Raw genomic sequence first — 230,686 nt, 5'->3', positions numbered from 1 at the left:
AACGATTTGCTTTTGTCCCGGTCTCTCAACCAGAATTAATGCATGGATTACCCAGCGACCTTCTTCTTCATCGAACTTAAATTTCTCAATCTCGACAGTCACACCATAAGGAACTTCGTCCCCCAATGTACGCATCAACTTTTCACGAACAATTTCCGATGCTAGGAAGCGCGAAGAACGATCCGTAATGTAATCTTCAGGGAAAATAGCAGGCTGGTTTGGTAAGTGCTTCAAAACTTCTGCTTCAATCAACTCTATACCGGATTTTTTATAAGCAGAAACAGGAATAACTTCATCAAAATCGATCTTTTCCGCAATCTTTTGCAGGTAGGGTAGCAACACTTCTTTCTGCTGCATCTTATCGATTTTATTTACCAGGACAATCACCGGAATATCCAAGTTCTGACACTTCTGCGCTACGGCTTGGTCTTCTTGTGTCCATCGCCCAGCTTCGACAACAAACAACACTACATCTACATCTGCGAATGCACTGTTTGCCGCGCGATTCATATAACGATTAATCGACTTTTGCCCGCCCAAGTGCATACCTGGTGTATCGACAAAAACGATTTGATAATTTTCTGTTGAGTGAATACCGTGAATCCGGTGTCGCGTTGTTTGGGGTTTAGGAGAAGTGATACTCAGCTTTTGCCCTAAAAGGGTATTCATTAAAGTCGATTTACCGACATTAGGGCGACCGATTACAGCAACGAAACCGGCTTTAAAATCCTTTTCATCACTCATGATTGATTCTCCAGAACGTCAAGAGCCTGTTCTGCGGCAAGCTGTTCCGCTTTTCTTCTATTGGTAGCTGTTGCTTCAAACTTTCGGTTTAACTGCGCAACATAACAACTAACAATAAATTCTTGTGCATGAGCAGGACCGTTCACACTGATAACGCTGTACTCAGGTAGCTGCTGATGGTGAGACTGCAAAAACTCCTGCAAACGTGTCTTTGGGTCTTTACCGACTTTTTCCGGTTCAAGCTCTTCCAGGCGTTTCTTATACAATCTTGAAACCAAATCCCGGCAAGGCTCTAAACCACCATCCTCATAAACCGATGCAATAATCGCTTCGACAGCATCGGCAATAATGGATTCTCGACGATAACCACCGCTTTTCAGCTCACCAGGGCCTAACATCAAGTAATCAGACAACTGGTATTCTTTTCCAATTTTGGCGAGAGTTTCACCCTTAACCAAAAAAGCGCGAATTCGGCTCAAGTCACCCTCAGAAATCTTTTCAAACTGATGAAAAAGTGCATCCGCAATCATGAAGTTCACTAAGCTATCACCCAGAAACTCCAAGCGCTCGTTATTTTTAGCGCCAACGCTACGGTGCGTTAACGCTCTTTCAAGATAGCCCATATCTTGGTAGTCGTAACCCAGTGCTTTAGCAAGTCTTTTTAACTTTGCCTGCTTTTCGCGTTCAGACATTGTTAATCAATCCCTTTCCCAATGCGTCCAAAGTGAACACCGTCATCCCAATTCATCCAAATACCAAACGCTTTACCCTTGATATTTTGCTCTGGGACAAAGCCCCAGAATCGACTGTCATTTGAATAATCTCGGTTATCGCCCATCATGAAATAATACCCTGGCGGCACGGTAACTGTTTGCATATCTTGGCTATATTTATCTTTATCAAGCAAAATCATATGCTTTTTGCCGGACGGTAAGGTTTCCGAAATCTCGGAAGTACCGTCCATATTGGCACCTGAATCACTCCCCTTATAAGCACCAATATATGTCTGCTTTAACGGCTCGCCATTTATAAAAACAGTACGACCGATATAGGTGATCTTGTCACCCGGTAGACCAATCACACGTTTGATGTAATCGACATCAGGGTCTTTTGGATATTTAAAAACAACCACGTCACCACGTTTCGGCTCACCAATCGGTACAATTTTAGTTTGCGTGACTGGCAACTTTAGCCCATAGGCAAACTTGTTCACAACGATAAAATCACCGATTTCCAACGTCGGATACATCGAACCGGATGGAATTCTGAAAGGCTCTACGACAAAAGAACGTAAAACCAAAACCACTAAAAAGACAGGAAATAAAGAACGAGAGTATTCAACAATTAATGGTTCACTTTCGGTAGTGACCGAACGATCACGTTTTGGTTTCCAAACCAACTTATCGACATAGGCAATCGCCCCCGTTATAGCCGTTGCGATGACCAGTATCAGTTCAAAACTCATCTATTCTGTCCTTAATCTTCCGAAGTATTCAATACAGCTAAAAACGCTTCCTGCGGCAATTCGACACTACCAATGGCTTTCATGCGTTTTTTCCCTTCTTTTTGCTTCTGTAGCAATTTCTTCTTACGTGATACATCACCACCATAACACTTGGCGGTTACGTTCTTTCTCAGCGCCTTAACATTTGTTCTGCCGATGATTTTAGCACCAATAGCGGCCTGAATGGCAACATCAAACATTTGACGAGGAATAATGTCTTTAAGCTTCTCAATCAACACTTTCCCACGTTGCACAGCCGTTGAACGGTGGACGATAATAGCAAGCGCATCCACTCCCTCACCATTGATCATAAATTCCAACTTGACCAAATCATCGGCTTGGAAACGTTTGAACTCATAATCCATCGACGCATAGCCTCGGCTAGTGGACTTCAAGCGGTCAAAGAAATCCAATACCACTTCATTTAGCGGCATTTCATAAGTGAGTGATACCTGATTTCCGGCATACTGCATATTCTTTTGAATACCACGTTTTTCCAAACACAGCTTCATAACCGCACCTACATATTCATTAGGCACCAGAATATTTGCTTGGATAATTGGCTCACGAATCTCGTCGATACTGGAGACTTCTGGCAGACTTGACGGGTTGTCAACTTTAATAATGTCACCCGACTTGGTCAACACTTCATAGACTACCGTGGGTGCTGTGGTAATCAAATCAAGGTCATACTCACGCTCCAAACGCTCCTGAATGATTTCCATATGCAGCATACCCAAGAAACCACAACGGAATCCAAACCCCAATGCATCGGAAGACTCTGGTTCAAAATGCAGCGCCGCATCATTCAAACGGAGCTTTCTGAGCGCTTCACGCAAGTCTTCATAGTCTTCGGAACTAATTGGAAACAAACCGGCAAAAACGCGTGGCTGTACAGGTTTAAAACCCGGTAACGGCGCAACATCGTTGCCCGCGAGCGTAATGGTATCGCCAACTGGCGCACCATCAATGTCTTTAATCCCGGCAATCACAAACCCTACCTCACCCGCAGACAAAAAGTCTGTCGGTGTATGTTTCGGGGTAAAGATACCTACCTGATCAACCATATACTCTTCTTTGGTTGAACAAATCTTCATCTTCATTTTCTTGCCGATTCGTCCATCCACAACGCGAACCAATGAAACTACACCTAGATAATTGTCGAACCATGAATCGATAATCAAAGCTTTCAAAGGCGCATCAACATTTCCGGTAGGCGCTGGAACTTTCTGAACAATCTGTTCCAGTGTCTCTTTGATACCGATACCGGACTTTGCACTTGCCTGAACCGCATCATGCGCTTCAATACCGATAATCTCTTCAATCTCGTCAACTACACGCTCAGGCTCTGCTGCAGGCAGATCAATCTTATTCAAGACCGGCAAGACTTCCAACCCTTGTTCAATGGCGGTATAACAGTTAGCCACTGTCTGCGCCTCAACTCCTTGAGAAGCATCTACCACCAGCAATGCACCTTCACATGCTGCTAAAGAACGTGAAACTTCATACGAAAAGTCGACATGACCAGGAGTATCAATGAAATTCAATTGATAAGTTTGACCATTTTCCGCCTTGTAATGCAACGTCACGCTCTGCGCTTTGATAGTGATGCCACGTTCACGTTCAATATCCATTGAATCCAAAACCTGTGCTGCCATCTCACGATCAGTCAGCCCACCACACATATGAATAAAGCGATCCGCTATGGTGGATTTACCATGATCGATATGCGCAATAATGGAGAAATTTCTAATATGGTCAATATTTACTGACATTTAAGCCTCGACAACCTTCAATCTGTTTTCGTCTCGCCTCTTTTATCACTGATTTTTTGCCTAAAAAAATAATAAAAAAGGGCGCCTATTCCAACGGAACTTGCACCCTTCCTTTATTTCACACTACTGAGAAACCTCAGCGTGATGCATTTCAAACCAGCATAGATACGAGCATAATCCAATAATCGCCGTATTTTACGCTAATTTGACTCCAAACTCACTCTTTAAAATGGTTTGAGCAAGCTTTACTTACCAAACTGTACCGGTAAGAAAATAGATCGATTACCTCTAACCACTCTTACCGGAACTGCTCTGTCTTTTGGTACGTCTTTGGTAATTTTCTCCAGCGCATTGACCGACTCTACAGAATGGAAATTAACTGTCACCAGAATATCTCCTTTCATTAACCCAGCTTTATCCGCTGGACCATCATTATCGACATGCACAAGACGCACACCAAATGGCAAATTCAGTTTATGTAGCACTTTAGGATCAACCATTTCAACGCGAACACCCAATGCCGCAATATGAACAGCATTATCACCGCCTGCATTACCACCGAATTTATCCAATGGTTTCAATACAACGGTTACATACTTGATGTCACCAGCTCTCAAGATTTTAACCTTTACCTTTTTACCGATGGGTGTTGCTCCAACGATTGGCGGCAAGTCTGCCGATTTATCAATAGGCTGCCCATTGAATGCAAGAATAATGTCTCCTGCCTGAATGCCTGCCTTCTCAGCTGGCGTTCCTTTGACAGCTTCCGCAACCAATGCGCCTTTCGGAATAGTTAATCCGAAGGATTTAGCCAAATCACCAGATACATCCTGAACACTGACCCCTAAGAAACCTCGCGTCACATGACCTTTTTCTTTTAACTGTTCAGCAACGGACATCGCGATATCGATTGGAATCGAGAAAGACAATCCCATTGAACCGCCACTATTACTGTAAATTTGTGAGTTGATACCGACAACTTCACCTTTCATGTTAAACAATGGACCACCAGAGTTACCTGGGTTAATTGGAACATCCGTTTGAATGAAAGGCACATAAGTATCGTCCGGCAAAGCACGACCAATTGCAGAGACAATACCGTGCGTTACCGTGTAATCAAGCCCAAATGGTTCACCGATTGCCAACACCCACTGACCGACTTTCAAATCTTTTGAAGAACCGATCTTCGCTACTGGTAATCCTGTTGCATCCACTTTTAAAACTGCGACATCAGTACGCTTATCTTGACCGATGATTTTTGCTTTCAACTCTTTTCTATCACTGAGTTTCACCACAACGTCATCCGCACCATCAACCACATGGTTATTGGTCAAAATGTAGCCGTCAGAACTGATAATAAACCCAGACCCCAAGGAAGTCACTTGTCTCTCTTGCGTACCAGGCTGCTGTCCTTCTGGAATACCGAAAAAGCGACGCAACATCTCATCAGGCAACCCTTGGAATTGCTGAGGAACGGTTGAGACATGTTTCGTCGTACTAATATTGACCACAACTGGGCTATTTTGCTGAGCCAAAACCGAAAAATCCGGCAAGGACACCATTGGCATTTTTGCAGAGGCTACTGCTGACACACTTAACAAAACTGCTAGCCACATGGCTGAGAAATACTTAGCAGACAAGAACTTATGTTTATTAACAAACATGTTTTCTCCCTTTGGTTTTATTTATTCCTATTAGAAATTTCCAAATGAAATCTCTTACTGCGCCTGAATGATCTTTTCCAACTTAGGTAAATGTGGTCGATAATAGCACTTAGCAAACCACCAACCTAAACCAAGCCCAACAACGCCACCCAAAATCGAAAACACATCTTCCTGAGTCGTCGCCAAGCCTATCCAGGCAAGTACAATCATTGAAAGTAATGGTACGCCATAAGCCACCATAGAATGTTTAAATAAGTCTGACTCCACTATTGAGAGTAGAATACGGTCTCCAACCCCGGCACCAAGGTCGTTATCCAGCATCAGCGGAGCTTTATTATTGGGCGAAAACAATTTTGCCAACGCCGATGTGCCACACCCGGATTCTGCCGAGCAACCACTACACCCTGTGTTGCTTTCAGTCACAACCCAAACCTTCCCTTCCTTCTCATCCACAACAGTGCCCACTGCCACTAGCTTGCCCTGAGAAGCATATACAGCCGATTCAGCATCAAAAGAAAAAGGCTGAATGATTTGATTTTGATTTTTCATAACAACTTCCCAATAAACCAGCTCTATGACAGCGTTATAATAGAACAATACAGATGACGCCAAAATAGATTTAATACTATTGTGTCAGTCAAAATAACAAATTAATAGGATACCTCTTTTGACAAGCGCTTTTAAGCAACAAACGGATATTTTAGTCATCGGCAGCGGCATTGCCGGTTTGTCGATCGCTCTGAAACTTGCACGTCACTATCGCGTGACCGTTGTCGCCAAAGCCGCCTTACAAGAAGGCAGCACACAACACGCGCAAGGAGGTATTGCCGCGGTACTCGACCCTTTTGACTCCGTCGAATCTCATATCAAAGACACACTGGAAGCTGGCGCGGGCTTATGCGAGGAAGATGCTGTTCGCCTAGTGACCACCAAAGGCACACCCGCCATTTATGAGCTGATTGAACTTGGTGTTCCGTTTAGTAAGGACACGACTTCAGATGACTATCATCTCACTCAAGAAGGTGGGCATAGTCATAGACGCGTTATCCACGCTGCCGATCACACCGGCAAAAGTGTTGCTGAAACGCTTATAGAAAGAGTGTCAGAAAACCCGAATATTACACTCTTGCCTGAACACATGACGGTCGACTTGATCCTGAATAGCGATCGATCAGAATGCTTGGGAAGCTATGTACTTGATAAAAATACCAATAAGGTCGAGGCGGTTCTTGCGCACTATACTGTCTTGGCTACAGGCGGTGCCAGTAAAACATATCTATATACCAGCAATCCAGACACATCCACAGGTGATGGCATTGCCATGGCATGGCGTGCCGGATGTACCATTGCCAATATGGAGTTTAACCAATTCCACCCGACATGCTTATACCATCCACAAGACAGGTCTTTTTTGATTTCCGAAGCCGTTCGTGGCGAAGGCGGCATCCTTAAGCTACCAAATGGTCACGCATTCATGTCTGAATATGACCCAAGAGCAGACCTAGCACCGCGTGATATTGTGGCACGCGCCATTGACCAAGAGATGAAACGTCATGGTATCGATTGCGTTTATCTGGACATTTCGCATCGTCCAGCGGATTTCATCATCCATCACTTCCCTACTATTTATGCACGCTGCTTGAAAGTTGGGATTGATATCACCAAAGAACCTATTCCTGTGGTTCCCGCAGCGCATTACACTTGCGGCGGCATCAAAACTGACCTGAATGGTAAAACTGACTTAAAAAGACTGTTTGCAATTGGTGAAACGGCTTATACCGGACTTCATGGTGCCAATAGGCTTGCAAGTAACTCACTAGTGGAAGGCTTGGTATTTGCCGAAACTGCTTATGAATGGATAGAGGTTCACTTCGAACCCGTTTCTTCTGAAACCTTCTTTTGCGTTAAGAACTGGGATACCAGCTTCGTTACCCAAGCAAAAGAAAAAGTGCTTATCAGTCATGACTGGGATGAGTTGAGAAGATTGATGTGGGATTATGTCGGCATTGTGCGTACCAACAAGCGTCTTAACCGCGCACTAAAACGCATACGTATTCTGAAACAAGAAGTACGTGAATACTTCTACGCGCATACTTTAACGAGTGACTTATTGGAGCTTAGAAACCTGACAGAAGTGGCAGAGCTGATGGTAAGAAGCGCAATCAAGCGCAAAGAAAGCCGCGGGCTACACTACAATCTTGATTACCCTAAGACAAAACCCAAGGCAAAACCCACTTTCCTAAAACCGAAAAAGAAACTGCCTAAAACCTCTGCAGAGACGAAAAAGAAGTAATGAAAGTTATATCGGGCGAACGCTACACTAGCGCCACCCTGGGTGAATAACACTATTAGCCGTTTTGCAACGGTAGGTTATCCACATTGTTACTGATTTGTTCCAGCATCCCATCAGAAGCCAGCTTATCAATATCAATCAAAATCACCATGCGTTTTTTATCTGCCGCATTGTCTTCTGACTGATTAGAACCCATTGAATTGCTCGCATGATTTTTTTCAATAATCGTCGTCAACCCCATCATGAACTGGTTATCGATTGCGGCAACATCAGGCGCTGGTTGTACTTTATTCAAGTCAAACTGATGCACATCAGACACGGCATCGACCACAAAGCCGACCACTCTTTCACCATTTTTGGTGGTGACATTCACAACAATCACTACAGTGGTTGCGTTATAAGACACCTTCAAGTGAAATCTTTCTCTCAAGTCAAGAATCGGAACCACTTCTCCACGGAGGTCAATAACCCCCTTCACAAAAGCGGGTACATTCGGCAATGGACTTGGCTCTTGCCAACCACGAATTTCTTGAACTCGGTTGATCTCAACCGCGTAATCTTCTTTACTTAACTTAAATGTTAGAAAATCTTTTTTTGATTCAGACACAATTTATCTCCAAACTGACGTTTAGCGTCAGGCTTAATCATTTTCAAATGATATTACCGATTAAGCTTCCATAGTTCAATAGTATATAATAGAGCACCTAAAAAAACGGGGTTAAACTAACAATGAATAGCGAATGGAAAAGTTTTTTACAAGAACAAGGCGCGAGTTTTAACGAATCCGGGGTTATTGAGCATTTCGGCAACCCTGAACTAGAGCATTTTCTGATAAAACACGGTCCAGTTTTAAGCGACCTTTCTTACCAAGCTTTAATTAAAGTTACTGGGGAAGAAGCTTTCACTTTCCTTCAAGGTCAGTTTTCCAACGACTTGAAAGACGTTACAGATGAAAAAGGCCAGCTCACCGCCTACTGTGAACCACAGGGGAAAGTTCTTGCTCTTATCACTGTTTTCAAACAGGATGATGCGTTTTATCTGAGTTTTGACGACTCTTTAAAAGACAGCATTCTTAAACGTTTAACGATGTTCAAGCTACGCGCCAAAGCCGAACTAGAAGATGTTTCAAACAGCATGATCCAAATCGGTTATGCCGGTGAGTTTGCAGATTTGGATGTTCAACGAGCACTATCCACTAAAATCAAAGACATCTTCCAAGTTGAAAAAGTGTCAAAAGAAGGTTTGGAGGGCGTTATCGGCGTCAAGTTGCCAGGGCCATACCACCGCTATAGTATGTTTGGCGATTTTGAAACCATCAAACTAGTTTGGGAAACTTTAAAAGGCAATAGCGAATGCGTTGGTAGACCAGACTGGTCACTATTGAACATTGTGTCAGGACAACCAGAAATCAATGCCAATACAACTAATGAATTTGTGGCGCAATTCTTAAACCTAGACAAGCTTGATGCCATCAACTTCAAGAAAGGTTGCTTCCCTGGGCAAGAAATTATTGCCCGCATGCACTATCGCGGAAAAGCAACCAAACGCATGGTAAGACTGCATATCTCGCAACCATTAGCTTTGACTTCTGGTGATGAGTTGGTTTTGCAAGATAGTGCAGAGCGCAGCTACAAGTTCACCATCGTATCTATTGGTCAAGACATTTACGAAGGTTCTATTGCGCTTGCGGTAACAACACTAAAACCGCTAGAGTCCACTCAAGGAGACCTGAAAACGGCAGATGGTGCTATTGCGACTATAGAGCCTATGCCTTACGACCTAGCTGAAGAATAAGCTTGCTTATCTAGCACCACCCCAACCTGGTAGATTTTGCTAAAAATCTGCCAGGTTGGGTATGCCAAACCATTCAGCACAAACAAAAAAGCCTTTGCATTTGCAAAGGCTTTTTTATTAGGCAAACCAAGATGAATTAGTCAGCTGGCCTCATGTGAGGGAACAACAATACATCTCTAATGGAGGCAGAATCGGTAAACAACATTACCAAACGGTCAATACCAATCCCTTCACCCGCTGTTGGCGGCATACCATGCTCTAGCGCGATGATATAGTCTTCATCATAATGCATTGCTTCATCATCACCGGCATCTTTCGCAGCAACCTGCGCCTTGAAGCGTTCAGCTTGATCTTCCGCATCGTTCAACTCGTTAAAGCCATTCGCCAACTCTCTTCCACCGATAAACAACTCAAAACGATCTGTGATAAATGGGTCTTGGTCATTACGACGCGCCAACGGTGAAACTTCCGCAGGGTACTCAGTAATGAATGTTGGATCTTGCAGCTTGGTCTCAACATGTTCTTCGAAAATTTCGGTAATCACTTTACCCAAACCATAAGAGTCATCGATAGCAACATGCATTTCTTTCGCCAACGCACGTGCCGACTCCAAATCCGCTAACTGATCTGCTGTGACCTTTGGATAGAAGTGCATAATGGATTCTTTCATGCTCATTCGAGCAAATGGCTTACCAAAGTCGAACTCTTGCCCTTGATAAGGCACTTTAGTCGAACCAATAGCTAACTCCGCCAACTCTTTTAAAAGCTCTTCTGTGTAGTCCATCAACTGATGATAGTCAGTATAAGCTGAATAGAACTCAACCATGGTGAACTCTGGATTGTGTCTTGTAGACAAACCTTCATTACGGAAGCTACGGTTGATTTCGAATACTTTTTCAAAACCACCGACAACCAAACGTTTTAGATAAAGTTCTGGCGCAATACGCAAATACAACGGCATATCCAGCGCATTGTGGTGAGTGTTAAAAGGCTTAGCGGTTGCTCCACCTGGGATGACGTGCATCATTGGTGTTTCAACTTCCATGAACCCTTTGCCAATCAAAAATTCACGAACGTGCTGAACGATTTTTGAACGTAATACAAAGCGGTTACGACTTTCTTCATTCACAATCAAATCAACATAACGTTGACGGTATTTGATTTCTTGGTCTTGCAGGCCATGGAACTTATCCGGCAACGGGCGAATAGATTTGGTAATCAACTCGATTTGCTGCACATGAACCGATAGCTCGCCGGTATTGGTTTTGAACAAATACCCTTCTGCACCGACGATATCACCCAAATCCCACTTTTTAAATTGCTCATTATAGAAACCTTCTGGCAACTCATCACGCGTAACATAAATCTGGATACGCCCTTCAGTATCTTGCAAAGTTGCAAAGCTGGCTTTCCCCATAATACGACGCAACATCATACGACCCGCCACTCTCACGCGAACCGGTTCCATTTCTGCTAAGTCTTCTTTTGAAATATCGCCGTATTTCGCATGTAAATCAGTAGAAATATCCTGACGCCTGAATGTATTCGGGTATGAGTGCCCTTCTGAACGCAATGCATTTAGCTTCGCACGACGCTCTGCAATAATTTTATTTTCGTCTACCGGATTGGCTTGCTCAGGGGACTGATTCTCGGTTTTTGACATGATATTTCCTATTAACTTAAACTTTTACAGAATAATTTACTTTCAAATGATCGCTTAAACGCCCGCTTTTAGGTTAGGGATAATAAACTGATCTAACTCTCCATCCAACACCGCGCCGGTATTTCCTGTCTCGATATTGGTTCTTAAATCTTTGATTCGACCTGAGTCTAAAACATAAGAACGAATCTGACTTCCCCAGCCTATGTCGGATTTACTGTCTTCCAACTGCTGTTTTTCTTCGTTGCGGCTTTGCATCTCTAATTCATATAGTTTAGCGCGCAACTGTTTCATCGCCTCAGCTTTGTTCTGGTGTTGAGAACGACCATTTTGACACTGGGTGACTGTATTGGTTGGCAAATGTGTGATACGTACTGCTGACTCTGTTCGGTTAACGTGCTGACCACCTGCACCACTGGCACGATAAACATCGATTCTCAAATCAGCTGGGTTGATTTCAATCTCAAAACTGTCATCGATTTCAGGGGAAATGAATACCGACGCGAAAGATGTATGGCGGCGGTTTCCGGAGTCAAATGGGGACTTACGCACCAAACGATGCACACCTGTTTCCGTTCTTAACCAACCATAGGCATAATCACCCTGTACATGAACAGTCGCCCCTTTAATACCAGCAACCTCACCTGCAGAGATTTCCACGATTTCAGCTTTGAAATTATGCGACTCCGCCCAGCGCAAATACATTCTCAATAGAATGTTTGCCCAGTCTTGAGCTTCTGTACCACCGGAACCCGCTTGGATTTCCAGGTAACAATTGTTGGCATCCAACTCACCAGAAAACATACGCTGAAATTCCAGCGTGTCCAGCATGCTCTCCAAACGCTCTAGTTCAGAAACGACATCATCAACCATTTCCTGGTCTTCATCAGCCTCTGCCATTTCAAGAATTTCTTGTGCAGATTCTAGGCTGGCATCCAAGTCTTGGATGGTTTTAACAACGTTATCCAGTTGTGCTTTTTCTTTGCCCAGTGCTTGAGCTTTTTCCGGGTCATTCCAGATTTTCGGGTCTTCTAACTCCCTTTCTACTTCGATCAAACGCTCTTGCTTGGTTTCGAAGTCAAAGATACCCCCTAAGTACTTGGGTACGCTCTGAAAAATCTTTGATTTTGCTGTAAATCGGGTTTAATTCCATCTTCTCTGCAGCCTCATTAACGGCTTGTGATAAAAAAAGAGGAATTCTATCATTTTTAACGGTTGGATTCAGCCATGTTAGCGGACAAAAAATGAATTCTTCCGTAAAAATACAAGGAAAAGTTCAACCTCAAGAAACTTCCCCTTCTGCCGATAAATAAAATACAAAAAAATATAATGCTTTTCAGCTACTTAGCTGAAGCGTAGAATAAAAATATGAAGATAGAAGAAATTCTTCCCAGACCAGAAGGAAACTTGATTATGTCAGGAACCAGTATCAATGACTTAGTTCAGGCTTATCAGAACAATTCAAGCCAAAACAATAACAAGACCAAGGGATTGGATATCGCAGCACAAAGAGCGGCACAATATGGCGTGGATATTAGCTCGTCTAACCGTTCGCAACAGGCAAGCATCGTGACATCACTATTCGGCAACAAGGAAACTGCGCCAAGTGATGCATTGAAGATGACTTATCAAGCTGCCATTGGCAAGTTAAACGAGATTTTAACCGCTGACCAAACCAGCTCAGGTAGTAGCTCGTCCGATACAGCACCGATTAGCGAAGAAGCGTTAAAGCAACAAGGTGGCATTGAGTATTGGTCGCCAGAAAACACTGCAAACCGCATTGTAACGGGCGCAACTGCATTTTTGGACGGCTTTCAAAAAATTCACCCTGAATTACAAGGGCAAGCCTTGATAGATAAGTTCAATGAAGTTGTCGGTGGCGGCTTGAAAAAAGGCTTTGATGAAGCTAAAGATATTCTTTCTAGCCTGAAAGTGTTTGACGGCCAAATTAAAGACAATTTCAACAGCACTTGGGGATTGGTTACGCAGGGAATGCAAAACTTCACCAATCAATACCTAGGTATCACACCAAATAACCAAGATGCTGAAACGACATCCGATAGCACATCCAAAGCGGATCAAACTGAAGCTTAAGAACTTAATTAGCTGCCAACAAAAAGCCCGACAATGTCGGGCTTTTATGACTAGTGAATCACTAAAACTTACAGATCGTATGCGGCCTGTAAAGTATTCTGCAACAAGGTCGCAATCGTCATTGGACCAACGCCACCTGGAACTGGCGTAATCCAGCTAGCTTTTTCTTTAGCGACTTCATATTCAACATCACCAACCAAACGTCCGCCTTCCAGCCTGTTCATCCCTACATCAATAACAATCGCGCCTTCTTTGACCCAATCACCTTTCACAAGTTCAGGAATCCCCACACCGACAACCAAGACATCCGCTTCACTGACTTTTTGAGCCAAGTCTTTCGTTGCACTGTGGCATACAGTGACAGTAGCACGGACATTTAGCAGCTCCAATGCCATCGGTACGCCAACAATATTCGAAGCACCAACAACAACAGCATTCAATCCTCGTAATTCAATTCCGGTTTTTGCCAACATTGTCATGACACCATGAGGTGTACACGGCGCCAATACAGGCATACGAGTCGCTAAACGTCCAACATTATAAGGATGGAAACCATCAACATCTTTTTTAGGATCAATACGCTCGATGACAACTTCTGGATCAATGTGCTTTGGCACTGGTGATTGCACGATAATACCGTGGACATCTTCTCTAGCATTTAGGTCATCAATAATAGCTAGCAATTCTGCTTCCGTTGTTTCTGCTGGCAACACCATCGATACGTCGTTAAAACCTGCTTTTTCGCAAGCAATTTTTTTATTTCTAACGTAGATTTGAGACGCAGGATCTTCACCCACGAGAACAACCGCTAATCCAGGCGCAGGCTTACCAAGCGCAACCTGTTTTTTGACTTTTTCAGCAATAGATTCACGTAACTCAAGGGCAATTGCTTTACCATCTAAAATTTTTGCCGACATAACCACATTCTCCGTACAGTTTTTCTTGTGGCGCATATGATAACGCATTTATAAAATTCAATCTAAAAGTAAGATTATCTTTCACTCTATTTTTTGCAAAAAATCCAATTTTATAGGTTGACAGTATTCGTGGTGCTCTATACAATACGCCGCATCTTATCGGAGTATAGCGCAGCCTGGTAGCGCACTTGTTTTGGGTACAAGTGGTCGGGGGTTCAAATCCCTCTACTCCGACCAATTTTCCGCATTTAATTATCTTCTAATTAGGTGCAGTTACAAGGTTCGAAAGAGCGCCCATAGCACAACTGGATAGTGCATCGCCCTTCTAAGGCGAGGGTTTCAGGTTCGAATCCTGATGGGCGCGCCATTACTTTGATGGTTGCAAACTCATCAAGGCCTACTATGGCGGATGTAGCTCAGTTGGTAGAGCCCAGGATTGTGATTCCTGTTGTCGCGGGTTCGATCCCCGTCATTCGCCCCACTTATTTCAATATTTTCAATAACTTGCAACAACACTCTTTCACTATAGCTGTACCCTTATATATCCTCAAGTACTACAGAAAACATTCTATCTGTCTCTTAAGCAGACATACAATAAAGCAACCATTATTGATCATTTCCCCTGAGCTGCTTAAACATCCATAGTTATCGCGGTGACCAAACGGTGACTTCCGTTTAAATAGATACCCTCCCCCTCATTCAGTTGCCCACTTAACCTTCTGCATAACATCCTGAACTTCACAATCAAAGAAATCACACAACTTATCAATATTTTCAGTTGTAGTGCTGTAGCCTTTCTGATTTATAAGCTTAGATAAAGTAACTCTATATGGCGATTCATACATTAATAAAGCTTTGAACAAGTAAACAAGTATTTGTTTGCCAACTTCAAAAACATACTTAATACAATGATTAACAATCTATCTACTAGCTAATTTAGACAACCTATTGTGTTATCTGCCTGTGTTGTGGTTTTTTGAAAAAAATCAGAGGGGATAAGTCAATTCTTATAAGCTAGCTATTAAGCTAGCTATATTAAGTCATCCTATTTATAATTTTATAATAATTAATTTTAACTGCTTTTTAGGATAATAAAGACAATGGGCCTGAAAAAAATACCTGTAAAAGACTTCGATATAGCTGTTTTGACTAGTTCACTGCACACTCCAGTAGCTGTATTTTTTACAGCTACTGGCTGTGAACCTTGCGATGCCGTGCTAAAAATGCTAGCTGAACTTGCACCCCAGTATGAAGATCGCTTGCACATAGCTCTGCTTGATATTGAAGATAAAGAAATTGAACCGATACTAGATCTCTGCAAAGTCGAGTCTATTCCGAATATTAAAATTTTCCACCAACAACAAATCGTTGCCCAAGCTACAGGCCTTCTAAACAAGCAACAGTTTGAATTGCTAATCGAACCCCATGTTTTAAGTGAAGCACAAAATCGCCTCAACTTACTACAACAACAGGTCGAACTTCTATTAAGCTCTGAACAATTCGATATGGCAGTGGAACTGGTCGAAGTCTTTCGGCAAAAGTACCCGCATGATGACGAAGCCTTATTAGTTGAGCTGGCAATTCTGGTTCAAATAAACAACATTCCGGCCGCGCTACAACTGATTGAAAAGCTTCCGGAGCATTTGAAGCAGGACGAAAAAGCTCAAGCGGTGAAAGACATGATTGAATCCATGCAAAATACTAAGCAATAACGCAGCAGGACATGAACCAATGAACGCCTATGCGCAAATTACCGTCTTTGGAGCTGTTCAGGGTGTTGGATTTCGTCCATTTGTTTGGCAGCTTGCAAGACAGTTCGGCTATAGCGGCTGGGTTCTGAACAACGCTTCTGGTGTGAAAATATTTCTCAAAATTAACAGTGAAAACAACCCCGAAGCCGAGAAGCAATTTGTTGAAGCACTCAGAGGACAAGCTCCTGCTCTCGCTCAGGTTGATCAGGTACTCTGGGAATGGATCGATCCGAACGCCACACACAGAGAACTTACCGAACTGAAAGATTGCTGCGGCTTTACGATCCAAAAAAGCCGTCCCGGACTTATGCAAACTGCCGTTTTGGCCGATGCCACCACCTGCTCCGCCTGCCTGCGGGACGTTTTTGACCCCGAAAACCGTCGTTATGGCTACCCCTTCACCAACTGTACTCACTGCGGCCCCCGTTACTCGATTATCCGATCGATGCCGTACGATCGCGAATATACAAGCATGGCCGGTTTTAATATGTGTCCCGTCTGCCAAAGGGAATATCAAGACCCGTCTGATCGGCGCTTCCATGCCCAACCGAATGCATGTCCTGCCTGCGGCCCTCAGCTGAGATTAACGCAATTCCTTCCAAGTTCGGAAACATCACATACGCAGGAAAACGGTCTATCGCAACCGGATAACTGGCGTATGATCGAACAGGTCTGCCACTATCTGGCAAAAGGACTGATCCTTGCAATCAAGGGGCTGGGAGGTTTTCATCTGGTCTGTGATGCTGGCAACGACTCCGCTTGCCGAACACTTCGACAAAGAAAATCTCGCCCTCAAAAACCTTTTGCGTTAATGGCTTCGGATATGGATATTGTTAAACGCTATGCAAAGGTCAGCAAAGCGGCCGAAAAAAAACTGAATTCGACGCAAGCCCCGATTGTCCTTTTGCCGAAACTGGGAAAATTACCTCCCTCCGAACTATCGGAACTGGTTGCCCCGAACCAGTCACGCTTGGGAATTATGCTTCCGAATACCCCCTTACACAGTATGTTGATGTCAACATGGGCGAAGACCTGTCCCAACAGACTCCTGGTTTTTACCTCCGCTAATTTGAGCGGGTATCCGCAGATCTACCGAGATGATAAGGAAGCCGAACTTATGCAGCTCGCCGATGCAGTGTTGACCCACAACCGCCCTATCATCCGCCGTCTTGAAGATTCGGTAATGAAAACTTCGGTCGAGGGAAATGACTGCGAAGCCCTGCGCCAATCACGCGGTTTTGCCCCGTTGCGCTTCACGATGCCGGAAGGCTTTCCTTCATTAAATACCCTAGCATCAGGAGGCGATTTGAAAAACAGCATCGCCTTTCAGAAAGGCAACGAAATCACTCTTTTGCATTTTCTCGGCGACATGGAAAATTTCGATATCCAAACAGCTTACGGCGAGGCATTGCAGGATTTACAACAACTTTACCAACTCAAACCTGAGCACATTATCACCGACAAACATCCTGGGTATTATGTTAAAGAAGAGATCCTCCGCTACAGGGAAAAACATGCTCCGGCAGCGACTCTAACTGAAATTCAGCATCATCATGCCCACCTGAACGCCTGCCTGTTTGAGAACGCTATTCCACTGGGTTCTCCGCCAGTTTTAGGAATTATTCTGGACGGATTGGGATTCGGAGAAGACGGTACATTTTGGGGCGGAGAAATTCTTTACGGAACCTACGATCATTTCATTCGTCTGGGCAACCTCGCTCCCCGTCCTCTACTAGGCGGAGACAAAGCAAATAAAGAACCCTGGAGGAATCTGTATGCGCTCGTTCGCACTCAAGACTCTTTGGAAAACCTGATCCAGCGCTATCCGCAAGTGAAGAGTCTGCGGCAACTGCAGACTAAACCGACCGATTTATTGGATTCCATGTCAAAATCCGGGCTCAACAGTCCTCTTTCTTCGTCGGCAGGTCGTCTGTTCGACGCGGTCGCAGCCGTTTGCGACCTCTGTTTTGACAGTATGAGTTACGAAGGTGAAGCCGCCATGCGTTTGGAAGGCCTGCTAAATGAAGAATTACTGCTGAAGGAATGGGAAAATGCCTATTTCATGCAAACTGAAACTAACCCACAAAGCAACCGACAGTTACTGGACACCGCTTCCATTATTCCTCAGATACTGAAAGACCTAAACAACCATTTATCCGTTGGACAAGTTTCAGCTCGCTTCCATATCTGTTTGGTCAAAACCTTACTTAAGAGTGCCGAACAGCTGAGAGAGAAGTTTTCTTTCCAATATATTGTTCTAAGCGGCGGCGTTTGCCAAAACGGTTGGTTGATCTGGCTTTTCAGGCAAATGGCACCGCCGGAAATCACATTATTAACCCATCGGAAACTTCCGGCAAACGACCAATCGATTGCGGTGGGACAACTGTGTGCGCTCGCTGCGCGCAGAGTAAATCTGTGTTAGGATAAGTCCATGACAAAATTGGTTCAAGCTGCTCATTCGGAATCCCTGAAGTCTTCGGCTCCCTCTCCCTTCGAAGTGGGTGAATGGCTGGAAGTTTTACAGGCAATGGAAGAATCTTATACCCAATCCCTGCAATACCAGACTGAAATAGAAGAAAAAAATCAGGCGCTCAACCAGGCTCACCAGTTTATCTCCGGCATCATTTCCTCCATGTCGGATTTGCTGATCGTCATCGACAACGAACACAAGATTACGCAGGTTAATCCCGCCTTTCTGGAATTAACCGGACTGAACGAAGACAGCGTCATTCATCACTCGATACTCGATTTCGTTCAAACACCTCAACCGATCAAAAACAGTCTACTGAAGCAAGGCATCAGCCTACAGGACTTACAGGGCAGCCTACACACTCTGCATGGTAACATCCCGATCAGTATGAGTTGCAGCTGTCTGAACCCGGATCAGTGCGACTTCAAAGGAAAAGTGATCGTCGCAAGGCCAATCGGAGAGCTGCTAACGGCTTATGAAGCTCTCAAGAAAGCTCACCAGGAACTGGCCCAAACCAAAGAAAAAATGGTGCACTCGGAAAAAATGGCCGCACTCGGGCGCTTGGTATCCGGTGTGGCGCATGAGCTGAATACCCCGATCAGCGTTTTGAAAGGCAACCTATGGTCGTTAAAGAGCTATTTTGACGAAGTCAGACCTTTTGTTCACGCGTCAAACGAAGACATTGAAGAGATTCTCGAAGACACCCCGGATCTGCTTGCCGATTCGCAGCAAGCGTTAAAGCACATTGCCGATATCGTCAAAAGCCTGAAAACCTTCAGCCAGCCGCATTCGGAAAAAGCCAATCAACTCATCGAAATCAAACCGATTCTGAAAACCGCTACGAATTGGGTGCAGGCCAACAGCAAGGAACTCACTTCGCCGACCATTACCTTTTCCGCTTCCGAAAACCTCTGGATTCACGGTAATCCACAAGCATTGCAACAGGTTGTTATCAATATTGTGCAAAACGCTTTCGACGCCTTAAGTGGTAAAAATATCGCAGACCCGCTCAACAAACAGATAGCGATTCATCTCAACAAAAAACAACAATGGGTGGAGATTCTAATTGAGGATAACGGCCCCGGCATCCCCGAAGAACAGCTTGAACGAATTTTCGACCCTTTCTTTACCGACAAGGATGTCGGGGAAGGAACTGGCTTAGGGTTAAGCATCAGCCATCAACTCATTCAATCGATGCACGGCGAGCTCAACGTCTGGAACCGACCGGAGGGCGGCGCCGCCTTCCAGATCCTGCTTCCCGGCGACGAAAATCTATCCAATAGCGAAGAGACCCAAACCTTGACTTCCAGTCACGCTCAGGAGGCTTGAGCATGAATATTCTCTGGTTCCAATCTGGCGGCTGTAGCGGCTGCACCCTCTCATTTCTCGGTCTGGAAGAGATGGATCTGATCGAATGGTCCCGATCCATGCAACTCAATTGGCTCTGGCACCCCTCTCTGACCGAACACAGCGGTTCAGAAACTCAGGCGATGCTCGACGCCGTATTAAAGGACGAAATCAAACTGGACATTTTCTGCCTTGAAGGCTCGGTCATTATGGGACCGAAAGGCAGTGGACGCTTTCATATGCTTGCCGGAACCGAAACGCCTGCCAAGGAGCTGATCGAGCGTCTGAGCGAAAAAGCCGATTACGTTCTCGCTGTCGGCACCTGCGCCGCGTTCGGCGGCATCACGGCTTCACCGCCCAATACCGTCGAGGCGACCGGACTGCAGTACGATCAGAATTTCGCTGGAAGCCTGTTACCGACAAACTTCAAAAGCCGTGCCGGACTACCAGTGATCAACATTTCAGGCTGCCCGGTTCACCCTGGATGGGTCGCCGAAACCATCGGTCTGATCCGTTTCCAGAAATTGAAAACCGAACACCTTGATCCCTACAACCGCCCCCGTTTCTACGCCGATAAACTGGTACATCACGGCTGTTCTAGAAACGAATATTACGAATACAAAGCCAGCGCCGTCAAACCCTCCGATCTCGGCTGCATGATGGAACATATGGGATGCGTCGGCACAGTCGCGCATGCCGACTGCAATGAACGTCCGTGGAACGGCAACGGCTCCTGCACCAAAGGCGGTTACCCCTGTGTGGATTGCACCTCCCCGGATTTCGGTCATCTCAATCACTCCTATCAGGAAACCCCAAAAATAGGTAACATTCCTGTAGGGCTTCCTAGTGATATGCCTAAAGCCTGGTTTATAGCATTGTCGACTCTAGCAAAGTCAGCCACACCAAAACGATTAAAAATCAATGCTATTTCCGAGCGAATTGAAATTAGCCCGGAAATTAAAAGGAAAAAGCTATGAGCAAGATTATTATCGGGCCATTTAACCGGGTTGAAGGCGATCTGGAAGTTCAGTTGGAAATCGAAGCACAGAAAGTAACGTCCGCCCGAGTGAACTCCACGCTTTTCAGAGGCTTTGAAAGCATGCTTCAAGGCCGTCCTCTGGGTGACGCTCTGGTGTACGCTCCTCGAATTTGTGGTATCTGTTCTGTTTCCCAATCAGTCGCTGCGGCTCAGGCACTAAGCCAGATTTATGGCATCTCACCACCGGAAAACGGCCAAAGGGCGATCAATTTAATGCTCGCCAACGAGAATGCCGCCGATCTACTAACACACTTTTATCTGTTTTTCATGCCGGACTTTGCGCGTGGAATCTACAAGGACCGTACATGGTTTTCCGACAGTCAAAAACGTTTCAAAGCCATGCAGGGCGTTTCCTCCGCCCGTGCGATAGAGGCGCGCAGCCACTGGCTGAAAATGATGGGAACCCTTGCCGGTCACTGGCCGCATACACTTGCCATTCAACCCGGTGGCTGTAGCCGATCACTCAACGATGCGGAAGTCATGCAGATGTTGCTCTACGCGCAAAAGCTGCGACATTTTCTGGAAAACTCTCTACTCCATGACAAGTTGGAAAACTTTCTCGCTCTGGAAAACGAAGCGGATTTGCAAAGCTGGCAACAGCAGCACGCTGATTCCGATCTTGGGCTGTTCATCGCCATAGCCACCGATTTGTCGTTGCACGAGCTTGGCAAAAGCGATGCCTTGCTAATGAGTTACGGTAGCTTTCCCGAATCCAACGGGCAACGTCTGATCCCCTCGGGAGTCTATCGCAACGGCGAGTTCCATCTGCTGAACCCATCCCATATTCAGGAAGACATCAGCCATGCCAACTATCAGGGCGATATCCATTCGTCACCCTGGCATCAAGCTCAGATGCCTCTGTTGGACAACCCGGATGCCTACAGCTGGTGCAAGGCTCCGCGCTTAAAAGGGGAAGTGGCCGAAACCGGTTCGCTGGCCCGGCAGGTGATGGCTAAGCAACCGTTGATTCTCGACCTGATACAGCGCTACGGCAGCTGCGTTTATTCACGAATTCTGGCGCGAACGCTTGAACTGGTCAAATTGACCGTACAGGTAGAATCCTGGCTGCAACAAGGGTTTTCGGAGACCGGTCATTTCTTCACCGAACCGGGCGACATTGTTCACCAGCGCGGCGTAGGACTGATTGAAGCGGCTCGCGGCAGTCTCGGCCACTGGCTGGAAGTAAAAAACAACCGGATATACAGTTACCAGATTATCGCACCGACCACTTGGAATTTCTCCCCGAGAGATCAGCAGAACACGCCGGGCGCTCTGGAAAAGGCTTTGGAAAACACTCCGCTGTACGATGGAGAGACTGATCCGGTCAATGTTCAGCATATCGTGCGCTCCTTTGATCCATGTATGGTTTGCACGGTTCACTAGTTATAATGGAAATAGCTTACTTCTTGTCTATTCGTTCTTCGTGCAAATGAAGACCGCACTCCTGATGCAAAGCATTCTGCCGCTCCCACCACCATCGCCCGGCACGTTCATTTTCTCCCGGCTTGATGGCTCGTGTGCAAGGCTCACACCCGATACTCGGAAATCCTTTGTCGTGGAGAGGATTATAAGGAATACCCTTCGCGTCGATATAAGCTCTTACCTGTTGCGATGTCCATGCCAGCAAGGGGTTGAATTTAATCAACCCGTGTTCCGAGTCCTCTTCTAGCAACGGCACCCCCTGACGGAATGAAGATTGCCCGCTACGCAGGCCAGTTATCCAGATCGCTGCCCCGTTTAAGGCTCGGTTCAAGGGTTCAACCTTACGAATATGACAGCATAACTTGCGATTCTCGACTGAATGATAGAAACCGTTTATGCCATGCGCTTCCTCATAGCTCTTGACCGCATCGGGTTGCGGAGCAAAACGCAGAATCCTGCGTTGGTAATGCGCTTCAGTCGTCGCAATCAATGCCTCGGTTTCCGCGAAAAGACGGCCTGTGTCCAAAGTGAAAACTTCAACCGGTAATTCACAACGGGAAATTACATGGGTAATCAGCTGATCTTCCAGCCCCAGACTGCTGGAAAACACTATTTTTTGCCCTTCCGTCAAACGGCAAAGTTGCGTGAGATAACCTTCTATATCATAAGGATCCAAAACTTCCAAAGCCTGCTTTAATTCCTTAAACACTCTTCAAACTCCCTGTTAAAATGGCCAAACTAGCGGAATGACCGCCAGCGACACGGTTGCACAAATTAAATTCAGTGGAATACCCAGACGCAGAAAATCCACTAACCGGTAACCTCCAGGACCTGCCACCATCAGATTGGTCTGATAGCCGATCGGCGTCAGAAAGCTCGCCGAAGCCGCCATCATGACGGCAACCACAAAAGGCAGAAAACTCACTCCCAGCTGACCGGCCAGCTCCGTTGACACCGAAAACATCAATACTGCCGCCGCGTTGTTGGTCACAAGCTCGGTCAGAAGAGCCGTGATCATATAGATAAGAATCAACGCCAGCAACGGCGCTGTTCCAACCATCCCTAGCAACGATTCAACCAGCCAATGGCTGACGCCGGTTTTCGACATCGCCGACGCCAGGGCGAAAGACGCGGCAATCGTAATCAACGTCATCAAATCCACGTAGCGACGCGCTTTGACAATGTTCACGCAACCGCTGGCAAGCATTGCTCCAGCAGCCAGAAGCGCAGCCTCCAACATCGGTACAAATGCAAATGCCGTCAACAAGAGCATCAAAAACAAAATACTCATCGCCCACGGAGCTTTGCGAAAGTTCGGCGGCGGCTCGTCGGCCAGAGTACTGACCAGGAGGAAATCCTTACGGAAACGATACTGTTCGACAAAACTCGGCCCGGCTTCCAGTAGCATGGCATCCCCCAGCGTCAATTTCACTTCATCCAGTTCCTGAGTCAGGTGATTGCCTCCCCGGGAAATCGCCAAAACCCGAGCCTGGTACCGCTCCCAGAATTTCAGCATTTTCAAGGGTTCACCCAATCCCGGAAAATCGGAACTCAGAATCACCTCGATCAAACTGGTATGCGGCGCCGAAAGCGACGTCGGTGCTTCGCCAAGCAGTTTCAGCCCGGGATATTGGCGCAATCTCTGACTCGCAAGCGGGTGACCTTTCAGCCATAAAACATCACCTGCCTGTAGAATCACCTGTTCCGGATCTTCGGAAATCCACTCTCTGTTACGTTGAATGCCCTGCCACTTTCCATGCTGCAAATGCTTCAAATCGGTCGAAGCCAGAGGCTTCCCAATGCAGGGCGCCGACGGCAATATTTCAACCCGAACTTGATAAAGCCTTGCATCCGCAGGCATGGCGATCGGATTTTTGCGCTTGGGCAAAAGCTTGCCGGAAAAGAGCCACAAAAACAGACTGCCAATCACCAAGGTCGGCAATCCGACCCAAGCAATGTCAAACATCCCCAGAGAAAAATGTTTGTCGGCCTGCAACAATCCGACCACAACCAGATTGGTACTGGTTCCGATCAGCGTCAGGCTGCCGCCCATAATCGCCAGAAAACTCAAGGGCATTAACAATTGAGAAGGAGAAATACGCAATCTGACCGCCCACTGCTGAATCACCGGAATGAAAATCGATACTATGGTGGTGTTATTCATCAACCCGCTCAGACCAGCGATCGGAACAATCATATTGCCAATGGCTCCGCGCTGGGTAGCAGGACGCCCCAACAGCCAGTGTCCGAGCCAGTAAACGGCACCGGTTTCTCTTAAGCCCGCGGCAACCACGTACAGCAATGCGATTGTCATCACTCCGGGGTTAGCGAACCCTGCAAAGGCTTCCACCGGGCTCAGAATTCCGCTGACTAGAAGCACGCACAACGCAAACATCATCAATACATCGGCGGCAATATTCGTCACGGCCATGGCGAGTAACACCAGAATAACCATGCCAAGAGTCAGTCCTGCCTGCCACTCAATCATCGGATTCACCCGCCGATCTCGGCAGGTCACGAATATGCCAATGCGGGAAATGCTTGCGCATAAGAGCATTCAGTTCCAGTTCAAAATCGGAAAACTGCTGCTGCTTTTTCTGCCGAATTTCGCGAATCATCCCCGCGGCAACCGTCGCATTGCTGAAGCGGTCGATCAAAATAAAAGCGCCGATGCCTTTCCGATAACAATCCAGCAAGGTGGATTCGGCCAATTCGATAGAAACCAGACCGATTTCATTCATCTGTAATCCCGACGCCGGTTCTCTTTCATATCGATTGATATCGATCTTGTGGTCGACTTTGCTTACGCAAGCCTCGGTCTGACGAGCGGCAAACTTAATATAAAAACTCTGCCCTTCCTGCATTCTCTGCTCGTCAAACCAGACCAGATGCGCATCAAAGCAGTTTGAAAACCCGACCTCTTCCGTTTCCGGAATGATCCAGTCTCCGCGACTGATATCCCGTTCATCCTGTAAAACGACAGTAACCGCCTGACCGGCTTCCGCAACGTCGAGATCACCATCGAAAGTCACCAGACGTTTGATGCGCGAACGCTGCTCCCCCGGATAGATTTTCACCGCCTGGCCAAATTGCAGACAACCGGATTGAACCGTACCGCTGTACCCGCGAAAATCAGCATTCGGTCGATTCACCCATTGCACGCTGAAACGGTTCGGTGCCGGCTCTGACACAGCCTCGACCGAAAGATTTTCCAGATATGGTAAAAGCGCTTCACCTTGATACCAGGGCATTTTGTCGCCTTTTTCCAGCGTATTCTCGCCTTTCAATGCCGATACCGGAATCGAATAGCTACTGACGCCTCCCAGCGTCTGGCTGATTGTCTCCAGTTCTCTTTGAATTGCATCGAACACCTGCTCGTCGTAGTTCACCAAATCCATTTTATTAATGGCGACAATCCAGTTTCGGATACCCAGAGCATGGCAGATAAAAGCATGACGGCGGGTTTGGCTCTGCACGCCATAGCGCGCATCCACCAATAAAATCGCCGCTTCTGCGGTTGAAGCGCCCGTCACCATGTTTCGAGTGTACTGCTCGTGTCCCGGCGTATCGGCAATGATGAATTTACGTTTGTCGGTTGAAAAAAAACGGTATGCAACGTCGATGGTAATCCCTTGTTCACGTTCGGCCTGCAGTCCGTCAACCAGCATCGCCAGCTCCAGATCGCCTTCAGCATTTTTACCCTTCACATCGTGATGAAGTCCCTGCAGCTGATCTTCATACAGCTGATGGCTGTCAAACAGCAAACGGCCAAGAAGCGTGCTTTTTCCGTCATCAACACTTCCGCAAATAAGTAAGCGCATCAGCGATTTACTGCGATGCTGTTGCAGATAGTTCCGAATATCGATTGCCTGTGATTCACTCATTAGAAATAGCCCTCCCGCTTTTTCTGTTCCATTCCAGATTGATCCTGATCAATCGCCCGTCCCTGCCGTTCCGAAGTCGTGGCTCCCACCGTTTCCGCCACCACGTCTTCCAAAGTCATCGCCCGCGACTCTATAGCTCCAGTTAGTGGATAACAGCCTAGAGTACGGAATCGAACCCATTTTTCTTCCGGTTCTTCGCCTGCCTGCAATGGCATGCGTTCATCGTCACGCATAATCCACATGCCGTCTCGACGCAGCACAGGACGCGGTTTGGCAAAATACAAAGGAACCAGTTCAATCTGTTCTTGCAAGATATACAGCCAGATGTCCAACTCGGTCCAGTTGGACAAAGGAAACGCGCGAATGCTTTCCCCTTCATCGAGCGCTGCGTTGTAGATATTCCACAATTCCGGACGTTGTGCCTTCGGTTCCCAGCGATGGTGACGATCACGAAACGAATAAATACGTTCCTTGGCTCTCGACTTCTCTTCATCTCGACGGGCTCCGCCGATCGCCGCATCAAAACCATGCAGCGACAAAGCCTGTTTCAATGCCTGGGTTTTCATCAGATCGGTATGCTTAGAACTGCCGTGAACAAACGGATTTATGCCGATTTCTAACCCTTGCTGATTTTGATAAATCAACAAATCAAAACCGTGTTTTTCAGCCTGTCGATCACGAAACTCTATCATCTCCCGAAACTTCCAGTCCGTATCGACATGCAATAACGGAAACGGAATGCATCCGGGATAAAATGCTTTGCGGGCCAGGTGCAGCAAAACCGAAGAATCTTTGCCGATCGAATACAACATCACCGGTTTTTTAAACTCCGCGGCGACTTCTCTCAAAATATGAATGCTTTCTGCTTCAAGCTGTTCTAAATGCGTCATTTTCTATATCCTTGTTTAATTCATGCGATGTGCCCCACCAAGCGAGCTTTTCCGCCAGCGCACACACCTCGCCGACAATCAGCAAAGCCGGGCTCTTGATCTGTTCCGCTTCAACCGTACGGGTCAGTTCTTCCAAACAGGTCAGCACCACCCTCTGTTGCGGCAAAGTGCCGTTTTCGATAATCGCCACCGGCGTCTGCCTTTCACGACCGAACTGCAGGAGCCCATCACGAATTTCCGAACTTCGAATCAGTCCCATATAGATCACCAGCGTCTGTCCGGACTGAGCCAAAGCGCGCCAATCCGACATTTCGCCGCCCGGCTTGCAATGCCCGGTTACCAGCTGAACCGTCCGGGAATAATCGCGATGTGTCAGCGGAATACCTGCATAAGCGGCGCATCCAACCGCTGCACTGATTCCCGGGACAATCCGATAATCGATACCAACCGCTTTTAAAGCCTCACATTCCTCACCACCGCGCCCGAAAATGAACGGATCACCGCCCTTCAGACGGCAGACCGATAATCCTTGCTGCGCCAGATGAATCAATAACTGGTTGATTTCTTCCTGAGACATCGAATGACAGCCGGCCTTTTTGGCCACGCTGATACGCTCGGCATCACGGCGTGCCAGCTCAAGAATCTCCGCTGAAACCAGGCCGTCATGGACAATCACATCCGCTTGCTGCATCACCTGCAGAGCCTTAATAGTCAGCAGCTCAGGATCACCCGGCCCAGCGCCAACCAGTGAGACACAACCTCGATCCTCTGCAAATACCTGCAGTTTGTGATCCAAAAGCTTCTGTGCGCCCTCCTGATCGTTGTTTTCCACTCGACGAGCGATCTCGCCCCGAAACGTCTGTTCCCAAAAAGCCCGACGTTGCCCGACATCCGGCAAAGCCGATTTCACTCGGCTTCGGTTATGCTGCGCCAAGCGACCGAGTCCAGACAGACTTTGCGGTAATATCCGCTCAAGTTGCTCACGAGTCTGACGAGCCAGCACCGGAGCATGGCCTCCGCTGGAAACCGCCAGCATCAATGGACTGCGATCGATGATTGCCGGTAAAATAAAACGACACAGTTCGGCATCGTCCACCACATTCACCGGAACTCCCTGTAATTCGGCAGCATGAAAGACCTGCAGATTGACGCTTTTCTGATCCGTAGCAGCGATCACCAGGCGCATGCCTGCAAGCTGATCGGGATGAAAACCTCCCTGAAACCACAGTAATTCATTTTCGGAACAGAGGATTTCCAGATCGGGACACAATTGTGGTGCAACCAGATTGATCTGCGCTCCCGCCTGACGTAATAAACGAATTTTTCGCAAGGCCACGTCGCCCCCGCCAACCACTAATACCGGCTGGCGTTTCAAATCAACAAAAATCGGCAAATAGTCCATCATCGGTTCCTTAAGACAGATGGTCGTGAAAATCACGTCCTTCGAGCGTGGCCTTGATGTGCCCCGCACGAATCACAAAATCACCAAATGCTTCATCGTTCATCCTTTCCGCCGCATAGGCTCCGAGCAATGCGTCAAGCAGCGTCAAAATCTGCTCTTCGGTGATATTTTCCCGGTACAGCTTATTCAAACGGGTTCCTTTACCATCACCGCCCAGATACAGGTTGTAACGCCCTAGTGCCTTACCGACCAGAGCAATTTCTGCCAGAAATGGGCGGGCGCAACCATTAGGGCAACCTGTGATGCGCAGAACGATTGGTTTAGATTCAAGTTGGTGTTTTCGCTGCAGTGTGACGAACTTCTCGACGAAACTTCCCAGATAGCGCTCAGCTTCGGCCATTGCCAGCGTACAGGTCGGCAAAGCAACACATGCCATGGAATGCAGATGCTGAGGCGCAAGCCCATCCTTAAGCAACCCATATTCGCGGGCAATCGCTTCGATACGCGCGCACTCGGCTTTCGGCACCCCGGCAACAATCAAATTCTGACTGGCGGTGATCCGGAAATCCCCCTGATGAATTTTGGCAATTTCAGCTAGGCCTGTTTGCAAGCGGCCAGGTTCGCCGTCCTTAATCCGTCCGTTTGGTATGAACAGCGTCAAATGCCGCAAACCATCCATCCCGTCAACCCACCCGAAACGATCGGTATGCTGGGTGAATTCGTAAGGACGACCTTCTGCAAATACCACTCCGCAACGGCTTTCAACCTCTTGCCTGAAAACTTCCACTCCCAGACGGTCAACGGTATATTTCAGGCGGGCAAAACGCCGTTCACCGCGATTACCGTGATCACGCTGCGCCGTAACCACTGCCGTCGCGACGTCCAGCACCTGTTCCTTGAGGATAAAACCGAGATTCGAAGCCATGCGCGGATAGGTTTGCTTATCGCCATGCGTGCTGCCCATGCCGCCGCCAACAAGGACATTGAAACCGATCAACTCGCCTTGTTCGGCAATCGCCACAAAACTCAGATCGTTGGCATGCACATCGACGTCATTGTGCGGTGGAACCGCAACGGCAATCTTGAACTTGCGCGGCAGATACGTTTTTCCATAGATCGGTTCCTGGTCTTCGGCGCCGGAAGGATTCGGTTCATCCATCCAGATCTGATAATAGGCCCGAGTCGACGGCAGCAAATGCTCGGAAATCTGCACAGCATAGGCATAAGCTTCGTGATGCAGACGCGACTCAACAGGGTTCGGATTGCACAAAACCTGACGATTCACGTCGCCGCAGGCAGCGATAGAATCCAGCATGATCTTGTCCAGCCCCTGAATCAACGGCTTGATATTACGTTTTAAAATACCGTGATATTGGAACGTCTGGCGTGTCGTCAGACGCAAGGTACCGCTTTCGGTCAACTTCAGCGCCAGTTCATTGGCCGCCAACCACTGACTCGGGGAAACGATTCCGCCGGGAATCCGCACTCGCAGCATGGCCGAATAAAGCGGCTCCAGCTTGCGTTCTTTGCGATCCTTACGCAGATCTCGATCATCCTGCTGATAGAAACCATGAAACTTGATCAACTGCTGATCGTCTTCCGAAAAGGCTCCCGTCACTTGACTGTTCAGCGCCTCGGCAATTGTGCCGCGCAAATAATTCGATTCGCTTTTGATACGTTCGTTATCGCTTAATTGAGTCATCAATACACGTCCTTCTGGTAGCGTTTTTCCTGTTTTAACTGGTCAAGGTAAGCCTCGGCCTCTTCCTGGCTGCGGTTTCCATGTTCGGCAATCACATCAATCAGAGCTTGATGGACATCCTTTGCCATGCGCGAAGCATCGCCACACACATAGACAAAAGCTCCGCGCTGCAGCCATTCGAAAAATGTTTTGCCTTCTTCTTTCAAGCGATGCTGAACATAAATCCGCGCCGCTTGATCTCTGCTGAAAGCGGTATTCATTCGAGTTAGCAGCCCGCTGCGCAGCCATTCCTGCCACTCCTGCTGATAGAGAAAATCCTCGCAAAAACGGCTATTGCCGAAAAACAGCCAGTTTTCCCCCTGAGCTCCGGTCTGCTCGCGATGCTGCAAAAAGCTGCGGAAAGGAGCGATACCGGTTCCTGGACCGATCATAATCACCGGTGTTTGAGGGTCTTGCGGTAATTTGAATTCCGAAGGCTGAACAAACACGCGAATGTCGTCGCCCTCCTTGAGAGAGGCGAGGCAACCGCTGGCGCCGCCGTAATGCGTGCTGCCGAAAGCATCATATTCCACGGTACGGACCGTCAAGTGCACTTCTTCGCCGACTTCCGACTGCGCCGAAGCAATTGAGTAAAAGCGCGCTTGCTGCTTACGCAACATGTCCGCCAAATCCTGAGCCTCCAGCCTGCACGGGAATTCGGCAACAATGTCATAAATCTGCCGTTCTGCCAGATAAGCTCTCAAAGCTGAGGCGTCCGCAACGGTCTCCCGTAACAGGTTTATCCCTTGCGTATGATTGGGGTGTTCGGCGTAGGCCTTGGCAAAATTCGGGTAACTCTGTGTCAGTTCGAACTTTTCAAGTAATGCGTGTCGCAGTTCGACCACCTCTCCATCAAGTTGCACCGTTTCCGTTCCTTTCAAAGAGAGGATTTTCAACAGATCATCCACCGAAGCCGCATTGTTCCGAAAATAAACCCCCAGAACATCACCCGGCTGATACTGAATTCCGGAATCCTCTAAAGAAATTTCATAGTGGCGAATATCCTTGATGGAACCCGGTGCCGTAATAGCCTGATTCACCAGCAACTGCGCCTTGAATGGCGTCTGTTTGCCGTACTCTGAACTAGGGACATTCCAATCCGAAGCTATCGCACAGGAAGATTCCTCTGGCTGTTGCGCCTTCAAAACGCTCACCAGTTGCTCGCTCCAGGAATTTGCCTCTTGTTCATAGTCGACATCCAGCGCCTGAACAGGCAAAAACGCCTTGCCACCGAGCTCGGAAAAGCGTCGATCGGCATCAATCGCAGCCTGGCAAAAGAATTCGTAAGAACGGTCTCCAAGACCCAATACTGCAAAAGACAGATGCTTTAAATCCGGCGCACGTTTGCCGGACAGAAGTTTGAAGAAGCTTTCCGCCGATTCCGGCGGTTCGCCTTCGCCCTGAGTAGATGTGATCAGCACCAGCCTGCTCTCTTCTTTCAACAGGCCCGGTTTAAAATCGGATATGTTTGTCAATTCCGCTGCCAAGCCAGCCTGACACAAGCTTTTATGCAGCTGCTCCGCCAAACTTTGAGCGTTCCCGGTTTGCGAGGCAAATAGGATTCTTACTGGTTTTATGTTGGAAACTGGCGATTTTGCAGCCGCCGTAGAAGGCAAAATTTCCTGCTTGAAGCCATCCCATCCTCTGGCAGCCAAATAACCGCTTAACCATGCCAGTTTGAAAGGAGAAGCACCATTCACCAGTTTTTCAATTCCGTCTCTCTCGTGCGGCTCAAATAGCAATAAAGCCGGGTCCGTATAATCTGACATAACTTGTGTATCCTAAAAATAATAATTGTTCCAGTTTGAAGTGACACAGATTACTGTATATTTAACATTAAATAAAATGATATATATTGATTTATAAATCTAATTTTAAGATATAAAAGCATTAAAAAAATAGCGAGATATATATTTTAACTTTACTTACTACTAGTGGTTTTATTTGACCTAAATTGACAGATTTCGATTATAAAAAATTACTTTTCAAGAAAGATATAAATGGTATTAAAGAAAAAGAAACAGGTATTATCCGGTCGAGGACAAGAAACTGATATAGTATAAATATCAGATAGATAAATACATTTTAGCCTCATCTCTGATACGCTTTATCATGTGATATAGCCCAGTCGAACGATTTGGAGAAAGCTCTTGTAATAATCCTGTTCTAGCCAAAAAGTCTAGCGAGGTATGTACGATTTCCTCGGGAGATCGACCATTGTAAATTTTGAGTAGTAACACAATTAGCCCGGAAACAATTGCAGCATCGCTTTTTGCTTTTATAAAAAGTAAGCCGTTCTTATTTTCTATATGAATCCAGACTTGCGACTGGCAGCCATGAATTCGATTCTCTTCTGTTAAAAAAGAAGTGTTCAAATTTTGCAACTGCTTACCCATATCAATCAAATAGCGATAGCGATCTTTGGCGCGACTAAAATGCGTAAAACGCCTGACTAAGTCGGCTTGAACCTCATCTATTCCCATTGAAGAAACTGCACAACTCACCCTATTTCACCTCCCTTAATTTTTTATATAATTAAGATATAACTTTAGCGTTTCAGAACGCAAAAACCCTTTTACCTAAATAATTAAATAATATAGATAAAGGGTTTAAATTAAGCTCAATTTCTTAAATAGGTAACTGACTTTAAAGCGTAATGTTCTTGGTTCAACTGGATGAAAATGTATATCATCTACGACTTGTGCTAGCTCAGCAGACGAAAGTCGTGAAGTGTAGTAATAGTCAATATCATGATCGTGACTATCTCGTAGATAAAATACCTCTAATTCAGCCTTCATTACTTCGAAGCGTAACCCACCCCCGCAATCAAAATCGCATTTAACTATTCTCGCTAGTCAATAATGAACGCGTACATCTACATAAAGAAGTCGTAATAATTGGGCTACCCCAATTTCAGCATGTGACTGATACCAGCACTGATCGTTATCCGGCAAAGCACCTTTTTTATTTTTTGTAAAAGGCATGCTCTACAAAGCTCCTAATTTAAAAAAACAATGCATGACTACCAACCAGAATTGAACCCAATCCAGCAACAGAAAACGCTGCGTTAATATTGCGTTTGGTGGTCAACAAATTTTCATTTACAAACGCAATCAACACTCCAAAAAGCAGAAATATAGACATAACTCCCAGTGAGAAGCTCGCTACCATCAATAAAGAGACGGAGTGTCCTGAAATCGCTGCCAATGTTATTAACATTCCTCTAATGCCCCCAATTCCCATCAAGGTACCCAGCGTAACAACCGAAGTTAATCGCGTTTTTTGTTCAACACGCCGTCCTGAAACATTATGAGAATGAGTGCGCCCAAACCAGATATGCGTATGGGTCACCCCATTATGCTGGTGCTGATGCAGTTGAATACGTCTGCTAAAAACCAGAAACAGCAGATACGCACCAACCCCTATAAGCACTGACGAAGCAATCGCATCACCATAAGCAAGAATCTCTGCAGGAATATGTATATGTTGAAGAATTTTTGCAAACACAAATAAAGTTAAGCCATGGGCAACTGCAAACCCAATCGTATAAAAAAGTGTTTTTCGTCGGTTTTGCCCAATCGAAAAATCAGCTATCGCCATCAGGTGATCAGGGCCAAATGCGTGCAAAATGCCATAATAAAAAATAACCAATAAACCGAATTCCATGCTCAGCCTCTCTTTTTAAACAGGTTTCAACCTGAAGGGTAATCGAACCAGTCTGGACAGACCGGATTTAACAGATTCTCGGAAGCTGCTCACCGACCAACATATCGACCACTCGCTTGCCTCCGAAATCAGACTGCATAACCACCCGTTCTCGGTGATCGGCAACCACTTCGGCAACCATCGCCGAATTCATGCCTGCCGGATGAGTACGCATCAATTGCAACGCCTGTTCAGCAGAATCGGCTGGAATAACCAGTGCGACCTTGCCCTCGTTAGCGAGATATAAAGGGTCCAAACCAAGCACTTCACACACACCGCGAACTTCCGGTTTAATCGGAATTTGCCCTTCGTCAATAAGAATGCCAACTCCGGCTCCCTGAGCATATTCGTTCAACACCGTTGCCAGGCCACCGCGGGTCACATCCCTCATCGCATGTATCGGAATGCCTTCCGAAAGCAATAATTGAATTAAGCTAGTCAAAGCTGCACAATCAGATGTAATAGTTGTTTCTAATGCCAACTCTCCCCGTGCGGCTAGAATGGCTACGCCGTGATCTCCGATGTCACCGTTAATCAGAATCTTGTCCCCGATCTTAATATGAGTGATCCCTGAGTCAAGTCCGACTTCAAGTACACCGATTCCGGCAGTATTGATAAACAGCTTGTCACAGCTACCTCTATCCACAACTTTGGTATCACCAGTTACAATCCGTACATCGGCTACTTGAGCCGCAACGGCCATGTCCGCTAAAATCTCAATCAGCTCCGCAAACGCCAAACCTTCTTCGATGATCAGACCACAGCTCAAATACAGTGGCTGGGCGCCGGATACGGCTAGATCGTTCACTGTTCCGTTGATGGCCAGATGCCCGATACTGCTACCGGGAAAGCGAATCGGCGTCACCACATACGAATCCGTGGTCATACAAAGACGGCCGCTTTGCGGAAGCGGCAGTCTGGCCTGATCTTCCAGCGGTGAATCTGATGGCTTACCGAAAAACGGCAGAATCACCTGATCAATTAACTGTTGCATGGCTTTACCACCACTACCGTGAGCCAAAGTAATCACCTGATCACCAAAGCTTTCGACTAACTGCTGTTTAAGGGTTTCTATAACTTTCATCGATTTACAACCTGGGAAATAGGAATTTCAATTTGTCCGTAATGGTAATGGGCTGCACAGGCGCCTTCGGTCGAAACCATCAATGCACCGATGGGGGTTTGTGGTGTACATGATTTACCGAACAACTTGCACTGTTCCGGCTTGATAACTCCTGTAACGACTTCACCGCATTGCGCTGCATCCGGATCGGCAATTTTCAGTCTCGGCATGGCGAACTTACGTTCGGCGTCAAAATCAGCATATTTCTCACGTATGCGCACCCCGGAGTGGTCAATCGATCCCATACCACGCCATTCAAAAAACTCTCGAAGTTCGAACACATCCCCAATCGAGTGCAAAGCGACTTGATTCCCCGTTTTCGGAACGATGCGTTCATACTGATTTTCTACTTCGCAACGACCGTCAACGAGCTGTTTAACTAGCATATAAACAGACTGAAGAATGTCTAACGGTTCAAATCCTGCAATTACCAATGGTCTGTTGTAATCTCTGGAAATAAATTCATAAGGCTGAGAGCCTATCACCATACTGACGTGTCCTGGTCCCAAAAAACCATCCAAACGCATATCAGGTGAATCTAGCATCGCCTTAATCGTCGGAATAATAGTAATATGATTACAGAACAAGGAGAAATTTTTTACATGCTCTTGTGCTGCCTGCTGAAGCGTCAAAGCGGTGCTTGGCATAGTGGTTTCAAACCCTAAACCAAAGAAGACCACTTCACGCTCCGGATTCTGTTTCGCAATCTGCAGGGCATCCAGCGGCGAATATACCATTCTGACATCGTGTCCTTCAGCTTTTGCCTGTAGCAGACTTTTTTTTGAACCAGGCACCCGCATAGCATCACCGAAGGTCGTGAAAATCACGTCTGGCCGCTCGGCAATAGAAATGCAATCGTCAACAACTCCCATCGGCAACACACACACAGGACAGCCTGGCCCGTGAATAAATTCGATTTCTTCGGGTAAAAATTGTGCCAGACCGTAACGGAAGATCGAGTGCGTATGGCCTCCACACACTTCCATAAATTGTAACGGGCGCTGCTTGGAAACATTCAGTGTCTTAACCTGTTCGGCGATTTTTTTGGCGATCGCCATCGCCTGCTTGCCATTACGGAATTCATCGACATATTTCATCTTATTTCCCAACCTGTTTTTTGCGGTCATCGGCCAGAAGCGAATGAACCATATCCCATAAAATGTGGTATGTCGTCAGATGGCTTTCCTGAATTCGGTGGATGCTCATACTTTCGACGATCAAGCAAATATCCACATCCGTACTTTTTGCCATATCACCACCATCCATTCCGGCAAAACCAATGGTATGCAGTTTCAGCTCTTTCGCTTTAGCAAAGGCCTGCATTAAGTTTTCGGAACAGCCACTGGTGGAAAATCCAACAAGAACATCACCGCTTCTTGCCTGTGCAATTAATTGTCTGACAAAGGCATTGTTAAATCCCAGATCGTTGCTTGCAGCAGTAATCATGGTTGAATCCGCTCCCAAGTTGATAGCCGGAAGCGCCGGCCTGCCTGCCGTGACCGGATGCAGAAATTCCACGGCAAGATGCGAGGCATCGCAACTGGACCCACCATTCCCCATTGAGAACATTTTGCTGCCATGCCGGTAAACATCGGCAATGCATTTGGCGGCCATCAACAGTTTGCTTTCCTGCGATTTAAAGTAGGCAAGTTTAACCTGAACACTCTCTTGGACTTTCTGTTGGACCGAAGCGATAAGTGTTTCGTCGGAGAGGCCAAAAGGCGCCGAGTCCCTTTCGTCAGAAGTCTCAGTCGGCACTGACACTTTATCCCCGGCAAAGGGATAAAATCCGCTGAGGATGCTGTTGGTTGATTTATCCTGCATGACTTTTCTCCTCCGGAGGCGTCTGACGAAGAGACTGCTCACTCTCTTTCATAGCATCCAATTCTTCGTCAACTTCGCCAAGCTCTTTGAGAATCGCCAGCGTTTTGCCCGCCTCTTCCTCGTCAATCCGGCTCATGGCGAATCCGACATGAACCAGAACCCAGTATCCAATACAACTGTCTACCGGTGAACCGGGTTCGACCACACAGGCAACATTCACTTCTCGCCTGACACCGGAAACTTCAACCATCGCTAACTGACGTTCCGCATCTGTTATTTCAATCACTTGTCCGGGAATTCCTAAACACATCTCAACTCCTCCACCCTTCTTCTGTTTGCTATTTACGGGTTCTGACTGTCCGATCGAATGACATCTTCATTGATGTTTATCCGACCTTTTCACTGTTCACTCCACTACCAAGGTTTTCGGTAATACTGAAGCGTTCCATTTTTTGACGTAACCCAACGCGGGATAAACCAAGCTCCTCTGCCACTTTGGTTTTGTTCCAACGCAAGCGGATCAATGCCTCGCGAATGATCTGCTCTTCGATCTGCGCCACTTTTTCTTTCAGAGAACCGTTGACGCCGGACACCCACTCCAATTCCATTTCCATATCTTCCGGAGCGGCGCGCAAAACACGCGACGAACAGAACTCCGCACGCAAAGGTTCACCCTGCGGCGTCATCATAAAGCTGCGTCCAATCTCGTTCTGCAATTCACGAATGTTGCCCGGCCAACGATAATCCATCAAGCATTGCATCATTTCATCGGTAAAACCACTGAACGGGCGGGCATATTGCTCGCAAAGATGCTTCAAGAAGGCATTTGCTAGCAACGGAATATCTTCTGTACGTTCATGCAGAGAAGGCAGTTGAACGACATAACCGACTAGGCGATAAAACAAATCCTCACGGAAACGACCGGCTTTGACTTCTTCTTCCAGATTACGGTTAGTCGCTGCCACAATACGAACATCAACCTTTCGTGGTTTGGAGTGTCCCAGCGGACGAATTTCGCCTTCCTGTAGCACTCTCAACAACTTGACCTGAAACGACTGGGAAATTTCACCGATCTCGTCCAGAAACAGAGTCCCACCACTGACCTGCTCTAACAGACCGACGTGATCCATATAGGCTCCGGTAAACGCGCCTTTTTTATAGCCGAATAATTCGCTCTCTAACAGCTGATCCGGCAAAGCTCCACAGTTTTCAGCCAAAAAAGGGCCATCCGATCGCGCTGAGTTATAGTGAATCGCTCTGGCAAACAGCTCTTTTCCCGTCCCGGATTCACCGGCAATCAGAACCGGAAAATCGAACGAAGAAATCTGACACACCCGTTGAATTACCTTATCTAGCAAACCATCTGGCGTACGTACGATTTCGTCACAATCATAGGTTTTCTTTAACTGTTCTTTCTTCTGCTTGACTTCTTTTTCAAGCGCACTCGGTGCAACTTTCAACTCCACCGACAGCAGACGGTTTTCACGCTGTAGCTCGAACAGTTCTACCGCATTCATTAAAGTATGGATCAACTGCTCCGGCTGCCACGGCTTTTCTATATATTGATAAATGCCAGCTTCATTCACACCACGAATAGTGTCTTCCAGACTGGAATAGCCAGAAAGCAATACTCGAATGACATCCGGCCATTGCTCTTTGACTCGGATTAAAAACGACACTCCAGTCTCTTTCGGCATTCGATGGTCACACACCAGAACCTGAATATATTCAAAACGCAGGATTTCTTCGGCCTCTTCGGCCGACAAGGCGGTATAAACCTTAAAATCCTTACGCAAGGTCCGCTTCAAAGTGGCGACTGATTTTTCGTCGTCATCAACAACTAGAACACTTGGCTTTTCCAAAATCATAGGCTGACATCCAGTGCAGACTCGACCGCTTTAACCTGAGACTGCATGCGTTCGACAAACTGACTGAGCTTGTTGTTTCGGCGTGTGACTAGCCAGTTCAGCCACTCAGACATTCCTTCCCCACTTTTCGCCGAAACCAACAGTACTTCAATATTCGGGTTTACTCTTTGCGCGTACTTGATGCAGGCATCAACATCAAACTCCAAATAAGGCAGTAAATCGACCTTATTGAGTACCATCAAATCTGCAGCCGCAAACATATCCGGATATTTGATCGGCTTATCCTCCCCTTCAGTCACCGAAAGAATCGCCACTTTATGATCTTCTCCAAGGTCAAATGCCGATGGGCAAACCAGATTGCCGACATTTTCGATAAACAGGACACCGTAATCTTCTACATCAAGGTGAGAAACTGCATGCCCAACCATATGGGCGTCCAAGTGACAGCCTTTTCCGGTATTGACCTGAATCGCAGGCACTCCTGTAGCTCTAATTCGGTCGGCATCGTTAGCTGTTTGCTGATCGCCTTCAATCACGGCGACTGGTAATTTATTCTTCAAATGTTCGACGGTTTGTGTCAACAAAGTCGTCTTACCTGATCCTGGACTAGAAACCAGGTTTAAAACAAACAACCCTTTATGTCCGAAAGTATGTCGGTTCTCGTGAGCATATTCGTCGTTTTTCGACAAAATATTCTGTTCAATCTCGATCATTCTGCTCTGAGTCATCCCTGGAGCGTGAGCATGCGCCGGCCCCTGTCCGTAATGCAGATCGCCATTTTCACCATGCTGATGTTCCTGGTTATCGCCGTGATCATGACTATGAGCATGGGCGTGGGCGCCCTCAATGGAGACTTCACCTTCTCCGCAGCCGCAAACTGTACACATATTTACTCTACCTCTATCTCTTTAATACTCAGTATTTCCCCGCCGGTAACTTGCAGTCGGTGGCTACCGCAGGCAGGACAATCATCATAACGGTTTTCTATCTGAACATGCTTGGAACATCCCATACACCAAGCCTGCCCCTGCTCTTCGAGCACAACCAATTCGGCACCATCGGCGATCGAATTACGAGTCACAACATCCCAACCAAAACGAAGTGCATCGATTTCAACGCCGGAAAATATTCCCACTGTAAGCCAAACTTTTTTTACTTTCTGAAAATTCTGTTTCTGCGCTTCGCTTTCCAAAGAAAGAACAACGCCTTCGCAAATAGACATCTCATGCACAATTACCCCCTGTACCTATACTCTTTTACACTTACACAACGAATCTAACCGGAACGCAGGGATCTATCACTTGAGCGTACAAGGATGCACACTCTGCCCAACGCACACTGTCGGAGACCTGATTTGAAAGTCCTTTCAATAACTTTTTAGCTACTCCTTCAGGATGAAAATTCCATTCTGTCGGTGCACAAATTGCATAATCCATTACTCTATCCGACTCTACATGTGCCAAGTGGTAAAGACGCCCTCGGGCAGTCTCAACCCAACTCTGACAGATAGTTCCAGATTGATTTACACCAAAAACAGGCGGGTTACATTCTTTTTTATCACTACCGAGAGATTGCCAAAATACGGCAGAATCCAACCACTTGGCACGAACTCGGTCAACCAATGGCAAACCAGTTCTGAAATTCTCCCATTCACTATGAATCTCAACCCTCGAAAGGACACTATTTTCATAAACCTTTCCATGATTAACCGGAAATTCGACCCAACGTTTCCAATCACAACATTCAATATCAATCAACCCGTTACGCCCCTCATTATTCAGTGAACAATGCAAACCAGAAGGCAACTCCAAGGTCTCACGAGAACCAGAGCTCTCTTCCATCGTCAGTAAAAATTCCATCATTTTTTCAGCCAAAGAGCCTGGCATCACCATCGCACAAGAAAGTCTACTCAGGTCTAAACCTAATTGCTTGTAAGAATCAGCAATCGGATCAATTAACAAAACTCCATTTTCAAACTTATTCTTCCATTGTCCAACACCTTGCAATAGGTGACCAGCTTCGACAGCATTGCACAGTTGCAATTGACTCAGTAATTGCACCAGCGTTAAATAATGCTCCCTCAGAATTTCAATAGTTACCGCCTCTTGCAGATCCACTAAAGGCAGAGATTCCAAAGGCAATAATGCCAGTTTCGAAGCAAAAGTCTGTGCTTGGCCGCATAATTGGTAAGCCAGGCCGACAAATTGAATTACTAACTGCGGCTTCTTATCTACACACATTTCCTGCAAACGGAAAGGCCGCCTCGACCTTACACTTAAGGGTACTTTCTGGATATCAACTGAACCCTGCATTAGGGACTATCTTTTGCATCGTCAAGCGATGTATTCAAACCAAACAACTTACGTCGAGAAATTGCAGAAGGCTTATTTTCGCCAATAGGTTTAACATTACGTCCAACCTTCCGAATACCTTGCTTATCTTTCTCTGTTTGTGGCTTAAACAAATCTAACTCCTTAGCGGCAGAGTCAAACACAAGCCTAAAACAATGATCGGCTAAAGATAAAGCAACCTCCTGATTTTCAATCACTGTGGTATCAGAAACCAAAGAACAGGTATAAAAATAACCAATATCTGCCTCATAATTAACAATAAATTCGTATTTCCCAGAAGGAAACTTGAGATGAAGGCTCTCTCCTACCCCAACCCCATACAATTGATGATGACAATCCACCCCTTGTTCATCAACAACCTTAAAAATCAGATTAACAAACCAAGGCGACACTATAGACCCAATAAACGTATTGGCACGAATTTCTTTAACGTTAACAACACGGACTGCCAAATTCCGGTTCACAATCGGAAGATCTTTCATACTTACCTGATACACCTTCTCAAAATAGCATTCAACGTTTTTCACCCATTGTTTTACGTCAAAGGTATTTGTAGATGCCGTGTGAATTGTTTGAGGGACAGTTTTTGCCTGGTTTTGAGCTTTAACCATTAAGAACTCTCATTAGTAATAACCATAAATTGTTCTTTATCACCGTCGCAATTAGGGCAGCGCCATTCGGAAGGCAAATGCGCAAACGCTGTTCCTGGTAGAACTTGCCAGAAGTCATCACCGATTGCCGGATCATAAACATACCAACAAATTTTGCACTCCATTTTGGTATTCTCATCAATCTGAGAATTATCTCCCAAATAGGAACCTTCAAACCCTTTCTCGCTATTGCGTGACACGGACTGACTCCAACATTTCAACAATTCGATCGTAACCGTCTTCTATATCATCCAGAGAGGCTTGTGTAACAATTGGTACATCAATGACTTCAAGCGTATTCAGGATCAACTTGTCTTCAGAATTGAAATACTGAACCCACCAAACATTCTTCAATCTAGTCGAAGTGACTCGACAACTTCCATAACCTCGACTCAAGAAAACAACTGGCCCCTCACCTAGAGCGCTCACCAAAAACTCTAAATCTTCTGGTGATTGTGGCAAAAGGGTTAGATTGACAACATGAGCAGCATCTCCAAGAGAGTATTCTTTAGATTTCTCATTCAATTCTGCTAGCAAAGATGGGGCATTGATAATACCTTCCGGAAGAGTATCTGGGAGACTTATAGAGCTTTCCGCATCCTCAAATGTATATTTTGAAACAATTTCAGGCACCCAACCAATTTCAATTGCTTGAAATGGTTGGCCCGCATGTCTACCAGCTATACGCCAAACACCAGCTAGAACGGTTTCCTGAATCCTATACTCGTCAGATCGAGGATTACAAATTATGCAAACCTCTCCTTCTCCAAAAAATCGGTTAATAAAATCAAGATTTTCTCTCGTCAAACTTCCCAGATCTAGCAACACTTGCTCACCTGTTTCTGCAACGTTCTTTAGAGAAACTATGACTTCTTCAATCACTTTTTCAGCCTGAGGATAATTATGCAAACTATCATCCATTATCACTGGCGCATGAAACACGCTCATATCATTTGGCATCGGCATATAATCCAGAACCATGCCATCTTCGCTATCTGGCTGACTCCCCGGACCGACAACAGATACCGGAATGCTTAACTCTCTATAATCTGACATCTCATTTAACCTCTATACCAATACCAATTGAAGGTGCAAACGTTGGCGACTTATCCAAAATTTTCGGAATATCTTCCATATAATCAGACCAATCCTGAATTCTAGTTATCATGTCAACATATCTTCCGCTCTTTAAGAAAACCAAAGCCGGCCACATCGTAATTCCATATTCTTGTGCTAACCTACTTTCACTTTCTTCATCAACTACTCCAACAGAAAAAACACCACAAAATGCCTTGGCCAACTCTGGAACAACAACGATTAAATCATTTGCTTCTTGGTAACGTTTTGGATCACCAATGAAGGCAACCATACTAACCGGTTTTGAGTCGACAAAGTCGCGGTAATTCTCCAAGTTCAAACGCACCAACGCCTGATCTTCGATAATTTTATTAATTAATGTTCTTGACATTTTTTTCTCCTGCTTCATCTTTTAAGAAATCTGGTAACTCGGGCTCCCTGTTAATCAAATCAGCAAAGAAGACATCCACATCCCCACCTTCGAGTGCAGCAGCCATCGCTCTTCTTGCTCGTAGAACTTGATCCAAAACATCTGTTTCAATCACCTCTCTTGCTACCCCCTGAAACACCAACACCCAAGTACCCATCAACTGATTGCCGACCAGCGACATGTCCACCTCCTGCTCTCGTCCTTCTTCTTCATTGCAACAATGAGCAATCAAATCATTGCAGGACAAAATCTCCATGGGAACACCTATGCACATCACTCATTCCTTTCAAATAATTTACGACCATCTACAGGAACAGACTTAACATTACTAATTCCCTCATAAAGAGGGGTATCACGCAGACTGTAATTCTTGTCAGCCAGCACTCTTTCATCACCAACTCTTCTTGCTATCCATTCCGGTGGGCGCTCACTTTCATACTTAGCTTTATTCAATTCCTTTGCAACAAGACCTTCTTCACTTCCCTTCTTACCTCTATGCTCATATTCCACTCCCCATTTTTTTAAAAAGCGCAGCGCAATCTCCACACAAGGAACTATCTGCTCATCAACCTCAGGCGTTAACGAACCGCCAAAATCATCTAATAATCGGGGTTGAACACCAATCAATGCAAGTTGGCTCGGATACCTCCCCATTAACTTTGCTGTAGACAAAACTTCTTGAAACCCCGTCTGATGTAAACTCATTTTCTTACAGCCCATAAAATTCGGAATAGCATCATTACGAATAACACGCTTTTCTCCTGGATACATACCGTAATCAATTGCATCAAAAATAATCAGATTATCAGCCTCCTGAACATGGTGAGCTAAATATATCCCCTGAGTACCACCATCCATTAGCTCAACAGAGTCATCAAAAGAATACTCCGCATCCATATACTCAATACAGCGAATACCAAATCCTTCATCGGCCCATAGTAAATTACCGATACCTAAAACTAAAGTTTTCATTTTCATTCCAAATAGATAATTAAGTTTCCGTTTTTTTTAAAATAGTACTCTTTTCCTTCAATTAAAAAAATCAAAAAAACTTATGGCCATTTCAAAAAACTTATAGCTCTTTCAAAAAAAAACGGAAACTTTGTTTTCGAAAAAATAAATATACGAAAAGTTTGTTTTCAAAAAACAAGAAATGGAATCTTAAAAAATCACCATTACCTATTGAAATATATGTATTTTTATCAACTTGGCACTAGGCGCGCTTAGAGCAACAAGAACATAAGTACATGCACTTTGGCTTACGCCCTTTTTAGTACTTAATCTATTTCAAGTTAAAAAATAAAAACGAGGATTGCTATGTCATCTCAAGTTGAAACGTTCTATGAAGTCATGCGGCGCCAAGGAATTACGCGTCGCAGCTTTTTGAAATACTGTAGCCTTACTGCGGCTGCATTAGGGCTTAGTCCTGCTTATGCGAACAAAATTGCTCATGCGATGGAAACAAAGCCTCGCACGCCTGTTATCTGGTTGCATGGTTTGGAATGTACGTGTTGTTCAGAATCCTTTATTCGTTCTGCTCACCCACTAGCAAAAGACGTAGTGTTATCCATGATCTCTCTGGATTATGACGACACCCTCATGGCAGCCTCTGGACATGCAGCGGAAGCGATTCTTGATGAAATTAAAGAAAAATATAAAGGAAACTATATTCTTGCGGTAGAAGGGAACCCTCCGCTTAATCAGGATGGAATGTCCTGCATTATCGGTGGCCGCCCTTTTTCCGAACAATTAAAACGCATGGCCGATGATGCAAAAGCTATCATTTCATGGGGTTCTTGCGCGTCATGGGGATGCGTACAGGCAGCAAAACCAAACCCTACGCAGGCCACGCCAGTACATAAATTTCTTGGCGGCGGGTATGACAAACCGATTATCAAAGTGCCTGGGTGTCCTCCAATTGCTGAAGTCATGACTGGCGTCATTACCTATATGCTAACCTTTGATCGCATCCCTGAGCTGGACCGACAAGGTCGTCCTAAAATGTTCTACTCACAACGTATTCATGATAAATGCTACCGCCGCCCTCACTTTGATGCCGGTCAATTTGTAGAAGAGTGGGATGACGAAGGTGCTCGTAAAGGTTACTGTTTATACAAAGTTGGATGCAAAGGCCCAACAACTTATAACGCCTGCTCAACCGTCCGTTGGAATGGAGGAACTTCCTTCCCGATTCAATCTGGTCATGGCTGTATCGGCTGTTCTGAAGATGGGTTCTGGGACAAAGGATCCTTCTACTCACGCGATACAGAGATGAACGCATTTGGCATTGAAGCAACGGCAGACGATATTGGTAAAACCGCCATCGGTGTTGTCGGTGCAGCAGTAGTCGCTCATGCAGCGATAAGTGCTGTAAAAGCGGCTCAAAAGAAAGGAGATAAATAATAATGAGCGTATTAAACACACCAAACCACTATAAGATGGACAACTCCGGTCGTCGAGTAGTCATTGATCCTGTTACTCGTATCGAAGGCCACATGCGTTGTGAAGTCAACGTTGATGAAAACAATGTCATCCAAAATGCCGTATCCACAGGCACTATGTGGCGAGGCCTTGAGGTTATTCTTCGCGGACGCGACCCTCGTGACGCATGGGCATTTGTAGAACGCATATGTGGTGTCTGCACTGGCTGCCATGCTTTGGCATCAGTTCGAGCGGTTGAGGATGCTCTAGATATCAAAATTCCGCACAATGCCACTTTAATTCGCGAAATTATGGCCAAAACACTTCAAATTCATGACCATATTGTGCATTTCTACCATTTACATGCTCTAGACTGGGTCAATCCAGTAAATGCTTTGAAGGCAGATCCTCAGGCAACCTCTGAACTACAAAAACTAGTCTCACCGCATCACCCAATGTCTAGCCCTGGCTACTTCAAAGACATTCAAATCAGAATCCAAAAGTTCGTAGATTCTGGGCAACTCGGAATCTTCAAGAATGGTTATTGGAGTAACCCCGCCTATAAATTATCTCCCGAAGCAGATCTTATGGCTGTTACCCACTATCTTGAAGCTCTGGACTTCCAAAAAGAAATCGTCAAAATCCATGCGATATTCGGTGGTAAAAACCCTCACCCTAACTATATGGTTGGAGGTGTGCCTTGTGCAATAAACATCGATGGAGATATGGCCGCGGGTGCCCCTATAAACATGGAGCGTTTAAACTTTGTCAAATCACTTATAGAACAAGGGCGAACCTTTAACACCAATGTCTATGTACCCGACGTTATAGCTATCGCAGCTTTCTATCGCGACTGGCTATATGGTGGAGGGCTATCCGCGACAAACGTTATGGATTATGGCGCATACCCTAAAACTCCATATGATAAATCTACAGATCAACTACCTGGAGGTGCAATCATTAATGGAGATTGGGGGAAAATTCATCCAGTTGACCCTAGAGATCCTGAGCAGGTTCAAGAATTTGTCACTCATTCTTGGTACAAATACCCAGACGAAACAAAAGGACTTCATCCATGGGATGGTATTACAGAGCCAAACTATGAACTAGGATCTAAAACAAAAGGGTCGAGAACAAACATCATCGAAATCGACGAATCTGCAAAATATTCCTGGATCAAATCCCCGCGCTGGAGGGGGCATGCTGTCGAAGTAGGGCCACTTGCACGCTATATACTTGCCTATGCCCAAGGCGTTGAATACGTTAAGACTCAGGTTCACACAAGCCTAAATAGGTTTAACGCTGTATGTCGTTTGCTAGACCCAAACCATAAAGACATCACCGACCTGAAAGCTTTCCTTGGATCAACAATCGGCCGAACTCTTGCTCGTGCTCTTGAATCAGAGTATTGCGGAGACATGATGCTAGATGACTTCAACCAATTGATCAGCAACATTAAAAACGGTGATAGCAGTACGGCTAATACAGACAAGTGGGATCCTTCGAGCTGGCCTGAACATGCCAAAGGTGTGGGAACAGTTGCAGCTCCTCGCGGTGCTCTGGCGCACTGGATTGTTATTGAGAAAGGAAAGATCAAAAACTACCAGTGTGTTGTGCCAACAACTTGGAATGGCTCTCCTCGTGACCCTAAAGGAAATATAGGAGCTTTTGAAGCATCTCTTATGGGAACTCCAATGGAACGCCCAGATGAACCGGTCGAAGTACTTCGTACCCTTCACAGTTTTGATCCGTGCTTAGCGTGTTCAACGCATGTTATGAGTGAAGAAGGCGAAGAAATGGCGACCGTCAAGGTTCGATAACTACAAAAAGTGTGCATCCGCACTACCTGTGAATGCACACACTTTAATAAAATAGGAGAACTCAAATGAGTGATGCCAATTTAACGGGTGTAGACAAAGTTTATGTGTATGAAGCCCCTATACGACTCTGGCACTGGATAAATATGTTGGCCATTATTGTACTTGGAATAACTGGCTATTTAATAGGCAATCCTTTACCAACGATGAGCGGCGAAGCATCAGATCACTACCTGATGGGAACTATTCGTTTTCTACATTTCAGTGCGGCCTATATTTTTGCAATTGGTTTTGCAGGTCGAATTTATTGGGCTTTTGTAGGGAATCATCACGCTCGTGAACTGTTTTATGTACCAATCTGGCGTGCCTCATGGCGTAAAGGATTTATTGACGAATTAAAATGGTATCTATTTCTAAAAAAAGAACCTGGCAAGCATGAAGGTCATAACCCTATGGCACAACTTGCAATGTTTAGTATGTTTGTCCTTGGCTCCATTTTAATGATCTTTACTGGGTTTGCACTTTATGGAGAGGGAACAGGCCCTGGAAGTTGGGCAAATCAGTTGTTTGGATGGGTAATACCACTTTTTGGTCAAAGCCAAGATGTCCATTCGTGGCACCGACTTGGTCTATGGATTATCGTTGTTTTTGTAATTGCCCATGTATATGTCGCAATCCGCGAAGATATTATGTCTCGCCAATCAATGGTTAGCACAATGATTAGCGGATGGCGTTTCTTTAAAGATAAACGATAAAACACCCACATATCGTTACGATTTTACGTTTGACTCGAGTGCTCCTCGGTCTTTGAACATTCTTGGTTTAAAAAGCCAGGATGTTCTTTTTTTATATATTAAATCACAAGGTATTCAACCAATGAATAGTAATTGTTCTTCGCTTAACCTCACTAATATATCTATTCCAGTTAAAGCATTGTTCACAGGATATTTGATGGTAACATGCCTAGGCCTTTTAATGGCGGGGGTACAGATTATGTTAACTCATGGTATGGCTGACGGAAAGTTTGGCTTATCAGTGAATGATATTGTTTACAGTTATTACGGAAACCGTACAGGTTCAACGCTAGAAGCAAAACTCAACGGCTCAATGAAAATGAATGCGCCACCGGAGGCTCGTTTTACTTTGATTCAATGGGCGCGTGACGGTGCCCCAAAGTCTCAGTGGGAACCGAAAATCAAGCCAATAGTCGACAAGTATTGTGCTAAGTGTCATGGTGTGATTCCTGGTATTCCTGACATTCCGAAGTACGATGTCATTAAATTATTTGCAAAAGTTGATCATGGTGCTACGGAAACCTCTATGGTACGTGTCGCGCATATCCATTTGTTTGGGATTTCATTTATTTTCTTCTTTGTTGGGCTGATTTTCTCCATGTCTGTCAGCTGGAACCGGTGGGTGAAAGGAACTCTTATCTTCATTCCATTTGCGTTTTTGGTGATAGATGTGGCTTCTTGGTGGTTGACCAAGAGCAACCCTGAATATGCATGGCTTGTAATCATTGGTGGTTTTGGGTATAGCTTGGCTTCTTCGATTATGATTTTTACTTCGCTGTATCAAATGTGGATTATGCCGTGGATAGGCAAAAAGTCTGACATAAACACTTGGCAAGGCTAGAATTTTTTAGTTAATAAAATTCAATAATAATTAAAAATATCAACTCCCCCCTCTTACTTGCATAGAATATTCCTATCATTCCTCCTTTTGGCCCGGAAATTAATCAAGTCCGGGTCCTTTTTGATCGTATTAAGCGTTTGAAGCAGCAGCTATTGTTTTAGAGAACTACTCCAATCAAAGGTTGTAATTAGAATTATTACTACAACAACTAATATCATTCCAGAGAAAGAAGTGACTAAGATCTGGAGTTTTATCGGCATTATCCGGACATTATTTTGGATACATCATCTATTCTGGATTAATCTATATTGCTTTCAAATTGTTTTTTTAGGCAACGTCTATTCAGATAACTGCTTCTAACACGCAATCCCAAATGGCTGAGTATTTTGTTTAGACAGACAAACTGATACTGCAGGAAACAACACTATGTGTTTAACGTCAGAATTATCCAATCGATCTATATAGGAAGATTTTTAAAAACACTGGCTGGACTCTACCATGCAACTCCAGGATAACCATTCAAGACCGTCTCTTTCTCTCAACTTTTAGACTTATAACGCAATTAAAACGACAGCAAAAACTATATAAACTAAAGCAGGACATATAAAAACACTTAAGTCAATTACATTCGGGTTTTACGTGGATTTTCTATTCTCACAACTAGCTCTCTCAAGCAATACTAAGTGTGTTTACCCCCGATATTCGCGGCGAGGGAGATCTAAATAACAATTGTTCTATCGGTAAGAAGCAGCGAAAATTCTGATTATAATAAGAATGAAATCAATTTAGGATTTGGTTACTGAACTGGAAATTTCTTCCAAATGTAGGAAGCACATTATCAATTTACCGCTTCCACTTATTCAAACGAACTCAGAAAATAGAGAGCTCCACAACTTCAACATACTCTTTAAAGCAATGAAGAAGAGTATTACCCCTTCTTCAAATACAGTTGCTATGCGATATAAAAATACAGATAAACCGATTAAAAATCGTTTCGAATATAATAATCTCTAAGACTTTAAGAAGTAGAAGCTTAGCCTAGAATTTTTGGAAGGATTGGAAATTTGAAGCACTACTCTGCGTATTTTCTGTATTAAACAAGTCCATCACAAATAGCGCAACTAGATTGCAGATTGAGTATAAGTTTTAAATTTACACAAAGCGATACAACTTATCAAACACTTTACTCTCCAGCTCCCCAACATTGAGAAAACATAATCAACTTTTAAATTTCAAGCCCTGACTCGCTTAAAGTTGTTCATAATAAAGAGTGTCAAAGTCATTCCCAGCAAGGCTGAAACTAACCATAGCCAACCATGTAAACTTCCGGAAATGATTCCACTAAAAAAACCACCTACATTGCAGCCAAAAGCTATCACTGAACCATATCCCATCATGCCGCCTGTAAATGTTGCAAACAATATACGCTTCACAATCTCATAATTGCTACATGCTGGAGTTAAATTGGCGCTCGACAGATGATGATGTTCTCTCCTAGAGACTAATGTTTGAACTGGTCTAATGGAAACGGACACTTCAATGAGAGACAATAGATGTTGTCGAATCTAGGAGTGGTTATGAATCAGAAGCGAGTTTATAAAACTTACACCAAAGAATTTAAACAAGAAGCGGTCGCGCTTGTCACTGAACAAGGTTATAGCGTTGCTGAAGCGGCGCAAGCGCTAGGCGTTAATCCAAACTTGCTTTACAAGTGGAAAGACAAGCTTGAAGCGCAAACCAATGGTGCGGCCTTAAGCGATAATGAGCGTGAAGAACTCAAAAAGCTGCGAGCTGAAAACAAGCGGCTTCGAATGGAAAAAGACATTTTAAAAAAGGCCTCAGCCTTCTTCGCCCGAGAAATGCACTAGGATTTGAGTTTATCCATACGTTGGCGCAAGAAGGCTACTCGGTTAAATTAAGCTGTAAGGTGATGAGTTTTAGCCGCTCCGGCTATTACGATTGGATCAAGCGTCCCAAGGCTATTATTACCGAAGAACAACTGCGACTGTATCGGCGAGCTAAAGCCCTTTTTATAGCCAGTCGAAACAGTCTCGGTTCACGAGAACTGATGAAGCGATTACGTAAAGAAGGCTTTAAGGTTGGGCGCCACAAAGTCATCAAGTTAATGGAAATCTTAAACCTAAAGGTTGAACAGCGTGTTGCATTCAAAGTCACCACAAAACGGGACCCAAGCCACGCTGTGGCAGATAACCTTGTGAACATGGACTTTAACCCCACAGGCATGAATCAAGTGTGGGCCGGTGATATCACCTATTTAAAAACCGCACAGGGTTGGCTATACCTGAGCGTGGTGATGGACTTGTACTCACGCCGGATTATCGGTTGGTCAATCAGCCCGCGCATGACCACCGAACTCGTGCTTGAGTCGCTCAAGCAAGCCTACTGGCTTAGAAAGCCGCCCAAAGGGGTGATCTTCCATAGTGATCGTGGATCACAATACACCAGTGACGCATTTAGAGCGCAGCTGAAACAATTCAAAATCCGAGCCTCAATGGGCGATGTTGGCGCGTGTTGGGATAATGCCGTGGTTGAAAGGTTCTTTGGCAGTTTAAAGCATGACTGGCTGCTCAAAGTACATCAACCTAACCATGAGCATATGATTGACGATGTGAAAGCGTATATGCGTTATTACAACTTAGAAAGGCTTCATACAAGCAATGGTGACATGAGTCCTATTGAATATGAAAATTATAAACGTGATGTGTCCGAAATTGCTTGACCAGTACAGGTAACTCGGGCTCCCTGTTAATCAAATCAGCAAAGAAGACATCCACATCCCCACCTTCGAGTGCAGCAGCCATCGCTCTTCTTGCTCGTAGAACTTGATCCAAAACATCTGTTTCAATCACCTCTCTTGCTACCCCCTGAAACACCAACACCCAAGTACCCATCAACTGATTGCCGACCAGCGACATGTCCACCTCCTGCTCTCGTCCTTCTTCTTCATTGCAACAATGAGCAATCAAATCATTGCAGGACAAAATCTCCATGGGAACACCTATGCACATCACTCATTCCTTTCAAATAATTTACGACCATCTACAGGAACAGACTTAACATTACTAATTCCCTCATAAAGAGGGGTATCACGCAGACTGTAATTCTTGTCAGCCAGCACTCTTTCATCACCAACTCTTCTTGCTATCCATTCCGGTGGGCGCTCACTTTCATACTTAGCTTTATTCAATTCCTTTGCAACAAGACCTTCTTCACTTCCCTTCTTACCTCTATGCTCATATTCCACTCCCCATTTTTTTAAAAAGCGCAGCGCAATCTCCACACAAGGAACTATCTGCTCATCAACCTCAGGCGTTAACGAACCGCCAAAATCATCTAATAATCGGGGTTGAACACCAATCAATGCAAGTTGGCTCGGATACCTCCCCATTAACTTTGCTGTAGACAAAACTTCTTGAAACCCCGTCTGATGTAAACTCATTTTCTTACAGCCCATAAAATTCGGAATAGCATCATTACGAATAACACGCTTTTCTCCTGGATACATACCGTAATCAATTGCATCAAAAATAATCAGATTATCAGCCTCCTGAACATGGTGAGCTAAATATATCCCCTGAGTACCACCATCCATTAGCTCAACAGAGTCATCAAAAGAATACTCCGCATCCATATACTCAATACAGCGAATACCAAATCCTTCATCGGCCCATAGTAAATTACCGATACCTAAAACTAAAGTTTTCATTTTCATTCCAAATAGATAATTAAGTTTCCGTTTTTTTTAAAATAGTACTCTTTTCCTTCAATTAAAAAAATCAAAAAAACTTATGGCCATTTCAAAAAACTTATAGCTCTTTCAAAAAAAAACGGAAACTTTGTTTTCGAAAAAATAAATATACGAAAAGTTTGTTTTCAAAAAACAAGAAATGGAATCTTAAAAAATCACCATTACCTATTGAAATATATGTATTTTTATCAACTTGGCACTAGGCGCGCTTAGAGCAACAAGAACATAAGTACATGCACTTTGGCTTACGCCCTTTTTAGTACTTAATCTATTTCAAGTTAAAAAATAAAAACGAGGATTGCTATGTCATCTCAAGTTGAAACGTTCTATGAAGTCATGCGGCGCCAAGGAATTACGCGTCGCAGCTTTTTGAAATACTGTAGCCTTACTGCGGCTGCATTAGGGCTTAGTCCTGCTTATGCGAACAAAATTGCTCATGCGATGGAAACAAAGCCTCGCACGCCTGTTATCTGGTTGCATGGTTTGGAATGTACGTGTTGTTCAGAATCCTTTATTCGTTCTGCTCACCCACTAGCAAAAGACGTAGTGTTATCCATGATCTCTCTGGATTATGACGACACCCTCATGGCAGCCTCTGGACATGCAGCGGAAGCGATTCTTGATGAAATTAAAGAAAAATATAAAGGAAACTATATTCTTGCGGTAGAAGGGAACCCTCCGCTTAATCAGGATGGAATGTCCTGCATTATCGGTGGCCGCCCTTTTTCCGAACAATTAAAACGCATGGCCGATGATGCAAAAGCTATCATTTCATGGGGTTCTTGCGCGTCATGGGGATGCGTACAGGCAGCAAAACCAAACCCTACGCAGGCCACGCCAGTACATAAATTTCTTGGCGGCGGGTATGACAAACCGATTATCAAAGTGCCTGGGTGTCCTCCAATTGCTGAAGTCATGACTGGCGTCATTACCTATATGCTAACCTTTGATCGCATCCCTGAGCTGGACCGACAAGGTCGTCCTAAAATGTTCTACTCACAACGTATTCATGATAAATGCTACCGCCGCCCTCACTTTGATGCCGGTCAATTTGTAGAAGAGTGGGATGACGAAGGTGCTCGTAAAGGTTACTGTTTATACAAAGTTGGATGCAAAGGCCCAACAACTTATAACGCCTGCTCAACCGTCCGTTGGAATGGAGGAACTTCCTTCCCGATTCAATCTGGTCATGGCTGTATCGGCTGTTCTGAAGATGGGTTCTGGGACAAAGGATCCTTCTACTCACGCGATACAGAGATGAACGCATTTGGCATTGAAGCAACGGCAGACGATATTGGTAAAACCGCCATCGGTGTTGTCGGTGCAGCAGTAGTCGCTCATGCAGCGATAAGTGCTGTAAAAGCGGCTCAAAAGAAAGGAGATAAATAATAATGAGCGTATTAAACACACCAAACCACTATAAGATGGACAACTCCGGTCGTCGAGTAGTCATTGATCCTGTTACTCGTATCGAAGGCCACATGCGTTGTGAAGTCAACGTTGATGAAAACAATGTCATCCAAAATGCCGTATCCACAGGCACTATGTGGCGAGGCCTTGAGGTTATTCTTCGCGGACGCGACCCTCGTGACGCATGGGCATTTGTAGAACGCATATGTGGTGTCTGCACTGGCTGCCATGCTTTGGCATCAGTTCGAGCGGTTGAGGATGCTCTAGATATCAAAATTCCGCACAATGCCACTTTAATTCGCGAAATTATGGCCAAAACACTTCAAATTCATGACCATATTGTGCATTTCTACCATTTACATGCTCTAGACTGGGTCAATCCAGTAAATGCTTTGAAGGCAGATCCTCAGGCAACCTCTGAACTACAAAAACTAGTCTCACCGCATCACCCAATGTCTAGCCCTGGCTACTTCAAAGACATTCAAATCAGAATCCAAAAGTTCGTAGATTCTGGGCAACTCGGAATCTTCAAGAATGGTTATTGGAGTAACCCCGCCTATAAATTATCTCCCGAAGCAGATCTTATGGCTGTTACCCACTATCTTGAAGCTCTGGACTTCCAAAAAGAAATCGTCAAAATCCATGCGATATTCGGTGGTAAAAACCCTCACCCTAACTATATGGTTGGAGGTGTGCCTTGTGCAATAAACATCGATGGAGATATGGCCGCGGGTGCCCCTATAAACATGGAGCGTTTAAACTTTGTCAAATCACTTATAGAACAAGGGCGAACCTTTAACACCAATGTCTATGTACCCGACGTTATAGCTATCGCAGCTTTCTATCGCGACTGGCTATATGGTGGAGGGCTATCCGCGACAAACGTTATGGATTATGGCGCATACCCTAAAACTCCATATGATAAATCTACAGATCAACTACCTGGAGGTGCAATCATTAATGGAGATTGGGGGAAAATTCATCCAGTTGACCCTAGAGATCCTGAGCAGGTTCAAGAATTTGTCACTCATTCTTGGTACAAATACCCAGACGAAACAAAAGGACTTCATCCATGGGATGGTATTACAGAGCCAAACTATGAACTAGGATCTAAAACAAAAGGGTCGAGAACAAACATCATCGAAATCGACGAATCTGCAAAATATTCCTGGATCAAATCCCCGCGCTGGAGGGGGCATGCTGTCGAAGTAGGGCCACTTGCACGCTATATACTTGCCTATGCCCAAGGCGTTGAATACGTTAAGACTCAGGTTCACACAAGCCTAAATAGGTTTAACGCTGTATGTCGTTTGCTAGACCCAAACCATAAAGACATCACCGACCTGAAAGCTTTCCTTGGATCAACAATCGGCCGAACTCTTGCTCGTGCTCTTGAATCAGAGTATTGCGGAGACATGATGCTAGATGACTTCAACCAATTGATCAGCAACATTAAAAACGGTGATAGCAGTACGGCTAATACAGACAAGTGGGATCCTTCGAGCTGGCCTGAACATGCCAAAGGTGTGGGAACAGTTGCAGCTCCTCGCGGTGCTCTGGCGCACTGGATTGTTATTGAGAAAGGAAAGATCAAAAACTACCAGTGTGTTGTGCCAACAACTTGGAATGGCTCTCCTCGTGACCCTAAAGGAAATATAGGAGCTTTTGAAGCATCTCTTATGGGAACTCCAATGGAACGCCCAGATGAACCGGTCGAAGTACTTCGTACCCTTCACAGTTTTGATCCGTGCTTAGCGTGTTCAACGCATGTTATGAGTGAAGAAGGCGAAGAAATGGCGACCGTCAAGGTTCGATAACTACAAAAAGTGTGCATCCGCACTACCTGTGAATGCACACACTTTAATAAAATAGGAGAACTCAAATGAGTGATGCCAATTTAACGGGTGTAGACAAAGTTTATGTGTATGAAGCCCCTATACGACTCTGGCACTGGATAAATATGTTGGCCATTATTGTACTTGGAATAACTGGCTATTTAATAGGCAATCCTTTACCAACGATGAGCGGCGAAGCATCAGATCACTACCTGATGGGAACTATTCGTTTTCTACATTTCAGTGCGGCCTATATTTTTGCAATTGGTTTTGCAGGTCGAATTTATTGGGCTTTTGTAGGGAATCATCACGCTCGTGAACTGTTTTATGTACCAATCTGGCGTGCCTCATGGCGTAAAGGATTTATTGACGAATTAAAATGGTATCTATTTCTAAAAAAAGAACCTGGCAAGCATGAAGGTCATAACCCTATGGCACAACTTGCAATGTTTAGTATGTTTGTCCTTGGCTCCATTTTAATGATCTTTACTGGGTTTGCACTTTATGGAGAGGGAACAGGCCCTGGAAGTTGGGCAAATCAGTTGTTTGGATGGGTAATACCACTTTTTGGTCAAAGCCAAGATGTCCATTCGTGGCACCGACTTGGTCTATGGATTATCGTTGTTTTTGTAATTGCCCATGTATATGTCGCAATCCGCGAAGATATTATGTCTCGCCAATCAATGGTTAGCACAATGATTAGCGGATGGCGTTTCTTTAAAGATAAACGATAAAACACCCACATATCGTTACGATTTTACGTTTGACTCGAGTGCTCCTCGGTCTTTGAACATTCTTGGTTTAAAAAGCCAGGATGTTCTTTTTTTATATATTAAATCACAAGGTATTCAACCAATGAATAGTAATTGTTCTTCGCTTAACCTCACTAATATATCTATTCCAGTTAAAGCATTGTTCACAGGATATTTGATGGTAACATGCCTAGGCCTTTTAATGGCGGGGGTACAGATTATGTTAACTCATGGTATGGCTGACGGAAAGTTTGGCTTATCAGTGAATGATATTGTTTACAGTTATTACGGAAACCGTACAGGTTCAACGCTAGAAGCAAAACTCAACGGCTCAATGAAAATGAATGCGCCACCGGAGGCTCGTTTTACTTTGATTCAATGGGCGCGTGACGGTGCCCCAAAGTCTCAGTGGGAACCGAAAATCAAGCCAATAGTCGACAAGTATTGTGCTAAGTGTCATGGTGTGATTCCTGGTATTCCTGACATTCCGAAGTACGATGTCATTAAATTATTTGCAAAAGTTGATCATGGTGCTACGGAAACCTCTATGGTACGTGTCGCGCATATCCATTTGTTTGGGATTTCATTTATTTTCTTCTTTGTTGGGCTGATTTTCTCCATGTCTGTCAGCTGGAACCGGTGGGTGAAAGGAACTCTTATCTTCATTCCATTTGCGTTTTTGGTGATAGATGTGGCTTCTTGGTGGTTGACCAAGAGCAACCCTGAATATGCATGGCTTGTAATCATTGGTGGTTTTGGGTATAGCTTGGCTTCTTCGATTATGATTTTTACTTCGCTGTATCAAATGTGGATTATGCCGTGGATAGGCAAAAAGTCTGACATAAACACTTGGCAAGGCTAGAATTTTTTAGTTAATAAAATTCAATAATAATTAAAAATATCAACTCCCCCCTCTTACTTGCATAGAATATTCCTATCATTCCTCCTTTTGGCCCGGAAATTAATCAAGTCCGGGTCCTTTTTGATCGTATTAAGCGTTTGAAGCAGCAGCTATTGTTTTAGAGAACTACTCCAATCAAAGGTTGTAATTAGAATTATTACTACAACAACTAATATCATTCCAGAGAAAGAAGTGACTAAGATCTGGAGTTTTATCGGCATTATCCGGACATTATTTTGGATACATCATCTATTCTGGATTAATCTATATTGCTTTCAAATTGTTTTTTTAGGCAACGTCTATTCAGATAACTGCTTCTAACACGCAATCCCAAATGGCTGAGTATTTTGTTTAGACAGACAAACTGATACTGCAGGAAACAACACTATGTGTTTAACGTCAGAATTATCCAATCGATCTATATAGGAAGATTTTTAAAAACACTGGCTGGACTCTACCATGCAACTCCAGGATAACCATTCAAGACCGTCTCTTTCTCTCAACTTTTAGACTTATAACGCAATTAAAACGACAGCAAAAACTATATAAACTAAAGCAGGACATATAAAAACACTTAAGTCAATTACATTCGGGTTTTACGTGGATTTTCTATTCTCACAACTAGCTCTCTCAAGCAATACTAAGTGTGTTTACCCCCGATATTCGCGGCGAGGGAGATCTAAATAACAATTGTTCTATCGGTAAGAAGCAGCGAAAATTCTGATTATAATAAGAATGAAATCAATTTAGGATTTGGTTACTGAACTGGAAATTTCTTCCAAATGTAGGAAGCACATTATCAATTTACCGCTTCCACTTATTCAAACGAACTCAGAAAATAGAGAGCTCCACAACTTCAACATACTCTTTAAAGCAATGAAGAAGAGTATTACCCCTTCTTCAAATACAGTTGCTATGCGATATAAAAATACAGATAAACCGATTAAAAATCGTTTCGAATATAATAATCTCTAAGACTTTAAGAAGTAGAAGCTTAGCCTAGAATTTTTGGAAGGATTGGAAATTTGAAGCACTACTCTGCGTATTTTCTGTATTAAACAAGTCCATCACAAATAGCGCAACTAGATTGCAGATTGAGTATAAGTTTTAAATTTACACAAAGCGATACAACTTATCAAACACTTTACTCTCCAGCTCCCCAACATTGAGAAAACATAATCAACTTTTAAATTTCAAGCCCTGACTCGCTTAAAGTTGTTCATAATAAAGAGTGTCAAAGTCATTCCCAGCAAGGCTGAAACTAACCATAGCCAACCATGTAAACTTCCGGAAATGATTCCACTAAAAAAACCACCTACATTGCAGCCAAAAGCTATCACTGAACCATATCCCATCATGCCGCCTGTAAATGTTGCAAACAATATACGCTTCACAATCTCATAATTGCTACATGCTGGAGTTAAATTGGCGCTCGACAGATGATGATGTTCTCTCCTAGAGACTAATGTTTGTCCCAAAAAAGCTAAAGATACACCGATGACCATCCCTAAACTTGTCAAAACTATTGAGTCATCCAAAACCCTTTTGGACAAAGAACTTTCATTTTGTGAACTAAACTCCCAAAATTCCCAGTCAATAGGTAAAGATAACTCTTGGATTCCAATAATACCTAATTTAGGAAATATCCAGCTTATAGCCCATGGGTGATGACTCACCAATAAAATTATATAGTTCAGAATAACCACTAGAGTTGCCGCTAGAAGTAAGGGAGAAGAAACTACGCCTCTCTCTCCTTTAAACACCAGTAGTTCAATATATTCATAACGACTTGCTTCCCATTTCAATAATAAACGATACAAAACAAATATGACGAGTAAATGTAAACATAAGCCCAAATACCAAGGAATGTCGGTAGCTACCGAAAACGGTTCTAACGAAGGCAACTCTAGCCAAAATCCCATTTGTGAGGCTGCCAAAGTTCCTCCAATAATCATCCACAAGAATACATAATAAAATAACCAATCAAATGATCCCATCTTCTTTAAAGTACCAGAAGAACAACTCCCCATTAGAGCCATGCCAGAGCCAAAAATAAATGCTCCAATAAACACATTTATACCCAATGGACGTACTGCTCCAGCAATGTTATAACCAAATTCAGGGAAAAGAGATAGTGAAGGGAAAAATAACGCGCCGCCTACTGCAAGAAGAACAAGATGAGACCTCATACCTAATGTTTTTCTGTCAAGAATTGCATGTTTCCAAAAACCCGCAAAACCAAAACTAAAATAATAAAAAACGATTCCCAATGCCACCCCTGATAATAACAACCACACATTTCCAACTGACACTAAAAGCCACACCAAAAAACCTACAAAAAATAACGTTGTAGCGTATATCTTGCTTTTCGAAATTCCTACGTATTGACAAACTGTAAACAACATTTATAAACTCCAAAAAATGATTTATAAGTCATTCTACACATTGCAATGTATTAAATTAAATGATATTAATTGAACTTTATATCTAAATTGGAGATATCAATGACTCTTACACAAATTAAATTACTCATTGAACTCAATAAAACCAACTTAAATTTATCACTCGCATCTCAAAACCTTCATATAGTGCAGTCTGCAGGCAGCAGGCAGCTTAAGCTTCTTGAAGACGAGTTAGGGTTTCCTATATTTGTCCGCCATTCAAAAAAACTAGTATCCTTTACATTGGATGGAGAAAAAATTCTTGAGCAAGCAAAAATTATTTGCATGGCACAGAAGAATATTCAAACAGTAAGCGAAGCCTGTAAAAATCCGCATAAAGGATGTATTAGACTTGGCACCACTCACACTCAGGCTCGTTACGTTCTCCCGCGAGTATTATCGATTTTCAAGCAAACACATCCTGATACAAAATTTCATATTGAAGAAAGCTCTCCAGAAAACTTATATAACATGCTTAAAAAAGATATTATTGATATAGCAATTTGTTCTGAAGTTTTAGCCGACAAAGAGGAGTTAGAGGCTCTTAGTGGCTATAAATGGTCTCATTTATTAATAGCCCCCCACAAGCACCCTGTTTGGAACACGGATTTAAGTCTAGAAAAACTATTGAATTTTCCAATTCTTTCTTACAGAAAAGGCTTTAGCCATAGTGATAAGGTTGCATGCGCTTTAAAGGCATTAAACCCTCAATTTCAATTTGAAATCGTTGCTTCTGACGCTGATGTTATCAAAACATATGTACGTCAAGGATTTGGAATAGGAATCGTTGCGCAAATGGCGTTTGAAGACAGTGATAAGATCGATTTAAGATCTCATTTTTTAACAAAGGAGCTCGGATTTTCCACAGCATTTTGCGCCTCCTTAAAAAAACGCATTTTAGCTCCTTACCAACAGGCTTTAGTAGATTCATTTCTAAGCGTACAATTGAACCAATAAGCAAAATTAGCTAGGGCCACACACGCCTACCCTTATCTACTTACTGTCCACAAGCTCGAAAACCATAAACAGTGTTTTACTGCGCCATACCCAACCTGGTAGATTTTTAGGTGATAAGCAATATGAGGACATATTCTCCGGACATAAAAAAACCCGCATTAGCGCGGGTTTTTTATTTGCTTAAGTCAAGCTTGCTCTATTAAAGCATTTTACCTGGGTATGCTTCGATACCTGGGTTGTTTTTAACACCCTTAAGTGATGGGTGGTTTACTTTCTTAAGCTTCATGTCGTTTTTATGGCGACGTAGGTAATCAGCTGTTACGTCCCACATCAAGCGACCGCTTCCAACTGCTTCAACTTGCGCCCAACCAGCAACAGTGTACTTTTTGTTTGGCTCAAGAGGTGTACCGTCATCCAAGCGCATCTCTGTGATACGGTTACCAAGAGTAGCGTTTGGCTCACAAGTGTAGTCCATACCACCAAGACGTACCATATCACCACCAGACTGTAGGTATGGGTCTTTTTGGAATAAGTTTTCACAGATACCTTCTAGGATATCTTTCATTTGAGCACCAGAAACTTCTGACTTATAAGTTTCACCATAAGTCATAGAAGTTTCATCCATAACGCGTTCCATAGTGATGGTTTCACCAGCTAGAACAGAAGTACCCCAACGAACACCTGCAGACATAGCGATTTGAGTATCATGCTCTTCACGCAATGCATTTACGATGATTTGGTCCCAAGTACCCATGAAGTTACCACGACGGTATAGTGTATCTTCAGCTACTGCTAGTTCTTCACTTAGGATTTCACCATAAGTTTTACCTAGACGTTCTTTGCTGTATGCACGTGAAGGATCACGAGACTCTACAACGTTGTCGTCGTATTTTTTCAAATACAATTGCGTCAAGAAAGCATCAACTTCTTTGTCAGCAGGTAGTACATTTGAGAATACAGGTAGTAACGTATAGTTGACACCTTTCAATTTACCGTTTTGGATATCTAGATCCATACAACCAACAAACTTACCGTTTGAACCAGCATTAGTTACGTAACAAACACCACCTTCTGGTGTTTTAATGTTGATTGTTTTTGGAATACCATCATGCGTGTGACCACCGAAGATAGCGTCAATACCGCTAACTTGTGATGCCATTTTGATATCAACATCCATACCGTTGTGAGAAATCATTACAACAGCAGCAACCTTCTCTGTTTGACGGATTTTGTTAACCGTATCCTGAAGTGCATCTACACGAAGACCGAATGACCAATCTGGGAAGTTTGATTGAGGGTTAGCATTTGCTGTACGTGGAAAAGCTTGACCAACAACAGCAATACGCTCACCATTTACAATCTTAATAGTGTAAGGCTTGAATGCACGCGCTTCGTCTTCGTTGAACAGACCGATTCCACCATGACGCTCAACCATATCTTTATAGTCATCACCAAATAGTGAATCTTCTTTGATACGGATGTTTTGTGCCAAGAATTCACCTTTGAACTTCTGAAGGTTCGCTAGAACTTCTTCTTCATGGTAAGTAAATTCCCAGTGACCAGTCATGATGTCAACACCGATAATGTTAGAAGCTTCAACCATGTCTTGCGCACGCGTCCAAAGAGCAGTCCCTGAACCATGCCAAAGGTCACCACCATCCATAGTCAATGTGTTATCACGACCACCGGCCGTTTCACGTAGCTTGTCTAGCAATGTTTTGATATGAGCAAAACCACCAACTTTACCATACTGGTCTGCAGCGTCTTGGAAGTTCAAGAATGAGAACGCATAAGATAAAGGCGTGTTTTCTTCAATGCCTAGTTCTTTGATCAATTTATGACCAACAACGTGCGGCAATTTACCAAATGCAGGGCCTGTTCCAAGGTTAACGTTTGGCTCACGGAAGAAGATAGGCTTTAACTGCGCATGCGTATCAGTAATGTGTAGTAAACGAACTTTACCTTTCATTGGTAAGTTATACATATCCATTGATGCCGCAGCACCTTTTTTAGCTGGGCTAGATGACATTGCGCTCGCAGTACCTGGCAACATACCTGCCGCTGCGGCCATAGACATCACATGAAGAAATTCACGACGATTTAAAGACATAGTCTCCTACTCCGTTTTGTAAATTGAAATTGGCTATTAAATTTCTTTAGCAACCGTTATAAGTAATAAAAATTTTTAAAGTCGGATAACATTAAAGAAAACGCTAATAAATGTCAAATAAAGACATATTATTACTACCTATCTAATTTTTATGGAATAAATACGCTACAAAAACGTAACCTAAGTCCTTTTAATTACCCAACCCATTTTCTGGCGTTTCTAAATAAACGCATCCAAGGGGCATCTTCCTGCCAATCATCTGGATGCCATGAGTTTTGTACGGTTCTAAATACTCGCTCAGGGTGCGGCATCATAATAGTGACACGCCCATCGGTAGTGGTTAATCCCGTCATCCCTGCTTCAGAACCATTCGGGTTAAATGGATAGGTTTCAGTTGGCTGCCCTTCTGCATTGACATAGCGCACGCCAACCAAACCATCTACACCAGCCGAAGAAACTGTGCCAAAGTCCATACGCCCCTCACCATGCGCAACAGCAACTGGAATTCTTGAACCTTCCATGCCTTGCAATAAAATAGAGGGGGATGGCTGAATCTCAACCAAAGAGAAACGTGCTTCGAACTGTTCTGATTTGTTTCGTACAAACTTCGGCCAGCTTTCCGCACCGGGAATAATCTCTTTTAGATTTGACAACATTTGACAACCGTTACAAACCCCTAAAGAGAACGTATCTTGACGATTGAAGAAGGTTTCAAAAGCGCTTCTTGCAACAGGGTTGAACAAAATTGAGTTTGCCCAACCACGTCCCGCGCCCAATACATCTCCATAAGAGAAACCGCCACAGGCAACCAGACCTTTAAAGTCTGCAAAGTTGATATCACCGGACAGTACATCCGTCATATGCACATCTATGGCATCAAACCCAGCCTTTTCAAAGGCGGCCGCCATTTCTTGCTGACCGTTAACACCTTGCTCTCTTAAAATCGCCACCTTTGGTCGGTTTTCACGGCTGAAGCTTATTGTAATATCTTCGTTTTGATCAAAACTGACGAAAGGCTTGATTTCGGTATGCTCATCATTTTCAATGGCATCAAACTCTTGTTGTGCACACTCTTCATTATCACGATAAGCCTGCATCTTATAACTCGTTTCAGTCCACCACTTTTGATAGTGCTTACGAGCGCCTTGAAGAATCGTTTTACCATGCGCTGAAATAGCAACCACATCATCATTTGACACTCTTCCGATGTCCGCAACCATATCTGTCAAACCATGCTTGGTGATAACAGCGTTCACCGCTTCTAAATCAGAAGATTTAACCTGGATAAGCGCACCAACCTCTTCCGAACACAATGCAGATACAGGCTCTTCCCCTAGTTGAGTGACATCTAAGTTCAAACCACAATGTCCAGCAAAAGCCATCTCAAGTGCGGTAATCAAGAAACCACCATCAGCACGGTCGTGATAAGCCAATAGCTTGTCTTGTGCAATCAACTCCTGCACTGCTGCAAAGAAATTCTTCAAATCTTCTGCTGAATCTAAGTCAGCAGCTTCATCGCCAATCTGGTTATATACCTGAGCTAAGCAACTTCCACCTAAACGGTTTTGCCCTTTCCCTAGGTCAATCGCCAAGATACGTGTATCACCCAAATCCGCTCTCAATTGAGGCGTCACTGTTTTACGCACATCTTCAACTTTGGCGAAAGTGGTGATATTCAATGAAACCGGTGACGTAACAGATTTTTGTTCACCATTTTCTTCCCAGACCGTCTTCATTGACATGGAATCTTTTCCAACCGGTACAGCGATACCCAGCACTGGACACAATTCCAAACCGACCGTTTCTACAGCATCGTACAACGCAGAATCTTCGCCAGGGTGCCCTGCTGCTGCCATCCAGTTCGCAGAAATTTTAATATCACTGATATCGGAAATTTTTGCACAGGCAATATTGGTAATCGCTTCAGCAATAGAGAGGCGAGCAGAGGCCTTCGGGTTGATCAACGCAACAGGCGGTCTTTCACCAGAAGCCATCGCTTCACCGGTATATCCCTGGTAATCACTACAGGTAATCCCAGCATTTGCGACTGGGATCTGCCAAGGCCCCACCATCTGATCGCGGGTCACCATACCGGTAATACTTCTATCACCGATTGTAATCAAAAAGTTCTTGCTGGCGATGGTTGGCAGTTTTAACAATCTTTCCGTAACATCATTCATATCCAATACAGCAGGCTCAAATCCTGGCTGCGGAATAGGACGTGATTCAACTTGGCGATGCATCTTTGGTGGCTTACCCAACAGAACATTCAACGGCATATCAACTGGGTTATTGTCAAAAACGGTATCATTAACAACCAATTTTTGTTCTTTTGTTGCTTCACCTACAATGGCGTACAGGCAACGCTCACGCTTACAAATAGCTTCAAACTGTTCAATTTTTTCAGGGTAAATCGCAATAACATAACGCTCTTGAGACTCATTGCACCAGATTTCCATCGGAGACATGCCTGGTTCATCGTTTGGCACATCACGCAAATTAAAGCGTCCACCACGACCAGAATCATTCACCAATTCTGGAAAGGCATTAGATAGACCACCCGCACCTACATCGTGAATCGAAGCAATTGGAGAGTCATTTCCCAAATAGGTACAACGATCAATTACCTCTTGAGCACGTCTTTCCATTTCTGGGTTTTCACGTTGTACAGAGGCAAAATCCAAAGTTTCAGAGCCCGCACCACTGTCAACAGATGACGCAGCACCGCCTCCCAAACCAATCAACATCGCTGGACCACCTAAAACAACCAGTTTTGCGCCAACAGGAATATCGTTTTTCTGAATATGTTCTTCACGGATATTTCCTAAACCACCCGCCAACATAATCGGTTTGTGATAGCCACGCATTTCCTCGCCATCATGAGTGATCATGGCATTTTCATAAGTACGGAAATAACCATTGATCGCAGGACGGCCAAATTCATTATTGAATCCAGCTGCTCCCAAAGGCCCTTCTATCATGATGTCAAAAGCAGAAACAATACGTGAAGGTTTACCATAGTCTCTTTCCCATGGTTGCTTATAACCTGGGATATTCAAGTTGGAAACGGTAAAACCAGTCAAACCTGCTTTAGGTTTTGAACCACGTCCAGTCGCACCTTCATCACGAATCTCCCCACCAGAACCCGTTGCTGCACCTGGCCATGGCGAAATTGCGGTTGGATGATTGTGAGTTTCTACTTTGATTTGAAAGTGAACATTCTCAGCGGAATATTGATATTGGCGTGTTTTAGGGTTCGGAAAAAAGCGCGTCGCTTTTGAACCTTCGATAACCGCGGCATTATCACTATAGGCTGACAAAACCCCTTCTGGGTTCTTCTGATAGGTATTGCGAATCATCCCAAACAAAGAGTTTGGTTTATTCTCGCCATCAATTGTCCAATCAGCGTTGAATATCTTATGACGGCAATGCTCTGAGTTCGCTTGAGCAAACATCATAAGCTCAGCATCCACCGGATTACGGTTCAACGTTTGAAATGCTTCAACAAGATAATCAACTTCATCGGCTGATAGCGCCAAACCCATTTCTCTGTTGGCAGCCACAAGTGCTTCTTTACCACCACCCAGAATATCAACCGTAGTATAAGGCCTAGGTGTTTGATGTGAGAATAGCTCAGACAATCCATTAAACGAATAAAACACCTGCTCCATCATTCGGTCATGGATGTCTGTAGCAATACTTTGTTTATCAGAGGCGCCTTCGACGAAATAGACAACCCCTCTTTCGATACGCTGTACAGCTTCAATACCGCAAGTACGAGTAATATCCGTTGCTTTTGATGACCATGGCGAAATGGTTCCTAAACGCGGCACAATAATGAATGAAGAATCATTTAACTCGCCACTGATTATTTCCTTGGATTCGTTCAACAAAACATTCAATTTTTGAACATCTGACTCAGCCAATGCCCCATTATCAATAGTCTCTACAAAATACACATATTGAGAGCGAACCGTGTTAATGGCCTGCTTCAGACGAAGCTTTGCCAATAATTTTTCTAAACGATATTGAGAATGAGCTGGATTTCCCCAAATAACTTGCATGACAATTCCTTAAATTGAAGCAATACAAAAAAACCCTGAGACCAGGGTTTTAATCAAATTTAATATCACTGCGCCAGCAGCCCCATCGACTCAACAACTGCTTTTTGTTGCTCTGCTGACAATGGCGTGGCATTTTCTTCCGCATGCACTCTTAGCAAGCTTTGCGGTTTCGTAGCATCTTTGATGTTTTCCACGGTCAAAATAACCGTTGCTGGCTTATGCTCATCATCCGAACTCCAGAATGCCAACTTCGACATAAAGCCTTTTTTCTTTTGCAATCCTTCCGGAATTTTGACCCAAACAGCATAAGATTGCGGTTTCATATGGTCAATCTGCCAACCTGAACGGTAAACCATGGCAACCAAATAACTCCATACTGTGTCTTTATCCGCATCAAAGACAACGCCGTCAAACTCTTTGCTTCCATCAACCAGATCACGCTGTTTTTCAACTGTCGCGATTTGCTTCATAGCATTTTGCTGCGAAGTCCCAAAGAAAATTAGCGCTTGATACAGTGTTTCAGCCTCAATCAGAGGGCTATATGGAAGAATTTGCCAACCTGTCTTACCACCGGTTACAACCGCGTCTTCGTCGTTAACAGATGAAGCGTCATAAATGGTTGTGTTATAGAAATAAACGCGAGTCTCACTTTTGCCTGCATCATAAACTACTCTAGCGATAATACGGTCATAAGCACCATCAGCCAACTCAGGTCGCCAGCTGTTCAACACACGTGAAATCGGCCCCATTGCATCTGGCGGAACAATTTCTTTTCTTGGCGTGAATTCAGTCTTGATGAATCCAGTGTCTTTTCTGACATCTTTGATTTTAAAGCCTGCAGAGACTAAAAATGCCTGCACACCTTTCCAGACCTGCTCGTCATTCAACCCTTTGACAACCAACCAACGCTCAGAGAGGTTTGACTCAACCCGAATGTTTTGTGCCTGATAGGTAGGAATTGTAGATTCAGGTTCATCTTTAACTTGCGCAGCCAATGCTTGTGCAAATCCATCATTAGCAGCTCTAGGTGCTAGCAGGTCAGGTGGCACGTCTAAGTTAGGTGCCAGCTTTGATTCCGTTGCACGATAGTCAACATCAGAATCATCGTAGTTATTTAAAACATCGTTAGCATTTTTGGAAGCAGTTGATGAACAGGAGATAAGTAAAAAAGAGGTCATCACTAAAATGACCACTCGATTGAACATTTGAAAAAAAGTCATAATTATTTAGAGAACCCCGGCGGTTTTTAAGGCCTGTCTTACCTCTTCATGGTAGGCGGGTGATAAAGGCGTCATCGGCAATCGAATAGCTGACCCGATCAATCCCATCTCAGTCATCGCCCATTTCACAGGAATTGGGTTAGCTTCGACAAAAAGTTTTGAGTGCAACCCAGCCACTTTGGCATCAAGTGCTTTAGCTTTTTCAGCATTACCCGCCAAAGCTTCGTCAAAAGCCTCGGCCATAATGGCTGGCGCGACATTTGCGGTTACAGAGATTGTGCCGTGGCCACCCAATAAAACGAATTCAATACCTGTAGCATCATCACCCGTATACAGATCAAAATCATCAGGCACTAAAGCTTTGATTTTTGCCACACGAGACAAATCCCCCGTGGCTTCTTTAATACCGATGATGTTTTTAATTGATGCTAAACGACCAACTGTTTCAGGCAACAAATCACAAGCCGTTCTACCTGGAACATTGTAAAGAATCTGAGGGATATCAACCGTTTCAGCCACTTTTTTGTAGTGCAGATATAAACCTTCTTGTGTAGGCTTATTATAATAAGGCGTTACCAAAAGACAGGCATCCGCACCAGCATCTTTAGCACACTGAGTTAATTCAATCGCTTCAGAGGTAGAGTTGGCGCCCGTCCCGGCAATCACAGGAATACGACCTGCAGCTTTTTCAACAACAAAACGCACTACTTTGCAGTGCTCTTCAAAATCCAATGTTGCTGATTCACCGGTTGTTCCCACAGCAACAATCGCCTTAGTCTTGGATTTGACATGAAGCTCAATTAGATTTTCGAGCGCCGCAAAATCCACAGATTCGTCCGCCAACATTGGCGTGACCAAAGCAACCATACTTCCTCTAAACACGGTGAAATTCTCCAAAAAAATGACCGAAAGACAAAGGCATAATATTACCTTTTCCACCCACTTTCTTCAAGCAGACTTTTCGCGTTTCAGCCCGCTTTCGACGCTTTTTTTGTTTTCATAAAATTTTCATTGAACAATGTTTTTTTTCAATGCATACTGACTATCAAAAAGGAGTCGAAATGAGTGTACGAATTGGGGACACAGTTTCAAAGTTCAGTATAGAAGCCACATCCAACCTCACCATTACCGAAAGCGACCTCAAAGGACACTACACCGTCCTCTATTTCTACCCTAAGGACAATACGCCAGGCTGCACAACCGAAGGGGCTGACTTCGGCGAACACCTTTCTGACTTTCAAGCACTCAACGCACAAATTCTAGGGGTTTCAAAAGACTCCATTAAAAAACACGAAAACTTCAAAGCAAAATACGATTTTCCATTTGAGTTGATTAGTGATGGCGACGAAGTCCTCTGCCAACTCTTTGATGTTATCAAACTTAAAAAGAACTACGGTCGTGAATATCTTGGTATTGAAAGGAGTACGTTTTTGATCGACCCTAACGGCAAACTGATCCATGAATGGCGCAAAGTAAAAGTGAAAGACCATGTTACCGACGTGCTCACTCAACTTCGTCAGTTGCAATCACATTGAAAATGAATCTTTAATTAGGAAAAGTTCATGACAGATGCAGTAAAAAGACTTTTTATTCTCGACACCAATGTATTGATGCATGACCCGATGGCATTGTTCAACTTTGAAGAACATGACATTTTCTTGCCTATGACCGTACTTGAAGAGTTGGACGCCGGAAAAAAAGGGATGTCGGAAGTCTCACGAAACGTACGTGAAACCAACCGTTTGATTGACCAGATTATCAGCAACGCCACGTTTGAAGAAATCAAACAAGGGCTGGATCTAGAACGCATTCACCCAAACAAAGACTCGGACAACTCCTACCTTGGAAAACTCTTTTTTGAAACAGAGCCTCTCTTGGCTGAACTGCCTAAGTCTCTACCAAGCCATAAAGCCGACAATCACATTCTTCAAACCGGTCTAGCGCTAAAAGAAATGTACCCAAATCGTGGCGTTACCCTCGTCACCAAAGACATTAACATGCGCATCAAATCTTCTGCAGCTGGGTTGCACTCAGAAGACTACTACAATGATCGCGTGCTTGAAGATGCCGACTTGCTATTTACCGGCTGGGAAATTTTGCCTGAGAATTTCTTCGAAGAGAACTTCAGCAAAATGAAGTCTTGGCAGGAAAACAATAATACCTTTTATGAAATCGAGGTTGGAGACAACCACCATTGGTATCCAAACCAATGCCTAGTGAGCGAAAACGAATCCGGTTTCAGCGCGATTGTCCGCAATATTCACAATGGCGTTGCAACACTCGAATACATGCACAATTTTGAAAACAACAAACACAACGTTTGGGGAATTAGTGCCAGAAACCATGAGCAGAACATGGCGCTCAACTTCCTGATCGATCCAAATATCGACTTTGTTTCCCTACTCGGTGTAGCCGGTACAGGGAAAACGCTACTTGCTTTGGCTGCAGCCTTACAGCAAACTCTGGATGAAGGTATCTATAACGAAATCATCATGACGCGCGCCACCATTCCAATCGGTGACGACATTGGTTTCCTTCCTGGTACCGAAGAGGAGAAAATGACTCCTTGGATGGGGGCTTTAATGGATAACCTTGAAGTACTGACCAAGTCAGAGGGTCATACCGATTGGGAAAAGGAAACCACCCAAGAGCTACTGAACAAGCGCATCAAAATCAAATCATTGAACTTTATGCGTGGCCGAACCTTCCAAAACAAGTTCATCATCCTGGATGAAGCACAAAACCTGACACCGAAGCAAATGAAGACGTTGGTGACTCGTGCTGGTGAAGGTACTAAGATTGTCTGTCTCGGTAATATCGGTCAGATCGACTCTCCTTACCTTACAGAAACAACAACAGGTTTAACCTACATTGTTGACCGCTTCAAGAACTGGCCTCATGCGGCGCACATCACCTTAAAACAAGGTGAGCGCTCTCGATTGGCAGAGTTTGCTTCTGACAATCTATGACCTGAAAAATCTGCCAGGTTGGGGGTTAACACCAACCAACACCCCCAACCTGGCAGATTTTTAACCATAGCAACTTCAAAATCACTCAAACAAAAAACGGGCATATAGCCCGTTTTTTTATTTCTCTAATTCACGCTTGTTTAGCGATTATCTGATTGCTGTGCCTTAGAGGTATATTTTTCCATGTCTGCTTCAGAAGGTAGTTTAAAGCCTTGTTCAACTGCTTTTTCTTTACAGTAATCCACTGCAAAATCCAAAAGTTCGCCCACAGCTCTATGTCTGAATTTATGCTTTTGGCGAACATGTGAAAATGGCCGATCCAATGGTGGATCCAATGGAATAGCTTTCAAAGTCGCCAGCTTCAACTCTTTCGTAATCGTCGTTCTAGAAACAATCGCCACACCCACATCAGACTCTACAGCCATTTTCACAGCTTCTGGACTACCCAGCTCCATCACAACATTCAAGTCGGAATAACTTAAACCTTGCTCACGGATATAACTATCAATGACCGAACGAGAACCAGAACCTTCTTCACGAGAGATATAATGATACTTGCGAATGTCTTCAACTGAAATCTTGTCTCTGTTCGACAATGGATGCCCAACCGGGACAATCAAAACCATTTCATCCAAACGACAGACTTCAACTTCAAGGTTTTTGTTGTAAACCGGTGCTTCAACTACACCTAAGTCAATCATGTTGTTTTCAACCATGGCAACAATCGCATCGGTGTTACCCACTTGAAGACGGATGTTCACTTCTTCAAACTGCTTTTTGAATGCACCCAGCAAACTTGGCAGCAGATACTCTGCTATCGTCGTACTAGCACCAATCAACAAGCTGCCCGTGACCTCTCCGGTGAGTTCCCTCACCTCACTATTCATCTTCTCATAGTGATCAAGTATCTTCTCGGCGTAGTCGTAAACGATTTTACCGGCATCAGTTAAAGAGATTTTATTATGAGTCCTGTCAAATAGACGCGTATTGAAAAATTCTTCGAGTTGCTTAACTTGGAATGTGACCGCTGGCTGGGTCATATGAAGGGTTTCTGCTGCTTTTGTAAAACTTAGCACCTTTGCAACAGTATAAAAAACTTGGAGCCTTCTATCTGCCATTCATTTTGCCTCTATGTTCAGGAAGCGATGAAATGAATTTTCTCATCTGCCTCATAAAAAAATTTAGTGCTTTGACTATAGAGCCATTGCCGCTAAAAGTCAAAACCTTTCAGAGAAAAAACCTGCCTCTGGCGGCGGATTCACTCTAATTCGTTAGTGCGTCTATTAATATGTTTTTCTATTTCATCCAATCTGTGTTGGAAATGTCTTGAATCACTTGCAAATTTATCTTCAAAATCACTCACACGCTTAGACAACCTTTGAGCGTGTTGCTTTTCGTCGATTTCACTTTCAATTTCATCAAGTTTTTCAGTTAACTGCGTCAGAATGTGATTCATACGTCTTTCATGCACTTCAGATTGTTCTTCCAAGCGCAATTTGGTCGTTTTGACATAATCCAAAATCTCTTTTTCAGTTCTTCGCTGTTCTGCCCCAACCAAAAAAGCTGCAATGTTTGCAGTGATCAGTGAAAAGAATATCACCCCAAACACGATCAGAATCGTTCCGAAAATACGCCCTTTTTCTGTATAAGGCACGACGTCACCATAACCAACCGTAGTAATGGTTACCAATGAATACCAGACACCAGTGGCAAAATCACGATTTTCAAGTGCTGCAAAAATAGCGCCGGATACAATAATCAGTAAGGTTTCTGCCAGCAACACCATCCAGAAATTGTTGCGCTTCAGGATGAGAACGACGTCCCAAAAGATATCGGCAACAACTCGGATGAGCAACATAAACCTTAAAGTTCTTAAGATTGCTGTCCACTCACTTCCATAGTTAAGCCATGGGAATGCAAACACCACAATAGTGACGTTCAGCCAATTGTGCAACAAATATCGTTTTTTATTTTTAACCAACATGAGATTGACGCCCAACTCGGCGGCAAAAACAGCCCATACACCGATAGTGACATAAAAGTCGCCTTCTTTCTCGTGTGCCAACCCAAGCAACAGCTGAACCAGCACAACCATCAGCGCCATCACCACAGCCACTGAGAAAACATGCCCAACGTTTATCGCCAGCTGGCTTTCTTCTGAATGAACCCCTTCAACCCCGAGAATCGCTCTTAGGTTGACCTGTTTGATTTTTTCTTGAACCGACTCTTTTAATTGGCCGGAGGAACTAAAATCATCATCCTTCATTTAAGCTCAATCTCTTGCTAGTTCCGGTAAGGCTTGGCGCCCCTTCAAGGCTTGACGCATCAGCCAGTTTTTTGCCATTTGCATTCTGTCTGCAAACGGCAATAATGTTTTACGTACAGCATTTTTCACGCCACTGTCTTGCTCAAACAGCCAATCAAAACCTTCCATCGAGCGTTGAACAATATGATTATCACCTTTACGCCAACGCTCATAACGGCGCAGTACCGAAAGTCGATTCCACGTTATGGCATTTTCCTGCTTTGCGTCCGACAAGGTTTCTATCAAAGCTGCCGCATCCAACAACCCTAGGTTAACGCCTTGCCCTGCTTGCGGGTGAATAGTATGGGCTGCATCACCTACCAAAACAACACCTTGCTTAACGTATTCCAAAGCATGGCGTCTCGTCAACGGAAACGCATCGCGCGCGCTCACATGAGTAACGCGGCCTAAACAGCCGCCTGAGGCTTCTTCTACCGCTTCAGCAAAAGCCTTATCATCCAAAGATAAAGTCCAACCCATCTTTTCTACCGGCATGTACCAAGCGATAGAGCTAACATGCCCATCCATACATAAATAGGCAAAAGGCCCTTCTGAACGATAGCGCTGCCAACAGGTATTTTGGTGACTTAACTCGGTTTCGACACAGCCAACAACAGCACATTGTTCATAGTCATGAGTTTCCAAACCAATACCGACCAATTGTCGCACTTTTGAAAACGCACCATCTGCGCCAACGACCAATTTAGCGCGAAGCTTAACACCCTCTTCAAACGACAACTCATTCAGGGCTACGTTCCCTGGTCCAACTTTAGTCTCAATCGCCACCAGAGCCTTTTCTGTTAGCAAAGAAACATTGTCTTTCTCCACAAGCTTTTCCCAAAGTGCTAACTGGATGACCTTGTTTTCAACCACAAAGCCTAAATTGCTCTCATCAATATCTTTGGCAGAAAAGTGTACCTGAGCATTGGAAATATCTTCCCAAACATGCATATCGGTAAAAGCATGGTAACGCTTATCTAACACGCCTTGCCAAGCGCCAAGACTCTTTAGAATATTTTCGGAAGCACGCGTCAGCGCACTGACTCGTGTCTCAAATGGATTAGTTTCATCCCACGCTAATTCCGGACGTGATTTTTCTAACACAACGACGTTAAAACCTTGCTCTGCCAAGCCAAGTGCAACTGTTGCTCCGACCATACCACCACCAACAATGGCAACATCATAAAGTGTTTCTAATTGTTCCTTGGTTTGCTTTGTCATTTAAACCCTTCTCATCAGTTTATTTTGCCAAACCCATCGCCATGCGCGACAAGCGTTTACGCAAATTAGGCATGGCTTCCATCGCCATCAAACCGATGCCTCGCATATGCCCAACAACGGAAGACGGTGCTTGAAACACCTGAATCAAACCATCTGTAAAGCCCATAATTTTCTGGTGATGAGCTTGTTGTTCTGTCTGATATTGTTGCAAAACCGTGTCATCACCTAAATCTTCAACATCGTCCATCATCGACAAGAAAGTTTGAATATCACTAATCCCCAAATTCAACCCTTGCGCGGCGACCGGGTGCTGAGTGTGTGATGCATTCCCCATCAACACCACTCGTCCCTGAACCATTTCCGGCACATAAGTTTCTTTTAATGGATAGGCGACTCTGTCACTGATACTAACAAATCGCCCAAGTCTTTCGCCCATTTTCTCACTAAACAGTGCCATAAAGGAACGATCATCCAAAGCAGCAACAGCTTCTCTTTTGTCATTAGGAACCACCATAACCGCCTTATGAAAAGCGCCCCCCATTGGCAACAACGCAACAGGACCTTCACTAGTGAAGCGTTCAAACGCCCAGCCATTTGGCTCAAGTTCGGTTTCTATCTTGGCAATAAAGCCAAATGCGCCATAATCGTTCTCTTCAAGCGGCAACCCGAGAATTTCTCTGACTTTAGAGTAGGTTCCATCCGCGCCAACCAATAGCTTGGCATGAAAATGATGATGTTCTATCTCTTTTTTCTGACATTGAATAGCAACCGAGACTCCCGAATCTTGTTGCTCAAATGATGCTAAGGAACATTCTGTGAATAGCTGAATATGACTTTCTTCACTGGCAATCTGCCAAAGTACCTGACCTAAATCATAAGCGGTTACACTGTAACCCAGTGCCGGCACTTTCACTTCTTTTGCATGCAAATGTGTGACACCCATAAACCCTTTTTGGGAAACATGAATATCCGATATTTCCGTGGTAAAAGGTTCTAACTGCTGCCAAATGCCTAACTGCTCCAGCACCAAGCGTGAACCATAACTCAACGCCAGTACACGTCCATCAAAAGACGGTCCTTGCTTGGGTACTGACTTTTCGACCAGAACAACTTGTCTGTTTTGCTTTGCTAGCCCCAGTGCCAAAATCAAACCGACAGGACCACCGCCATTAATAAAGGCATCAACGTTTATTGGGGTTTCAACACTTGACTGAGCATTTTTCGATGCCATGTTTAAGCCTCATCTCCAGCAGCACTTTTCATAAAGCGCTCAATCTCTTCTGGCGTTCTCGGTAAACCGAAAGTCAACACCTCGTGTCCTGAATAAGTCACCAAGACATCATCTTCGATTCTGATACCAATATTCCAATACTTTTTGTCCACTTGGTGTTCACGCCCTACTTCCTCGGAAATATACAACCCTGGCTCTACGGTAATCACCATACCCGGTTCTAAAGGGCGCCACTGTCCCTTAAGCTTATAGCGCCCTACATCATGTACATCTCGCCCAAGCCAATGCCCGGTTCCATGCATAAAAAACGGTTTGTAGGCTTCGTTTTCAAGAAGTGTACTTATCTCGCCGTCTAAAATACCGAGGCCAACCAGACCTTCCGTCAATACGCGTGTTGACGCCTTATGCATTTCATCATAATGAACACCCGGAGCAATCGCTGAAATAGCGGCTTGTTGTGCATCCAAAACAATTTGATACAACACTCGTTGTGCCTCTGAAAACCTACCGTCCACAGGAAAAGTATTCGTGATATCACCCGCATAGCCTAGGTATTCCGCACCGGCATCTACCAACACCAAATCACCTGCTTTCAAGTGCATGTTGTTTTCGGTGTAGTGCAAAATACAAGCGTTATCCCCGCCAGCCACAATTGAGTTAAATGCAACGCGAGCAGAACCCTGCTCCTTAAACTTATGCTCCAATGCAGCCTGCATTTGATATTCATAGACTGGCTCAAAATCTTGCGCCATCCCCAACCTGGCAGATTTTGCAATTGACTGCGCCACCCAAGACATCGCTGCCAAGTGTCCTTGCACTGAAATCTGAGCAGCTTGTTTCATCAACTCAATTTCGTCGGAAGACTTCACCAAACGCATTTCATGCAAAATCACGTCAGCATCCGACAAAGTCGCTGGCGCCTCAACGCCTTTTCTGGCCTTGGCTTTCTGCGCCGAAATCCAGCCACTTAATAAATCCGACCATTCCGATAGCTGTGCAAAACTGAAGTAAAGTGTTTCGATATCTTCAACCAAGTCAGACATTTCATCCTCGAAGTCTTCTATGGAGAAAGCATCATCAATAAGTAAGGTTGAGGGAGCATCCAACACACCCAAGCGTCGGCCTTGCCAAATTTCTTTTTCAACGTCTTTTGGGCGAAGGAACAACACACTTTGCTGTTTGCTTTGGTTTTCTTGATTGCGCTTTATTAGGACTAAAACAGCATCTGGCTCTTCAAGACCCGTTAGATAGTGAAAGTCGGACTGAACTCTGAAAGGAAACTCCACATCATGGTTGCGTATCTGCTCTTCTCCAGACGCTATCATCATGATCGAGTTTTCGACCATGGTGTCAAACACCTGTTCTCGCCTTTTTTGAGCCGCGTTGATGTTGGAGGTCATTCAGCCGTGTCCTTTAATGAGTTAATTGATTAGTGCAGAGTATCCGTTGGTGGTTGCTGAGTCATGATAGGTGAGCCTTCAACCGGATTAAGTGTTTCATTGATGGTCAACACACCAATTTTCACAAATTCCATCAGCTGCATAAAATCCGACTCATCTTCATCAGTCGGCTCATCCAATTCGAGAATTTCGATACGTGCAATATCTCCAAAGTCTCTGAATAATTCGGCAACATCGCCTTTTAGTTTGTCTTCACTTTGTCCGACAAGCCCCATTCCATACAAAAAGCCTTCACACCACTGGCCAAGCATTGCCGCACGGAATTTCAAAGACTCATTTTCTTCAGGCAAGCACAGCTCCAGTTCAAAACCTGAGCCGTTCAACCCTTTCTCCGCTTCTAAATAAAGATCATGTAGCGCTAATAGAAAACTTTCCTTAACAGACTTGATGTCGGCTTCTTCAAGTATTCTCTTCACCCAAGCGCTTTCTTTTAAATCGGCATCTCCGCACATCAACCCCATCAACATACCTTGTAAAAAAGACGGGGATTCAAGCTCAGGATAAGGAACCATTGCCTCATTAATTTGATCAAAATTCATCGTTGACTAACCTAAATATTATTGTCAGGCATGCTTAAGAAATTGTCTTGAGTATTGCCTTGAGTAATTGCTATAAATGATGAATAATACCATAAATCACGAACACCAATGACAGTTGAGAAAGCTATGCTAACCCTATCTTTAATGAACCACACTTTCCAAGTTCCTTGCGAGCCAGAAGACAGAGAAAAACTGATTGAAGCCGCAACATTATTGGAAGATAAACTTGATCAAGTTAAAGGGCTCAAAGGGGAAAGCAAAGTATTGATGGTTGCGCTAAACATGTGTTACGACTATCTACAACTTAAATCTGAAACAACTCAATACTGCCTGCAGTTGGAAGACCAACTTGATGAAACCATTGCACAATTGGCTCAATCTCAAGAATAATCCATCGCTTCTCTGACACCTCTCATTAATCTCTTCTCTTAAAGAGAATCAGTTTTTCTGATGAATTTTAAGCTTGTAAAGAGCGAAATATTGCTATAATAAAGTCACATACGGGCTAGGTTTAACCCCCTGCCGATAGCTTTGACCTTGGGGCCAGAACCTTAAGATGGTGAGCATCTCGCTTATGTCCGAGAAGCCTAAATCTTTTGAGAAGGCTGCCACCTGAACTTCACGGTTCAGGGTAATTTGCCTAGTCCGTATTCACATAACATTTCAATCAAGCACTCTAACTCATGACATCTCAAGCAACTCTTCGCCAACAATGTCGTAAAAACCGAAGATCTCTTTCCCCAGAAGTACAGAAACAACACGCCAAAGCTGCTGCCAAACTGATTTTACGAAGTCGCTTTTTAATGCGTGCCCGTAAAGTTTCCCTTTTCTTGTCCGAAGACGGCGAATTGGGCACCCAATATTTACTCCAAGTTTTGTGGCAACGAAAAATTGAAGTCTACCTTCCTGTATTAACGCAGTATCTAAGACGTCCAATGATGTTTGCACCTTATACGCCTACAACGCGCTTGGTACCTAAGTATTTTGGCATTCGAGAACCGAAAGTAGACAAGCATCTCTTGATTGACGGCAAACACTTGGACTTGGTTATCACGCCTCTTGTCTGCTTTGATACTTCAGGAAACCGAATCGGAATGGGTGGCGGTTACTATGACAAGACATTTCAATTCAAACGCCATTTTCCAAACCTTTCACCAAAATTGATTGGCTGGGCACACCAATGCCAAAAAGTCGATGCACTCCCTAGCCAGCCATGGGACATCAAATTAAATGGGTTGGTAACAGAAAAACAAGCCGCTATCTTCTAGCCCTATTTAAAAACTTTGGGCTGAATTCAAGCTTTAGCAATTGTCTTAAACTTGACCTCATTGCAGGGATAGTTTCTAATAAGCGGACTATTTTTCTAAATACTATGAAATGAGAAAGTAAAAATGAAAAAAACAACTTTAGCTCTACTCGCATCTGTAGCAACTTTAACACTTGCACCTGCTGCAAATGCAGCGGAAGAACCTGCAAAAGTAAAAACCTGTGTAGGTTGCCATGGTCAGGGTGGTCATAGCGTTGTTCCAAACTTCCCAGTATTGGCTGGCCAGCATGCTGCTTACCTTGAAAAAGCCCTGAAAGACTTCAGAGATGGTTTCCGTCACAACGCAACTATGCAAATGTTTGCTAAAGGTCTAACTGATGATGAAATCAAAGCATTAGCTGCTTACTACTCATCTCAAAAATAATTCCTTAACCGGAATACAAAAAAACCTCCGTTACGGAGGTTTTTTTATGCCTGTAAATCAGTATGTTTTACAGCAGCACTTTTTCTACGCCGCCATTCTTAAGCTTTTCATAGAACTCTTTGTTCCAAGTGTTGCCATAACGGTTTTTCATCAACTCAACAACAATATAATCCGTGTCTAAGCCTGTATTATCGTGATAGCGGTTTAACCCTTGTTGACACGCTGGGCAAGACGTCAGCAGTTTCACCTCACCGTTTTTCACTTTGGATTCACCCGTCAACTCAACAATTCCTTTCGTCAATTCTTCCTCTTTACGGAAGCGCAATTGGTTGGCAATATCAGGACGACTTGTTGCTAAGGTTCCGGCCTCCGCACAACAACGGTCGGAGAACAAAACTTCAGATTGCAGCAAATCTTTCGCGACCGTCGTACCATCCATTTTCTTCATCGGATCATGACAAGGAGTATGATACAGATATTGCTTACCTGTTGGGCTTTCCAAACCCATCCCTCTTTCGGTTAGGAACTCGTGGATATCCATCAATCGACAACCTGGGAAAATGCGTTCGAATTCATATTTAGTCAATTGGTCATAACAAGTCCCGCAAGAGACGATGACCGTATTGATATCCATGTAATTCAGAGTATTGGCGACACGATGGAACAATGCTCGGTTCTCTGTTGTAATTTGAGAGCTTTTTTGTGCCAAGCCTGCTGCCGCTTGCGGATAACCACAACATAGATAACCCGGTGGCAATACTGTCTGCACGCCAGCATCATACAATGATGAAATGGTTGCCAAGCCGATATCACTAAACAAGCGCTCAGAACCACATCCTGGGAAATAGAATACCGCTTCCGTATCTTCAGTCGTCTTATTCGGATCGCGAACAATCGGCACTTGAGTTGCATCTTCCAGTCCCAGCACAGAACGGTAACTACTTTGGTTTGGTCCGGTATCCAATGGCTTTCTGACAAAGTTAATGACATGCTGCTGTATTGGTGCCGGTTCACTGGTACTGGCTGGTAAAGCATTCTTACGTTCAACCAAACCAAACAATCTGGCAAAACGGTGACCAATGGTCATGGCTACCGCACCCCAACCGATCATCGTTTTTCGAAGAAAATTGATAGTGAATGGATGCTTGGTATTCAAGAAATATAATGCCAGCTTCACCATAATGCTGGACCTCTTCTGCCCCATATTGGTCAAAATCGTACGCATATGGATGGAAACATCCCCAAAGTCGATATCAACCGGACACGGTGTTTCGCACTTATGGCAAGTTGTACAATGGTCGGCAACGTCATTCATTGCATCAAAGTGATGTAACGAAATACCGCGTCTTGTCTGTTCTTCATACAAGAAGGCTTCAATCACCTGACCAGTCGCTAAAATCTTGTTGCGCGGCGAATACAATAAATTCGCGCGAGGAATATGCGTCTGACAAACGGGTTTGCACTTACCGCAACGCAAACAGTCTTTAATGTCTTTGTTCAGTAAATCCAGGTCGTTCGCTTCAAGAATCAAGGCTTCTTGTTCCACCAAGTGCAACGAAGGTGTATAGGCATTTTGCAGGCCTGAGCCCGGCATCAACTTACCTTTGTTGAAGTGTCCGTGTGGATCAACCTTATTCTTGTAATCCACAAAAGCCTGAATCTTATCTTTATCCAGATATTGGAATTTGGTCAGTCCAATGCCATGCTCACCGGAAATAACCCCGTTCAAGCGCTTGGCAATCTCCATGATGCGGTCGACAATCACTTCCGCCTGATGAATCATTTCATAATTATTGGAGTGAACTGGAATATTCGTATGAATGTTTCCATCTCCCGCATGCATGTGCAGCGCAACAAACAAGCGAGCGTTACGGATTTCAAAATGCAGTTTCTTCAAGCGTGTGTGCAGGGCTTCAAAATCATGTCCCATAAACACTTCTTGTAAGAAAGTCACCATTTCCGATTTGTAGGAAATCTTGATCTCACGTTTTAGCAGCAAGCTAACAAAAGTATCGTCTGCACTTAATTTCAGAGCCTCACCTTCCAGCAACAACTCTGGTTTAGTCAACACCTGAACATCCAGATTCTGCAAAATACCTTCCCATCTGGCTTTGGTTTTACCAATATGTCCAAGTGTTGCGGCCACTTTGTCTTTGAAATAGCTTGCAGGCTGTCCTTCCGAGTTCTCGAAATCGTCTTCTAACGTGTACTCAGGAATTTCACCTGCGAAATAAGCGTTCAACTGATCCAATATTTGAAGTTTATTCTTGATGGATTCTTCAATGTTGATGCGCTCAATTTCCGTGTTGTACTCGTTGAGATTCTCAAGCGGGATAACTACATCTTCGTTGATTTTAAACGCGTTGGTATGCTTTGAAATGGCTGCTGTACGAGAACGATCCGCCCAGAAGCGCTTTCTCGCTTCTTCAGAAACGGCGATAAACCCTTCGGCATCACGCTTTTTCGCCAGCTCTACAATCTCTTGCGCCGTGTTGGCAACTTCAAAACCATTCTCACCAGCAATATCTGCAAGCAGAATCATTTTCGGCAGACCTTTGCGGTTAGCCTTAGTGTTGTAGTTGACAGCCTTGATATAACGTTCGTCCAAATGCTCAAGGCCTGACAGCAAGATGCCATGTGCTTTCTTGGATTCGATATAATCTGTAATTTCTACAATCGCAGGCACAGCCTTGCTCAAATCAGTTCCGAAAAACTCCAAACAAACCGTACGGATATGGCTTGGCATACGGTGCACAACGAAACGCGCAGAGGTGATAAGCCCGTCACAACCTTCCTTTTGAATCCCTGGCAACCCACTTAGAAACTTATCGGTAACATCCTTACCTAACCCTGCATGACGGAAAGCTGATCCTGGCATTTCAAGTGTTTCAGTTTTACCGACAGGCGTTTTACCATCTTTTTCATAACGATTAATGCGGAACTTAACAGTATTTTGATCCTGCAATTTACCGAGGTTATGGTTGATACGCTCCACTTCCAACCACTCGGCATCAGGCGTAACCATCTTCCATGAAGCAAGGTTATCCAGCGTTGTCCCCCACAGAACGGCTTTTTTACCCCCCGCATTCATTGCGATATTCCCACCGATACAAGATGCATCTTGAGAAGTTGGGTCTACTGCAAACGCATAACCGAAACGCTCAGCTTGTTCGGATACTCGGCGTGTCACCACACCCGCACCCGTTTGAATAGTCGGCACCTTACCAATGCCCGGCAGGTCAACATGCTCAACCAAACTCATGTACTCAAGCTTTTCAGTGTTGATGACAACAGAATCTTGATAAAGCGGAATCGCACCACCTGTGTAACCCGTTCCGCCTCCACGAGGAATAATCGTCAAACCAAGTTGAATACAACCATCAACCAGATAGGCAACTTCTTCTTCGGTGTCCGGAGAGACCACAACCAGCGGCAACTCTACACGCCAGTCAGTCGCGTCGGTCGCGTGAGAAACACGCGCTAGACCGCCGAAGTCAATATTATCTAGGCGAGTGTGTTTAGAAAGTTTTTTACGAACTTTGCTACGCAGTTCGATTTGATGCGGAAACCATTCGGTGAATTTGTTGACGGCACCACGAATAGAAGACAGTAATTCTTCCGCTTTCTGGTTACCATTCAGACGGGATTCAACTTGCTTAAGTCTGTGTTCAAGTGCCTTGATCAGGGCATCACGACGCTTAGGGTTTTCAATCAAGTCATCTTGAATGTATGGGTTACGCGAAACAACCCACATGTCACCCAGCACTTCAAATAGCATGCGTGCAGAACGCCCAGTATTTCTGGAATCACGAAGCGACTCGATACATTTCCAGCCTTCCATGCCAACAAAGCGCAATGCAATTTCTTTATCGGAAAAGGAGGTGTAGTTGTAAGGAATCTCTCTAATTCTATGACCCATGAAAACATCCCAAGCTGGTTTCGACATTTCAGAAACGAAATCTGTCGATAACAAAAAGACATTCAACGCTCTGAATGTCACCAAAATCTTCTTTGAATTGACGGCAAAAATTTGCCAGGTTGGGGTAAGTGAAATAGCCGATTTTAAGGCCTAACACTCCCCCCAATTCCTCCTAAAGCCTTAGGCATTTAGGGAAAACGACTATTTTAACAATTTGAATAGCTGCATAAAATAATTTTGCCACTCAGCCAAGCATTCCGCCTGACTATCGTACATAGCAAAATAGCAATTAATTCGTCCGTCTCTTTTGCTGAGTATTCTTCTTTTTACGACGTTTTACAGCCAAGTTTTCCGACTGTGATTCGGATTTACCACGACGGCTACTGAAGGAGCTTTTACGATTTTCATAAGGGTTCACCGTCACTTTATATTCGATAAACACAGGCGTGCCCTGCCACTTGAAAGCTTTACGGAACACGTTCATCAAATACTTAGTATAAGCCTGTGGCAATTTATCCACCTGAGTACCATGGATAATCACGCGTGGCGGGTTTGAACCACCCAAATGAGCGTAACGCAATTTAACACGTCTGCCACCAATCAAAGGCGGCTGATGATCTAAAACAGCTTGTTCCAAAACACGGTTAAGATCAGAGGTAGACACTTTCTTCATAACCGCTTGATACACACCACGAATGGTTTTAAACAGGTCGCCAACACCAGAACCGTGTAGAGCAGAGATCAAATGCTTCTTCGCATAGTCGACAAAGTGTAGTTTAAACTCCAACTCATGTTTGATCTTGTTACGCTGGTCTTCGGTTAGGTTATCCCATTTATTGATAGCAATAACCAAGCCTCGTCCCGACTCAAGCGCCAAACCAAGCAACGTTAAATCCTGATCAGTGATACCTTCTGAACCGTCAATAACCAACACCACGACATTACAAGACTCCATGGCTTCAATAGCTTTGACAATACTGAATTTCTCAATTTTCTCTTTGATGTTCTTGCGACGTCTAACCCCAGCGGTGTCAATCAACGTATAAGCTTGACCATCGCGCTCAAAAGGCACAAAAATACTGTCTCGAGTGGTCCCCGGCATATCAAATGCCACCACACGCTCTTCACCGATCATTCGGTTGATCAATGTTGATTTACCAACATTAGGACGACCGACAACAGCTACTCGAATCCCAGGATGTTCGTCCAAATCAAAAGCTTTTTCTTCTTCCTCTTCAGTAACGACTTCATCCAATATGTGATCGATGGTTTCTTTGACATTATCACCATGCGCAGAAGAGATTACGAAAGGTTGCCCCAACCCCATTTGAAAGAAATCCGCAGAAATCAATTGGTGACTATGGCCTTCCGCTTTGTTGACCAAAAGATAGGTAGGCTTGTTAAACTGGCGAATATAATTGGCAATGGCTTCATCCGCAGGAATCAAACCTGCTCGACCATCCACCAAAAACAAAATGGCATCAGACTCTTCTATTGCCGAGCGAACTTGCCCCGCCATCAAAGGATCGACCCCCTCTTGCTCGCCACTTAAACCACCGGTATCGACTACGATGTAAGGGTGATTCCCCGTTCTACCGGTGCCATACTGACGATCTCGGGTTAAGCCGGGATAATCGGCTACAATCGCATCCCTGGTTCGGGTCAGCCGATTGAATAGAGTCGACTTTCCGACATTAGGACGCCCCACAAGGGCAATAACAGGTTTACTCACAACTACCCCTTCTTCACAGCTGTTTTAAGGATGCCCATTGGGTCTTCAGGATGATTAAATTCATACCAATCCGAAGGTTCCACTGTGTAAGCCGTAATATAGCCGCCTGTATCTTGAATATAAATGCGTTTGCCATCGTTCCATACTCGAACGATCTTAGCGCGAATTGAATCTGGTGAACTGTGACGTGCACGAGCTACCAAAGTACCATCAAGTTTATCAACCCAATGAATCACACCATAGCCGTCTGCCACCAAAATTTGATGATCATTATAGAAAGACAAATCCGTCAACACACGATACTTGAAATGTGTTTGTTTCCAGATTTCCGTCCCAGTATACAGATCATAGGCGTGAAGAATGTCGTCTTCGTCTGCGATATAGACAGCCTTATCATCCACCAAAAAATCTCTGAAGCCGGAAATATCCTTAGACCAGAAAAGGTTACCGTTTTCCGGGCTAAGTGCAACCAGCTTACCATGGTAACCGAGCACATATAAACGGCCAGACTTCAGCACCAATTCAGACTGGATATCAACCATTCTCTCTAGATCAGTTCTTCCTTTTGGAATCAAGACCTGAGTTTGCCACTTAGTCTCTCCGGTCTTGGCATCCAGTGCCTGCACAGTGCCTGACTCCCAGCCAACATACAAGGTATCGTTTGCGTAAGTAACAGGTGCAATGCCTCTTAGCGAAAGATTCGGAAGCTGGTGTTCGACCGTCCAATTGATTTTACCTGTAACCGCATTGACAGAATCAAGCTTGCCATCAACTGTGCGCACAAAAATTGTGTTATCCACAATAACCGGTAAGCTCAAAACTTCACTGGACAACTCAGTTCGCCATACGATTTCGCCGGAGTCTTGGGAAACGCTCATCAAGCTTCCCTTTGCCGTCCCAATGATCAAATTTGACTGGAACAATGTAGGCCCAGACAAAATCGGTTCATTAAACTTGCGCTGCCACAAAACCTGATCCGTCCAACGGTTTTGGTTGGCTTTCAATGCAGACGTCAACACACCATCTGGATTGGCAAAGAAAGCAGCTTTTTTATTCTCTGCAAAATAAAGGCCTTCACTATCGGAGTATTTAAATTTATCCGACTGCAACTGCCAGTCTTTGTGCAAACTGTAAGGGGAAGACATCTTAACCAAAGGCGTCGGTTCGCGCACAAGTCCTGGCTGTGAGCAAGATTGTAAAGTCACTGCCAAAAGCAACAGCGGCAGAGCGAAAAAGGTATGACGATTCAAAGGAAAGTGCTTCAAGAGAAAACCTGTCTTAATTAATTATTATTGCGTTAAATCACCCAACTGCAAACGCGCAACATTCTGCAAGTTTGCCGCAGCTGCTGTATTGTCTACAACCTGCTGCAAGAACTGACGGGCAACATCCAACTGGTTTTGTTGTAGTGCTAAAAACCCTGAGGTGAAATCAAAGTTCGCTTTTTCACCTGCCGCAAGTTTCGCCGCATCAACTGATTTCAAAACGCTGGCTGCTTTGTCGTACTGCTTCTGATCGATATAAATACCAGTCATTCTTAACTTGGCGACCAATACCAGAGAAGCATCAATATTTTGATTGATAACCCATTGTAGGTTTTCAATCGCTTTATCCGTATGCCCTTTTTCCAACTCAAACTGGGCTTCCATTAGTGCCGTTGCTGTTGCATAAGGACTTTTTGGTTGATCTTCCATCAACTTCAAACCTTCACGTGCAACATCACCAAAAGCATTTTGTTCAACTTTAGACTGCAACACCTCAAAAGTCGTTGAAGCGTTTGACGCTTTTGCAAATTGCGACTTTTGATAATAACTCCAACCAGCCCAAGCCAACACCACAACCAATACTGCCGAAAGAAGTGCCGTACCGTACTTATCCCACCAGTTTTTTAATGCCGTTAATTGTTCTTCATCTGTTTCATAACGATTCATTGGACATTTCCTATGATTATAAACTTTAAATTTCGTTGAAATAATTAGCCATTTCAGCTTCTAAACTTTGCCAACCCAGCGTCACCTGTTCTTTTTCTTCACGAAGGAATTTCACACCAATTTGCTGATTATTCACTTCATCTTCAGCCATAATCAATGCAACTCGTGCACCTGATTTATCGGCTTTTTTGAACTGGCTCTTAAAACTACCACCGCCACAGTTCATGACAACCTTCACTTGCGGCAAACGTTCTCTTAACTGCTCTGCAATGACAAATCCAGGACGGGACGCAGCCTCACCAACCAACACCATAAAAATATCTGCTTCAGCAGCATCTGCAACCAAATTTTTGTCCATCAGAAGCGCCATCAAACGCTCTAGACCCATAGCAAAACCGCTCGCTGGCGTAGACTTACCACCGATTTGCTCAACAAGACCATCGTAGCGCCCACCGGCACATACCGTTCCTTGCGCACCTAACTCAGTTGTCACCCACTCAAAAACGGTTTTATTGTAGTAGTCTAGCCCCCTTACTAAGTTCGGGTTGACCACATAGTCAACACCCAAATCGTCAAGGTAAGTTTTTAGCTGTTCAAAATGCATTTTAGAAGCATCATCCAAGTGATCCATCAACTTGGGAGCATTCTCTATGATGGATTTCATATCAGGATTCTTGCTGTCCAGAACCCTTAAAGGATTGGTTTCTAAACGTCTTAAGCTGTCTTCATCCAACTGACTTTTATGCTGTGTTAAATACGCAACCAAAATCGTTTTATAGGCTTGTCTCGCTTCCAGACTACCCAAGGAGTTAATCTGAAGTTCAAGATTATCCAACCCAAGCTTTTCCCACAAACGTGCCGTTAGTGCAATCAACTCTGCATCAATGTCGGCATCTGCCAAACCAAAAACTTCAACGCCAAACTGGTGAAACTGACGATAACGACCTTTCTGAGGGCGTTCATGGCGGAACATAGGCCCCATGTAATAAAGCTTTTGGATTTGGTTATGTGTCAAACCATTTTCAATGACCGCTCGCACACACCCTGCCGTTCCTTCAGGCCGTAATGTCAGACTATCCCCATTTCGGTCTTCAAAGGTATACATTTCTTTTTCGACGATATCGGTCACTTCCCCGATAGAGCGTGCAAAAAGTTCTGTTTTTTCAACAATCGGCAATCGAATGGATTGATAGCCGTACTGGCGCAGTACGGTCTCAGCAGATTCAACGATAAAATCAAGTACTTGTGCCGATTTACCGTAATAGTCATTCATACCACGAATGGCTGAAATTTGTTTTGACATACTTTTCTCTTAGGTTACTTTCTTATTCTTTTTATTGGCTTTACTGATTAATAGCTATCAACACAATGACAATCACGGCAATAATCGCCCACATCCCCCAACGCATAACGCTATTTGAAATCATTGGCTTCTGTTCTGCAGAATCTTGCTCCACTCTCGATAAATGAGAACTGACGGTAATACCATCAGGGAACGCCGATTCAAACTCACCGATGTCTATCGACAAAATATCTGCATAATTTCGCAGGTAACCACGCTGAAATGGGCTTAAGTGCTCCAAGTCCAAATCAGGGCTTTCAAAATACTCAATTTGCGCCTTGGTCAGCTTCAGTCGTTCACTTACCATCTCAAGTGTTAGCGCTTGAGATACGCGCGCTTTTTTCAAAAGCTCGTGCAACTTTGGTTTCGCGGTTTCTGTCATGATTCCTTCCTGTGTTTCAGACGGACTTCACTTCCAATTTGTTTAAAGTCCTTTTAGTTCTGTCTGTAATTTTTCCGGCAAGCTGCCCGCAAGCCGCGTCAATGTCATCGCCACGGGTCTTACGTACAGTGCATTTAAGACCTGCATTAACCAACTTATCTTGAAATCTTCTTACCGCGTTGTTTGAAGATCGCTGATAAGGCGTTCCCTTAAATGGATTAAAGGGAATCAAATTAACTTTACATGGCAAATCCCCTAATAGGTCAATCAGCTCTTGTGCATTTTCCAAAGAGTCATTGACTCCATCTAACATCACATACTCAACAGTAACGTGCTTCTTGCTATGCCCGCCTTCAACATAACGATGTAATGCAGGCATCAAAACTTCTAACGGATATTTTTGGTTAATCGGAACCAACTTATCTCTCAAGCGATTGTTCGGTGCATGAAGTGAAATCGCCAAACTGACATCCAAATTCTCTTTGATTCGATCAATTGCAGGAACAACGCCAGCAGTACTGATAGTCACTCGGCGCTTAGACAAACCATAGGCATTGTCATCCATAAGAATTCTGGCCGCAGGGAACGTGTGTGTCACATTCAGCAAAGGCTCGCCCATTCCCATGAAAACGATATTGGAGATAACGCGTTCTTCTTTTGGTTTGCAGCCCAGAGCCTTGTTTGCAACCCACATCTGTGCCACGATTTCCCAGTTTTCAAGGTTACGGTTAAAACCTTGTTTACCCGTCGCACAAAAACTGCAATCCAAAGCACAACCTACTTGAGAGGAAATACAAAGAGTGCCTCGAGATTTCTCAGGAATAAATACCGCTTCAACGCTATTGTTGTTATCGACTTCCAACAACCACTTAATCGTACCGTCCGCAGACTTCTGTTCTGCAATAATCTTAGGCGTACGAATAATCGCAGTTTGCTTCAGCCTCTCTCGCAGAGCTTTACTGAGGTTCGTCATTTCATCGAAATCGCTGATACCGAATTGGTGAATCCATTTCATCACCTGCGTAGAACGGAATGGCTTCTCTCCAATCGACACAAAAAAGTCCGCCAACCCTTTAGCATCTAAGCCCAAAAGGTCCACTTTGCCGTCATAAATGACCGGCTGACTTTCTTCTACTTTTTCTTCGACAAATTGCAATGCAGTTCCAACCTTAAAATCGATTAATGGCTATCGAGGATAAATTTCATTTTCATTAAAGAAGTAGGCAATCTCTCTTGCCGCACTTTCTGGAGAATCTGACCCATGAACAGAGTTTTTTTGCATTGAAACCGCAAAATCTTTTCGAATCGTACCCGGTGCCGCTTTTTCAGGATCCGTCGTACCCATCACCTCACGGTTCTTAGCAACAGCATCTTCACCTTCCAGCACCTGGACAATAATCGACCCTGCTGTCATGTTGGTAATCAACGTCTCATAAAAGGGTTTACCCTCATGTTCAGCATAAAAACCTGCGGCCTGTTCGGTCGTTAAATGAAGCATCTTAGATGCAATCACTGACAAGCCACTTTTCTCTAGCCTGGCCGTAATTTCACCGATTAAATTTCTATTCACCGCATCCGGTTTAATAATAGAAAAAGTGCGTTGTACCATAATGAAAGAATCCTGTTTGGTCTGTAGTGACAAAATATGAGGTATTTTAACAATCTAGCTTGCTGATTGCTGAAAAAAGTCTGAAAATAAAAGACCCCGATCAAAACCGGGGTCTTTTTATGAGTTTGGGCGAAATGCTGGCACTATATGGTAAAAGATTCTCCACAACCACAAGCGTCTTTAACTTTCGGATTATGGAACTCAAAACCTTCATTCAACAAGCTTTCTTTGACATAGTCCAGCTCAGTACCGTCCACTTGCTCTAAACTCTTTTTGGGAACGACGACTTTCTGTCCATGACTTTCAAAAACAGCGTCATCATCGGTAATTTCATCTGCATAGTCAACGACATATGCAAAACCGGCACACCCACTTACTTTTGTTGCCAGCTTCAGTCCTAAACCATGACCTCTTTTTGCCAGCATGATTCTGACTCTCTCAGCAGCAGATTCTGTTAAGGTAACAGCCATTGATATTCTCCTTTACGCAAACGCCTAAGCAAAAATAATTTCTTTCACGCTTGAACGTTTTTCGATAATTTTTTGCAGGGTGATATTTTCCAAAAATTGCTCGATCATCTCACTCAAATCTGACCACAACTCATGAGAAAGACACTCTTCACCGCCTTTACAATTCTCACGGCCTTTGCACTTTCTGGCCTCCAAATCCTCGTTCACCGCCGCAATAACTTCACTCACTGAAATTTCACCTGGGTCACGACTCAAACGATATCCGCCGCCTGGCCCTCTAGCACTCAAAACCAAATCTGATTTTTTCAGTTTGGCAAAAATTTGCTCTAGATAAGACAGCGAAATATCCTGCCTTTCGGAAATCATCGCTAAAGTAATCGGTCCTTTCGACTGATTAATCGCAATATCGAGCATTGCCGTTACTGCATAACGACCCTTTGAAGTCAGCTTCATCACCCTTCCCCTTTAAAGCTTTATCCGCTTTAAAGCTTGATTAACATGTAAAAACTAAGGTTATTCTATAATAACCTAGTGAACAACTCAAGAATTATTCGATGATGAGTGAGCGACTAAATCAATCCTTATCTATTAGTGTCCACTTTTTTAATGTGCGCTTGATACTCCGGATTATCCGGCTCTAACACCGCATCTTCAAGACTCGGTAAATCCACATGAGAATCCGAACCACCAAGTTGCTTAACTGCTTGATTGAGCTTCTCTAACTGTTCATCCTGACTCTGCACATGATCCAACAAACTGAAGATAGCTTTCTCGATTGGATCTTGAACATCCTGACTGACACCATAAGCATCAAACCCGATTTTTTCTGCCATCTTCTCACGACGTGATTTTTTACGATCAGGGTCAACCACCCTTCCAGGAATTCCAACCACAGTTCGGTTAGCAGGAACCGATTTCAACACCACTGCGTTAGAACCGATACGAGCATCGTCACCTACAGTAAAGGGACCCAGAACTTTTGCGCCAGCGCCCACAACAACACGATTCCCTAAAGTAGGATGTCGTTTGCCTTCGCTTGCGCTAACACCACCTAGAGTCACACCTTGGTACAGCGTACAATCATCACCAATTTCCGCCGTTTCTCCAATAACAATCCCCATACCGTGGTCAATAAAGAATCGCTCACCAATTTTTGCCGCTGGGTGAATTTCAATCCCGGTAAACCATCGAGCGAATCCCGAAATAAATCTGGCCAACCATTTCAGACCTTTACCCCACAACCAATGTGTCAGACGGTAAAACAAAATGGCATGCAAACCAGGGTAAGTCGTTAGAACTTCGAACGTACTTCTTGCTGCAGGATCACGCTCGAAGACTGACTGGACATCTGATCTGATTCTTTTAAACATTTTTTGGTTCCACTTCTGGTTCTGAACTTTGCAATGCTTGAAGCTCTTGAAGTTTAACTGACTGTCTCTGCGACGCAGTCAAAATTCCTCTTAGTATATCAATCTCTTTGACATCCAACTGAGTGCGGTTAAACAACTTACGCATTCTTCGCATGAAACGTGCATTCTTTGCTGGGTCTAAGAAGCCGATATCTTGCAAACTTTGATACAAGTGATCATAAAACCCTTCTAATTGTTCGGATGAAGCTAACTTGTGATTGTATTGACCAGATGAAAAACTGTTCTTCAGATCCGTCGCCATCAAGCACTCATAAACAAAAACCTGTACTGCCGCCGCAATGTTCAAAGAACTGTAGGTTGGGTTCGTCGGAATATGTGCAAGGTAATGACATTTATCCAGCTCTGCATTGCTCAACCCAGAGTCTTCTCGACCAAACAACAACGCCACTTGGTCATCTTCATTCTCAGTTACTTCCATGATCATGGTAGCGGTTTCTCTAACATCCATTTGTGGCCAAGACACTTTGCGCAGACGAGCACTCGCCCCCACAACCAATTTGCAATCAGCGATGGCCTCATCCAAAGTCTCTTTTACAACCGCTTCACTCAAAACATCAGCCGCTCCCGACGCTCTAGCCGAGGCAACCTGACTTGGGAATTCTTTCGGATTTACCAGCACTAACTGACTTAACCCCATATTTTTCATTGCTCGCGCAACCGCGCCAATATTGCCTGGATGGGAAGTCTCAATCAAAACAATTTTAATTTTTGACAGTTTCGGATGGCTTCTATAGTCTTCTATCATTTATTTTCCGTTATAATTCCGTCAGTTCTAAAGTTTAACCCGATATTCTAACAATTGGAAAACGTCTTATGCATCCTATTTTGAATGTTGCCAGCATCGCCGCAAAAGAAGCTGGTTATTTTATCGCAAATCAAATGCGAAACATCGAGCAGCTCAACGTTGAAGAGAAAGGACGCAACGATTACGTCAGCGAAATCGACAAGCATGCGGAAAAAATCATTATCGACACCATCCGCAAATACTATCCTCAACACAGCATATTGGCTGAAGAAAGTGGTGCTCACAAAAAAGATTCCGATTTTGAATGGATTATCGATCCACTAGATGGCACAACCAACTTTTTGCACGGATTCCCACAGTTTGCAGTTTCCATCGCAGTGACTGAAAAAGGGCGTCTGATGCACGGTGTCATTTTTGATCCAACTCGTGACGAGTTGTTCTCTGCATCTCGTGGAGGCGGAGCTCGTATGAACAATTACCGTATTCGAGTCAGTGAACAAAAGACATTGAAAAACGCGCTTTTGGCGACAGGCATTCCTTATTACAACTTTGAATTCGCTGATGCTTACCTGGCTTGTTTCAAGGAATTCATGCTGCAAACTGCGGGCATCCGCAGACCAGGTTCAGCAGCACTGGACTTGGCTTACGTTGCATGCGGGCGTGTGGATGGCTACTGGGAGCTAAACCTAAAACCATGGGATATTGCAGCTGGTGCGTTGATTGTGAATGAAGCAGGCGGACTGGTCAGTGACATGCTAGGAGGTGATAAATACCTGGAATCAGGCAACTTGATTGCGGCCAATCCGAAAATGATGAAAGCGATGGCTCAGGTTATCAGCAACACCATCCCAAAAGAATACCGCGCTTAAGCCTATCTTTTCATAAAATCTGCCAGGTTGGGGTAAGACACCCCAACCTGGTATTTTTTTAAGCACTCTCCGCCAGCAAGCAAGACATCAGGACAGCATCTTCCTTATCATGCGTATTCTTCAGCGGGTAGTAACCTTTTCGAATACCATCTTCAATGAAACCATGTTTTTCATAGAGCACTTTCGCAGGATTGGAAACCCTGACTTCTAGCAACATCTTCTCATAGTCGGAATCCAGAAAATAATCCTTGAACTTTCGCAGAGCATCCCCCGCGATCCCTTGCTGCCTAAAGTCTGGCGCGACACATAAATTCAGTAAATGAATCTCATCCAACACTGCTAGGAAACAGGCATATCCAAGCTTCCTATCATCTACATCACACAAAATATAGGCTAAGCCATCATCCATGGCTTTGGTGAAACCCTGAGGAGACCAGGGAAAATCATAGGATGCTTTTTCTGTACTCAACACCCATTTGACATCATATTCGTCCATTGGACGAAAATAACTAAATTCAGCGAACATAATTTGCTAACCGATAGTAACCTTGTTTTTTTGCATAACCTTGCATCAACATTGCGTCTAAGCTCGGCAAAGTTTCCACTTGAAGCCCTTCAGAAAGGGCTTCGTTCAACATACCATCTTCGTCAAAACTAAATACCTGCTCAACCCCTGTATCAATAATCTCTTCAAGGGTCATCCAAATGGCATCCTCCGTGTGTAACAATCCAGTATCGAAATAAAGAACATCTTCTTCCGAAATCTCAAGTGCGTTCAAAATATTCAACATCAAGCGCCAAGCAGGGCTTTCTTCATTTTGCCAAACCTGCTCCAACCCAACACCAACAAAAACCAGTTCCGTTGTGCTCTGATTCTCTGACTGCAAGGCTTCAGAAGCTTCTAGCTCGACAACATCACCCACTATCTGCTCAACAGGCTCTTCTAGTGCGCTATAGGCTGGCTGCGGACTTTCTTTCACCACTGCTGCTACTTGGTTTTGGTTGGCACTCTCATATACCGGTGCCTCAGGAGAACGTGCGAACTGCGTGTGCATTCGCCAATTCACGATACCGAGTTGTTCAAGTAAAGAAGGGTCAAGCGTTGTTTTAGACATAACGGGCTTGCTCAAAAATAGTACCGGCTTTTAACAATGCTATCGCAAGCCGGTTGTTTTGACTGTTTCCTAGAAAAGAAAACATCATGATCTCTATACAGATGCTTGAGGATGTGATTTTTGCTGCGTGGATTCAAGCTTGTTCAGCGCATTGATATAAGCTTTAGCAGAAGCCGTGATGATATCAGTATCGGAACCTTGCCCATTGACGATACGTCCTGCCTTCTCCATGCGTACAGAAGTCTCTCCCAATGAATCGGTACCATTGGTCACATTACTCACTGAGTACAATTCCAAGCTTGCTCCTGAATTCACCATTTTTTCAATGGCTTTAAAGGTAGCATCAACCACACCGCCGCCGCTGGCACTTGCCGTTTTCTCAACACCGTCCACCCACAGTGTCACTTCAGCATTAGGCGCATCACCGGTAGTGGTTCCAGCATTCAAAGCAACCAAACGATAACGTTCATTTTCTAAGCGCTGAGCACTATTATCGGTAACCAATGCTTGAAGGTCTTCATCGTAAATTTCGTGTTTAAGATCGGCTAATTCTTTAAATCTAACAAAAGCCTCATTCAGCTCTTGCTCAGTATCAAACTCAATGCCTAATTCTTCTAAGCGGCTACGGAAAGCACTGCGTCCAGAGTGTTTCCCTAGAACCATTTTGTTCGTGCTCCAGCCCACATCTTCTGCACGCATGATTTCATAGGTCTCGCGATGCTTCAGAACACCGTCTTGGTGAATACCAGACTCATGCGCGAATGCATTGGCACCTACAATCGCTTTATTAGGCTGTACAGCAAACCCCGTAATCCCTGAAACCAAACGGGATGTCGCTAAAATTTCTCTGGTATTAATGCGTGTATCCACTGCAAAAGCATCTTGCCGAGTACGTACTGCCATGACCAATTCTTCTAGCGCCGTATTACCTGCGCGCTCACCCAAGCCATTGATCGTACACTCAACTTGTCTCGCACCTGCTTTTACGGCAGCCAAAGAGTTGGCTACCGCCAAGCCCAAGTCGTTATGACAGTGGGCAGAAAAAATCGCCTTATCTGAGTTCGGAATTTTCGTCAACAAGTTATGCATCAAGTCACCGAACTGCTCCGGAATGTTATAACCGACCGTATCTGGAATATTGATTGTGGTTGCACCAGCATCAATAGCGGCTTCAATCACTCGGCATAGAAAATCCAACTCTGAACGACCTGCATCCTCAGGAGAGAACTCGACATTATCCGTAAAGTCTCTTGCTCTCTTAACCGCCCAAACTGCACGTTCTACCACTTCATCCGGCGACATGCGCAACTTCATTTCCATGTGAATAGGAGAGGTCGCAATAAAAGTATGGATACGCCCAGAGTTTGCAGGCTTGATCGCTTCACCAGCACGCACAATGTCGTTTTCGACAGCACGAGCCAATCCACAAATCGTACTATCCTTCACAACAGAAGCAACAGCGTGAACCGACTCAAAATCACCTTGGCTCGCCGCTGGAAATCCAGCTTCAATAACATCAACTTTTAATTTTTCCAATTGGCGCGCAATACGGATTTTTTCATCCTTTGTCATCGATGCGCCAGGACTTTGCTCACCATCTCTTAAAGTCGTGTCAAAAATAACAAGCTGTTGCTTCATAATTATCTCTTCTATTTTCTAAATCTAGTGCTTAATCGCTAAACAGATTAAGGTGCATCACTTTCAGCAGACGGTTGTTCCGTCTCCTTTTTTTCCGTTTCGTTTTGTTCTGAAGCCTTACGCTTTTTACTACGTCTTTCAGAACGTTTTTGTTGCAAAAGCCTCAGTGTCAAAATTGGGCCTGACAGCGCATAAAGGAAAAAGAAACCGAACAAAATTACGGCTGGCTTTAAAGTAATAACCACAAACACCAACACGATTAACAGTAAGGTAACAAAAGGCACTTTTCCTTTTAAATTTAACTCTTTAAAAGAGTTAAATCGCATATTACTAACCATCATCAAACCCGCAGCCAATGTCAGGAATAATGTAAAGAACGACTCTAACCCAGTTTGAATATGATTGGTTTCCACCATCCAAACAAAACCTGCCAATAGTGCCGCGGCCGCAGGACTCGGTAACCCTTGGAAATAGCGTTTATCTGCAATACCGACTTGCGTGTTGAATCTTGCCAATCTCAGCGCTGCGCCTACCGTATAAACAAAGGCAATTAACCAACCTAGCTTACCGAAATCATGAAGCGCCCATTGATAGATAAGCAGCGCTGGCGCCAATCCAAATGAAATCATATCGGCGAGACTGTCATACTCTGCGCCGAAAGCACTGCACGAGTTGGTCATGCGTGCAACACGGCCGTCCAACCCATCAAAAATCATTGCGACGAAAATAGCGATAGCGCCCTGCTCGAAATAACCGTTCATTCCGGCAATAACAGCATAAAATCCTGCGAAGAGAGCGCTTGTCGTCATGAGGTTAGGCAAAAGATAAATGCCTTTTTCAAACGAAGGTTTCATTGTGAAATTCTTTTTATTTTAAGTAGACACACATTCTATAAAGAAAGCGTATAGGTAACAAGATGGAGACCAAACTATTTCTGCAAGTAGCACAGGGAAAAAGAAATGGTTTGGCTTAAAAACGGAAAAACGAATTAAATAAATTGCCCCCTACCGACACCAAAGTATTCAAACCCTTTGGATTGCATTACATTCAAGTCATAGATATTGCGACCGTCAAAAATAACAGGCTGAGCCATGAGTGATTTCATACGTTCATAATCCGGGTTCCAAAAGTGCTTCCATTCGGTCAACACCATTAATGCATCAGCATTTTCCAGCGCCTGATACATGTCATTAACGTAGGATACACCTTGACGATCTTCTCCCCAGTAACGCTGAAATGCTTTTTTCCCTTTAGGATCATAAGCCACAACTTTTGCGCCTTGTGCCACCAAAGCTTCAACTGTTTTCAAACTTGGTGCATTATCGACAGTAGCCGTATTTGGCTTAAACGAAAGCCCCCATATTGCAATGGTCTTATCCTGCAGTCGGTTATGAAAATAGCGCCATGCTTTTCTAAACAAAACCTCTTTTTGAGATTCATTATTACTCAAAACCGTTTTTAACAAATCTGCATCATAACCCTTAGATTCAAGTGTTCCAACAAGGGTTTTAACATCTTCAGCAAAGCTCGGTCCACCAAAACCACAACCAGGATAAAGATAGCTAAATCCAACGCGTCCATCTGAACCTAGACCTTGACGAACCTGCTCCATATCGATATCAAAATGCTCAGCATTATTGGCCAACTCGTTCACCAAACTCATTCGAGTTGCCAAAAGCGCATTAACCGCATACTTGGTATATTCCGCAGCTCTTGTCGACATAACTTTGATTTGATCGACCGTATAGTTAAAAGGGCGCATAATGTCTCTGATGGTTGCAATAGCTTCCTGACAATCTCCGCCCAACACAACACGATCTGGTCGCGTGAAATCCTTCACGGCTGACCCTTCACTCATGAATTCCGGCATAGAGACCACTGCTACTTTAGCTTCTACACCACGACGCGCAAACCCTTGTTGGATAATCTGTAAAAAACGATCCGCTGTACCGATAGGAAAAGTGCTTTGATTCACAACAATCAGGTCTTTTTCAGCCGTACTGGAAATAAGGTCAACTATGTCTTCTGCTTTCCGAATATTCCATGACGGCATACTCAAAAACAGTACATCACCATATTCGACCCCTAAAGACCAATCTGCTTCAAAAAACAAACGTTCTTCTTCATATTGTGACTTTATTAATGATGCAAGCCCAGGCTCTTCCCTCGGTAAAACACCGTTTTGCAAATCCTCGACTTTGACAATACCGATAGGCAAAGCCATGACTTCATTTCCCGTCTGCGCCAAAGCTCCCGCTGTCACCAAACCACTTAATTCGCACCCAAAAACCGAAATTTTCATGATGTCACCTTCTCAATCAGTTTTCTTGTTGAAGCATCAAACTGTTCCGCTAAAGAAGCATCCCGTAATGCCGCTTTGGTCTCTTTGGCAATCAATTTTCCAAGCTCAACCCCCCACTGATCAAAAGAGTTAATCTCCCAAATCACTCCTTCTACAAAAGTCTTATGCTCGTAAAGTGCAATCAACATCCCTAGTGTTTTAGGCGAAATATCCTTCATCAAAATCGTATTCGACGGCTGGTTACCCGGATAGTGCTTAAAAGGAGAATCAAAGTTAGCCTTCAAGCTCTCCGGAATCGCATCATCCCCCAGCATCAACACACGGGATTGCGCAAAACAATTCGCCAAAGCCAACTCATGCTGAGACTTCAAACTTTCATTTCTGCCTGTATGAGAACTGGCATCAAAATCATCTCTAATCTTCAGAGCAAAAAAATCACACATCACCTTTTGTGTCCCTTGATGCAGCAACTGATAAAAGGCATGTTGTGCATTAGGGCCGACCTCCCCCCAAAGAACAGGACAAGTCTTGTAACCAACTTCTTTACCATCTCTATTGACGGATTTCCCGTTGCTCTCCATAACTAACTGTTCAAGATATGAAGGAAGGTATTTCAGACGGGCATCGTAAGGAAGAATCGCTTTTTTCTGAATGTTTAAAAAATTAATATTCCAGATATCTATCAAGCCCAAGATAACAGGAAGATTCCGCTCAAAAGGCTCTAATCCAAAGTGCTCATCCATAATTCTGGCACCTTCAAGCAACTCTCTGAACTTATCCATACCAATTTGTAGCGCTATAGGCAAACCAATGGCAGACCACAATGAATAGCGACCTCCTACCCAATCCCAAAAAATAAGCTGGTTTTCAGGGGGAATCCCCCATTCCGTCATCATATCGGGCTTAGTCGACACACCGATAAAGTGCTGCGAGTAGATTTCTTGCTTGTCCTTAATAGCCTCTTCCAACCAGTCTATTGCTGTTTCAGCATTGGAAAGTGTATCAATCGTCGTAAAAGATTTTGACGCCAAAATGAAGAGTGTCGTTTCTTGTTTAAGTTTGTTTAGAAGATTAGATGTTTGGGTACCGTCGATAGAGGAAATGAAATGAAGATTCACTGGGGATTGAATGGTCTGCAAGCTTTGAGTAATCATTAATGGCCCCAAATCAGAACCACCCACACCAATATTCACAACATCCGTAATTGCCTTACCACTAAAGCCACGCCAGTGTCCAGAACGTACTTTATTGACAATTCTTGCCATGCTGTCAAACTGAGCATCAACATCATCCTGTACCAGTGCTGCAAGCCCGCTAACACCTTTGTGATTAGCCCTTAGCGCAGTGTGAAGCGCTGGTCTATCTTCTGTGTCATTGACCTTTTCACCGGATAACAATTTATAAATCCAGCCTGACAAATCTTGTTGATCCGCCAATTCAAAAAGAAGAGACATTGTCTCTTCTGTGATGCGATTTTTGGAATAATCAACGTAAAGATCATCAAATTCATGAGAAAATTTGTCTGTTCGATTACTATCGTTTTTAAACAACTGAGACATGGACATTGTTCCCAAGCCAGCATCACAATGTACTTGTAAAGCTTGCCAAGCAGGTGAAGCATCTAATGTCATAAGCACCCTTCTTTTTTTATTCTTCGTCTAACTTTAATTCTTAAATCGAATCTATATCCAAAGATTTCAAGTATTCTTTAAAGTCAGCTCCTAGTTTTGGATCACGCAATGCATATTCGATATTAGCTTGTAAAAACCCCTGTTTATCACCACAATCGTAGCTTTTACCATCTTTAAATTCAAAGCCGAACATTACCTCTTCATCTAGCAACCTATCCATTGCGTCAGTCAGCTGAATTTCACCGCCTGCCCCAGGTTTAGTAATTTTTAAAAGTTGCATCAAACGAGGGGTAAAAATATAACGCCCGACAACAGACAGATTAGATGGTGCGTCTCCTTTTTTGGGTTTTTCCACCAAACTGGAAATACGCATATCCGCGCCATTGATTGCTGCAATACCGTACTTTTCCACCTGATCCTCTGGTACCGCTTCCAAAGCAATAACACTTGTATGGACTTTTTCATAAAAATCCACCATCTGTGCCAAACACCCTTTTTTCGAGTGATACATCAAAACATCCGGCAGCAACACCGCAAAAGGTTCATCACTTGCGATAACAGGCTCTGCACATAAAATAGCATGCCCCAGTCCTAGCGCTTCTGGCTGACGAACACTCACAATCCGAACACCTTCAGGCGTAATCTCTTGAATCGGGATCAGACGTTCCTCTTTCCCCCTTAACTGCAGCTCTGTTTCCAGCTCATAGTGCTTATCAAAATGGTTTTCTATTGCATTCTTACTAGAGTGGGTCACTAATATAATATCGGTTATGCCAGCTTCAGCAGCTTCATGAACAATATATTGAATCAACGGCTTATCAACCACTGTCAACATCTCTTTTGGAATAGCCTTGGTTGCAGGTAAAAACCGTGTACCCAAACCGGCTACAGGTAAAATGGCTTTGGTAATCTTCTTATACAACATTACTTCTCTCTTCTTTCCGTTCCCTTTTCTCAGCTTGCTTCAGATAAACAAGCTCTGAGAAGGTGGGCTTTCTGCAAAGTACGTCGCTGCACCTGCTATTTCTATTTCATCTATAAGATCTGATTCACTAATACCTAAAAGGTCAAACGCCATTGAACAGGCAGTAAACTTCACCCCTAAATCCAAACATAATGTTCTAAGCTCATCAATGGGCAGTTGATTTTGACGCTTCATCTGTAGCTTGAATGCAAAGGTAACCAGAGCGGTCATGCCGGGAATAATCCATATAACCTGAGGCAATACTTTATTCCAGTCAATTTTTTTCAACCAACCTGGGCCAACTGGAAGTCTTAAAATCATGGCTGGATTTGCTAGAGGGGAAACTTTTAGGCTAGAGGTATTACGATACAACCCTTTCACACCATAAAAAGAACAAAAAACATCTACTTTTTTCCCCATCGCGGCGGCTGTACTCGCAAGAATAAGCGTTGCATAAACCCAGTCAAGCGACCCTTTTGTCAAAATAATACTGACCTGTTCCTGTGATGTTTCACTATCCATACATTCAACTCTTCGTCAGCTTGAAATACAAAAAACCTTGATCTTCTTTTTTGAAGAGGCAATCCAAGCCTTGCTGCCGGCAAAACGCCGGAACATCTTTCATAGCACCTTTATCCGAAGCTTTAAAATCAATTTCAAGGCTTTCACCTGGATGCTCCGCCAAAAACTTTTTCAACTTTACAATCGGCATTGGACAAGCCAACCCTGTCATATCCAACTCATAGTTTTTATACAAAACTCTATCACCCATCAAAACGAAAATTATAAATTTTAGATGACAAACCAACTGAAACAAAGTCATGATTCTTTAAAAGTCATGATTCTTTATATATGTCTTTCATGCTTCGTTTTATAATACTCTCAACTAAAGCCTAACCGAATTTTATGCAAAAAACCATACTCTTCTTATGTTTAACCCTTAGTATGTCGCCCTTGGCACTCGGTAGCAACCTACCTGATCTTGGCGCTCCCGACTTAAAGGATTATGACTCTCAAACGGAGACCTCTTTGGGTAGGGCTTTCTCTGTAGCACTTCATGAACAATATGACTTGTTTTACGACCCAACCACGCTTAGCTATGTCCGGCATATCGGTAATAAAATTGCCAGCCAAACCGGACAAGACCGCCAATTCACTTTCTACATACTCAATGATCCAGAAGTCAACGCCTTTGCTGGCCCCAATGGCGTCATTGGAATACATACAGGACTCATACTTGCCGCAAGAACCGAAGATGAACTTGCTTCTGTCATGGCGCACGAAATCGCTCACGTAACCCAGCGACATTTATCACGAACATTTGAATACCAAAACAATGTTAGCGTCACCAGCATCGCCTCGCTTATTGCGGCAATCCTCATTGGCTCTCAAGACGTTAGCGCCGGCATCGCAACCTATATGGGTGGCATGGGGCTCAACATTCAACAACAACTAAAAAACTCGCGTATTCATGAAAACGAAGCTGATTATTTTGGCATCAAGTACTTAGATAAAGCAGGTTACAACCCTTACGCCATGTCAGATTTTTTTGGCCGCTTAGAAAAAGAATCTCAACTCAATGAATTCAAAGCACCAGAAATTCTCCTAACACACCCTGTAACAGAAGAGCGCTTAGCCAAAGCAAAAGAAAGAGCCTATCAACTCTCCAAAGACAGCAAACGGGTTTACCACAAAAATTCATTAAAGCTCATACAACTACGTATGAAATTATTACTTCATATTGACGATAGTTATGGTGACAAGCACCTTGATAAAAACGAGCAATGCTACTTGGAAAATTTAAAGTCACTCCAGTCAACTCCAAAAAAAGTATCGTCATTCAACATACAATGTTTAAAAGATGCCACCAAGCAATATCCTAACAATAAACTTTATCGCTTGTTGCAGGCACAGGTTGATTCTGTGATAAACCCTGAGCTAGGACATCGCGAGTTCACCTATTTAGAAGCAATTTATCCATCTGACTTCAGTATTCCATACCTGCATGCTTTAGCATTAGAGCAAAATAATCAAATTGATAAGGCAATTGAACTACTGAGAAAAGCGACCCCAAAATTTCACTCCCAGTACTTGATGTATTCAGAGCTTGCTCGCCTATTTTCAACTCAAAATGAAACAAAATACTCCTATTACTACAACGCCTTGGCAAACTACAATATTGGCAACACTTCCAAAACCCTTTACCTAGTCAAACAGGCAAAACTGCTTGAAAAAGATAAAAGCAGCCTCTTCTTCAATAAGCTGATTCAGCTTGAAAATCAAGCATCTATGGATCAAAAAATTGCAGAACAAAAATTAAAATAATCTCCTGGCATAAATTTTTTTTTAGCAGTATTAAATATTGCTATCGGGATTTTTGATAAAACACTTGCGTATATTTCATATATCAGTAACCTATGCGTCTAAGAGCACAAACTGCTCAAAACCTATTCAAAATATAAATAGGAAGAACAGATAAAAAAGTCGTCTGGCTTTTTTTCAGGAGGATAAGAATGTTGAAAACTAAAATGAAGCACTTACTGACTGCCGCCGCAATTACTACAGCATTTGCCGTAGCTCCGTTATCAGCACAAGCTGGTGATAAAGAGATGACAAGTGTTGAAGCAGGCAAAAAACTGGCTTTCAGTAGATCCCAAGGAAACTGTCTTGCATGCCATGCTATTCAAGGCGGCGAACTGGCTGGAAATATTGGTCCTGCGTTAATTGCCATGAAGTTGCGTTACCCAGACAAGCAAAAACTTTTTGACAAAATTTGGGGTAAACCAAATACTCAGGTTCCAAACAGCATGATGCCTCCGTTCGGACAAAACGGAATCCTTACAGATAAACAAATACATGAAATCGTTGATTTCATCTATACACTGTAATTTTTAAATTAAACCTTAAACGGGAGTTTAAAACCTTATGAAACGTAGATCTTTCCTTAAAGGTACTCTAGCTACTGGTGCAGCTGCTGTTGCAGTTAACGCTGGTCTTCTAACACCTTCAACTGTTTTAGCTGATTGGAACAAAAAAGCTTTTGATGCTAAAAAAGTAGATGACGCTCTTAACGGCATGTATGGTACTGCTGCAGCTACTGCTTCTGGCGACATCAGCCTTAAAGCTCCGGCTATCGCTGAAAACGGTGCAGTTACACCTATCACTGTAGACGCTTCTAAAATGAAAGGCGTCGAGTCTATTTCAATCGTTGCTAGCAAAAACCCTATGCCTCTAGTTTGCGAATACAGCTTCGCAAGTGCTGCAGAAGGTTATGTTTCTACTCGCATCAAAATGGGTGAAACTCAAAACGTAGTAGCTATCGTTAAAGCTGGTGGTAAGCTATACAAAGCAGAACAAGAAGTTAAAGTTACTATCGGTGGTTGTGGTGGTTAATCCACTTTTCACGTAAACTTTATTAGAATAACTGCAAATTTTAAAGGAAATAACATGTCAATCAAAATCAGAATGCGTGGAAAATCTAAAGGTGGCATCGCTGAAGTTAAGGCACTAATCAAGCACCCAATGGAATCAGGTGCTCGCATGAACAAAAAAACTGGTAAGCCATATCCAGCTAACTACATCAACGTAGTTGAAGTATTGGTTAACGGAACTAAAGCAATCGACGCTCAATGGTCTGGTGCTGTTTCTGCAAACCCATACCTTGGTGTTAAAGTTAAAGCAAACAAAGGTGATAAAGTAACTCTAAACGTTGCTTCTAACATCGGTGATAAAGGTACTGATTCTATTACTTTGAAGTAATTTAATCTGCCTGGAATCTGCCAAATGGCAGATTCCAAAATTCTCTATAATAATACTTTATAAATAAAGAGTTCTCGGACGGAGGAATGGGATGAAGAAAACATTGCTAGTTGCCTTAGCGTTAGGCGCAACAGCGACAGCCACAGTTTCTATGGCTGCCAGCATTGATCCAGAACAAAGTCGTCAAGACTTAGTCAAATATTTCAAAGCAAAAAACCCGAATATTGATATTTCAGCATACAAAGACGGTGCTTATATCTACTCAGCTGACAAAATGTCTCAATTCAAAGCTGTTATGGAATTTCCTCCATATCTAGATGCAATTGATGCAGGTGAAGCTTTGTACAACAAAGATAAAGCCGTTTACGACAAATGTTTCGGTTCTGACGTAACTAAAGTACGTGTTATGTTCCCTCGCTTCGACGAGAAAACACAACAAGTAGAAACTCTAGAAGGTCAAATCAACCAATGTCGTACTGATGCTGGACTAAAACCTTTTAAATGGAAAAAAGGCGATATTGCAAAACTTTCAGCCTTTTATGCAGACCAAGCACGCGGTCAAAAAATCCATGTTGTAATCAACTCTGAAGGTGCTAAAAAAGCATTCCTTGAGGGTGAGAAGTTCTTTATTACACCACATGGTCAATTGAACCTTTCTTGTGCTAAATGTCACACTTACAACGCAGGTCGTAAGGCTCGTGCTAACATCCTTTCTGCTAACCTAGGGCACACAACAGGTTTCCCTGTTTTCCGTGCTAAATGGCAAGAGCTAGGTACATTGCACCGTCGTTATGGTGGTTGTAACAAAAACATGCGTTTGAAACCATTTAAAGCTCAAAGCGAAGTCTACAGAAATCTAGAGTTCTACGAAGCTTATATGGATAACGGTCTAGAAATTAACGGTCCAAGCTACCGCGAGTAATCGCTCACTAGACTAGATCCAATAAAAAAACCCAGCTATGCTGGGTTTTTTATTGCCTGAAATTTATTCGCCATAATAAAAAGGCCTCATACGAGGCCTTTCTAATTTACCAGCTATCTAATCTAAGAAGTAATTAAATCAATAACCATCCTCTAGCATTTGCTCACCTTCAAATAACCAGTCAGCTCCTTGTCTAACCCATCTCTCTATCTTCAAAAATAAATCAGAATCATTCATGCCGATTTTTTGAGCAATCATAAATACCTTGTCCTGCTCTTCTTCGCCGAAATGGCCATCCTTATAGGACAACTTAATCAACTCTTGAAGAAGGATAATTTTTGAGCGTTTAGAGTCAAAAACACGCAGGGTCTCTTCCAAATTGATCTGTGATTTATCAAGCTCAAACTCAATTCCAAATGCTTCACTGAAGGTTTTTAAGTACCCTAGCTCCTCTTCGGAAACATCCATGTCAGCATTCGCTAACATAACAGCCAAATCAAAAACCGCTTGTCTTTGCTCAGTTGTCAATCTATCTGCAAACATTCTTTACTCCACAATAAACTATTAAGTGAAAACCAACTGTTCAGGTCAATATTTGACTTAGCGAATCAGGCTACTTTTCAATCTGTTCAACATTTCGAACGGCACCAAAAGCCGCACTGGTTGTCATAGCTGCATACGCTCTAAGCGCAGCACTTACTTTTCTAGGACGCTCTTTCATTGGCTTCCAAGCAAGCTTACCTTTGGCAACCATTGCCTGACGCCTTTCTGCCAACTCTTCATCCGTTAATTTAACTTGAATACTTCTATTAGGAATATCTATTTCGATAATATCCCCACTTTCAATCAAACCAATATTTCCGCCTTCTGCGGCTTCGGGAGAACAATGCCCAATTGATAGGCCTGATGTACCTCCTGAGAAGCGTCCATCCGTTAGAAGTGCGCAGCTTTTACCCAAACCTTTGGATTTAAGATAGCTTGTAGGATACAGCATTTCCTGCATCCCTGGACCACCTCTTGGTCCTTCGTATCGAATAACGACGACATCACCCGCTTTAACTTCATCGCCTAAAATTGCAGCTACAGCATCCTCTTGACTTTCGTAGATTTTAGCTGGTCCAGAAAATTTGAAAATTTCTTCATCCACACCAGCAGTTTTAACGATACAACCATCTAGCGCAATGTTTCCATAAAGCACAGCCAAACCGCCCTCTTGGGTATAGGCATGCTCTAAACTTCTGACACACCCTTTTTCATCATCATCGTCAACCTCTTTCCAGCGCTTATTTTGACTGAAGGCTTCGGTTGTTCTGACATTTCCGGGTGCTGCACGGTAAAAAGTTGTAACTGCCTCATCATCTGTGCGTGTAATGTCCCATAATTCTAGAGCAGCCCCCATTGTTGAAGCATGTACCGTTTTAACATCCGTATTGATTAGGCCACCACGTTCCAACTCCCCCAAAATACGCATGATGCCACCCGCTCTATGCACATCCTCCATATGGAAGATTTTCGAGTTAGGCGCAACTTTAACAAGGCACGGTACTCTGCGAGAAATATGATCCATATCAGCCATAGTGAAATTCACTTCTGCTTCGCGGGCAATGGCAAGCAAATGCAAAACCGTATTGGTTGAGCCCCCCATTGCCACATCTAAAGCCATCGCATTCTCAAAAGCTTCTCGAGTGGCAATAGATCTTGGCAATACGCTTGCATCATCTTGTTCATAGTATTGCTTGGCAAGCTCAACAATTCTTCTGCCAGCTTCTTCAAACAAATGTCTTCTATCCGCGTGCGTCGCCAACGTTGTACCGTTACCAGGCAATGCAATACCCAAGGCTTCCGCCAAACAATTCATAGAATTAGCGGTGAACATTCCAGAGCACGAACCACATGTTGGGCAGGCTGAACGTTCGACTTCTTCAACATCGCTATCGGAACAATGACTATCCGCGGCCATAACCATGGCATCCACCAAATCGAGTTTAATCCCTTCGCCACCTAGAACGGTTTTACCGGACTCCATTGGCCCACCCGTTACAAAAATAGTCGGAATATTCAGACGCATCGCAGCCATCATCATACCAGGAGTGATTTTGTCGCAGTTGGAAATACACACCAATGCATCCGCACAATGTGCATTACACATATACTCAACAGAATCGGCAATCAAATCTCTTGAAGGTAATGAGTACAACATACCATCATGCCCCATGGCGATCCCATCATCCACAGCAATAGTATTAAATTCTTTAGCAACACCACCGGCACCTTCAATGACACGTGCGACTAGCTGCCCCATATCTTTCAAATGCACATGTCCAGGAACAAACTGAGTAAAGGAGTTGGCAATCGCAATAATCGGCTTACCAAAATCTTCAGTTTGCATACCTGTTGCACGCCATAAAGCACGTGCTCCGGCCATATTTCTTCCATGTGTACTCGTTTTCGAACGATATGCGGGCATAGTTGTCTCCTGTTATGCAGGCTAAGTGCGTTAAAACCTTGCCGCTCAAAACGCTTTTTCAGCGCATTTTCTTTGTTTTTGACGGCAGCCTGTTATACTAATCCAAATAACTTGGTATTCTCTCATAACTATGCTGCAATCTGAATTAGATTTTATTAATAACCTACGTCAGTCTTCGCCCTATATTGCTACGCACAGAGGTAAAACTCTGGTTATTTATCTTCCGGGTGAAATGCTTCAAGTTTCAGACCATCTCCTGCAGTTTGCCAAAGATATCGTTTTGCTTAACAATCTCGGCATAAAAGTTGTCTTAACGCTTGGAGCCAGTGTGCAAATTGATGACGCGCTTAAACTTGCAGGACATCAATGGGAAACACACCAATTCTGCCGAGTGACTCAAACCGATCATGTAGAAACGATTCAAAAAACCATAGGCTGGGTCCGTTCAAAACTTGAAGCCGTATTCAGCCAGGCTTGTGCAGAACAACACTCTCCTCTTTCGCTGGTTTCCGGCAACTGGGTCATTGCTAAGCCCAAGGGCGTAATTAATGGCATTGATTTTCAGCACACAGGCTCTTTGAGAAAAATTAATAGTTCAGCCATTAATGCTTGCTTGAACAACAACCAAGTCTGTCTTTTAACGCCTCTGGCTTATTCTCTGACTGGAGAAGTATTTAACCTCAACACGCTTGAGCAGGCTTTTGCCGTTTCTCAAGCACTGAATGCAGACAAGCTGATTGTTTATTCAGATACGGATGAACTGACCGACATTCCAAAGACAATGAGCTTATTGGAAGCACAACGTTATTTGGAAGCCATTAAAACTGATGGCAATTTATATAGTTTGGCGAATCTATTGAAGTTATCACTTAATGCCGCCAGCTCCGTCAAACGCATCCACATCGTGTCACAACAAGAACCCAGTAGCATGCTGTTTGAATTATTCAGTCGTGACGGACTAGGCACGCTAATTTATGCCGACCGCTACCACCAGTTACGCCCTGCAACGATCGATGATGTCGCAGGTATTCTCAAACTAATTTCTCCCCTTGAAGAACAAGGCATTCTAGTCAAACGTTCTCGTGAAGCGCTTGAGCTTGAAATAAATAACTTTATCGTCGCAGAAAGAGATCACCAGATTATGGGTTGCGCCGCACTTTATCGAATGGATGAGCACCAGGCAGAGCTAGCCTGCCTTGCTGTCGATCCAAGTTATCAGGGCGGCGAACTGGGCCAGGAAATTCTCAATAAAATTGAAGAAATGGCGAAGCTGCAAGCCGTACAAAAACTTTTTCTTCTCACCACCCATACCGATCATTGGTTCCAAGAACAAGGTTTTGAAAAGTCAAGCCTTGAGATGCTGCCTGAAAAACGGCAAATGCTCTACAACTACCAAAGACAATCCAAAATACTGATAAAAAAGCTTTAACCCACTAAATTATGAGACCAGTAACACTAATTAAAGACCGTTTCCGTGGCTTTTTGCCGGTTGTTGTTGATGTTGAAACAGCCGGTTTTGACTCACAAACAAATGCACTGATTGAAATTGCCGTTGTCACACTCAAAATGAATGGCGAAGGCTTGCTTGAGAAAGACCAAACCATTCAAGCGAATGTTCTGCCCTTTAGAGGCTCAAAACTCGATCCCGGTGCACTGAAGTTCATCGGCGTTGAAGACCCAACTCACCCATTTCGCATGGCAATGTCGGAAAAAGACGCTTTGGAAAAATGTTTTGCCCCCATCAGAAAACTTTTAAAAGACCAAGACTGTAGCCGTGCCATTTTGGTTGGTCACAATGCGTTTTTCGACTTGAGTTTTGTTAAAGCCGCTTCTGAGAGATGCAAGATAAAATCCCCCTTTCATGAATTCAGCACATTCGATACCGTTTCACTTTCTGGCTTAGTCTATGGTCAAACTGTGCTGGCAAAGGCTGTTACCGAAGCAGGCATCGACTGGGAAGACAGTAAGGCTCACTCTGCCGAGTACGATACTGAAAAAACCGCTGAGCTTTTCTGCAAAATCGTCAATCAATGGCCATTGCAAATGCCCAACAACACACTAACTTAACCAAGCCCCCAACCAGGCAGATTTTAGCGATAAAAAAAGCGCCGTTTAGGCGCTTTTTAGCATGCAGATTATCTTAACAATTAAGACGCATCCGAATGAGCATGCTTTTCATTAGCAGCTTGCATCAACTTCTTCAGATCGCCAGATTCTGCCAGTTCCAACGTAATATCGCAGCCACCTTGAAGCTCACCATCAATATACAGCTGAGGAAACGTTGGCCAGTCTTGATACTTAGGCAAGTGTTCAAAAATGTACGGATCAGCCAAGACGTTAACAAATGCAAACTTCTCGCCTGTTTCTACCAATGCTTGCGCTGCGCGGCTTGAAAAACCGCAAGAAGGCATCTGAGGTGTACCTTTCATATAAATAACGACTGGGTTACTCGTCACTTGTTGGTGAATGCGGTCAAGTGTTTCTTGTTGCTGATTATCCATTTTATCTCCTGAAAATTGCTATTTGACGATGTATTGCCAAAAAATACCCGAGTGATTTGGTAAGTTATTATATCAAACTTTTCCCGTTAAGCGAAAACTGCTTCCATTTAACTTTTTTACACGACTTTCTTTAAGAAATATGTCGATCCACATTACGTTGAAGCCATAACTCAAGCAAGGCAGCATGCCAAAGCTTACTACCTTTAATCGCAGTAAAACTCGCTTCATTTTCAGGGTTTGCCAATAAATTTTCGATGTAGTCCGGGTTAAAAATTCCACGCGTTTTAGCAGCATCACTCGTCAATACATCCTTCATCCACTGATAAAAATCATCCCGCACGTACTTTAATGCGGGCATAGGAAAATAGCCTTTTGGTCTATCAATCACACTATCTGGCACAATACCGCGGGCAATTTTCTTCAGCACATATTTGAAGTCTTTTCTTTTTAGCGACTCAGGTGCCGACATGGTTAACTCGACCAAATCATGATCCAAAAATGGCACTCTAGCTTCCAAACTCCAAGCCATAGTCATATTGTCCACGCGCTTAACAGGATCATCAACAATCAATGTTGAAGCGTCCAATCTCAAAACTTGATCTAAAAATGTCGTTGCCCCTGGCTCGCTTAATCGGTCATTTGCCCATTCGGAAGTCACATCGTGCACATGGTATTTTGGGTTAACCATCTCCAACCATTCTTCATGCGTTCTATCAAAGTAGAAAGGGGCAAATGCATTGACTGGAGGTTCACCAGGACTAAGCTTTTCATAAGCTTCAGCCATTTGCGGATACCAAAAGTATCCTGCAAACACTTCATCTGCTCCCTGACCGGACATCACCACTTTCACATCCTTAGAAACCTGTTCGGACAGTAAATAGAAAGCAACAGCATCTTGACCAAACATAGGTTCAGCCATAGCATCTACCGCTCCTGGCAGCCTAGGTAACACTTCCTCGTTTGAAATGAGGTATTTTTTGTGTATCGTTTGGTAGCGTTCAACCACCTGATCGGAGTATTCAAACTCACTTCCCTTCTCTTCTGGGACATCTTCAAACCCGATTGAAAAGGTTCGAATATTCTCTACACCTGCTTCCGCTAGCAATGCAACAATCAAACTGGAATCAAGTCCCCCTGATAACAACACACCAACAGGTACATCTGCCGCTGTTAGACGTTTATGTACAGCTTGCTTCAGTGAGTCATGAATACGATTTATCCAATCTTCTTCATTCAGGTTTTCAGCCCCAGCAGGACGCTCGGCCATTAGATGCCAATAGGATTTCTTGAACATTTGCCCATCAGGATTAACAATCATCCAATGCCCAGGTTCAAGCTTTCTGATACCTTTCAAAATGGTATAAGGCGCTGGAATCACACCATGTAAAGTGAATTGGTGATGTAGGCCAATAGGATCTATTTCAGTATTGATATCACCCGACGCCAGCAATGCTTGCGTGTTGGATGCAAACTTTACTCCACCGTCCACTGGCGCATAGTAAAGTGGTTTTATGCCAAAACGGTCTCTGGCAATGAGCAATTGCTGATGGTGATCATCCCAAACAGCAAAGGCAAACATTCCCTCAAAGCGCGTAACACAATCCATGCCCCACTGGCGATAAGCTTTCAAAATAACTTCAGTGTCTGAGTGAGAGCAGAATTCATGCCCTAGTTCGATCAAAAGTGATCTTAGGGATTGGTAATTATAAATACAACCGTTGAATACCAGAGACAGTTCATTATCAATCATCGGTTGATGGCCTGCATCACTCAAATCAATAATGGACAAACGGCGGTGCCCCAGGCCGACTTGATTCTGTATCCAAGTACCACCATCATCAGGCCCTCTTCGCTCCAAAGCCTTTAACATCGGGGTTAAAGAAGCTTCAGAAACACCACGTCCATTCCAATAAATTTCACCACAAATTCCACACATAAAACCATCTCGTTTCGCACTTATTCGCCGTTATTCTAACGGAAACACTTTATCTTTTTCTGATATGTTTCATTCGCTACAATTATTCATGTACAATCGCTGCAAAAAGATTTTTAACAGACAACTGACGAACACCTCTCATGAAATTCCCTCAACTCACTGCAAAAGTCTATTTGGCTGTCTTTGTTATGACCATGTTGGGTATTTACTCATTTTTCCATTTTCAGTTGTATTCAGAAACAGAATCTCTGCGCTCACTTGCTCAAACAAAAACGGAAGCCCTAGCAAAGAAAGAGTTACAACATGAAATTGTCACCAGTATTGATAGAATAAATCAAAGTTTAGACCAAATCACCTATTGGGACGATGTGTATAAGCAACTCATCAACCGTGATAGCTTCCCATCATGGTACCTCAAAACCTTAAGACCATCCCGCTTGTGGCGCAAAAACTATCTACAACTCCAGCTATACAATGAAAATGGCCACCTAGTCGCTGCCAGTCCAGACAAGGACTTTAACCCTTTACCGAATAACATTCCAAACCATCCACTCTACTTTGTAGTTTGGCACGGAAAGCTTGTGCTTATCCAGTTTAAGCCAATTTATAAACCCTACACTCAAAATATCATTGGTTACGCTGGATTAGCAACTGACTTTTTGCCAGAACTGAACGCTGATGAGCATTTGACTCATATAAAAAGTGGCTCCTTAAGACTTAATTTGACGAAAAGCCTAAGTACTTTCCTTGCTGCGGACCTTCCTCATTATGTGTCCTATCAGATCTTCATAAACCCAATGAACGAGTATCTATGGGGATGGATTCAGGATTTCCTGATTCAAGTCGCTATTCTAGGCCTACTCATTTCATTTATGTTTGTCATTTTGTTTGCACATTTCATTGTGCGTCCTCTGCATCAAATGACAGGCTATATTGAACGCTTAAAAAATAGTCCCAACAAACTTGAATCGCCACTGAACAAACGTTACATCCTCAAAGAGTTTGAGCGACTCAAGGATGCTATTTACCATTACCACAAGCAAATTGTCAGCGCAAATATCGAAATAGAAGAACAACGCCAAATCGCCCACGAGCAAGCTAGAGTTGATGCACTTTCTCACGTAATGAATCGCCGAGCATTCGAAGAAAACTGGCTAAAAATCATTCAAAATTACCCTAAAAACCCTAGAAACCTCGCATTCCTTTTGTTCGACTGTGATTTCTTCAAAGCTATCAATGACACATACGGACATGAAATTGGAGATGAAATCATCCGAATTTCCGCCTCGACCATTAAAAGAGCTCTACCGCTTGACGCCGACCTCTACCGACTAGGCGGGGACGAATTCGCTGCTATCGTTAAAGATCGTAGCCCGGAAGAAAGTGTCAAAATCGCTGAAAAATGTTATGAAGCTATTTCAAAGTTCAACTTTGAACAACTGTTGGGTATTAACGAAAAAGTGGTATTTAGTATTGGTATCAGTATTGTCACACCAGACATTGCCAATGAAGTTTACCTGATGAACCGCCAAGCAGATATTGCGCTTTACCGAGCCAAAAAATCTTTGCAGAAGAAAATCAGTGTGTACGAACATGAAACGGAATTCGAAGAAGCCGTGCTGCTCTCCAAAAAACATGTTAATGCCATTGTGGAAAGCTTGCAGTGCAATAACTCTCTGCAAATTTATGGTCAAACAATTGTTTCATTAAAAGACAAAAATTCTTCTTATAAAGAAGCGTTGGTCAGAATCAAAGCAGACGACACGCTTATCCAACCGGTGGAAATTCTCAAGGTCGTGCATCATCGTAACCTAGAGATTGAGTTGGATCAATGCGTGTTGGGCACGATATTGACATTACTCACCCAAAACAAAATTCCTTCAGGAATGGGACTTTCCATCAACATTTCGGCTCAGACTTTACTGCAAGGTAACCTGCCTTCTCTGCTTATACCTTTCAAACGATTCTTGCCGGAACATAAACTGGTCATCGAAATTCTCGAAAGTACACTGATTACCAATATCGATCAAGCAACCGAAACCCTTAACAGTATCCGCAGTGAAGGTTTCAAAGTGGCTCTTGATGATTTCGGTAGCGGTTACTCCTCAATAAAATACCTATCATGGATGCCAGTGGATATCGTCAAATTCGACATGACACTGACGCAAGGTTTGATGACGGACGATAAAAGCAAAAATATCATTGAGAAAACCGCTGCCATGATTCGTTCGGCAGGCTACGACTTAGTCATGGAAGGTATTGAAACAGAAGAAATGAAACAAGCCGCAATTTCTGCCGGAGCAACACACCTGCAAGGCTATTTGTTTGACAAACCTAGTCCGCTTAGTCAAGATTAACTGTATTAACACCCAAACACATCTTCACGAATCAAACACTATGAAAACCTACGCGATTACAGGCGGCATCGGCAGTGGCAAGTCCACTCTCAAACACTGGTTTGAAGAACAAGGCGTGCCCACACTCAACGCTGATGAGATGGCACGAGACTTGGTTCAGCCTGGTATGCCAGCGCTCCAACAAATTGCCTTAAGCTTCGGAAACGAATTCATCCAAGAGGACGGCCATTTAAACCGAAAAGCGATGCGCCAAACAGTGTTTAACAACGAGAAACGCCGCAAGCAACTTGAAGCCATTCTCCATCCTCTTATTAGGCAGACCACGGCAGAGCAGCTGGCTAAGTTTGAAGCAAAAGTCCACCCAATCGCTGTTGTGGAAATTCCTCTTTTGGTGGAGACGGGCAAACCGGATTACATTGATAAGGTCATCGTATCCGACTGCCCTCCGTCGCAACAAATACAACGCGTTCAACAGCGCAACAACTGGGCATACGAAGATATTGCCAATATTATGAAACGTCAGGTTTCCCGTCAGGAACGTTTGAATCACGCAGATATTATCATTGATACATCAGGAGACTTGGCATCTATTGAAGCACAGCTCCGACATTACTTTTCAGATTTGTAAACAGCTCACGCCGCCTTACACACAAAATCTTCATCTTGAAACGATTGTAAAACCCTTGGTTTTTCTATAGCCTAGTGACTGGAGTTTTCGATGAAGAACACGACAACAAACACAACCAAAGAGAGTTTTATTCATGCCTTATAAGGTTACTTCTCTACAAGACGGTTACTGTTACACGGCAGTGGTGCCACGGCGCCTGCTTGCCCACACTATCATCAAGTATTTAGTAAAAAAAGATTTAAGGCTAGCGGACTTTACCCATATTGTTCAAGAGAGCCATTTAAATCCGCTAATGATTGTCGACGAGGCGCAATTCAATGAATTGCTTGAATCCAACCCTGGCGTAGATTTGATTTACAATACCATCAGACTTAAGGACAACAGTCTGATCCATTACCACACCAATTGGACGGTACCCCAGAACAATTGGCAATTGATGACAGAACAGCTCAACGCTCATGACATCCATGTAGAAACCATTCCGACCAAAGACCTCCCATCCTCAATCAAAACGAAAACCAAGCTAGAAGACTAAAAAACTCTTCTAAACCAACCTAAAGCGTTGCCGGCCAAAAGCTGGAAATCGCCGCAACGCCCTGTGCACCAAAACGTTTTGCTTCTCTGATATCCGAAGCCTTCATACCTCCCAAGGCATAAACCGGCACAGGAACATTTTGAACCAGTAATTGAAACCCCATCCAACCGAGTGCTTCCATATCTGGATGCGAAGAAGTTGGTTTCACTGGTGAAAGCAAAATAATGTCTGCCTTCAACTCCAATGCTCGAGCAATCTCCAACTCATTATGCGTCGAAATGCTCAACAACTTATCTTTTGCAATCGGTCTTTGCGTCCAATGCGTTAATTCAGTTGACGCCAATTGCAACCCATCCGCTTCGGGCAATAAATCCAACCATTCCGGTTTACCGTTTATCAACACTTTTCCTTGATGCCCATGAACTTTCGGTATAGCCATTTTCGCAAATGCTAGAAATGCCTCTTCCTCCATTTTCTTAGCACGAAGCTGAACCAAACGAACACCATCTTTCAAGGCGATTTCAAGTTTGTGTAATGCATCTTCTTGGCATGCAAAGTCTCCAGTAATCATCATTGCATCAGGCAAGCTCAGGGCAGAAACAATACCTTCATTTGCTTCAGGAAAACGATAATCACCCAAATCTTTGGTTTCTACCCAGGCAACGGTCTGCCCTTCTTTGCCATGAGGTTCTCCAACAAACTCTTCGGTTTCAAACACATTCAACATGACTGAGGCATGTTCGTAATCCCAAGGAATTTGAATAAGCGGTTGCCAATTGCGCGTCTCAATCCCAACTTCTTCATGAAACTCGCGTTCCAATGCCAACTCAAAGTCTTCGCCCGCTTCGACTTTACCGCCGGGAAACTCCCAATAGTCAGCATAAGCCTGATGTTTCTGCCTGACAGACAGCAACACGTGCGTTCCCTTTCTTAAAACGCCTACCACGATTTGTTTTCGACTTGTTTCGGCTTGCATGTACTTTCCTCATTTCTACTGAGCTTTATTTTGTCAAAAATCTGCCAGGTTGGGGTAGGTTTTCACTGCTAGAAATTCGTTTTTTACAGTAAAATACTCTTTTTGTTCCTTGTTTTTTCAGGCGAACAGCCACCAAACCATAAAGATAAAATACTAGAGAACCACTATGAGTCAATTTTGGAGCGATCTTGTTCACACCCTAACGCCTTATGTACCGGGTGAACAACCGAAAGTCGACAACCTTGTTAAACTCAATACCAACGAAAATCCATACCCACCATCGCAGAAAGTGTATGAGGCAATTGCATCGGTAAATGACGAGAGATTAAGACTTTACCCAGACCCTAACTCGGATGCTTTAAAAACGACGCTGCAAAACCACTATGGCTTAAAGGAAGGTCAAGTTTTCATCGGCAATGGTTCGGACGAGGTCTTGGCGCACATTTTCATGGCACTTCTCAAGCATGATAAACCTTTGCTGTTTCCAGACATTACTTACAGTTTTTACCCTGTTTATTGCGGGCTTTACGGCATCAACTACCAAACCGTACCGCTAACCAAACAGTTTGAAATCGACCCTGCTGATTATCGTATTGAAAACGGCGGTATCATTTTCCCGAACCCAAACGCGCCGACAGGCAGAGTGCTGGCACTAGACGCCATCAGAACCCTGCTGGAAAACAACCCAAATTCTGTTGTCGTTGTGGATGAGGCCTATATTGATTTCGGTGGCGAGTCAGCGGTATCGTTGGTTCAAGATTATCCAAATCTACTGGTGGTGCAAACCTACTCCAAGTCTCGCTCTTTGGCTGGCTTACGCATTGGTTATGCCATGGGGCAATCGCACTTGATTGAAGGCTTGGAGCGCGTTAAAAACAGCTTTAACTCTTACCCGATGGATCGTGTAGCTTTAGCGGCAGGTGTGGCGGCCATTGAAGACCAAGCTTATTTTGACGGCTGCTGTGAGAAAATCATCCATACACGTGAAAACCTGGTTGAATTCCTCACCAAAAATGGCTTTGAAGTGGTGCCTTCGGCTGCCAACTTTGTCTTCACCAAGCACAAGCACTTGGATGCAGTAGATATTGCACAACAACTTCGTGACAAAGCGATTATCGTGCGTCACTTCAAATTGCCGCGCATCGATCAGTATTTGAGAATCAGTATTGGGACAGATCAAGAGAACCAAGCACTGTGCGATGCGTTATCCGACATCGTAAATGCTTAATTATCCAGATGTTTAAATAAGAAAATCTGCCAGGTTGGGTCAAGTATTAACGACCCCAACCTGGCAGATTTATGATGGGAACTTAAACCAAGTTTAAGTCCGATCTAAATTCGATTATGACCGATATTCGGCATTGATTTTCACGTAGTCGTAAGAGAAATCAGTTGTCCAGACCACTTCACCCGCTTCTCCACGATTCAAAATAATCTTAATCGTAATATCGGTTTCGTTCATCACAGCTTGACCAGCTTCTTCCGTATAAGAATCCGCACGTCCACCGTTTTCTACCAACAGCACATTACCCAAATAGATTTGAATGGCATCAATATCAAAGTCTTCAACTCCCGCACGACCTACTGCAGCCAAAATACGGCCCCAGTTAGGGTCAGACGCAAACAATGCCGTTTTCACCAATGGCGATAACGCTACTGCATGAGCAACTTTCAATGCCTCTTCAGAAGAACGCGCATTCTCGACTTCAACTGCGACAAATTTGGTAGCACCTTCCCCATCTCTTACAATTTTCTGAGCCAAGGTCATCATGCAATGATTCAGCGCATTTGCAAACTCTTGATAGGCCATTGAGTTGCAATCTTCGATAGTTGGCATATCGGCTTGCTGCGTTGCCGTCAAAGTGCAGGCATCGTTAGTTGAGGTATCGCCATCAACCGTTATGCGGTTGAACGACAAATTTGTCGCATCCGTCATGGCTTGCTGTAAGCAGGCTTTAGTGATTTTTGCATCAGTTGCCACAAAGCCCAGCATCGTTGCCATGTTTGGATGAATCATTCCAGAACCTTTAGCAATCCCGGTAAAAGTCACTTCATGCCCACCAATAGTGACTTTTACACTGTACATTTTTTCAACGGTATCGGTTGTCATGATGCCTTTCATCGCACCATCCCAACCATCAATCGCTAAATTGGCAGCGGCCATAGGAATGGCTTGCTGCACTTTATCCATTGGCAAATTCTGACCGATAACACCTGTTGAAAAAGGCAAAACCTCGTCTGCACTACAACCTAGCTCATTTGCAACCCAAGCACAGGTTTGTTCGGCATCCATCATGCCTTGTTTACCAGTACCCGCATTGGCATTTCCACTGTTAATAACCAATGCTTTCGGCGCTTTTGCAGCAAGATGACGCTTAGCCAACGTAACAGGAGCGGCACAAAATGCATTTAGCGTAAAAGTTGCGACCGTGACCGCTGCATCATTGAATTGGAACAAGACAAAATCTTCCTTACCGGATTTTTTAATCTTGGCACAAGTTGTTCCAGCGTAAACACCTTGAACAGGATGGATAACCGTATTTGCGCTCATAGCACTTCCTAGTAACAAATATTTAAATAGCTAAACTAAAAAAGCCCACCGTATCAATTACAAGTGGGCTTTCGGGTTTGTGTTCTTCTGAATTAAATAATAGCGAGAATTAATCCAGTTTTCCACAGCATTGTTTATATTTTTTGCCCGAACCACATGGACAAGGATCGTTACGCCCTACTTTCGGAGTTTCGCGTTTGAATGTCGTTTGCTCAGACTGATCTTCGCTTGGCATCTGCTCTGCAGACTCTAGCCCCATTGCTTGCGACAGTGATTGTGCTGCTGGGTGATTTGCTTCCAACTGCTGAGGACGTTCTTCCTGTTGCTGTTTCTCGTAAGCATCAACATCATCAGAACCGTGAATCTGTACCAATGACAAAGTTTGGATGGTGTCATACATAACCGCATTCAAGAAAGCTTCGAACATCTCAGCAGATGTTGAACGGTATTCTTGGAAAGGGTCTTTTTGCGCAAATCCTTTCAAGTGAATCCAACGACGAAGATAATCCATCTCGTTCAAATGCTCACGCCATTGCTGGTCAATCGTACGCAACAACACTTCTTTCTCGAAATGATGACGTGTACGCTCATCAAGCACCTGCATTTTAGTGTCATACAAGGCTTTGATTTCTGCAATCAGCTTATCACGCAACAATTCTTCATAAAGTGACTTGTCTTCTTCAATCCACTTAGAAACCGGCAAATCTATTACAAAGTCTTCTTTCAGCGTGGCTTCAAGTGCTTCGACATCCCATTGTTCTTCAAGACTTCCTGGTGGAATGTAGTTTGCCATCACGGATTCGAATACGTTTTCACGTAGTGAATCAATGACTTCTGAAACGTCTTCTTCTTCCATCAACTCATTACGTTGCGCATAGACCACTTTACGTTGCTCATTCGAAATATTATCGAATTTCAACAGGTTAGCACGCTCGTCTTGATGCATACGTTCAACTTGTTTCTGCGCGCGCTCAATCGATTTCGTCACCATATTGTGTTCAATGGCTTCATCTGATTTCATGCCTAAACGACGCATCATGTTTTTAACTTTTTCAGATGCGAAACGGCGCATCAAGTCGTCATCCAGTGACAGGTAGAAACGTGTCACACCAGGGTCACCTTGACGGCCTGAACGACCTCTCAACTGGTTATCAATACGGCGTGATTCGTGACGCTCAGAACCGATTACCATCAACCCACCAGCATCCAATACTTGTTGATGACGCTCTTTCCACGCAGCCTTGACTTCGGCAACTTTCTCTTCAGATGGGTTTTCTAATGTAGCCAACTCGGATTCCAAGTTACCACCCAATACAATATCAGTGCCACGACCGGCCATGTTAGTCGCAATGGTGATTGCGCCAGGACGACCCGCTTCAGCGATAATGCCGGCTTCGCGTTGATGTTGTTTCGCGTTCAGAACGTTATGCGGAATCTTTTCTCTGTTCAAAAGCTCAGACAAAACCTCTGACATTTCAATGGATGCCGTCCCAACCAAAATAGGCTGTTGTGTGGCATGAACATCTTTGATATCACGAACAATAGAAGCGAACTTCCCTTCAATATCCAAAAACACCAAATCCGGCAAGTCGATACGTTTTGGTTGGATATTGGTTGGAATGACGACAACTTCCAAGGAATAAGTCGATAGGAACTCACCTGCTTCAGTGTCAGCCGTACCAGTCATACCCGAAAGCTTTTCATACTGACGGAAATAGTTCTGGAAAGTAATCGATGCGTAAGTTTGGCTTTCTGCTTGGATTTGCACGCCTTCTTTCGCCTCAACCGCTTGATGCAAACCATCGCCCCAGCGACGACCTTGCATTTTACGCCCGGTGAATTCATCGATAATCACGACTTCATTTTCTTCAATGATGTAATCGCGGTTCTTTTCAAACAAAAGGTTTGCACGTAATGCTGCGTTAATATGTTTCATCAAACTGATATGTTCGGCATCATACAAGGACTCGTGCTCACCAATCAAACCAGCTTCAACCAGCATAGCTTCGATTTTCGCGTGACCTTCGTCCGTCAAATGAACCTGCTTGTTTTTCTCATCAATGGTGTAGTCGCCCGTTGCCGTTTTGTTTTCTTTGTCTTCTTCCCCTTTTTCCAAATGGGCAATCAATGGATTGATTTTTTGGTAAAGCTCGGACTTGTCTTCAGCAGGACCGGAAATGATCAACGGCGTTCTGGCTTCATCAATTAGGATAGAATCGACCTCATCGACAATCGCGAAATTTTGCGCACGCATGACACGCTCTTCAACTTGAATGGCCATATTGTCACGAAGATAGTCGAAACCAAACTCATTGTTAGTGCCGTAAGTGATATCGCAGGCATAAGCGGCTTGTTTTTCTTCACTGCCTTGGCCAGACAGAATAACTCCTGTCGATAAGCCTAAGAAACCATATAGTTGTCCCATTTGCTCAGCATCACGAGATGCCAAGTAGTCGTTAACGGTAATCACGTGAACACCATTTCCAGATAGCGCATTTAAATACGCTGGTAAGGTAGCAACTAAAGTTTTCCCTTCCCCTGTGCGCATTTCGGCGATATTACCTTCATGTAGCACCATCCCACCGATCAACTGGACGTCATAATGACGTAACCCAAGAACACGCTTCCCTGCTTCTCTTACCACAGCAAAAGCTTCTGGCAAAATGTGATCTAAGCTTTCGCCAGCAGCAATTCTTTCTTTGAAGGCCTGTTGTTTTTCTTTCAACTGCTCATCAGATAAAGCGGAAACTTCCGGCTCTAGTGCATTGATCTGCTGCACTCTCTTATAATATTTTTTAAGTAAACGGTCGTTTCGGCTGCCAAAAATTTTGGTGAAAAAAGACAAGTCCATTCGTAATACAGTCCAGGTTTAAGCGTTAAATTGTGTTTGAATCTTTTTGTTATCGCCTAGCGATCAGGCTTGATTCATCTAAGCACGCTAAAGTTTCAATAAGATTAAAAATGAGGCTTATTCTAGCATAAGTCCATGCAAAAAATGATGAGATAATCTTGAGAAGTAACAAGATGTTAACCTTGGCAGAACACCAAGGTTTAAGAGCTTTTTCGGGCTTTACAACAAGACCTTGGAACTGCCATATTCGATTGGCGGTTCTTTACCTAAATAATCCGCAATTTCGTAGGCATCTGGATCGGACATTAACGCTCTCAACAATTGATTGTTTAGCGCATGCCCCGACTTGTGTGCTGTAAACTCACCCACAATCGCATGTCCAGCCATGAACAAGTCGCCTACGGCATCAAGGATTTTATGACGTACGAACTCGTCTTTGTCACGCAGGCCTTCTTGGTTCATAACACCGTTATCATCCAAACCAATTGCGTTATGCAACCCAGCACCCAAGCCTAAATTTTGAGCTCGCAATCTTTCCATGTCTTTCATGAAACCGAAGGTACGAGCGCGGCTAACTTCTTTGAAATAAGCTGTCGATGAAAAATCCAATGTCATTTTTTCTGCAGTTTCATCAAATGCAGGGTGATCGAACTCAATTGAAAAATTCAAACGATACCCTTCATAAGGACGGAATTCAGCAACACCACCTTTGTTGTTCTCAACACGTACATGTTTCAAAACACGAATGAATTTTTTAGGAGCGTCTTGATACTCTATGCCAGCCGCCTGTAACAGGAAAATGAAGTGGGAAGCGCTACCATCCATAATTGGCACTTCATCGGAATCAATATCAATATAGAGGTTATCAATTCCCATACCCGCCAGTGCAGACATCAAATGTTCTATAGTAGCGATCTTCACCATTTCTTGCTCAACATCTCTGACAATCGTGGTACAAAGTGTCGTTTCTTGAACAAGATTCGGCGAAACCGGAAATTCTACAATCGGGGAAACATCAATTCGGCGAAACACAATCCCGGTATCTGCTGGCGCAGGTTTAAGAGTCATTAAAGCCTCATGACCTGTGTGCAGGCCAACTCCTCTTGCTTTGATAGGATTTGCCAAGGTTTTTTGTTTCACGCCGCTTTTTGCTCCTAGTTGAGATCGGACCGCTAGAGTAGATAAGAGGCGAATTTTACCATACTGTAATGTTGGCTACAGAAAAATTCGCCGCGAAAGAAATGCAATTTAGAAACTGTTACTGAACCAGTTTTTCATTTTTTCCAGAACGGATTCTTGGCTCATTGTTTGTTTGCGTTTACCAACTTCAGTATGCTGCGAAAAGGTTTCATGTTCTTTAGCATAAAGCAACAAACCTACTGTCGTTGCAAATGCAGGGCTAGAGACTTCATCTTTCAGGCCGCTCACACCCATTGGCACCCCAAGACGAACTGGCATGTGAAAGACTTCTTCCGCCAACTCGACGGCACCTTCCACCATTGAACTACCACCAGTCAACACGATACCGGCAGCAATCTTGTTTTCAAAATTGGTGCGTCTCAACTCAGCTTGAATCAACTGGAACAGTTCTTCATAACGAGGTTCGATAACTTCTACCAAGGTATTTCTAGATAGGCAGCGTGCTGGACGATCTCCCACTGACGCCACTTCAATCTCTTCATCCTGGTTAATCAACTGAGGTAAAGCACAAGCGTACTGACGTTTGATTTGTTCTGCAGCTGGTGTCGGTGTACGCAAAGCCACCGCGATATCATTCGTGACCTGATCGCCAGCAACCGGAATAACCGCTGTATGACGAATGGCTCCATTCTGAAAAATGGCGATATCCGTTGTGCCACCACCAATATCCACAAGACAAACGCCTAGCTCTTTTTCGTCCTCGGACAAAACTGCTTCAGCAGAAGCCAGCTGTTCTAAAATAAGGTTATCAACGGTTAAAGAGCATTTTTCGACGCATTTAGTAATGTTCTGTGCTGCACTAACCGAACCGGTTACCATATGGACTTTAGCTTCCAAACGTACACCAGACATCCCAATCGGTTCTCTGATACCACCTTGGTTATCAATCATAAACTCTTGCGGCAAAATGTGCAGAACTTGCTGATCTCCCGGAATGGCAATGGTTTGTGCCGCGTCAATAACGCGCTGAACATCTTGCTCTTGCACTTCTTGGTGACTGATAGCCACCATGCCGTTCGAGTTGAAACTGTTGATGTGGCTTCCAGCAATACCAACTGATACTGAATTCACTTGAATGCCTGACATGCGCTCTGCTTCGTCAATAGCTCTTTGAATGGATTCAACTGTGGAATCGATATTAACAACCACCCCTTTCTTAAGGCCTTTGGAAGGATGAGTCCCCATTCCAATCACTTCGATTTCGCCGTCGTCTTTCACTTTACCGACGATTGCAGCGATTTTTGATGTGCCGATATCCAACCCGATGACGATATTTGAGTGAGAAGTGGTTTGCTTTTTTGCCATTTACATCATTACCTTTTGGTTCAGTCTCATTGCAATTTGCTTAAACTCAGGTAAACATTCTTAAAATTTGTTGCGATAACTCGCATTAAGAACCTGTTTTATCCGTTTGTTGCGTTTCAGAATTTTGTTTGATCGCGAAGCCATTACTATAGCGCAAATCATACAGACGTGCATTTTTTCTTAGCGCTTCTTTGACCAATGGATAAGCGCGAATAAATCGATTCAATTTATGCTGCCAATCCATTGCATCCAGCTCGATCGTTGGTTGTTTAACAAAGTATATCTGCCAGACATTATCGGCGTTCATCACTATCCTGGAAATTGTCCATCCCAATTGATCGAAAGCTTTCTGAAAAATCACCAAATCCTTCAATAACTGTTTGGCTTTACCGTCATCGCCATCCAGTTCTACAAGGTTCTGAAAGGCCTTAATATCGCTTGGATAAAAAATATCCCCATTCTTATTCAGCAAGCCATCTTTACCCCAACGCACAACTGGCTGTTGCTCTTCAATGGTAATATCCACCTGACTTGGCCAATGGCGAGTAACCGAAGCGCGATACACCCAATCCAATCTCACTATCTGTGCGTGAAGTTCATCAAGGTTTAAGCGCCAAAATGATTGCCCCAAATAAGGCTTCACTACAGATTCCACTTGAGATGACTCGACTTTTTTCAGAGTGTTTTTGATTTGGTAGCTTTTCAATACATGGCTTGGCGAAAAGATAATCGACCCCAAGGCTCCGATGAGAATCAGAAGTAAGAGAATCGTTGAGGCCAGCTTTTTATTCAGCATTCCAATCTCTATCAGGATTCTTTGGTATGTTTCAGCGTCAGCATTAACAGTTTGACAACTAATTGCTCAAAACTGATTCCTTTAGCTTTAGCCGCCATGGGTACCAAGCTGTGGTCTGTCATTCCGGGAACCGTGTTCAACTCAATCAGCCAAATATGACCGTTTGCATCCATCATTAAATCAACCCTTCCCCAATCACGAGAACCGGCAACATCAAACGCCTGCAAACAAAGCTGTTGAATATCTACCTCCCGTTCTACAGGTAAATCCGTTGGACAAATATATTGTGTGTCATTTGCCAGATACTTCGCATCATAATCATAAAAAGAGTGGGATGTCCGAAGCTCAATCAAAGGCAAAGCTTCACCATCTAAAATGGCACAGGTAAACTCACGACCAGTAATCCATTGCTCAATCAAAACTTCGTAATCGAACTCTTGTGCATAATCAACCGCTTCAATTAACTGTTCTAAATTTTCGACCTTTCGCATGCCGATGCTCGAGCCTTCATGACAAGGCTTCACAATCACAGGAAAACGCAGAGAAAAACCTTGGGCATCAAACGGTTGTGTTTCGGAAACGCGGACAAACTCAGGCGTCGGCAAGCCCGCGCCCTGCCATAACCATTTAGTACGCAGCTTGTCCATCGTCAAAGCAGACGCTGCCATTTCACTACCGGTATAGGGTACATCCAACGCATCCAATACCGCTTGGATACCGCCATCTTCCCCCCAACGGCCATGCACAACGTTAAAGACTCGGTCATAGTGTTTGGCAACGTCCAATAATTGCTCAACAGAAACAACATCTATACCTTCTGCATCGACACCTTGAGACACAAGCGCATCCAAAACGGCTTTACCGCTTTTTAAAGAAACTTCTCTTTCTGCAGCGGTACCGCCCATCAATACCGCCACTTTTCCCAATGCTTTGACATCAATATGGTCGGCCACGATTATGCTCCTTGTTCCTTCCAGTCTTTTGAGATTTGTCCGATATCACCGGCTCCCATCACCAAGACTACATCATCTTCTATCAGTAAGTTTGGCATTACATCGTCCAGTTGTTGACGATCTTCCACATGAACACTTTCCTTGCGCCCTAACAACCTCAACGATTGCAACAAGGCCTTAGAGTCAAAGGCGGTAAGCGGCGCTTCCCCCGCGGGATAAACATCCATCAACACTAGTAAATCCGGTTCCATCAAGACTTGTACGAAATCATCAAACAAATCTCTCGTTCTTGAGTAACGATGTGGTTGAAACACTAGCACCAAACGCTTATCGGGAAATGCTTCACGAGCCGTCTTCAAAGTAGCTGCCAACTCAGTGGGGTGATGTCCGTAATCATCAACCATCGTCACCGCTTTATTACCAACCAAACAATTCGGATAGACTTCAAAACGTCTTCCTACCCCACCAAAGTCTGCCAATGCTGTTTGAATATCCTGAACGGAAACATCCAACTCCAAGGCGATGGTAATCGCTGCCAGCGCATTTAAAACATTATGTCGTCCAGGCTGGTTTAGCACCACCTCGAATTGGGGAACATCATTTGCCTCAACCGTGAATTGCATTTGCAACCCTTTTGCCTTGATGTCGGTGCCACGAACATCCGCCGCTTCGGAAAAACCGTAGGTATAAATCTTTCTCGACAACTTAGGAATGATGGCCTGAATATTTGGATCATCAACACACAATACCGCAATACCGTAAAACGGGAGCCGATGCACGAACTCAATGAAGGTGTTTTCCAACTGCTGATAATCGCCCTGATAGGTTTCCATGTGATCTTCATCAATATTGGTTACCACTGACATCATTGGAGACAAATGCAAGAAGGAAGCATCTGATTCATCTGCTTCAGCAATTAAATATTGGCTAGAACCCAATCTGGCGTTGGCATCCACTTGGTTCAGCTTACCACCAATCACAAAGGTAGGATCCAAACCGCCTTGAGTCAGAATCGAAGCCACCAAACTGGTGGTTGTAGTTTTGCCGTGCGTGCCGGCTATTGCGATGCCAAAGCGCATCCTCATCAGCTCAGCCAACATTGCTGCGCGAGGAATCACGGGGATACGCATCTCACGGGCATAACTGACTTCTGGGTTTTCTTTGCCGATTGCTGTCGAAACGACAACCACATCACTGGTTTTGACATAACTGGCGTCATGTCCGATTTGGATTTTCGCACCAAGTGATTTTAGACGTGCAATGGTGATATTTTCACGGATATCTGAGCCGGAGACTTGGTAACCTAGGTTTAGGCAGACCTCCGCAATCCCTGCCATGCCGACACCACCGATGCCGACAAAATGAATTTGCTTGACGTAATCTTTCATAAAATGGGTAGAATCTCGCCCGGTACAGGTCTAGCCTGTTTGAGTTGTTTATCTTTCTGTCATTTTTCGCTATATGATAACCAAAACCTGAGCTCAAGGTTAGATGAAATGCATCATTCAGCGCAAGTAACTTTTAATGCAGTACGGGTTTGTCATCATTAGTAGTTGATTGTTCAGGTGATTCTACTGGAACAGGAATCACCCAATAATACTGCGCCAAAATAGCGGCCAACTCTGAAGGTTGCGTTAAAGGGCTGACAATTTCAAAATGACTAAGCGTTGGCGTACTGATAAAGCCCTTTTCTTTGGCTTCTCTGACCCACTTTAGAATCTGCTCTGCCGCATCTCCCAATATCGTTTGTTCGGTCGGGTTCCAAAAAACGATACAAGGGTCAAAACCACTATCAGGCAGAGGAATGCACTCCAATCGAATCCAATTGTATGCTTCTGACATTACTTGCTCCTTTTAACCGGAACAGGTTACGAATGCGAAGGGCAACAATAAAATTTCCATCACTGGTGGAAAAATCAGCCCCAATGGAAAAGCAATCAAAACAAAGATAAGGAAAACTTTTTGATAGATTTCTAGCTCGGTCCAAGCAGTTTTAAACTTTGCAACTAAGCCTGTTGACTGATCTTCCTTGATCATGGTTTCGGCGGTTTTTTTAAGCGCTTCCATACCATTCCTCCATAAAAAAACCTTCTATAGAGCAATCATACTCCAAACCTACTTATCAGTCCAAAATCTCAAAACCATCTTGAGAAGGCAGAAAGTTAAAGCAGCATATCCCTTGCTTCTACCACCGCCGCAACAAGACAATCTATGTCGTCGAAATTATTGTAAACACCGAATGACGCACGAACGGTCGCTGGCACATCAAAATGCTGCATCACCGGCATGGCGCAATGGTGGCTCGCACGAACTGCAATCCCATCCTGATCCATCAACGTCGCCATATCATGAGGGTGCGCTCCTTCAACAATAAATGAAATAACGCCGCCCTTATTTTCGGCTTCACCGATAATGCGTAGCCCATCAATGGCCTTCAACTTCTCAGTTGCATACTGCAATAACTGATTTTCATACTCAGCGATTTTATCTTGTCCAATAGATTCCATGAAATCCACTGCTGCGCCAAGCCCAATACCGCCAGCAATATGAGGGGTACCGGCTTCAAACTTATAAGGAAGGACGTTGTATTCAGTTCTTTCAAAGGTAACGGAATAGATCATGTCTCCGCCTCCTTGATAGGGCGGCATGGCTTCCAATAAAGATTCTTTACCATAGAGCACACCAATACCCGTCGGACCATACATTTTGTGCGCGGAGAACGCATAAAAGTCGCAACCAATATCCTGAACATCGACTTTCATATGAGGTACGGCCTGAGCACCGTCAATCAAAACCTTCGCACCGACTTTATGCGCCAATGCCGTCATTTCCTTAACAGGGTTGATGGTTCCCAGTGCATTCGACATATGAGTGATAGACAGCAATTTGGTTCTCTCTGAAAGCAAGCTTTCCAATGCGTTTAGACAGATTTCGCCTTTTTGGTTGATACGCAGCACTGTCAAGCGAATGCCCAATTCATCACGCAACAACTGCCAAGGCACAATATTTGAGTGATGCTCCATCTCGGTAATAATCACTTCATCGCCTGGGTTCATGTTGGCTCGCCCCCAGGTTGCCGCTACAAGGTTAATCGCTTCGGTAGTGCCGCGAACAAACACCACTTCTTTGGTGGAAACAGCATTCATGAATCTTCTTACTTTCTCACGAGCACCTTCATAGGCTTCTGTCGCTCTCTCACTCAACCCGTAAACACCGCGATGCACATTAGCGTTTTCAAGCGTGTAGTAACGAGTAATTGCGTCGATAACTTCCTGTGGTTTTTGCGAGGTTGCTCCACTGTCCAAATAAACCAGTGGTTGACCGTTTTCAGTTTGTTTCAAGATAGGAAAACGTTGACGGATTTGTGCAAAATCGTTCATAGACTCACTCATAAAAAAGGGAAGGTAACCACTAAAGAAATGATCAAGCTAGCAACTTACTTACGCGTTGCATTAGCCAGTCACGGATAGCAGTATTCGATACATTATCCAAAGGCTCTAACAAGAATGCCTTGGTAATAAGTTGAACCGCATCATGATAATGTATACCACGTGCCTGACAGTAGAAAACTTGGTTTTCATCAATCTGCCCAGACGCACAACCATGCGAACACTTCACGTCATCCGCATAGATTTCAAGCTGAGGCTTAGTATCCATTTTGGCGTCATTCGACAATAACAAATTCTTGTTATCCATCTGACCATCCGTTTTTTGCGCACCTCTTGCGACGTAAATCATGCCGTTGAACACGCCTCTTGCTTGATCATCCAGTACAAACTTGTGTAGCTGCTGACTGTTACAGTGCGGTACAAGGTGTTGCGTATCAGTGCGTGAGTCAATTGTTTGCTCACCTTTACCAAAAGCGATGGTGTTTTGAGAAGCCTCAGCGTACTCTCCGCACAGGTTCACCGTATTTTGATGGCGAGACACTTCTGCTCCCAAACCGACATACAAGGTATCAAATACAGACGAAGCTTGCTGACGGACGTGTTGGTTATTGAAATAAAAGTCGTTGATGTTCAAATCCTGAACCACATACTGCTTACAAATAGCATGCGCGGCCAACTCCATTTGCAACACACCGTTGATGCAAACCGACTCATCAGCAAAAGAAACCACCTGTTGAATCAAACTCAGCTGCGCATTCTCTTCAACCTGAACATCTAGGCTCAAGGTAGCAAGACTTTTTGGCAGAGTCTGTATGTAAACCAACTCGACCGGTTTTTCGATTGCCGCCCCTTTTTGCACGTGGATTTTAGTGCGACTTTCAGCCAACATATCATGCAGCAATTCAAAAGCATGATTGGAGTCCACTAAATCGGCATTGGTGATTTCCGCATTCTCTACCGTCAAACCCGAAGGCAAACTACCAGAATCACATGACAAGTCTTGTGAGAAGACACCATCAACCCAAACGAAGCGGTGCGTTTCGAATGTTGGCAAAATAGCTTTCAGTTGATCTTGGCTAACCTCACCCCAACCTGGTAGATTTTGCTCAAAAGCGGTTTGCATCCAGTGGTTCAGAGAAGTGTACTGCCAATCCTCATCACGACGCATCGGCAACCCAAGTGCCTGAAGTTTTTTCTGGGCATCTAAACGCTTAGCCGATAACATCTGATTTTGCGTCTTGGCATTTAGGCTTTGAGACAAGCCAACGTAATGCTCAATCGTTTTTTGTGCTACTGGACTTTGTTTTCTAGGTTTTATTGGATTCACAGCCGCCATAAATTATCCCGCTAGCTGCGCTTCATGAGATTGGATAATAGAATCGTACCCTTGATCTTCCAGTTCGTGTACCAGCTCAAAACCGCCAGATTTGACAATTTTCCCGTCATACAAAACATGAACGAAGTCAGGTTTGATATAGTCAAGCAGACGTTGATAATGCGTTACGACAATAAAACTTCTGTTTGGATCACGAAGTGAATTCACACCATTGGCAACCACTTTAAGGGCATCAATATCCAGGCCTGAATCGGTTTCGTCCATAATGCAAAGTTTTGGCTCAAGTAATGCCATTTGGAAAATATCATTACGCTTTTTCTCACCACCGGAGAAACCAACGTTAACCGAACGCTCAAGCATGTCTTTACGCATGCCCATCAATTCCATTTTTTCCTGCACATATTCGTCAAAGTCGAACATATCAAGCGCAGGCAGTCCTTTTTCTTCGCGAATGGCATTCAATGCAGTTTGCATGAACAACTTGTTACTGACGCCAGGAATTTCCACAGGGTATTGGAAAGCCAGGAACAACCCTTTTCTTGCACGCTCTTCCGCGTCCATTTCAAGCAAGTCTTCACCATCGAAATCAACAGAACCCTCTGTCACTTCATAATCTTCACGACCCGCCAACACACTTGAGAAAGTACTTTTCCCTGCACCGTTAGGCCCCATGATGGCGTGAACTTCACCTGGATTCACTTGCAGATTCAAGCCTTTCAAGATTTGCTTGCCGTCTTCGGCCACTTCAGCTTTTAAGTTTTCAACGTTGAGTAACATGTTTTTTTAACCCTATTCAGCCTGCATTCATACAGACCATTCATTTCTAAAATCTTGTTATTTCGAGTATCAATGCCGGTATGCTTTTATCCGACAGACCCTTCCAAACTGATTGCTAATAATTCTTCAGCTTCTTGTGCGAACTCAAGCGGCAGCTCTTTAAACACCTCTTTACAATAACCATTCACGATCATGGAAATCGCATCTTGCTCACTGATGCCCCGTTGCTGGCAATAGAACAACTGGTCTTCACCAATACGGGAAGTCGTTGCCTCGTGTTCCATCTTCGCTGTCGCATTTTCCACTTCAATATAAGGGAAAGTGTGCGCACCACATTGATCACCAATCAGCATCGAATCACATTGGGTAAAGTTACGCGCGTTTTCAGCGGATGGCAAAATCTTCACCAAACCACGGTAAGTATTATCCGATCTACCCGCAGACAGCCCTTTAGAGATAATCGTGCTACGCGTGTTCTTACCGATGTGAATCATCTTGGTTCCAGTGTCCGCTTGCTGGCGACGATTGGTTAGTGCGACCGAGTAGAACTCGCCAATTGAGTTATCGCCTTTCAGGATACAGCTTGGATATTTCCAAGTAATCGCAGAACCGGTTTCCGCTTGCGTCCAAGACAGTTTTGAATTTTTACCTTCACAGATACCGCGCTTGGTAACGAAGTTCAAAATACCACCTTCGCAATCATCGTCACCCGGATACCAGTTTTGTACCGTAGAGTATTTCACCTCGGCATCATCCAGTACGATAACTTCTACCACCGCAGCATGTAGCTGGTAAGTATCGCGAACAGGCGCGGAACACCCTTCAAGGTAACTGACATAGCTGTTTTTGTCGGCGATTAAAATCGTACGTTCAAACTGACCTGTTTTCGCTTCATTGATACGGAAGTAAGTAGATAGATCAATCGGGCAACGAACATTTTCCGGAATGTAAACAAAAGTACCATCAGACGCCACTGCGGAGTTCAACGCCGCAAAATAGTTGTCATGATAAGGAACAACCGTTCCTAAATACTTTTGAACCAGTTCTGGATGCTCATGAACCGCTTCGGAGAACGAACAAAAGATAATGCCCAACTTTTCCAACTCTTCGCGCTTGGTCGTTGATACCGAAACCGAGTCGAAAATCGCATCTACCGCGATATTGGTATTTTCGTTTTCATTTCCGACAATCGGCACGCCGAGCGCGGCAAAGGCTTTAGCGACTTCCAAATCCATCTCAGCGATTTCAGCCTTTTTAGCTTCATCTGCCGCACAGGCATCACCGCCACAGGCTGAACATTCTGGTGCTGAATAATAACTGTAATCTTGGTAATCCAGTGGGTCGTAGTTGGCTTTCGCCCAATGAGGTTCTTCCATCGTCAACCAATGACGATAGGCTTTCAAACGAAACTCCAGCATCCATTCCGGTTCATTCTTTTTCGCCGAAATCGCGCGCACAACGTCCTCGCTGATTCCTTTCTCAAAGGTTTCAACGCTTGTCTGAGTTACAAAGCCTTCTTTGTAACCAGTTTTCTTATTTAGTAGGTCGTTTATCTCTTCGTATTGAGTCGCTTCTGACATAGGTACTACAGCTTCTAATTTAATTTCCTAGTATTTTAGTCGGATATTGTTTTATTGTCCAGTTTTCAGGTTGTTTTCGATTAAAAAACTACCCTCATAAACAATACCGCGTATTACACCAATGCACTCGCTTCTACAATCTCGGTCAACAAGCTTTTATCAAGAGAAGCTCCTAGAACTGTCAACTTTCCACTAGCCTGCTCGACGGCGTAGGTATCCCAACGGTTGATTGTGCCTTCTATCGAAACAGGATTTACATACTCTTGAGTTTGCACACTGGCCTTTACTCGCCAGATCTCAGCACCCAAGTTCTGCTTGATCGAGTCCAAGCCGAACAAAAGATGCTCTAGATAAATAGTACCTAACTCAAATTCCATGCTCTGCAAAGACAACCTTGGGAATTCACTTTGATTAACCAAAACTTCGTCACCGAACGACTGCCAGTGCCAATTTTCCGCAAAGGTTTGCGAAAACCAGCGCAAAACGGGCAAATCAATTCCTTGGCGTTTTAACCAATTCTGCCAGAATGCTTGCGTGGTTAAATCCGCCGATTCTGCAAACACAAACACCACTCCAGAGCTCTGCTCAAGGCAGGCCAACAAATAGTTTTCCGCCTGATCATGGTGTAATTCGGATCGAATATCAATTAGTGTCCAAACCCGCTTTTTCGTTTGAGAACCAACCTCAAGGCTTTCAATGCATATTGGAGATTGAACCTGTTGCTTTTGACAGTGAACCCTCAATGCTTCAGCAAAGCGGCTTTGACCACAGCCTGGCAACCCAAGTAGCAGAACTTCATTACTCATTTGGCGGCCAAACAACTCAGATATTGATGTGCCAATTTTTCCATAAATTGCGCCGTATCCAAACTACCATCGCCAAGAGGGTCCAACGTACCCAACCTAACCTTGGAACCTTTAACGAGTCCCGTTAATTGTTTGTTCGACAACTGCGGCTCTTGGAAAACACATTTCACTTCACCTGACTGAATCATGTCATCAACATCAACAAGACGTTTTACACCCGCTTTACGCTCGGCACTATTATGTAATGCACCTTTATTATTCAAATCATAACGCTTTTCAAAATAGACAAACGCATTATGAAACACCATGTAAGGCACTTGCTTCACTGACGACAATTGTTGCTTGATGTCGTTATCCGTCATTTGTAATTTAGCCAGCCAAGCTTGTGTTTGGCTAGCGATTTCACCGACACGACTCTCATCCTTTTTCTGCAATGCCTGACTGAAAGCCTCAACCACTTTTTCAATGTTTCCAATATCCAACCACAGGTGAGGATTGATATTCATGAACGCATCACCATCTTCATCATGATTTTCTTCATGAAGCGCGTGGTCATGTGTACCATGTTCGTCATCGTCATCACCACCTTCTATCAGCGTCATGCCAGAGATATCCGTCATCCTCACCACTTCAACAGAATGGTTTTGCTTTGCGTTCTCAATGGCTTTTTGAGCCCATTGATCAACACCCGAACCTACAGTAACAATAATATCGGCTTGTTGTAGCGCCAATGCATGAGAGGGTTTCATGGTAAAGCCGTGTGGCGATTGCCCTCTGGTCAGCAAAACCGTGACTTTATCTTGCACACCCAGCAAAGGTTTAATGGCTGATAGCAGTGGCGGAATCGTCACGACAACTCTCGCTGCTTCGGCAGCTTGCATCATCGTCATCAATGCAAGGGGCAAGAGTACAGACTTCAATAACTTGTTCATCTCAAAATCCTCAAACGGGTTTTTAATGGTATCGGGTAATATTCTCATAAAATCTGATACACAGAGCATAAAGTGTCACATACAATAGTCGCTATGAATGCATCCCTTAATCTTTCCCAAATCGACACCAACGAAATTCTGGTGCAAGCAACCAATATCAGCCATTTCTTCGGTGAAAAGCGTGTGTTGCAGAATATCGACCTAACGATAAAGCGAAATGAGATCACTACGTTAATCGGTCCAAATGGTGCAGGGAAATCCACCCTGCTAAAAATCCTGATTGACCTGATTCAACCTACACACGGAAAGATTTGGCGTTCACCTCATCTGTCTATCGGATTCATGCCTCAGAAAATTCAAGTCGATGCTTCTTTACCGATGAACGTTGCTCGCTTTCTCAAGCTGGGATTACGCAAACCCCACTTTTTCTCTACCCAAAAAATGGAAGCGGATTTTACCACAGAGCTGATGCAAACCGTGTCACTTCTGAAGCTAGAAAAACTACTGAACACCCCGATCCAGAAAGTATCAGGCGGTGAAATGCAGCGTGTTTTGCTTGCACGAGCTTTAATCCGTAAGCCGGATTTACTGGTGCTGGATGAACCCGTGCAAGGTGTTGACCTACAAGGTCAGGTCGAACTTTACCATCTTATCAATGAAATCAAAGATACCTTACATTGCGGTATTTTAATGGTAAGTCATGACCTGCATATCGTCATGAAAAGCACGCATCAAGTGCTCTGTTTGAACGAACATATCTGTTGCTCCGGGCACCCTCAAATCGTCAGCGAGTCTCCCGCCTTTAAAAATCTATTCGGCCAGGAATTCGACGAAATCGCGATTTACGAACACCACCACGGCGATACCTGCGACCATACTCATGGGCTATTGAAATGATTGATATTCTACTGCACCCACCTGAGTTTCTGGTTCTTGCATTATTGGGCGGCTTATTAGTCGCGTCTATCGCTACACCGCTAGGTGTTTTTATGGTGTGGCAGCGCCAATCCTATTTCAGCGCAACCTTGGCACACTCGGCATTATTGGGGGTTAGCCTAGGGCTACTCTTGCAGCTTAATCTGACACTGGCGGTGATGCTGACTTCTGTGGTAATTGCCTTATCGATTTTCTTTTTATCGAAAAAAACTGCTCTATCCTCAGACACGCTTCTAGGGCTACTGGCACACAGTACATTGGCTTTGGGGCTAGTAATTCTCAGCTTCCAGAATCATATCCAGATTGACATCATGAGCTATCTCTTCGGCGACATTCTTAGTATAAACACGACAGATATCATCTTGATGTCTGCACTACTGGTCGCTGTCGTACTTTACTTTTTTCGTTATTGGCAAGACCTACTCAATATTACCTTGAATGCTGAATTAGCACAGGTTGAAGGGGTTTGTACACAATCGGTTCAACTGATGTATACCCTTTTGTTGGCGCTGTTGATCGCACTGGCAATCAAGGTTGTCGGTATTCTGTTGATTACCTCATTATTGATTATTCCTTCAGCTGCAGCACACAGGCTGTCAAAATCGCCAGAACAAATGCTCTACATCAGCTACCTGTTCGCATTGCTATCGATCGTGCTTGGACTACTGTTTTCCATGCAATGGGACACGCCAGCCGGACCATCAATCGTAGTGGTTGCCAGCTTGATTTTCTTGGCAAGTTTCATCAGAAAGCCACTCTAAAAGCCATTCCACTTTATTGACTGTATTAAAATCTACCAGGTTGGGGTCTTTGATTCAGAATGAATCTATAGAATAGAAACGGGCAAACACTGTAAAAACAATATTTGCCCGTTTAGGGTGAAACTCAATTAGGAAACTTCGTCTTCCAACTGCTCTAGAATTGCCACCACTTTTTCAGATTGCTTATCGATTTGCGTCAAACCTTCTGCAACTAGACTGTCGTCGCCAATCTCTTTAGCATCCATTACTTTCTTAATGGCCTGATGCATTTCCATATGCTCTTGTCCAAGCTCTTGCATCAAAGGCATATGCATCAAACTTTGGCCTTCGCCATAGTACCATTTCCCTAAAATACAGGCAGTATGGTCAGTTGCAACCTCATAGGTAACACCAATATCCATACCATTTATAAAACCACGAATTTTACTTTTCCAAGACCGATGAGCCTCTATCATCTTTTCAAAATGCTGGGCGATATGTGAACTCTGATTTCTAGCAATTCTTTTCGACATAGTTTCATCTACTTTAAAACCCTGTACCATATGTAAAAGCTGTTCAGATTGACTGAATAAATCTTGGCTTCCAGAAGCAGATTCCTCTATCAAACCAGCATTTTGCTGAGTGCTAGACTCCATTTCTAAAATAGACTCATTAACTCTAGCTATACCATCTGCTTGTTCACGACTTGCAGAAGCAATTTCAGAAATCATGCCTGACATTTCTTTTATTGAATGATTTACTTCAATCAATGCATCACTAGTCTGTTTGACATAGCGCCCACTCTCATCACTAATATTGACTGAATTTTCAATTAACTTTTTAATTTCAGAGGCGGCATCCGATGACTTCCCAGCCAAACTACGGACTTCACCTGCAACAACTGCAAAGCCTCTACCGTGGTCACCCGCTCTTGCCGCTTCTACAGCTGCGTTTAAGGCCAACAAATTAGTTTGAAAAGCAATGCTGTCGATAATAGAAATAATATCATTGATCTTTCTACTTGCCTCAGTCATCTGATCCATCGACTTCAAAGCACTCTTCATAATTTCAACGCCAGAAGTCAATTTTACTTGTGCCTGCTGCGTCATAGCATTTGCATTGGAAGCCACCTCAGCGTTTTGCTGAACAATTTTTGTCATTTCTTCCATTTGCGTGGAAGTCTTTTCAAGCGCTATTGTCTGCTCTTGAATACGGTCAGACACGGTGGCACTGCTACTTGCGATTGTGCTTGCTTCACCAGAGACCAGTTTAGTGACAGCACCAACTTTTGCGATCATGCATGCCATGTTTTGAGTTGAAAAATTTAGACTATCCTTTAGTGCAGCCATTTTTCCTGAATAATCTTTTCTAACATAATCTGTGAGATCTCCTTCACTAATCTTGCTTTGAACGGTGACAACCTCACCAACGAATTGATCAAGACCGTCAATAGTACTGTTGATAGCATTCTTGAGTTTTGAAAACTCACCCATAGCTTCAACTTCCACACGCTTGGAGAAATCACCTTTTGAAAGACTATCCAACGTTCGAGAAATATCATCAACCGTGAATCTTATAGCATCCATTGCTACCTTGATATCTGTAATGACAGCTGCGTAATCCCCTTTCATTTCTACATGTTCGTTATATATAGACTCTAAAGAACCATTTCTCAAATTGGAAGCAGTCCCCCTTAACATAACAACCATATTGTAAATTTGATCATACGAACTATTAACGCCTTTTTTGAGTAACTCAAAATCACCCTTGTATTCGTTCTCAATTTTCTCTTTGAACGTACCATTAGAAATTTCAGTCATAACCGACTTAACATCATTTGTGGCACCATTAATCGTCGTCAAAAGCTCATTAATGGATTGCGCACTTTGTCCGATTTCATCCTTAGAATAAATAGGAACACGATGACTCAAATCCCCTGTTTCCAAAATTTTTGCCATGGTATCTCGCATGGCATAAATTGGAGCCAACAAGATTTTTGCGGAAATCGAACCAACTATTGAGAAAATAATTACACTCAACGCAAGTAACGACCACAGAGCCTTATTACCAAAGTCTTGCTGTGATGCGAGTTGATTAGCTAGCTCAGTGTTCTGCTTCTCCTCGTAACTTTTGAAATTGGTAACAATATTGGAAAAAGCAATAAATTTTGGATTGAACTCGTTAACCAGAATATGTTTGGCTTCATCAGAAAACCCTTCGTCTATGGCCGAAGTAAAATTACCAAATGACTGATTTGCACTGACTACACTTTGCCTAATTTTTTCTAAATAGTCTTTTTCCTGGCTGGACAATTGCATCCTATCTAGCGTATTGAATGCGTCAACAATATCACTTGCTGTCACCTTCAACTTCTCCCTTGTATTCTGAAGAAGTTTTTTATCATCATAAATGATTAAATCGCGAGTATACGCGGCCCTATAACCCGAAAGAATCTCAATTTGATTGAGCATCTCTAGCTTTTGATCAGCCGCATTGGTTATTTGACTGGTAGTGTCAGTTGCCTGTCTAAAAACATATTGCGCAATTAGATTTGAAATTAATAAAAAGAAAATAGCACCCAACACACCGACCAGCAGTCTTGTTTTGATGCTCATTAATTTTGTTTTGATACTCATTTATCACAACCATCCTCTTCTTTTATTTTTTTTGTAACACCACAAAATCAAAAGCATATTCATGCTTTTCATCCTTATCATGCCATTCTTTTTCCACCACTTGCCACTCATCATCTTTCCATTCGGGAAAGACCGTATCCCCTGGCACGGTGGTTTGTACCCTGGTAACATAGAGTTTGTTTGCATAGGGAAGCATTTGTCTATATAACTCCCCTCCACCCATAATGATAATTTCCGCTTCGCCTTGACAACTTTGCAATGCCTGCTCAATCGACGTAAACACTTCTGCGCCTTCCGCCTGATAATCCGCATTGCGTGTAATCACCAAGTTACGTCTTTTAGGTAAAGGCCTACTACCTAATGACTCGAAAGTCTTGCGTCCCATCACAACCGTTTTACCCAATGTCTTAGCCTTAAAAAACTTTAAATCATCCGGCAAATGCCATGGCATTTGATTATCTATACCGATGGTTCTATTTAAATCCATCGCTGCAATCATCGACAGATTGCAATTTGAAAAATCAAAATCCATGCCTGCTTCCATCATACGGATACCTGGGCCTTAATATGCGGATGAGATTCATAGTCTAGGATTTCAAAATCTTCAAACTCATAGTCAAAGATGGATGCAGGATTACGCTTAATATTCAATTTAGGCAATGGGAAAGGTTCTCTGGTCAGCTGAAGCTTGGCTTGTTCCATAGTGTTGTTGTAAAGATGTACATCGCCACCCGTCCAAACAAAGTCCCCAACACCCAAATCTGTCTGTTGTGCAATCATATGTGTCAACAAAGCATAGCTGGCAATATTAAATGGCACGCCTAAGAAAGTGTCCGCGCTTCGCTGATACAATTGGCACGAAAGCTTGCCATCAGCGACATAAAACTGAAAAAACGCATGGCAAGTCGCCAAGGCCATTCGCCCTTGTTTAACATTTTCCTGTGGCGAAATCGATTCATCTGGCAAATCAGCCGGGTTCCAAGCAGACACGATCATACGGCGGCTGTTCGGATTCTTTTTCAATGTGTCGATGACTTCCTGAATCTGGTTAATGGTCGTTCCATCCGGCTTTTCCCAGGCAACCCATTGCTTACCATACAAAGGTCCCAAGTCACCATCTTCAGTTGCCCATTCATCCCAGATGCGCACACCATGCTCTTTTAAATAATCAATATTGGTGTCACCTTTCAGAAACCACAGTAGTTCATATACAATTGATTTCAAATGGAGTTTTTTGGTGGTTACCAAAGGAAAACCCTGTTGCAGGTTAAACCGCATTTGATAACCAAAAACAGAGCGTGTTCCCGTTCCCGTTCTATCACCCTTATCATAGCCGTTATCAATAATGTGTTGTAACAAATCCAAATACTGTTTCATCGTTTTCTCGAATTACGCTTCTTTATTCTATTTGCGATACGCCCAAGCCATCAAGCCTAAACCAATCAAAATCATAGGGAAGGACAATATTTGCCCCATCGTCAACCAACCCCACATTAAATAACCCAACTGAGGATCCGGCATTCTGAAAAACTCCACAAAAAAGCGGAACATTCCATACAACACTAAAAACATACCAGAAACAGCGCCCATAGGTCGATTACCTTTTTGGTAGAGTGCCAATAAGATAAACAACATCAGTCCTTCTAAAAAGGCTTCCAACAACTGCGTCGGATACTTGGGAACCACCTGATTCAACGCTGGATCAAAAACTTTCATAGCGAAGAAGGAATGCGCATCGGCAACTTTACCCCACAATTCGCCATTGATGAAATTGCCAATACGACCAAAGAACAAGCCAAATGGCACCATCGGAGCGACAAAGTCTGAAACGGCAAACAAAGGTACTTTCATTTTATGGCGCGCAAACCACAACATAGCCAAAATAACCCCCATTAATCCACCATGGAAAGACATACCTCCCATCCAAAGCTTGAACATATCCAATGGATGGTCGATGTAGTGCGGCAAATCATAGAAAAGAATGTAGCCAATACGTCCGCCGAGAATAACCCCTAACGCACCATAGAATAAGAAATCACCAACTAAATCTTTATTCCAGTATTGATTGTTTTTTGCTTGATAGGAACCATATAACCAGAAGCAGAGAAACCCTGCCAAATACATAAGCCCGTACCAGTGAATTTGTAATGGCCCCAGGGCCAGAGCGATAGGATCGATTGAGGGATAAGTCCACATAAGTGCTAAAACTGAAGTTAATATTCTACGACTAAAAAATTATAAAACGTAAGTCTAGCAAAACCGGAGCGCAAGCGAAAATGAATATCTCTTATGAGACATAAAAAAACTGCCAGCAGGCAGTTTTTATCAAAAAATCAAATTAGATTTTAAATTGGTGAACCAGCTGCTCAAGCTTATCAGCCAAGTGCTGCAATTGGTTACCGGAGGTTTCCGTATTAGCTGCACCTTCAACTGTGTTGCGAGTCACTTTGTGAATCTGGTTGATATTGCCGTTCACTTCATTCACAAGCTCGTTTTGCGACTGTGCTGATGCCAACATTTGATTACTCATGTTATTGATGTCATCCATTAAAATAATAACCGGACTCAGTACTTTCTGCACCTTCATGACAGAGTCATAACCGATTTTTGTCGTCTCTTGTCCTTGCTCGACCACCGTAACGGTTTCTTCTGTCGCCTTACGAATTTTTTCGATAACCGCTTCAATCTGCAACGTAGACTCTTGCGTTCTTTGCGCCAGGCCACGCACTTCATCGGCAACGACGGCAAATCCTCGTCCATGCTCACCGGCTCTTGCCGCCTCAATTGCCGCATTCAAGGCCAACAAGTTAGTTTGTTCTGCAATTTCACGAATCACATTAATAACAGTACTGATGGTTTGGCTGTCGTTATTCAATTGCATAACGGCTTGGGTAATCTCATCCATTCGATTAGATACCAGTTTGATTGTCTCCGCAGCACTGGTAACCACTTCCCCACTTTCCTTAACTCGTGACACAGCTTGTGCAGTGGCACTTGAAGTATTGTGCGAATGATCTTCAACACTTTTCGCCTTCTCATCCATGATAACCATGGAGTTACTCAGTTTCTCCGAGGCCAACATTTGTTCTTCAACGCCGTCTTTCGTTTCGTGGGTAACCCTTAGCAAACCACTTGAAGCTTGCTCCAACTCATGAACGGTTTCGGTAACTTCTTTCAACATTTCCTGAATACGACTGATGAACAAGTTGAAGTAGTTAGCCAAGTCAGCCAATTCATCCTGACCTTTAATCGTCAAACGCTTGGTCAGATCCCCTTCACCCTGCGAAATATTTTTCATTGCAGTGGCTAAGTTCTCGACTGGATGCACAACCGCTTGAGTCACTTTACGAGAAATCAACATACCCACCAATTGACCAATAATTGACAAGCTCAATAGCAAAATCAAATTACGCAACGTGCTATCAACAACCGTCTGACTGGTGTCTTGCATATCACTGATTGCTTGACTAGAAATCGAGTTCAAATGCTCTTCGATTTGTTTGAACACAGGCTGAATTTTATTTTCCATCAACCAAGTGTCCATGCGCCATTTAGGGCCTTGATGAATTTCTTTAAGCTTCATAAAACTTTCACGATAATCAACATACTGTGCTTTAACTGCGTCAATACCGTCTTCTTCTTCAAGCGTTAATTCGATGTCTTTTTGCTGCGACAACTTATCAATACCTGACTCAAACTGATTTAAATAGTTCTCAGCATCACCCGCCATAGCATCAGTTCTAAACGCGACATAACCACGGATACTACTTTGCATATTCAACCAATCTTTTTGCATTGCCAATAAGGTTGATAACACAGGTTTTCTGCGTGCTTGCAAATCTTCTAATTCTGACGAAATCATCAAACTGATTTGTTGCTGAATTTTTTGCGCAGGACCGATCATGTTCTTATTGACGAACTCAAACGCCGGAAATTTTTTGTTTCGATCGGTTTGCAACAATTTAACTTCGTCCACTAATGGAGGAAGTTCTTTCAAAGATTTTTCGATGGAATTCAAATCAGCATTTTGTTTGGAATCGCTATTTGAAACGTTTTTACGGACTTCGGCCAAAAGCGTTTCCGCTGTTTTCAACCCACCTTCATAGGCGTCTAAACTTTTAGCATCATTCGTCAGCATAAACATACTTAACGAGTTCATGCTTTTCTCCAGTGTCATAGACATTTCACTGGCTTTCAAAGCGACAGGTTGTTTGACGTCAACGACCTTCTGGACATTCACCCTAACGATGTATAAGTTGACTGCAGCTTGAATAGTGATGATTGCTAGAACAGCCCAAATCACGCCAAAACCAAAACGCATTTTTCGTTTGACTGTTAGCTTGCTAAGAAAATCCACCATGACTCCATCCGTTTTATAATATTTTTCGACACGTCTTTGCACTAGCAATTAAAATGCCAATCAATTTTTATTGCTAGTCCCTTTTTGGGTAATTTCCCCTAGCAATCAGCCCACCATCGAGCGTTAAAACGCTTCCTGTCATCCAGCTTGTCGCGTCTGACAAAAGATATGCCGTCGCCATTCCCATGTCTTCAACCGTTCCATAACGCCCGACAGGGATAGCACCCACCCACTTCTTTTCCATGGCTGGCTGATACAACACGTCAAAGGTTCTTTCTACCGGCACCACGCCCGGCGCCAAAGAATTGACACGAATGCCATATTGCCCCCACTCCACAGCATGAACTTTTGTTAACGCATCCAGCCCAGCTTTAGAAGAGCCATAAGCAGCAAACCATTCACAAGTCGCTTGCCCATGAATACTTGAATTATTCACAATCACGCCAGATTGCTCAGCTGCAATGCAGTATTTAGCAAACAGGGTACTCAAACGATATGGTGCCTGTAGGTTGACTGCCAGCGTATAATCGTAGGCATCTGCCTCATCATCCTTCAAGCTTAAACTTTTGGTAATAACCCCCGCATTATTGACCAAACCATCCAACCCGGCAAATGCTGCCCATGCTTTTTCAAAAAATGGCTTGATAGATGACAACTGACTAAAATCAGATTGTACAGTTTCCACTTCAACACCAGTATCTTTTATGGAATCAAGCGTTCTGGAAAGCCCTTCCGGGTTGGCATGATAATGCAACACCAAACGACAACCCGCTTCAGCTAACACTTTTGCCATACCTGCTCCGATGCCACTTGATGCACCGGTAATCAAAATCCGCTTGCCTTTTAAGTCGGGAAAAACAGGATTGTTTTGTTGAATCGACATCTCCACTCCAGTTAATACTTTTGTCTTGATTGTTTGATGATCGCTTAATGCAGATTACGAATTGATCAATAATTCGACTATCTGTTCTTTTGCTTGTTGAGGAGCTTTCGCTCGAATTTTTTCAGAGGCCGTTTTTAGTACATCATCCTGTTGCCAAAATTGCAGGCGAGCCACCAAACTATCCGGCGTTAAATCGGTTTGCTGAATCACTTCTCCGCCGCCAATAGCAGCCAACACTTCTGCATTAGCAGTCTGGTGATCATCCACTGCAAAAGGAAAAGGAATCATAATAGCGGGCCTTGCAGATGCCATCAACTCCGACACTGTTAGGGCGCCTGAACGACAAACCACCAAGTCTGCATGCTCGTAAGCTTCTACCATATCATCAATAAATGGCACAACTTTGGCGGTAACACCTGCCACTTGATAAGCTCGCTGCGCTTCATCAAGTGTTTTAGTACCTGTTTGGTGAATCACAACGGGACGTTTCGATTCTGGCATTAATGCGAGTGCTTGAGGAACCGTTTTGTTAAGTGCCAATGCGCCGCGGCTCCCGCCTAAGACCAACAAATGCAATGGGCGATGCACACTGACGGTTGCAATAGCTTCCAAGCCTTCTCTTACAGGATTCCCTAGGCACACAACCTTATCACCTTGAAGCTGGTTTTGTGGAAAGGCGGTAATAATATGCTTAGCAAAAGGTGCCAACCAGCGATTTGTTAACCCCACTATGGCGTTTTGTTCATGCAAAGCTAAATCAATTCCAAGGCTTCTTGCTGCCAAGCCCCCTGGGCCGCACACAAATCCCCCCATTCCAAGTACAACATCCGGACGAACATGTTTGATGATTTGTCGAGCTTGCATCCAAGCTTTCAAGACATTTATCGGAGCCTTCAGCCAGCCCAACAATCCATTTCCTCTCAAACCTTTGATTCGGATGGGGTAAAAATCTATTTGCGCCTTCTCAACCCACTCTTTTTCCATACCACCTAGGGTACCAAGCCAGGCAACTTCAATCCCTTTTTGCTTGAAGCTAGCGGCTAATGCCAAACCGGGAAAAACATGCCCTCCCGTTCCGCCAGCCATGATCAATATTCGCTTCACTCTGCTTCCTCCGCTTCATAGTAACGAGTTTCATAATCAACCCGGAACACTAAGGCGATGGCAATGGAAAGCAGCAAGACACTACTTCCCCCATAACTCATAAATGGCAACGTTAACCCTTTGGTTGGGAACAAACCGAGGTTTACCCCCATGTTGATGGTCGCTTGAAGCACAATCCAAATCCCCACTCCATAAGCGATTAATCCACCGAACACTTTAGCGTTTTCAATCGCTTTACGACCAATTCGGAAACAACGGAATAGAATCCACAGGTAGAGAAAGATCAAGAAACCGACTCCAATCAAACCGAATTCTTCAGCGTAAATCGAAAAGAGAAAATCCGTGTGAGCATCAGGCAAGTACAGTAGTTTTTGCACAGATTTACCGATGCCAGCACCAAACCATTCGCCACGACCACTGGCAATCAACGCTTGGGTTAGCTGATAACCTTTACCAAAAGGATCAGACCATGGGTCAAGGAAGTTAGTCACCCTTGCCATACGATAAGGTGAGGTGATGACCATTGTAACCAAAATGGCGGCCATCGGTAATACGGTCAATACAAAGAAACGCCAAGGTGCGCCGGCAATCAATAACATGCCGGTAATCACCACGGCAATAACAAAGGTACTTCCGAAATCCGGTTCCAACAACAGCAAAATTGCCATTACACCAAACGGTATCGCCAGGCGCATGACCGCCTCAAAGCTTTCTCTAACTGCATTTGCATGACGATTGAGATAACCCGCCATAAAAATAACAACGGCTAATTTCATAAACTCCGACACTTGGAAGTTCATGACTATCAGGGGCAACCAACGTTTGGAACCATTGATTTCCCTACCGACCCCCAAAACAAGCACCAGTAATATCAAACCGAAAATAAAAATTCGACCGCGATGTTTTTCCCAAAATGACAAAGGAACATGCAACACGATATAGGCAGCAAAGACACCAAGCCCCATTGCGAATGCTTGGCGTAAGAAATAATGTAGCGTGTTGCCAAAACGCTTTTCACTGATGGCAACAGAACTGGAGGAAACCATTGTCAAACCAATGACCATCAGTACCAGCAATGCGCCTAACAGCCAAAAATCAATTGGCCATTGCTTGCTTAGTTCTCTCCAGTCACGAACTCGGTGGAGAGAAAGAGATTCATCGGTTTGCTTCATAAAAATTTCGCTTTTACCTTGAAGATTGTCATTCAAAAAGTTGCTTTACAAGTTTTTCAAAAACGTCTCCACGTTCCATATAATTGGCGAACTGGTCAAATGAGGCACAGGCAGGTGAAAATAAAACCACATCGCCTTTCTCCGCCTTTTCTCGTGCAAGGTTAACCGCTTGAACTAAATCGTCAACCAGATGCATTTTCGCTTCCGAAACCTTTGATATTAAAGCGTTGCGAATAATGTCTTTATCTCTACCAAACAAAATGACGCTACGACAGGCGCTTTGAACATCTTTCGCCATGAGGGAGAAGTCTGCTTCCTTACCGACCCCACCTGCAATCAAAATCACTTGCCCACCGGAGTCTCTAGTTTGTTTAGCAAAGCTTCTAATGGCTGTTTGTGTTGCCCCAACATTGGTACCTTTTGAGTCGTTGATCCATTGAACACCATCTACTTCCTTTACCAATTGCGTTCGATGCGGCAACCCTGTAAACACAGAAAAAACACGCTCATAGTTTTGAGGCGACACCTTAAAAGGTCTGCACAAAGCCATCGTCGCAAGCGCATTCAACTGATGATGTTCACCTTTCAGTGCCATGCTTTCAATTTTTAACAATGGCGTATGGTTATAACCCAACCAATGGACGCCATTATCATCAATCACACCATATTGAGTGTCCGTCAAAGGCGCAGGCTGACCATCTACTGCCAAGCGTAAACCAAAGTGCAAGGCATGAGATTGCTCACTGCTTGGGCTATCCACAAGATCAAACGGCAATATACTCCATTGCGTGTTATTAAGAATCGTCATTTTGGCTTGAAGATAGTCTTCCAACCCGCTGTAGCGATCCATGTGATCTTCCGATACGTTTAGTACCGTTGCCGAAGTTGGTTGCAAGGAATAGGTTGTCTCCAATTGAAAACTGGAAAGCTCTAAAACAAAGACATCAAAACCCTGTCCACTTCTCAATAAATCCAATGCAGGAACACCAATATTCCCCCCCAGGCCGACACGATAACCAGCTTCAGCAAGCACCTGTGCTGTTAGGGTTGTCACAGTACTTTTACCATTTGACCCGGTGATTGCCACAACAGGCTTACCTACTGCTCTAGCGAATAATTCAATATCACCAATAATCGGTACACCCGCTTGATGAAATACATCCAGCCAAGGTTCTGAAGTAGCAACCCCAGGACTGATGACAACATCCGAAACTTGACTTATCCACTCTACAGGTAACTGACCGCTGGCAAATTGCACTGAAGGGAACTCAGTCTGCAAAACAGTCAGGTCAAAACCCTCTCTGGTATCAAAAGCAAGACAGTCTACGCCTTGCGACAACAAGTAGTGTAAAACACTTTTTCCGGTAATCCCCAAACCCACGACAAGATGCACGGCTGTTCCCTTTCTTCTTATTCTTTTGTTCTTGTTTATTTTTTTAACGAATCTTCAAACTGGCCAAACCAATCAACACCAAAAAGATGGTGACAATCCAAAACCGCACGATAACTTGTGATTCGTGCCAGCCTTTTTGTTCAAAGTGGTGATGCAGAGGTGCCATCAAGAAAATGCGTTTTCCGTTACGTAGCTTGTAGGACCCCACTTGCAAAATCACCGATAGGGTTTCCGCAACGAAAATCCCGCCCATGATGAATAAAACCAACTCTTGCTTCACGGCAACGGCAACTACCCCTAGCGCGGCACCGATAGACAAAGAACCAACGTCCCCCATAAATACTTGCGCTGGGTGTGCGTTAAACCAAAGAAAGCCTAATCCTGCACCCGCTAATGCTGCACAGAATATGGTCAATTCTTCCACTCCGGGAATATACGGAATCGTCAGGTAAGCCGAAAAGTACAAATGCCCGGTCATGTAGGCAAACACGCCCAAAGCGGCTGAAACCATTACCGTCGGCATAATCGCCAAACCATCCAACCCATCCGTCAGGTTAACCGCATTAGAGGTTCCGACAATGACAAAATAAGACAGCACCACCGTCCAGGCGCCGAGGTGAATAAACGTATCTTTCATGTAAGGAATCAATAACTCATGTTCGGTAGGAACTTGTGCCATCGCAAACAGGCTGTAGGCGGCAATCAACCCGATAATGGATTGCCATAGATATTTGGTGCGTGAACGCATGCCATTAGGGTCCTTATAGGCGACTTTTTTATAGTCGTCGATAAAGCCAATTACACCGAATGCTAGCATGGTCAGTGTCACAATCAATAAGTAGTGGTTAGTCAAATCCCCCCATAACAAAACCGAAATTGTCACGGAGAACAGAATCATCACACCGCCCATGGTTGGGGTACCTGTTTTCACCAGGTGAGTTTCCGGCCCATCCAAACGGACACTCTGCCCAACCTTCAAGCGAATCAACCAACGGATGACCTTAGGGCCGATGATAAATGATAGTACCAGTGCCGTCAGCACACTCATGATGGTGCGCATGGTGACATATTTAAAAACACCGAAACCGGAGATGTAGTGTGCTAAAAATTCGGTTAAATAAATTAACATAAGCCTATCCTAAGTATTCTGTGGTTTTAAATGATTGTTAAAGTATTCTGAAATGCCTTGGGTAACGGTTTCCATTTTGCTTGAACGAGACCCCTTCACTAGGCAATGATTAAGACTGTCTTTTTCTATCAATTCAATCGCTTTATCCGTTAATGCCTGATGAGATTCAAACCAAAAAGCGCCCTCGCCGAAAGCATCAATCATCGGCTTTGCCGCTTCACCGTAAATCAGTAGATAAGACACACCCAATGACTTCGCATAACTTGCCACTTCAGCGTGAGCGGAAGCTGAAGTTTCCCCTATCTCTGCCATGGCGCCTAAACAAGCTAACCCTTTACCGGGAAGCGCAACAAGTGTTCTTAATGCAGCCTTCATGGAATCCGGGTTGGCATTATAGCTGTCGTCAATCAAAATACCATTGGGTAACGATACTTTTTGCAGGCGTCCTGAAACCCCACAAAAATCTGCCAGGTTGGGGGTCAAGACTTCCAACTTGAAACCGCATGCCATCACTGCCGTCAGCGCGGCGCAGGCGTTCATCGCATTGTGCTCTCCCAGCATGGGCGCCACAACATGCGACTTGCCTTGGTTTATCACTTTATCCGCGGTAGAAACAACATCAAACTCAATCACATCGGACGATTGTTCAAACTGCTCATAATGTACATCGGCAATCGCTGTGGAGCCAAACGTCAGTACAGACAGTTCTCGCTCGCGGCACATGTCTTGCCAAATATCAAAGCCCGGTGAATCCGTATTCAATACTGCCACACCGACTTTATCCTGCAAACCCGACAATATTTCAGCTTTGGTGTGAATAACCCCTTCCAGAGAGCCAAAACCTTCTAGGTGCGCTCCAGCTGCCAGCGTAATTATGGCAATATCAGGCTTTGCAAGCTGGGTTAAATACTCAATTTCTTTGTGGTGGTTTGCGCCCATTTCCACTACCGCATACTCATGTTCGTCAGTTAACTGCAGCAATGTTCTCGGCACACCAAAATCATTATTAAGATTCCCTTGTGTCGCCAACACTTTCGCTTGCTTGGAAAGCAAATGTTGAATCATGTTCTTACACGTGGTTTTCCCATTACTTCCGGTAACAGCAATCAATTTCTTCAGCGGCATCTGCTTACGATGCCAAGCGGCAAACTGCCCTAATGCAATTCGCGTATCCGCTACCAAAACCACTGGCACCGACGTTTCGACTGGCTCGGATGCCAATACGACCGAAGCGCCTTGCGTCACCGCTTGAGACACAAACGCATGGCCATCAAATTTTGCACCTTTAACCGCGATATACAACCCGCCTGTCGACATCTCACGACTATCGGTAGAAACAAAATCGAAGCCGACACCCTCTTTGTCTGCAGACTGAGTACTTAACTCACCGCCTGTTGCCACAATCAAATCGTTAAGCATCCATTTCATAAATCGATTTTCCCTGTGTCAGTTTTTCTCATACCTGTTTCACTCGCCGCTTCCTGCGCAATTTCTCTCAAGGTTAAATCCGCTAAAACAGCATCACTCATGAAAAATCGCTGTCCTTGGATTTCCTGATAATTCTCATGTCCTTTCCCCGCAATCAGCACAATATCAGATGGCTCAGCATGGCGGATCGCGTATTCGATTGCTTGCGCTCTGTCATGGATAATTTGTGCTGCCGATGCCTTTGACATCCCCTTGACGATATCAGCTACAATATCTTCCGGCGCTTCATTACGTGGGTTGTCGTCTGTAATGATGACATAACCCGCCAACTTTTCTGCAACCTCACCCATCAATGAACGTTTGCCTTTATCTCTATCGCCACCACAACCAAAAACCAACCACAATTTACCTTTTGGTTGCTCTGCACCACCATCAGACACAAAGTGTTGTTGCACAGCGTGCAGTGCCGATGCCAAAGCGTCTGGCGTATGCGCATAATCAATCAATATCAATGGGCGTTCGTGAACTTTTTCCATACGCCCACTCACAGGCGTTAAAACATGAATACCTTCCTCAATCTTTGAAAGTGGTAGCCCACACCCGTAAGCGACGGTGACAGCACACAATAGGTTTTCTGCATTGAAGACCCCCATCAAATCCGCGTTAAATGTCAGGTCGGAATGCCCTAATGATTCATCTTCCTTAAATAAGGAGAGCAATATTACTCCCTCCATTCCCGTGGGGACAAAACGCAGCTCACTGAAACAAGCACAAGAGAACATCGCATCACTTTCCGACTTCAAGTCAGACTTGGCCAACTCGCAAAATGAATCATTCAATGCGTAACCGAATACGACCTCTCCTACGCTCTGCGCAAGTGTTTCCATAATGGATTTACCGAGTGAATCTCCTAAGTTCAACACTCGGAATTTGGCTGGATACTCCAAGAAGAGCATGGCCTTTGTTTCGCGATAAGCCTCTTCAGTCTCATGAAAATCCAGGTGATCTCTAGTCACTTGGGTCAATGCCAAGCCTTCAAAACGTATGTTTTGGATTCTACCTAAGGCAATGGCATGAGAGGAAACTTCCATCACCACATACTCAACCCCCAACCTGGCAAATTCTTCAAGCTTTCGATTAAGGGATACTACTTCCAAAGTGGTATTAGCTGTCGGAATTAACTGCCCTAGGATGCCATTGCCCAAGGTTCCCAAGACACCCACGGAATACTGCTGACCTAAAAGCTGAGCAATGTAATGTGCAGTGGAAGTCTTTCCATTTGTACCTGTTACGCCAATAATTTTCACTTGTTGACTAGGTCTTTGATAGAACCAATCCGCCAAACCAGCCAATTGCCCCACCAAATCATTCACTAAAAAAACAGGAACATCCGTACTTTCAACATGCTCCGGTAACTGGTCAGTCAAAATACAAGCGGCGCCTTGGTCTATCGCTTGATCCATATACTCGATGCCATGGCATCGACTGCCCGGCAATGCGACAAACACACTGTTTTCGGTAATTTCAGAAGAGCTGGTATACAAATGTGTTAACTGGCGCATCAACACCAATGACTCGCCAGCCGCCATTTTCTGCTGCTGTAGATCCACCGCTAAAAACTCGATCAGTTCATGCAAACTTTTCATCGCTCCTCCTTCACCAAACGGTGTTCTTCTAGACTTTCCAACGTTTCGTCAGGTGGCACGTTCTTGATTCTAAGAACATCTTGCATCACTTCTTTAAAAATTGGTGCGGCAACTAAACCACCATAATAAACCCCTCTGCTAGGTTCATTAACAACGGTTGCCATAATGTATTTTGGATCGGAGGCAGGAACCAAGCCAACAAATACCGAGAAATATTCATTCTGATGATACCCACCGGCTTTGGTTTTATGAACCGTTCCCGTCTTACCGGCCACCATATACCCAGGAATCCTAGCTTTTGGCGCCGTACCGTCAGGAGAAACGACAGTTTGCATCATTTTCAGAACTTCATCTGCACTTTTAGCAGAAATCACACGGTGTACTTCTGTCGCTGAGTAGTTTGTATCCAGATTGATATCTTTTTCGTTTGAGTTTTTACCGGACGCATTTTGAGAGGCCGCAGCTCTACGTTCTGCCACTTGTTTTGGCGTCAACTTAATTAAAGAAACGGGTTCCAACACACCGTGATTTGCAAAAATCGTATAGGCTCGAGCAAGTTGTAATAAATTGATGTTAAAGCCGTAACCGAATGAAGCCGATGCCTGGTCTATTTTCTGCCACTCAACTGGCGACTTCATATACCCCAAAGACTCCCCTGGCATAAAAATACCTAAGTCCTGTCCGAAGCCAACATTGTTTAGCATCTGCCACTCTTGATCTGGCGTCATTTTAAACGCAACCTTACTGGCACCGATGTTACTCGATTTTTCGATAATGCCCTGCGGTGTCAACTTACCATGATCTCTTGTATCCGTAATTCGCTGCCCTTGAATCCACATCGCCCCCGGAGAAGTGTCAATTACGGTATCAAGATTAATCAATCCTAAATCCAGCGCTCTGGAAATGATGAATGGTTTGGTTGGCGAGCCAGGCTCAAACACATCAGTCACAACCCGATTTCTTAAACGACTACCCTGCAATTGACTGCGGTTGTTCGGGTTAAAGCTTGGAATCGTGGCCATCCCGAGAATTTCACCCGTCTTTGCATCTAAAATAACGGACTGCACTGATTTCGCCTGATGGCGTATGTAAGCTTTTTTCAAGGCATGATAAAGGAAGAACTGAATATCCTTATCAATGCTTAATGTAATATCGTGACCGGGTTTTGCTGGCACTAAATCCTTAACGAAATCTACAACTCTTCCAGCACGGTCTTTAATCACCTCTTTCTTTCCTGGGTGACCAGTAAGCCATTTGTCATAGGCTTTTTCGATGCCGGAAATCCCTTTATCGTCAATATTGGTGAAACCAACAACATGACCCAGTATTTCTCCAGCAGGATAGTAACGCTTATATTGGTTTTGAACGAAAACACCTGGAACATCAAGCGCTTCAATTTTTTTGGTAACCGGAGGCAAAACACTGCGTTTGATATAAAGGAAACGTTTATCTTTTTTCTCAAGAAGGGTTGCCGTGATATTTTTTTCATCCAACCCGAGCAGCTTTAACATTTGGTGATAACGCTTAACATCCGCTGCGACTTGTGCCTTTTGCTGCTGCAGTTCCTTTGCAGACAGATTTTCTGCATTGGCTGCTTGCTGCTGTTGAGCAGGATCTAGATAGTAGCTGAGAATTTTAGGGTCTACCCAGATGGAATCAATAGGCGTGCTAAGTGCCAGTAGATTGCCATTTCGATCATATATCTCACCTCTTGGAGCAGGTATCGTCATTGCACGTATTTGACGCTTATTACCTTCTTCCTGCAAAAAATGAGATTGAATGATTTGGACATCAACGGCTTTTGCAAAAACTGCGCCGAACAGCAAAAGAATCAAACCGTAAACAACAGAATCACGATGAACTCGTCGATATTGATTAACGCTATTCATCACCCTTTCCTTTTGAGAGGGTGCCACTTTGAATTGATGGCTTCACAACCGGATTTAGGAATATGGTTTGAATATTGTTATGTTCTGGCGTCTTATCGATAGTCATGCGAAGTTGAGTAACGGCAATTTCTTCCACTCTTGCTAGAGCGGTCAAATGGTGCAACTCAAGGGTAAGTTTGCCAAACTCTTGATGCAAATCCACTTCCTTTTGAAGCGCTTTTGCATAATGTGTTTCAAGATGTCTTACTTGATGTTGGACTTGTACGATAAGAATTAAAAGAAAACAAATAAAGCCCAACAGCAGGAGTGCAATAGTTCTTGGCCAGCTAAAAAGCTTTAGCTGACTTGAACTGGGGAGAGATTGCATCATCATGCTGCTGGACTCATCGACCGAAAGGACCCCTTTCAGTCTAAGGGTTAGTCAGCTTGACGACGTAGAAACGCTGGAATATCTAGGTAGTTAGAATTAGATTCCACACTCGCGGTTACACCACCGTTTACCACCATTTTTGGCCTAACAACTTCAGGTTTTCTCTCTACTTCTTCAATGACTTGCTGTTTTTCTTCGGCTTTATTTGCCTCTACAGCTTGAAGATTAGGCTTAACCATTTCAGGACGTTGTGCAGTTGAAACAATGTCGCTCAAACCCGTTGCCACCACCGTTACACGAATTTCATCTGTCATTGTTTCATCAATTGACGTACCGATGATGACCTTAGCATCTTCAGAAGCAACCTGATCAATCACCTCACCAACTTCGTTGAACTCACCCAACGTAAAGTCTAGACCAGAAGTGATATTTACCAACAGACCTTTTGCACCCGATACCGAAATGTCTTCCAACAGTGGGTTTGCAATAGCTTTTTCAGCTGCTTTGATTGCACGGTCTTCACCAGTCGCGTGTCCAACACCCATCATGGCGACACCGCGCTCAGTCATCACTGTACGCAAATCTTCAAAGTCAACATTGATCATTCCAGGACGAGTCACTAATTCTGAAATTCCTTGAACCGCACCGTGAAGAACTTCGTTTGCATAATCAAAAGCTTTGGCAAGAACAAAATCTTTACCCAATACTTTTAACAGTTTGTCATTTGGAACTGTGATTAGAGAATCAACATGCTCAGCCAATTTTTCAATACCGGCTTCTGCAATTTTCTGGCGTCTTTCAAAACCGAAAGGCTTGCTCACAACACCAACAGTCAAAATACCCATTTCTTTTGCCGCTTGCGCAACAACCGGAGCAGAACCAGTTCCAGTACCACCACCCATTCCGGCAGTAATAAAGACCATGTCCGCACCTTTTAATGCTTCTTTGACTTGTTCAATGTTTTCTTTTGCCGCTTCCATCCCTTTTTCAGGGTTAGCGCCAGCACCTAAACCGTTTAAACCAAGTTGAATACAAGTATCAACACTTGAATTTTTCAATGCCTGCACATCAGTATTGGCACAGATAAAATCCACACCTTCTACTTGTGAACGCACCATATAATCGACGGCGTTACCGCCGCCACCACCAAGGCCGATGACCTTGATTTTTGGCATACCAGCATCTTCTGGAATGGTTTCTTGCAGATTAAACTTCATGTGATTCTCCCCTTAATAAACACACGTTAAAAAACTTTGTCCAATTTGCCCTCGCAACCCCATAATTGAAGTTGCATTAAATTTTTTGCGCTATTCTCAATACCGCGCTACGCGAGCGTGGGTTTTCACGACATTCTTCATCCGAAGGAAAAATAGGTTTACCTACCTTTTTTAACACCGGTTCCACCACCTCCAACTGTATCGGAGAATCTGGAAACAAGTCCTTCATCTGAGACTGATCACGAATAAACTGCTTCACAATCCTGTCTTCCAGCGAGTGAAAACTGATAATGGATAGCCGCCCGCCCGAACCCAAAACTTGTACCGCGGCTTCCAACACGTTTTTCAGCACATCCAACTCGCGATTCACTGCAATTCTGATTGCTTGAAACGTACGTGTGGCTGGGTGTTTATTTTTTTCTGTTTTTGGAGACGCCTTTTTGACCAACTCAGCCAAATCAAGTGTGGTCTCCAATTGCCCAGCCTGCGCAGCTTCTTTTATATTTCTCGCAATACGGCCGGAAAATCTTTCTTCACCATATTGCCTTAAAACTTGCGCCAAGGTTTTTTCATCTACCTCAGCCAACCATTCTTTTGCCGACAACCCGCTTTCCGGGTTCATGCGCATATCCAAAGGGCCTTCACGCATAAAACTGAATCCACGACTTGCGTCATCCAGTTGCGGTGACGAAACACCCAAATCAATAAGCACCCCATCAACCTTTCCAGTCCAACCCCTTGAGTCACAGTACTCTTTCAACTGCTCAAAACTGCCGTACTGTATTTCGAAATTACTTTCTGCAAAGTGCTGCTTTGCGAACTCTATTGCTTCTGGATCTTGATCAATCGCCATCAAGTTTCCACTTGATAAATGACCCAGTATCTCTCTACTGTGACCACCTCGCCCAAAGGTACAATCGATATAAATACCATCCGACTTGATTGCCAACCCTTCTACCGACTCCTTCAACATCACCGAATAATGCGTGAATTCGGTATTTGTGGTTTCAGTCATTACAAGCTCAACGTTGAAAGCGCATCGGATACTTGACCCGTCGAAGCGGTATCCAACATATCTGGTCTCGATGCATCCCATGCTTCTTGTGACCAGAGTTCAAATTTATTTCCTTGTCCAAGCAAGATCACGTTCTTGTCCAACTTCGCATGCTCTCTTAACATGCTTGGAAGCAAAATACGGCCTTGGGAATCCATCTCCATCTCAGAGGCATGCCCAAGCAATAGGCGCTGAACCAATCTTGCTTGTGGATCCATATTTGGAAGCGACATCAATTTACGCTCAATCACTTCCCACTCATCCATGGTGTAGATCAGCAGGCACGGACTGTTCAAATCAATGGTTGCCACCAACTGACTTTCGCTCGCTTCTTCAATCGACTCACGATACTTCTTGGGAATGGCTAGCCGCCCCTTCGTATCCATGTTGATTGAATTTATGCCTCTGAAAAACAACATTATGTTTCCACTTTACACCACATTTCTCCACTTGACGCCACTATATGCAACTTAACCACCACTGTCAAGCCATGCAAATAGGATTTTTCTAGATTTTTGCTAAGCAGACCAATAACTTAGCGTCCATCAAGGTGTAAACACCGAAAAATTATATAAAAAATTTAACGTTTAAATTCAATAGGTTAAAAAATAAACATGCGGCAATGCATTAGGTAAGAACAACAAGAGATTGAAGAAATTAAGCTTTTAATCCGAGATGAGGAAAAGCACACATATAGTGCTATCTAAAAAAAATGGCACAATATATAGTGTTTGTGAATTTAATTTAAAAAATAGTGGTGAGAAGTGGGGATTTTTTAAAAAAATTTGATTTTGTGGAGGAAACGTGGGGCTGTTAAGCTAACTTCAGGAGGATGGTAAAAATAAAAAGTGGATCGATAAGCCGGGTTCTGTACCATTGCTGGCGACAATCATTCATCTAGATGAAGCATCACTACTTCATTCAAGCAACCTACCCGAAAATAAGGTGCGAGCCACACCCTGTACCGAAGTACGTATTTTCCTATTTGGTCTTGCACCGAATGGGGTTTGCCATGCCTCAAACTGTTACCAGTTGAGCGGTGCGCTCTTACCGCACCCTTTCACCCTTACCCCCGGAAAACCGAAGGCGGTCTACTCTCTGCTGCACTTTCCGTCGACTCACGCCGCCCAGCCGTTAACTGGCATTCTGCTCTATGGTGCCCGGACTTTCCTCAAGAACATGCCTTGCGATTGCCTGATCCACTTCGCGGCAACTATACAGAAGTCCTGTCGAAAAGTCTAAAGATAAAACCGGTTTTATTCTCTGACACTTATCTCAAGATAAATAACTCTGATTAGATTAAGAAAATATCGTTTGATAAAGTTCGTAGACATAAAAAAGAGAAGAAAGAAATGAACGCACATTCAGCTAAAAAACAGCCATCGCGACAAGTACGCCCTTACATGCTCTTGATTGTATTATCGACCCTAGCAATTGTGGGCGTACTTTCTATGTACAAAATGGGAAACCCCATTCTTTGAGAAACGTAATTAATCTTCTTGTCGACGCGTAAACACCCAATCTGTTGCATTGGATAAATCTGGCGCGAAACGGTAGCCTTCATAATCAAAGTGTTTTAAATCTTCTACCTGTTCTATTTGCTCTACTGCTGCATAACGCACCATCAGCCCTCTCGCCTTTTTTGCATAAAAACTGATCATCTTATACTGGCCGTTTTTCCAGTCTTTGAACTGTGGTGTAATGACGGTTGCATTAATTTTCTTTGGATTTACCGCTTTAAAATACTCATTTGAAGCCAGATTCACCAATACCCTACCAGTCGACGCCTCAAGGTGGCTATTAACCCAATCCGTCAAACGATTCCCCCAAAACTGATAAAGGTTTTTGCCTCGTGTATTTTCAAGACTGGTACCCATTTCCAAACGGTATGGCAAAATCACATCCATTGGACGGACAATACCATACAACCCAGATAGGATTCCTAGATGCTTTTGCAAGTAAGACACTTGCTTTTCATCCAGACTCCGAATATCCAAGCCCTGATAGACGTCACCCTTAAACAAAAAAGCTGCCGGACGTGCATGATCTGACGGCATCGGCAATTGCCAATCCTGAAACCGTTGATAGTTCAATTCGGATAACTTATCACTTAACCCCATCAATCCCGCAATATCGACAGGACCATATTCTTTCAATTGATTGACAAGAGCCTGAGATTGATCGAGAAAGTCGGATTGCGTTTCTCCAATATTCAATGAAACCGGTGATTCATCCAAAGATTTGGCCGGGGAAATTACAAACAACATTCTCAACATCTCCTTTCACTAGATACAACATTCATATCCGTATTTTAAGCGGATGAATTTATTTATGGCATAAAAAAAGAGCTAGGCAAATGCGCTAGCTCTTTTTTTCAATCAGATTGAGTTGGCTAAAAACTTAGCAATCTCCGTCTGTATCCTTATCAGGATTGTAAGCTTTTGCAGGAGCAGCCGCAGCTGGTGCAGAAGCCGCTGGAGCGGCTGCAGCTTTATCAGTAGACTTATCACTACCACCAGAACACGCAGTCAAACCCAAAGCCATCATCATTGCTAGTAAAAGACCTGTTAATCTCATTTTCTATCCTTTCATTCAGATTGATTAAAACTTAAGAATTCTGCCATATTATTAAACACTAATAATGCAATTACAACCGAATCCCCAAGTTACTTCCAGAGAATTTCTTTATCCGAGACTATCGTCTTTTTATGATGTTTTAGCTACCGGAAATCCCGCTATCTTCTAAAAAGTGTTTCAGCTTGGCGATATCATCGCGATTGTTCAATTCATGACCGTGGTGAGGCAAACTCAAGTTGAATTCATTGCCATTAATCACGATTTTTGCATGATTACTTTCAGAGACTGAGATTTCCGCACCAAAGTGCGTCAATGCTGAAGACAACTTTTTCCAATCCAAGTTCATCGCCATTGGATGAGCAAATACCTTATCAATCATTGCTTGATGTTTGTGACTCATAGTTTCTCCATTTTTATTTTATTTGATTCAAAATCTTGTCTTGTTTTATTTAATCTTTCTAGCGTGCCCACATCGCTCCAATAACCCTCATAGAGTTCTGCGGTGACTTTGCAATCGGCAATGGCTTGCTTCAAAATGCCTCCCAGCGCCAACCGACCAACTTCAAACCCGTCGAACAATGCAGGATGCAACACACTCACCCCTGAAAAGGTATAGGTCTTATCCAAGGTAGCCATACCGTGTTCCAAACCAAAATCACCTTCTGATTTAAAGTCAGGATTGGGTACCAGTATCAGGTGCGCCATTATGCCAGAGGCCAATGTCAACTGAGAGATTTTATCGAAAGGATAATCGGTAAAAACATCCCCATTGACGACACAAAAAGGCTGCTGCCCATCTGATAACATCGGCAACGCCTGTAAAATACCACCCGCCGTCTCCAGACCACCTTCTGGCTCTGAGGAATAGGAGATATTGACACCATAGCGAGAACCATCGCCCAATGCAGATTCAATCTTATCTCCAAGCCACGCATGGTTGATGACAACTTCCTTGACCCCAACCTGGCAGAATTTATGCAAGTGATGTTCAATCAAGGAATACGAACCCACTGTCACCAAAGGCTTAGGAATGGAATCCGTCAAAGGTCTTAAGCGATTACCTCTACCCGCCGCCAAAATCATTGCACGCCTGTTCATCTATTAATTTACCACCAATTTCTGCCTAATCTCGCCATCATGATTGCTCTCATGATGCTTTATTGATTTCCATCAATCTCGGTAAAACTTTTTCTGCTGTCCAATCAACAATAAAGCGCATCTCCGAGTGCTCTCTTCCCACTTCGATAATGTAATCAAGCGTGTTGGGAATATCGGCAAGATAGCCGTCTTTGCCATCGCGATGATAAAGCCGTGCAAAAATACCGGATGCCTTCAAATGTCTCTGCACCCCCATCAAATCAAACGCCTTTGAAAAACCTTTCCACTCATCACGAGACAACAGTCTAATTTCCACCAATCTCAGGAAATACTCACGAATCCATTCACGAACCTGCTCCGCAGGCCAGCGTACATAACAATCTCTAAACAAAGAAACCGCATCATAGGTTAACGGACCATGAACCGCGTCCTGAAAATCCAAAACCCCCGGATTGCCTTTTGCCAACACCATCAGGTTTCGACTATGGTAGTCGCGATGCACATAAGTTTGTGGTTGCTGCAGTGCAGATTTAATCAAAACATCTTGAGTATTCTGCCACTCTATTTTTTCAAATTGACTCATACCCAACCCAAGGTGTTTTTCGCCCAACCAATCGCTAAATAGTGACATTTCGGTGGTTAACAACTGGCTATCATAAGGCTTCAAGTCTTTTGCGTATGGTTCACCCAAGCTGTTCAACTTGATTAACGCGCGCATCGCATCTCGATACAAGTAATCCACCGTCGAGTCATTGAGTTTAGACGCATAAGTATCCGCCCCCAAATCTGTCAACAGCAAAAATCCCAATTCAAGATCCTGCTCAAGCACTTTAGGGACGTTCAAACCCATCGCAGTCATATCATGAGAGACTTTGATAAACGGACGACAATCTTCATGCTCAGGCGGTGCGTCCATAATAATGAACGTCTGCCCCTGTCGATAAGTGTCAACATCTTGAGTTAATTGAATACGATAATAGCGCCTGAAACTGGCATCGTTCGATGCCGGTTCCGGCATTGTAAAGACATCTTTATCGAAGGAATTTAGCTGCTCGAGCCAGGTGAGTAATTTTTGAAAACGTTCCGTCATGCAAATCTTTGGTCGTACTGAGAGTAATCTCGGTTAGAATAAGCGTTTAATTCATAATTCACGATTTTTAATTGGATGTCAATTCATCTTCGTTTTCTTCTACGAATAGGGTCATTTTTTTTTGCGCTAAGTTTTGCATTTAGCTTGTGGGGAATCCTGTCTCCAGCGTACGCAAATGAATCCATTCAGCAAACAAAAATTAAAACCGAAACCACATCTTCCACTAGCTGCGACACATCACCCGCACAACAAGAATCCTGCAAACCTGCGTGGATTGCAACGCCTCGCCCTATTCCTAGTGCCGACATTCAGGATAATGCTTCCGCTGATGAATTAATCCAAACTTCGCCTGATGACTATAAACTACTTGGAAACGTTGTCATAGAGCGCCCAGGCAGTATTTTGATCTCAAACGAAGCGCTATTCAATCGCATCAAGCAAACCGCTCATGCTTTTGGACAAGTAGAACTCCATCGTAGCGACATTATCTTAACTGGAAACACCGCTACGTTAAACCAAAGCGATAAAACTGCCACCATCAATGAATCGCAATACCAATTTACCGATACTCGAGCACATGGTACAGCGAAAACCGTCTCCATCGACCAACAGGATCGCCTTGCCAACTTAGATGACGCCAACTTCACAACCTGCAAGCTCACACACTTTTTCTGGCAAGGGAAAAGCGCCCCGCAAGATAAAAAATACGACTGGGAGCTGGATTTCAGCCACCTGAAAATAGACGATGCCAAGCGCCGCATTTACGGCAAAAATGCTGTTCTGTATTTTCAGACCTTGCCGGTTTTTTATACGCCTTACATCAACTTTCCGATGGATAACCGTGCCAGTGGTTTCTTATTCCCTACATTCGGTACACAACAATCCATCAACCAAACTTCACCAGAGTCCTATTTAGCGATTCCTTATTACTTCAACATTGCACCAAATTACGACGACACCTTGACCGTAATGCAGATGTCCAAGCGAGGCACCGTACTTGGTAATGAATTCCGTTATCTACAACCTAACCACAGCGCGACACTTACCACTCATTGGTTACGAGATAATCTCACTGCAAAAGACGGCATTGCTTACCTAGACAGTAGTGGCAACGTACAGCACACCAACCCAGTAACCGATCGATGGGATGCTCAATTGACCGCTCAGCAACACTGGGCCGAAGGATTGAACAGCGACATCTCTTGGCGTGAAGTATCGGACAAAAGCTTCTATGCAGACGTTCCGGTTGACACCACACTCGACACAGTCACAACGACTGAACGACACGTTAATCTGGCTTATCAAAACCAGAACTTCAGCTCTCATATTTCAATGTTGAATTACTTGAGACTGAGAAAAGACGCACCATACAACTATGAGAAAAAGCCTGAAATCGGCATGAGCTACTTTCACAATTTTGATAAAGGCGCGTTAAAAAACATCAACACCAACATCATAGCGGAGGCTACCGACTTTCAAGTTTCCTCCTCTCTTGCGCAAAAACCGGAAGCCAAGCGATCCTATTTATCACCGAGCGTGGATTACACGCTCGTTAAGCCCTATGGCCATTTAAAAGCGGAAGTGGTTGCCAACAAAGTACACTATACGATGCAAAACAATGGCTACAACACCACTGGCGCAAATGAACATGACATCACCGTACCTCAATATGCGCTTAATGGCGGGCTAACATTCGAACGTAACTTCAGCTTCGGTTCAAACGACTTTATTCAAACGCTTGAACCTCAAGTCCAGTACCTGTATGTGCCTTACCAAAACCAAAGCAATATTCCTGTATTCGACACGGCAGTACAAAGCTTGGACTTCAGCAACCTGTTTTCCTATAACCGTTTTTCAGGTTATGACCGTATCGGCGACACCAATCAGGTCTCTACCGCTTTAACCACACGTTTCCTGACAGCGGACGGAACCCCTCTTGCCCAAGCAGGTATTGGACAGATTTTTTATTTGGATGACCGCAAGGTTCAACTTACAGGCACCAGCATTGATACCAGTCGCGTATCGGACTACTACCTGAACCTTGGGCTTACTGTTGGTAAATTCAGCTTTGCCTCCACCAGCCAATATTCACGCCACAATTACGAATTGACGAATGCCAACAATCGCATGAAACTGGATCTCTCGCCAAGGTTTAAGTTCTTGCTGACCAATACCGTTGTGAATAACAACCGACCCGGTGAGCAAGAAAACGTTGCAACAGGGTTTAACTGGCGCATCAACGATAAATGGACCCTTGGAAGTTATTGGAACTATGACTTCACTGCAGAGCGTAAAACGGAAATCAATTCAGCAATCCGATACGACAGCTGTTGCTGGGCAAGTGAGCTGTCAGTTAAAGAAGCACAATTGGCAAATGGCTTGTATAATTACGGCATCCAGTACATGATTGAACTCAAAGGCCTCAGTTCCGTCGGAACACCTTTTTCAAAATACTTAACCAACAAACTAGATTTCTAATATGACATTATCAAACACTTGGCGACATACTCTGCTTGTCTTAGTCTTGACATCGACCGCACTCCTTCCAATCTCTTCATTTGCTGAACCGGAAAAAGGGCAATTGCTTGACCGCATCGTAGCCACGGTCAACGACGATATCATCCTGAAAAGCGAACTGGATCGCCAGGTTGCGGAAACCGAAAAGGATCTTGCCGCCCGTAATGTCCACATTGCAGACCTTGAGCAACTCAAGCGCAAAGTGTTGGATAAGATGATCATGGACAAACTGCAAATGCAGCGAATCAAATCCCGAGGCATACAAGTTCAGGATGAAGAAGTGCTGGCACAAGTTGAAGACATTGCTAAACGCAACAATCTAACCGTTCTAGAGCTAAGAGATCGCCTGAACTTATCTGAGCCTGACGGATTTCAGCATTTTCGTGAGCGCATTCGTCAACAAATGTTGTTCCAAAAACTCAGACAAGTTGAGGTACTGGACCAAACACAAGTCACTGAAGACGAAATCAACAACTACTTACAACGTCAGAGCCTGATACAAAACAACTTCGAATACCATATCGGCCATATCATGGTGAATCTGCCAGATTCTGCCACACCTGCTCAACGTGACGATGCCAAAAAGAAAGCCGAAACCATCCTAAAAAAACTTGAAGACGGTGAAGACTTTAGCCAGGTCGCCGTACGCTACTCTGAAGGCACTAAAGCATTGAACGGTGGTGACTTGGGCTGGCTGACCACAGACCAGATTCCGACCTTCTTTACCAGCATCGTTGAGTCACTTAAAGTTGGACAATTGAGCGGCATTATCCGCAGCCCGATTGGTTACCACATCATCAAGTTGCTTGGTAAGCGCGACAAAGGAAGCAAACTCGTTGAGCAATATCATTTGTACCGCTTTATTTTGCTGTCTGACAATGCGCAAAAACAAGCTGCTCCACCGAAAGCGTTGGTTGAACTGGCAAATAACATCAAATCCCTTGAAGACTTCAAAAAATTGAATAAACAATACTCAGACATCCCCGCTTCAGTCAACGCACACGGTAACCTCGGTTGGCAAACGATACAACAAATGCCACTGCAATACGCTAAGGCCATTGCTGGGGTAAAACCGCATCATACTGCAATTCCTTTTGCTACCGAACAGGGTTGGGTTATTTTGTACCTTGCAGACAAGCGTCAGCAAGACTTGAACGCTGCCAATAAACGTAAACAAGCGATGGAAACCTTGCGCCTGAAAAAGGCCAACGAAGCTTATGAAATCTGGCTGCGCCGCTTGAAAGATGACGCCATTATAGACATCAACCTTGGCAAACAGAACGACCTTGATAACGATAAGGCGAACATCAATTAATGTCTGACTTCAAACGTATTGTCATCACGTCAGGAGAACCTGCAGGCATTGGACCTGAACAAATCGTTCAGCTTGCGCAATCAGACTTAAGTTTTGACCAGAATGTCGAATGCATTGTCATTGGTAACAAAGCCTTATTGGAACACAGAGCCAAACAGATTGGACTGCCAATCAACATTGAGCACTTCGACTTCAACCAACCTGCCAGCAAAAATCTGCCAGGTTGGGTCAGGCTCATAGATATTCCATTGGCTGAACCCTCAATTGCCGGTCAACTCAATGTCAAAAACGCCGACTATGTTTTGCAAATGCTAGGCACTGCGATTCAAGGGTGCATGAACAATGACTTTGACGCCATGGTGACGGGTCCTATCCATAAAGGCATTATCAATGAAGCTGGTTTGAAGTTCACGGGGCACACCGAACTTCTGGCAGAGGCTTCCAATACAGAACAAGTAGTTATGATGCTTGCCACTCCGCAGCTGCGCGTGCCTTTGGTAACAACCCACTTACCACTGCGTGATGTGCCTGATGCCATCACGGCAGAACTCTTGGAGAGCGTTATCCGCATCCTGCATGACTCTTTGCAAAACCAGTTTGGCATTGAACAGCCTAAAATCTTCATCATGGGCTTAAACCCGCATGCCGGAGAAGACGGTCACCTTGGAACTGAAGAAATTACCGTCATCAACCCTGTTATCAAAAAGCTTCAGCAGGAAGGTATGGATTTAATCGGCAGCTTGCCTGCTGATACCATTTTCAGCCCTACCAACCTTGAAGCCGCTGATGCTTTTCTTGCCATGTATCATGACCAAGGGTTACCGGTATTGAAAACACTTGGTTTTGGCAAAGCCGTAAATGTGACCTTAGGGCTGCCATTTGTCCGTACATCTGTTGATCACGGAACCGCTCTAGGTATCGCCGGCACAGGGAAAGCAGACATTAACAGCTTTCAATACGCTATTCAGGTTGCACTCGAGATGACAGGAAAGCCATGAGAGAAAAGCGCACCAAAACATCCGGTCACCAGCACAAGAAACGTTTCGGTCAGAACTTTCTAAACAATCCAAAAATTATTGATCGGATTGTCGCGGCAATTCGCCCTATGTCCGAGCAACATTTGGTGGAAATCGGTCCGGGTGAAGCCGCCTTGACTGAGCCATTGCTTCAAGTCGTTAGAAAACTGGACATTATCGAAATCGACAACGATCTTATTGGGCCGCTGACTAAGCGATTCGGCAACATGAAGGCATTCAACCTTCACCACCATGACGCTCTAACTTTCGATTACGCAACGCTGGTTGAAAATGAAGAAAAACCAACGGCGGCATTGAGAATCGTCGGCAACCTTCCCTATAATATTTCTAGCCCGCTTCTATTCCATTTATTGGAGTATTCGGCTTTAATTGAAGATATGCATTTCATGTTGCAGAAAGAAGTGGTTGAACGCATGACAGCAAGTCCTGGTGTCAAAGCTTACGGACGACTGAGCGTAATGATGCAATATGCTTGTCAGGCGGAATATTTATTCACCGTTGGTCCAGAAAACTTCACCCCACCGCCCAAAGTGGATTCAGCCATCGTTAGGCTAGTCCCGTACCGCTCAAAACCTTTTCAGGCGAAAGACGACAAAACCTTTGCGGATTTGGTGAAACAAGCTTTTTCACAGAAGCGTAAAACCCTGCGCAACAATTTGAAAGGTTGGTTAACGGCAGAGCAAATCGAAGCATGTGGCATTGCCCCTTCAGATAGAGCGGAAAGCATCGACATTGAAGGATTTGTAAAACTGGCAAATTTTTATCAGGAGACTTTATAAGGCATGGCAACCTACGTTATAGGAGACCTACAAGGCTGTTATGATGATTTAATGCGTTTACTGGACAAGATTGAATACGATTCCAGTAACGATGAGCTATGGTTTGCCGGCGACATCGTTAACCGCGGCCCAAAATCATTAGAATGCTTAAGGTTTGTCAAAGAGCTTGGTGACTCAGGGAAAATGGTATTGGGAAATCATGACTTCCACCTGCTTGCCGCCTATACAGGACTGGATAAATATCGCGCCAAAACCGACACCCTGCAGCCGATTCTGAAAGCGGATGATGTTGACGAGTTAGTCAACTGGTTAAGACACCAACCACTCATGGTGGAACACTCCACCCTTCCTGTTGTCATGGTGCATGCTGGCATTCCCCCTCAATGGACAATTGAGCAAGCAAAAGACTATGCAAAAGAAGTGGAAGCCGTTATTCAGGCGGATGACTGGAAACAAAGCCTAAAACACCACCTATTCGGCAGCGAACCAAATGAGTGGAGCGACAAGCTAAGAGGCTGGGATCGCATCCGATATATTTTAAATGCACTGGTAAGAATGCGTTATTGCGATAAAAACGGTAAACTTGATTTCAAAAGCAAGATGGCACCAACAGATAAGACTCATAAAGCCAAATATCAACCGTGGTTTACCATTGACGAACGTAAAAACCTCGACAAGCAGATTTTTTTCGGGCACTGGTCGACACTTGGCGCAATCGATGCTTATAAAATACATTCAACAGATACCGGCTGTCTATGGGGTGGAGAACTCACCGCATATTGTCTGGAAACGGACGAGCGACATACCGTAGGCTGTGCGGAAAATTATCGTAAATAACCAGCGAATCATTCATGGCAGAAGAGCAACTAGACGAAACAGTTCAAATTGAAGATGAAGCCATTCCTTTAAAGCCAACTGCAGAAGAAATGCTTGAACGTCTGCACGATGTTGAGCTTGGCGATTTGGATTTGAAACAATTGACGGAAGAAGCAAAAGGCAACCAAGCTTGGCTGTTTGTCATGACAATGCCTGTCAGCGCACTATTTTTGGTCATCGTCACCCTACTTGGCACTTTTTTAACAGGCTACTTCATCGCCAGTTTCATCATCGGAGCTACTTTCGTATTTCTCATTGGACAAATGCTAGATCAATACGAGCGCAAGTTTAAAAATCTAGCCCGTATAGAAGCCATGAAACGCATTGAAGCCGTTGAAGGCGAGTATGGATTACTACCGCATTTCAACGACTTTTTACCGACAAAATATCGCCATTTATGGCAAACCGTACGTAGAAAAAACTTCATCTATATCGAACAGTACATCGCCGCAATGAAACTCTTGCAAAACAAGCTAGACCGCGAAAAGTTCATTTATATCTGGCGACTAAAACACCCTGAAACCGACCCCAACCACGAACCAGAAGAGTAATTTACTTTCCACCACCTCGACAAAGCGGCGAGTCTGAAACTTGTGGAGATTCCAACCACTCTTTTGGTGAAAACGTGTGCAATGCCAGCGCATGAAATTTTGGCATTTCTTCCGATAATACCTTATACACAGCTTGATGTCGTTTTACTTTAGATAATCCCTCAAACTCTTCTGCTACCAATGTCATCTTGAAGTGAGATTCTGTTGCGGGCCCTGAGTGCATGTGACTTTCATTTTCCATATTCAGATAATTAACGTGAAATGTACTTTCTATTTTTGACTCTATTGCGCTCTGTAAACTCATTCTTTTCTCAATCATAATTTGGAATAATTCGCTATATAATAACGTTTAGACTAAAAGCAATAAACTTGAAATTTTTCATCAAACCCCATAAAGGACTTGATATGAAACATATCGCCAGCACTCAATTCTTCAGATTCAATCTGTTTTCTTTGGTTCTGCTGCTAATGATTCCGCTATCTGGCTATGCAGAAATAACCAATCCGGCCAATCATACTCTAAAGGTTTTTCCAGAACTTCAGACTCCTCCAAGCGATCGTTTTCCAGGTGACCCACCAGAACACAAAGCGGTTTATATGTGGAACAAATCCGACCCAGATTATCAAACACATATTTTGAACTCTATTCAAGCGATGATTACTGAATTTGGGGACAATGTTGCTATTGCTGTCGTTGCCATCGGGCCTGGTATTCATGTTTTAGCAAAACACCCTCAGCGTAAAGTTCCGCCAGAAATCTATGCTCGCGTCAAAAGTCTTGCAACAGACTATCACGTGCGCTGGATTGCCTGTGGTAACACCATGAAAACTATTGGCTGGACTGACCAAGATATTCGTCCTTTTGCTGAGTACGCGCAAGTCGGCGCCGCCGCTCTGATGGCACTTCAAGAGCACGGCTATAAGCTATTGGTTTGGTAACACCAGCCAATCTAAAAAGGAGCTAAACAGGCTCCTTTTTTGTTTTTATAGAGCTAATCAGATTTCACAAACCTAACTTATCGTTTTAGCGTAATCTGTTAAAATAACTTTGATTGAATTGAAATAAACAATAGGGAAACACCATGCACAAAATCACCGTAGTCGGTCAGGGAGAATGTGAGTTTGAAGATCAATTTACATTATTAGAATGTTTAGATGAAGCTGGGTTTGATATGCCTTATAGCTGCCGAGGCGGAAACTGTGGAGCCTGTGAGGTAAGATTGTTATCCGGCAAAGTCGAGAATATTCAAGATACCGTTTATGAAACGGATGAAGCCCACATTCTTACTTGTAGTGTCATTCCGATTAGTGATATTAAAATAGAATTAATCTAAACCGCTTTCGGCCTTATTCACAATAAGGCCATGCAATTATCTGGTAAAGTTGCAATAAACCTTGTTCTTGTCACCAGAAGTCAGTTGAGTTGTTTGCGATATCGCTTGCGTTGAAGCCAAAGAACTTAATACACCAATGGTAAACATAACAATTCGCTTCACACCTACTCTCCCAAGTAAAAATTCAAAACAAATATTTTGTCTTAGAAACCCAAACGGAATGTTAAGCTTGAATGACATTTCGATGACAGAACATCTGCAAACTCGACGAAACGCCTACAATAAATATTTTTTGTCACATTTTTGTCATAAACCATCTTTAATTGATTACAATTTGCACACTAAGTATTCATAACCAAGTCATCTCATGGAATTCCAAAACATAAATGAAATTGAAGACGCAACATTAAAAAGTCGCCGAGAGATGTTTCGTCTCGGAACCGCACTTCTTTTTATCATCTTCATCATGATTTTTTCTGCCAACCTACACGTGGGTTCCGGCAGCTTCAGCATTGAGTTGGTCGTCGGTGCGATGATTGGTGGCTACATGGCAATGAACATCGGTGCTAACGATGTCGCCAACAATGTCGGTCCTGCTGTCGGCTCAAAAGCCGTCACCCTGGCGGGCGCCATTATCATCGCAGCTATCTGTGAGTCTGCCGGAGCATTAATTGCTGGCGGCGATGTCGTCAACACAATTAAAAACGGTATTATTGACCCCGCACTAATCAAGGATGGACATACGTTTGTTTGGTTGATGATGGCGGCTTTGTTGTCTGGTGCTATCTGGCTTAATGTCGCCACAGCGCTTGGCGCACCAGTTTCCACCACGCACTCCATCGTTGGCGGCGTTTTAGGCGCTGGCGTTGCAGCAGCAGGCTGGGATATCGCGAACTGGGATAGAATGGGATCCATCGTCGCAAGCTGGGTCATCTCTCCTGTTATCGGAGGCATCATTGCCGCAAGCTTCCTACTATGGATAAAACGCAGCATCACCTACCAAGAAGATATGGTTGCGGCTGCTAGAAAAATGCTCCCACTTTTGATTGCCATTATGGCTTGGGCTTTCTCGACATACATCATCCTAAAAGGCTTCAAAAAGATTTGGAAAACTGACTTTTCTATCGCTGCATTGATTGGCTTTTGTATTGCGGTTTTGGTTTATCTAGTCTTAAGACAGGTCATGAAAAAGCAGGCCAGCGCCATGAAAAATGAAAAGGCTAGTGTCAACACACTTTTCACCATTCCACTTATTTTTGCAGCAGCCCTTCTCAGTTTTGCCCATGGCGCTAACGACGTCGCGAATGCAGTGGGCCCGCTTGCCGCTATTAATGATGCTATAGCCCACGACGGTGTCGCATCTACTGCCAACATTCCACTTTGGATTATGTTAATCGGCGCATTGGGTATCAGCTTAGGCTTGGCACTCTTTGGTCCTAAACTGATCAAAACCGTTGGTGAAGAAATCACCGACTTGGATCAAATGAGAGCCTTCTCTATTGCCATGTCAGCCGCAATTACAGTCATAGTCGCTTCTCAGTTAGGCTTACCGGTAAGCTCGACCCACATTGCTGTGGGTGGGATTTTCGGTGTTGGTTTCTTACGAGAATATCTGAAACGCAATCATGCAAAAACCATTCAAAAAATTCGTGAGCACTATCAAAGCTTAGGTCAAACAGATGTAGATCAATTTATTAAGCAATTTTCCAGTGCCAGCTTGATTCAGAAGAAACACATGTTAGCAGAGCTTAAGCAACATAAAGCCTCGGTGGAGCTTACGAAAAAAGAACGTAAGTCACTGAACAAGGTTTATCAAAAAGAATTGGTTAAGCGCTCTGCATTCTTGAAAATCGTCGCCGCTTGGCTGATTACCGTACCGGCTTCTGCATTCCTTGCAGCACTTATTTATTTTACGATTCGCGGCATTATGGTGCCGTAATACTGGAGCGAGAGGAAGTTAAACTTCCTCTGCTTTCTCATCCGCTTTCAAATCCAATGGGAAACGACAGGTAAACTTCGAGCCAACACGTATCTGACTTTGAATAGTTAACACTGCCTGATGTCTTTCAAGAATGTGCTTTACGATTGCTAGGCCAAGACCTGTGCCACCAGTATCTCTAGACCTTGCTGTATCAACACGATAGAAACGTTCAGTCACTCTAGGAATGTGTTCTTGAGCAATGCCGATACCTGTATCCTCTACCTCAAAGAAAATACCTTTTTGTGTTTGATACCAGCGAACCGTTATGCGACCGTTTTCAGGCGTGTAGCGCACGGCATTGGAAATAAGGTTTGTGAACACACTGGTTAGCGGCATCAGATAGCCCACTATTTTTAAACCCTCTTCGACTTCAAATGTAAACTGATGCTTGTCCGCACTGATCAGCCCTGCATTTTGCTGCAACCCTCCCAGAATGGCTGGCACATCCACCACCTGTCTGTCTTCTGTCAACGTCTCGGATTCCATTGCAGACAAAGTCAACAGATCATTGATAATAGACTGCATTCTTAAAGATTGCTTATGCATCTGTTCTAAAGGTTTCTGCCAAGTCACATCCTGCGTCGGCATATCAATCATCATTTCGAGATAGCCATTAAATACAGTCAAAGGTGTTCTCAATTCATGCGAAGCATTGGCAATAAAGTCTTTACGAATCTGCGCCAGATTGTATAACTCATGGATGTCTTTGATGACAATCAAACGGTGATGCTGATAGTACTCAAAAACTGACACACTCAAGACACGCTTCATCCCTTTAAATGAAGGCAAAATAAGCGGCTTTGAATAATCTTCATTTTTAAGATAAGCTATAAATTCCGGCACCCTGACCAAGGGCTCCAAAGAACGGGTAACGTCTGAATGTCTCAAGTGTAATAAACGCTTTGCAGCTGCATTAAACCACTCGATTTTGCCATTGGGATCAATGGAGACAATGGCATCAGGGATTGACATCGACGCCGCTTGCAATTGCTGATACTTATTTGCCTGCAGCTCTGCTAACTTTTCCAGCGAACGCTGTTTTCTCGAAACCAGGTAGCCTATTTCAGACCAAAAACCTGACCCTGGTGGATAAGGTGCTTTTGAGCTTCCTTTTATCCAGAGCTCAAACTTTCTTAAACTATAGAAATGACGTGCCAGATAAAAAACCAGATAGCCTGCAACGGCAATCTCATAATCTTCAATCAGCCAACCAATGAAAAGTGCCCCCCAAAGGGTTGCAATTGTCCAGGTGAGTTCTCTTGATACACTTTCGGTCAATGTGACAAACCTACTTGCGATTATTCTGTAGAAAAACGATAACCTGCACCCCTAACGGTTTGGATAACGTTAGCAGCACCAACAGGCTCTAAGATTTTTCTAAGGCGTCTAATGTGAACATCCACCGTTCTTTCTTCAACGATAATGCTTTCACCCCAGACATGATCTAATAATTGTGAACGAGTATAGACACGATTCGAATGTGTCATAAAGAAGTGCATCAACTTAAATTCAGTAGGACCAAGCTTCACCTCCTCACCATCGACTGTGAAACGATAACTGCTTAAATCTAACTGTAGCGTGCCTGCTTTAATAACTTCAGAAGAATGCTTGTCCGGCATGTGACGTCTAAGCAATGCATGACACCTTGCCACTAACGCACGCGGAGAGAAAGGCTTAACGACGTAGTCATCAGCCCCGGCTTCAAAGCCTTTTACTTGATCGTTTTCTTCACCTTTTGCCGTCAACATCAATATCGGAGTATGACCGACTTGATCATGTTGACGAATTCTTTGCGCTAAAGAAACACCCGATGTACCAGGAAGCATCCAGTCTAGAATAATACAATCAGGCTTGTGTTCTAAAAGTAAGTTCCAGCCTTGTTCGGCATTCGGCGCTTCTATAACGTTAAAATCGGCTGCTGATAAAGTGAAGTTCAGCATATCTCGGATTGCGGCTTCATCTTCAACAACCAACACGGTATGGCGATCTGACATCTTGTCTTAACCCTCGTGATCAAATGAATTGATAAAGGCTACTAGGCTTGCTTTATCCAATTCTCTCACGTCCTTACCTTTAATCAAGTAAATAATACTTTCACCGATATTGCGTGCGTGATCTGAAATACGTTCTACCGCACGAAGCGTAATTAAAATTTCTGCAAGACATGCTGCATTTTCAGGTGATGTCTTGAACCCATCAATAACGTCTTTGTACGCATCTTTGTAGATATTATCAACACTTTCTTCTTCTTGAATTAACTTCAAAGAAGCTTCTGTTGTAACGCGCGCAAAACCATCCAGTGCATCGTGCAACATATTGATGGAACGGTTAGACATATCAATCAACGGAATGTAACCCGGCAAAATCGCACAATTATCAACTTGTTCATTTGCAAAAGTTAGCACCATTTTGGCAATTTTAACGATTTCATCACCGATACGCTCCAAGTCAATCGCGATACGAATCGTCGCGATAATCAGTCTTAAGTCAGATGCTGTAGGATGCTGTCTTGCCAAGACTTTTGCACAAAGCTTATCAATCACCATTTCCGCATTATTGACAGCTCTGTCCAACAAAATAACTTCTTGTGCACGATTAACATTGCTCTCAGTCAAAGCCATCATCACCCCTTCGAACTGGCTCTCGACCAAACCACCCATTTCCAAGATATGGTTAAACAAATCTTCTAGGTTGCGATTCAACTCACCCGAAATGTGTGATGTAAATTCTCTTTTGTCCATCTACCTTTCCTCTTAAAATTCTAAAACCTGCCTGCCTATCCAGAACACCCGCAAACAAAGCAATGGCTTGATGTTTGCACTTACTCCAAAAACTTGATAGCACTCCGGCTTTACACCCTGTTCTGACAGGCTACGTAGCGCACATATAGTTTTTTCTTTATGCACAAAGCAGGTCTTATCGAAGTAATGTAAACTTAGGTTTCGTATTTTTCAAATAAAACTTCTTTGCTCTATGTAGATTCTTGTCTGAATAGACGCGATTTGACAGCAAAAAATGCCATGATTTCGTAAAATATGAACCCACTCGTTCACTTGGAAACCAATACGCAAAAAATATACGTAAAAACACGAAACCCTTAACCTATGAGTTACGCCAAGAAATATAGCTTACGGAAATGACAAGTAGGTTAAACTTTCAAGGTAAACTTGACAGTTTTATTACGCCCCAAAAAAGAATTTTATTTGCACCATTTTGATGCATTGTAAGCTTTTTTCATTATCACCTCGCATCATCAAAGAACATCCTTTTTTCTTACATTTCATACACTTATGTTATTCAAAAAAATAATTGGAATTTTGGCACAGTTCAAGCTATCATTTTGCCTGTTTAAATCTATAAAAACAGCGCTGTTTTTGCGCTCTTAACACAACGATAAGGACACAGCATGTCACAAGAAATCTTTGACCTAATGAAAGACAACGACGTTAAGTGGGTTGATCTTCGATTCACTGACACCCATGGTAAAGAGCAACACGTTACGATTCCAGCATCAAAAGTTGACGAAGACTTTTTTGCCGATGGTGAAACATTTGACGGTTCTTCCATCCAGGGGTGGAAAGGCATTAACGATTCAGACATGCTATTGATGCCGCAAACAGACGGTTTCTTCATGGATCCATTCACAAACGATCCAACACTTATCATTCGTTGTATGATCGTTGAACCAGCAACCATGGAATCTTATGAAAAAGATCCTCGTGGTATCGCTAAGAAAGCAGAATCTTACCTAAAATCAACTGGTGTTGCTGATGCTGCGTTCTTCGGTCCAGAACCTGAATTCTTTATTTTCGACGATGTTCGCTGGGGCGCGGACATGTCTGGTAGCTTCGTTAAAATCGATGGTAATGAAGCCGCTTGGAACACGGAAAAAGTTTATGAAGGCGGTAACATGGGTCATCGCCCTAAAGTTAAAGGTGGTTACTTCCCAGTTCCTCCAGTTGACCAACTTCATGAAGTACGTGCTGACATCTGCGCAATGGCAGAAGCAATGGGCCTTAAACTAGAAGCTCACCACCATGAAGTAGCAAACGGGGGTCAATGTGAGCTAGCGGTTGCAGGTAACACTTTGACTGCAAAAGCTGATGAAGTTCAAATTTTGAAATATGCAGTACATAACACATGCCAAGCGCTAGGTAAAACAGCGACTTTCATGCCTAAGCCAATCGTTGGTGATAACGGTTCTGGTATGCATATCAACATGTCTTTGTCTAAAGATGGTAAAAACATCTTCGCTGGTGACGTTTACTCAGGTCTTTCTCAAGAAGCAATCTGGTACATTGGTGGCTTGATGAAGCATGCTCGTGCATTGAACGCTTTCACTAACCCTGGTACAAACTCTTACAAGCGTTTGGTTCCTGGTTTCGAAGCGCCAATTCTACTGGCATACTCTGGCAAAAACCGTTCTGCTTCTATCCGTATTCCATACGCACCTTCTGAGCGTTCACGTCGTGTTGAGCTACGTTTCCCAGATCCTACTGCAAACCCATACTTGGCGTTCGCAGCTTCAATGATGGCTGGTCTAGACGGAATTCTTAACAAGATCGATCCAGGCGAGCCTGCAGAGAAAGATCTATATGATCTTCCTCCAGAAGAAGAAGCAACTTACAAAACAGTTTGTGCATCTCTAGACGAAGCTTTGTCTGAATTGGATAAAGACCGTGACTTCTTGAAAGCAGGTGGTGTATTCACTGATGATGCAATCGATTCTTACATCGCATTGAAAATGGAAGAAGTTACTCGCTTCCGTGCAACAACTCACCCAATCGAATTCGATATGTACTATTCAAGCTAATCGACATTCGACTGCTAAAAAACCCGCCTCGTGCGGGTTTTTTTATACCTGAAACCCAAGTAACGTTTTAAAAACGCTGAATGCATTATGAAAATACAACAACAAGGCTTCTGCCATACTGAAATATCCACTAAACTGGGCAACAAAATAAAATCAGACAAGGACAATCAATGTTAAAAAGTTTTTTCTGGCGCAAGGAATGGGCTCTATGGGCTTGGGGAGGTATATTCCTGTTGGTTTCTGTCACGTGGCTTCAAGTCTATCTGACAGTACTTCTGAACTCTTGGTATGGTAAGTTTTACGACATCCTACAGAAAGCCAATGACATCCAAGCTTTTTGGCACAGCATGATTGAATTCACCTACATCGCTATCCCATACATTTTTATCGCCATGTTCGCCTTTTACTTTGCACAGCACTACTCTTTCCGCTGGCGTCAAGCAATTACCTTTCACTACCTGCCACATTGGGAAAACTCTCCACACACTATAGAAGGGGCTTCACAGCGTATCCAACAAGACACTTATGAGTTTGCAAAGAGCCTGGAAAGTTTAGGGCTGGGCATGTTTCGAGCTGCCCTAACACTAATCGCCTTCATTCCAATTCTCTGGACACTCTCTAGCAAAGTGACTTTACCTTATTTAGACCATATTGAAGGCTCACTGGTATGGATTGCTTTAATCACATCCATTGGTGGAATACTAATTTCCTATGTCGTGGGGATTAAGCTTCCAGGCCTGGAGTATAACAACCAACGTGTTGAAGCCGCCTACCGGAAGCAACTTGTTTACTCTGAGGATGACAAAGCTTTTGCAAACATTCCTTCCTTGACAGAACTCTTCACCGGACTTAGAACAAACTATTTCCGCATGTTCAACCACTACTCCTACTTTACACTTTGGAGTACGCTTTATAGCCAAGTGATGATTATTCTGCCTTATTTATTGATGGCACCCTCACTCTTTACCGGCGTAATCTCTTTAGGGATTGTTACTCAAACCGGGAATGCATTCGGAAAAGTAAATGACAGCTTCTCCTACTTGATTGACAGATGGACAGATATCACCAAATTCATCTCAGTGGTGAAACGTTTGAACGAGTTTGAAAAACACCTGATACATGGTATTGAACCGAATCACCCTAACCTGGTTACCACACCAAAAGATTATTCTGTTTAAACGAACCATATTTGATCCAATAAAAAAGCCCCGAGATTGTTTCCAACTTCGGGGCTTTTTCATTCATCCCAGCAAAATCTACCAGGTTGGGGGAAGTGTCACACCATTAGTGAGAACTATGATTAGGATCCCATCCTTCCAGCACATACTCCGCCCCACAATATGGACACTTTGATTTACCGGTTTCTTCAATCGGCAGCATGATTTTCGGGTGAGAGTTCCATTGCTCCTGTCCTTTCATCGGACAAGTTAAAGGAACATCATCATAGGTTATTTTTACAACAGTTTGATTCGACATATCTTCTCTCTTAAAACGTAAATCTTAAGCGACTGGCGTTAACCAATCCATGTGTTTGGCAGAACGGCCATGCACAACATCAAAATATTTCGTTTGCAACAACTCAGTTACCGGTCCTCTAGAGCCTGAACCGATTTGACGGTTATCCAGCTCACGAATCGGTGTTACTTCAGCCGCAGTACCAGTAAAGAAAGCTTCGTCTGCGATATAAACTTCATCACGAGTAATACGTTTTTCGCGAACTTCAAACCCTTCTTCTTTCGCCATTTGAATGATGGTTTTACGAGTAATACCATCTAGCGCTGCCGTCAATTCAGGCGTGTAAAGCACACCATCCTTCACCATAAAGAAGTTCTCACCAGAACCTTCCGATACATAACCTTCTGTATCCAACAATAACGCTTCATCACAGCCGTGACTAATGGCTTCTTGCAATGCCAACATGGAGTTCATATAGGCACCGTTTGATTTCGCTTTGGTCATCGTGACGTTAACATGGTGACGCGTGAAAGAAGAAGTCGCGATTTTAATACCGCGTTGAAGATTCTCTTCACCCATGTAAGCGCCCCATTCCCATGCGGCGACAATAATGTGTGTTTTCAGATTATCTGCACGTAACCCCATCCCTTCTGATCCGTAAAAAACCATCGGACGAATGTAGGCGGATTTCAAATTGTTTTCGCGAACCGCTGCACGTTGCGCTTCATTGATTTCTTCTTTGGAGAAAGGCATCGGCATATTCATGATTTTTGCCGAATTGAACAAACGGTCAGTATGCGCTTCTAGACGAAAAATCGAAGTTCCTTGCTCTGCTTCATACGCACGAACCCCCTCAAAAACACCCATTCCGTAGTGTAATGTGTGGGTTAACACATGAGTCTTGGCTTCACGCCAGTCCACCATCTCACCATCAAACCAAATCAGGCCATCACGGTCACTCATTGTACGCATTGCAACATCCTTCGTTAATTATGATTTAATTATTACCTTAAACGAATCATTTTATCCCAATCGTCGCGTTTTATAAAATGAAAAGATGACAATTCATTGACTAAATAACCGCGTTTTTGCTTGAAATTCATTTTTTTATCGCTAAAATCATTACTTTGATTCCTAATCAAAAAATGCCACTTTCATGAAGAAAGCAATCCCAAGCCCGTCTTGCGATTGCTTTTTTGTTTTATGGCACAGCGATAAACAAAGCAGTAATTTAAACGTACCTTAAAAATAAAGAGATATTAGAACTGAGTATGACAACACCTTCTGAAGCGATTATGAACACCTATTCTCGGCTACCGGTTATGTTTGTGTCCGGTTCAGGTGCCGTACTCAAAGACAACCATAATAACGAATATCTTGATGCCGTCAGCGGTATTGCCGTGTGTAGTCTTGGACACGCACACCCTGCTATTGCCGAAGCCATTTGCAATCAAGCAAATCAGTTGATTCACACCTCCAACTTATATCAAGTTGAAAAACAGATGCAGCTGGCAGAAAAACTGATAGCTTTATCCAATATGGATCGCGTTTTCTTCAGCAATTCAGGTGCTGAAGCCAATGAAGCAGCGTTGAAAATTGCTCGTAAATTTGGCCATCAAAAAGGCATTGAACGCGCAAAAGTCATCGTTATGGAAAATAGCTTCCACGGCAGAACACTTGCCACCCTTTCCGCCACAGGCAACGAAAAAGTTCACGACGGTTTTTACCCTCTAGTTGAAGGATTCGTTCGTGTACCTTATGACAATGTTGGTGCAATTGAAGCACTTAGCAATGACCCGGACATTGTCGCTATTCTAGTAGAACCTGTTCAAGGCGAAGGCGGGGTACACGTTCCAAAAGACGGCTACCTAAAAGCACTGAAAACACTTTGCGAGCAAAACGACTGGTTACTTATGCTGGATGAAATTCAGACGGGTATCGGCAGAACCGGAAAATGGTTTGCCCACCAGCACGAAGGTATTGTTCCAGATGTCATGACCCTTGCCAAAGCACTAGGAAACGGTATGCCGATTGGCGCCTGCTTAGCAAAAGGTAAAGCTGCTGAAGTGTTTGCGCCTGGTAACCACGGTACAACTTTCGGGGGCAACCCGCTTGCCTGCGCGACAGGAATTGCCACCCTACACATCATGGAAACACACAACTTTATCGAACATGTGAACACCAAAGGCCAAATGATTGTCGAACGCTTTAAAGAAGCATTGAAAGATATTGCTCACGTTGTCGACATTCGTGGAAAAGGATTTATGATTGGCATCCAACTAGACCATCCATGCGGTGATTTAGTGCAAAAAGCTTTGGAACAAAACCTACTCATCAATGTCACTCGTGGCGACACCATTCGCCTGCTACCGCCATTTGTTATCCAAAACCAGCAAATAGATGAAATGATTGAAAAAGTAGTCAACCTGGTAAAAAACCACCAGGCTCAATAAAAATTAAACTAACCGATTAGGATTATGAGACATTTTTTAACACTAAAAGACTTCACTACAAGTGAGTTGCAATCGCTTTTGGTTCGTGCAACAGAACTGAAAGCCATGCAGAAAGCTGGTGAAATCTACGAACCTTTAAAAAACCAAACGCTGGCAATGATTTTTGAAAAATCATCGACGCGTACACGCCTCTCTTTCGAAATCGGCATGACCCAACTTGGTGGACACGCTCTATTCATGTCTCCTGAAGCAACGCAACTTGGTCGTGGCGAACCGATTGAAGACAGCGCAAAAGTCATCTCCAGCATGGCGGATGGCATCATGATCCGTACCTTCGGGCACGACATCGTGGAAACCTTTGCAGAACACTCTTCTGTGCCGGTTATCAATGCATTAACCGATGATTTCCATCCTTGCCAACTTTTGGCTGATATGCAAACCTACTACGAACACCGTGGTTCAATTAAAGACAAAACGGTTCTTTGGGTGGGCGATGGCAACAATATGTGTCACTCCTATATCAATGCTGCCGCTCAGTATGGCTTCAAATTACGTATTGCAGCGCCTGAAGGCTATGATCCTAATGCAGAATTGGTTCTGGCTCATGCTGATCGTGTAGAAATCTTCCGCGACCCAATGGAAGCCGCAGAAAATGTCGACTTAGTTGTGACAGATGTGTGGGCCAGCATGGGGCAAGAAGAAGAACAAAAAAAACGTGAAAAGGCATTCAAAGACTTTCAGGTCAACACCGCACTGATGCAACGTGCTGACAACGATGCTCTTTTCATGCACTGCCTGCCAGCGCACAGAGGTGAAGAAGTCACCGCTGAAGTCATTGATGCACCTGGCACCGTTGTTTGGGATGAAGCTGAAAACCGCCTTCATGCACAAAAAGCCTTGCTAGAATTTTTGATGGCAAGAAAAAAATAATTTCAAAAAGACATATCTGTTTAGATACAAAAAAGCCCTCTTTCGAGGGCTTTTTTGTTTATCTTATAGACAGCAAATCCACATCATTTACGTCCGGCAAACGCCTGACCAAGTGTTCCACTATCAATATACTCAAGCTCTCCGCCTAACGGAATACCTTGTGCGAGACGAGTCACTTTAATTCCCAAAGGTTGTGCCATTTGCTGAATGTAGTGTGCCGTCGCTTCGCCTTCGGCAGTGGGGTTGGTTGCCAAAATCAACTCCTCTACTCCCTCTTCCTTCAGGCGTTGCTCCAACTGAGGCAAACCAATCTCTTCTGGACCGATCCCATCAATAGGAGACAAGTGCCCCATCAGCACAAAATATAAGCCTCGATAAATTCCAGATTGCTCTATCGCCAAAACATCGGATGGCGATTCAACCACACACAACTCATTTGCATTTCTGGAAGGCGAACTGCATAAGTGACAAATCGGATCTTCCGTCAAGTCACGACAGCGCTCACAATGACCGATTTTCTCAATGGATTCCTGCAAGACATCTGCCAATTTTTGAGCGCCCTGCCGGTTGCGCTCCAACAAGTAGTACGCCATACGTTGTGCTGATTTAGGACCAACACTGGGCAAAATTTTCAAAGCGTTGACCAATTCCGTCAACAAAGGACTTTGCATAAAAATCTACCAGGTTGGGGTTAGAATGGCATCTTCATACCAGGAGGCATGTTCAACCCAGCAGTCAACCCGCCCATTTTTTCTTGCGTGGTCTCTTCCACTTTACGTGCAGCACTATTCACTGCCGCAGCAAACAAATCTTCCAGCATTTCTTTGTCGTCCATCAGACTATCGTCCAACTCGACTTTCACCAACTCATGACGCCCGGTCATCACAACCTTGACCATTCCGCCACCCGCTTCGCCAGTGACTTCCATTTTGGCAATTTCATCTTGCGCAGCTTGCATGTTTTTTTGCATTTCCTGCGCTTGCTTCATCAAATTACCTAGTCCGCCTTTTCCACCAAACATGGCCTCTCCTTGTCTTTTTATGTTGTTACTTCAACGTTTTTTTATATCAACGCACATCGCCAAGTGACTGTACCGACGAATCAATCACCCGCATATTTAGAATTTCCATAAACCCTTGGACATTAGGGTCTTGATATATCGATTGTACGGCATCTTGCTGCAGCAAAGCTTTTTGCTGTTGCCAATATTTTGCAGGCGTCAGGTGCTCACCTTCTGCCTCGATAAATTTCAACTCGCAAGCCAGTTTCTCTCTCACGGCTTCTTCAAGCTTACTCAACGCCAAATCCGATTTAGCACTCGCATGCTGCGGATCAACACTCAGTATTAGAACTTGTTGGTCATGGGACACCATCATAGACTGATTCACCAGCTCACCTGCCCAGCCATCCAAGTTCATTGCCTGCACCAACCTCACCCACTCTTCAACACCACTGCCATTAAATGCAGTCAAACTTTCCAGCATTGCTTCCGGTCGTATCTCATTGGATTCTGCTGCAATATTTTCTGCTTCTGGAGCAGGAGGAGATGCCGCGGGGGCAGCTTCAGGAGATTCAACCATCGCGTTCATTTGAACCTGTGGTGAACTCATTACACCTGCGTCCGCCATTACTTCATCTGCATCAAGCTCCATTCGAGCGAAATCGTCGCTGTACGCTTCTATAGGAACTTGCGGCATTTCTTCTGGCAGAGACGATTCTAAGTTGTAAGACTCAATTGTTTGGGCAGGTGACGCCTTTTCAACCGGCTGAATCTGAACACCAACATTTTCTGTAATAGGAGATACTGCTAAACCTGACAAGGCAGAACTATCAACACTCTCGATAGACGGCGCTGATGACTCAGCCATAACAGCTTCTTTAGCAGAGCGTGTTTCAACCTCTTTAGCAGAGGATTTAGTTCGGAGCTTTCCCAGAGATTGACTAATCTTCTCCTTCAGACTCATAAGATGCTGAACATCTTTATCGTCTTGCTCTGTGCCGCTAGCCGGCGTTGGCATTGAAGATTGTGGTTCAGCGATTTGAACTGTGGCAGCAACTGAGGCAGGCTCTGGTTGACGCTGTTCGGGGCTTTGCACCTGAGGCATAACAGGTGTTTCTGCCACTGTAGATTGCGGTTGAGCAGAAGCAGAGCGCTGCGTCGCAACAGGCACTTCAATCTTAGCTCCGTTTGACTGAACGGATGAAGAAGGCTGACCTGAGGAAGTTTGCGGTTCAAAAGCCAGCATGCGAAGTAACGCCATCTCGAAACCGATTCTGACATCCGGTGCCAAACGCATATCCTGTTGAGCCAGCAAAGCCACTTGATAAAGCATCTGCACCTTTTCCGGCAACAGCGTTTGTGCTACCTGATGCAGGAATGCCTCATCTACCAACGCTAAATCATTCAGTCCACCCAAAACTTGTATCAATGACAGTTGATGGAATACTTCAATCAGTTGATGATTAAGAGCTTCATAATCAACCCCCATGCGAGACAGTTCAACCATAACAGCCTTGATTTCATCAGGAGACTGGTTCAGTAACGCCGTCAAAATCTTCAGAACAAATTGCTGATCGACTAATCCCAACATGGCTTGCACAGGTTCAAACATTACTTGACCACCGCCATAGGCAATTGCTTGATCCAAAATACTCAAAGAATCCCGAGCTGAACCATCTGCACTTTTTGCAATCATACTTAAAGCGGATTCTTCAAAAGGTACTTGTTCCTGTTGAAGTATATATGCCAGATGAGTCTGAATCTGCGTTGGCGTCAATCGCATCAGATTGAACTGCAAACAACGTGATAAAACCGTAATCGGTAACTTATGAGGATCTGTCGTTGCCAGTAGGAATTTGACGTGCTCTGGTGGCTCTTCCAATGTTTTCAATAAAGCATTGAAACTGCTTTTGGAAAGCATATGTACTTCGTCTATCAAGTAAACTTTGAAGCGCCCTTGCACTGGTGCGTATTGAACATTTTCCAATAACTCACGCGTATCTTCCACTTTGGTTTTAGAAGCCGCATCCACTTCAATCAAATCAACAAATCGACCCTCATCAATAGAGCGACAAGTCGGACATTGCCCACAAGGTGTGGATGTAATGCCTTGCTCACAATTCAACGCCTTGGCGAAAATTCGGGCGATAGTGGTCTTACCGACACCTCGTGTACCAGTAAACAGATAGGCATGGTGAAGTCGCTGTTGATCCAAGGCATTGGATAGCGCTTGCATAACATGCTGTTGACCGACCAATTCGGAAAAGTTTTTCGGACGCCACTTACGGGCTAGAACGGTATAGCTCACGAATACAAATACTTTAGCTTCAAAATTGAAACTATTTTAACCTGTCTCGAATCACAATAGAAAAAACTTAATTGAACAATTACAATGAGAAAAGCAAATAAACAGATTAGTTGTGAAGTAGCAGAATGGGAGTGCAATATAAAGGGTGGCGACCCTATCCGCCGATCCTCGGCGCATGAATCAGAAGGTACCGTTGCTTCCTTCCGGACCTGGCGGGGTTCCCAACCCATCATCGCGAGGGGACGAACAGAGTCACCATTTTGTGAAGCGCCTATTATACAGAGTTCCCCCTCTTCTTTAAACATTGTTTCTCAAATTAAAAATCTTTAAAAATTCCAACGCCATACCTTTTACACACAAAACACACCAAAACCGCTCATTAATTGCACCCATATAATGCAATTCAATATAAAAAAGTAACGTTTTTTTAACAAAAAACAAAATTTAACTTTATATTTCAATAGCTTATTTTTAATGGTACGTCTTATGCTTAAAAATTATTACCTTTTTGGTAAATCATAATAAATTGGGAGATTGTGTAATGAAATCCAAAATGTTGTCCAAAACACTTGGCTTTGTTGCTGGGTTAACTTTAAGTGCAATGAGCTGGCAAGCAAACGCGGCAGAACCATTAAAAATCGGTTACAGCGATTGGCCTGGCTGGGTTGCTTGGGAAATTCCAATTCAAAAAGGCTGGTTTAAAAAAGCTGGCGTTGATGTAGATTTCGAATGGTTTGATTATGTTGCCTCTATGGATGCATACGCAGCCGGAAAACTGGATGCTGTTGGCATGACTAACGGTGATGCCCTAGTAACTGGTTCGACAGGTGCGCCGAGCACGATGATTATCATCAACGACTACTCAAATGGTAACGATATGATCGTCGGTCAACCAGGCATCACATCAATGAAGCAACTTAAAGGTAAGAAAATTGGTGTTGAAGTTGGGTTCGTAGATCACCTTCTAGTGTTGAAAGCACTTGAATCTGCTGGCATGAAGGAGTCAGACGTAACACTGGTTAACGTACCTACCAATGAAACACCTCAGGTTCTTGCTTCAGGCGAAGTATCTGCTGTAGGTGCATGGCAACCTAGTTCTGGGTTGGCACTTAAAGGTGTTCCTGGTTCAAAAGCTTTCTACACATCTGCCAATGATCCTGGGTTGATTTATGATGGTCTTTCAGTAAACCCTGAAAGCCTTGCTACTCGTAAAAAAGACTGGGAAAAGGTTTTGAAAGTTTGGTACAAAACTGTTGCCTATATCAAAGATCCAAAAACGCATGACGATGCGGTCAAAATCATGGCATCTCGCGTGAATATTGATCCTAAAGAATATGCATCTTTCTTAGAAGGAACCAAAATTCTGACTTTGGAAGAAGCAAAAGCAGCTTTCAAAAAAGGTCCTGGATTAGATTCAATCTACGGTTCTTCAAAAGTTTCTGACGACTTCAACGTTGCCAACAAAGTGTATGACAAACATCAAGATGTTAATGCTTACTTTGACGGTAGCTTAACTGAAGCAATGAAATAAATTTAACTCCCATCTCCGAAGCATTCGCTTCGGAGAGCTTTCCAAGTCTCAATAGACTTTTTTCTAGAAAACAAAAGGGGCTAACATGAAAGACAAGCCTATTTTCCGACATGAAGATGCCTTTTTACCGAACCTAATGGCTTTTGCATATGTCATTACAACCTATGTCGGTGGTTTTGCCCTCATAGTCTCAGACACCATTTTTGCAAATATATTGGGTACGTTTATCTTGGCACACTCTATGGTGATCGCAGCCTATCTCATTCACGAAACAGCGCACATGAGCCTATTCAGAGATAAAAAGCATAACCAAAGATATGCCGAATTATTGCTTTGGGTGACGGGCAGTAGTTATTCACATTTCGAAGACATTCGAAACAAACATAACCGTCATCATATCGACCGTGCCGATATCGTCTCATTTGATTTCAGACCGATACTCGCACAACACCCCAAATTTCTTAAACTCATTAAAACGCTTGAATGGGCTTATATTCCTGCGTTGGAAATTCTGATGCATGCCTTGGTGATTGTTTTACCTTTCATAAAGGAAAACCGCAAGGCTCGACGCACACGAGTAATTACCGTTCTCGCGCTTCGAATCGCATTTTTTGCGTGGCTGGCAAGCATTGGTTGGCAGGTATTGATTTTCTATCCGATTGCCTACCTGATGTTCATGACCGTGATGCGCTTTATGGATGTGCACCAACACACCTATGAGGTTTTTGAAACTCTTGACCAACCGCGCGGCCCTGAAGCCAGAATGCGCGATCGAGTATTTGAGCACAAAAACACCTACTCGAATTTGCTCTCCGAGAGACACCCTTGGGTGAACTTGCTGGTGTTGAATTTCTGCTACCACAATGTTCATCATGACCAACAACTGCAACCTTGGTATCGACTCCCCAAACTACATCAGGAAATCTATGGCGCGGACAAATCCCAGGTTTTAACTTTGGGACACTTGGCCAAAAGTTTTCACCGCTATCGCATACCCAGAATTTTGAATGGCGATCCGGTCTACTTAGATGTAAAAACAGATGAAGGCGAAACCTTTATCGGAGTAGATGGCGTCTCTTTCCTGACAGCTCATTAAGAGGATGACATGACACAAGTAAAAAAATTCTGGCCAATCCTGACTGGCAGACACACTTATGAGAAGACCTTGTCGACCAGAGGTCGAGGTCATGGCGAAATCATCAAAGCACCCATCCTCGCCTACCTTATCGAAACCAATAACGGACGTATCCTATTTGACGTAGGGTGTGATTATGAAAAAATCCAAAACACGGAAAAGCGTAAATTCTATTACGAGCATGAAGGTTTCCCTTTTGGTCCACCGGAAATGAACGAAGAAGAACGCCTACCCAATCGCTTGGAAATTTTGGGGCTAGCGCCAGAGGACGTCGATGTGGTTTTCTGCAGCCATTTGCACTTTGACCATGCAGGAGGACTATGTGAGTTCTGTAATGCGGAAGTTCATGTACACACCAGAGAGATGGATGCCGCAAAACAACCTGCTGACGAAGCTTACTTTGCCTCAGATTTCGACCTACCACTCAACTGGAAACTTCAAACTGGAGAATATGACTTAACCGCAGGTGTCAGTGCCATAGAAACCCCAGGGCATACTGCAGGTCACATGTCGATGTTAATTGAGCTACCAAAAGGGAGTCCTATCCTATTAGCTGGTGATGCCGCTGACCTGATGGAAAACATCGAAGACGAAATCGCTCCGGGCCTGTGCTGGCAGAATCAAGATCAACTGGCAATTGAAAGCATCCAGAAGCTGAAAAAACTCGGCAAAAGCCTACAAGCGGATATCTGGCCGAACCATGACTGGGCGTTCTTTCAAAAACATAATCGCTTCCCGAATTTTTTCGAGTAAGCCGAACCATCCAATATGCAACTTAAAACTTTTAAAACCCTTTGGGGCAATCAGCTAACCATCGACCAAGCCTGCAAACAAGCCATTGATGCGGGGTTTAGCGGCATTGAAGGTCAAACACCTGATAACCGCCAACAACAACTTGATATGCTGAATGCCATTCAAAACAATGCCTGTGACTATATTGCTGAGATTGTCACTGGCGGAGACTATGTCCCAGATCGAAGCTGGTCCCCCCAACAACATCTTGATGACTTGAAGCGTCAGCTAGACAATAGCATGATGCTTGAACCGCTATTTGCAACCAGCATTACGGGTTGCGATGCATGGGAGGAATCCCAAAGCATTGACTTTTTCAGCAAAGCTATTGAGCTTGCCGATGACTACAACATCACCCTGAGCTTTGAAACGCACCGTAGCCGTTCCCTTTTCACGCCCTGGGCAACCCGCAGGATTGTCGAAAGCCTTCCTAACATGAAGTTGACCGCAGATATTAGTCACTGGTGCGTTGTCTGCGAACGATTGATGGATTCAGAAATGAATACCATCGAAGCCATTGCCGACAGAGTTCACCACATTCATGGTCGCGTCGGCTATGATCAAGGCCCCCAAGTGCCAGATCCTGCTGCACCCGAGTATTATGAGGCACTGCATTCCCATCAGAAAATCTGGCGATTGTTTGGGGCAAACCAAGCTCAGCGAGGGTATAGTGTTTCAACATTAACGCCCGAGTTCGGACCAGATGGCTACTGTCACTTACAACCTTATACTCAAATGCCGGTGGCCGACATTTGGAAAATCAACCAATGGATGAGCTTGACCCTCCAACACGATTTCCAAAACTTTATAGAAACCTAACCACCGAACTGACTCAGAGCCATAACAGAAATTTCAAAGCAGGAATATTATGCAATCCTTCGCGGTGTTGACGCTCCTTGGAGCATCATTTTTATGGGGGCTCACTTGGTTACCCCTTAAATACTTACATGAACTAGGCTTCAACGGCATCCCCATTACCCTGTTCGTCTACAGCATTATGTTTGTAGTAACTTTGCCTTTTGTATGGAAATATAAAAACCTTATCTCAAAAAACTGGCCTGCATTGATTGGCGTCATGCTATTAGGCGGCGGGGCACAACTTGCGTTTAATACATCCATGATTTATGGCGATGTCATACGCGCAATGGTACTGTTCTACATGTTGCCACTATGGGGCGTTCTGGGTGGCCGGATTTTTCTAGGAGAGAAAATCACTCAGATACGTTGGCTCGGCATGGCGCTCTCTCTGACAGGCGCATTCCTTGTCATTGGCGGAGTCAATGCCTTTGCAACACCGCCCACACGGATTGATGCACTAGCCGTTTTGTCCGGCTTCTTATTTGCAATGAACAACATCGTTTATAGAGCATCTACCGCTACTCCCGTTTTGCTCAAATTGTCCTTTATGTTCTTTGGCGCAGTCCTACTTTCCACAGTAGTAGTACTTCAATTGGGAGAACCCGTATTTCTTTCGGTACCCCCTTATGCATGGTTCGTACTGTTTGCCTATGGTGCGATCTGGATGATGGCAGCCAACATGGCAACACAATGGGCCGTTACAAAAATGGAATCTGGAAAATCCTCCATCATCATCATTCTGGAACTGGTAACCGCCGTCGTTTCCGCCAGCTTGATATTAGGCGAAACCATGGGAACAACTGAAATGGTTGGAGGTGCCTGCATTCTGATTGCAGCCCTCCTTGAAGCCATCCCACCAAGCAAACCTCTTCCTGCACCATAATGAACACAACCTCCCCTTAAAAGGGAAGGTTTTGAACATAAAAATTTCCAAAACTCACACCATTTTTCAGTCAAGTAATTGAAATTTAAAATAAAATTTTGATTGGGCTCTTTTTTGTTTTTTAATTATTACGTTTTTATAAATTCGTAATAATTATTGGAGTCATCATGCAATGGCATCACATGACCTGGCAAGAGGTCGAAAAATTTACCCAATCCGATTCCTGTGCGGCATTACTACCTGTTGGCGCTACTGAACAACATGGCCCTCATTTGGGCTGCGGCATGGATTCGGAAATTGCAGAGAAACTATCGAAATCCATCGGTGAAATAACCGATATCGCCGTTTTACCGACACTGCCTTATGGCTGCTCTATCGGGCACTCAAAGAAATGGCCTGGAACCATTGCACTACAGCCTAAAACCTTAATTGATGTGGTTAAAGAAATTGGCGACTGGGTTGTGTATAGCGGTTTCAAAAGACTCTTCATCCTCAACAGTCACGTTTCAAATTTTGCTCCTTTGCGCTGTGCTTTAGAAATGCTACGTGCCGAACATGACGACTTGATGGTAGCCCTAATCAATTCCGCCACCATTAGCGAAAGAGTTAAAGAACGTCACTTTTGGGATGCAGACGATTGGCATGCCAATGAAGCCGAAACCTCTTTGATGATGGCGGTTGCTCCGGAAATGGTCAGACCCGATAAACTGCAAGAGAGTGATGATCCAGATCGCACCGAGGACTGTGTATTTTCTCATCCAGTGAATCGCACAAGTTTGAATGGCGTAACAGGCAAGCCTAGTGAGGCCTCAATTGAAAAAGGCCATGAATTATTCAGCTGGATGGTCAGCGATTTAAGCAAAGTTATCAACCAGGGAATCAAAGAGCATCCGCCCTTGCCCTACTCCTATCACCAACCTATCAACAGCAACAAATAACCGAATTGAACAACTTGAATTTTGGAGATTCAAATGAACAGTGAAATTGATGTTAAACAACTACAAGCAGATTGGAAATCAAAGGGCGTTAAATATTGTCTTGGCGCCTATGTCGACATACACGGTATCCCAAAAGGGAAATTTGTACCGATTGATCATTTAGGGCATATGGTAAAAGGTTCGGAGCTTTATACCGGTTATGCATTGGATGGCCTGGGGCAAAGACCTAACGATGATGAAATCGCTTCTGTACCGGATTTGAATAGCGCCATCCAACTTCCATGGCAACCTGAAGTCATGTGGATGGCTGCGGACAACACACTGCATGGCGAACCCTATGAAATCAACACTCGTGTGGCACTGAAAAAAGCGTTGGAACAAGCCGAGGAAATGGGATTTGGTTTCAACTTGGGTATCGAGTGCGAATTGTTTGTATTGAAGGAAGAGGCAGACGGAAGCCTGTCGGTTCCTGACCCAGACGACAAGCTAACCAAACCTTGTTATGACGTACAAAGCTTTATGAATCGCTTCGAGTGGTTGGATAAAATGGCAACCACCATCAATGATCTTGGATGGGATTTGTACTCATTGGATCACGAAGATGCCAACGGGCAGTATGAGTTCGACTTCCAGTACAGTGATGCATTGACAATGTGCGACCGCTTTATCTTCTTCCGTTATATGGCTAAACATTATGCTAAGGAAGAAGGTTTACTTGCGACTTTCATGCCAAAACCGTTTGCGGATAAAACCGGTAACGGCGCACACTTCAATATGTCTTTATTTGATAAGGAAACGGGAGAAAACGTCTTTAAGTGCGATCCGAAAGACGACCCTAGAGGTCTCGGTCTGACGGAAATCGGTTACCAGTTCATTGCCGGTGTATTGAAGCACGGTCCTGCTCTGTGTGCGGTATTTTCACCAACGGTCAACAGCTACAAGCGTTTGATCCGTCAAGGAGATATGGCTACCTTCTCTTGGGCGCCGGTATTCAACTCTTTCGGCTCCAACAACCGTACCAACTCCTTGCGTGTACCAATGGGTGGCGGACGTTTCGAATCCCGTAATGCCGATGGTGCGGTCAACCCATATTTGGCTGCTGCACTTGTGCTGTCTGCTGGCTTACAAGGCATTAAAGAAAAGCTGAACCCAGGTGAAGCGCAAGAAGAAAACCTATATGAATTGACTGAAGAGCAACGTCAAGCAAAAGGCATTGAGTTCCTACCTCAAAACCTTGGCGAAGCCGTTGAAGCCTTTGCTGCTGATCCATTCGTTGAAGAAGTATTGGGTTCAGAACTTCGCAATGAATTCATTCGTTACAAGAAACAGGAGTGGGATGAATATCACAAAACTGTTTCTGCATGGGAAATCAAGCGTTATAGCCACTTGTTCTAACGTTCATACTTGTTTAGAGGTGCCAGCTGGCACTTCTAAACACCTCACCCCCTATCAAACTAGGCTTTTCTCTAGCAATTTACGCCAAGTGTAACCAGTAAAAACCAAAGCGCGGAATCACAAGCGTATCTTTATAAATATCTGGCGACTTTCCGGTATAAAGATCAACAATCTGATGCTGTTGTTGTTTCCACTCACCTATTTCCGACAGGTTCAAATACTGGGGTTCTGAATTGAAATTGGCAACCACCAGTACATGATCCGCTTGTCTATGAAGGTTGTAACGTTCGAAGACAAATAGATTTGGGTTATCCACCTCAATCAACTCCCTGTTGTTGAAATCGGCAAACACCTCAATTTCTTTTCTGACCGCGATCATGCGCTTGAGCGCACTGAAAATAGCATATTCGACCGTTCCCGGTACGTTCCTTAAATCCGCCTTTTCCCAATTAATTGTCGGCCTATGCACCCAACGTGTATCATCCATCTTGTAGGGATTCGCTAAATAGGAGTCATCATTCAGAGTGCCAATCTCATCGCCATAATAAAGCAAGGGAATACCGCCAAAAGAGAAAATCAAACTGTGCAATAACAGAATCACTTTGATGGCGTTATCTGTCACCTCAATATCACCGGTTTCTATCGCATATTGCAGCCCCACCAGAGAAGCCAATGAACCTGAAATACGCGTATCACCAGTTTTCAAGTTTTGCCCAAAGGGTAATCCTCTAGCATGAGAATGTTCGAACTTTCCTAAAAAGTAGTCCACAAGGAAATGCCTATGCGAAGCAGGATCATATCCTGCCAAAATCACATCACGGTCATCAAATCCCAGTCCGATATCATCGTGACAGCGGACATAATTGAGCCAAGTGGCTCTATCCAACTTCACCGGCAAACTCTTGATTCCATGATTCAGCAATTTAGCATTTTTGGTGGCGACAGCATCCCACATCAGCGCCATAAAGGTGGCGTTATAGGCAATCTCGCACTCTTTGGCAATGACGGCGTCTTCTCCGAAGTATTTAATCACTTCCGATGGCGAAACAATCGCTTCGGCGATAAACAACACACCCGGTGCGACTACCTGACAACAATCTTTCAACAACTGTAGAATCAAATGCGCTTCACGTTCGTTTTGGCAGGTGCTACCGATTTTTTTCCATAAAAAAGCCACTGCATCCAAACGCAGAACATCCACCCCTTGATTCGCCCAAAACAAAATGACATCTAGCATCTCGATCAACACCGCCGGATTGTTATAGTTCAAATCCCATTGGTAGTTGTTGAATACCGTCATTACCCAACGTTGCATTTCCTCGTCCCAGGTAAAATTACCAGGTGCGGTTTGCGGAAAGACTTCCAACATGCTTTGTTCAAACATATCGGGCACAGTTCGATTCTCGAAGGTGTAGTAGTAATCCTGATATTTTGGGTCGCCTTTTCTGGCTTTTTCTGCCCACTCGTGTTCGTCGGACGTATGGTTAAGCACCACATCCATCACCAATAACAAGTCCCGTTGACGCATTTCATCCGCCAAACGTGTCAAATCCTCCAAAGAACCAACGCGTTCATCTATCTCACGAAAATTACTGACCGCATAGCCGCCATCACTTTTTCCTTCAGGACACTCCATGATTGGCATGACATGCACCATGTTCACTCCCAATTCCTGGAAGTAACTCAAGTGATTGCACATGCCTTTCAAATCTCCACCAAAACCATTGACATAAAGCGCCATCCCAACCCATTTCTGACTTAGGAACCAGTTATAGTCGCGCTCTCGTCCTGCATCGGCGTCCTTCAGTACTTCAGGTCGATTGATGTATTTACGCGCCATGGTTTCGACCAAGCGTAAGGCATGTTCTTGAAAGTCGTCACGATCGCCGTACAGCTTTTCAAACAAGGAGTGAATAGCGTAGAAATTGGCGCCAAGGCGCGTGTAGAAATGGCGTAAATCTGCCTTGGAGATTTCCGGTTTTATTTGGTTGAGAATGTCATTTAACAGCGTGTGCGAAATTTGCTCGTACATAAGATTCCTTCTACTCTTTAAAGGTATTTAGGATCGTGTCGTAAAAGTCCTTGTCATTCGTCGTTGCCCCTCGAAGTCCGATGACTTGTGAAGCGAATTTTTGCGCGTTTTCCAACGTTTTCTGTATTGGCCAATCTTGTACCAGACCGTGTAGGTAAACAGATGCAAAAGCATCTCCCGCACCGACAGTATCGACCACATCGGTAACCGATTCAGGTTGTACTTGATAAAGTTTGCCTTCGTCATCAACCACCATAGCGCCGTCGGCGCCACAAGTCAAAATCACTTGCTCCAAATCGAACCTATCTTGAAGCTCTTTCATGGCTTGCTCCAAGTTTTCATTAGAAAAGCCTAGCCTTCTCAATTCATCTACATTGAGTTTCACCCAGCGTGCCGAATCCAACCAGTAAAAAACCTCCTCCTCTTTCCACCAAGGATCTCTTAAGTTCACATCGACAAAAATGGAGTTTCCAAAAGAAGACGTCAACTCAACCAATGCATGGCGAGCCACTCGGTTACGTAGACCAAGCGTACCGTGGTAAACGATTCTTTCTTCTGGCATGGGTTTGATTTCGTGGTAATCAATAAAATCGTAGGCACAATCCGTGGTGATGGTGTAATGCGGTTCTCCACTAAGCAAGGCGACTTCAACCTGCCCCGTTGGATGGGTAGCATCAACCTGCAACTGACTCAGGTTCATTTCCCACTGACGCATTTCGGAAACAACCTTTTGGCCTCTAGGATCATTCCCGATGCGGGAAATAAATACAGGTTCATCGCCAAATGCCTGTAAATTCCATGCGACATTAAAAGGCGCACCACCCAACACTTCTTCCCCTTCAGGAAAGCAGTCGAACAACACCTCTCCAAACACCACTATCAAAGTCTTTTCCGTAGCCATCACCTAGTCTCCATCCTTACTATCTGACTTAACGTCATCCAAACCGTTACAGAATTCAAAATATTCCAATCCCTGCAATATTCCATCTACATAGTTCCCATTACGCCGCCCTTGCTTCTTTGCCAAATAGAGTGTCGTCGCATGTCCATTTTGTTCCGCTAAATTTAGCGCTTGTTGCTTAACTTCTTCGGTGGCATTCGCAACCAATACCGAAAGAATATCACTCGCCAAAACCGGTAAGTCGTTTCCACTATCACCTGCAAAAAACACATCACGCTTCGGGAAGCCTAACCGATCTCGCAAAAAACGTATCCCATGCAATTTGGTTGCTTCAGATGGCAGAATATCCAACAACCCAATATCTTGCGTTTCATCCACACTCCAAACCAAACTGGCTTTTATGCCATTTTCTGCCAGGTTGGCCCCTAGCTGTTTCAGCAGTTCATCAACATCTTCATTGGGCGAAACATAGTAGCTGACCTTGTAGGTATTCTGCTTAGCCTCTTCCTGCGCCTTAAGCAGGGAAAAAGGCTCTAATAAGCGGCGAATACCTGCGTTATCCCAACCATTCCAATCACCGGAGATTTCCTCTTCCCAATCAGACCAGTTTTGCCAATTGCCATTGGTAATCTTATAAATTTTGGTACCCACATCGGTGATGGCATAATCTGGCATCGGTAAGTGATAGCTCTCAATCGCTTCCTCAACCAAAGCTTTATGCCTGCCGGTAACATAGACCAAACAAACGCCCTCTGAGCGACACCATTGCGAAAAATACTGCCGTGATTCTGGAACATCCGGTTCAATGCCATTTGGAATCATCGTTCTATCCAAGTCAGTACATAACAATAAAGAATGATGCATCATTGGCCTTCCGACTCCAAAACCTTTACCTGGTTAACAGTGGCTTCTTCCCTAGGGTCACGACATTCACCAAAGAAATCGTAAAACGACAACGCTTCTAAAATACCTTTTTCATAAGGCTGTTTAGCAAAATAAATTCTGCTCACATCCACCAGTTGCGACAACTCTTCAGCGTGACGGTTTGCCACCACTGCCGCTAATGGATTTCCTCTCATCATGTCTTCATCCGAACCTGCACCGCCAGCTACAAAAACCCGCTCAAGTGGGATCTGCCATTGCCCGACCACATAGCGTAATGCCATGCCTTTAGAAGCACGAATCGGCAAGATGTCCAAGAATTTTCCAAATGACATCTGCACATTGACCGACAAATCTTCCTGATGCAACAAACGCTTAATCTCTTCAACATCCGCGACTTCAGGATCAATGTAATAGCTGAGTTTGAAGAAACTCTGTTCTTCCTTAGGTTGGCGTTTCAACCCAGGATAGTCTTTGAGAACTTCTTTCAGTTTGTATCTCGTCCAGTGGTAATCAATATGTCGACTCCAAGCAGTGTCCATGGTTAGCTTAGGGGCATAGTTAATTTCCGTACCGCCACTACTGATGAGAATATCCGGCTCTGGCATGCCATGCTTTTTCATCAATTTCAATGCAGAATCCAGACGACGCCCCGTTGCAATAATAAACAAGGTGTTTTTTCGGTTTTGCCTCAACAGTCCAATCAACTGCTGCAATGCCTCGCCATCGTCCATCAAGTTCTGATCCAAACTACTGACAAAAGCTCTATCTGGAAAAAGTTCCTGACTACGTACCATGGATTTCGCTTGAAGTCGTTGCGAACTGTCCGCCACCGAGTCAATCACGTCAAGATAGCGCTCTACATGGGCTTCCCATGAATAATGTTCCTTAACTTGCCTCAACCCATTCAAAACATGGGATTTGTATAGTTCAGGAAAACTGAGCAACCTGAGCAGAGCATCGCTAATACTCTTGGGCTCTAGTGGATCAATTAAAATACCATTTCGGCAGTTGCCGACAATATCTCGTGGCCCACCGTCTTCCGTGGCCACAATCGGCAGACCGGAAGCTGCTGCTTCAATCAGTGTTAAACCGAAGGGTTCAGTCAACGCCGGATTGACGAAAACGCCTTTTGAAGCCGCAGCGATTCGATAAATCAACGAGACTTGATCGCGCTTATGGTGCTTTGGCAAAGCCACTTTTCCATAAAGGTCATAGCGATCTATTGCGACTAACAGTTCATGAAACACCATTTGAGCGCCCTGATCCAAGTCGTCGATATCATCGCGATTGCCTGCAATAATGACCAAGTTTGCTAAAGATTGTAATTTCAAAGACTGCCCATAAGCTTCCACCAACGCGACGATGTTTTTGCGCCTATCTGGCCTGGAGAGCGCCAAAATAATTGGCCTGAAAGGTTCTTTAAGGTGTTTCACCAATTCGTAAAACAAAGGCGTATCCAGCTCATCGCCATCCGGAGGTTGGAAATTATTAAGATTGGTCCCGGGAGGCAAAACCCGCATCTTTTCGGGCTGGTAAAAGTCGTAGAGTTCGTATTGTTCTTCTATTTCCTGGTGAGTACTGGTAATCACTCTTTCTGCCACCGCCAGTACATTTTCTTCCGCATCAATCCGCCGCGTCATGTTGTATAGAGTTTCTATTTCCTGTGCAGACAGCCCACTTGCCAACAGTCGCCTGCGTTTAACACGCCCCAGAGAGTGCCCGGTATGAATCAAAGGAATGCCGAGCTGGTTTGCCAAATGCTCAGCGACATAGCCTCCATCAGCGTAATGACTATGGAGGATGTCGGGGTAATCATTTTGTTGCCTAAAATAATCCATCATATTATCGGTAAAGGCATCAAGATGATCCCACAGCTGTTCTTTCGGTAAATAGCGATTTGGTCCCGCTTCCACTCTTATGATGCGAAAATTATCTTCTGGTCGTTCACACGGCTCTGCATAGTCTTTGGAAACTTCCTTATCCACCACCTTTCGGGTAAACAAGTCAACACGCCCAACAGCGGGATGTTTTGCCAGCGCTTGTGCCAATTCTAATACATACAGGGTTTGACCCCCGGTGTCGGCATCCCGACCCAGCTCAAGATTTTTGGCGCGAATCAATCCATGAACACTGATGAGCGCGATATATAACTTCCTTGTAGTAGACATCGATACCTATCCTTCCCTTTCAAGGTTTTGACGGTTCATATTCTCGACATGCGCATACGCTTAAGTCACATACAAAGTCATAGACGCATGACAACCACCTCCATCGAGGCAAAAAAGACAACGGGCTTGTTTCAGAAAGCTTTTCTGAAAAAAACTGTTAAATTTGAATTACTTAATAAAATGAGAGTACTGCTTTTGATTGTACAAAACACAGCAAATAAAACAAGATAATTAATAGGGTTTTTAGAAAAACTTCGGTTTTTCCCCATTAAGTTTTTGAGAAAAACCGGAGTCTAAAATTTGGATGAGACTTGTTTGGACTAAATTGTTTTTAACCTGTTCTAACCGCCATCCAGTTACGCCAACCGCCTGTTAGGCTAATGCTCTTAGCGCCTTCAATACCGTAAGGTTCACAGACAAACCCAACAACCTGCGTACCATTGATTAATTCGACTTTACCCAATCCTAATGGCGATGGAATCAGCGCAAGGAAAGACCCTAAATGCTGCTTTGGCATCGCCCAAACTTCCACTTCAATGCTGACACCCGCCGCTTCGTTTTTGACCAAACCCGGTTTCAATATCGGTCTTTCAGACAACTCATAGAAGTTATATTTTGGCGCAGTTTTCGTCGTCTGTAATAATTTCGCACCACGCTCAATCAGCTGCCCATTCAGAGGAAACCCAGTCAAATGTGCGCCAACCACTGCCAGAGGAATAGCATGCGGATTAGCAAAGAACTCCGAATGCGTTGTTGTCACAGGCGTTTCTTTCGCGCCTGAAGTCGGTACAAAATGACCGTGTAATTTATCGGCAAGCTTCATTAGCAACCTGTCTGTTCCAGCAGGCGCAAACATGGTCAAACCGATCGGCAGGCCATCTTCTCTAAAGCCTGTCGGCATCGCCAACGCGGCATAGTCCAATAGGTTCATGAAGTTGGTGTAGGTTCCCAATACCGAGTTCAGTTTGATTGGGTCACTTTGCATTTGTTCGATTGAGTAGATGGTTGGCGTGGTTGGCGTCAACATACAATCAATGTCTTGCCATAGCGATGCCGTGAGTGCCTGTGCTTTCTGCAAGGCATAACTGCCTTTGTAGGCATCCGCCGCGCTGAGTTTTCTCGCTCCTGCGATAATCGCCCCCACACTCGGATCCATGACATTTTCAAACTCTTCCATAAAGGCTTCGATGGCAACATAGCGCTCGGCAACCCAAGCGCCTTCATACAAAAGCTTTGCAGTATCCAACCAAGGTTGGAAGTTAATCTCCTTGACTTCATAGCCCTGTTTTTTCAGCTCGGCAATCGAGTCATAAAAATGCTTTTCAGCCTGTTCGTCTCCGGCAAAGCTGATGGTTTCCGAGCTGGGAATCCCCAACACCGGACGAGCACCCCAAGCCGGTGGCATCAAATCCATTTCCTTACGGCTGAATTCGTCTTCTGCATCGGCTTGTGCCGCCACTTCAAACACCTCATAGGCATCCTGGGAGTTCAGCGCGAACACACTCACCACGTCTTGCGAACGCACGGCAGGCACAACGCCTTTGGTGCTCAAAAGTCCTTTGGATGGCTTCAAACCGATAAGGTTATTGAATGCCGCCGGCACACGTCCTGAACCGGCAGTATCCGTTCCCAATGAAAAACTACATAAGTTCAATGCCACAGACACCGCCGAACCGGAACTTGATCCACCGGAAATCATGTTGAAGTCGAAAGCGTTATGACAAACACCATAAGGAGAGCGCGTGCCCACCAAACCGGTTGCGAATTGATCCATATTTGCCTTACCGAGAGGAATAGCACCGGCATCCACCAAAAGTTGGGCAACGGTCGCAGAAGCTTCCGGTACATAGGCATATTCAGGACAAGCTGCCGTTGTCGGAACACCGGCTAAGTCAATATTGTCCTTGATGACGAATGGAATCCCCCACAAAGGGTGGCTACTTGGGTCGCAAGCCTCAAGCCTAGTCAGATAAGGTTCAAGCTCTTCATCGGATAACAGGTGGATGAAAATATTGTGGTCTTCATAAGACTCCGCTTTTTCCACCAACAACGTCATCAACTCCCTAGGAGACAGTTCTCCATCAGCATAAGCCTGACGAAGAGAAGAAATTCTCAAATCGAAATTATGTTTAGTGCTCATGCGTCTGCAACCTCCAAAATCATGATGGCTTGCCCGTTCTGAATCAAATCCCCTTCATTCACCAAAATCTCGGTGACAATACCGTCACTTTCCGCTTCGACTGGAATTTCGATTTTCATGGTTTCCAAAATGGCGATGACATCACCTTCAGCAACCTTGTCACCCGGCTTGACGGTAATCTTCCATGCACTTCCGGTAATCGGCGACAATGCCGCTTCAAACCCTTCTGGAATTTCTATCGGCGTTTCGCCCAGCACTTCTTCCTGCGCTGAAGTAGACTCAAAATTTGCCTGTCCGGTTTCTTCCCAACGCTGACGTTCAGCTTCAAATGCTGCCTGCTGCTTCGTTTGGAAAGATTGGATGCTATCGGCTTCTTCTGCCAAAAATGCCTGATAGGCACTCAAAGACAAGGTCGTTTCTTCGATGTCGATATCGTATCGACCCAACGGGAAATCGTTTCTCGCCTGCGCCAACTCACCTTCAGTCACCGGATAAAACTGAATCTGATCAAAGAAATCCAGTAACCAAGGCTTACCCTGTTGGAAGAATGGCGTGTTGAAATAAGCATTCCACATTTGGATGGTACGCCCGACAAACTGATAACCACCGGGGCCTTCCATGCCATAAACACACATGTAAGCGCCACCAATACCGACAGCGTTTTCCGGCGTCCAGGTACGAGCTGGGTTGTATTTAGTGGTAACCAAACGGTGACGCGGATCCAAAGGTGTCGCCACTGGCGCACCCAAGTAAACATCCCCCAAGCCCATGACCAGATACTTGGCGTCAAAGACAATACGCTTCACATCTTCAATGGAATCCAGCCCGTTGATACGACGGATGAACTCGATATTGCTCGGACACCAAGGCGCATCAGGGCGCACCGTGGTCATGTATTTTTCGATGGCTAAACGCGTACTTGGATCATCCCAAGACAAAGGTAGGCGAACGATACGACTTTTCACCGTCAAATCTTTTGCCGATGAAATCTCGTCTTCCAGCCCTTTCAATTTTTGAATCAACTCATTCTGCGAAATCTGTCTTGGATTGTAGTGCACTTGCAAAGAGCGAATACCTGGCGTCAAGTCACGTAAAAACTGCCAGGTTGGGTTCTCATCTGAACTTTGGTCTTTCAACGTTTTCAACTTCTCGACCAACACCTGAATACGGAAACGCAATGCCAAATCCAGTTCCATCGCACCGTACTCAATCAACAAATGACTGTCACCCGAACGGCGATACTTCACGCCAAACTCATGTTCGTCGGAAGAAATCTCCAATGCCAAACAGGATTGTTCTGTGGGTGATGCAAGGAATTTGGTATCCCGCAATATCCAATCAGACAAACCAGCCAATGCGGCTTCTTGTGCTTTGAATGCTTCTTCCGCCATATCGATAGAAACCGGTCTGAAACGCACCTTGTCGCCCGGACGCAACTGCCCCATTTTCCATTGCTCTGCTTCGATAATGGTCGCCGGGCAAACAAAGCCTCCCAAACTAGGACCGTCTTGCGCCAAAATAACCGGCATATCGCCCGTGAAGTCTATCGCGCCAATGGCATAAGGGTTGTCATGGATGTTTGATGGATGCAACCCGGCTTCACCACCGTCTTTACGCGCCCATGTTGGTTTTGGACCAATCAGACGAATCCCGGTGCGGCTGGAGTTGTAATGCACTTCCCAATCCGTTGAGAAAAAGGTTTCAATATCTTCATCGGTAAAGAAATCCGGCGCGCCTTGCGGACCGTAAATCACCGCGATTTCCGCTCGATTGTTAAGTGTTGGAATCAGTCCTTCCGGCAAATCGCACAACTCGGCATCACGAACACTGTGACGCGATAGACGCAACACATCACCTGCGCGCAGAAGTCGACCACCATGTCCACCGAAACCGCCTAGCGAGAAAGTCGTTTTGCTGCCCATGTAATCCGGGACATCAAAACCACCTAACACCGCTAAATAAGCACGTTGCCCGACATCCTTGATGACTTTTGACTTCAGCAATTGCCCTGCCTTGACATGCACCGGTTTCCACATAGGAATCGGCTCTTTATCCAAAGTCGGCTGAATATCGGCACCAGTAATACAAATCACCGTATCGCGATCGAACTTCAAACTGATGCCGGACACCGTCATCTCGATGGTTGCGGCATCTTCCGTGTTGTTCAAACAACGGTTCGCCAAACGGTGCGATAACGCATCCATCGGTCCAGAAGGTGGTACGCCTATATCCCAAAAACCGACTCGTCCCGGATAACTCACCAACATGGAATGTGTGCCCGGATTGGTCACTTCCGCCGTAAAAGGTTCATGGGTAAAGCTGTTCAAGAATTGAGTATATAAACCTTCCGCTTTGATAAACGCAGGCGCTTCACTCAAAGCTTCCAGATAAAAAACGTTGGTTTCAAACCCGTGAATACTGGTCGATTTCAGTGCCTTGTTCAGGTTCTTAACCGCTTCGTCCCGATCTTTACCGGTGACGATGATTTTTGCCAACATCGGGTCATAGAAAGAACTGACTTCCTGCCCTTTTGAACACCAAGTGTCCACTCGGCAATCCGTCGGCATTTGCCAACCTGTCAACTTACCAGCACTTGGCTGGAAGTTTTTGAATGGGTCTTCGGCATACACACGTACTTCAATCGCATGCCCGGTTGCAGGATTCACCTCACCCCGACCTGGTAGATTTTGGTCAAACGCAACTTGCACCATCCACTCGACCAAATCAACATTTCTTACCGCTTCGGTGATACCGTGTTCCACCTGCAAACGCGTGTTTACTTCCAAGAAATAATATTGGTGTGCATCGGCGTCAAAAACGTATTCCACCGTTCCGGCAGATCGATAGCTGACTAACTCACCCAAACGTACTGCATGGGCTTCCATCTCAGCGACCATATCACGGCTGATACCCACCGCAGGCGTTTCTTCCACCACCTTTTGATTACGACGTTGCAAAGAACAATCTCGTTCACCTAAGGAAACGACCTTTCCTTTCCCGTCACCGAAAATCTGTATTTCGATATGACGTGCATTAACGACAAACTTTTCCAGGAAAATACCGGATTGCCCGAAAGAGTTCTGACTCAAACGCGCTACCTGCTCAAAAGCTTCTGACAACACCTGCGGCGTATCACATTTCTGCATACCGATACCACCGCCACCCGCAGTACTTTTCAACATCACAGGGTAACCGATGCGCTCAGCTTCTACCAAAGCCTCTTCTAACGAATCCAACAATCCTGAACCAGGTAATAATGGTACTTTGGCTTCAATCGCCAACTCACGGGCGGTATGCTTCAAACCAAAGTCACGCATATGCTGAGGAGACGGCCCAATAAAACGGATGCCCATATGTTCACAGTCTTCGGCAAAGCTGGCATTCTCACTCAAGAAACCATAACCGGGATGAACGGCTTCCACGCCCAATGCCTTGGCTCGTTCAAGAATCAAAGGAACATTCAAATAGGTTTCTGTTGCGGCATTACCCTTGAGAAAAATGACTTCATCGGCTTCTTTGACATGAAGTGATGCGCGGTCGGCATCGGATGCCAACACCACGGAAGCGATATTCATTTTCTTCAAGGTGCGAATGATGCGAGTCGCTATGGCCCCGCGGTTTGCAATCAGCACTTTTTTAAACATGGGTTTTCCTTTTATCAGATCGTTCTGAAGGTTCTATTTCAACTAGGTCGTCCTAGATTTTATCCGTTACAATTTTCAAGTTCGTTCGATACTGAAACCGCCCAACGAATCCCTTAAGCTTCGCAACCGGCTTTCTTCCTAAAGGGTCAGCAGTGGCTCAAGTGCTAGGCGCCCCGCAAGAAAATTTCAAAACATATCATTTGATAGGCGAGAAATTTTCGAGGACACAACGATGCAATTGGGTCGCTGATGCCCCTTTAAGCCCAGATAATCATCTCTACCGGTGTCGGGTTATACCCATTACAAGGGTTGTTCAACTGTGGGCAGTTTGACACCAACACCAACACATCCATATGTGCCTGCATCTCAACATAGCGCCCCGGAGCGGAAATACCGTCATCAAAATCCAAATGCCCGTCTGGAGAAACCGGAACGTTCATAAAGAAATTAATGTTACTCGCCAAATCCCCTTTTGTCATTGGCTTGTCAGCATGGCAATCACAAGTGTTCAATGCCATCAGGAACGAGTCGCGACAAGAATGCATGTGACGTTTTTCTATCGCGTAACGCACGGTGTTACTCTCTGCTGAGCAAGCGCCACCGATGGTGTCATGACGCCCGCAAGTGTCATCGACAATCGTTAACATTGGATTGAGCATATTGGACTGCAACACACTGCCAGTGGTCAGGTAGATGTTGCCCTGCTCACGAATGGTGTCTGCCGCCGAATAACGTTCGGAATGATCTTTGGCGTTGTAGAACAAAGTATCGACCGCTTGGTTACCTTCCAAGTCGACAATGCGGAAATATTGGCCTGCTTTGACTTCATGCATCCAAGGCTTGCCAGCTTCCACCACTTCACGGTAAACAATACGGTTATCGTCAAAAGTTTCTGTTTGCATCTTAGCCATTTGGATTTTCTCCATAGTAAATCTTGGTGTTGTAGTAAGCACGTTCGTTTTCTGCTCTATGCAATCTGCAAGGGTCATCTTGCCCGACAGACATGGCTTTGAACACGCTCAACTCAATCGGTTTCGGGGCATATTTCGGGTTAGGGTCCAGCGGATGCTGCGCTGTCGCAATGCTGACGATACAGTCCATCTCAAAACGTAAATCGACGCAATCGCCCGCTTTAGAGTTACCTTCAACAAAAGTCATGGCACCCGAATCTTCAACACGCACTTTGCTGAACCAGTTGATGTTCGGCATGATGTCGCTGACACCCAAGCCCCATTTTTCCAACTCATTAATCAAGCTGTCAAAACCGCTTTTGTAGTAGTCGTTATGCGCTTCTTGGTAACTTTTCACGCCGTATTTCTTCTCAACGATACGGGCATTAGAAATACCACCAATGGTGTCGTGCCAGCCGCAGGTATCACCGATGATGGAACACATCACGCGCCCCATATCGCTGAAACACATATTTGGTGTTGTCAGGAAAGCAGTTTTTTGTGCTTTCAAGGTGTCCGGCATGTTGTAGCGCTCGTTCTTCACTTCGATGTTGTTGATCAGCATAGAGGCGTTAGCACCACCTTGAACATCGGTGATTCTCAAAACGGTTCCACGACGAATCACGCCTGACCAGTGTGCGCCGCCAGGCAGATTTTCACGCCAGATCAAATCCCCCAACCTGGTAGATTTTGGTGTGGTTTTCGCGTTGTTTTCAGTCATCCGACTTCTCCTGTTTTGCGTCTTTCCCCCTTGTAAAAATGGGTGGCAAAGCTGAATGGGTTAAATAAAGGTTCCCGGTTTTGACACCGCGATTCGATAGCATTTCATCGCTGATACGTTTCAAGTCCTGTGCAGGGCCTTGCATCAAGTTCACTTCTAGCGTGTGCTGATCCATCAACTGAATCTGCGTTGAGGAAATAATTTCCGCAACATATTGATGCTTAAGGTGATTCAATTTCTGCTGTAAGCCAGGAATAGAATGGTCGAACACCAAGGTCAAGGTTCCTGCCATAACTTCATTGGTGAAGTTCTGGCGATAAGAAGCCACTTCCTTTTGAATCATTTCCGCCAATAAAGCGGAACGATTGTTAAAACCACGATCGACGACCAGTTTGTCTAAATCTTCCAACACCTTCGCTGGTAACGAGGCACTGGTTCTCACTAGGTTTGTAGGTTGTTGTGCCATATTAATAAATGTCCGGTACTTCTGCGTTAACGGGAACCATGCGCACCATGCTGAGCTTGTCTTCCATAGACTCCTCATCTTCCGTTTCCGGAGGGTGCACAAGGCTTTCTAAATAGGCCTTAGTAGCCAAAAACTCTTCAGTCAAAAGCGTGTCATCCACTCTTGGTCTAGGAAGTGGTACTTTAACCACTTCTTTTACTCTACCAGGGTTGGCATCTAGCACCAAAATGCGGTCTGCCAGATAAATCGCCTCATCCAAATCATGCGTGATAAAGAAAATCGTAATGTCGATATTGCGCCATATTTCCAATAGGTACTGTTGCATCTTCAAACGGTTTTTCGGATCAAGAGCCGCAAAAGGCTCATCCATCAACAGGATCTTCGGTTGATTCGCCAGCGCGCGGATAATCGCCACGCGTTGCTTCATCCCACCAGAAAGCTGGTGAGGGTAAGCATCGACGAATTTGGAAAGCCCAACCAAATCAATCCACTGTAGCGCTTCCGCTTCGGCTGTATTTCTCGCCATACCTGATTGGGTCAAACCAAACATCACGTTTTGCTTGACCGACATCCATGGGAACAGAGAATAGCTTTGGAACACCATACCGCGATCCGGGCCAGGTTCCGTAACCTCTTTCCCTTCTACCAGAATGTGGCCGCTTTCTTTTTGCTCCAAGCCAGCAACCAGTCTCGCCAGCGTTGATTTACCACACCCTGAAGGTCCTACCACACAGATAAACTCACGTTTGTGAGTAGTGAAATCAATGCCGTTCAAGACTTTGTTGACCTTACCTTTGTGCTCAAAGGATTTGTGTAGTTCTTTGATTTCAAGCGCGACAGGACGAATCTCAATACGATCGTTACGTGCTGCAATCTCCGGTGTAACCCATTTGTCCAGCGGATGTGCGTTTTCAATATTCATAGTCGTTTCAGTCATATTTCTCTCCGCTTATCCTGCATTGTGCCAAGGGAACATACGTTTACCCAGTTTCGCCAGAATCATGTCGGTGACGATTCCCAAAATCCCGATCATTAAAATCGCAGCAAATACGTTGTCGAAGTTTTTATAGCGTGCTTGCTGGGTAATAAACCAAGTAATCCCCGAGCTGGTTCCAATCAGTTCCGCAACAATCAGATAGGTCCATGCCCAACCCAACAAAATACGCATGTCGCGGAACAAGTCTGGCAAAACGCCCGGCAAAATGACTCTGCGAATCAAAGACTTGCCTTTGCAACCCAGCGTCAATGCTGCTTCTACCAAAGCCATGTTCAATTTACGGGTGGTGGTGGCGACAATCAGCACCATTTGGAAGAAGGTTCCAATAAAGATGATGGCGATTTTGGGTGCATCGTAAATCCCCAGTATCGCAACCGCCAATGCACCGAATGCGGGTGCGGGCAAGTAGCGGAAGAATTCGGTGAAGGGTTCAATCATTCTCGATGCCGAGTCGTAGGTGCCTGCCAAGATGCCGAGTGGCACACCAAAGACCATTGACCAGAAAAAGCCCCAAAAGATAATTTGAACAGAATGCCAAAGGCTTTGATGCAACCAAGGTTCATTGTTGCGTTTTGGTGGCGTGGTGAATGCAGTATACATCGCCAAGGCGACTTCATGCGGTGCCGGCAAGTAAACTGGGTTGGCAGGAATACCCTGTGGAATATTGGCTGGATTCTCACCTTTGATCGCCAAGCGTTTCTCAACTTCGCGCTCAAAAATTTCCTCCTTAACAAGTGTGCCTTCACGGAAATAACTGACATTACCCGGATTAGTCACTTTGATGTCAGGATGCCAAAGGAACGGAACATAGCTGACTAAGCTCCAAAGCAAAAGAGGAATCGCAAAACTGGCAATGGTCAGCCAAATTTTTGATGCCTTATCTAGTTCTACTCGCGGAGTCGTCCAAGATTTTGGGAATATTGCCATAGTGCTCTCTCTTGGTTACGTTAATATTTTATTACGTTTTGTTTATTTCGTAATAAGCAACGGCTATACCAAAAGAGAAAAGACTTTTATTTCAATCAGTTATAAATAAAAATCCATTTAATCAGGGCATCAAAAAGGGTCGTCTGCACCAAAGCAATGCACCAAAGCAATAATTAACGATGTTTGCGCTCAAAGGTAGACATGAAGTCCAAGAGTTGCTCAACGGCAGGCACCGTCAAACCATTATAAAGAGAAGCACGAACACCGCCCAATGAGCGATGCCCATCCAATCCAGAGAAGCCAGCTTGTGCGGCTTCCTGTAAAAAGCGCTGCTCCAACTCTGGCGTAGTCAGGTTAAAGGTCGCATTCATGTAAGAACGATCTTCTTTGCGAGACCAGCCTTGATAAAAGCCTTGGCTGTCATCAATCGCCTGATAAAGTAGTTCGGCTTTTCGGTGGTTGATGTTTTCCATGTTTTCTAAACCACCGACCACATCCTTGATCCAACGTGTCACCAATAAGGTCACGTAAATCGCAAACACTGGCGGCGTGTTGTAATTGGAGTGTGTCGCCACATGGTTACGGTAATCCAAAAACGACGGTAAATTTGGTTGTTCCTGCGCGCTGTCCAACAGTGATTTTTTGATTAACACCACAGTCACACCAGCTGGCCCAATGTTCTTCTGGGCATGCGCATAGATGATAGAGAAACGGTCGGCATCAACTGGGCGCGATAAGAAATCAGATGACATATCGCATACACGAGGAACGCTGTCAGGACCCAATACACGATGAAACTGTAACCCTTCTACCGTTTCATTGGAAGCATAGTGCAAATAAGCGGCTTGCTCTGAAAACGACAATTCTGCATCGTCCGGCAAACGCTTGTAGCCATCCGCCTGCCCCGACCATAGGGTTTTGACCTTACCTTCCTTTTCTGCCTCGACTATGGCTTTTTTACCCCAATAACCGGTTTGCAGGTATTCTGCTTCCCGTCCGGTGTTTCTGAGCAACGTGATTGGAATCATTGAAAACTGTTGGGTTGCGCCGCCTTGTAAGAACAGCACATGAAACTCTTCACCAATGCCAAGCAGTTGACGGATATTGGTCTCCGCCTCTTCCAAAACCGAACTGAACCAATCTGAACGATGGCTCATTCCCAACACTGACATTCCGGTTTCCGGCAAGGTCAAAATGGATTCTTGAACTTGATTGAGAACAGTCTCCGGCAATGCACCAGGACCAGCAGAAAAGTTGAGTTCGTTTAAATTCTTCATTTAGATTCGTCTGTTTCGGCGGGGTTAACTATTGTTTTCGTCAGATGGAAAGGCTTTGATTTTATTCTCTACCATTGTATTGAATGCATCCTTGATTTTCTGAGTTGGTTGCAACTTGTATGCAAATTTATCAACAGGATCCATACCATGCACCACCATCACGTGGTCGATTTCAAAAATCAGCAATTGACCGTCTTTGGTTTCCGCACAGTCAATGCCTAAGTAATCCATTTTTGTTTTTTCGTAAATCGATTTCAAAGCATCACCGTGACGTTCAATAAACTCATTGAAATGCATCATGCTATAGGCTTCGTCTTGACGCTTTATTTCTGCCTCTTCGTCGAGCATACCAGCATTCACGTAATGAATCATCCAGTGCTTGGAAGTTGCCTTGTGACAAATGTAGGCGTTCCCTTCCACCAAGACAATCCTGAATTTTTTGAAGTCACCTTGTTCGTCACTATAATCAATAAAATTACAGAGAAAGTACTCATCAGTTTCAACCTTTTCAAGGTATTGAGCCAGGGCTTCTGTCGATTCTACTTTTTCAAGGTCACGCCCGGCATGAGAGTCACGAGGCCTGACCAAAATGGGGAAACGAACGCCTTCATACTTTTCAGATAACACAGTTTCACCTGCCGCTAACTCAGCCAGTGATGTTCTTTCCAGTAAAAACGTCATCGGCGCTTCAATACCTGGTACAGGATTCAGCAAGCGGCTTGCACAAGTCCTATCAGTAACACCGATATACTCAGGTGCATTGATAACCGGTACTTGCCAGTGTCTCAGAGTTTCGGTAAGTGCTTCCAGCATAGGTTTATGGTGTGCAGATTCACACACACCGACCATCGCGACATCATGCTCGGGAATCGGGTCGATAAACCATGGTGCTTCTTCACTCAGGTAATAGAAAATCAACTCGACCTCTTCACCTTCCATCAGGCAGTCTAACGGTGTGTTCTCAGCTATATCACCCGGTGCCATCAGCAATAAAAGTCGATATTTAGCCTTCCCGGTTACAGATGGTATGACATAGGTTCTTTTTAGCAATAAGGCCTGCTTTTGCAGCTCAAGCCCAACCTTAGGGTCACCCAGAATTTGCATCACCATGGACAGGTTCATCAATAGCTCAGGATTGGCTGAATCCTCTTCCAACTGTTGGAATATGTTTTGCGCAATCGGCATTAAATCTTGATCGTCCAAACTCAGACGTAAAAATGGTGCCAGTCCAAGAAACCTACTCGTTGGAGTAAGATTATCTGAAATATTGTTCATTCTTATCCTTTTACCAATCCCTAGCAATTATTCATCCTGGAGGAAATTATCTTTTTAGTATATCAGGCATGTATGTCGGTGCAGAATACCATTTCAACTTTAATAAAATATGAAAACATCTTTAATATCCCCCATTTTTATAATAAAAAAATATGCATCCGCATATCATGCCGTTGACCTGATTCTATAAAAAGTTGGACAACCCAACACTTACAAGCGGCAGGCACCATGTTTTATGTAGCATTTAAAAACGCAGCAAGAAATGTAAAAAGTGACTGCAAAAGAGCAGAGCTAAAAGATGCTTACGTAAGCATGATGATGGGCAATTAAAACACCCATTTCAGACAACCCAAACCTCGCCAAGCTCTTTGCGGGGTTCAAATATTTCATAGTCGTCTATTTGAAGAAGTTCTCCGTACCGCCTGTATGTAACAGGTTCACCAGATTCTGTTCGTTTTGCGTGATGTCCGCCAAAGTATAATTATCTAAAGTAGACAAAAATGCTTCCATAGCAGCATAGAGTGCGGGCTTGAGCATGCAGACTTCTTTTATGCAGCAAACAGGTTCATCACAATTAACTGGATTCAAGGTCGTCTCCAAACGACGAACCACTTGCCCTACCGAAATGGTAGAAGGTGCGCGACACAAAAAGATACCGCCTCCTTTTCCTTTTACAGTGCTGATAAATCCTTCCTGACCTAATCGGTGAACAACTTTTATCAAATGGTTTTTCGGAATACCAAACTTATCTGCAATGGTTTGAATCTGAATTTTTTCCGTACGATCTTCTTGGATGGCCAAGTACATCAATACCCGCAAAGCATAATCTGTATATTTCGTTAACTGCATAAAATGTATTTTATATATACCTTATAGACTTCTTTTTCATTTTAATATAAGATGCATTTAATATATACCTTATATAAGGAGTCGTCATATGTCACAACCTGAATTGGATTATAACCAAAAAAGACAGGCCAGAACGCCACATAACATTTTCAACATGAATGTGATTCTCGTCCATCTCTTCGCCGTAGTGATTTTATTTGAGTTGAATTTAATACATTGGTTCTGGGTGATTCCAATCACTTCACTCAGCATCATGCTGTTGCAGTATTTCTACTGGAAATCCCTATTAATCAAACTTAAATCTGACTTGGACGGATATTGGTACGTTGCTGCCAATTGGTCTTTGGCAATTCGGCACAACCGCATCGTCTTTATCAGCTACTTGATTTGCGGTTCGATATTCTTAATCGGTTACACCATCTCCAATAGCATGACTTCCGATCCCAATATGAGCAATATCGGCATGATGATCTTCCTATACCTTTCAGGTAACCTCATGCTACTGACTTTAGTCATCACTTTCGTACTGAGCAGTGGTGCTATCTGGCATACAAACAAAGGGGAAATAACCCGCGTCCTGGAAAAAATTAAAGCCGGTCTTGAACCATCCAGTGATATTTAAAACTCTACTTAGGCATCTTTTCTCTACAACAGATGCCTGAAAACACAACCTTTATCTATGAAAAATTTTCTCAAAACACTTTTCGACTTTCTTGGTGTTGAACAGTCACTTTCTAGCCATCACGAAAAATTTATTTCCGCCTTTGGTGGCTTTCTTTCCATCATAACCATCATTGTCATCAGCCAACATTTTTTAGGACAAAACCACCACTGGCTACTGGTCCCCTCTATGGGCGCATCCGCAGTTTTGTTATTTGCCGTTCCACATGGCCCTTTGTCTCAACCATGGCCTTTAATTGCGGGCAATACGATTTCTGCCGCTATCGGTGTTACCTGTGGACTATTGATTTCCGACATGCCTATCGCCATTGCATCCGCCGTTGGGCTATCCATCCTGACCATGTATTACCTGAAGTGCATTCACCCCCCAGGTGGGGCGACAGCTCTCAGCGCCGTCATGGCAACTGAAACAATTCACTCTTTGGGTTATCAGTTTGTTATTACGCCAGTCCTTTTAAACGCCTTGTCGATCTTTATGATAGCCATGCTGTTCAATGCCTTCTTTCACTGGCGTAGATACCCCGCTTTTCTCAACCAGAAAAAGCGCTTACAACCTCAACAACCCAACGACTTTTTTGATCACTATGACTTTATCAATGCCTTAAAGGAAATTGATTCTTTTGTGGACATCAATGAGTATGATTTAAAAAGAATTTTTGCACTTGCTCACGCCAACTCAGAACAGAAACGTTTGCACAAAAGTGATATCAAACTGGGTCGCTATTACTGCAACGGCAAACCGGGGAAAGACTGGTCTATAAGACAAATCATCGATGAGTCCCTAGAAAAGGATTTGATTATTTTCAAACAGATAACTGGAGGCAATAAAAACACAAACGAGTGCTTAACGAAAGAGCAATTCGTACTCTGGGCGAAGTATGAAATCACGGAAGAAAGTGGGCAATGGAAGAAAAAAACCGATTCTGACTGATTGTACAATCGAACAAAGTGAAACCACTATAGAAAGCAGTTTCACCTAGCAAACATAATGCTTTCAACTTAACTTTGTGGTTGGCCCAAAAACTTCGTAATGCAACTGGTCTTCTTCATAACCAAGCTCCTGGCAGAGCCTATTCACCTCAGACATAAATGTCTTTGGTCCGCAGAAGTAAACATCTGCCTCATCGTTTGGCAACCACTTTTTAAGTACATCTTTTGTCAAATAACCACGGTGATCACCACCATCATCAGATTCATAAGAAACATTATATTTAAATCCATAGTTTTCTTGCAGGGTTCTTAACTCCTTTTCCATAATGTGATGTTTCTTATCACGGCAGCACTGAATGAAAGTGATTTTCTCACTATCAAAGTATCTCAGCTCATTCAGCAGCATACTCAACACAGGCGTAATACCGACACCACCCGCAATAAACACTTTGCTGCGAAAGCTATCCTTTAAAACAAAATTCCCTGTTGGCGGTTGTAACCAAACCGCATCTCCTACTTTCGCAGAATGCAGATAGTTAGACACCACGCCCGCTGGAACAGCATTTCTATTTTCAGCTTTAACAGTAATCCGGTAGAAATCATCACCCGGCGCATTAGAAAGGGAATATTGGCGGATCTCATCATAATCATCATTAGCAGGTTTGGTTTTCACACCAACATATTGCCCAGCTTTAAACGACACCATTTGCTTGTCTTCTGGCAGTAAATAAAACGACTTAACACCTTCTGCCTCATCCACAACCTGATCGATCAAAAATGGCTTAAACCCTCTCCAACCACCTAGCTTATTCTCATTTTCAGCATAAATCTCTTCTTCAACACTAATGAAAATAGATGCAAGTGCATCATAAGCAAGTGCCCATGCCTCCAGAAGTGAGTCATTTTCTTCCAATCCTAGATACTCTTTGATTGCTTCCAAGAGATACTTGCCAACAATCGGGTAATGCTCAGGCAAGATATTCAAACTCGCATGCTTGTGTGCAATACGCTTCACCATTGGTGTTAGGTATTCCAGTTGATCAATATGGCTCGCATACATAAACACAGATTCGGCCAATGCCTTCGATTGTTCTCCCTGCGCTTGGTTTGCCATGTTGAAGATATTTTTTAACTCCGGGTGATTAAAGAACAACTTTTCATAGAAAATGTCTGTAATTTTCACACCCTGCTCAGCAAGAAGCGGTGCCGTTTCTTTTACTTTTTGAATGATTTCATCTGACAACATAACTGAGATTCCTATTGTTTTAGTTAATCGACAATAAAGATTCATATTGAATGAATCTTTATTAAGATGCATACTAGATGAATCTAATGTAAAATGTCAACCACAATCAAAGTAAAAATTTGGAATGGCGAATTTTATGCAACTCACTAAACAAACTGACTACGCTTTTAGGGTATTGATTTATCTCGGGTCTCAAACTGAAGACAAACTCGCTACTATTCAGGCTATCTCAGACACCTTCGATATATCCAAAAGTCATTTAATGAAAGTAGTGCAAAAGCTTGTCAGCCACGGTTTTATACAATCTGTTCGTGGCCCTACAGGTGGTATTAAATTAGGAAAAAATAAGGACGAGATAAACCTGAGACAGGTCATTGAACTGATGGAAGTTACTCTCAAACCAGTCAACTGTGATGTACCGGCTTGCAGAATCAACCAAAGTTGTGAGCTCAGAAAGTTTTTAGATCAAGCTCAAAACAAATACCTTGAATATGCAGAACAATTTACCTTGGCAGATCTAATCACCAAGCCAATACAAAAAGATATATTTTTCAGAATCTAAGAATAAATATTGCCTAAATGCTGAACCAAAACCAATAAAATCAAACACATCAAACATTCGACGCTACCACTATCAAACTGAATCTCTTTTCAAATCTCTATTAATCACTTAGTAGCCGTCAGTGACTTAAATGACAATTCATATATCCTACAAGCATTCCCTGAATAATTAACGAAAACTGCAGGAGGCCAAATATCAGACTAAGTTTGAGAATAATTGACCTTATATCTGGGTTGTTCTAGTATTGTTTTTTTAGTCAGAACTCTACTCTGAAACAGGGTACCCGATGTCAAAAACAAAATATCTCACCCTATTATGGACATCCATTGCAACGCTTGCGGGACTTGTTCTCTACAGTGTTGGCAATGTCGAGATGGGACGTATAAGCTGGGACATCGCTGTTGTTCCGGCACTCATATTATCATTATGGGATATGACCAAAAGCTTACGTCGTGGCGACTTAGGCGTTGATTTAATTGCCATATTGGCCATGACTGGGGCACTTATTCTAGGCGAAGCACTTGCCGCCGCAGTGATTGCATTGATGTACGCGGGTGGACAAACCTTGGAGCAATATGCCGCCAACCGAGCAAAACGCGAATTAACCTCCCTACTAAACCGCACACCAACAACAGTGGAACGCTATGTTGGAGAAGCGCTTGAGAATATATCAATAACGGAAATCAAACCTAAAGACAAATTGCTGATCAAAACAGGAGCCGTACTTCCTGTTGATGGTTACGTCAGCGGGGATAGCGAAGCGACCCTTGATGAATCGTCTTTAACAGGAGAATCTCTTCCAGTTACCCTCAGCCCAGGACAAGCCGCCAGTAGCGGCACACTAAACATCGGCTCACCGTTTGTGCTAGAAGCTGTTCATAATGTTTCTAACAGTACTTATGCTAGTGTCATCCGCTTGGTTCAAGAAGCACAAACGGGTAAAGCGCCTTTTACTCGAATGGCCGACCGCTATGCAATCTGGTTCATCCCATTAACCCTAGGCATAGCAGGTTTAGCTTGGATGATCTCAGGTGATCCTGTGCGCGCTCTTGCCGTGCTTGTTGTTGCCACCCCTTGCCCTTTGATTCTGGCGGCACCCATTGCCATTGTCTCGGGTATCTCCAGTGCAGCACGAAAAGGCTTACTGATAAAAAATGGGGCCGCACTTGAAGCTTTGGCCAATAGTCAGAGAATCATTATGGATAAGACCGGCACTTTAACAACCGGCAATCCACGATTGGTAGATATTGAAACTGATGGCTCACTTAGCCATGAGGAACTACTGCAACTAGCCGCATCACTTGAACAGGCATCATTCCACGTCATTTCATCCTCTATTGTCGAATCAGCCAAACAACGTCAAATACCTCTAATCATTCCTCAAAATATCGAGGAAACTGCAGGAAAAGGCATTCAAGGGCAAGTAAACCAACATCTGATTATGGTTGGTCAACCCTCTTGGATACTTGAGCACAACCCATCTTCAGACTGGATAGACCCATTGCTCAAAAAATCACACAATGAAGGCAGAATGTCCGTTCTGCTCTCAGTCGACCATCAGGTGCGTGGCGCGCTACTGCTACAAGACGAAATACGTTCTGATACGCCGCGCGCACTACGCAACTTGCGTTCAGCAGGAATCCAACACTTATCCATGGCCAGCGGTGATCATACCCAAATTGCTTCCAGCATCGGCTACTCTCTTGGATTGGATAAAGTTTACGCCGAACTCAAACCCGAAGACAAATTAGACATCGTGCGCAGTGAACATCAACAAGGTATCACAATGATGCTAGGAGATGGCATCAACGATGCGCCAGCATTAGCGATAGCTGATATTGGCATTGCCATGGGTGCTGGTGGCGCTGGTGCAAGCTCTGAAGCCGCTGATGCCGTACTAATGGTAGAACGTCTTGATGCATTGGTTGAGGGACTCTACATTGCGCGACGCAGCCAATCTATAGCAAAACAAAGTGTGATCATTGGAATGCTACTCTCAGCCATTGCCATGGTGTTTGCGGCATTAGGCCATATAACCCCTTTAGAAGGCGCAATTTTGCAAGAAGTTATTGATGTTCTGGTTATCGTCAATGCATTACGTGCTTTGTACAGCCCAACAAAACATCCCGGCATCATTGATGTCAAACAACAACATCAACTAAAAAAAGAACATATTGAACTACAACCTATTTTAGAGAATATCCGCACGTTAGCAGATCAACTGGCTCATGAACAAGATATTGAATTATCACAACTTAAAGCGCTGGCACAACTATTAAAACAAAAGCTGATTCCCCATGAACAAGACGATGAACGCCTACTTCATCCTCAATTGGCAACCAAAATGCAAGGCTACGACCCTATGGCAATGCTCAGCCGAACGCACCGCGAAATTCTTAACTTGAGCAACCAGTACTTAGATATAGTTGAACAGTCAGGTGTTAGCAAACTGGATACACAACAGCGTTATGCCATCATACGTATTCTGTACAGCTTAAGCTCCATCCTAGCGCTACACTTTGATCAGGAAAATGAACTATACAGCCTTCTCTCAGGAACTACACGAAGGTAATTGGGGTTGAAACCTATAGAGGGTGGAAGAGTAAAACTAGGCAATAAAAAAGCCAGACTTCATTCACTCGTAAGTGTTTGAAATATCTGGCTTTAGAATGTGGCTCCCGATGCTGGACTCGAACCAGCGACATACGGATTAACAGTCCGGTGTTCTACCAACTGAACTAATCGGGAAGAGTAATTTGTTTCTCGACTTACCCCTTCGGGCGGCGAGTTCTTCGTTTGATGGAGCGTATTATAGAGAAAATATCGTTCTCTGCAACCCCTTTTTAATAAAAATATCACATTTAGTGAAACGCGCAAAAGTCCTAAAAACTTAGCACCAATGAAAGAGCTCGAAAGCGAATTTTTAGAATTTTTAAAAGACTATAAAAGGCTATAAACCTGATTACGACCATTCTGTTTTGCTTGATACATTGCGGAATCTGCGCGCTTAATCAGTGATTCAAGATCATCTCCTTTCTTCACTTGCGCGACACCAAAACTGGCAGTAACATCCGGTCTACTTTCGGAGCGAGATTCCTCAATACGCGCTCTTAATACTTCTGCAACTTTCATGGCTTGTTCAAGGTCACTGTCACAAACTACCAACACAAACTCTTCTCCCCCCCAACGTGCAAATACATCAGTATGACGAGAGTTTAAATCAACGATTTCGGCGATCTGCTTCAAGACAACATCCCCTACTTCATGCCCAAAGGTATCGTTAACGTGTTTGAAATGGTCAATATCGAAAAAGATAACGCAGAAAATCATGCCTTCTTCTTTGGATTGCTCCATAAGCTGTTCCAAACGCATATTCAGCGTATAGCGGTTATATAACCCCGTCAAAGCATCATGTTCTGCTTGGTGTTTTAAGGCTTTTTCCTTCAATACCTGCTCTGTAACGACTCTGGAGCTTGATACGAAAGCCGAGATTTGACCACGATTGTCGCATACAGGTGTGATGATTTTATCTTCATAATAAACACTGCCATCCGCACGCTGATTGATGAAGATATCGCGGAAACTTTTTCCTGATAAAAGCGTTCTCCACAAATTCGTGAAGAAATCCAATGAATGCTGGCCAGAACTGAGTATTTTCGGGCTTTGCCCCAAAACATCTTTTTCTTCATACCCCGTCACTTCGAAAAATGCTTTATTGACATAGGTAATTTTTCCTGTCAAATCAGTCACCATAATCAAGTCTTCAATCTGAGAAATCAACTGCGTCCACAATTGATTCATCAACACCTGTTCGCGCTGTTGTGAGATATCCACGCAAGTAGCGATCATCTTTTGATTACGCATCACGCCGTTCATACGAAAATAGCGTTTTTCTATTCTTTGCTTTTCACTGATGATTTCGCATTCGAAGTCTTGAACTATTTGTTTTTCATGAACCATGATGACAAATGGCTCCAGCACTTTTCTCAGTCCAGGTAAATCATCACTATTGAGCTGCTCTACGTTCTCAACATGGAACAAATCCAAAAACACTTTATTGGCATAAGTAAAGGTATTGCGATCAGACATCTCGTAAATACCTACTGGAGATTCATCCACCAATTGACGATATCTTTGCTCAAGTTTAATCAGCTGTTGTTCATGCTTAAGCTGCTCTCCAATATCCCGTGCAACATTCAATACCACTTCATTGCCTTCCATATCAAATAATGATGCACTGACTTCTACAGGCAAATATTTTCCTGTTTTCATCACATGCTCTACACGGAAAACCTTATTGGGGGTATATCTCAGCTCGGCAATCAATTCCTTCACATTGCGCTTATATCCAGAAGCATTAAGCTGCGCCAAGTTTAGCTGTTTAAATGTTTCTTCATCATAGCCACGCTTTTTCCACGCTTGCTGGTTTGCATAGATAAACTGTCCCTTGTCATCATAGACATAGACACTATCGGAAACTTTATCAAGCATACTGGAACGCAACTCATACTCTGAAATCCACCTGGAAACTCTAAGCGCCAAAGCCCAAATTAAAATAGCGACAAGCACAAATAGCAGGAAAAAGCTTACAAGCAGTTCCATTGCCACCATTATCGGTACCTGACTTAAGAATGTAGGCGGCATGGAAGAGATGAGGTAAAGCTTTTGGTCCGGCGTTTCATAAAGCGGATCCGTTCTAAAATCAGCTCCATGTAGATTTTTTGCTAAATCAACAACTTCACTACCGCGTTGCAAGACGGGCGATGTTTTAACCGGCAATCCTAGAACCTTATGCCAACTGTCTTGCCGTGTTTTCCCTATCACGATATGCCCTTGCTGGTCAGTGATGGAAAAATCCATTTCTGTTGCATTGCGCAGAGACTCAATAAAGTGTGCCAAATTGACATTCAACATGACATAACCGACAAAACGGTTATGTTGGAATATCTTTTGCCCGATGCGGATGGTCGGTTCATAAGGTTCAACGACTTTATCGTGCTCGACGTTGAGATCAAGCTTAGAAAAATAAAAGGCTTTACCCTTTAACTTCAAAACTTCTTGATGATAGTATCGGTGTGACTTGTCCTGCAAAGCATTTCTAGGTACGACAACCAACTCACCTGTCGTGAATTTACGATCAATGCGAACCAGCTCTTTACCTTCTGGCGAAAGCAACCTTAATTGGGATGCATGTTTAAATGAAACTATTTTTGATAACAGCGCCTTTTCAAGAAAAGTCAGATCTGTTTTTTCCGGCGCTTCAAAAAAATTCTGTACCACTGGTGAAAGCTCAACGGAATCAACCAAATCTTGGCCTTGCTCCAGCATCGCGTCAAAGCTTTTTATAAACAAACGGGAAACGAAAAAAGATTCGCTGTGGAAATCACTGACAACAAATTGATGCAGGAATCTTAAGCTACTAGCGCCAAAGCCGATTAAGATAACCAAGAACAAGAGAGAAAAAAGCCAGAACACTTTTTTCTGGGCAGAGCTTCTGTAACCACGTGCCATTTTGATTTTGTTTATAAATCTACGTAATAAAACTTAAGGCATAGTAGCACAAAAAAACAAACGAAACCCCAATAGAAACAAGGTATTTAAAGTTTTTCAACCTTCTGTGTTATACAGGTATTTTGCAGATTCACACCCAAAAAATGATAGAAGTCTTCTACCGGTAATGGGCGGGAACAAATATAGCCTTGGAAAGTGTCGCACCCAATCCCTTCTAAGTACTTCACTTGGGTTTCGGTTTCCACTCCTTCGGCAACCACTCCCATTCTGAGACTTTTCGCCATTTTTACTATGGTTTCAAGGAATACGGCACCCTGCTCGGTGTCATAATCATCTACGAAACTCTTGTCGATTTTTAGGAAATCGATAGGGAATTTCTTGAGATAAGATAAGGATGAGAAACCTGTTCCAAAATCGTCCAATGAAATCGTCACGCCCAACTCTCTCATGCTATGCAGAATATGAGAGTTACTTTTGTTTTGTTCAAAAAACAGGTATTCGGTTATTTCCAAATCTATATATTTAGGGTCTACGGGAATTCTTGCCAATAAGGCTTTGAAGTCGGCCTCAAAATCGCTTGATAGAAACTGCTTAGCCGCGACATTAATAGACATTCGGATTTTCAGGCCTCGCTGCTGCCATTCATGCAACTGGGTCAGGGCTTCTTCCAATATCCATTTCCCTAAGTCCATGATGAAACCATTTTCTTCTGCTAGCGAAATAAACTCATTTGGAGGGATCAAAGTGCCATCAGGCTTGACCCAACGAATCAAAGCTTCCGCCCCGGTGATCTCTTTGGAAATCAAATCTACTTTAGGTTGGTAGAATAACTGATATTCATCATTATCTAGTGCAAGCTGCATTTCCTTTTCCAGCTTGATGGTTTTCTGCACCTGCTGGTTAAGCTGTTCCGTATAGAAAAAGTATTGTGAACGTCCATTTTTCTTAGCTTCATACATAGCAATGTCAGAGCACTGCATCAAGCCGACAAAATCTTGTCCATCGTGGGGATAAAACGCCACCCCAACACTGCTGGAAATACTGATTGGATGGTTATGAATATGAAATGGCTCACTCAACTCTTGTTGAATCGTTTCAATGGTGGCAATGATTTCTGAGACATTGCTGTAACGATGTAACAGCAAAATAAACTCGTCACCCCCAACACGGGCAACAAATTCATTACGATGAACGGTTTTTTTCAGCAATTTACCGACCTGCTTGAGCAACTCATCACCGATATGATGACCCAAAGAATCATTAACGGATTTAAACAAATCCAAATCCAGAAACAAAAAGGCAAATTCATACTCTTTTGTTTTAGATTCTTCAATAATTTTTTCTAATCTTTCGTGCAATGCATTACGGTTTGCCAATCCGGTCAACGAATCCTTTCGGGCGAGTTTATATAAGTGCTTTTACTCTTGCGCCAACCGGGCAAAAGTCTGCTCCATGATGCCTCGAATCGTATCCAACTCTTTTAGCTTAAACGGCTTGGGAACATCCTCACCTGTTAGCAAATAGTTTTTGAGCTTTTCCAATGGCTGAGACACATAAATGCTGAACAATCCCCACACCAAGAAAACCAGTATGGAGGGTAGAACCACCAAATAAACCAAGAAATTGGCTTTGTTGTAATTCAAATAGGTTTTGACTTCGCCTTTATCCAACACAAAAACCAACCTCAAACGATGAAGGTCTCCATTCCGATAATAGCGAATAACGCCCTCAAAACTTTCAGCTTGTCTCATCACTTCATAAGGCGCTTGCTCGTGAACACGAAAAAATTGATTCTCTTTAGGCACTTCACGAAAAGCGGGATCTGTTGTCAGCAGCAATTTGGAATCATTCAACACCATAATCGCCGAGATGAAATCGTTATTAGCAGCCGTGCGATCCAACACCGCGCGATGCCCTTTAACATCTTCTTGTTTGTGCAAGTTCTTGGAAAGGATATACCCAATCTCGGACATGTCTTCCCGCAGATTGCTTAAGATAGCCGAGGCAGTTTGCTCTCGTTGGTCAGCATAATAATCAGAAAAAATAACATAAAGAACCGCCAATAGGGACAGAACAATAAAAACGACAAACTGCTTAATATTGAACTGCATTACAGCAAAAACCTCGTATCAAACTTGCTCTGCTTTAATCGGCTCTGCAATTGCTCTGGTAGTTTGTCATTAATCCATACGATATCGTGCAAAGAACTTAAAAAGTCTTGATAACTCACTTCCAACATATAGGGTTTGACAGTTTTGTAGAACTCTTCCGGGTTAGCTTTAAGTGCTGCCACCGCCTTAGCCACCAACCCTTTTAAGGCTAAAAACTGTTTCTTGTGGGCTCGCAAAACATCCTGAGTAGTAAATAGGGCATCTACCACCAGCAAATCCAAGCCATCACGCGTAGAAGCCACCTCATGAAACCCCTGCTGCTCCAAACTGACATTGTAAGGAGTGTAGGTCACAATAATTGTAGGACCTTTCATGTTCTGCATATTTAAGGACGAAATAATTGCCTGATCGTTATTAATAAGATGAACCCTATCTCGGCTGATTTGGTATTTCTCCATGAAATCATGAAGTAAAACCCGGTTGACCGAATCCATTTCAAGGTAAGCATCAATTGTTTGCTTGGTGTTCTTTAGCTCTTCAATGGATACGTTGCTGAGAATCAAATCGCCACCATTAGAACGATCAAACATCATCACGGGTTTTAAGGTCGGTTTCTGAGCAGACATCACATTGTATTCATACTGCGTGCCAACATAAGCATCCGCATTACCCGCCTGATAGAGATACATGTTCTCACTCAACGATACCACGTGAAGTAATTGAATATCGAGTGGCTCAAGCCAGCCTTTGGCTTTGGCATAATAGAGCGGAGAGTATCCTACCCAGGTCGTTGCGGAGATTTTCAGTTTATCTTGCGAGCTGGAACAAGAAGCTAGTAGCAAAACAAGCGATAACAATATCAATTTGCGAATCATCCTGACCTCGTTTATCCTTAATCCAGACAGTCACAGGCAAACATATGCGTATGTTTAACCCCACTCTTTTTATGAATATTATCATAAAGTGAATCGAGGTTTGAAGACATCATCACTATAAGCAGATATAGTGGACGGTGTTTATTATCAGACCACGAAAATAGGACAGTTACTTTTCAACATAATTTCCAACATTCCGAGCATGACATGACGACTTTGGTCTGGCTACAACGAGAATTCAGATTAGACTACCTTCCAGCACTGAATGAAGCACTGAATAGCGGTGACGACATCATTCTTGCCTACTTTCATGATCCTGAAAAAACGATTGGTGCCGCCAACAGCGTTTGGCTGGCACATGCCCTGGAAAACCTTGCGGCAGATGTCACTAATCGAAAGGGGAAGTTATGGGTAGTTTCCGGTAACTTTGCAGATACCTTTCCAAAGTTGCTGAAAAATGAATCCATTCAACAGGTTTATTACACTTTCCAAGTTGGAGAACCTTTTGCAAGCATGCAACAACAGGCGCTTGATGTCTGCAAAGCCTTACACGTCCGCTTAAAACCTTTCTTTTCTGAGTTCTGGTTAAAGCCAACGGACTTCTCAAACCAACAAAACCGTCCCTATCTGGTTTTCACCCCTTTCTACAATGGGCTGCTGAAACAACAAGAACATATTCAACCTTTGGCAAGGCTTGCAAAAGAAACGCTCGAGCAAACTGCCGTCAAAACATGCCCAAATCACCCCCGAACTTTGCCCGAGGATTTGCACCGCCTTAGGCAACTACCCTGGGCACAAAAACTCATGGATTCACGTCAAGTTGGTGAGACCCCAACCTGGCAGATTTTGTCGGAGTTTATTACCGAAAAATTGCAGGACTACCCAAGCGACAGAGACTTCCCTGCATATGATGCCACCTCAAACCTTTCGACGGCTCTTCATTTCGGGCACATCCCGACAAGGCAACTTTACTTTGAGCTACAAGCACTGATACAGTCGGACGCCAAGGTCGCACCCGCTGCCCAGTCTTGGCTGCGTCAGTTGGCGTGGCGAGAGTTTGCCAGACACTTGTTGTTTTGGTTTCCACAAACGCAAACAGAACCTTTTCAGGACAAATACCAGCAAATGCTATGGCGTGACGACACCAGTAATGACAGTCAAAACCTTATTGAAAAATGGCAACGCGGCTTAACGGGCATCCCGATGATTGATGCAGGCATGAGGGAACTCTGGGCAACCGGCATCATGCACAATCGCGTACGCATGCTCGTTGCTTCTTTCCTCACGAAAAACCTGAACGTCCACTGGCTAATCGGACAACATTGGTTTGAAGACACCTTACTGGATGCCGACCCTGCCAACAATATTATGGGGTGGCAATGGGTAGCAGGTTGTGGCGTGGATGCCGCGCCCTATTACCGTTTGTTCAACCCCGTTGTACAAAGTGAAAAGTTCGATGCCGATGGTGACTATCTCAAACATTGGTTGCCGGAACTCTCAGCTCTGTCGAAAAAAGCGATACACCAACCCTGGAAATATGAAAGTGAATGTGTAGAGAAAGGTATTTTTCTTGGGAAAACTTACCCACACCCGATTGTAAATTTGGATGAGAGTCGGAAAGCACACATGGAAAGGGTTCAAATGATGAAAAAAACCGCACAGCCGGATAACGATTAAAGCCATCACTTAAAGCTGTACGAAATATTACTACCTTCCTATTTAATAACGTTTTTATCGCGAAAATATTCCATTTTTCTTAATAGAATTTTTCTAGCACTTGCATTAAATAATACGATAATCAAAACCTCCAAAACACCCTGCCACTCCTGCTAATATCCCTTATGAGTTATGGAAACCAAACCAATAAAAATAATAAGATCGTTACAAAGGAGTGCGGAGTGTTAAACAAACTGACAATCAAGTCAAAGCTATTACTATTGGCTTTTATTCCACTGGTGACCAGTGTCTTGTTCTCTTCTCAATACTTGTCAGAAAACCTGAAAATGTTAACCGAGGCTAAGGAAAGCCAAGTTCTATTCAACAACACGATCGAACTTAACAAACTTATCAAAAGCCTTCAACTGGAAAGAACCTATACAGCCGGCTATGTTGGCTCAAAGGGGCAAAAACACCAAGACGATTTGGTTGCCCAACGCAAAGTCTCACAAACAGCCTTCAACCACTTCATAGCGTCTTTGGACATGACCGCGACCCGCATGAAAAATGAAACCCTTCAGCAAAAGATCCTCAGCCAAAAGAATGCGATCACCAAGGCCTACAAAAACCTGACAGCGCTCTACCCTCAAATTGATAGCCTGCAAACCAAAAAAGGCGGTCAATTTTTCTCGAAATTGGATGCGGTGCTGCTGAAGCTGATTGCCATCTATGCCAACAACACGTCGAATCACGACATGTCTTCAGCGCTGAACGGCATGTATTACTTCGTGTTCGCGAAACAAACCATCGGGGTTGAAGGTGCTGTACTGAACAATGTGTTCTCTCGCTCGCACTTCACCAAACTCCTTGCCTTCAAGTTCAACCAAGCTTACTTCAAGAAATCGGCTTATTTAAATGGTTTCAGGCAATATGCAAGCTCTGCAGAACTTGCCAAGTTGAATGTCATGATGAAAAACGATGCTCTACAACAAATGACGAAGTTCGAATCACTCGCTCTTGATAATTTGACGGCAGAAAGCATCAACGCCAGTACCGAAGAATGGCAAGGAATCGTCCGCGATGTACTACAGCAAATGGACAACTTTCAAACCTCACTATTGAATCAAGGTACCGAGATGACGAATGAATTTTATAGTTCGGCATTAAGTTCGGTATGGTTGGCATCTTCTGCTATCGTCATCAGTTTGCTTTTGGTGCTTATTGTCATGTACCTGATTATCGTCAGCGTCCAGCGCTCAGTTAAAGCACTGACGGATGCGATGACATCTGTCGATGAAAATGGTGACTTCTCGGTGCGCGCCCAACTCGAAGGTTCGGATGAGTTCGCCATGCTGGCAAAAACTTATAACCACCTGCTTTCAAGCCTTGAAACCACCATCAAAGAAGTCAATGATGTTTTGGCTGCCGTCAGTAATGGTGATTTCAATCGTTCTATTGAAGAAAACACCAAAGGAAATCTGTTGTCATTACAACATGGTACTAATGCTGCAACCCGTTCAGTGTCTATGATGACGCAAGAGCTGGATAAGGTGATGACAGCTATCACTCAAGGTGAGTTCAACGTACGTTTGAGCCAAGAAGTGCCTAAGAGCTTTAGAGAAAAAGTCGACATGGCAATGGAAACACTGGACCAATCCTTTACCCAAACCATGAAAGCGATTGACGGTCTAGTGCAAGGTGACTTCTCCCAATATATCGACTGCCCATCTGCCAAGGGAACTACTCGTCGTTTGATTGACAACATTAACTCCTCGATGTCTGAAATTCAGGCGACATTTGATGAAATCAACCAAGTGATGTTGGCGCAGACTGAGGGCGATTTAACGCAACGCGTTTCAGGTGACTATCACGGTTCTTATGAAACGCTGAAAAACTCTATCAATAAGAGTATTGAAGAGATGGCGCAAATCATTCGTCAAATCCAACAGGTTTCCCTGTCGGTTGATGAAAATGCTCAAGCGCTTAGCAATTCAAGCACTCAGTTGTCGGAAAGAGTTCAGCAACAGGCCGCCTCTCTGGAAGAGACCGCAGCAGCATTGGAACAAATTACCGCCACCGTCCAAAATGCGACGGATTTAACCAACCAGGCTTACAGCAACACCTTACAGACACAAAAACAAGCCAACCAAGGTGAGGCAGTTATCAACGACACAGCCAAGGCCATGGCTGAAATCAACAATATGTCGCACAGCATTACCAATATTGTTGCTTTGATTGACTCCATCGCCTTCCAAACCAACCTGTTGGCATTGAACGCCGCGGTAGAAGCCGCAAGAGCCGGTGAACACGGACGAGGATTTGCCGTGGTAGCTGGTGAAGTACGAAGCCTTGCCCAAAAGTCTGCGGAAGCCGCTAAGGAAATCTCTTCCCTAATCGGTCGCACGACTGAAGAAGTCGATAAGGGTGAACGTCTGATGAAATCATCAGTGGAAGAACTGCAACAAATCAGCCATGGAGTTCAGGAATTGAGTCGAACTATCCAAGAAGTTAACGCTTCCGCCAAAGAACAAGCTGAAGGGGTGAATCAAATCAACCTTGCGGTTAGCAGCTTGGATCAAGACACACAACAAAACGCCACCGTGGTTGAAGTCACTTCTGAAACGGCTTTGAAACTCAAACAAGAAGCCTCTTTACTGGCCTCTTCAATTTTGAAATTTAAGGTTTAATCGGACACCATTTCGATTTATGATTGGCTTTCGGGAAAACATTTCGTTTTCCCTTTCGCCATACCATACGAGGTGTAAGATGAAATTTCTGATTTATACGCTTTTGGCCGCTGCTACCCTATTTCAATCTGCCTATGCAAAAGAGGTTAAGATTCAATACAACGGCCTGACTTTGAACGGTGAGCTTTTACTTGCCGATGGCAAAACCTTAAAAGATGGTGTTGTCCTGTTCACTCACGGAACTTGGATGAACAACAACTACAGCACTGCAAACACCCTCAAAAATCTGCTACCGGATTCCGGCGTGAACCTGCTGGCAATCAACTTAAGCTTCAACGTCAATGACCGCCATGATGAAGCCATCCTTTCTTGTGATCGTATCCATACCCACAAGCATACCGATGCCATCAAGGAAATCGGAGCCTGGGTCAAATGGCTGGAATCACAAGGTGCGCATAACATCACCTTGGCCGGTCACTCGCGCGGCGGTAATCAAACAGCTTGGTATGCTTCCGAGCACAATGATGATGCCCATATCAAACATGTTGTGCTATTTGCCCCACAACTATGGTCGAAGAAAGGTGAAATCGCGGAATACAAAGAGAAGTACCACAAAGACCTAGTCAAGTTGGTTGCTCATGCAGACAAACTGGTTAAAGCAGGCAAAGGTGATGAAGTCATGCAGCATACTGATTTAGTCTACTGCAAAGACTCCAAAGTAACGGCCGCAAGTTTTGCGAGCTATTATGATTTCAATCCGAATATGGATACCATCCATCTGCTACCAAA

At 44.0% G+C, this 230,686-nt stretch carries 203 protein-coding genes, 4 tRNA genes, 2 other RNA genes and 1 pseudogene (2 of these 210 only partly in view); 68 read left to right on the top strand and 142 right to left on the bottom strand.

The window, feature by feature from the left end; translation table 11 throughout:
* The 6 genes from era to HVMH_RS04210 form a co-directional block, all read right to left on the bottom strand.
* Positions 1-744 carry the 5' portion of a GTPase Era gene (gene era / locus HVMH_RS04235; RefSeq protein WP_029908250.1) on the bottom strand. The gene continues 171 nt to the left of window position 1, outside the view, so the window shows 744 of its 915 coding nt (coding positions 1-744); its start codon is at positions 742-744; the stop codon falls past the left edge of the window.
* Positions 741-1,436: a ribonuclease III gene (gene rnc / locus HVMH_RS04230; RefSeq protein WP_029908247.1), complete on the bottom strand. Its 696-nt coding sequence runs from the start codon at positions 1,434-1,436 to the stop codon at positions 741-743. Before rnc ends, era begins: the two co-directional genes overlap by 4 nt.
* Before the next feature lie 2 nt (positions 1,437-1,438).
* Positions 1,439-2,209 (bottom strand): signal peptidase I, encoded by a 771-nt coding sequence (gene lepB, locus HVMH_RS04225; RefSeq protein ID WP_029908245.1) that lies wholly within the window; start codon positions 2,207-2,209, stop codon positions 1,439-1,441.
* A gap of 11 nt (positions 2,210-2,220) precedes the next feature.
* Positions 2,221-4,023: a translation elongation factor 4 gene (gene lepA / locus HVMH_RS04220; RefSeq protein ID WP_029908243.1), complete on the bottom strand. Its 1,803-nt coding sequence runs from the start codon at positions 4,021-4,023 to the stop codon at positions 2,221-2,223.
* Positions 4,024-4,268: 245 nt separating this feature from the next.
* Positions 4,269-5,687, bottom strand: coding sequence for a DegQ family serine endoprotease (locus HVMH_RS04215; RefSeq protein ID WP_029908241.1), 1,419 nt, complete (start codon positions 5,685-5,687; stop codon positions 4,269-4,271).
* Positions 5,688-5,741: 54 nt separating this feature from the next.
* On the bottom strand, positions 5,742-6,236 hold the full coding sequence (locus HVMH_RS04210; protein ID WP_029908239.1) for a SoxR reducing system RseC family protein: 495 nt from the start codon (positions 6,234-6,236) through the stop codon (positions 5,742-5,744).
* A 118-nt stretch (positions 6,237-6,354) separates the two neighbouring features.
* Between HVMH_RS04210 and nadB the strand changes: the two genes are divergently transcribed.
* Entirely contained in the window at positions 6,355-7,980 is a 1,626-nt protein-coding gene (gene nadB, locus HVMH_RS04205; RefSeq protein ID WP_035628770.1) for an L-aspartate oxidase, read from the top strand.
* A 55-nt stretch (positions 7,981-8,035) separates the two neighbouring features.
* On the opposite strand, the gene HVMH_RS04200 is transcribed toward nadB, so the two are convergent.
* Positions 8,036-8,587: a chemotaxis protein CheW gene (locus tag HVMH_RS04200; protein WP_029908235.1), complete on the bottom strand. Its 552-nt coding sequence runs from the start codon at positions 8,585-8,587 to the stop codon at positions 8,036-8,038.
* A 122-nt stretch (positions 8,588-8,709) separates the two neighbouring features.
* On the opposite strand from HVMH_RS04200, the gene ygfZ reads away from it, so the two are divergent.
* Positions 8,710-9,774, top strand: a complete 1,065-nt coding sequence (ygfZ, locus tag HVMH_RS04195) for a CAF17-like 4Fe-4S cluster assembly/insertion protein YgfZ (protein ID WP_029908233.1) — start codon at positions 8,710-8,712, stop codon at positions 9,772-9,774.
* A 136-nt stretch (positions 9,775-9,910) separates the two neighbouring features.
* Here ygfZ and lysS read toward each other — a convergent pair whose 3' ends face one another.
* Entirely contained in the window at positions 9,911-11,437 is a 1,527-nt protein-coding gene (gene lysS / locus HVMH_RS04190) for a lysine--tRNA ligase (protein ID WP_029908230.1), read from the bottom strand.
* A 54-nt stretch (positions 11,438-11,491) separates the two neighbouring features.
* A protein-coding gene (prfB, locus tag HVMH_RS04185; RefSeq protein ID WP_155837626.1) for a peptide chain release factor 2 occupies positions 11,492-12,587 on the bottom strand; the annotation gives its coding sequence in 2 pieces (ribosomal slippage) (positions 11,492-12,514 and positions 12,516-12,587; 1,095 coding nt in all).
* 215 nt (positions 12,588-12,802) lie between these two features.
* Here prfB and HVMH_RS04180 point away from each other — a divergent pair.
* A complete protein-coding gene (locus tag HVMH_RS04180; RefSeq protein ID WP_232087814.1) occupies positions 12,803-13,528 on the top strand; it encodes a DUF5610 domain-containing protein in 726 nt (241 codons plus the stop codon).
* A 68-nt stretch (positions 13,529-13,596) separates the two neighbouring features.
* On the opposite strand, the gene folD is transcribed toward HVMH_RS04180, so the two are convergent.
* Positions 13,597-14,445 (bottom strand): bifunctional methylenetetrahydrofolate dehydrogenase/methenyltetrahydrofolate cyclohydrolase FolD, encoded by an 849-nt coding sequence (folD, locus tag HVMH_RS04175; protein WP_029908219.1) that lies wholly within the window; start codon positions 14,443-14,445, stop codon positions 13,597-13,599.
* A gap of 160 nt (positions 14,446-14,605) precedes the next feature.
* Here folD and HVMH_RS04170 point away from each other — a divergent pair.
* The 3 genes from HVMH_RS04170 to HVMH_RS04160 all read left to right on the top strand — a co-directional run bounded on the left by HVMH_RS04170 (position 14,606) and on the right by HVMH_RS04160 (position 14,926).
* Positions 14,606-14,682: transfer RNA gene (locus HVMH_RS04170), tRNA-Pro, on the top strand.
* 53 nt (positions 14,683-14,735) lie between these two features.
* Positions 14,736-14,812: transfer RNA gene (locus HVMH_RS04165), tRNA-Arg, on the top strand.
* A 38-nt stretch (positions 14,813-14,850) separates the two neighbouring features.
* Positions 14,851-14,926: transfer RNA gene (locus tag HVMH_RS04160), tRNA-His, on the top strand.
* 214 nt (positions 14,927-15,140) lie between these two features.
* Here HVMH_RS04160 and HVMH_RS11910 read toward each other — a convergent pair.
* A complete protein-coding gene (locus HVMH_RS11910) occupies positions 15,141-15,290 on the bottom strand; it encodes a helix-turn-helix domain-containing protein (RefSeq protein ID WP_081822667.1) in 150 nt (49 codons plus the stop codon).
* 255 nt (positions 15,291-15,545) lie between these two features.
* Between HVMH_RS11910 and HVMH_RS04150 the strand changes: the two genes are divergently transcribed.
* The 5 genes from HVMH_RS04150 to HVMH_RS04130 are packed head-to-tail and all read left to right on the top strand — an operon-like array spanning position 15,546 to position 22,435.
* A complete protein-coding gene (locus HVMH_RS04150; protein WP_029908212.1) occupies positions 15,546-16,157 on the top strand; it encodes a thioredoxin family protein in 612 nt (203 codons plus the stop codon).
* Between the two features lie 19 nt (positions 16,158-16,176).
* Positions 16,177-18,618, top strand: a complete 2,442-nt coding sequence (hypF, locus tag HVMH_RS04145) for a carbamoyltransferase HypF (protein ID WP_029908210.1) — start codon at positions 16,177-16,179, stop codon at positions 18,616-18,618.
* Between the two features lie 9 nt (positions 18,619-18,627).
* Positions 18,628-19,995: an ATP-binding protein gene (locus tag HVMH_RS04140; RefSeq protein ID WP_029908208.1), complete on the top strand. Its 1,368-nt coding sequence runs from the start codon at positions 18,628-18,630 to the stop codon at positions 19,993-19,995.
* Positions 19,996-19,997: 2 nt separating this feature from the next.
* Positions 19,998-20,990, top strand: coding sequence for an NADH-quinone oxidoreductase subunit B family protein (locus HVMH_RS04135; protein WP_029908207.1), 993 nt, complete (start codon positions 19,998-20,000; stop codon positions 20,988-20,990).
* Positions 20,987-22,435, top strand: a complete 1,449-nt coding sequence (locus tag HVMH_RS04130) for a nickel-dependent hydrogenase large subunit (protein ID WP_029908204.1) — start codon at positions 20,987-20,989, stop codon at positions 22,433-22,435. The genes HVMH_RS04135 and HVMH_RS04130 overlap by 4 nt, the downstream gene beginning before the upstream one ends.
* 16 nt (positions 22,436-22,451) lie before the next feature.
* Here HVMH_RS04130 and HVMH_RS04125 read toward each other — a convergent pair whose 3' ends face one another.
* The 23 genes from HVMH_RS04125 to HVMH_RS04015 all read right to left on the bottom strand — a co-directional run bounded on the left by HVMH_RS04125 (position 22,452) and on the right by HVMH_RS04015 (position 44,391).
* The gene (locus tag HVMH_RS04125) at positions 22,452-23,183 is read right to left on the bottom strand and encodes a phosphoadenylyl-sulfate reductase (RefSeq protein ID WP_029908202.1); all 732 of its coding nucleotides are present in this window, start codon (positions 23,181-23,183) and stop codon (positions 22,452-22,454) included.
* Positions 23,184-23,198: 15 nt separating this feature from the next.
* Positions 23,199-24,962 (bottom strand): SLC13 family permease, encoded by a 1,764-nt coding sequence (locus HVMH_RS04120; protein WP_232087813.1) that lies wholly within the window; start codon positions 24,960-24,962, stop codon positions 23,199-23,201.
* Positions 24,955-26,358 (bottom strand): sulfate adenylyltransferase subunit CysN, encoded by a 1,404-nt coding sequence (gene cysN, locus HVMH_RS04115; RefSeq protein ID WP_029908199.1) that lies wholly within the window; start codon positions 26,356-26,358, stop codon positions 24,955-24,957. Before cysN ends, HVMH_RS04120 begins: the two co-directional genes overlap by 8 nt.
* Positions 26,358-27,248: a sulfate adenylyltransferase subunit CysD gene (gene cysD / locus HVMH_RS04110; RefSeq protein WP_029908197.1), complete on the bottom strand. Its 891-nt coding sequence runs from the start codon at positions 27,246-27,248 to the stop codon at positions 26,358-26,360. Before cysD ends, cysN begins: the two co-directional genes overlap by 1 nt.
* Complete coding sequence (cysG, locus tag HVMH_RS04105; protein ID WP_202904104.1) at positions 27,226-28,653, bottom strand: siroheme synthase CysG; 1,428 nt, start codon at positions 28,651-28,653, stop codon at positions 27,226-27,228. The genes cysD and cysG overlap by 23 nt, the downstream gene beginning before the upstream one ends.
* A gap of 7 nt (positions 28,654-28,660) precedes the next feature.
* A complete protein-coding gene (gene cysI, locus HVMH_RS04100) occupies positions 28,661-30,352 on the bottom strand; it encodes an assimilatory sulfite reductase (NADPH) hemoprotein subunit (RefSeq protein WP_029908195.1) in 1,692 nt (563 codons plus the stop codon).
* Positions 30,352-32,160 (bottom strand): assimilatory sulfite reductase (NADPH) flavoprotein subunit, encoded by a 1,809-nt coding sequence (locus HVMH_RS04095; RefSeq protein ID WP_051622908.1) that lies wholly within the window; start codon positions 32,158-32,160, stop codon positions 30,352-30,354. Before HVMH_RS04095 ends, cysI begins: the two co-directional genes overlap by 1 nt.
* 297 nt (positions 32,161-32,457) lie before the next feature.
* Complete coding sequence (locus tag HVMH_RS04090; protein ID WP_232087812.1) at positions 32,458-32,895, bottom strand: SufE family protein; 438 nt, start codon at positions 32,893-32,895, stop codon at positions 32,458-32,460.
* Positions 32,896-33,394: 499 nt separating this feature from the next.
* Positions 33,395-34,057, bottom strand: coding sequence for a hypothetical protein (locus HVMH_RS04085; RefSeq protein ID WP_029908192.1), 663 nt, complete (start codon positions 34,055-34,057; stop codon positions 33,395-33,397).
* A gap of 67 nt (positions 34,058-34,124) precedes the next feature.
* Positions 34,125-35,180 (bottom strand): hydrogenase expression/formation protein HypE, encoded by a 1,056-nt coding sequence (gene hypE / locus HVMH_RS04080; RefSeq protein WP_029908190.1) that lies wholly within the window; start codon positions 35,178-35,180, stop codon positions 34,125-34,127.
* Positions 35,177-36,316: a hydrogenase formation protein HypD gene (gene hypD, locus HVMH_RS04075; protein WP_029908188.1), complete on the bottom strand. Its 1,140-nt coding sequence runs from the start codon at positions 36,314-36,316 to the stop codon at positions 35,177-35,179. The genes hypE and hypD overlap by 4 nt, the downstream gene beginning before the upstream one ends.
* Before the next feature lies 1 nt (position 36,317).
* Positions 36,318-37,043 carry a D-sedoheptulose-7-phosphate isomerase gene (locus HVMH_RS04070; protein ID WP_081822666.1) on the bottom strand — a complete coding sequence of 242 codons (726 nt, stop codon included), beginning with the start codon at positions 37,041-37,043 and terminating at the stop codon, positions 36,318-36,320.
* The gene (locus tag HVMH_RS04065; protein WP_029908184.1) at positions 37,033-37,353 is read right to left on the bottom strand and encodes a HypC/HybG/HupF family hydrogenase formation chaperone; all 321 of its coding nucleotides are present in this window, start codon (positions 37,351-37,353) and stop codon (positions 37,033-37,035) included. The genes HVMH_RS04070 and HVMH_RS04065 overlap by 11 nt, the downstream gene beginning before the upstream one ends.
* Positions 37,354-37,429: 76 nt before the next feature.
* Positions 37,430-38,911 carry a sigma-54-dependent transcriptional regulator gene (locus HVMH_RS04060; RefSeq protein WP_029908182.1) on the bottom strand — a complete coding sequence of 494 codons (1,482 nt, stop codon included), beginning with the start codon at positions 38,909-38,911 and terminating at the stop codon, positions 37,430-37,432.
* Complete coding sequence (hypB, locus tag HVMH_RS04055; protein WP_029908180.1) at positions 38,908-39,798, bottom strand: hydrogenase nickel incorporation protein HypB; 891 nt, start codon at positions 39,796-39,798, stop codon at positions 38,908-38,910. Before hypB ends, HVMH_RS04060 begins: the two co-directional genes overlap by 4 nt.
* 2 nt (positions 39,799-39,800) lie before the next feature.
* Positions 39,801-40,133, bottom strand: a complete 333-nt coding sequence (gene hypA / locus HVMH_RS04050; RefSeq protein WP_029908179.1) for a hydrogenase maturation nickel metallochaperone HypA — start codon at positions 40,131-40,133, stop codon at positions 39,801-39,803.
* Between the two features lie 40 nt (positions 40,134-40,173).
* Positions 40,174-41,151, bottom strand: a complete 978-nt coding sequence (locus tag HVMH_RS04045) for a hypothetical protein (protein WP_029908177.1) — start codon at positions 41,149-41,151, stop codon at positions 40,174-40,176.
* A 71-nt stretch (positions 41,152-41,222) separates the two neighbouring features.
* Positions 41,223-41,873 (bottom strand): [NiFe]-hydrogenase assembly chaperone HybE, encoded by a 651-nt coding sequence (gene hybE / locus HVMH_RS04040; protein WP_029908175.1) that lies wholly within the window; start codon positions 41,871-41,873, stop codon positions 41,223-41,225.
* Positions 41,873-42,112 (bottom strand): rubredoxin, encoded by a 240-nt coding sequence (locus tag HVMH_RS04035; RefSeq protein WP_029908173.1) that lies wholly within the window; start codon positions 42,110-42,112, stop codon positions 41,873-41,875. The genes hybE and HVMH_RS04035 overlap by 1 nt, the downstream gene beginning before the upstream one ends.
* A complete protein-coding gene (locus HVMH_RS04030; protein WP_035628763.1) occupies positions 42,099-42,968 on the bottom strand; it encodes a hydrogenase expression/formation protein in 870 nt (289 codons plus the stop codon). Before HVMH_RS04030 ends, HVMH_RS04035 begins: the two co-directional genes overlap by 14 nt.
* Position 42,969: 1 nt before the next feature.
* Positions 42,970-43,380: a thioredoxin domain-containing protein gene (locus HVMH_RS04025; protein WP_029908168.1), complete on the bottom strand. Its 411-nt coding sequence runs from the start codon at positions 43,378-43,380 to the stop codon at positions 42,970-42,972.
* Entirely contained in the window at positions 43,361-43,693 is a 333-nt protein-coding gene (locus HVMH_RS04020) for a HypC/HybG/HupF family hydrogenase formation chaperone (RefSeq protein WP_029908166.1), read from the bottom strand. Before HVMH_RS04020 ends, HVMH_RS04025 begins: the two co-directional genes overlap by 20 nt.
* On the bottom strand, positions 43,693-44,391 hold the full coding sequence (locus HVMH_RS04015; RefSeq protein WP_035628762.1) for a HyaD/HybD family hydrogenase maturation endopeptidase: 699 nt from the start codon (positions 44,389-44,391) through the stop codon (positions 43,693-43,695). Before HVMH_RS04015 ends, HVMH_RS04020 begins: the two co-directional genes overlap by 1 nt.
* A 345-nt stretch (positions 44,392-44,736) precedes the next feature.
* On the opposite strand from HVMH_RS04015, the gene HVMH_RS04010 reads away from it, so the two are divergent.
* The 4 genes from HVMH_RS04010 to HVMH_RS03995 all read left to right on the top strand — a co-directional run bounded on the left by HVMH_RS04010 (position 44,737) and on the right by HVMH_RS03995 (position 49,292).
* On the top strand, positions 44,737-45,822 hold the full coding sequence (locus HVMH_RS04010) for a hydrogenase small subunit (RefSeq protein WP_029908158.1): 1,086 nt from the start codon (positions 44,737-44,739) through the stop codon (positions 45,820-45,822).
* A gap of 2 nt (positions 45,823-45,824) precedes the next feature.
* Complete coding sequence (locus HVMH_RS04005) at positions 45,825-47,660, top strand: nickel-dependent hydrogenase large subunit (RefSeq protein WP_029908155.1); 1,836 nt, start codon at positions 45,825-45,827, stop codon at positions 47,658-47,660.
* A gap of 65 nt (positions 47,661-47,725) precedes the next feature.
* The gene (gene cybH / locus HVMH_RS04000; protein ID WP_029908151.1) at positions 47,726-48,412 is read left to right on the top strand and encodes a Ni/Fe-hydrogenase, b-type cytochrome subunit; all 687 of its coding nucleotides are present in this window, start codon (positions 47,726-47,728) and stop codon (positions 48,410-48,412) included.
* 238 nt (positions 48,413-48,650) lie between these two features.
* Entirely contained in the window at positions 48,651-49,292 is a 642-nt protein-coding gene (locus tag HVMH_RS03995) for an elongation factor-1 alpha (RefSeq protein ID WP_232087811.1), read from the top strand.
* Positions 49,293-50,524: 1,232 nt separating this feature from the next.
* Here the strand turns inward: HVMH_RS03995 and HVMH_RS03990 are convergent.
* The gene (locus tag HVMH_RS03990) at positions 50,525-50,725 is read right to left on the bottom strand and encodes a YeeE/YedE thiosulfate transporter family protein (protein WP_269473363.1); all 201 of its coding nucleotides are present in this window, start codon (positions 50,723-50,725) and stop codon (positions 50,525-50,527) included.
* A gap of 144 nt (positions 50,726-50,869) precedes the next feature.
* On the opposite strand from HVMH_RS03990, the gene HVMH_RS03985 reads away from it, so the two are divergent.
* Positions 50,870-52,032 (top strand): IS3 family transposase gene (locus HVMH_RS03985; RefSeq protein WP_155988733.1). Its coding sequence is split into 2 segments (ribosomal slippage): positions 50,870-51,134 and positions 51,134-52,032, totalling 1,164 coding nucleotides; the frame shifts between segments, so codons are not numbered across the junction.
* On the opposite strand, the gene HVMH_RS03980 is transcribed toward HVMH_RS03985, so the two are convergent.
* Entirely contained in the window at positions 51,986-52,321 is a 336-nt protein-coding gene (locus HVMH_RS03980) for a HypC/HybG/HupF family hydrogenase formation chaperone (protein WP_051682465.1), read from the bottom strand. The genes HVMH_RS03985 and HVMH_RS03980 overlap by 47 nt on opposite strands.
* Positions 52,321-53,019, bottom strand: coding sequence for a HyaD/HybD family hydrogenase maturation endopeptidase (locus tag HVMH_RS03975; RefSeq protein ID WP_035628762.1), 699 nt, complete (start codon positions 53,017-53,019; stop codon positions 52,321-52,323). Before HVMH_RS03975 ends, HVMH_RS03980 begins: the two co-directional genes overlap by 1 nt.
* 345 nt (positions 53,020-53,364) lie before the next feature.
* Between HVMH_RS03975 and HVMH_RS03970 the strand changes: the two genes are divergently transcribed.
* The 4 genes from HVMH_RS03970 (at position 53,365) to HVMH_RS03955 (ending at position 57,920) form a co-directional block, all read left to right on the top strand.
* Positions 53,365-54,450 (top strand): hydrogenase small subunit, encoded by a 1,086-nt coding sequence (locus HVMH_RS03970; protein ID WP_029908158.1) that lies wholly within the window; start codon positions 53,365-53,367, stop codon positions 54,448-54,450.
* 2 nt (positions 54,451-54,452) lie between these two features.
* Positions 54,453-56,288, top strand: coding sequence for a nickel-dependent hydrogenase large subunit (locus tag HVMH_RS03965; protein WP_029908155.1), 1,836 nt, complete (start codon positions 54,453-54,455; stop codon positions 56,286-56,288).
* Between the two features lie 65 nt (positions 56,289-56,353).
* Positions 56,354-57,040 (top strand): Ni/Fe-hydrogenase, b-type cytochrome subunit, encoded by a 687-nt coding sequence (gene cybH / locus HVMH_RS03960; protein ID WP_029908151.1) that lies wholly within the window; start codon positions 56,354-56,356, stop codon positions 57,038-57,040.
* Between the two features lie 238 nt (positions 57,041-57,278).
* Complete coding sequence (locus HVMH_RS03955; protein WP_232087811.1) at positions 57,279-57,920, top strand: elongation factor-1 alpha; 642 nt, start codon at positions 57,279-57,281, stop codon at positions 57,918-57,920.
* Positions 57,921-59,152: 1,232 nt separating this feature from the next.
* Here the strand turns inward: HVMH_RS03955 and HVMH_RS03950 are convergent.
* The gene (locus tag HVMH_RS03950) at positions 59,153-60,364 is read right to left on the bottom strand and encodes a YeeE/YedE thiosulfate transporter family protein (RefSeq protein WP_029908145.1); all 1,212 of its coding nucleotides are present in this window, start codon (positions 60,362-60,364) and stop codon (positions 59,153-59,155) included.
* Between the two features lie 99 nt (positions 60,365-60,463).
* Between HVMH_RS03950 and HVMH_RS03945 the strand changes: the two genes are divergently transcribed.
* A complete protein-coding gene (locus tag HVMH_RS03945) occupies positions 60,464-61,357 on the top strand; it encodes a LysR substrate-binding domain-containing protein (RefSeq protein WP_051623193.1) in 894 nt (297 codons plus the stop codon).
* A 199-nt stretch (positions 61,358-61,556) separates the two neighbouring features.
* On the opposite strand, the gene HVMH_RS03940 is transcribed toward HVMH_RS03945, so the two are convergent.
* The 4 genes from HVMH_RS03940 to dapA form a co-directional block, all read right to left on the bottom strand.
* A complete protein-coding gene (locus tag HVMH_RS03940) occupies positions 61,557-63,467 on the bottom strand; it encodes a 5'-nucleotidase C-terminal domain-containing protein (protein WP_029908141.1) in 1,911 nt (636 codons plus the stop codon).
* Between the two features lie 194 nt (positions 63,468-63,661).
* The gene (gene purL, locus HVMH_RS03935; protein WP_029908139.1) at positions 63,662-67,531 is read right to left on the bottom strand and encodes a phosphoribosylformylglycinamidine synthase; all 3,870 of its coding nucleotides are present in this window, start codon (positions 67,529-67,531) and stop codon (positions 63,662-63,664) included.
* 65 nt (positions 67,532-67,596) lie between these two features.
* On the bottom strand, positions 67,597-68,751 hold the full coding sequence (locus HVMH_RS03930) for an outer membrane protein assembly factor BamC (RefSeq protein ID WP_029908137.1): 1,155 nt from the start codon (positions 68,749-68,751) through the stop codon (positions 67,597-67,599).
* Positions 68,752-68,757: 6 nt separating this feature from the next.
* Complete coding sequence (gene dapA, locus HVMH_RS03925; protein ID WP_035629193.1) at positions 68,758-69,633, bottom strand: 4-hydroxy-tetrahydrodipicolinate synthase; 876 nt, start codon at positions 69,631-69,633, stop codon at positions 68,758-68,760.
* Between the two features lie 179 nt (positions 69,634-69,812).
* Here dapA and HVMH_RS03920 point away from each other — a divergent pair, with 179 nt between their 5' ends.
* Entirely contained in the window at positions 69,813-70,286 is a 474-nt protein-coding gene (locus HVMH_RS03920; protein ID WP_029908133.1) for a peroxiredoxin, read from the top strand.
* 27 nt (positions 70,287-70,313) lie between these two features.
* Entirely contained in the window at positions 70,314-71,720 is a 1,407-nt protein-coding gene (locus tag HVMH_RS03915; RefSeq protein ID WP_029908131.1) for a PhoH family protein, read from the top strand.
* 140 nt (positions 71,721-71,860) lie between these two features.
* Here the strand turns inward: HVMH_RS03915 and HVMH_RS03910 are convergent, their stop codons facing one another.
* From HVMH_RS03910 to HVMH_RS03885, 6 genes are all read right to left on the bottom strand, one after another.
* Positions 71,861-72,838 (bottom strand): LysR family transcriptional regulator, encoded by a 978-nt coding sequence (locus tag HVMH_RS03910; protein WP_029908129.1) that lies wholly within the window; start codon positions 72,836-72,838, stop codon positions 71,861-71,863.
* Positions 72,839-72,978: 140 nt separating this feature from the next.
* A complete protein-coding gene (locus HVMH_RS03905; protein ID WP_051623192.1) occupies positions 72,979-73,986 on the bottom strand; it encodes a potassium channel family protein in 1,008 nt (335 codons plus the stop codon).
* Between the two features lie 6 nt (positions 73,987-73,992).
* Positions 73,993-75,246 carry a UbiH/UbiF/VisC/COQ6 family ubiquinone biosynthesis hydroxylase gene (locus HVMH_RS03900; protein ID WP_029908125.1) on the bottom strand — a complete coding sequence of 418 codons (1,254 nt, stop codon included), beginning with the start codon at positions 75,244-75,246 and terminating at the stop codon, positions 73,993-73,995.
* Between the two features lie 19 nt (positions 75,247-75,265).
* The gene (locus HVMH_RS03895; protein ID WP_029908123.1) at positions 75,266-76,477 is read right to left on the bottom strand and encodes an FAD-dependent monooxygenase; all 1,212 of its coding nucleotides are present in this window, start codon (positions 76,475-76,477) and stop codon (positions 75,266-75,268) included.
* A 2-nt stretch (positions 76,478-76,479) separates the two neighbouring features.
* Positions 76,480-77,877, bottom strand: coding sequence for an aminopeptidase P N-terminal domain-containing protein (locus HVMH_RS03890; protein ID WP_029908122.1), 1,398 nt, complete (start codon positions 77,875-77,877; stop codon positions 76,480-76,482).
* Between the two features lie 29 nt (positions 77,878-77,906).
* Complete coding sequence (locus tag HVMH_RS03885) at positions 77,907-78,476, bottom strand: UPF0149 family protein (protein WP_029908120.1); 570 nt, start codon at positions 78,474-78,476, stop codon at positions 77,907-77,909.
* Positions 78,477-78,584: 108 nt separating this feature from the next.
* Here HVMH_RS03885 and HVMH_RS03880 point away from each other — a divergent pair, with 108 nt between their 5' ends.
* From HVMH_RS03880 to HVMH_RS03870, 3 genes are all read left to right on the top strand, one after another.
* Positions 78,585-78,866 (top strand): cell division protein ZapA, encoded by a 282-nt coding sequence (locus HVMH_RS03880; RefSeq protein ID WP_232087810.1) that lies wholly within the window; start codon positions 78,585-78,587, stop codon positions 78,864-78,866.
* 293 nt (positions 78,867-79,159) lie between these two features.
* Positions 79,160-79,744: a 5-formyltetrahydrofolate cyclo-ligase gene (locus tag HVMH_RS03875; RefSeq protein WP_029908116.1), complete on the top strand. Its 585-nt coding sequence runs from the start codon at positions 79,160-79,162 to the stop codon at positions 79,742-79,744.
* A gap of 123 nt (positions 79,745-79,867) precedes the next feature.
* The gene (locus HVMH_RS03870) at positions 79,868-80,167 is read left to right on the top strand and encodes a c-type cytochrome (RefSeq protein ID WP_029908114.1); all 300 of its coding nucleotides are present in this window, start codon (positions 79,868-79,870) and stop codon (positions 80,165-80,167) included.
* 67 nt (positions 80,168-80,234) lie between these two features.
* Here the strand turns inward: HVMH_RS03870 and HVMH_RS03865 are convergent, their stop codons facing one another.
* The gene (locus HVMH_RS03865; RefSeq protein WP_029908112.1) at positions 80,235-84,086 is read right to left on the bottom strand and encodes a DUF3683 domain-containing protein; all 3,852 of its coding nucleotides are present in this window, start codon (positions 84,084-84,086) and stop codon (positions 80,235-80,237) included.
* Here HVMH_RS03865 and HVMH_RS03860 point away from each other — a divergent pair.
* The gene (locus HVMH_RS03860; RefSeq protein WP_162178141.1) at positions 84,085-84,240 is read left to right on the top strand and encodes a hypothetical protein; all 156 of its coding nucleotides are present in this window, start codon (positions 84,085-84,087) and stop codon (positions 84,238-84,240) included. The genes HVMH_RS03865 and HVMH_RS03860 overlap by 2 nt on opposite strands.
* A gap of 135 nt (positions 84,241-84,375) precedes the next feature.
* Here HVMH_RS03860 and der read toward each other — a convergent pair whose 3' ends face one another.
* The 11 genes from der to HVMH_RS03805 all read right to left on the bottom strand — a co-directional run bounded on the left by der (position 84,376) and on the right by HVMH_RS03805 (position 93,727).
* Entirely contained in the window at positions 84,376-85,818 is a 1,443-nt protein-coding gene (der, locus tag HVMH_RS03855) for a ribosome biogenesis GTPase Der (protein WP_029908111.1), read from the bottom strand.
* Between the two features lie 2 nt (positions 85,819-85,820).
* Positions 85,821-87,083: an outer membrane protein assembly factor BamB gene (gene bamB, locus HVMH_RS03850; protein WP_232087809.1), complete on the bottom strand. Its 1,263-nt coding sequence runs from the start codon at positions 87,081-87,083 to the stop codon at positions 85,821-85,823.
* Positions 87,084-87,107: 24 nt separating this feature from the next.
* Positions 87,108-87,749, bottom strand: coding sequence for a YfgM family protein (locus HVMH_RS03845; RefSeq protein WP_029908107.1), 642 nt, complete (start codon positions 87,747-87,749; stop codon positions 87,108-87,110).
* Between the two features lie 25 nt (positions 87,750-87,774).
* Positions 87,775-89,052: a histidine--tRNA ligase gene (gene hisS, locus HVMH_RS03840; RefSeq protein ID WP_029908105.1), complete on the bottom strand. Its 1,278-nt coding sequence runs from the start codon at positions 89,050-89,052 to the stop codon at positions 87,775-87,777.
* Between the two features lie 40 nt (positions 89,053-89,092).
* Positions 89,093-89,473 (bottom strand): helix-turn-helix domain-containing protein, encoded by a 381-nt coding sequence (locus HVMH_RS03835; protein ID WP_029908104.1) that lies wholly within the window; start codon positions 89,471-89,473, stop codon positions 89,093-89,095.
* A gap of 16 nt (positions 89,474-89,489) precedes the next feature.
* Entirely contained in the window at positions 89,490-90,629 is a 1,140-nt protein-coding gene (gene rlmN / locus HVMH_RS03830; RefSeq protein WP_232087808.1) for a 23S rRNA (adenine(2503)-C(2))-methyltransferase RlmN, read from the bottom strand.
* Positions 90,630-90,659: 30 nt separating this feature from the next.
* Positions 90,660-91,082 (bottom strand): nucleoside-diphosphate kinase, encoded by a 423-nt coding sequence (gene ndk, locus HVMH_RS03825; protein ID WP_232087807.1) that lies wholly within the window; start codon positions 91,080-91,082, stop codon positions 90,660-90,662.
* Between the two features lie 143 nt (positions 91,083-91,225).
* Positions 91,226-91,552 carry a HesB/IscA family protein gene (locus HVMH_RS03820; protein ID WP_029908097.1) on the bottom strand — a complete coding sequence of 109 codons (327 nt, stop codon included), beginning with the start codon at positions 91,550-91,552 and terminating at the stop codon, positions 91,226-91,228.
* Between the two features lie 24 nt (positions 91,553-91,576).
* Positions 91,577-92,005: an Rrf2 family transcriptional regulator gene (locus tag HVMH_RS03815; protein ID WP_029908094.1), complete on the bottom strand. Its 429-nt coding sequence runs from the start codon at positions 92,003-92,005 to the stop codon at positions 91,577-91,579.
* A 128-nt stretch (positions 92,006-92,133) separates the two neighbouring features.
* Entirely contained in the window at positions 92,134-92,922 is a 789-nt protein-coding gene (cysE, locus tag HVMH_RS03810; RefSeq protein WP_029908092.1) for a serine O-acetyltransferase, read from the bottom strand.
* Positions 92,915-93,727, bottom strand: a complete 813-nt coding sequence (locus HVMH_RS03805; RefSeq protein WP_051623191.1) for an RNA methyltransferase — start codon at positions 93,725-93,727, stop codon at positions 92,915-92,917. The genes cysE and HVMH_RS03805 overlap by 8 nt, the downstream gene beginning before the upstream one ends.
* Positions 93,728-93,795: 68 nt before the next feature.
* Here HVMH_RS03805 and HVMH_RS03800 point away from each other — a divergent pair, with 68 nt between their 5' ends.
* Entirely contained in the window at positions 93,796-94,596 is an 801-nt protein-coding gene (locus HVMH_RS03800) for an inositol monophosphatase family protein (RefSeq protein ID WP_029908088.1), read from the top strand.
* A gap of 58 nt (positions 94,597-94,654) precedes the next feature.
* Here HVMH_RS03800 and rimI read toward each other — a convergent pair whose 3' ends face one another.
* The 9 genes from rimI to HVMH_RS03755 form a co-directional block, all read right to left on the bottom strand.
* Complete coding sequence (gene rimI / locus HVMH_RS03795) at positions 94,655-95,122, bottom strand: ribosomal protein S18-alanine N-acetyltransferase (RefSeq protein WP_051623190.1); 468 nt, start codon at positions 95,120-95,122, stop codon at positions 94,655-94,657.
* Entirely contained in the window at positions 95,112-95,711 is a 600-nt protein-coding gene (locus tag HVMH_RS03790) for a hypothetical protein (protein ID WP_029908085.1), read from the bottom strand. The genes rimI and HVMH_RS03790 overlap by 11 nt, the downstream gene beginning before the upstream one ends.
* Before the next feature lie 93 nt (positions 95,712-95,804).
* Positions 95,805-97,349: a 2-isopropylmalate synthase gene (locus HVMH_RS03785; protein WP_029908083.1), complete on the bottom strand. Its 1,545-nt coding sequence runs from the start codon at positions 97,347-97,349 to the stop codon at positions 95,805-95,807.
* 47 nt (positions 97,350-97,396) lie between these two features.
* Positions 97,397-98,203 (bottom strand): CDP-diacylglycerol--serine O-phosphatidyltransferase, encoded by an 807-nt coding sequence (gene pssA / locus HVMH_RS03780; RefSeq protein WP_035629185.1) that lies wholly within the window; start codon positions 98,201-98,203, stop codon positions 97,397-97,399.
* A 134-nt stretch (positions 98,204-98,337) separates the two neighbouring features.
* Positions 98,338-99,651, bottom strand: coding sequence for a UDP-glucose dehydrogenase family protein (locus HVMH_RS03775; protein ID WP_029908079.1), 1,314 nt, complete (start codon positions 99,649-99,651; stop codon positions 98,338-98,340).
* Positions 99,648-101,282 (bottom strand): glucose-6-phosphate isomerase, encoded by a 1,635-nt coding sequence (gene pgi, locus HVMH_RS03770; protein WP_029908077.1) that lies wholly within the window; start codon positions 101,280-101,282, stop codon positions 99,648-99,650. Before pgi ends, HVMH_RS03775 begins: the two co-directional genes overlap by 4 nt.
* A 40-nt stretch (positions 101,283-101,322) precedes the next feature.
* Positions 101,323-102,207, bottom strand: a complete 885-nt coding sequence (galU, locus tag HVMH_RS03765) for a UTP--glucose-1-phosphate uridylyltransferase GalU (RefSeq protein ID WP_029908075.1) — start codon at positions 102,205-102,207, stop codon at positions 101,323-101,325.
* 39 nt (positions 102,208-102,246) lie between these two features.
* Positions 102,247-102,768 (bottom strand): DsrE/DsrF/DrsH-like family protein, encoded by a 522-nt coding sequence (locus tag HVMH_RS03760; protein ID WP_029908073.1) that lies wholly within the window; start codon positions 102,766-102,768, stop codon positions 102,247-102,249.
* 4 nt (positions 102,769-102,772) lie between these two features.
* Complete coding sequence (locus HVMH_RS03755) at positions 102,773-103,003, bottom strand: sulfurtransferase TusA family protein (protein ID WP_197942630.1); 231 nt, start codon at positions 103,001-103,003, stop codon at positions 102,773-102,775.
* A gap of 188 nt (positions 103,004-103,191) precedes the next feature.
* On the opposite strand from HVMH_RS03755, the gene HVMH_RS03750 reads away from it, so the two are divergent.
* The 5 genes from HVMH_RS03750 to soxA all read left to right on the top strand — a co-directional run bounded on the left by HVMH_RS03750 (position 103,192) and on the right by soxA (position 106,927).
* Positions 103,192-104,571 (top strand): M48 family metallopeptidase, encoded by a 1,380-nt coding sequence (locus HVMH_RS03750; protein ID WP_051623189.1) that lies wholly within the window; start codon positions 103,192-103,194, stop codon positions 104,569-104,571.
* 188 nt (positions 104,572-104,759) lie between these two features.
* A complete protein-coding gene (gene soxX, locus HVMH_RS03745) occupies positions 104,760-105,134 on the top strand; it encodes a sulfur oxidation c-type cytochrome SoxX (protein ID WP_029908066.1) in 375 nt (124 codons plus the stop codon).
* 37 nt (positions 105,135-105,171) lie between these two features.
* Complete coding sequence (gene soxY, locus HVMH_RS03740; RefSeq protein WP_029908064.1) at positions 105,172-105,639, top strand: thiosulfate oxidation carrier protein SoxY; 468 nt, start codon at positions 105,172-105,174, stop codon at positions 105,637-105,639.
* Between the two features lie 54 nt (positions 105,640-105,693).
* Positions 105,694-106,005: a thiosulfate oxidation carrier complex protein SoxZ gene (gene soxZ, locus HVMH_RS03735; RefSeq protein ID WP_029908063.1), complete on the top strand. Its 312-nt coding sequence runs from the start codon at positions 105,694-105,696 to the stop codon at positions 106,003-106,005.
* Positions 106,006-106,096: 91 nt separating this feature from the next.
* Positions 106,097-106,927, top strand: coding sequence for a sulfur oxidation c-type cytochrome SoxA (soxA, locus tag HVMH_RS03730; protein ID WP_029908061.1), 831 nt, complete (start codon positions 106,097-106,099; stop codon positions 106,925-106,927).
* A gap of 138 nt (positions 106,928-107,065) precedes the next feature.
* Here soxA and HVMH_RS03725 read toward each other — a convergent pair whose 3' ends face one another.
* Positions 107,066-107,470, bottom strand: coding sequence for a tellurite resistance TerB family protein (locus HVMH_RS03725; RefSeq protein ID WP_029908059.1), 405 nt, complete (start codon positions 107,468-107,470; stop codon positions 107,066-107,068).
* A 70-nt stretch (positions 107,471-107,540) separates the two neighbouring features.
* Positions 107,541-109,394, bottom strand: coding sequence for a dihydroxy-acid dehydratase (gene ilvD / locus HVMH_RS03720; protein WP_029908057.1), 1,854 nt, complete (start codon positions 109,392-109,394; stop codon positions 107,541-107,543).
* A 130-nt stretch (positions 109,395-109,524) separates the two neighbouring features.
* Between ilvD and argA the strand changes: the two genes are divergently transcribed.
* On the top strand, positions 109,525-110,823 hold the full coding sequence (gene argA / locus HVMH_RS03715) for an amino-acid N-acetyltransferase (RefSeq protein WP_029908055.1): 1,299 nt from the start codon (positions 109,525-109,527) through the stop codon (positions 110,821-110,823).
* Between the two features lie 11 nt (positions 110,824-110,834).
* Positions 110,835-111,461 (top strand): ribonuclease T, encoded by a 627-nt coding sequence (rnt, locus tag HVMH_RS03710; protein ID WP_029908053.1) that lies wholly within the window; start codon positions 110,835-110,837, stop codon positions 111,459-111,461.
* Positions 111,462-111,541: 80 nt separating this feature from the next.
* Here the strand turns inward: rnt and grxD are convergent, their stop codons facing one another.
* On the bottom strand, positions 111,542-111,895 hold the full coding sequence (gene grxD / locus HVMH_RS03705; protein WP_029908050.1) for a Grx4 family monothiol glutaredoxin: 354 nt from the start codon (positions 111,893-111,895) through the stop codon (positions 111,542-111,544).
* 130 nt (positions 111,896-112,025) lie between these two features.
* Positions 112,026-113,831 carry an N-acetylglutaminylglutamine amidotransferase gene (locus tag HVMH_RS03700; protein WP_029908049.1) on the bottom strand — a complete coding sequence of 602 codons (1,806 nt, stop codon included), beginning with the start codon at positions 113,829-113,831 and terminating at the stop codon, positions 112,026-112,028.
* Between the two features lie 140 nt (positions 113,832-113,971).
* Between HVMH_RS03700 and HVMH_RS03695 the strand changes: the two genes are divergently transcribed.
* The 3 genes from HVMH_RS03695 to HVMH_RS03685 all read left to right on the top strand — a co-directional run bounded on the left by HVMH_RS03695 (position 113,972) and on the right by HVMH_RS03685 (position 117,351).
* Positions 113,972-116,188: a bifunctional diguanylate cyclase/phosphodiesterase gene (locus HVMH_RS03695; protein WP_029908047.1), complete on the top strand. Its 2,217-nt coding sequence runs from the start codon at positions 113,972-113,974 to the stop codon at positions 116,186-116,188.
* A 40-nt stretch (positions 116,189-116,228) separates the two neighbouring features.
* Positions 116,229-116,816 carry a dephospho-CoA kinase gene (coaE, locus tag HVMH_RS03690; RefSeq protein WP_029908045.1) on the top strand — a complete coding sequence of 196 codons (588 nt, stop codon included), beginning with the start codon at positions 116,229-116,231 and terminating at the stop codon, positions 116,814-116,816.
* Between the two features lie 133 nt (positions 116,817-116,949).
* Positions 116,950-117,351 carry a hypothetical protein gene (locus tag HVMH_RS03685; protein WP_029908043.1) on the top strand — a complete coding sequence of 134 codons (402 nt, stop codon included), beginning with the start codon at positions 116,950-116,952 and terminating at the stop codon, positions 117,349-117,351.
* Positions 117,352-117,370: 19 nt separating this feature from the next.
* Here HVMH_RS03685 and HVMH_RS03680 read toward each other — a convergent pair whose 3' ends face one another.
* On the bottom strand, positions 117,371-118,327 hold the full coding sequence (locus HVMH_RS03680; protein WP_029908041.1) for a Nudix family hydrolase: 957 nt from the start codon (positions 118,325-118,327) through the stop codon (positions 117,371-117,373).
* Positions 118,328-118,493: 166 nt separating this feature from the next.
* Here HVMH_RS03680 and hisC point away from each other — a divergent pair, with 166 nt between their 5' ends.
* Positions 118,494-119,555, top strand: coding sequence for a histidinol-phosphate transaminase (hisC, locus tag HVMH_RS03675; protein WP_029908039.1), 1,062 nt, complete (start codon positions 118,494-118,496; stop codon positions 119,553-119,555).
* Positions 119,556-119,669: 114 nt separating this feature from the next.
* Here hisC and argJ read toward each other — a convergent pair whose 3' ends face one another.
* From argJ to HVMH_RS03600, 15 genes are all read right to left on the bottom strand, one after another.
* Entirely contained in the window at positions 119,670-120,878 is a 1,209-nt protein-coding gene (gene argJ / locus HVMH_RS03670) for a bifunctional glutamate N-acetyltransferase/amino-acid acetyltransferase ArgJ (protein WP_029908037.1), read from the bottom strand.
* A 109-nt stretch (positions 120,879-120,987) separates the two neighbouring features.
* Positions 120,988-123,729, bottom strand: coding sequence for a preprotein translocase subunit SecA (secA, locus tag HVMH_RS03665; protein ID WP_029908035.1), 2,742 nt, complete (start codon positions 123,727-123,729; stop codon positions 120,988-120,990).
* A gap of 219 nt (positions 123,730-123,948) precedes the next feature.
* Entirely contained in the window at positions 123,949-124,869 is a 921-nt protein-coding gene (lpxC, locus tag HVMH_RS03660; protein WP_029908019.1) for a UDP-3-O-acyl-N-acetylglucosamine deacetylase, read from the bottom strand.
* A 108-nt stretch (positions 124,870-124,977) separates the two neighbouring features.
* Positions 124,978-126,234, bottom strand: coding sequence for a cell division protein FtsA (ftsA, locus tag HVMH_RS03655; RefSeq protein WP_029908018.1), 1,257 nt, complete (start codon positions 126,232-126,234; stop codon positions 124,978-124,980).
* An 85-nt stretch (positions 126,235-126,319) separates the two neighbouring features.
* Entirely contained in the window at positions 126,320-127,030 is a 711-nt protein-coding gene (locus HVMH_RS03650; RefSeq protein ID WP_051623188.1) for a cell division protein FtsQ/DivIB, read from the bottom strand.
* Between the two features lie 11 nt (positions 127,031-127,041).
* A complete protein-coding gene (locus HVMH_RS03645; protein ID WP_269473362.1) occupies positions 127,042-127,983 on the bottom strand; it encodes a D-alanine--D-alanine ligase in 942 nt (313 codons plus the stop codon).
* 2 nt (positions 127,984-127,985) lie between these two features.
* Entirely contained in the window at positions 127,986-129,371 is a 1,386-nt protein-coding gene (murC, locus tag HVMH_RS03640; RefSeq protein WP_029908015.1) for a UDP-N-acetylmuramate--L-alanine ligase, read from the bottom strand.
* A gap of 133 nt (positions 129,372-129,504) precedes the next feature.
* Positions 129,505-129,825 carry a hypothetical protein gene (locus tag HVMH_RS03635; RefSeq protein ID WP_029908013.1) on the bottom strand — a complete coding sequence of 107 codons (321 nt, stop codon included), beginning with the start codon at positions 129,823-129,825 and terminating at the stop codon, positions 129,505-129,507.
* Positions 129,826-129,837: 12 nt separating this feature from the next.
* Positions 129,838-130,050: a hypothetical protein gene (locus HVMH_RS03630; protein WP_029908011.1), complete on the bottom strand. Its 213-nt coding sequence runs from the start codon at positions 130,048-130,050 to the stop codon at positions 129,838-129,840.
* A gap of 95 nt (positions 130,051-130,145) precedes the next feature.
* Entirely contained in the window at positions 130,146-131,363 is a 1,218-nt protein-coding gene (locus HVMH_RS03625) for an aminotransferase class V-fold PLP-dependent enzyme (protein WP_029908008.1), read from the bottom strand.
* Between the two features lie 43 nt (positions 131,364-131,406).
* Positions 131,407-132,708, bottom strand: coding sequence for a Fe-S cluster assembly protein SufD (gene sufD, locus HVMH_RS03620; protein ID WP_029908006.1), 1,302 nt, complete (start codon positions 132,706-132,708; stop codon positions 131,407-131,409).
* 3 nt (positions 132,709-132,711) lie between these two features.
* Positions 132,712-133,485, bottom strand: a complete 774-nt coding sequence (gene sufC, locus HVMH_RS03615) for a Fe-S cluster assembly ATPase SufC (protein ID WP_029908004.1) — start codon at positions 133,483-133,485, stop codon at positions 132,712-132,714.
* A gap of 86 nt (positions 133,486-133,571) precedes the next feature.
* On the bottom strand, positions 133,572-135,065 hold the full coding sequence (gene sufB, locus HVMH_RS03610; protein ID WP_029908003.1) for a Fe-S cluster assembly protein SufB: 1,494 nt from the start codon (positions 135,063-135,065) through the stop codon (positions 133,572-133,574).
* A 113-nt stretch (positions 135,066-135,178) separates the two neighbouring features.
* Positions 135,179-135,871 carry a hypothetical protein gene (locus HVMH_RS03605; protein WP_029908000.1) on the bottom strand — a complete coding sequence of 231 codons (693 nt, stop codon included), beginning with the start codon at positions 135,869-135,871 and terminating at the stop codon, positions 135,179-135,181.
* Entirely contained in the window at positions 135,868-136,803 is a 936-nt protein-coding gene (locus tag HVMH_RS03600) for a zinc ABC transporter substrate-binding protein (protein WP_029907998.1), read from the bottom strand. The genes HVMH_RS03605 and HVMH_RS03600 overlap by 4 nt, the downstream gene beginning before the upstream one ends.
* Positions 136,804-136,875: 72 nt before the next feature.
* On the opposite strand from HVMH_RS03600, the gene HVMH_RS03595 reads away from it, so the two are divergent.
* Together HVMH_RS03595 and HVMH_RS03590 are read left to right on the top strand one after the other, a co-directional pair.
* A complete protein-coding gene (locus tag HVMH_RS03595; RefSeq protein ID WP_232087806.1) occupies positions 136,876-137,700 on the top strand; it encodes an ATP-binding cassette domain-containing protein in 825 nt (274 codons plus the stop codon).
* Positions 137,697-138,500: an iron chelate uptake ABC transporter family permease subunit gene (locus HVMH_RS03590; protein WP_029907990.1), complete on the top strand. Its 804-nt coding sequence runs from the start codon at positions 137,697-137,699 to the stop codon at positions 138,498-138,500. The genes HVMH_RS03595 and HVMH_RS03590 overlap by 4 nt, the downstream gene beginning before the upstream one ends.
* A gap of 128 nt (positions 138,501-138,628) precedes the next feature.
* Here the strand turns inward: HVMH_RS03590 and HVMH_RS03585 are convergent, their stop codons facing one another.
* The 23 genes from HVMH_RS03585 to HVMH_RS03475 form a co-directional block, all read right to left on the bottom strand.
* The gene (locus HVMH_RS03585) at positions 138,629-141,115 is read right to left on the bottom strand and encodes a methyl-accepting chemotaxis protein (RefSeq protein ID WP_232087805.1); all 2,487 of its coding nucleotides are present in this window, start codon (positions 141,113-141,115) and stop codon (positions 138,629-138,631) included.
* 22 nt (positions 141,116-141,137) lie between these two features.
* Complete coding sequence (gene folA, locus HVMH_RS03580; protein ID WP_232087804.1) at positions 141,138-141,662, bottom strand: type 3 dihydrofolate reductase; 525 nt, start codon at positions 141,660-141,662, stop codon at positions 141,138-141,140.
* On the bottom strand, positions 141,659-142,492 hold the full coding sequence (locus tag HVMH_RS03575) for a thymidylate synthase (protein WP_029907980.1): 834 nt from the start codon (positions 142,490-142,492) through the stop codon (positions 141,659-141,661). Before HVMH_RS03575 ends, folA begins: the two co-directional genes overlap by 4 nt.
* A 27-nt stretch (positions 142,493-142,519) precedes the next feature.
* A complete protein-coding gene (gene lgt / locus HVMH_RS03570; protein WP_029907979.1) occupies positions 142,520-143,311 on the bottom strand; it encodes a prolipoprotein diacylglyceryl transferase in 792 nt (263 codons plus the stop codon).
* 142 nt (positions 143,312-143,453) lie between these two features.
* On the bottom strand, positions 143,454-145,475 hold the full coding sequence (locus tag HVMH_RS03565) for a methyl-accepting chemotaxis protein (RefSeq protein WP_029907978.1): 2,022 nt from the start codon (positions 145,473-145,475) through the stop codon (positions 143,454-143,456).
* A 73-nt stretch (positions 145,476-145,548) separates the two neighbouring features.
* Positions 145,549-146,358 carry an SDR family NAD(P)-dependent oxidoreductase gene (locus HVMH_RS03560; protein ID WP_029907977.1) on the bottom strand — a complete coding sequence of 270 codons (810 nt, stop codon included), beginning with the start codon at positions 146,356-146,358 and terminating at the stop codon, positions 145,549-145,551.
* A 54-nt stretch (positions 146,359-146,412) separates the two neighbouring features.
* On the bottom strand, positions 146,413-147,462 hold the full coding sequence (murG, locus tag HVMH_RS03555) for an undecaprenyldiphospho-muramoylpentapeptide beta-N-acetylglucosaminyltransferase (protein WP_029907975.1): 1,050 nt from the start codon (positions 147,460-147,462) through the stop codon (positions 146,413-146,415).
* Positions 147,459-148,634, bottom strand: coding sequence for a putative lipid II flippase FtsW (ftsW, locus tag HVMH_RS03550; RefSeq protein WP_051623276.1), 1,176 nt, complete (start codon positions 148,632-148,634; stop codon positions 147,459-147,461). Before ftsW ends, murG begins: the two co-directional genes overlap by 4 nt.
* A gap of 28 nt (positions 148,635-148,662) precedes the next feature.
* On the bottom strand, positions 148,663-150,027 hold the full coding sequence (murD, locus tag HVMH_RS03545) for a UDP-N-acetylmuramoyl-L-alanine--D-glutamate ligase (RefSeq protein WP_029907971.1): 1,365 nt from the start codon (positions 150,025-150,027) through the stop codon (positions 148,663-148,665).
* Between the two features lie 43 nt (positions 150,028-150,070).
* Positions 150,071-151,156, bottom strand: a complete 1,086-nt coding sequence (gene mraY, locus HVMH_RS03540; RefSeq protein ID WP_029907969.1) for a phospho-N-acetylmuramoyl-pentapeptide-transferase — start codon at positions 151,154-151,156, stop codon at positions 150,071-150,073.
* Positions 151,157-151,165: 9 nt separating this feature from the next.
* On the bottom strand, positions 151,166-152,584 hold the full coding sequence (locus HVMH_RS03535) for a UDP-N-acetylmuramoyl-tripeptide--D-alanyl-D-alanine ligase (protein WP_051623185.1): 1,419 nt from the start codon (positions 152,582-152,584) through the stop codon (positions 151,166-151,168).
* Positions 152,581-154,230, bottom strand: coding sequence for a UDP-N-acetylmuramoyl-L-alanyl-D-glutamate--2,6-diaminopimelate ligase (locus HVMH_RS03530; RefSeq protein WP_051623184.1), 1,650 nt, complete (start codon positions 154,228-154,230; stop codon positions 152,581-152,583). Before HVMH_RS03530 ends, HVMH_RS03535 begins: the two co-directional genes overlap by 4 nt.
* Positions 154,227-156,119 carry a peptidoglycan D,D-transpeptidase FtsI family protein gene (locus HVMH_RS03525; RefSeq protein ID WP_029907950.1) on the bottom strand — a complete coding sequence of 631 codons (1,893 nt, stop codon included), beginning with the start codon at positions 156,117-156,119 and terminating at the stop codon, positions 154,227-154,229. Before HVMH_RS03525 ends, HVMH_RS03530 begins: the two co-directional genes overlap by 4 nt.
* Complete coding sequence (gene ftsL / locus HVMH_RS03520; RefSeq protein ID WP_029907949.1) at positions 156,112-156,492, bottom strand: cell division protein FtsL; 381 nt, start codon at positions 156,490-156,492, stop codon at positions 156,112-156,114. Before ftsL ends, HVMH_RS03525 begins: the two co-directional genes overlap by 8 nt.
* 44 nt (positions 156,493-156,536) lie before the next feature.
* Entirely contained in the window at positions 156,537-157,706 is a 1,170-nt protein-coding gene (gene ftsZ / locus HVMH_RS03515) for a cell division protein FtsZ (RefSeq protein ID WP_029907947.1), read from the bottom strand.
* 76 nt (positions 157,707-157,782) lie between these two features.
* The gene (gene rsmH, locus HVMH_RS03510) at positions 157,783-158,721 is read right to left on the bottom strand and encodes a 16S rRNA (cytosine(1402)-N(4))-methyltransferase RsmH (protein WP_029907945.1); all 939 of its coding nucleotides are present in this window, start codon (positions 158,719-158,721) and stop codon (positions 157,783-157,785) included.
* Positions 158,721-159,179, bottom strand: a complete 459-nt coding sequence (gene mraZ / locus HVMH_RS03505) for a division/cell wall cluster transcriptional repressor MraZ (protein WP_029907942.1) — start codon at positions 159,177-159,179, stop codon at positions 158,721-158,723. The genes rsmH and mraZ overlap by 1 nt, the downstream gene beginning before the upstream one ends.
* A 422-nt stretch (positions 159,180-159,601) precedes the next feature.
* Positions 159,602-159,966, bottom strand: an RNA gene (gene rnpB / locus HVMH_RS03500) — RNase P RNA component class A.
* Positions 159,967-160,250: 284 nt separating this feature from the next.
* Complete coding sequence (yaaA, locus tag HVMH_RS03495; RefSeq protein ID WP_029907940.1) at positions 160,251-161,027, bottom strand: peroxide stress protein YaaA; 777 nt, start codon at positions 161,025-161,027, stop codon at positions 160,251-160,253.
* A 133-nt stretch (positions 161,028-161,160) separates the two neighbouring features.
* Complete coding sequence (locus HVMH_RS03490; protein ID WP_169736212.1) at positions 161,161-161,337, bottom strand: hypothetical protein; 177 nt, start codon at positions 161,335-161,337, stop codon at positions 161,161-161,163.
* Positions 161,338-161,476: 139 nt separating this feature from the next.
* Positions 161,477-161,737, bottom strand: a complete 261-nt coding sequence (locus tag HVMH_RS03485) for a hypothetical protein (RefSeq protein ID WP_029907938.1) — start codon at positions 161,735-161,737, stop codon at positions 161,477-161,479.
* Positions 161,734-162,435, bottom strand: a complete 702-nt coding sequence (gene murU, locus HVMH_RS03480; RefSeq protein WP_035629180.1) for an N-acetylmuramate alpha-1-phosphate uridylyltransferase MurU — start codon at positions 162,433-162,435, stop codon at positions 161,734-161,736. The genes HVMH_RS03485 and murU overlap by 4 nt, the downstream gene beginning before the upstream one ends.
* 49 nt (positions 162,436-162,484) lie before the next feature.
* Positions 162,485-163,525, bottom strand: a complete 1,041-nt coding sequence (locus tag HVMH_RS03475) for an aminoglycoside phosphotransferase family protein (RefSeq protein WP_035629178.1) — start codon at positions 163,523-163,525, stop codon at positions 162,485-162,487.
* Positions 163,526-163,600: 75 nt separating this feature from the next.
* Here HVMH_RS03475 and HVMH_RS03470 point away from each other — a divergent pair, with 75 nt between their 5' ends.
* The 6 genes from HVMH_RS03470 to HVMH_RS03445 are packed head-to-tail and all read left to right on the top strand — an operon-like array spanning position 163,601 to position 170,600.
* A complete protein-coding gene (locus tag HVMH_RS03470) occupies positions 163,601-166,003 on the top strand; it encodes an LPS-assembly protein LptD (protein ID WP_051623183.1) in 2,403 nt (800 codons plus the stop codon).
* A 1-nt stretch (position 166,004) separates the two neighbouring features.
* The gene (locus tag HVMH_RS03465; RefSeq protein ID WP_051623182.1) at positions 166,005-167,357 is read left to right on the top strand and encodes a peptidylprolyl isomerase; all 1,353 of its coding nucleotides are present in this window, start codon (positions 166,005-166,007) and stop codon (positions 167,355-167,357) included.
* The gene (pdxA, locus tag HVMH_RS03460) at positions 167,357-168,355 is read left to right on the top strand and encodes a 4-hydroxythreonine-4-phosphate dehydrogenase PdxA (RefSeq protein WP_029907928.1); all 999 of its coding nucleotides are present in this window, start codon (positions 167,357-167,359) and stop codon (positions 168,353-168,355) included. The genes HVMH_RS03465 and pdxA overlap by 1 nt, the downstream gene beginning before the upstream one ends.
* Entirely contained in the window at positions 168,352-169,173 is an 822-nt protein-coding gene (gene rsmA, locus HVMH_RS03455) for a 16S rRNA (adenine(1518)-N(6)/adenine(1519)-N(6))-dimethyltransferase RsmA (RefSeq protein ID WP_029907926.1), read from the top strand. The genes pdxA and rsmA overlap by 4 nt, the downstream gene beginning before the upstream one ends.
* A 3-nt stretch (positions 169,174-169,176) precedes the next feature.
* Positions 169,177-170,010 carry a symmetrical bis(5'-nucleosyl)-tetraphosphatase gene (locus HVMH_RS03450; RefSeq protein ID WP_029907924.1) on the top strand — a complete coding sequence of 278 codons (834 nt, stop codon included), beginning with the start codon at positions 169,177-169,179 and terminating at the stop codon, positions 170,008-170,010.
* A gap of 14 nt (positions 170,011-170,024) precedes the next feature.
* On the top strand, positions 170,025-170,600 hold the full coding sequence (locus HVMH_RS03445; protein WP_029907922.1) for a hypothetical protein: 576 nt from the start codon (positions 170,025-170,027) through the stop codon (positions 170,598-170,600).
* A 1-nt stretch (position 170,601) separates the two neighbouring features.
* Here the strand turns inward: HVMH_RS03445 and HVMH_RS03440 are convergent, their stop codons facing one another.
* Positions 170,602-170,904 (bottom strand): BolA family protein, encoded by a 303-nt coding sequence (locus HVMH_RS03440; RefSeq protein ID WP_029907920.1) that lies wholly within the window; start codon positions 170,902-170,904, stop codon positions 170,602-170,604.
* 101 nt (positions 170,905-171,005) lie between these two features.
* Here HVMH_RS03440 and HVMH_RS03435 point away from each other — a divergent pair, with 101 nt between their 5' ends.
* From HVMH_RS03435 to HVMH_RS03425, 3 genes are all read left to right on the top strand, one after another.
* Positions 171,006-171,539 carry a DsrE family protein gene (locus tag HVMH_RS03435; RefSeq protein WP_232087802.1) on the top strand — a complete coding sequence of 178 codons (534 nt, stop codon included), beginning with the start codon at positions 171,006-171,008 and terminating at the stop codon, positions 171,537-171,539.
* 143 nt (positions 171,540-171,682) lie between these two features.
* Positions 171,683-171,934, top strand: a complete 252-nt coding sequence (locus tag HVMH_RS03430; protein WP_029907916.1) for a 2Fe-2S iron-sulfur cluster-binding protein — start codon at positions 171,683-171,685, stop codon at positions 171,932-171,934.
* A gap of 367 nt (positions 171,935-172,301) precedes the next feature.
* Complete coding sequence (locus tag HVMH_RS03425; RefSeq protein WP_029907912.1) at positions 172,302-173,873, top strand: inorganic phosphate transporter; 1,572 nt, start codon at positions 172,302-172,304, stop codon at positions 173,871-173,873.
* 18 nt (positions 173,874-173,891) lie between these two features.
* On the opposite strand, the gene phoR is transcribed toward HVMH_RS03425, so the two are convergent.
* From phoR to phoU, 3 genes are read right to left on the bottom strand one after another with little or no spacing between them, the layout of a single operon-like run.
* Complete coding sequence (gene phoR / locus HVMH_RS03420) at positions 173,892-175,193, bottom strand: phosphate regulon sensor histidine kinase PhoR (protein ID WP_029907904.1); 1,302 nt, start codon at positions 175,191-175,193, stop codon at positions 173,892-173,894.
* Positions 175,194-175,213: 20 nt separating this feature from the next.
* Positions 175,214-175,909 (bottom strand): phosphate regulon transcriptional regulator PhoB, encoded by a 696-nt coding sequence (phoB, locus tag HVMH_RS03415; protein WP_029907902.1) that lies wholly within the window; start codon positions 175,907-175,909, stop codon positions 175,214-175,216.
* 6 nt (positions 175,910-175,915) lie between these two features.
* Complete coding sequence (gene phoU, locus HVMH_RS03410) at positions 175,916-176,656, bottom strand: phosphate signaling complex protein PhoU (protein ID WP_029907900.1); 741 nt, start codon at positions 176,654-176,656, stop codon at positions 175,916-175,918.
* Positions 176,657-177,321: 665 nt separating this feature from the next.
* Here phoU and glnA point away from each other — a divergent pair.
* Positions 177,322-178,728 (top strand): type I glutamate--ammonia ligase, encoded by a 1,407-nt coding sequence (gene glnA / locus HVMH_RS03405; RefSeq protein ID WP_029907897.1) that lies wholly within the window; start codon positions 177,322-177,324, stop codon positions 178,726-178,728.
* Between the two features lie 170 nt (positions 178,729-178,898).
* The gene (locus HVMH_RS03400; protein ID WP_051623181.1) at positions 178,899-179,906 is read left to right on the top strand and encodes a putative transporter; all 1,008 of its coding nucleotides are present in this window, start codon (positions 178,899-178,901) and stop codon (positions 179,904-179,906) included.
* Positions 179,907-180,012: 106 nt separating this feature from the next.
* Here the strand turns inward: HVMH_RS03400 and HVMH_RS03395 are convergent, their stop codons facing one another.
* Together HVMH_RS03395 and HVMH_RS03390 are read right to left on the bottom strand one after the other, a co-directional pair.
* The gene (locus tag HVMH_RS03395) at positions 180,013-180,204 is read right to left on the bottom strand and encodes a zinc-finger domain-containing protein (protein WP_029907893.1); all 192 of its coding nucleotides are present in this window, start codon (positions 180,202-180,204) and stop codon (positions 180,013-180,015) included.
* 24 nt (positions 180,205-180,228) lie between these two features.
* Complete coding sequence (locus tag HVMH_RS03390) at positions 180,229-181,155, bottom strand: branched-chain amino acid transaminase (RefSeq protein WP_029907891.1); 927 nt, start codon at positions 181,153-181,155, stop codon at positions 180,229-180,231.
* Positions 181,156-181,454: 299 nt separating this feature from the next.
* Between HVMH_RS03390 and HVMH_RS03385 the strand changes: the two genes are divergently transcribed.
* Complete coding sequence (locus HVMH_RS03385; RefSeq protein WP_035629177.1) at positions 181,455-182,636, top strand: acetylornithine transaminase; 1,182 nt, start codon at positions 181,455-181,457, stop codon at positions 182,634-182,636.
* A gap of 24 nt (positions 182,637-182,660) precedes the next feature.
* Complete coding sequence (gene argF / locus HVMH_RS03380; RefSeq protein ID WP_029907887.1) at positions 182,661-183,566, top strand: ornithine carbamoyltransferase; 906 nt, start codon at positions 182,661-182,663, stop codon at positions 183,564-183,566.
* 83 nt (positions 183,567-183,649) lie between these two features.
* Here the strand turns inward: argF and recR are convergent, their stop codons facing one another.
* From recR to ffs, 4 genes are all read right to left on the bottom strand, one after another.
* A complete protein-coding gene (gene recR, locus HVMH_RS03375; RefSeq protein WP_029907885.1) occupies positions 183,650-184,237 on the bottom strand; it encodes a recombination mediator RecR in 588 nt (195 codons plus the stop codon).
* Between the two features lie 20 nt (positions 184,238-184,257).
* Positions 184,258-184,587, bottom strand: coding sequence for a YbaB/EbfC family nucleoid-associated protein (locus HVMH_RS03370; RefSeq protein ID WP_029907883.1), 330 nt, complete (start codon positions 184,585-184,587; stop codon positions 184,258-184,260).
* Positions 184,588-184,633: 46 nt separating this feature from the next.
* Positions 184,634-186,874, bottom strand: coding sequence for a DNA polymerase III subunit gamma/tau (gene dnaX, locus HVMH_RS03365; RefSeq protein WP_029907881.1), 2,241 nt, complete (start codon positions 186,872-186,874; stop codon positions 184,634-184,636).
* Positions 186,875-187,026: 152 nt separating this feature from the next.
* Positions 187,027-187,123, bottom strand: an RNA gene (gene ffs, locus HVMH_RS03360) — signal recognition particle sRNA small type.
* Positions 187,124-187,415: 292 nt separating this feature from the next.
* On the opposite strand from ffs, the gene HVMH_RS03355 reads away from it, so the two are divergent.
* The 7 genes from HVMH_RS03355 (at position 187,416) to glnT (ending at position 194,406) form a co-directional block, all read left to right on the top strand.
* On the top strand, positions 187,416-188,405 hold the full coding sequence (locus HVMH_RS03355) for an ABC transporter substrate-binding protein (protein WP_029907877.1): 990 nt from the start codon (positions 187,416-187,418) through the stop codon (positions 188,403-188,405).
* Between the two features lie 85 nt (positions 188,406-188,490).
* Positions 188,491-189,501, top strand: a complete 1,011-nt coding sequence (locus tag HVMH_RS03350; RefSeq protein ID WP_029907874.1) for a fatty acid desaturase — start codon at positions 188,491-188,493, stop codon at positions 189,499-189,501.
* Positions 189,502-189,510: 9 nt separating this feature from the next.
* Positions 189,511-190,293, top strand: a complete 783-nt coding sequence (locus HVMH_RS03345) for an N-acyl homoserine lactonase family protein (RefSeq protein WP_029907873.1) — start codon at positions 189,511-189,513, stop codon at positions 190,291-190,293.
* Between the two features lie 15 nt (positions 190,294-190,308).
* On the top strand, positions 190,309-191,151 hold the full coding sequence (locus HVMH_RS03340; protein ID WP_029907871.1) for a sugar phosphate isomerase/epimerase family protein: 843 nt from the start codon (positions 190,309-190,311) through the stop codon (positions 191,149-191,151).
* 49 nt (positions 191,152-191,200) lie between these two features.
* A complete protein-coding gene (locus HVMH_RS03335; protein ID WP_029907869.1) occupies positions 191,201-192,073 on the top strand; it encodes a DMT family transporter in 873 nt (290 codons plus the stop codon).
* Positions 192,074-192,240: 167 nt separating this feature from the next.
* Positions 192,241-193,011, top strand: coding sequence for a creatininase family protein (locus HVMH_RS03330; RefSeq protein ID WP_035629961.1), 771 nt, complete (start codon positions 192,241-192,243; stop codon positions 193,009-193,011).
* A gap of 33 nt (positions 193,012-193,044) precedes the next feature.
* On the top strand, positions 193,045-194,406 hold the full coding sequence (glnT, locus tag HVMH_RS03325) for a type III glutamate--ammonia ligase (RefSeq protein ID WP_029907864.1): 1,362 nt from the start codon (positions 193,045-193,047) through the stop codon (positions 194,404-194,406).
* A gap of 79 nt (positions 194,407-194,485) precedes the next feature.
* On the opposite strand, the gene HVMH_RS03320 is transcribed toward glnT, so the two are convergent.
* The 14 genes from HVMH_RS03320 to HVMH_RS03255 form a co-directional block, all read right to left on the bottom strand.
* A complete protein-coding gene (locus HVMH_RS03320; RefSeq protein ID WP_029907861.1) occupies positions 194,486-196,438 on the bottom strand; it encodes an alpha-amylase family glycosyl hydrolase in 1,953 nt (650 codons plus the stop codon).
* A 10-nt stretch (positions 196,439-196,448) separates the two neighbouring features.
* The gene (locus HVMH_RS03315; protein ID WP_029907859.1) at positions 196,449-197,339 is read right to left on the bottom strand and encodes a carbohydrate kinase family protein; all 891 of its coding nucleotides are present in this window, start codon (positions 197,337-197,339) and stop codon (positions 196,449-196,451) included.
* A gap of 3 nt (positions 197,340-197,342) precedes the next feature.
* Entirely contained in the window at positions 197,343-198,206 is an 864-nt protein-coding gene (locus HVMH_RS03310; RefSeq protein ID WP_232087801.1) for an HAD-IIB family hydrolase, read from the bottom strand.
* Positions 198,203-200,392: an HAD family hydrolase gene (locus HVMH_RS03305; protein ID WP_035629171.1), complete on the bottom strand. Its 2,190-nt coding sequence runs from the start codon at positions 200,390-200,392 to the stop codon at positions 198,203-198,205. The genes HVMH_RS03310 and HVMH_RS03305 overlap by 4 nt, the downstream gene beginning before the upstream one ends.
* A 331-nt stretch (positions 200,393-200,723) precedes the next feature.
* Positions 200,724-202,532 (bottom strand): allophanate hydrolase, encoded by a 1,809-nt coding sequence (atzF, locus tag HVMH_RS03300; protein ID WP_029907852.1) that lies wholly within the window; start codon positions 202,530-202,532, stop codon positions 200,724-200,726.
* Positions 202,529-206,176, bottom strand: a complete 3,648-nt coding sequence (gene uca / locus HVMH_RS03295; protein WP_029907850.1) for an urea carboxylase — start codon at positions 206,174-206,176, stop codon at positions 202,529-202,531. Before uca ends, atzF begins: the two co-directional genes overlap by 4 nt.
* A gap of 257 nt (positions 206,177-206,433) precedes the next feature.
* Positions 206,434-207,087 (bottom strand): urea amidolyase associated protein UAAP2, encoded by a 654-nt coding sequence (locus HVMH_RS03290; RefSeq protein ID WP_035629169.1) that lies wholly within the window; start codon positions 207,085-207,087, stop codon positions 206,434-206,436.
* On the bottom strand, positions 207,080-207,847 hold the full coding sequence (locus HVMH_RS03285; protein ID WP_029907846.1) for an urea amidolyase associated protein UAAP1: 768 nt from the start codon (positions 207,845-207,847) through the stop codon (positions 207,080-207,082). Before HVMH_RS03285 ends, HVMH_RS03290 begins: the two co-directional genes overlap by 8 nt.
* The gene (locus HVMH_RS03280) at positions 207,840-208,313 is read right to left on the bottom strand and encodes a CopG family ribbon-helix-helix protein (protein WP_029907843.1); all 474 of its coding nucleotides are present in this window, start codon (positions 208,311-208,313) and stop codon (positions 207,840-207,842) included. The genes HVMH_RS03285 and HVMH_RS03280 overlap by 8 nt, the downstream gene beginning before the upstream one ends.
* 1 nt (position 208,314) lies before the next feature.
* Complete coding sequence (locus tag HVMH_RS03275) at positions 208,315-209,250, bottom strand: ABC transporter ATP-binding protein (protein ID WP_029907841.1); 936 nt, start codon at positions 209,248-209,250, stop codon at positions 208,315-208,317.
* A gap of 12 nt (positions 209,251-209,262) precedes the next feature.
* A complete protein-coding gene (locus HVMH_RS03270; RefSeq protein ID WP_029907840.1) occupies positions 209,263-210,237 on the bottom strand; it encodes an ABC transporter permease in 975 nt (324 codons plus the stop codon).
* 173 nt (positions 210,238-210,410) lie between these two features.
* On the bottom strand, positions 210,411-211,514 hold the full coding sequence (locus HVMH_RS03265; protein WP_029907839.1) for a phosphoserine transaminase: 1,104 nt from the start codon (positions 211,512-211,514) through the stop codon (positions 210,411-210,413).
* Between the two features lie 24 nt (positions 211,515-211,538).
* Positions 211,539-212,789, bottom strand: a complete 1,251-nt coding sequence (locus tag HVMH_RS03260; RefSeq protein WP_029907838.1) for an ATP-grasp domain-containing protein — start codon at positions 212,787-212,789, stop codon at positions 211,539-211,541.
* A 396-nt stretch (positions 212,790-213,185) separates the two neighbouring features.
* Entirely contained in the window at positions 213,186-213,638 is a 453-nt protein-coding gene (locus HVMH_RS03255; protein WP_029907837.1) for an Rrf2 family transcriptional regulator, read from the bottom strand.
* Between the two features lie 88 nt (positions 213,639-213,726).
* Here HVMH_RS03255 and HVMH_RS03250 point away from each other — a divergent pair, with 88 nt between their 5' ends.
* Both HVMH_RS03250 and HVMH_RS03245 read left to right on the top strand, forming a co-directional pair.
* Positions 213,727-214,260, top strand: coding sequence for a hypothetical protein (locus tag HVMH_RS03250; protein WP_029907836.1), 534 nt, complete (start codon positions 213,727-213,729; stop codon positions 214,258-214,260).
* A 57-nt stretch (positions 214,261-214,317) separates the two neighbouring features.
* Entirely contained in the window at positions 214,318-215,250 is a 933-nt protein-coding gene (locus HVMH_RS03245) for an HPP family protein (RefSeq protein WP_029907835.1), read from the top strand.
* A gap of 63 nt (positions 215,251-215,313) precedes the next feature.
* Here the strand turns inward: HVMH_RS03245 and hmpA are convergent, their stop codons facing one another.
* The gene (hmpA, locus tag HVMH_RS03240) at positions 215,314-216,495 is read right to left on the bottom strand and encodes an NO-inducible flavohemoprotein (RefSeq protein WP_029907833.1); all 1,182 of its coding nucleotides are present in this window, start codon (positions 216,493-216,495) and stop codon (positions 215,314-215,316) included.
* Between the two features lie 124 nt (positions 216,496-216,619).
* Between hmpA and HVMH_RS03235 the strand changes: the two genes are divergently transcribed.
* Together HVMH_RS03235 and HVMH_RS03230 are read left to right on the top strand one after the other, a co-directional pair.
* Entirely contained in the window at positions 216,620-217,057 is a 438-nt protein-coding gene (locus tag HVMH_RS03235; protein WP_232087800.1) for an RrF2 family transcriptional regulator, read from the top strand.
* 286 nt (positions 217,058-217,343) lie between these two features.
* The gene (locus HVMH_RS03230) at positions 217,344-219,629 is read left to right on the top strand and encodes a heavy metal translocating P-type ATPase (RefSeq protein ID WP_035629163.1); all 2,286 of its coding nucleotides are present in this window, start codon (positions 217,344-217,346) and stop codon (positions 219,627-219,629) included.
* A 100-nt stretch (positions 219,630-219,729) separates the two neighbouring features.
* Here the strand turns inward: HVMH_RS03230 and HVMH_RS03225 are convergent.
* From HVMH_RS03225 to HVMH_RS03205, 5 genes and pseudogenes are all read right to left on the bottom strand, one after another.
* Positions 219,730-219,805: transfer RNA gene (locus tag HVMH_RS03225), tRNA-Asn, on the bottom strand.
* 192 nt (positions 219,806-219,997) lie between these two features.
* On the bottom strand, positions 219,998-222,568 hold the full coding sequence (locus HVMH_RS03220) for a sensor domain-containing diguanylate cyclase (RefSeq protein ID WP_051623179.1): 2,571 nt from the start codon (positions 222,566-222,568) through the stop codon (positions 219,998-220,000).
* Positions 222,569-222,654: 86 nt separating this feature from the next.
* A pseudogene (locus HVMH_RS11905) lies at positions 222,655-223,962 on the bottom strand (putative bifunctional diguanylate cyclase/phosphodiesterase); the annotation flags it as partial.
* Positions 223,963-223,986: 24 nt separating this feature from the next.
* Positions 223,987-224,679: a hypothetical protein gene (locus HVMH_RS03210; RefSeq protein WP_051623177.1), complete on the bottom strand. Its 693-nt coding sequence runs from the start codon at positions 224,677-224,679 to the stop codon at positions 223,987-223,989.
* Positions 224,679-225,554 (bottom strand): ABC transporter substrate-binding protein, encoded by an 876-nt coding sequence (locus tag HVMH_RS03205; RefSeq protein ID WP_029907825.1) that lies wholly within the window; start codon positions 225,552-225,554, stop codon positions 224,679-224,681. The genes HVMH_RS03210 and HVMH_RS03205 overlap by 1 nt, the downstream gene beginning before the upstream one ends.
* 207 nt (positions 225,555-225,761) lie before the next feature.
* On the opposite strand from HVMH_RS03205, the gene HVMH_RS03200 reads away from it, so the two are divergent.
* The 3 genes from HVMH_RS03200 to HVMH_RS03190 form a co-directional block, all read left to right on the top strand.
* Positions 225,762-227,231 (top strand): cryptochrome/photolyase family protein, encoded by a 1,470-nt coding sequence (locus tag HVMH_RS03200; protein ID WP_035629161.1) that lies wholly within the window; start codon positions 225,762-225,764, stop codon positions 227,229-227,231.
* Positions 227,232-227,452: 221 nt separating this feature from the next.
* The gene (locus tag HVMH_RS03195) at positions 227,453-229,897 is read left to right on the top strand and encodes a methyl-accepting chemotaxis protein (protein WP_035629159.1); all 2,445 of its coding nucleotides are present in this window, start codon (positions 227,453-227,455) and stop codon (positions 229,895-229,897) included.
* A 79-nt stretch (positions 229,898-229,976) separates the two neighbouring features.
* Positions 229,977-230,686 carry the 5' portion of an alpha/beta hydrolase gene (locus HVMH_RS03190; RefSeq protein ID WP_029907819.1) on the top strand. 196 nt of this gene lie beyond the right edge of the window, so only the first 710 of its 906 coding nucleotides appear in the window; it begins with the start codon at positions 229,977-229,979; its stop codon lies off the right edge, out of view.

It is taken from the genome of Hydrogenovibrio marinus (assembly GCF_013340845.1).
GTDB lineage: Bacteria > Pseudomonadota > Gammaproteobacteria > Thiomicrospirales > Thiomicrospiraceae > Hydrogenovibrio > Hydrogenovibrio marinus.
Note: the sequence above shows the minus strand (reverse complement) of the source record. Positions and strands in the feature narration are given on the sequence as shown.

Bases quoted from the DNA above. Each gene is read 5' to 3' on its own strand.
- hypB (WP_029908180.1), bottom strand. From the start codon at position 39,798: ATGTGTACAGTTTGCGGCTGCGGAGAAGGTGAAGTCTCCATTGAGGGC.
- hybE (WP_029908175.1), bottom strand. From the start codon at position 41,873: ATGGTTAAAGCTCAAAACCAGGCAAAAACTGTCCCTCAAACAATTCAC.
- coaE (WP_029908045.1), top strand. From the start codon at position 116,229: ATGAAAACCTACGCGATTACAGGCGGCATCGGCAGTGGCAAGTCCACT.
- ygfZ (WP_029908233.1), top strand. From the start codon at position 8,710: ATGAATAGCGAATGGAAAAGTTTTTTACAAGAACAAGGCGCGAGTTTT.
- HVMH_RS03235 (WP_232087800.1), top strand. From the start codon at position 216,620: ATGGCGAATTTTATGCAACTCACTAAACAAACTGACTACGCTTTTAGG.
- HVMH_RS03355 (WP_029907877.1), top strand. From the start codon at position 187,416: ATGAAATCCAAAATGTTGTCCAAAACACTTGGCTTTGTTGCTGGGTTA.
- pssA (WP_035629185.1), bottom strand. From the start codon at position 98,203: ATGAAACCTTCGTTTGAAAAAGGCATTTATCTTTTGCCTAACCTCATG.
- HVMH_RS03210 (WP_051623177.1), bottom strand. From the start codon at position 224,679: ATGCAGTTCAATATTAAGCAGTTTGTCGTTTTTATTGTTCTGTCCCTA.
- HVMH_RS04020 (WP_029908166.1), bottom strand. From the start codon at position 43,693: ATGTGCATAGGTGTTCCCATGGAGATTTTGTCCTGCAATGATTTGATT.
- rimI (WP_051623190.1), bottom strand. From the start codon at position 95,122: ATGTTCGCTGAATTTAGTTATTTTCGTCCAATGGACGAATATGATGTC.
- HVMH_RS03475 (WP_035629178.1), bottom strand. From the start codon at position 163,525: ATGACGGAACGTTTTCAAAAATTACTCACCTGGCTCGAGCAGCTAAAT.
- cybH (WP_029908151.1), top strand. From the start codon at position 47,726: ATGAGTGATGCCAATTTAACGGGTGTAGACAAAGTTTATGTGTATGAA.
- HVMH_RS03890 (WP_029908122.1), bottom strand. From the start codon at position 77,877: ATGACCTCCAACATCAACGCGGCTCAAAAAAGGCGAGAACAGGTGTTT.
- HVMH_RS04130 (WP_029908204.1), top strand. From the start codon at position 20,987: ATGAGCAAGATTATTATCGGGCCATTTAACCGGGTTGAAGGCGATCTG.
- HVMH_RS04070 (WP_081822666.1), bottom strand. From the start codon at position 37,043: ATGCAGGATAAATCAACCAACAGCATCCTCAGCGGATTTTATCCCTTT.
- rsmA (WP_029907926.1), top strand. From the start codon at position 168,352: ATGAGAGAAAAGCGCACCAAAACATCCGGTCACCAGCACAAGAAACGT.
- HVMH_RS03560 (WP_029907977.1), bottom strand. From the start codon at position 146,358: ATGTCGATTCAACAAAACAATCCTGTTTTTCCCGACTTAAAAGGCAAG.
- HVMH_RS03920 (WP_029908133.1), top strand. From the start codon at position 69,813: ATGAGTGTACGAATTGGGGACACAGTTTCAAAGTTCAGTATAGAAGCC.
- HVMH_RS04150 (WP_029908212.1), top strand. From the start codon at position 15,546: ATGGGCCTGAAAAAAATACCTGTAAAAGACTTCGATATAGCTGTTTTG.
- HVMH_RS03970 (WP_029908158.1), top strand. From the start codon at position 53,365: ATGTCATCTCAAGTTGAAACGTTCTATGAAGTCATGCGGCGCCAAGGA.
- HVMH_RS03940 (WP_029908141.1), bottom strand. From the start codon at position 63,467: ATGTCTTTAAATCGTCGTGAATTTCTTCATGTGATGTCTATGGCCGCA.
- HVMH_RS03680 (WP_029908041.1), bottom strand. From the start codon at position 118,327: ATGCAAGCCGAAACAAGTCGAAAACAAATCGTGGTAGGCGTTTTAAGA.
- HVMH_RS03885 (WP_029908120.1), bottom strand. From the start codon at position 78,476: ATGAATTTTGATCAAATTAATGAGGCAATGGTTCCTTATCCTGAGCTT.
- HVMH_RS03245 (WP_029907835.1), top strand. From the start codon at position 214,318: ATGAAAAATTTTCTCAAAACACTTTTCGACTTTCTTGGTGTTGAACAG.
- phoB (WP_029907902.1), bottom strand. From the start codon at position 175,909: ATGTCAGATCGCCATACCGTGTTGGTTGTTGAAGATGAAGCCGCAATC.
- phoU (WP_029907900.1), bottom strand. From the start codon at position 176,656: ATGGACAAAAGAGAATTTACATCACACATTTCGGGTGAGTTGAATCGC.
- HVMH_RS03470 (WP_051623183.1), top strand. From the start codon at position 163,601: ATGTCAATTCATCTTCGTTTTCTTCTACGAATAGGGTCATTTTTTTTT.
- HVMH_RS04025 (WP_029908168.1), bottom strand. From the start codon at position 43,380: ATGTCAAGAACATTAATTAATAAAATTATCGAAGATCAGGCGTTGGTG.
- HVMH_RS03590 (WP_029907990.1), top strand. From the start codon at position 137,697: ATGATTGATATTCTACTGCACCCACCTGAGTTTCTGGTTCTTGCATTA.
- argJ (WP_029908037.1), bottom strand. From the start codon at position 120,878: ATGAGCGCAAATACGGTTATCCATCCTGTTCAAGGTGTTTACGCTGGA.
- hypA (WP_029908179.1), bottom strand. From the start codon at position 40,133: ATGTCTATTTGCGAAGGCGTTGTTCTTTCTTTGGAAAGCGAAGCGCAG.
- HVMH_RS03425 (WP_029907912.1), top strand. From the start codon at position 172,302: ATGGAATTCCAAAACATAAATGAAATTGAAGACGCAACATTAAAAAGT.
- HVMH_RS03200 (WP_035629161.1), top strand. From the start codon at position 225,762: ATGACGACTTTGGTCTGGCTACAACGAGAATTCAGATTAGACTACCTT.
- lgt (WP_029907979.1), bottom strand. From the start codon at position 143,311: ATGTGGACTTATCCCTCAATCGATCCTATCGCTCTGGCCCTGGGGCCA.
- HVMH_RS03760 (WP_029908073.1), bottom strand. From the start codon at position 102,768: ATGGATAGTGAAACATCACAGGAACAGGTCAGTATTATTTTGACAAAA.
- HVMH_RS04010 (WP_029908158.1), top strand. From the start codon at position 44,737: ATGTCATCTCAAGTTGAAACGTTCTATGAAGTCATGCGGCGCCAAGGA.
- argA (WP_029908055.1), top strand. From the start codon at position 109,525: ATGCTGCAATCTGAATTAGATTTTATTAATAACCTACGTCAGTCTTCG.
- HVMH_RS03530 (WP_051623184.1), bottom strand. From the start codon at position 154,230: ATGAAAAGTTTGCATGAACTGATCGAGTTTTTAGCGGTGGATCTACAG.
- HVMH_RS03835 (WP_029908104.1), bottom strand. From the start codon at position 89,473: ATGACAGAAACCGCGAAACCAAAGTTGCACGAGCTTTTGAAAAAAGCG.
- murC (WP_029908015.1), bottom strand. From the start codon at position 129,371: ATGAAAGATTACGTCAAGCAAATTCATTTTGTCGGCATCGGTGGTGTC.
- sufB (WP_029908003.1), bottom strand. From the start codon at position 135,065: ATGTCAGAAGCGACTCAATACGAAGAGATAAACGACCTACTAAATAAG.
- soxY (WP_029908064.1), top strand. From the start codon at position 105,172: ATGAAACGTAGATCTTTCCTTAAAGGTACTCTAGCTACTGGTGCAGCT.
- HVMH_RS03800 (WP_029908088.1), top strand. From the start codon at position 93,796: ATGCATCCTATTTTGAATGTTGCCAGCATCGCCGCAAAAGAAGCTGGT.
- soxZ (WP_029908063.1), top strand. From the start codon at position 105,694: ATGTCAATCAAAATCAGAATGCGTGGAAAATCTAAAGGTGGCATCGCT.
- HVMH_RS03220 (WP_051623179.1), bottom strand. From the start codon at position 222,568: ATGGCACGTGGTTACAGAAGCTCTGCCCAGAAAAAAGTGTTCTGGCTT.
- HVMH_RS03285 (WP_029907846.1), bottom strand. From the start codon at position 207,847: ATGACTGAAAACAACGCGAAAACCACACCAAAATCTACCAGGTTGGGG.
- HVMH_RS04030 (WP_035628763.1), bottom strand. From the start codon at position 42,968: ATGTCAGATTATAGAGAGTTAAGCATTCCGGTATCTGTTGTCGGTCCG.
- HVMH_RS03565 (WP_029907978.1), bottom strand. From the start codon at position 145,475: ATGGTGGATTTTCTTAGCAAGCTAACAGTCAAACGAAAAATGCGTTTT.
- folD (WP_029908219.1), bottom strand. From the start codon at position 14,445: ATGTCGGCAAAAATTTTAGATGGTAAAGCAATTGCCCTTGAGTTACGT.
- HVMH_RS03895 (WP_029908123.1), bottom strand. From the start codon at position 76,477: ATGGCATCGAAAAATGCTCAGTCAAGTGTTGAAACCCCAATAAACGTT.
- pgi (WP_029908077.1), bottom strand. From the start codon at position 101,282: ATGACATTAGATGCTTCACCTGCTTGGCAAGCTTTACAAGTACATTGT.
- mraY (WP_029907969.1), bottom strand. From the start codon at position 151,156: ATGTTAATTTATTTAACCGAATTTTTAGCACACTACATCTCCGGTTTC.
- HVMH_RS04065 (WP_029908184.1), bottom strand. From the start codon at position 37,353: ATGTGTTTAGGAATTCCCGGACAAGTGATTGAAATAACAGATGCGGAA.
- HVMH_RS03750 (WP_051623189.1), top strand. From the start codon at position 103,192: ATGTCGCCCTTGGCACTCGGTAGCAACCTACCTGATCTTGGCGCTCCC.
- grxD (WP_029908050.1), bottom strand. From the start codon at position 111,895: ATGGATAATCAGCAACAAGAAACACTTGACCGCATTCACCAACAAGTG.
- HVMH_RS03980 (WP_051682465.1), bottom strand. From the start codon at position 52,321: ATGTGCATAGGTGTTCCCATGGAGATTTTGTCCTGCAATGATTTGATT.
- HVMH_RS03905 (WP_051623192.1), bottom strand. From the start codon at position 73,986: ATGAAGGATGATGATTTTAGTTCCTCCGGCCAATTAAAAGAGTCGGTT.
- HVMH_RS03915 (WP_029908131.1), top strand. From the start codon at position 70,314: ATGACAGATGCAGTAAAAAGACTTTTTATTCTCGACACCAATGTATTG.
- HVMH_RS03290 (WP_035629169.1), bottom strand. From the start codon at position 207,087: ATGGCTAAGATGCAAACAGAAACTTTTGACGATAACCGTATTGTTTAC.
- HVMH_RS03725 (WP_029908059.1), bottom strand. From the start codon at position 107,470: ATGTTTGCAGATAGATTGACAACTGAGCAAAGACAAGCGGTTTTTGAT.
- HVMH_RS03310 (WP_232087801.1), bottom strand. From the start codon at position 198,206: ATGATGCATCATTCTTTATTGTTATGTACTGACTTGGATAGAACGATG.
- folA (WP_232087804.1), bottom strand. From the start codon at position 141,662: ATGATGGAAGCAGGCATGGATTTTGATTTTTCAAATTGCAATCTGTCG.
- HVMH_RS03315 (WP_029907859.1), bottom strand. From the start codon at position 197,339: ATGGCTACGGAAAAGACTTTGATAGTGGTGTTTGGAGAGGTGTTGTTC.
- HVMH_RS03430 (WP_029907916.1), top strand. From the start codon at position 171,683: ATGCACAAAATCACCGTAGTCGGTCAGGGAGAATGTGAGTTTGAAGAT.
- argF (WP_029907887.1), top strand. From the start codon at position 182,661: ATGAGACATTTTTTAACACTAAAAGACTTCACTACAAGTGAGTTGCAA.
- murU (WP_035629180.1), bottom strand. From the start codon at position 162,435: ATGAACAGGCGTGCAATGATTTTGGCGGCGGGTAGAGGTAATCGCTTA.
- ftsA (WP_029908018.1), bottom strand. From the start codon at position 126,234: ATGGCAAAAAAGCAAACCACTTCTCACTCAAATATCGTCATCGGGTTG.
- HVMH_RS03275 (WP_029907841.1), bottom strand. From the start codon at position 209,250: ATGACTGAAACGACTATGAATATTGAAAACGCACATCCGCTGGACAAA.
- hypE (WP_029908190.1), bottom strand. From the start codon at position 35,180: ATGAAAGTTATAGAAACCCTTAAACAGCAGTTAGTCGAAAGCTTTGGT.
- ftsW (WP_051623276.1), bottom strand. From the start codon at position 148,634: ATGAAGCAAACCGATGAATCTCTTTCTCTCCACCGAGTTCGTGACTGG.
- HVMH_RS03650 (WP_051623188.1), bottom strand. From the start codon at position 127,030: ATGCTGAATAAAAAGCTGGCCTCAACGATTCTCTTACTTCTGATTCTC.
- HVMH_RS03485 (WP_029907938.1), bottom strand. From the start codon at position 161,737: ATGAGTCACAAACATCAAGCAATGATTGATAAGGTATTTGCTCATCCA.
- ilvD (WP_029908057.1), bottom strand. From the start codon at position 109,394: ATGCCCGCATATCGTTCGAAAACGAGTACACATGGAAGAAATATGGCC.
- HVMH_RS03900 (WP_029908125.1), bottom strand. From the start codon at position 75,246: ATGACAAAGCAAACCAAGGAACAATTAGAAACACTTTATGATGTTGCC.
- HVMH_RS03930 (WP_029908137.1), bottom strand. From the start codon at position 68,751: ATGACTTTTTTTCAAATGTTCAATCGAGTGGTCATTTTAGTGATGACC.
- atzF (WP_029907852.1), bottom strand. From the start codon at position 202,532: ATGAGCACTAAACATAATTTCGATTTGAGAATTTCTTCTCTTCGTCAG.
- HVMH_RS03230 (WP_035629163.1), top strand. From the start codon at position 217,344: ATGTCAAAAACAAAATATCTCACCCTATTATGGACATCCATTGCAACG.
- ftsZ (WP_029907947.1), bottom strand. From the start codon at position 157,706: ATGAAGTTTAATCTGCAAGAAACCATTCCAGAAGATGCTGGTATGCCA.
- HVMH_RS03575 (WP_029907980.1), bottom strand. From the start codon at position 142,492: ATGAAACAGTATTTGGATTTGTTACAACACATTATTGATAACGGCTAT.
- HVMH_RS03775 (WP_029908079.1), bottom strand. From the start codon at position 99,651: ATGAAAATTTCGGTTTTTGGGTGCGAATTAAGTGGTTTGGTGACAGCG.
- HVMH_RS03700 (WP_029908049.1), bottom strand. From the start codon at position 113,831: ATGTGTGGAATTTGTGGTGAAATTTATTGGAATGGACGTGGTGTTTCT.
- HVMH_RS03870 (WP_029908114.1), top strand. From the start codon at position 79,868: ATGAAAAAAACAACTTTAGCTCTACTCGCATCTGTAGCAACTTTAACA.
- HVMH_RS03435 (WP_232087802.1), top strand. From the start codon at position 171,006: ATGAAACATATCGCCAGCACTCAATTCTTCAGATTCAATCTGTTTTCT.
- sufD (WP_029908006.1), bottom strand. From the start codon at position 132,708: ATGGCGGCTGTGAATCCAATAAAACCTAGAAAACAAAGTCCAGTAGCA.
- glnT (WP_029907864.1), top strand. From the start codon at position 193,045: ATGAACAGTGAAATTGATGTTAAACAACTACAAGCAGATTGGAAATCA.
- HVMH_RS03685 (WP_029908043.1), top strand. From the start codon at position 116,950: ATGCCTTATAAGGTTACTTCTCTACAAGACGGTTACTGTTACACGGCA.
- uca (WP_029907850.1), bottom strand. From the start codon at position 206,176: ATGTTTAAAAAAGTGCTGATTGCAAACCGCGGGGCCATAGCGACTCGC.
- HVMH_RS03385 (WP_035629177.1), top strand. From the start codon at position 181,455: ATGACAACACCTTCTGAAGCGATTATGAACACCTATTCTCGGCTACCG.
- HVMH_RS03945 (WP_051623193.1), top strand. From the start codon at position 60,464: ATGACTCTTACACAAATTAAATTACTCATTGAACTCAATAAAACCAAC.
- HVMH_RS03995 (WP_232087811.1), top strand. From the start codon at position 48,651: ATGTTAACTCATGGTATGGCTGACGGAAAGTTTGGCTTATCAGTGAAT.
- HVMH_RS03790 (WP_029908085.1), bottom strand. From the start codon at position 95,711: ATGTCTAAAACAACGCTTGACCCTTCTTTACTTGAACAACTCGGTATC.
- HVMH_RS03260 (WP_029907838.1), bottom strand. From the start codon at position 212,789: ATGAACAATATTTCAGATAATCTTACTCCAACGAGTAGGTTTCTTGGA.
- cysE (WP_029908092.1), bottom strand. From the start codon at position 92,922: ATGTTTAAAAGAATCAGATCAGATGTCCAGTCAGTCTTCGAGCGTGAT.
- HVMH_RS03600 (WP_029907998.1), bottom strand. From the start codon at position 136,803: ATGAACAAGTTATTGAAGTCTGTACTCTTGCCCCTTGCATTGATGACG.
- secA (WP_029908035.1), bottom strand. From the start codon at position 123,729: ATGGACTTGTCTTTTTTCACCAAAATTTTTGGCAGCCGAAACGACCGT.
- HVMH_RS03250 (WP_029907836.1), top strand. From the start codon at position 213,727: ATGTCACAACCTGAATTGGATTATAACCAAAAAAGACAGGCCAGAACG.
- glnA (WP_029907897.1), top strand. From the start codon at position 177,322: ATGTCACAAGAAATCTTTGACCTAATGAAAGACAACGACGTTAAGTGG.
- cysD (WP_029908197.1), bottom strand. From the start codon at position 27,248: ATGACGCATTTAGAACAGCTTGAAGCAGAAAGCATTCATATTTTGAGA.
- HVMH_RS03875 (WP_029908116.1), top strand. From the start codon at position 79,160: ATGACATCTCAAGCAACTCTTCGCCAACAATGTCGTAAAAACCGAAGA.
- hisC (WP_029908039.1), top strand. From the start codon at position 118,494: ATGAGTCAATTTTGGAGCGATCTTGTTCACACCCTAACGCCTTATGTA.
- HVMH_RS03630 (WP_029908011.1), bottom strand. From the start codon at position 130,050: ATGGAAGCGCTTAAAAAAACCGCCGAAACCATGATCAAGGAAGATCAG.
- rnt (WP_029908053.1), top strand. From the start codon at position 110,835: ATGAGACCAGTAACACTAATTAAAGACCGTTTCCGTGGCTTTTTGCCG.
- cysN (WP_029908199.1), bottom strand. From the start codon at position 26,358: ATGAGTGAATCACAGGCAATCGATATTCGGAACTATCTGCAACAGCAT.
- cysI (WP_029908195.1), bottom strand. From the start codon at position 30,352: ATGACTCAATTAAGCGATAACGAACGTATCAAAAGCGAATCGAATTAT.
- HVMH_RS03330 (WP_035629961.1), top strand. From the start codon at position 192,241: ATGCAATGGCATCACATGACCTGGCAAGAGGTCGAAAAATTTACCCAA.
- HVMH_RS04060 (WP_029908182.1), bottom strand. From the start codon at position 38,911: ATGATTTTGGAAAAGCCAAGTGTTCTAGTTGTTGATGACGACGAAAAA.
- HVMH_RS03605 (WP_029908000.1), bottom strand. From the start codon at position 135,871: ATGAGTAATGAAGTTCTGCTACTTGGGTTGCCAGGCTGTGGTCAAAGC.
- HVMH_RS03625 (WP_029908008.1), bottom strand. From the start codon at position 131,363: ATGAACGATTTTGCACAAATCCGTCAACGTTTTCCTATCTTGAAACAA.
- HVMH_RS04015 (WP_035628762.1), bottom strand. From the start codon at position 44,391: ATGAAAACTTTAGTTTTAGGTATCGGTAATTTACTATGGGCCGATGAA.
- HVMH_RS04135 (WP_029908207.1), top strand. From the start codon at position 19,998: ATGAATATTCTCTGGTTCCAATCTGGCGGCTGTAGCGGCTGCACCCTC.
- hypF (WP_029908210.1), top strand. From the start codon at position 16,177: ATGAACGCCTATGCGCAAATTACCGTCTTTGGAGCTGTTCAGGGTGTT.
- HVMH_RS04045 (WP_029908177.1), bottom strand. From the start codon at position 41,151: ATGTGTGTAGATAAGAAGCCGCAGTTAGTAATTCAATTTGTCGGCCTG.
- HVMH_RS03955 (WP_232087811.1), top strand. From the start codon at position 57,279: ATGTTAACTCATGGTATGGCTGACGGAAAGTTTGGCTTATCAGTGAAT.
- HVMH_RS03280 (WP_029907843.1), bottom strand. From the start codon at position 208,313: ATGGCACAACAACCTACAAACCTAGTGAGAACCAGTGCCTCGTTACCA.
- HVMH_RS03390 (WP_029907891.1), bottom strand. From the start codon at position 181,155: ATGCGTACAATGAGTGACCGTGATGGCCTGATTTGGTTTGATGGTGAG.
- HVMH_RS04215 (WP_029908241.1), bottom strand. From the start codon at position 5,687: ATGTTTGTTAATAAACATAAGTTCTTGTCTGCTAAGTATTTCTCAGCC.
- HVMH_RS03370 (WP_029907883.1), bottom strand. From the start codon at position 184,587: ATGTTTGGTGGAAAAGGCGGACTAGGTAATTTGATGAAGCAAGCGCAG.
- HVMH_RS03465 (WP_051623182.1), top strand. From the start codon at position 166,005: ATGACATTATCAAACACTTGGCGACATACTCTGCTTGTCTTAGTCTTG.
- recR (WP_029907885.1), bottom strand. From the start codon at position 184,237: ATGCAAAGTCCTTTGTTGACGGAATTGGTCAACGCTTTGAAAATTTTG.
- sufC (WP_029908004.1), bottom strand. From the start codon at position 133,485: ATGTTACTCAACGTTGAAAACTTAAAAGCTGAAGTGGCCGAAGACGGC.
- HVMH_RS03490 (WP_169736212.1), bottom strand. From the start codon at position 161,337: ATGAGATTAACAGGTCTTTTACTAGCAATGATGATGGCTTTGGGTTTG.
- HVMH_RS03320 (WP_029907861.1), bottom strand. From the start codon at position 196,438: ATGTACGAGCAAATTTCGCACACGCTGTTAAATGACATTCTCAACCAA.
- HVMH_RS04210 (WP_029908239.1), bottom strand. From the start codon at position 6,236: ATGAAAAATCAAAATCAAATCATTCAGCCTTTTTCTTTTGATGCTGAA.
- HVMH_RS03865 (WP_029908112.1), bottom strand. From the start codon at position 84,086: ATGGGTCATAGAATTAGAGAGATTCCTTACAACTACACCTCCTTTTCC.
- ftsL (WP_029907949.1), bottom strand. From the start codon at position 156,492: ATGATGATGCAATCTCTCCCCAGTTCAAGTCAGCTAAAGCTTTTTAGC.
- HVMH_RS03815 (WP_029908094.1), bottom strand. From the start codon at position 92,005: ATGAAGCTGACTTCAAAGGGTCGTTATGCAGTAACGGCAATGCTCGAT.
- HVMH_RS03910 (WP_029908129.1), bottom strand. From the start codon at position 72,838: ATGGCAGATAGAAGGCTCCAAGTTTTTTATACTGTTGCAAAGGTGCTA.
- HVMH_RS03805 (WP_051623191.1), bottom strand. From the start codon at position 93,727: ATGATAGAAGACTATAGAAGCCATCCGAAACTGTCAAAAATTAAAATT.
- lysS (WP_029908230.1), bottom strand. From the start codon at position 11,437: ATGTCAAAAACCGAGAATCAGTCCCCTGAGCAAGCCAATCCGGTAGAC.
- HVMH_RS03845 (WP_029908107.1), bottom strand. From the start codon at position 87,749: ATGAATCGTTATGAAACAGATGAAGAACAATTAACGGCATTAAAAAAC.
- HVMH_RS03270 (WP_029907840.1), bottom strand. From the start codon at position 210,237: ATGGCAATATTCCCAAAATCTTGGACGACTCCGCGAGTAGAACTAGAT.
- HVMH_RS03585 (WP_232087805.1), bottom strand. From the start codon at position 141,115: ATGAGTATCAAAACAAAATTAATGAGCATCAAAACAAGACTGCTGGTC.
- cysG (WP_202904104.1), bottom strand. From the start codon at position 28,653: ATGATGGACTATTTGCCGATTTTTGTTGATTTGAAACGCCAGCCGGTA.
- HVMH_RS04085 (WP_029908192.1), bottom strand. From the start codon at position 34,057: ATGGAATTCGGTTTATTGGTTATTTTTTATTATGGCATTTTGCACGCA.
- rnc (WP_029908247.1), bottom strand. From the start codon at position 1,436: ATGTCTGAACGCGAAAAGCAGGCAAAGTTAAAAAGACTTGCTAAAGCA.
- hisS (WP_029908105.1), bottom strand. From the start codon at position 89,052: ATGTCAAAACAAATTTCAGCCATTCGTGGTATGAATGACTATTACGGT.
- ndk (WP_232087807.1), bottom strand. From the start codon at position 91,082: ATGGTACAACGCACTTTTTCTATTATTAAACCGGATGCGGTGAATAGA.
- lepA (WP_029908243.1), bottom strand. From the start codon at position 4,023: ATGTCAGTAAATATTGACCATATTAGAAATTTCTCCATTATTGCGCAT.
- HVMH_RS04095 (WP_051622908.1), bottom strand. From the start codon at position 32,160: ATGTCAGATTATACGGACCCGGCTTTATTGCTATTTGAGCCGCACGAG.
- HVMH_RS03350 (WP_029907874.1), top strand. From the start codon at position 188,491: ATGAAAGACAAGCCTATTTTCCGACATGAAGATGCCTTTTTACCGAAC.
- HVMH_RS03635 (WP_029908013.1), bottom strand. From the start codon at position 129,825: ATGTCAGAAGCATACAATTGGATTCGATTGGAGTGCATTCCTCTGCCT.
- HVMH_RS03205 (WP_029907825.1), bottom strand. From the start codon at position 225,554: ATGATTCGCAAATTGATATTGTTATCGCTTGTTTTGCTACTAGCTTCT.
- hypD (WP_029908188.1), bottom strand. From the start codon at position 36,316: ATGAAATATGTCGATGAATTCCGTAATGGCAAGCAGGCGATGGCGATC.
- pdxA (WP_029907928.1), top strand. From the start codon at position 167,357: ATGTCTGACTTCAAACGTATTGTCATCACGTCAGGAGAACCTGCAGGC.
- HVMH_RS03450 (WP_029907924.1), top strand. From the start codon at position 169,177: ATGGCAACCTACGTTATAGGAGACCTACAAGGCTGTTATGATGATTTA.
- HVMH_RS03340 (WP_029907871.1), top strand. From the start codon at position 190,309: ATGCAACTTAAAACTTTTAAAACCCTTTGGGGCAATCAGCTAACCATC.
- HVMH_RS04120 (WP_232087813.1), bottom strand. From the start codon at position 24,962: ATGATTGAGTGGCAGGCAGGACTGACTCTTGGCATGGTTATTCTGGTG.
- HVMH_RS03535 (WP_051623185.1), bottom strand. From the start codon at position 152,584: ATGAAATGGATGCTTAACGATTTGATTGTGGCAACAGGCGGTGAGTTA.
- HVMH_RS03950 (WP_029908145.1), bottom strand. From the start codon at position 60,364: ATGTTGTTTACAGTTTGTCAATACGTAGGAATTTCGAAAAGCAAGATA.
- HVMH_RS04140 (WP_029908208.1), top strand. From the start codon at position 18,628: ATGACAAAATTGGTTCAAGCTGCTCATTCGGAATCCCTGAAGTCTTCG.
- purL (WP_029908139.1), bottom strand. From the start codon at position 67,531: ATGCAAGTTATTTGGGGAAATCCAGCTCATTCTCAATATCGTTTAGAA.
- HVMH_RS03395 (WP_029907893.1), bottom strand. From the start codon at position 180,204: ATGTCGAATCAAACTGTTGTAAAAATAACCTATGATGATGTTCCTTTA.
- HVMH_RS03255 (WP_029907837.1), bottom strand. From the start codon at position 213,638: ATGCAGTTAACGAAATATACAGATTATGCTTTGCGGGTATTGATGTAC.
- HVMH_RS03305 (WP_035629171.1), bottom strand. From the start codon at position 200,392: ATGTCTACTACAAGGAAGTTATATATCGCGCTCATCAGTGTTCATGGA.
- lepB (WP_029908245.1), bottom strand. From the start codon at position 2,209: ATGAGTTTTGAACTGATACTGGTCATCGCAACGGCTATAACGGGGGCG.
- hmpA (WP_029907833.1), bottom strand. From the start codon at position 216,495: ATGTTGTCAGATGAAATCATTCAAAAAGTAAAAGAAACGGCACCGCTT.
- HVMH_RS03785 (WP_029908083.1), bottom strand. From the start codon at position 97,349: ATGAAGCAACAGCTTGTTATTTTTGACACGACTTTAAGAGATGGTGAG.
- HVMH_RS03445 (WP_029907922.1), top strand. From the start codon at position 170,025: ATGGCAGAAGAGCAACTAGACGAAACAGTTCAAATTGAAGATGAAGCC.
- HVMH_RS03525 (WP_029907950.1), bottom strand. From the start codon at position 156,119: ATGAATAGCGTTAATCAATATCGACGAGTTCATCGTGATTCTGTTGTT.
- HVMH_RS04005 (WP_029908155.1), top strand. From the start codon at position 45,825: ATGAGCGTATTAAACACACCAAACCACTATAAGATGGACAACTCCGGT.
- HVMH_RS03975 (WP_035628762.1), bottom strand. From the start codon at position 53,019: ATGAAAACTTTAGTTTTAGGTATCGGTAATTTACTATGGGCCGATGAA.
- HVMH_RS03265 (WP_029907839.1), bottom strand. From the start codon at position 211,514: ATGAAGAATTTAAACGAACTCAACTTTTCTGCTGGTCCTGGTGCATTG.
- soxA (WP_029908061.1), top strand. From the start codon at position 106,097: ATGAAGAAAACATTGCTAGTTGCCTTAGCGTTAGGCGCAACAGCGACA.
- HVMH_RS03345 (WP_029907873.1), top strand. From the start codon at position 189,511: ATGACACAAGTAAAAAAATTCTGGCCAATCCTGACTGGCAGACACACT.
- HVMH_RS11910 (WP_081822667.1), bottom strand. From the start codon at position 15,290: ATGTATGAATCGCCATATAGAGTTACTTTATCTAAGCTTATAAATCAG.
- mraZ (WP_029907942.1), bottom strand. From the start codon at position 159,179: ATGTTGTTTTTCAGAGGCATAAATTCAATCAACATGGATACGAAGGGG.
- soxX (WP_029908066.1), top strand. From the start codon at position 104,760: ATGTTGAAAACTAAAATGAAGCACTTACTGACTGCCGCCGCAATTACT.
- galU (WP_029908075.1), bottom strand. From the start codon at position 102,207: ATGTTGTATAAGAAGATTACCAAAGCCATTTTACCTGTAGCCGGTTTG.
- HVMH_RS03400 (WP_051623181.1), top strand. From the start codon at position 178,899: ATGTTAAAAAGTTTTTTCTGGCGCAAGGAATGGGCTCTATGGGCTTGG.
- HVMH_RS03965 (WP_029908155.1), top strand. From the start codon at position 54,453: ATGAGCGTATTAAACACACCAAACCACTATAAGATGGACAACTCCGGT.
- HVMH_RS04180 (WP_232087814.1), top strand. From the start codon at position 12,803: ATGAAGATAGAAGAAATTCTTCCCAGACCAGAAGGAAACTTGATTATG.
- rsmH (WP_029907945.1), bottom strand. From the start codon at position 158,721: ATGACTGAAACCACAAATACCGAATTCACGCATTATTCGGTGATGTTG.
- yaaA (WP_029907940.1), bottom strand. From the start codon at position 161,027: ATGTTGTTTGTAATTTCCCCGGCCAAATCTTTGGATGAATCACCGGTT.
- HVMH_RS03695 (WP_029908047.1), top strand. From the start codon at position 113,972: ATGAAATTCCCTCAACTCACTGCAAAAGTCTATTTGGCTGTCTTTGTT.
- HVMH_RS03880 (WP_232087810.1), top strand. From the start codon at position 78,585: ATGACAGTTGAGAAAGCTATGCTAACCCTATCTTTAATGAACCACACT.
- HVMH_RS03440 (WP_029907920.1), bottom strand. From the start codon at position 170,904: ATGAGTTTACAGAGCGCAATAGAGTCAAAAATAGAAAGTACATTTCAC.
- cybH (WP_029908151.1), top strand. From the start codon at position 56,354: ATGAGTGATGCCAATTTAACGGGTGTAGACAAAGTTTATGTGTATGAA.
- HVMH_RS03820 (WP_029908097.1), bottom strand. From the start codon at position 91,552: ATGGCTGTTACCTTAACAGAATCTGCTGCTGAGAGAGTCAGAATCATG.
- HVMH_RS03335 (WP_029907869.1), top strand. From the start codon at position 191,201: ATGCAATCCTTCGCGGTGTTGACGCTCCTTGGAGCATCATTTTTATGG.
- HVMH_RS03860 (WP_162178141.1), top strand. From the start codon at position 84,085: ATGAAAACATCCCAAGCTGGTTTCGACATTTCAGAAACGAAATCTGTC.